Raw genomic sequence first — 230,686 nt, 5'->3', positions numbered from 1 at the left:
CAGGGCCAGGGCCGGTGTGTCCGCAGTCAGGAAGATGAAGGGCGAAATCCCCGCGACCATGAGCGCGCCGCCCAAGCCAAGCAGGATGCGCGGGTCGAACCGGTGGATCAGCCGTGGGGTCAGCATCATGCCGGCCATCATGCCCACCCCGCGCGGGATCAACAGGAAGCCGGTGTTGAGGACGGGGTAGCGCATGATCTGCTGCATCATCGGCGGCTGCAGCACGACGGAGGCGGTCATGCCGCCGGCCGCAATCAGGATCAGCGTCATGCCGATAAGAAAGTTACGGTCCCGAAACAAAGCGCCAGGCAGGAAGGGGCGTGCGCTGGTCATGCTGTTGATCAGGAAGATCCAGAAGGCGCCGACGCAGGTGAGGGCATAGGCGATGATCTCGCCGCTTTCGAACCAGTCTTCCGATTCGCCCTGGTCGAGCACGAGCTGGAGGCAGGCGATGGCGACCGCGAGGCTCAGGAAGCCGAAGATGTTGAGCTTGTGCCCGGGGATGCGTTTGCCCGCTTTCATGGTCAGCGTGATGCCGACAACCGCCAGCGTCCCCACGGGGACATTGATGAAAAAGATCCAGCGCCAGGTGGATATCTCGGTGATGTAGCCGCCCAGCGATGGGCCGAGCACGGGCCCGGCCATGATGCCGAGGCCGAAGATCGCCATTAGCCGCGCGCGTTCCGCGGGGCCGGAGGACAGCCGGTTGAGCGTGGCGATCGCGAGCGGGATCAAGGGCGCGCCGGACGCCCCCTGCAGCAGCCGCGCGGCCAGCATGGTTTCCAGCGTCATCGACAGCCCGCACATCACCGAGGAGAGGGTGAAGAGGATGATCGCCAGCGTCAGCAGTTTCTTGACGCCGAAGCGGCTGGCGGCCCAGCCCACAAGAGGGGTCAGCACCACGGCGGCCATGATATAGGTGGTCACGATCCAGGTGATCTGATCGAACGTCGCCTGCAGCGTGCCCTGCATGTGCGGCAGCGAGACATTGACGATGGTGGCGTCGATGGTGTGGAGCGAAACCGCCAGCATCAGGCAGAGGACAAGGCCGCCCCGATGGATGGCAATGTCATCCGGGGAGTCTTCGGGCGCTGGAGCCTGTTGCTGTTCGGCAGCGTCGCTCATTTGAAGTGGATCAGTTCTTCAAGGTCTTTGACCGTGCGTTTGTGGTGGGTGTCTATATCCACCTCGACGCTGAGGCCTGAGCGCAGACGGCTGACATCCTGCCCCTTGGTGAAGTGAATTTGAACCGGCACCCGCTGGGTAATCTTCACCCAGTTGCCGGTGGCGTTCTGCGCCGGCAGGACCGCGAACTCAGCCCCGGTTGCCGGGTCGATCGACGTTACGGTCGCCTTGAAGACCTGGCCGGGCAGGGCGTCGACATAGACATCGACCTTCTGGCCGACGCGGACATAGGTGAGGTCGGTTTCCTTGAGGTTGGCCTCGACGCGCAGGTCGCTGTCCACCGTCATGCCGAAGATGGGCGCGCCGACGGTGACATATTCACCGGGATGAAGGTCGATATGGGTGATGGTGCCCGCGGTCAGCGCCCGCACCTGCCGGTGTTCCAACATGACCTTGGCGGTTTCCAGTGTGGCAAGGGCTTTCAGCACCATCGGGTGGCGGTCGGCAGGCAGGTCGGGGTTGCCGTCCAGCTGGGTCAGTGCCATGTCGGCGGCTTGCTGCAGCACATCAATGTCGTGCTTGGCTTCCTCCACCAGGTGGCTGTGTTCATCCAGCGTCGATTCGGAGACATTGTGGTTTTTGACCAGCTCTTGGGCGCGGTGGAGTTCGAGCTTTTCATAGGCCAGCTTTTCCTTGGCCTTGTTCACCGCGGCCACGCTCTTGCGGTAGTTGACCTTGATGGCGGCGACAATATGGCGCGCGGTGGCAAGGCCGGCCTTGGCTTCCAGAAGCTTGGTTTTGGCTTCGGTGTCATCCAGCTGTGCGATCAGCTCCCCCGCCTTGATATGCTGGTTCCGCTTCACGAAGACGCCGACAATTTCGCCCGATGACCGGGCGGCCCCGGTCACGATGCCGGTGCGTACATAGGCATTGTCAGTGCTGACAAGACGGCCGCCATGCAGGAAGACGGTGATGACCCCAATGATGATAAGCGCCGGAACGCTGACATAAAGAAGCAGGCGTTTCATTGATCTGTCCCCGTGCGTTTGCTGCTTGCGTGGCTCAGGATACGACCGAGCAGGTTTTCGAGCGTTTGTCTTTCACCGGTGGAGAGGGGCGCGAGGAAGTCATCGGAGATGGCTTCGATCCGCGCCAATACCTTCTCGATGAAAGGTTCCGTTTTCTCTGTGACAAACAGGCGCCGCACCCTGCGGTCGGCGTCATCCGTGCGGCGTTCCAGCATGCCTTTGCCTTCAAGGGCATCGACAAGCCGACACACCGACATGGTGGCGATTTCGAGCCGCCCCGCCAGCGCCTGCTGGCTGATGCCCGGGTTTCGCCATACGGAGATGAGCACCCGGGCCTGGGACCGGGTGATGTCGACGCCGTCTTCCTGCGAAAAATTCTGCCGCACAAGGCGGACAATGTCGCTGACCTGGAAGACGAACGACCTGTGGACTTCCTGTTTCTCGTTCATGGGGTTGCTCTTACGCCCTCATAAAATGATAAGCAAGAGATATCATAAGCTAAGCTTATTAATATTTGGTTGCCGGAATGGGGTGGTGGCGATTGCCCGCCCGAGCGGAGTTGCCTATGGTGGCGGCAAGGGAGCAGGTTGCCCCCGGTGAGAAGGACGGCCCAGTGCAAGAGCAGCTTTTTGAAGACCCGGAGGAAACGGCAGATGACCGCGTCAGCGTTCTGTTGCCGCTCCCGCTTGGCGGCGCGCTTGACTACCGGGTGCCGGACCATCTTGCGGGCTTGCTTGTGCCGGGAATGCTGGTTGAGGTGCCGCTTTCAGGCCGGACGGCCACCGGTGTGGTCTGGGACGGGAAAAGCACCGGAAAACGCCTGCCCATCCAAAAGCTTAAGCCGGTAGAAGCCCTTGTCGACGCGCCGCCCTTGCGGGAGGATTTGCGCCGCTTCGTCGATTGGGTCGCGGCCTATACGCTGTCGGCACCTGGGGCGGTATTACGCATGTGTCTGGGTGGCCCCGCCTCCTTGAAGCCCGCGCCGGTCCGCCGTCATTATACACCTGCGCCCGGTGTGCCGGACGGCCTGAAGATCACCCCTGCGCGCAAGGCGGTGCTCACGCTTCTCGCGGACGGCAAACCGCGCACGGCCTCGGAGACGGCGGAGCTGGCCGGTGTCGGGGAAGCGGTGGTGCGCGGGCTTGATAAAGCCGGAGCCCTGATAGCGCTCGACATTTCAGCCGATGCGCCGTACCCCGCGCCGGACCCGACCCTCAAGGGGCCGACCCTGTCCGGTGAGCAGGCCGTGGCGGCGGATGCGATCCGAAATCAGGTGTGGGAGGGCGGGTTCGCGCCTTTCCTTCTGGACGGCATCACCGGCTCAGGCAAAACCGAAGTCTATTTCGAAGGGCTCGCGGAAGCCCTCAAGGAAAAGGATGCTCAGGTCCTGGTGCTGGTGCCGGAAATCGCGCTCACCAGCCAGTGGCTCGACCGGTTTGAGACCCGCTTCGGCGTCAAACCAATTGTGTGGCATTCGGATATCGGCCAGGCGGAGCGCAGACGCGCCTGGCGTGCGGTTGCAAGCGGGGAGGCCCGTGTGGTGGTCGGCGCGCGCTCGGCCCTGTTCCTGCCGTTCAAGCATCTGGCCTTCATTACGGTCGACGAGGAACACGACCCGTCCTTCAAGCAGGAAGAGGGGGTGATGTACCACGCCCGCGATATGGCGATCGTCCGCGCCAAGTTGGCGAATTGCCCAGTGGTGCTTGCAAGCGCGACCCCGTCCCTCGAGACGCTGGTCAATGCCGATGAAGGCCGCTACCGGCTGTTGAAGCTGCGCGAGCGCCACGGCGATGCTGTGCTGCCGGAGATGAAAGCCATCGACTTGCGCGCCGAGCCGCCCGAGCGCGGCACATGGCTGTCACCGATCCTTGTGCGGGAGATCGAGGAGACCTTGAAGGCGGGGGAGCAGGCCATGCTGTTTCTCAACCGCCGGGGTTATGCGCCGCTGACGCTGTGCCGCACCTGCGGGCACCGTATCGAATGCCCCAGCTGTTCGACCTGGCTTGTCGAACACCGCTTCCGGCGGGAGCTTCAGTGTCACCAGTGCGGCCATGTCGAACCGGTGCCGGCGGCTTGCCCCACCTGTAAGACCGAAGACAGCCTCGTCGCCTGCGGGCCGGGGGTCGAACGCTTGTTCGAGGAAGTCTCTCACCGGTTCCCGACCGCACGGCTCGGTGTGATGACCAGCGACACCATGATCCATGCGCGCGATACGGCCCATATGGTGCAGCAGATTGCTTCAGGCCATCTGGATATTGTTATCGGCACGCAGATCGTCACCAAGGGCTACCATTTCCCGAACCTGACGCTTGTCGGTGTGGTGGATGCCGACCTTGGCCTGAGGGGCGGGGACCTGCGCGCGGGTGAACGCACCTACCAGCAGATGGTGCAGGTGGCGGGCCGGGCGGGCCGGGCCGATAAGCCGGGCCGTGTGTACCTCCAGTCCTATGAACCGGAGCATCCGGTGGTGGCAGCGCTTCTGTCCGGTGACGGTGACGCCTTCATGGCGGCGGAGAAGGAAGCGCGGGCGCGCCACCATATGCCGCCGTTCGGCAGGCTGGCCGCGCTTATCCTGTCCGGTCCCGACATGGCGGCGGTGTTGGAGGTTGGCCGCAAGCTTGCGGCCGCCGCGCCCATGGCTGAAGGGGTGAATATCGTCGGCCCGGCGCCAGCCCCGCTCGCGCGTCTCCGGGGGCAGTTCCGGTTCAGGATGCTGCTGCACGCCCAGAAGGGGGTGAAGACGCAGGCGGTGATCCGTTCCTGGCTTTCAGGCGTCAAGGTTGGCTCCGGCGTCCGGATCAAGGTCGATATCGATCCCTATAGCTTCCTGTAAGGGCGACATCGGTGGATAGACTGATTCTAACAGCGTCAGGATTCGCGCCAAAGTGCGCGCTTTTGTCGCACTTTGGCATGTGAAATGGCGTAAAAGCTATGCGTGGCGGAAGCCCCCTAAAAAGCGTGATACAGCCGGGGGTGGCGGGTGCGCCTGGGGCAGGTTTCATGGGTGGAGATTTGAAGGTTGAGGGAGGACCCGATTTTCTGACGGTTTCATAGGGGGTTAGCGGACAGGCGCAAAGGCATTTCCCGTCAAGCCGTTCAGACAATCGATTGCACTGGCCTTGTGACATGAAAGACCCATAATTGTCTCGTCAGGACAAGAATCAAAAGCGCGGCATATGGCGGGTTGCATGGTGGAAATCCATATGCTAGAGGGAGCACGCATTTCGGCTGGCTCGGCCGCAGGGAGGCTTATTTTTCGCCTCGTTGAAACAAGTCAATTTTGAGCGTGGGCGGAGCTCTCCCGGGAACCCCGTCCCACAGGTGTGTCAACAGGTTCAGACCTAACCCAGGGGAACGTCTGACGTGACCTCACACAAAGTGATAGTATCAGGGATATCGGGCCGCTATGCCGTGGCGCTTTTTGACCTCGCTCTCGAGGCTAAAGCGCTTGAGGCGGTCGAATCCGATCTCGCCAAGCTGAAGGCCATGCTGGAAGAGAGTGCCGATCTTCGCACCCTCGTCAGTTCGCCGCTTTACAGCCGGAAACAACAATCCGACGCCATCACCAAGGTGGCTTCTGCGGGTGACCTTTCCGGTCTGACCAATAAATTTCTTGGTGTTCTGGCAGTAAATCGCCGTCTGGGCGCGCTGTCTGCCATCCTGGCTGACTTCGACAAACTCGCCGCTGAACATCGCGGTGAAGTAACGGCCGAAGTCATCAGCGCACGGGCACTCACCAAGAAACAGCTGGGCGACCTAGAAAAGAAATTGAAACTGGCTATTGGCCGGGATGTGGCAATCGACGCCTCCGTCGATGAAAGCTTGCTCGGTGGCCTCAAGGTAAAAGTGGGCTCCCGCATGGTGGACAGCTCCCTTAAAACCAAACTCGATAACCTCGCAATCGCCATGAAAGGGGTTCAGTAATGGATATCCGTGCGGCGGAAATTTCCAAGGTCCTTAAGGACCAGATCGCTAACTTCGGCAATGAAGCTGAAGTTTCTGAAGTAGGCACCGTTCTCTCTGTTGGTGACGGTATTGCCCGTGTTTACGGCCTCGACCAGGTGCAAGCCGGTGAGATGGTTGAATTCCCGGGTGGTGTTAAGGGCATGGCCCTGAACCTCGAGAGCGACAACGTCGGTATCGTTATTTTTGGTGACGACCGCGGTATTAAGGAAGGCGACACCGTTAAACGGACCGGCGCCATCGTGGACGTACCGGTTGGTAAAGGGCTTCTGGGTCGCGTTGTTGACGCGCTTGGTAACCCGATCGACGGCAAAGGCCCGCTTACGGATGTCAAACGGACCCGTGTTGAAGTGAAAGCTCCGGGTATTATCCCGCGGCAATCCGTGCACGAGCCGATGCAGTCGGGCCTCAAGGCTATCGACGCTCTGGTTCCGGTTGGCCGTGGCCAGCGTGAGCTGATCATCGGTGACCGTCAGACCGGTAAGACCGCTGTCGCCATCGACACCTTCATCAACCAGAAAGCTTCGAACGACGCTGCGAAAGAAGACGGCGATAAGCTGTTCTGTATCTATGTCGCCGTCGGCCAGAAGCGTTCGACCGTTGCCCAGATCGTTAAGGCTCTGGAAGAAAACGGCGCGCTGGAATATTCGATCGTGGTTGCCGCAACCGCGTCCGAGCCGGCCCCGCTTCAGTTCCTGGCGCCCTACACCGGCTGTGCGATGGGTGAATTCTTCCGCGACAACGGCATGCATGCCGTGATCGTGTATGACGATCTGTCCAAACAGGCCGTTGCTTACCGCCAGATGTCCCTGCTGCTTCGCCGTCCGCCGGGACGTGAAGCTTACCCGGGTGACGTATTCTACCTGCATAGCCGCCTTCTGGAGCGTTCGGCCAAGCTCAACGACAAGCTGGGCGCCGGTTCGCTGACCGCTCTGCCGGTTATTGAGACCCAGGCTGGTGACGTGTCGGCTTACATCCCGACCAACGTGATCTCGATCACCGACGGCCAGATCTTCCTTGAGACCGAACTCTTCTATAAGGGTGTTCGTCCGGCAATTAACGTCGGTCTGTCGGTTTCGCGTGTGGGGTCTGCCGCTCAGATCAAGGCGATGAAACAGGTTGCAGGCTCGATCAAGCTTGAGCTTGCTCAGTACCGCGAAATGGAAGCCTTCGCCCAGTTCGGTTCGGACCTCGATGCCTCGACCCAGAAGCTTCTGAACCGTGGTGCACGCCTGACCGAACTTCTGAAGCAGGGCCAGTATTCGCCGCTGCCGGTTGAAGAGCAGGTTGCCTCGATCTTTGCTGGTGTGAACGGTTACCTCGACGGTATCCCGACCACGGCCGTTACCCGTTTTGAAGAGCAGTTCCTCGCGGAAATGCGCTCCAAACACGCTGACGTGCTGGGCACCATCCGCAGTGAGCAGAAACTGAGTGACGAAACGATTGCAAAAATGAAGTCGATTCTCGACGCATTCGCCAAGTCCTTTAGCTAAGACCCGACGATTGGAGGAAGGCTGGACCCATGCCGAGCCTTAAAGACCTAAAAGTCCGGATCAGCTCCGTCAAATCGACGCAGAAGATCACCAAGGCCATGAAAATGGTCGCGGCGTCTAAACTGCGTCGGGCACAGGACGCGGCGGAAGCCGCCCGTCCCTATGCTGAGCGGATGGAAAAAGTACTCACTGGCCTTGGCCTCGCGGTCAAGGGCCAGCCGGGTGCTTCACCGCTCCTCGTCGGTACCGGCAAGGAAGATGTGGAACTGGTGATCGTCGCAACCTCGGAGCGTGGTCTCTGTGGTGGCTTCAACACCAGCATTGTCAAAGCGGCCCGCGCCCATATTGAGGGCCTGATCCGCGATGGCAAGACGGTGAAGATCCTGTGCATTGGTCGTAAAGGCCATGTGCTGATGCGCCGCCTCTATGGTGAGAAAATCGTTGGCTTCAAGGATATGTCCGCCATCAAGCGCATGGGCTTCGCAGACGCGCAGCCGATCGCGGCAGACATTCTGGCCATGTTCAAACGCGGCGAATTTGACGTAGCTACCCTGTTCTACGCCAAGTTCCAGTCGGCGCTTGTCCAGATTACCACCAAGCAACAGCTCATCCCGGCACCGATGCCGGAAGCCGCCAACGAAAACGAAAGCGGCGACGAGCTCGGTGGGGCGATTTACGATTATGAACCCGGTGAAACCGAGATCCTTGAAGATCTGCTGCCGCGTAACGTGGCTGTGCAGGTCTACCGCGGTCTTCTGGAAAATGCGGCGTCCGAGCAGGGCGCGCGTATGACCGCGATGGATAACGCAACCCGGAACGCTGGTGACATGATCGATAACCTGACAGTGACGTATAACCGCACCCGTCAGGCTGCCATCACCAAAGAGCTGATTGAAATTATTTCGGGCGCTGAAGCGCTTTAAATTATTAAGGAGTGTAGCAAATGGCTGCCACCAAGACCACAGGACGCGTGACGCAGGTAATCGGCGCCGTTGTGGACGTTCAGTTTGACGACCAACTGCCCGCTATCCTGAACGCGCTTGAAACCACCAACAACGGCCAGCGCCTCGTGCTGGAAGTTGCTCAGCACCTCGGCGAGAACACCGTTCGGACCATCGCCATGGACGCCACCGAAGGTCTCGTCCGCGGCGCGGAAGTTTCCGACACCGGTGCTCCGATCTCGGTTCCGGTCGGCCCCGAGACCCTCGGCCGTATCCTGAACGTGATCGGCGAGCCGATCGACGAACTGGGTCCGGTTGGTCACAAGCAGGTTGCCCCGATCCACGCGGAAGCCCCGTCGTTCGCTGAACAGTCGACCGAGCAGGAAGTCCTGGTTACCGGTATTAAGGTCGTTGACCTTCTGGCCCCGTACGCCAAGGGCGGTAAGATCGGCCTCTTCGGCGGTGCCGGTGTGGGCAAGACCGTTCTGATCATGGAGCTCATCAACAACATCGCAAAAGGCCACGGCGGTTACTCCGTGTTCGCTGGTGTGGGTGAGCGGACCCGTGAAGGGAACGACCTTTACCACGAGATGATGGAATCCAAGGTTATCGTGCCGGGTGGCGAATCCAAAGCAGCCCTTGTGTACGGTCAGATGAACGAGCCTCCCGGAGCCCGTGCCCGTGTTGCTCTGACCGGTCTGACCCTGGCGGAATATTTCCGTGACCAGGAAGGCCAGGACGTTCTGTTCTTCGTCGATAACATCTTCCGCTTCACGCAGGCGGGTTCGGAAGTGTCCGCACTTCTGGGCCGTATTCCGTCGGCCGTGGGTTACCAGCCGACGCTGGCCACCGACATGGGTGCGCTGCAGGAACGTATTACTTCGACCAAGAAGGGCTCGATCACCTCGGTACAGGCCGTTTACGTCCCTGCCGATGACTTGACCGACCCGGCGCCGGCAACCTCGTTTGCCCACCTTGACGCTACCACGGTTCTGAGCCGTCAGATCGCCGAGCTTGGCATCTACCCGGCCGTTGACCCGCTCGACAGTACCTCGCGTATCCTTGATCCGCGCGTTCTGGGCGAGCAGCACTACAACGTGGCCCGTCAGGTTCAGGAAGTACTGCAGAAGTACAAGTCGCTGCAGGACATCATCGCGATCCTGGGGATGGACGAGCTTTCGGAAGACGACAAACTTGTCGTGGCCCGTGCCCGTAAGATCCAGCGTTTCCTCAGCCAGCCGTTCCACGTGGCTGAAATCTTTACCGGTTTCCCGGGCAAGTTCGTCTCGCTCGAAGACACGGTTAAAGGCTTCAAGGCCATCGTTGACGGTGAATATGACCACCTTCCGGAAGCTGCCTTCTACATGGTTGGCAACATCGAGGAAGCCGTGGCCAAGGCCGAGAAACTGGCAGCTGAAGCCGCTTAAGGACTGGGGATCAGGACATCATGACCGATACGCTTCATTATGAGATCGTCTCGCCTGAGTGCCTTCTGAAGGACGCTCATGCCGCGATGATCGTGGTGCCCGGCACCGACGGTGACTTCACCGCGCTGCCGCACCATGCGCCCATGATGTCCACCATCCGTCCCGGCGTTGTTGAAATCTATGAGGCCGAAGGCGCGGAACCGACGCGGCTTTTCCTCAAGGGCGGTCTGGCCCAGATCAACCCGGCCGGCCTGACCATTCTGGCGGAAGAAACCATTGAGCTCGACAAGGTCGATACCGATGATCTCAACCAGAAAATCAGCAACACCAAGGAAGACATCGAGGACGCCAAGGACGATATCGAACGTTCTGCCCTCGAAAAGAAGCTGGCCTGGATGGTGGCCCTCTCCGAGGTGGTCCACGCCGCATAAGGCTGGATACGACAAAGATTTACAAAAGGCGGTGCCCAGGGGGGTGCCGCCTTTTCGTTTGCCTGGGCTATTGCTTCAGGTGTCCGGATAGGGCGGGTTCGGTGTGGTGCGCAGCCATTCGGTCATGCGGGGGAAGACTTCCGGCTGACCAGCATTGGCGCCATCCAGCGTCGGCATCACGGTCATGCCATACCATGCCAGAAGCGGTACGCCGGGCGTTGCCCCACCTGCGTATAGGCCGTGGAACCACTCAGATGCACCTTTGTAGCCATGATCGTGGAACAGCACCTCAAGAGGCGTGTCACTCGCAAGCGCTGCAGCGTAGGACCAGGCCTGGGCCGCGATCTCGGCGCCCATGTCCGCAGGGGCTTCGCCTGTGGCTGCTGCGCGCTCATCGGGCGATAGAACGGCCAGGTGTCCCGCTTCATGCAGCAGGTCTCCCGGGTAACTGAGGCGGTTCTCATCAACCACGAGGGCGCCGCTCTCGATCCAGATACCGGGCAGGAAGGTGTCATCAGGAAGGGTGGCGGACCTGACCTCAAGGCCGATCCCGCGCAGGAAAGCTGTAATGCGGCGGGTATGGTCGCCGCTGAAGTCGGGGGTGTTTGGGGCCTGACCCTCAGACGGCATCGGGCAGCAGCTCCCGGACGACCTGTTCATAGACCGAGCGCTTGAAAGGCACGATCTCGTCCAGAAGGTCGGCGGGGGTCGTCCATTTCCAGCGGCTGAATTCCGGGTGTTCGGTCTCGATGTCGATCACCTCATCCCCAGCCGTCAGCCGCATCAGGAACCAATATTGTGCCTGCCCGCGATAGCGTCCGCCCCATACCTTGCCCAACAGGTGCGGCGGCAGGTCATAGGGGATGGCATCCTTCGTGCGGGCAATCACATCAACGGCGTCTGCGGGTACGCCGATTTCCTCGGTTAGTTCACGCAGGGCGGCGACCTCAGGGGTTTCCCCTGCGTCGATGCCCCCTTGCGGCATCTGCCAGGCGCCGGGGGTATCGATCCGCTCCCCGGCGAATATCAGGCCGCTTGCATTGGTCAGCAAGATGCCGGCACAGGGACGGTAGGGAAGGGTGGAAGCGTCACTCATATAAACCTCGTGAGGACTGGTCCTGAGATGAAGGGGTTACTTGGGTGGTTCCTGCATCCCGGCGACCGCACTGATCGGGACAAGCTGGACACCCCGCCCGCGCAGGCCTTCGGCCCATGTCTTGATTGCCTCAAAGCTCACAGGGAACGGCCGCGCCATGCCGACGGCACTGCCGAGAGCCTGGGCCCGGTTTTCAAGCTCGGTCAGCTGCTTGGCGATCTGATCGGAGGCAAGATTGTCGTCAATCGTCCGGTTGTTGTAGGCGGTGGGAATACCGATGGCCTTGGCCATGGTTGCCGCCTGCGAGAACTGGCTCGACCGGCTGTCGACAAACATCAGGCCGCGTTCTTTCACTTGCATGAGGATTGGGCGCAGGCTGTCGGGCGCCGCGGTCAGGCGCGATCCCATATAGTTGATGATGCCGACATAGCCCGTGAGCACCCGCATGGAATCCTCAAGAAGATCGATATTGTCACGGGTCGAATTGCTGGTCAGCAGCGTGAAGGGGCCAGGGTCGTTCTGCGGGTAGTTGACCGGCTCCATCGGCACCATCAGCAGCACTTCGTGGCCGGCTTCACGGGCGCGCTCACCCCAGTTGATCAGGTCCCCGGCGTAAGGCGAAAAGGCGAGTGTGACACTAGGTGGCAGGTCGGCAATGGCCCGGCGTGTAACCTGGGAACGCTGGCCTAGTTCGCTGATGATAATGGCAACGCGCGGCAGTTTCGGGTCAATCCGCATCCCGCTGCGGTAGACATCAAACGGGCGACGGCCGTCCTTGGCAACAATTGGCAGCGGCCCCTTGTCGCTTTTCTCCAGAAGATCCTGGTCGGCAACCACGGGCATGATGTGCGGCAACTGCGCGAAAGAATGATCGGCGCTATCCGTGACCTGGCCGGGGGCGGGCATGTCGGCATCGGCAGCCGAGTGGCCTGTCTGCATTCCACCGGTCTGCGCATCCCGTGCATGGCTATCATTGGCCGTGGCAGGATGATGGGTATCGGGCTTTTTGAAATCAGCGGGGTCGTAAGCGAGTTGAATGCCCACGATGGTCCCGAAAATCAGGATGATCGTGATGGCCCACGCTGTCAGCATTGCGTTCAAGCTGGTAGGCATCGGCTGCTTTCCCCCAATCGGTTACGGCAAATAGGGCTGATATCAGCGTACTTCAGCAACCTGAGACTTAGGCAGAGATGACATGTTTTTCAACAACTTAATCGCGTGCTGAAGCTGAATGTCGACCTCAGGCCCTGCTTTTGCGCCTTTCTTGGCGTTTTCTTCGGCCTTGGCTTCCTTGACCGCAGCCTGCTCGGCCGGGGTCAGTGGGTCTTGCTCACCGGCCCGGTCGATCCGCTGCTGGTCGTTGGTGAGGTGGCCGCTCAGATTTGCTTCACGGCGTTGCGCTTCGGCCCGCGCCATCGGGGTCAGATCCTCGATATCGGGCTCGATACCCCGTTCCTGGATCGACCGGCCGGACGGCGTGAAGTAGCGCGCGGTGGTCAGGCGGATGGCACTGTCGCCCTTGCGCCCGAGGCGGATTTCGGACTGCACGGTCCCCTTGCCGAAGGTACGGTCGCCAAGGATCACAGCGCGGCGGTGGTCCTGCAAGGCACCCGCAACAATTTCAGAGGCGGAAGCCGAATAGGCGTTGGTCAGCACCACCATGGGCAGGCCGTCCAAAAGGTCACCCGGCGTGGCGTACCAGCGGTTATTGTTCTGGCGCTTGCGGCCGCGGGTGGAGACGATCTCGCCATGGTCGAGGAAGGCGTCGGAAACCCGGATGGCTTCATCCAGGAGGCCGCCGGGGTTGTTGCGCAGGTCCAGGATAACGCCGTCCAGCTTGTTTCCAAGCTTGGCTTTAAGGTCCTTGATCGCTTTTTCGACGCCTGCGCCGGTTTGCATGTTGAAGGTGGTGATGCGGATATAGCCGACGGTGCCGTCTTCAATATGGTGGCGGACGCTGTGGACCAGAATTTTCTTGCGGATGATCTTCATGTCGAACGGCTTTTTCACGCCGTCGCGCAGGATCGTGACAATGATGGGCGAGCCGATCGGGCCGCGCATCATCTTCACCGCTTCGGTGAGGGTCAGCCCCATTACCGGCTTGCCGTCGATCTGGGTGATATAGTCGCCGCCCTTGATACCGGCGAGCGCTGCGGGCGTATCGTCGATGGGGGAGACGACCTTGACGAGGCCGTTGTCCATCTGGACCTCAATCCCCAGCCCGCCATATTCGCCTTCCATCTGGACGCGGACCTGCTGATAGATATCCGGGTTCAGGTAGGTCGAATGCGGGTCAAGCGAATGCAGCATGCCCTGGATGGCGGCTTCGATAACCTTCTTGTCGTCTACGGGGTCGACATATTCAGTCCGCACGCGTTCGAAGATGCGCATCAGGAGATCGAGCTGCTCATAGAACTCGTCCTGGTTTTGCTGGGCCGTGGCCTTGCTGGCGGCGTGCACCGGCACTGCCATCATCAGGGCTGTCATGACACCCATCACCAGTTTACGCATCTGAACTACCTTTCCTGTGCGCCAGTGCATCATTGCGTGGCGGCTGCCGTCCTGCGGTTGAGCCAGGGCGCAGGGTTGATCGCGTGGCCCTTATGGCGCAGTTCCATATATAGTTCCGGGTTGTCGTCGGCCTTGTTCATGGCGCCGATAGGTTCCCCGGTCAAAACCCATTGTCCCACGACTCCGTACATTTCATCAAGCCCGGCGATCAGGCTATGGTAGCCGTTGCCGTGCGAGATAATCAACAACTTGCCGTAGCCAAGGAAAGGCCCGGCAAACACGATCTGGCCGTCATAGGGCGATACCACCTGCGCCCCTGGGCGCGCCTTGATGCGGATGCCCTTACTGATCCCCATCGCAGCGTCCTTGACGCCAAAGCCTTCCACAACCGTGCCGACCGCAGGGTAGGGCAGTGTGCCCTTGGCCTTATAGATCGGCATGGCCCCCGGTGTGACCGGGTGCGGTTGCGGCAGGGGCAGTCTAGCCGCTCTTTCCGCCCTTTCCCGCTCTTTTGCGGCCTGCCGTTCCAATTTGTCGATCAGATCCTTGAGCGACTTGGCCTGGCGGGCGAAACGGGCGATGTCCTGCTGCGCCTTGCGGGCTTCGGAGCCGGCCTTGCGGGCCTCAGCCTTCCGCGTTTCCAACAGTGAAGCAAGTTTCTGTTGATGTTGGGTTAATGACGCCAAGTTATTTTTCAGGCTTGCCTGTTCGGCCGTCAGATTCGCCTCGATCTCGGCGAGACCCGCCAGTTCCTGCTTGAGCGCAGCGGCGCGGCTGTTGATCTTGGGCACCAGCGTGCTCATCAGGGAAGCCGAACGAGCGGTTTTCAGGGCTTCCTGTGGCTGCAGGAAGGTGAAGGCCACAGGGCGCTTCGACAGGCGCTCCAGCGCGGCGAGAAGGCCGAGCAGCTCGCCCTTGTGGGCTTCAAGCTTCTCTTTCTTGGCTTTAACCGCTTTCTTGAGATCGGCGACCCGTTCTTCCAGAAGGTCCACATTGGCTTCGGCCTGCTGGATATCCGCGGCGGCTGCCACAAGGTCTTCAGACAGTTTCTGAGCGGCGGTTTTGGCAGCTTCCGCTGCCTGTTCCTGTGCCTTTTTCTCCGCCTTGCGGTCGGCGATGGCCTTTTGCACCTTCTCCAGCTTCGCTTTGGCGGTTTCAGGGCTTTCCTGCGCCTGAAGCCCGCCGCTTAGGAGCGTCGCGGCGAGAAGGGCTGTGGCCAGGGGGCGGAACATCGGCATGGCGTCCTGTCAGGCGCTGGCCCGTGCCGCTTCAGCGGTACCGACCTGCTCGGCCATACCGTCGAGCAGGCTGTGTCCTGTCATCTCCTTTGGCTGCTCGATATGCATCAGCGCCAGAAGGGTCGGGGCTACGTCGGCGAGCTTGCCGTCCTTGAGGCCGTGCCGGTCATTGACCAGCAGGGCGGGGACGTCGAAGCTGGTGTGGGCCGTGTGTGGCTGGCCGGTCTTCGGGTCCATCATCATTTCGACATTGCCGTGGTCAGCGGTGACCAGCATGGCGCCGCCCACGTCCTTGAGCGCTTCTTCCAGGCGTCCGAGGCAGGTGTCGATGGTTTCAACCGCTTTGATCGCGGCCGAGAGTACGCCGGTGTGGCCAACCATATCCGGGTTGGCATAGTTGACGACGATGGCGCCGTATTTGCCGCTTTTGATCGCTTCAACCAGCTTGTCGGTCACTTCAGGCGCCGACATTTCGGGCTGCAGGTCATAGGTGGCGACGTCCGGCGAGGGTATGAGGATACGGTCCTCGCCGTCGTAAACGGCCTCAGAGCCCCCGTTGAAGAAGAAAGTGACGTGGGCGTATTTCTCGGTCTCGGCGATCCTAAGCTGTTTGATATGGTGCTCGGCCAGCACCTCGCCGAAGCTGTGGCGGATTTCCTCAGCCGGGAACAGCACCTTGAGATGCTCATTGAGCGCGCTCGAATATTCGACCATGCCGGTTTGGGCGGCAAACTTGATCGGCGTGCCACGCTCGAAGCCATCGAAGGCGGGATCGACAAGCGCGGTCAGGATTTCGCGGGCGCGGTCGGCGCGGAAGTTGGCCATCAGGATGCCGTCGCCGTCTTTCATGCCGGCATAGTCACCGATCGTGGTGGCGGCGACGAATTCGTCATTCTCATCATTCTCGTAAGCGGTCTCGACAGCGTGGGTCATGGAAGCCGCGCGGCGGACGCCAACGGCCTTCACCATGGCGTCATATGCCTTTTTGACCCGGTCCCAGCGCTTGTCACGGTCCATGGCCCAATAGCGGCCGACAACTGTTGCAGGTGCGACAGTTTCGGCCCCTTCAAGGGCGGCTTCAAAATCCCGGATATACTGGAGCGCGGACCGCGGCGGCGTGTCACGGCCATCCAGGAATGCATGGATACGCACCGGCACCCCGGCGTCCGACAGAATATGGGCGAGCGCGGCGATATGGTCCTGGTGGCTATGCACGCCGCCGGGGGACAGAAGCCCCATCAGGTGCGCGGTACCGCCCGAAGCCTTCAGTTTCTTGATGAAGGCCTTCAGTTCGGCGTTCTTCTTCAGCGCGCCGGACTTGATGGCATCATCGATGCGCGGCAGGTCCTGCATGACCACCCGACCGCCGCCCAGGTTCATGTGACCGACTTCCGAGTTTCCCATCTGCCCTTCCGGCAGGCCGACGGCCAGGCCGCTGGTCTTGAGCCAGGCACGAGGCGCTGTTTCCCACAGGCGGCTATAGACCGGAGTATTCGCCAGCTTGATCGCGTTGTCGGTCGTGTCATCCCGATAGCCCCAGCCATCAAGAATACAGAGAACAACGGGTTTCGGCGTCGAGGTAGCGGTCGTCATGGTCGCGGGTCCTAAGGTTACTATCGTGTCGGCCAGCCCCGGGGGATAGCCTGTTCAAGGGACGTTATAGGCCTTAAGGCGCCAAGCCTCAATCCCAGTTCCATAATCCCTTATGATCAATCGCGGTGATAGGGGTGCCCGGCACTGATCGACCAGGCACGGTAAAGCTGTTCCGCCAGCATCGCCCGGACCATCATGTGCGGCCAGGTGAGCGTGCCGAAGGCCAGCTTCAGGTCCGCACGGGCGAGGATGCTGTCATCCAGGCCGTCAGCGCCACCGATGATACAGGCGAGGCTGCCGATCCCGGCGGTTTGCCAGTCATCGATTTTCTGGGCGAAAATGCGGGAGGTGAGGGCCTTGCCGTGTTCGTCAAGCACCAGGACGGCGGCCCCTGGCGGGATCGCGGCCATCAGCCTTTCGGCTTCGCGTGCCTTGCGCTCGGCCGCGTTGGCAGCCTGCTTCTTGATGTCGATTTCGGTGACGGTCGCCTTCCACGGCAGGCGCTTCAGGTAGAGGTCTAGCAGATCCTTCTCCGGCCCGCGCTGCATCCGCCCCACGGCGATGATGGAAATCTGCACAAGAACACCCTTACCGGGGCGCGCGGCCCCGCTCATTGGCACCGGTCCTAGCCGCCGGTGCCATGTCCCTTACGGTTTGTGCTTAGTTCAGCACATCCCGGTCATTGAGGTCGGTCGACCACATTTTGTCCAGGTTATAGTAGTTGCGCACTTCCGGGCGGAAGATATGCACCACTATGTCGCCGGCATCGATCAACACCCAATCCGCCTGCTCGAGCCCTTCGACCGAAAGGTCACGGTGCCCAAGGGCCTTGAGGCCACGGACGACATAATCGGCGAGCGCCGCAACCTGCCGCTGCGAACGGCCGCTTGCGATGACCAGATGGTCCGCAATGCTCGATTTGCCTGCCAGATTGATGGAAACGATGTCTTCCGCCTTGTTGTCATCAAGGGTTTTGACGATGGACTTTAAAAGATCCTCGGCCGGGACTGCCGAGACAGGATCAGTGACGCTATGCGTCTCCGATGATGCGTGCAAGTAAGGCTCCTTTCCTACGATTGCGCTGGCCAGTTCTTGCCTCTCTGGCTGCGAATCTCAGTGGCCGACGCTGTGTGACGCGGGATGGTCACAAACGCCCAGGCCGGTGTTTTGGCTTTGCTAAGTTGTTGTACGGGCACCCGAAAGCGCGAAAACTGCCGTACAAAGCCACCTGCAAACCCACTCAGAGCATACCCCGGACGGTCAAAAACCGCAATGGGAACCGCTCTCGCAATGTCCCGCCAGCAACGCCAGCGGTCGAAACTCATGAGGCTGTCGGCCCCCATGATCCAGATGAACCGGGTCTTGGGCATCAGCTTCTGAAGCTTCATGACCGTATCGGCCGTATAAAGGGTGCCGAGCCGGGGTTCGATATCGGTGATATGGATGCGCGGGTGACCCCCGACAAGGGTTTGGATGCTTTTTTTGCGCGCCTCATAGGGGGCCATGGCCTCATCGCGCTTAAGCGGGTTACCTGGGCTTATGAGAACCCACACAGCGTCGACGCCCAGCCGTTTCAAGGCTTCCTTCGCTACATGGACATGGCCTTCATGCCCCGGATTGAAGCTGCCGCCATAAAGCGCGACGGTGCAGCCGCGCCATAGCGCAGCTTCCTTCAGGAGAGTGGGGTGCAAGGCGCTGTCCATGGCGGAGGGTTACGGCCTTGTCTGGCCGCTACCGCGCACCTGATATTTGAAGCTGGTCAGCTGCTCCAGCCCGACCGGGCCTCGGGCATGAATGCGGCCGGTGGCGATGCCGATTTCCGCGCCCATGCCGAATTCACCGCCGTCGGCAAACTGGGTGGAGGCATTGTGCATCACGATGGCGCTGTCGACTTCAGTCAGGAATTTTTGCGCGGCGGCTTCGTCTTCGGTGACGATGCTTTCGGTATGGCCGGATGAATGGGCGGCGATATGCTCGATCGCGCCACCGACACCGTCCACGATCTTTACCGACAGGATGGCGTCGAGATATTCAGTATCCCAGTCTGCGGCGGTGGCGGGCTTGACGCGGGGGTCCATGGCCTGAACATCCTTGTCACCGCGGATTTCGCAGCCCTTTTCGATGAGCGCATCCAGAATGGCGGGCAGCATAGCTTCGGCCTTCCGGTCAACGAGCAGGGTTTCCGCTGAACCGCAAATGCCGGTTCTGCGCATTTTGGCATTCACGGTGATCTCAAGCGCTTGTCTAGGGTCAGCGGCCGCGTCGATATAGACATGGCAGATGCCTTCCAGGTGCGCGAACACCGGTACCCGGCTTTCCTTCTGCACCCGTTCGACCAGCGAGCGGCCACCCCGGGGCACGATAATATCGATCACACCGCTCATGGTCAGCATTTCGCCGACAGCGGCGCGGTCGCGTGTGGGCACCAGTTGAACGGCATCTTTGGGCAGCCCGGCTTTTTCAAGGCCTTCCACAAGACAGGCGTGGATGGCGTCGGAAGAATGGAAGCTTTCACTGCCGCCGCGCAGGATGACAGCATTCCCGGCCTTCAGGCACAGGGCGCCGGCGTCCGCGGTCACGTTCGGGCGGCTTTCGTAGATGACGCCAATCACGCCGAGGGGGACGCGCACACGGGCGATATGAAGCCCGTTCGGCCGGTCCCATTCGGCGATGACACCGCCGACAGGGTCTGGCAGCGCCGCGATGTCTTCGAGGCTTTTCGCGATGCTTTCGATCCGGGCGCGGTCCAGCATTAGCCGGTCAAGCATGGCGCCCGAAAGGCCTTTATCGCGGCCGAAGGCCATGTCTTTTTCGTTGGCGGCAAGGATGACATCCGTATGTGCCCGCAGGGCGCCGGCGGCATTATTGAGTGCTGCGTCCTTCGCTGCGGTTGGGGCAAGTGCCAGCCCTTTGGCTGCGGCGCGGGCGCGCGCGCCCATGTCGGCCATTAGGGAAGCGATTTGCCTCACGTCATCCATTGTTCACCCTTTCCATTTTGCGTTTAAGCAGGCCATTTTTGCTTTAAAGCAGGACCAGGTCGTCGCGGTGGACGAGCGCTGAGCGGCCAGCATAGCCCAGAATGGCTTCGGCTTCGCTCATTTTATGGCCCTGCAGCCGTTCGGTCTCATGGCTGCCATAGGAGATCAGCCCCTGACCGACCACATGGCCCTCCGCGTCGACGAAGGCGACAAGGTCACCGCGGTCGAACGCGCCGTCGGTACCGACCACGCCAGCAGGCAGCAGGCTCGCGCCGCGCTTGAGGGCCGAGACGGCGCCTTCGTCGATGCGCAGGAAGCCTTTGGGCGCCATCATGCCCCGGATCCAGCGTTTGCGCACGGTCAGCGCGTCGGTGCCCGCCTTGAATAGCGTGGCGCGCTCACCCGCGAACAGACGCTTCATCGGGTGGTTGGCGCCGCCGTTCATGATCACCATCGACGAGCCACCCGCAAGCGCGATCTTGGCCGCCATGATTTTGGTGATCATGCCGCCGGTGCCTGCGGTTGTCGCGTGGGTCGGACCGGCCATAGCCTCGATCTCCGGCGTGATGTCCTCCACGAGCGGAATAAGGTTGGCGTCTGCATTCTGGCGCGGGTCGCAGTCATAAAGGCCGTCAATGTCCGACAGCAAAATCAGCGCGTCGGCACCGGCCATCTGGGCCACGCGCGCGGCCAGACGGTCATTGTCGCCAAAGCGCAGTTCGCTTGTCGCCACCGTGTCGTTTTCATTGATGACCGGCACGATGCCGCGGTCGAGCAGGGCTTCGACCGTGTTGCGGGCGTTCAGGTAGCGCGGGCGGTCCTCAAGGTCGCTGATGGTCAGGAGAAGTTGAGCGATCACCATGTCATGGACATCGAAGAGCGACTGATACGCCTGCGCGAGCCGGATCTGACCAACTGCCGCTGCCGCCTGTGCTTCCTCAAGCCGGCTGGGGCGGTTTTCAAAACCCAGGGCGCCAAGGCCCATGGCGACAGCGCCGGAAGACACGAGTACGACCTGGGTGCCTGCCGCCATCAGGTCGGCGACATCCTCGGCCATGGCCGCGAGCCATTTTTTACGGAGCCGCCCTGTCTCCCCGTCCACCAGAAGTGCCGAGCCGATCTTGATGACAAGCCGGCGGGCGTTCTGAAGGGCCAGGAGGTCTTTGTGGGCGGACATGATTTAGCGCTCCGCCGCCCTAGCGCCCGAGGGGCGACCATTCGCCGCCAGTGGACGCGGTTTCATCTTCCTCGTCCTGGCTTTGCTTGGTTTCCTTGATGACGTCCCAAAGCGCGGAAAGAACCTCTTTCACGCCTTCGCCGGTGACACCCGAAAGCGTCATCACGGTGGTGGCGGCGACATCCTGAAGCGCCAGGCGTTTTTCTTCGAGCTCTTCCTCAGGCACGGAATCGCATTTGTTGAGGCCAATGATCGTGGGCTTTTCGGTAAGCCCGCCGCCATATTGCTCCAGCTCTTCCACGATGGTCTCGTAAGCCGCAACCACGTCTTCCTGCGTGGCATCAATAAGGTGCAGCAGCACGCCGCAGCGTTCGATATGACCCAGGAAGCGGGTACCGAGGCCAACGCCGTCAGCTGCGCCTTCGATAAGGCCGGGAATGTCTGCGAGCACGAACTCATTGTCGCCCACACCGACCACGCCCAGCTGCGGGGTGATGGTGGTGAAGGGATAGTCTGCGATCTTCGGCCGCGCGCGCGATACGGCGGCGAGGAAGGTGGACTTACCCGCGTTCGGCAGGCCAAGGAGCCCTGCGTCGGCAATCAGCTTCAGCCGGAAGACCAGGTTCATTTCCTCGCCAAGGCCGCCGGGCGTTGTCCGCCGGGGCGCCTGGTTGGTCGAGGATTTGAAGTGCGTGTTCCCAAGCCCGCCATGGCCACCCTTCGCGAGCACAACACGGTCCCCTACCTTGGCAAGGTCGGCGATCATGAATTCCTGGTCTTCATCGAAGATCTGCGTGCCTACCGGCACCTTGAGGACAAGGTCCTTGCCATTGGCGCCGGTCATGTTGCGGCCCATGCCGTGCTGCCCCTTCTGGGCTTTATAGATGCGCTTGTAGCGGTAATCGACGAGCGTGTTGAGGCCTGTGACTGCCTCGACAATCACGTCGCCGCCTTTGCCGCCGTCACCACCGTTGGGGCCGCCGAACTCGACATACTTCTCACGCCGGAAGGACACACATCCGTTCCCACCGTCGCCACTACGAATATAGATTTTTGTCTGGTCTACGAATTTCATGCGCGTCTTGTAACAGATCGCATTTGCGCGCGGAAGCCGCAGAATGCGTGATTTTCAAGGAAAATGGTCTCTTCGGGGGGCAGGTGTGGCAAGAAAGGCGCCCGCAAGTCATGCAGGCGCCTTTTTCAATGCTTTGATGTGTTCGGGGAGGTGTTCAGGTTTCAGGCGACTGCGCTGGCTGAAACAAGTGTCATATGGCTGGTTTCATCCCCTTGGGCGCGTTTGACCTCATCCAGGAAGGTGCGGACGACGCTCTGCAGTTCCTCGGTATGGTTCGCGACCGTTTCCGATGAGGCCTGAACCTGGCCTGCGGCCGCACGCGATTCCCCGGTGACATTCAGAACGGCAGACACGCGTCGTGAAACTTCCTGTGTCCCGGCATTGGCCTTCTGGGCGTTTTCGGAGATTTCACCGGTGGCGGCGCCTTGCTGTTCAACCGCGGCGGCGACCGAAGACGAGATATTGTTCATCTGGATGATGATCTCGCGGATGGTGCCGACGGCGCTTGCCGCATCGTCCGATACCGCCTGGATGGTGCGGATCTGGGCGTCGATGTCGCTTGTGGCGCGCGCGGTTTGGGTCGCCAGCTCCTTCACCTCGTGGGCGACGACGGCAAAGCCGCGCCCGGCCTCGCCCGCCCGTGCGGCCTCGATGGTGGCGTTGAGGGCCAGGAGGTTGGTCTGTTCGGCGATATCGTTGATGAGCTTCACCACCTGGCCGACCTTCTGGGAGTTTTCGGCGAGGGTCGTGACAATATCGGAGGCCTTGTCGGCTTCGTCGACCGCCCCCTGGGCGAAGTTGGCCGATTCCTGAACCTGACGGCTGATCTCACCGATGGAAGCGGACAGTTCCTCGGCGGCTGCGGCGACCGTATGGACATTGTCGTTGGTCTGTTCGGTGGCTGCGGCTGCGGCGCTGCTTTCCTCCTCGCTGCCCTCGGCCTGGTCGACCATGGACTTGGCCGTGGCGTCCATCTGATGGGCTGCGCTGGCGAGCGTGGTGAGCGCCTGGTTAACCTTATTGTCGAACGCCATGGTCAGATTTTCGATAAGCTGGGCGCGCTTTTCACGGGCACGGGCTTCGGCATCCATGCGGGCACGGTCCTGTGCTTCGCGTTCAGCTTCCTCCAGCCGGGTGGCTTCCTCACGGGCACGCTTGGCTTCCCGTTCTTCCCGGGCTTCCGCTTCCAGGCGCTGGCGTTCCATGCCGTTCTCTTTGAACGTGTTGACCGCGCGGGCCATGCGGCCGGTGGCGCTGCCATAATCGGTAAAGGGGACGGGGACGCTGAAGTCGCCTGCCGCGAGCTTTTGCATCACCTTCTCCAGCGTGCGGATCGGGTTCTCAAGGCTGCGGTAGATGAAGAAGCTCATGATGACCACAAGCACGATGCCGATGAGGGAGCCAACCAGGAACAGCCAGAACAGGGTCTTGGCATGGGCGGCTTTTTCCCGTGTCAGCGCGAGGATGGTGGCGTTGGAACGGTCCTCAACCTGTTTCATCAGCTCGATGCGCTTGGTGGCCTGGGCGAACCAGTAATCGGATTCGTAAGGGCTGTCGTATACGTCGCCCTGGTGCAGGACCACATACTGGCGCAGCTTTTTCACCATATCGACGGCTTCGCCTTTGACGGTCTTCTCATAGTCCGTCAGCATTTCGGGGCTGGCATAGGCCTTGAAATAGCCGATGTAGGTGTCCTGCTCGGCAATGAGCTGCATGAATTCGATATAAACGGGCGGAGCGAAACGTCCGGAAGCATAGGCCCCCGTGCCCGCCGTGCGTTCCTGGCCTGCGCGTTCCTTGGCTTCCAGAAGGCTCATATAAGCCATGATTTCGCGGGCGACCTGGGCATCGTCGCTCAAGCCAGCCATAGTTTTCACCACGCTGAGGAAGCCGGTGATCGTGTCCGTGTAATAGGCGGTCATGTCGGAGACGCCGATACGCATCTTGCCGGCGGTTTCGCGCATTTGGGCAAGGCCGTCCAGGCCGGCCATAGCTTTCTTGACGCGCGCGGTGAAATCCTTGCCGTAGGCGGAAAGGTCAAAAGCTTTGGTCGCGCCGGTGAAGGTTTTGATGCCTTCATCCGTGGCGGTGCGCGCTGCCAGCATTTTGGCCTTGAGGTCGTCTTCGCCGCCCGAGCCGATGAATTCGGCAGAGAGCGCACGTTCCGTTTGCAGGTCGTTGATGAGTTTGCTGACCTCGGGCGCGTAGGCAGCCAGCGTGTTGATTTTTTCAGCTTTCAGATAATCGCTCTGCGCCTGCCAGGCCATGGTGGAGGCAAGGAGCGCGGCGACGATCAGCGGGATACAGCCCAGCGTAAGAATACGGGCACCGATCCCGAAGCGGTTCAGTAGTTTTTCAATGGTGGTTGCGTTGGCGAGCATAGTGGTTTTGACCCTTAGTTAAACCCGGCTCCTAAAGGAATCGGGCAGGGCCAAACAGTCGCACGCTAATATTGCAAAAATTTAACACTAAAACAGGGCGTGAAAACAAAACTGTCATTAAGACTTAACAGGCCGTTAACTGTATTATTGAGTCTTTTATCAAGATATTGGTAGATAAAGAAAAAGACGAGCCAATGGCTCGCCTTTTCCTGAATTCGTTTTGTTGTCGGTGTGGTTGCCGACTTAGCCTTCGACGTGAACGAAGGACTTGCCGCCTTTGCCGCGGGTGAATTTCACCTGGCCTTCAACGAGCGCGAACAGGGTGTGATCCTTGCCCATGCCGACGTTGTCGCCCGGGTACCATTTGGTGCCGCGCTGACGTACGATGATGTTGCCGGCGATAACTGCTTCGCCGCCGAATTTCTTGACCCCGAGACGGCGACCTGCGGTATCGCGGCCGTTACGGGAACTACCACCAGCTTTTTTGTGAGCCATTTGGTTTCTCCTATTTCTTTAGGGCCGCTTATTCAGCCGCTGCTGTTTCGGTTTTCTTCTTCGCCGGCGCCTTTTTCTTGGCAGCTGCGGCGATGCCGGTCACACGGAGAACCGTGATTTCCTGGCGATGACCTTTTTTCCGGCGATAGTTCTGCCGGCGTTTTTTCTTGAAGATGATGATCTTCTTGTCTTTTTTCTGTTCCAGAACGGTGGCGGTAACAGAAGCACCGTCGATGAGCGGCTCGCCCACTTTCACGCCTTTTTCGTCGCCTACCATCAGAACTTCGTCGAGGGTAACGGTTGCACCGGCATCACCCGCCAGCTTCTCAACCTTGATAACGTCACCTTCGGCTACGCGGTACTGCTTACCGCCGGTCTTTACGACTGCGAACATGTCGATTCCTTTCTTTTGCACGCCGCAGCAAACCGGGTGGGGCTGATAACCCTTTGAAACTCCCACACTTTGGGCGGTTTCCGCTGACTTTTTTACGTAACGCAAAACGGCGGTAGGAAAGTGCTCCTTCCGCCAATGTGCGCGGAATATACGAATTTAGCCGCGAGAGTCAACGCTGGAATGGTGTTTTACGCCAATTCGCGTGGCCTGGCCTGGGTCAAATCGGCGTGAGGCAGGCAGGGCAGCCATGGAGCATGTCCCCCGTCTGGGGTATAGCGGACTTAACGGAGGAGAAAAAGCATGACGACAATCATCGGTCCCAAGATCATTGGCGCCGTGGTGCAGGCGGGAACCCCCCTGTATGACAAGAAGGCGACATTCGAGAAGCTGGCGGACCTGATCGCTGATGCCGCTCGCACCGGCGCGAGCCTGGTGGTGATGCCGGAGGCTTTCGTGGGCGGCTACCCGAAGGGGCTGGATTTCGGCGTGCGTCTTGGCTCCCGGTCCGACGAGGGGCGGGACGAATTCCGCCGCTATGCCGACCAGGCGATCACGGTGCCGGGGCCGGATGTGGACGCGATCAGCAAGATGGTCGCGCGTGCGAAACTCTATCTGGTCGTCGGCGTGGTTGAACGTGAGGGCGGCACGCTTTATTGCACCGCGCTTTATTTCGCGCCCGATGGCAGGCTTATAGCCAAGCATCGCAAGCTGATGCCAACCGCGCTTGAGCGGGTCGTGTGGGGGTTCGGCGACGGGTCGACCCTCGCGGCACCAAAGACGGAAATCGGTGTACTTGGCGGCGCCATCTGCTGGGAAAACTACATGCCGCAGCTCAGGCTCGCCATGTATGGCAAAGGCGTGGAATTCTACTGTGCGCCGACGGTGGATGACCGCGATGTCTGGCTGCCGACCATGCAGACCATCGCGCTTGAAGGCCGCTGTTTTGTGCTGAGCGCCTGCCAATATATGGAGCGGGGCTATGGCCCGGCGGATTATCACCCCATGCAGGGGGAGGCCGCGGATACGGTTCTGATCCGGGGTGGCAGCTGTATCGTCTCACCGCTCGGCAAGGTGCTGGCGGATCCTGTTTTCGGCTGCGAAACCATCCTGACGGCGGAACTCGACAAGGAAGATATCGTCCGCGGCAAGTATGACCTCGATGTGGTTGGTCATTATGCCCGGCCCGACATTTTCACCCTGACGGTCGATGAACGGCCGCAATCGGCGGTGATGCCGCCCGAAGTCGCCTGATACGGCCCCATAAAAAAGGGCGGCCCTGATCGGCCACCCGTTTCATACATTGGTTAAAGCTGCGTTTAGGCGCAGAGCTTTTTCTTGGCGTCGAAATATTCGTCCGCCAGGCGGTCGACGAGCCCGGCCGCGGGTAGCACGTCTGTGACCGCACCGATGCCCTGGCCGCAGCCCCAGATGTCTTTCCAGGCTTTCTTGTCCTGGTTGCCGCCCGAGCCGAAATTCATTTTCGACGGGTCGCTTTCCGGCAGGTTTTTTGGGTCGAGGCCCGCGGCTTCGATCGACGGCGCCAGATAGTTGCCGTGGATGCCGGTGAACAGGTTCGAATAGACGATATCGTCCGCATGGCCGTCGACGATGGCCTGCTTGTAGCGGGCGTCGGCGTTGGCTTCTTCGGTGGCGATGAAGGCGGAGCCGATATAGGCGAAGTCCGCGCCCATGGCCTGGGCGGCGAGCACCGAGCGGCCGTTGGCGATGGAGCCGGAGAGCGCGAGCGGGCCATCAAACCATTCGCGGATTTCCTGGATAAGCGCGAAGGGCGACAACGTGCCGGCGTGGCCGCCAGCCCCGGCTGCGACGGCGATCAGGCCGTCAGCGCCCTTTTCGATCGCTTTCTTGGCGAAACGGTTGTTGATGATGTCATGCATCACCACACCGCCGTAGCTATGCGCGGCGGCGTTCACTTCCGGCACGGCCCCCAAGGAGGTGATCATCACCGGCACCTTGTATTTCACGCACAGTTCCACATCCTGCATCAGGCGCGCGTTCGACTTGTGCACGATCTGGTTCACGGCGAACGGCGCTGCGGGCTTATCCGGGTTTTTCTGGTTATAGGCGTCCAGTTCCTCGGTGATGCGCTTGAGCCATTCCTCAAGAACCTCAATCGGGCGGGCATTCAAAGCCGGGAACGACCCGACGACCCCGGCTTTACACTGGGCGATCACCAGGTCCGGGTTCGAGATGATGAAAAGCGGCGACCCGATCACCGGGATACGCAGATGCTCAAAAACTTTCGGCAGCGCCATGAATGTTGCCTCTTCCTGCTGGATTGACCTTTTTGCCTGCCTTCCCCTCCCTTCGGGCGAAGACCAAGCCTTTCCATGCAACATAGCGTGCGAAACGCCTTCGTCCAGAAATTTGGACTGATGGGTCCAGTATCTGGCGATGCGAGGGGGTCAAGGTCTCTTTCCTGATTGCACTTCTCCCCTTATGCTACCCCTAAGCGGGGAGGAGCCAAATGCAGGAAAATGCGGTGAAAAGCAGTCTGATGGCGCGGCTAAGCGCGCGGCTGTTTGCGCCGGTGGATGGCGCTTCGCTCGCCGCCTTCCGCATCCTGTTCGGGCTTATCCTGATGGTGGAGGTCGGCCGCTATGTCGGCCATCACTGGATCGAGACCAAATATATCGAGCCGCAGTTTTTCTTCTCCTACCTCGGGTTTGGCTGGGTGAAACCCTTCGGCGCGCAGGGCATGTTCTGGGTGTTCCGGCTTCTGGGTATCTTCGCCTTCCTGATGCTGGTCGGGCTTTATTACCGGCTGGCGGCCTGGGGTGTGTTCGTCACCTTCAGCTATATCTTCCTCCTCGATAAAGCCCAGTATCTCAACCATTTCTATTTCACCATCCTGCTCGCCTTCGTGCTCGCGGTCTCACCGGCCAATCAGGTTTGGTCGCTGGACCGGCTCCTCGGCCGGGTGAAGCGCCGCGATCATATCCCGGCCTGGGCGCTTTATACCGCGCGGGCGCAGATGGAGATCATGCTCATCTGGGCGGGGCTCGTGAAGCTGAATGCCGATTGGCTGGCGGGTAAGCCGCTGGGGGACTGGCTCACGGGTGTCGCCTGGCGCTTCCCGCATGAGATTGCGGAGCTACTGAAAAGCCCGGAGATCGCCGTCACAGCCGCCTGGGGCGTGGTGGCGCTCCATCTCATCGGGGCGCCGCTCCTGCTGGTCAGGCGCACCCGGCTTTATGTGTTCGCGGTCTATGCCACCTTCCATATGCTGAACCATCTGTTCTGGCAGATCGGCATCTTTCCCTGGATGACCATCGCGGGCACGCTGCTGTTCTTCGGCGCGGACTGGCCGCGGCAGGTGGCGGCGCGGCTCAAGCTTCGGGGCTTCGGGCGCACGGGCGCGGACGTCCCCAGCTTCACCCCGAAGCGAAGGGTGACAGCCTTCGTGCTCTTCTGGGTCATCAGCCAGGCGCTGTTGCCGATCAGGCCTTACCTGTACCCGGGCAACCCGGCCTGGAACGAGCAGGGCCATCGTTTCGCGTGGCGCATGAAGCTCCGGGATAAGGAAGGCCGCATCCGGTTCACGGTGCGGGACCCGGCGACGGGTACACGCTATCCCATCACGCTCAGCGATTACCTGACCCGGCGCCAGGCCGTGACCATGAGCACGCGGCCGAGCATGATGCTGCAGTTCGCCCACTATCTGGCGCGCCGCTTCCGGGAAGATCACGGCATTCAGCACCCGCAGGTGTTCGCGGAAAGCTATGTGTCCCTGAACGGCAGGCCTTACCACCGCTATGTAGACCCGGCGCTGGACCTCGCCGCTGAGCCGCGGACGTTCCTGTCGCCGGATGAATGGATATTGCCGCTGCCTGAAGGTGCGCGCGGCGCCCCGGATGAGGGCGAGGGCGACACGCCGGACAGAAACACGGATCATGACGGAGCAGACGATGACGAAGGCTGAGGATGCTGCCCCGCTGATGCTCTATGACGGCGTCTGCAACCTGTGTAACGGCATGGTGCGCTTTATCCTGAAACGGGACCGGCGCGCGCTGTTCCGTTTCGCGTCCGTACAGTCGGACTATGCGGCGCAAGCTCTTATGCGCTTCGGCAAGGTGTGGGAGGGCGATACCTTTTATCTCATCCTGGATGGCAGGCTCTATGACCGCTCGTCCGCCGCGCTTCGTATCCTGGCGCGGCTCTCCTTTCCGTGGCCCATGATGGCGGTATTCCTGATTGTGCCGAAACCGCTGAGGGACTGGGTTTACGGCCTTGTTGCAAAGAACCGTTATCGGCTTTTCGGCCGCACGGAGACGTGCCAGATGCCGGATAAATCAGTGCGGGACAGATTTCTCGATCTTAAAGCTTGAAAGCGGCAAACTGTTGGGCTAGGTTGCGCGCCGCCGCTACCCCCTGAGGCACACAGCTAAACGGGGATCAGCCTTTCGTGCGGAGAGTTGCCGGAGCGGTCGAACGGGGCGGTCTCGAAAACCGTTGTGCGCGCAAGCGTACCGAGGGTTCGAATCCCTCACTCTCCGCCATTTCCCTTCCTATGAACTACACAGTAAGCTCGCGCGGACCGCGGGCTTGCGGTATTGGCCGTTTGCCAAGCTTCGGGGTCACGGCATTGGTGTCAGCCTGAAGGACAATATTATCCTACTATGGATTTAGACGGCACAACCTGGTGCTACCATGATATAAGGGTGGGGAAGTTCGTTCTAATATTGTGATCAGTTCGTTCTAATCTATAGATTAGACCAATATGTCGGCTAATGCCTATCATAGCTTAGGGACATATATATACAGGAACTGAGAAGATGCTCGAGACGACCCCGATTGCCAACCGGGCCCGGTCACTGGTTCGTGCCGCCCGACCTCCCCTTCTTGCCGTGCTCTTTCTTGGCGCGGCCGCCGCAACCTTCCTGGCGACAGGATCGTTCACTGCCGCCCGTGCTGATTCTGCACCTGAGGCGACGGCATGGAACCCGCCGGACATCGATAGCCTGCCGGATAATGAATGGGGCCGGACGGTGCGCTATGGCCGCGATCTGATCGAACACACCGCCAGCTTGATCGGCCCGGAAGTCAAGGACCCGTCTCACCGCTTCTCCGGCAATAACCTGAATTGCCAGAACTGCCACCTGCAGGCAGGGACCCAGAAATTCGGCAACCCCTATGTCGGTGTTTATGCTGACTTCCCCAGCTACCGGAAACGCTCCGGCAGCGTCGGCACCATGGAGGACCGGGTCCAGGGCTGCATGCAGCGCAGCATGAACGGCAAGCCGCTTCCGGCGAAAAGCCGGGAGCTGGTCTCGATCGTCTCCTATTTGAAATTCCTGTCGACCGGCCAAGCGATCGGTGCCCCCCGTGTCGGGAAGGGCTCTGGAAAGATGCCTGAGCTCACCCGCGCCGCAGACCCGGTTAAGGGCCATGAAGTATATAACAACATCTGTGCCGCCTGCCATGGTGCTGACGGTCAGGGCCAGCGGGTTGGCGAGGTCGGTGACGGCCAGGGCTATCAGTTCCCGCCGCTCTGGGGTCCGGATAGCTATAACGACGGCGCCGGTATGAACCGGTTGATCACCGCTGCGAACTTCATCCATTCGAACATGCCGTTCGGCACCACGTATGATGAGCCCGCCCTGTCGGTGGAGGATGCCTGGGACGTTGCAGCTTACATCGACTCCCAGCCGCGGCCGCACAAGGCTCATATTGAGCGCGACTTCCCGAACAGGCTGGAGAAGAAGATCGACTCTGCCTTCGGCCCCTATGCCGACCATTTTAGTGAGAAGCAGCACAAATACGGGCCGTACGCTCCTATTCGGGCGGAAATCAAGAAGCTGAAGCAACAAGCAAAGAAGTAAGGCGCACGCTGCCAATACCATTCGGAAATTGAAAAACTGCAACAGAGGGAAAAGGGAAAATGACAATGAATACTGATAGAAGGACTGCTTTGCAGACATTGGGTCTTGCACTCGCGGTGGGGGCCGCTGGTGCGTCTGGGATTGCCTCGAAAGCGGCGAAAGCCGGGGATACCCTGCCGGCTGGCGCCAAGACGCTTGCCGACTTCACAAAACGGCTCGCGGCCGCCCCCCGTCGCCGTGATTTCAAAACGGTGCCGATGATCCTCGATCATCCCGACCAGTGGGATGATGCGGCGCTCAAGGAAGTTCTGGCTTATAAGTCGGTCTCCAAACAGTGCTGGGACAACACCGACATCCACGGCTCCTGGCTCAACGTGATGCGCAACTCGCTGAACGCCCAGGTCTATTCGTTTGGCCATGCCGACTTCCTGATCGTCTCGGCAACCCACGGTTCCGCCAACTATGCGCTCTATGATCAGATGATCTGGGACAAATACAGCCTGGCGAAAATGGTCGGTGGCAAGCCCGCCAAGAACGAGCTGATCCTCGATAAGAAGGGCGCGTCGGCCAATCCTGCCGACTATCAGAACCCGGCTGGTGTCTATTCGCCGGAAAACATCTCGATCCCGGCGCTGATGCGTCGCGGTGCCGTGTTCATGTCGTGCCACAACGCGGTTTGGGAACAGGCCCGGAAGCTGCATGCGAAGGGCTTTAACCCTGACAAGCTCTCGGTTGATGAAATCGCGGCCGACCTGACCAACCACCTGATCAAGGACGTTGTTCTGATCCCGGGTGCTGTTGCGACCCTGGTCGAGCTGGAGAATGCGGGGTTCCGTTATGCTCGTTAAGCTGACACAGCGTCGCCGCTTCCGTTCGGCGATGATGATCGCGGCCCTTGGCGCCGCCGCCCTCACCGGCGGTGCTGCCTCGGCGGCCGGCACCAACCTGCCCGGTGATGAAATCTATCCGCCCTGGCAGAATGGCGCGAACAATGATGCCGTCCATCGCGGTGTTGAGTTCACCATCCCTAAAATCGACGTGCTCGCGGACTTCCATGGTGACCTGACCGATCCGAAGCTCGTGCTGTTCGTCGGCGGGAACTATTTCTTCGCCATGGCGTGGCTCGTCAAGGAGTTCGAGGTCGAGCATCCTGAGTATAAAGGCCGCATCTACTGGGAGACCATCCCGCCGGGGCTGCTTGCTGAGCAGATCCGCCAGGGTGGCAAGGTCACCAGCGGCAACATGACCTGGACGATCAAGCCGGACGTGTTCCTGGCCGGTCTTGCTGGTGTCAACCGGGTGCTCAAGGAAGGGCTCGTCGTTGCCCCTGTGGTGCCTTATGTCACCAATAACCTGACGATCATGGTGCCGAAGGGTAACCCGGGCCATATCACCAGCCTCGCCGATCTGGCGAAGCCGGAGCTGCGGATCGCCATGCCGAACCCGAAGTTCGAAGGCATCGGTCGGCAGATCCAGAAGTCGCTCAAGAAGGCCGGTGGCGAAGCGCTCAATACCGCCGTCTATGAGACCAAGGTTGCGTCTGGGGCGACGACCATGACCCATGTCCACCACCGGCAGACGCCGCTTTTCCTCCTTGAAGGGCGTGTCCAGGGCGGTGTGACGTGGCAATCGGAAGCCAAGTTCCAGGAATCGATCGGTCACCCGATCAGCCATGTCGACATTCCGGCAAAGGACAACACCACGGCCATCTACGCCGGGGCAATCGTCAAGGGTGCCGCGCACCCGGAAGCAGGCAAGGCCTGGCTCGATTTCATCCGCTCGCCCAAAGGGCTTGAGATCTTCGAGCGCTACGGCTTCAAGCCTTACAAGAAGTCCTGACAGGACTGAGCGGCCCTCCCTACGGCAGCCCGTTGCTCATGGGCCCGCCCGTAAGCCGCTCAGAATAAGACAGCTCCCAAGACATCGCGCCTTGGGAGCTGTTTTTTTAAGAAGAAAGCGCGGACCGTGGGGTCCGCGCTTTTGTTTTTAGTTCTTGGCTTTGATGAAGCCGCGGTCCTCGAGCATCGGGCCGACGTCCGGCTCTTTGCCGTAGAAGGCCTTGAACATGGTGTCATAGTCTTCGGTATGACCGCGCGACAGGATCATGTCGCGGAAGCGCTGGCCGTTCGCACGGGTCAGGCCGCCATGTTCCTTCATCCAGGCATAGGCGTCATTTTCCAGCATCTGGGTCCAGAGGTAGGCGTAATAGCCTGCCGAATAGCCGTTGGCCCAGATATGCAGGAAATAGCTGGAGCGGTAGCGCGGCGGCACGTCTTTGGTGTCGAGTCCCATAGACGCCAGCGTCTTGGCTTCGAACGTGTCTACGTCCTGCTTCGGTGCGCTTGCGGGCAGCGAATGCCAGGCGAGGTCAAGCTTCGCGGCGGCAACCAGTTCACCCAGCGCATAACCCTGGTTGAACTTGGAGGCTTTCTTGATCTTCTCAACCAGCGCGGCCGGGATTTTCTCCCCGGTTTTATAGTTGATGGCATAGTTCGCCAGCACCTTGTCATCTAGCGCCCAGTGTTCGTTGAACTGGGACGGGAATTCGACAAAGTCACGCGCCGTGTTGGTGCCCGAAAGGGTCGGGTACATCTGGTCCGCGAACAGGCCATGCAGGGCGTGGCCGAATTCATGGAACATGGTGGTCACGTCATCGAAGCTGATGAGCGCGGGCTGGCCCGCCGCAGGCTTGGTGAAGTTGGCGACGTTATAGATCACCGGCTTGGTGCCAAGAAGTTTCGACTGGCCGACAAAGTTGGACATCCAGGCGCCGCCGGATTTGTTGTCGCGCTTGTAATAGTCGAAATACATCAGGCCGAGCTTGGAGCCGTCCTTGTCGAACACTTCATAGACCATCACGTCCGGCTGGTAGACCGGGATGTCCGTGCGTTTCTTGAAAGTCAGGCCATACAGCTGGTTGGCGGCATAGAAGACACCTTTTTCCAGCACGGTGTGCAGCTCGAAATACGGTTTGATCTGGGATTCATCCAGGTCGTATTTCGCCTTGCGGATCTTCTCGGAGTAATAGTTCCAGTCATACGGCTTCATCTTGAAGTTCTTGCCGCTGGCGGTGATTTCCTTCTGGATCTCGGCGGCTTCGCGCTTCTCTGCCTTGGTGGTCGGGCCGACAAGCTTGGCGATGAAGTCTTCCGCGACCTTCGGCGTTTTCACCATCTGGTCTTCGAGCTTGTAGGCAGCCCAGTTCGGGAAGCCGAGCAGCTGTGCCTTCTGGGCGCGGATGTGGGCGATTTGCTCGATGGTGTCGCGGGTGTCGTTGGCGTCACCGAGCTCGGCGCGGCTCCAGCTCTTCTTGAACAGCGCCTCGCGGGTCTCGCGGTCGGAAAGCGATTGCAGGGCCGGCTGCTGGGTGGTGTTCTGCAAGGGCAGAATCCATTTGCCGTCCAGCCCACGCGCTTTCGCGTCGGCGGCTGCGGCAGCGATGGTGCCCTTGTCGAGACCGGCGAGCGCCTTCTCATTATCCACGACCAGCGCACCGTCTTTCGCGGCGGCGATCAGCTTCTGGCTGAAGCTGGTCTCAAGCTTGGAAAGCTTGGTGTTCATCTCGCGCAGCTTGGCTTTGTCCGACGGGGACAGAAGCGCACCGGCGCGGACGAACTGCTGGTAATAGATCTTCAGCAGCATGGCCTGCTCGGAATCGAGGCCCAGCTTGGCGCGCTCGTTATAAAGCGTCTGCACGCGCTTGAAGAGCTTGTCGTTCAGGAAGATGGCATCCTGGTGCTGCGACAGCTTCGGCGAGACAGCCGCCTGAACCTTGTCGAGCGTATCGTCGGTGTTGGCCTGCACGACGCCAAAGAAGGCTTCGGAGACCCGGTCCAGCATCCGGCCGGACTTTTCCATCGCGACGATGGTGTTGTCGAAGGTCGGCGCAGCCGGGTTGTTGGCGATTTTGTCGATCTCGGCGATATGCAGCTTCATGCCTTCGATGAAAGCGGGCTGGTAATCGCTGTCCTTGATCATGTTGAAGGGCGGTGCCTGGTACGGTAGGGTGCTTTCCTTCGCGAACGGATTGTCCGCCATTGCCTGAGTTGCCGCGTGGGCGACGCTGGCGGTTCCCATTGCACAAGTTACAAATGCAACAGTTCCGAGCCACTTGATGCGCCTCATTCTATTCTCCCCATATTATTGGTGTTGTGTAACCGATCGTGCCCGGGGGGCTGCTTTTGGGATGCAGGGCGGGCAGATGGTAGTGCGCGGCAGCACGCTACCACCCGGTTGGCGCAGTCTTCAAGGACAAATCGGTGAACCGTTCGTCGCAGAAAAGCGGCCCGGGAGGATGGTTTAAACTTTAGTGTGGGGCGTTGGTGCGAGGGCCATTCCGCTTTGCGAAAAGGAGAGGCAACCTTATACTGCAGACGCGGTTTTCAGTGGGGTTCTGAGAGTTGTTCTGGCAAGCAGAAGGAAAAACACATGAAGATGACCCCGTTACTGTCAGGTTGCATCCTCTGGCTGGGGCTGATGCCAGCCGCCTCAGCGGCGCCGTCCGATGAAACGGTGGCGCAGGACAGGGCACGGGCACTGGATGCCATCCAGGTTTTTCAGAAATCGCTCAAGTCAGAACTGATGAAGGCGATGGCGAAAGGTGGGCCTGCGGCTGCGGTAACCGTCTGCAATGAAAAGGCGCCGGGGATTGCGGAGGCATTAGCCCATGAGAAGGGGCTCCGGATCGGGCGGACCAGCCTGAAGCTCAGGAACCCCAACAATGCGCCCGACATGTGGGAAAAATCCGTCCTTGAGGATTTTGAGCACAAGCGGGCGAACGGCGACCCTATCGCGATGCTTGAGGCTGCGCTTGTGAAGGGACAGACCTATCGCTTCATGAAGGCGATCCCCACGCAGGGGCTGTGTACGGTCTGCCACGGCGCGGCCGTGAACCCCAAGCTCTATAAAACCATCAAGGCGCTCTATCCTGAGGACAAAGCGGTCGGCTTCAGGGCGGGCGACATTCGCGGCGCCTTCACCGTTACGATTCCGCTTGAAGAAAAGCCAGCTCAGGACTGACGCAGGCCGCTCAGGCTTCAGCGCGGCGTCCTATTTTTGATTTATATGGCGGCGTGCAGGGAAGCGGGGTTCTGGCAAGCCCCGAACGCCAACGTCATAGACAAAGACGCTGCCAGCCAGCGGTTCGCCTTTAAGTACATCATCCGAAAGCCCCTGTTTTGCGGAGGTCACGAACAGGAGGTTCAGGCCGGGCCCTCCTAACGTCGTACAGCTTGGCTGGCTGACGGGGAGGGTGATCATGCGGTCCAGGCTACCGTCAGGCAGGTAACGCCGCACGGTGTGGGATGCCCAGGTCGCACTCCAAAGCCCGCCTTCAGCGTCCATGCAGGCGCCGTCCGGGTAGGCGTCCCCTGTCAGGGACGCGAAGACACGCCGGTTGCTTGTCGTGCCTGAAGCGACATCATAGTCGTAGGCGTAAATCTTCTGCCGGGGGCTGTCGGCGAAATACAGGGTGGCGCCGTCCGGGCTCCAGCTCAGGCCGTTGGAGATGACAACGCCGTCTTCGACCTTGTCGGTGGTGCCGTCGGCCGAAAGCCGGTACAGCGCCCCCTTGAGGCCCTGGCCCGCGGTTTCGACCATGGTGCCGGACCAGAAGCGGCCCTGCGGGTCGACCCGGCCGTCATTGAAGCGCACACCGGGGGTGTGTTCTGCGGGCCGGCCAAACCACAGGACCTCGCCACTTTCGGGCCAGTAGAGCGCGAAGCCGGTCTCAAACGCCGTCACAAGGCAGCCGGGCACATCCGTGAGTCCGAAGGAACCAACCCGCTCCGGCGTGTCAAAGGTCCGGATGCCCTGGCTTTCCCAGTCCATGCGGTAGAGCTTCTTCTCTTCGATATCGGTCCACCACAGGGCGCCGGTCCCGTCGTCCCAGGTGATGCCTTCACCGAGCCTATTGTCGGCTTTGATGATCGAAATCGGCTCCATGCGTCCCCTCCTTACCACCAGGTAGCATATAGCGCCATGAGGATGACTGTCACGGCGAGCGCGCATAGATTAAAGCCGCGCGTGGAAAAGTCGATATCCGAGACGCGGGGCGTATCTATTGCTGTTGTTGCCGGACGAAAATGGCTGCGAGCCCGGCGGCAAAAAAGAAATGAAGCCCCGCTGGCAGCTTTGCCCATCAAAGGCAGCCGGCGGGGCTTTCATCTTCCCGGGAGGGAATGGCGGGATTAGTCAGTCGCCCTCAGGGCTTCACGGACGATATCGACAATCTGGTCGATATGGCCTTCGTTCATGGTCAGGATCGGCGCGATCGCCAGCGTGTCGCCGTTGTTGCGGATCACCGCGCCCATGTCATAGGCCTTCTGGACCACGGCGGCCGCGCGCGCGCCGGGCACGCCGTCCTTGGTGGTGACCGTGAGGCCACAGGCGAGGCCGAGGTTGCGGATGTCCGTCACATGCGGTTCGCCCTTCAGGCTGTGGACCGCGTCCTCGAAGTAAGGCGCGAGCGCCGCCACGTGGGCATAGACGCCTTCGTCCTTGATGATCTGCTGCGTGGCGAGGCCCGCGGCGACCGCCAGCGGGTGCGCGCTGTAGGTATAGCCGTGGAAGAATTCCACGCCCGCCTTCGTGCCTTCGATGAAGGTGTCGTAGATCTTTTTCTGTGCGATCACGGCGCCCATCGGTACGGCGGCGTTGTTGATCGCCTTCGCGGTGGTGATGATATCGGGCTCGATGCCGAAATAGGTGGCCGCGTTCGGGGCCCCCAGGCGGCCGAAGCCGGTGATAACCTCATCGAAGATCATCAGGATGCCGTGTTTGGCGGTGACTTCACGCACCATCTCCACATAGCCCTTCGGCGGGATGAACGCACCGGCCGAGCCCGCGAACGGTTCGATGATGACCGCCGCGATGGTGGAGGCGTCATGCAGCGCGATGATGCCTTCCAGTTCCTTGCGGTAGCGTTCCACATCCATGTCGGTCAGGCCACGGCTGTAGGCGTGGGTTTCCGGGTCATAGGGCAGGGACATATGGTCCACGCCCGGCAGCAGGCTGCCGAAGAATTTGCGGTTGTTGACCATGCCGCCCACCGAGATGCCGCCGAAGCCGACGCCGTGATAGCCCTGCACCCGGCCGATCAGGCGCGTGCGGGTGCCTTCGCCGCGGACGCGGTGGTAAGCGATCGCCATCTTGAGCGCGGTATCGACCGATTCCGAGCCCGAGTTGGTGAAGAAGACATGATTAAGCTCACCCGGGAACTGGTCGGCGACCACATTGGCCAGCTCGAACGACTTCGGGTGGCCGAAGTTGAAGGACGGCGCGTAATCGAGTGTCGCGGCCTGCATCTGGATCGCTTCCACGATCTTCGGGTGGCTGTGGCCCAGGTTCGAACACCAGAGGCCGGAGAAGCCGTCCAACACGGCGCGGCCGTCGGTGGTGTAGAAATGGTAGCCTTCAGCGCGCTCGAACAGGCGCGGGGCCTGTTTGAATGCCCGGTTGGGCGTGAAAGGCATCCAGAAGGCTGCCAGGTCGTCGTTGCGTTTGTTCGTTTCCGACATTGAACACCTCAAGTGCGTCGTTAATAGGTTGGCTTCATGCTTAAATCGCCTTCCATTGGGCGATCAAGGCGTTTTATCGCATGGCTTTTCGCGTTGAAAAATGGCGGAATGCCACATAGATTGTTTAAAATATTAAACGGAAAGAACAGGTGCCCCATGGAAGACCTCGGAGAACGGTTGCGACTCACCCGTGAGAAGTTCGGCATTTCGCAGCGCGAGCTTGCTCGCAAGGTCGGGGTTTCGAACGGCACCATCTCGCAGATCGAGGGCGGGCACAGCGACCCGTCCTTTTCGCTCACGCTCAAAATCCTCGAAGGCCTCGGCGTCACCGTGACCGAGTTTTTCGAGGAGCGGGAGAACCGCACCCAGAAGGTCTTCTACCGCGCCGAGGACTTCGTCAATGTTGGCACCGGCAAGATCGAATATATGCAGCTGGGCGCCAGCACCAACGGCCGCCAGCTTCAGTTCCTCAGGGAGATTTACCCCGCGGGTGCCACGACCGGGCCGAAGGCGCTGGTCCATGAAGGCGAGGAAGCCGGGATCGTCCTCCGTGGGCGGCTGGAGGTACAGGTCGGCGATCAGATCCGCACGCTCGGCCCCGGCGAAGCCTATCACTTCCCCAGCACGACCCCGCACCGGTTCAAGAACCCGGGACCGGAGGAATGTGAGCTGGTCACCGCCTGCACGCCGCCTTTCTGACGGTGTGGCTGCAACTGTCTCCTGAAATGCTGGCACCAGAGTGCACGAGCGCGCTTTTGAGCCGCCGCCCGAGCGCTCTTTCTCGCATTGCGGATATCGATTGACCGTTTCTCAACTTGAGATTAGCGTTTTTCCATCTCAAAGGGGGAGAACTACAACAATGACAAAACTGGCAAAACTGCATCTGCGGTTGGGTGGCATCTATGCCCTGTTTGGTATGGCGCTCGGGATCCACATGGCGGCAAAGGCGGACTATACGCTGGCGCCTGTCCACGCTCACGTGAACCTTCTCGGCTGGGTATCGGTGATGATTTACGGCCTGGTTTATACGGTCTTCAAGGACCGGCCGGTGACCATGCTGATGAAGCTGCACGCGGTCCTGGCGCATGTCGGGCTCTGGATCATCACGGTGGGGCTTTTCATCTTCCTGCAGGGCAGTGGTAGCGACGTACCCGCCATTATCGGCTCGCTTCTGACCATCCTGTCGATGGCGGTGTTTGTGGTGATCCTGTTCGGGCTCACTGCTGAGCCGAAAGAGGCCTGATACCTATCAGGAAATAACAGTCGGCGCGTCCCGTCCGGTGCGCGCCGATATCTCCGCAACCTCATCGGCGATGGTGATGATGGTGGCAAGCGCGTCTTGCGTATCCATGCCCATATCGCCGCCTTTGGGCTCATAGCGTTCCAGATAGACCCGGAGCGTGGCGCCCACGGTGCCGGTGCCCGAAAGCCGGATCACGAAGCGCGAGCCGCTTTCAAACGCCACCCGCAGGCCCTGCCCAGTGCTGACCGACCCGTCAACCGGGTCGGTATAAGCAAAGTCATCGGCGCTGGCGACTGTTTCGCCATGGAAGGTTTGACCCACGAGCGAGGACAGCTTGCCCCTCAGGGCGTCCATCAACGCGTTCGCAGGGGCCACCTCCAGCGCTTCATAGTCATGACGGGAATAATAGTTGCGGCCATATGTGTGCCAGTGCTCGGCCATGATTTCGGGGATGGATTGCTTGCGTTCGGCGATGATGTTGAGCCACAGGAGCACCGCCCACAGCCCGTCCTTCTCGCGCACGTGGTTTGAGCCCGTGCCCGCGCTTTCCTCGCCGCAGAGGGTCGCCATATCCGCGTCGAGGAGGTTGCCGAAAAACTTCCAGCCGGTCGGGGTCTCGAACGAGGGGATGCCGAGCGCTTCCGCGACCCGGTCGGCGGCGCGGCTGGTTGGCATCGACCGGGCAATGCCTTTGAGGCCATCCTTATAGCCGGGGGCCAGATGGGCGTTGGCGGCGAGTGCTGCCAAGCTGTCTGACGGCGCGACATAAAGCCCGCGCCCGAGGATGATGTTGCGGTCGCCGTCGCCGTCCGAGGCTGCGCCCATGTCCGGGGCATCTTCGCCATACATCAGGTCGAACAGGGCCTTGGCGTGCACCGGGTTCGGGTCCGGGTGGTGGCCGCCGAAATCCTCCAGCGGGTCGCCGTTGACCACCGTGCCGGGTGCGGCACCCAGCGCGCCTTCAAGGATCGCCTTGGCATAAGGCCCGGTGGCCGCGCTCATGGCGTCGAAGCGGAGCGTGAATCCGGACTGGAACAGCGCCCGGATTTTGCCAAAGTCGAACAGGCTTTCCATCAGCACCTGATAGTCGGCAACCGGGTCGATGATATCGACCGACATGTCGCCCACCATCTGGCCGCCCAACCTATCAAGGTCAATGTCCGGCCAGTCCAGGATGCTGTAGTCGCTGATTTTTTTGCTTTCTTCGAAAATGGCGCTGGTGATGCGTTCGGGCGCCGGGCCGCCGTTTCCGATATTATATTTGATGCCGAAATCCTCGTCCGGCCCTGCCGGGTTATGGCTCGCCGAAAGGATAATCCCGCCCGAGGTTTCATATTTACGGATCACCGCCGACGCCGCAGGGGTGGACAGAAGCCCGTTCCGGCCGACAAGCACGCGGCTGACGCCATTCGCGGCCGCCATCTTGAGGATGGTCTGGACCGCTTGCGGGTTATAGAAACGGCCGTCGCCGCCCAGCACCAGCGTCTTGCCGTGGCCGCCGCCGATGGCCGTGAAGATCGACTGAACAAAATTCTCCAGATAATGCTGGCCCTGGAACACCTTCACCTTCTTCCTGAGGCCCGAGGTGCCGGGCTTCTGGTCGGTGAATGGGGTGGTCTTGACCGTTTGAACACTCATTATCTGTCTCCGTTCGGGCGCCTCAGCGGGGCGGGCGTTCCCTGTTTATGGCATCGATAAGCGGGGTGCGAGCAGAGCCCGCAAAAATATCGTCGACTGTAACCGGCAGCTTGCGCCGCCAGTTCGGCTGTTCGTCCGTGGTGCCGGGCACGTTGGGCTGGCCCACGAGGTCCAGAATGTCCTCCAACTGCACCGCGACAAGGCGGGAGGCCGTGCGCGCGAGGAAGGCATGGAGCGCGGTCGCGAGCGGCTCGCTCATCTCCTCCGGCGAATGATCCGGATTGAGCCCATCCGGCAGCAGGCCTTCGTCCTTCAGGAGCATGAGCAGATCATGCCGGTCGCGCGCGCGGGCGGCTTTGTCATGGGCCAGCTTTTCGGGGTCGGCACCGATCCCCAGCGCTTCCCGCCATTTGAAATCCTCACCCTGCCAGAAGCCGCGCACGGTTGGCAGGTCATGGTTGGTGAGCGACGCCAGTGACGCCGCGTCATACTCCTGCGCGCGTTTGAGCGGCCCATCCTGACGGCGTTCGAAAAAGGCGATGCGGCAGCCCATCAGGCCGCTTGCCTTAAGGGTATCGCGGAAGCCTTCAGGCACGGTGCCGAGGTCTTCGCCGATCACCAGCGCGCCGGTCCGGTGCGATTCCAGCGCGATCACGCCGAGAAGGTCGTCTTTCGGGAAGCGGACATAGCCGCCGGGGATACCCGCCGCTGCGGGGCACAGGAAGCTCCGGTTGATGCCGAGGATATGGTCGACCCGCACCATGCCGCCCACACTCATCGACGCCCGCAGCATTTCGGCGAACGGCGCGTAGGCGGTCCGCTTGAGCGCATCCGGGTTGAAGGGTGCGAGGTTCCAGTTCTGGCCGTCCGGGTTGGCGGTGTCCCCAGGCGCACCAAGGCCGACACCGCGGATCACCGCATCCGGCTCGGCCCAGGTTTCGCTACCGCCGGGCACTGTCCCGACCGCGAGGTCGAGATAGAGCCCGATCGCCATGCCCGCGGCTTTCGCCCGGGCCTGTGCCGCGGCCAGTTGTTCGGCCGCCAGCCACTGGAGGTAGAGGTAAAAATCAATGCGAGCCTTATCCTTCTTGGCGAAGGCGGCGACCGCTTCGGAGGTGCAGTCCTGATAGTCCGCGGGCCACGCCTGCCAGTCGTGGGTGGCGGCCGCATCCTTGGCGCCGAAATGTTCGGCTAAAGCTTCATAGAGCGCATGGCGGTATAGCGCCGTGCCGCCCGCTTTCACGAAGGCGCTGAAAGCGGCTTTCCGGCCCTTGCTCGCCGGGAACAGGCTGAAGGCTTTCTCGAACGCTTCGCGCTTGAGGGTGAGGGCGGCGGCATAGTCGACGAACTCGGCGTCACGGGCCCCCCGCAGGCGGTCGTCCTGTCCCATCGCCGCAAGAAAGGCTTGGCCTTCGGCGCTGTCTGTCAGCTCGGGGATCATGTCCGGGGCGATATGCAGCACGTTCAGGAACTTGCGGCTTGAGGGCGAATAGGGGCTGTAGAGCGCGGCGGTGGACGGGAACAGCGCATGGACTGGGTTGAGGCCGATGAAGGCCGCGCCCTGTGCTGCCGCCTGTTCGGCCAGCACGGCAAGGTCGGCAAAGTCGCCCACGCCCCAGTTGCGGTTTGAGGTCAGGCCATACAGCGGCGCGGTGATGCCCCAATGCCGGGTGTCGGCGTCCAGCGCGCACCGGGGCGCGATGATGAGCGCGGCGCTATGGTCGCCCAGCGTCAGTCGGTGATAGCCGGGCGTGTCGGGCAGGTCGAGCCTCAGCGTGCCGCCTTCGACCGTGCCATGGCCTTCGGCCTTGCTGCCGCCTTCCAGCGTGATCGTCCAGTGAACATCGGTGCCATCCTGCAGTTTGACCGGCAGGCTTTTCTCGCCCGCGCGGGCGACCAGCGTGGCGGGCAGGGGCGCGTGGGCGGCGGCTTCGCGGGCATCGAGGTGGGCCTGAAGCGCGGCCTCATCCGTGACAGGCACGCCGAGGGCGGCCAACAGCGCCTGCCTGCTGGCGTGGCTCATGCTGTGATACTGGCCTTCGAAGCTGAAATAGCCGGGTTCGATGCCGTAGAGGCTCGCAAGCTTCATGAGCAGTTCCTGCTGCTCGACCGAGCCGCCATCCTCGTAAGTGCAGGTGAAGATGCCGACGCTTTGCGCGGCGACCTTGTGGGCAGCGCCTGCCGCGATGGGCGCGCCGACGGTGAAGTCCGCGGTGGCGGTGTCGAGGCATTGCCGCCAGGCCTCCGCGGCGGGCAGGTCGGGCAGGGTGAAGCTTACGGCTTTCTTGCCCGCGTTGAAGACGATCAGTAGGGTCTCGTCGCGTTCCGGCGTGCCGTTCTGGGTGCGGTAGTCGCCTGCCTGACCGCAGAGCAGGAGGCCGATGACATGATTGTCCGGGTCCTGCCAGGCGTGGCCTGCCATCGCGCGGCCGTCCGGCCCGACCCAGGAGACATCCTGCACGCCAAGGCTGGAAACCTCGGCGCCGTGCAGGAATTTGGGGCGGCTGAGCACCGGGTGCGCTTTCCGGAAGGCGATCAGCGCGCGGGTGAAAGCGGTCAGGTCTTCATCTGCAGCTGCCCAATCAAGCCAGGTGATGTCATTGTCCTGACAGTAGGCGTTGTTGTTGCCCTGCTGGCTGTGGCCGATCTCATCCCCCGCCAGCAGCATCGGCGTGCCCTGACTGACCATGAGCGTGGCGAGGAGGGCCCGTTTCCGAAGACCGCGCGCCGCCACTATGTTGGCGTCGTCCGTCGGTCCTTCGTGGCCGAGGTTGGCGCTATAATTCTCGCTGTGGCCGTCGCGGTTCTGCTCGCCGTTGGCGTCATTATGCTTGTGGGCGTAGGCGACTGTGTCCTCAAGCGTGAAGCCGTCATGGCTGGTGATGAAATTGACCGAGCTGGAGGCCGCACGTCCGCCATGGTCGAACAGGTCGGCGGAACCCATCAGGCGCGCGCCGAGGTCCGGCAACTGGTGCTGGTCGCCGCGCCAGAAACGGCGGACGGTATCGCGGTAGCGGTCATTCCATTCGCCGAAGCGCGGCGGGAACTGGCCGAGGCGGTAACCGCCGGGGCCTATGTCCCACGGTTCGGCGATCAGCTTCACCCCCATGAGCACCGGGTCCTGCTGGATCGCGGCGAGGAAACCCGCGTGGGGTTCATAGTCATCCGGATTGCGGGCGAGCGTGGTGGCGAGGTCGAAACGGAAGCCGTCCACGCCCATGACCGTAACCCAGTAGCGCAGGCTGTCCATCACCAGGGCGAGGACGCGCGGGTGCGCAAGGTTCAGGCTGTTGCCGCAGCCGGTTTCGTTCTTGTAGAAGCGGGCGTCATCCTGCAGCCGGTAATAGCTCATGTTATCGATGCCGCGGAAGCTGAGCGTCGGCCCCAGCTCCCAGCTTTCGGCGGTGTGGTTATAGACCACGTCGAGGATCACCTCGAGCCCGGCCTTATGGTAGGCGGAGACCATGTCCCGGAAGCTGAGCGCGGCCTCCCCGCCCATCAGCCGGGCGTCGGGCACGAAGAAACCGATGGTGTTATAGCCCCAATAGTTCGTGAGCCCCATCTCGGTCAGCCGGGGTTCCGGGAAGGCCTGCATCACCGGCAACAGCTCAATGCTGGTGGCGCCAAGCTTGGTGAGATGGTCGAGCATTTTGGGCGCCGCGAGCCCCGCGACTGTGCCGCGCAGCTTCTTGGGCACACCGTCATGACGCATGGTCAGACCACGCACATGGGCTTCATAGAGGATGGTGTCCTGCGCGCGGATATGCGGGGCAGGCGCGCCGCCATAGGGCGCGTCCGGGTCGGTGACCACGCATTTGGGCATGAAGGGCGCGCTGTCACGGCCATCGAAGCTGAGGTCGGCGCGGGCGTCCGCGCGGTCATAGCCGAACAGGGCGTCATTGAAGACGAAATCGCCATGAAGCGCGCGGGCGTAGGGGTCCAGCAGCAGTTTATGGGCGTTGAAGCGGTGGCCTTCGGTGGGGGCGTAGGGGCCGTGGACCCGGTAGCCATAAAGCTGACCTGCCTTAAGCCCCGGTACGAAGCCGTGCCATAGGCCGCCCGTCTGGTCCGGGAGCGGCAGGCGCTGAAGTTCCGTCTTGCCGTCGGGGCTGAACAGGCACAACTCGACCTTGTCGGCATGGGCAGAAAACAGCCGGAAATGGGTGCCCTCTGCCTCCGTGTGAGCGCCGGGCGCGCCGTCGGTGCCGGGCAGGATGTTGAAGCTGTCCGCCACGCCGCCGTCCCCCGTCAGTCCGCAGCCATCAGGCCGTGATAGAGCTGCATATAATGCCCGGCGGGGGCAGTCCAACTGACATCCTGTTTCATCGCCGCGCGCTGCACACGGGCGAAGGCGGGGGCGTCTTCGTAAATCTCGAATGCGCGCTCAAGCGCGAAGCTGAAGGCCTCCGCGCTAACCGGTGCGAACTGGATACCGGTGGCGACGCCTGCATCCAGCGCCGCTTCGTTGGCGTCGATAATGGTGTCGGCTAGCCCGCCGACGCGGGCGACGATGGGCACGGTGCCGTAGCGCAGGCCGCACAGCTGGGTCAGCCCACACGGTTCGAACCGCGACGGCACTAGGATGAAATCGGCCCCGGCCTGCAGGCTGTGGGCGAGGGGTTCGTCGTAACCGATGAAGGTGGCGACCCGACCGGGATGGTCCTTCGCGGCCATCTCGAAGCCATGCTCGAAGGCTTCATCGCCGGAGCCGAGAACGGCCAGTTGCCCGCCCTGGCGCACGATATCCGGGATCAGGCTCAGGATCAGGTCGATGCCCTTTTGCGTGGTCAGCCGGCTGACGACACAGAAAAGCGGGGCGTCGGCTTTCACCTCCAGCCCGAGTCGCGCTTGAAGCGCCGCCTTGCACTTGGCCTTGCCCTTCACCGAGCGCACGGAATAGGGCGCGGGAATGTCAGAGTCGCTTTCCGGGTTCCAGACCGTGTCATCGATGCCGTTGACGATGCCCGAAACCACATCCGAGCGGCGCCGGAGGAGGCCGTGCAGGCCCATGCCCTGCGCTTCGGTCTGAATTTCGCGGGCGTAGGTTGGGCTCACGGTGGTGACCCGGTCGCTATAGACCACACCAGCCTTGAGGAAGTTGATCTGCCCCCAATATTCCAACCCTTCCTGTTGGAACATTGCCTGCGGCAGGCCGAGCTTTGCCAGCCGATCCGCCGGGAACAGGCCCTGGAAGGCCAGGTTATGGATGGTGAAGACAAGCCGCGGTCGCGGGCCGCCCACTGCGGCGAGATAGGCCGCGACAAGGCCCGCCTGCCAGTCATGCGCATGGACGATATCCGGGTGCCAGCCCAGCAGGTTGCCCCGCGCGATTTCCGAGCCCACAAAGGCGAGCGCGGCGAAGCGGATGTCATTGTCCGTGCGTTCCTTCGCGCCGTCCATATAAGGATTGCCGCTGATGTTATAGAGATGTGGGGCATCCAGCACGATGACATCGAGCCCGGTTGCCGCCTTGCCGCGGAAAATCTGGGCCGGGCCGCCGAACAGGTCCGGGATGACCGCCGCGACCACAGGCTTCTTGAGCCCTTTCATCACCGCCGGGAACCCAGGCAGGAGGACACGGGCGTTGACACCAGCCTTCATAAGCGCGAGCGGCAGTGCGCCGATCACGTCCGCGAGCCCGCCGGTCTTGATGAGCGGGTAACATTCGGAGGCGACGAACAGCAGGCTGAGCTGTTCCGATGCGTCAGCCATCAGGCACCCTCCGTCAGCTTGTCGATCATCGGTTGGGTGATCAGGCACACGCCGCGCTCGGTGCGGCGGAAGCGGCGGGCATCCTCCTCCGGGTCCTCTCCGACCACAAGGCCGGCCGGGATGCTGACCCCGCGGTCGATCACCACGTCCTTCAGCCGCGCGCCACGCCCAATGTTGACATAGGGCAGGATCACGGCGTTGCGCATGGAACTGTAGGAGTGGGAATGCACGCCGGTGAACAGGAGCGAGCGTTCGATGCGCGAGCCCGACACGATACAGCCGCCGGAGACAAGCGAGTTGATGCCGGTGCCACGCCGGCCTTCCACGTCATGCACGAACTTGGCGGGCGCGGTGATCTCGGCATAGGTCCAGAGCGGCCATTCATTGTCATAAAGGTTGAGGGCCGGTTCGATCGAGGTGAGGTCGAGGTTGGCTTCCCAATAGGCGTCCACCGTGCCGACATCGCGCCAGTAGGCTTCCTTGCCCGCGATCGAGCGGATGCAGGATTTGGTGTAGCGGTGCGCGACCGCCTTACCGTTTTTCACCATGTGCGGGATGATATTGTGGCCGAAGTCGCGCTTCGAATTCGGGTCGGCGGCGTCGCGCTTCAACTGGTCGATCAGCACCTCGGTGTTGAAGACATAGATGCCCATGGAGGCCAGGCATACATTGGGCTTGCCGGGGATGGTCGGCGGGTTGGCCGGTTTTTCCAGAAAGTCGGTGATGACGTCCTTCTCATCCACATGCATGACGCCGAAGCCGGTGGCTTCTTCCTTTGAGACCTCAAGGCAGCCGATGGTGACGTCCGCGCCGGAGTTGACGTGCTCCTCCAGCATCATTTCATAGTCCATCTTGTAGATATGGTCGCCCGCGAGGATGACCATATATTTGGGCGCATAGGCCTCGATGATGTCGATATTCTGGTAAACCGCGTCCGCCGTGCCTTCATACCACTGGGTTTCCGAAACCCTTTGGGAGGCGGGCAGAATGTCGAAGCTTTCGTTCCGTTCGGCGCGGAAGAAGTTCCAGCCGCGCTGCAGGTGGCGGATCAGGCTGTGGGCCTTATATTGGGTCGCGACCCCGATGCGGCGGATACCGGAATTGACGGCGTTCGACAGCGCGAAATCGATGATCCGGCTCTTGCCGCCGAAATAGACCGCCGGCTTGGCGCGGCGGTCGGTCAGTTCCATAAGGCGGCTGCCACGCCCCCCTGCAAGCACATATGCCATGGTGTGTCGGGCAAGCGGCTGAGAACTGTATCGAGGCACGTGAGGGCTCCCCTATTTCTGGGTGTGATACGCGTTGCAATAATGTTTCACAACGGTGATAAATTGAATAACAAATGATAAGGATAATTGGGTTAGTTGCAATCGATTGTTATCCGTTACTATACCCTGTGATTCGGTTTATAGCGCGCCAAGGCTGATTTTATATGACAACTTTACCGATTGAAACAGGACAAAAGGAACGCCGTCGCCCGCCTTCCCTCGGCGACATGATTGTCCGGCACCTCGTCTATTCCGTTGGCAAGGACCAGGCCCATGCGGTGACGCGGGACTGGTGCGTTGCTTTGTCGCTGGCCATCCGCGACCGCATGGTCGACGGCTGGATGACAACGACCCGGCGGATTTATAAAAGCGGCCAGAAACGGGTTTATTACCTGTCGATGGAATTCATGATCGGGCGTCTCCTCGAAGACGCGCTCAGCAACATGGAACTCACGGAAGAAGCCCGCGCTTTCTTCGACGAACGTGGGCTCGATCTTGGTGAGGTGCTGACGTCGGAACCCGATCCGGCGCTAGGCAACGGTGGCCTTGGGCGTCTTGCCGCCTGTTTCATGGATTCGATGGCGACCGTGGGGGTGGCGGGCATCGGCTACGGCATCCGCTACGAACATGGCATCTTCCGCCAAAGTTTCCAGGATGGCTGGCAACTGGAGGAGCCGGAAGACTGGCTCGTCGGCGGCAACGCCTGGGAGTTCGAGCGCACCGAAGTGGTCCACCCGGTCAATTTCGGCGGCTATGTCTCCTCGGACGCGAACGGCAAACCGGTCTGGAACCCGAGCGAGCGGATCATGGCGGCGGCCTTCGATACGCCGATCGCCGGTTGGAAGGGCCAGCATGTGAACACACTGCGCCTATGGTCAGCGCGGCCTGCGGAGGTATTGAACCTCAGCCAGTTCAACCAGGGGGACTTTGTCGCCGCCGCGCGCCAGCAGATTGTCGCGGAATCGATCACCAAGGTGCTGTATCCGGGTGACCATACGCCGGAAGGCCGGGAGCTCCGCCTGAAGCAGGAGGTTTTCTTCACCTCGGCGTCTTTGCAGGACATCGTCCACCGCTTCCTGCTCAACCACGAAAATCTGGAAAAGCTGGGCGACCATGTGGCGATCCAGCTCAATGACACCCACCCGGCGATTGCAGTGCCGGAACTGGTGCGGCTTCTGGAAGATGTTCACGGCATGGACTTCCGCAAGGCTTTCGATGTCGCCCGTGCCTGTCTCCATTACACCAACCATACGCTGCTGCCGGAAGCGCTGGAACGCTGGCCGCTTGAACTGTTCGAGCGCTGCCTGCCCCGGCATATGCAGATTATCCGGGCGATTGATGATATCGCCACCGCCGAAGTGCTCGCGGCGGGCAAGGGCATTGACCCGAACGTTGTCCGTGCGATCGACCCGCACTATGGTGGGTTCGTGCGCATGGGCAACCTGGCCTTCATCGGTTCGTCCCACGTGAATGGCGTGTCGGCGCTTCATACCGAGTTGATGAAAAAGACCGTGTTCAAGGACCTGCACACGGTTTACCCGGACCGCATCCTCAACCAGACCAACGGCATCACACCCAGGCGCTGGCTTCTCGAATGTAACCCCCGGCTTTCAGGCCTGATCACCGAAACCATCGGCGATGGTTGGGTCGCGGACCTCGAACAGTTGAAGGCGCTGGAGCCTTATGCCGAGGATGCCGCCTTCCGGGAACGGTTCCGGCGCGTCAAGGCCGACAACAAGGAGCGGCTGTCGGTCTATGTTCAGGAACAGCTCGGCGTGAAGTTGGACCCGACCGCGCTTTTCGATATCCAGATCAAGCGTATCCATGAATATAAGCGCCAGCTTCTCAATATCCTTGAGACCATGGCGCTCTATAATGCGATGAAAGCCAACCCGAACGGCGAATGGCAGCCGCGTGTGAAGATATTCGCGGGTAAAGCCGCGCCCAGCTATACGCTTGCCAAGCTGATCATCAAGCTCATCAATGATGTGGCGGACAAGATCAATAACGACAGCGCGCTCGGCGACATGCTCAAGGTCGTGTTCCTGCCCAACTATAATGTGTCCTCAGCCGAGATCATCATCCCGGCGGCGGACCTTTCCGAGCAGATTTCCACGGCCGGGTTCGAGGCTTCGGGCACCGGCAACATGAAGTTTGCACTCAACGGCGCGCTCACCATCGGCACGCTTGATGGCGCCAACGTTGAAATTCTCGAGCATGTCGGTGAGGATAATATCTATATCTTCGGCATGGAGGCGGAAGAAGTGGCGCAGCTTCAGTCCGGCGGCTACCAGCCCTGGGTGCGCGTCGGTGAAACCCCGCGCCTGCAGGATGTGGTGACGCAAATCTCCTCCGGTTTCTTCTCTCATGGGGATACCGAGCGCTTCGCAGGCATTGTCGATAATGTCCTTGCGCATGACTATTTCCTGGTGGCCCCGGATTTCGACAGCTACTGGAGCACCCAGCGCTGGATCGACAAGGATTTCCGGGACCAGAATGTCTGGCAGCGGAAGGCCGTTCTCAACACCGCCAACATGGGCTGGTTCTCTGCCGACCGGACGATCCGCGGCTATGCCAAGGATATCTGGAACGCGCTGCCATAATATTCGGGCCGCAAGATTTTGAGGTAAGACCATATGACCGAAACTCAACTGGCGGCATGGGAGATTGATGCCCTCGCCGCGGGTCGCCATCCGGACCCCTTCTCCCGCCTAGGGCGGCACGCAGAGGGCAAAACGACGGTCATTCGCGCCGTGGTGCCGGGGGCGGACAGCGTCAAGGTCTTTACCCGCACGGGCACAAGCCCGCTTGCCACGCTCACACGGGTCAAGGGCGCGCTATTCGAAGGTACGCTGGCGGCGGGCAAAGCCAAAACCGGCTACAGGCTTCAGGCTGAACATGGCGGCCAAGCTTGGGACTTTATCGACGCCTACAGTTTCGGCCCCGTTTTGGGGGAGATTGACCTTTATCTCATCGGCGAAGGTACGCACGAAAAGGCCTATCAGTGCCTGGGCGCACACATTATGACCCACGAAGGCGTGGACGGTGTGCATTTTGCCGTCTGGGCGCCGAACGCCAGCCAGGTGGCGCTGGTGGGGGATTTCAACCACTGGAACAGCATCCATCATCCCATGCGCAACCGCGGGGACAGTGGCATCTGGGAGCTGTTCGTGCCGGGGATCGGCGACGGGACCCATTATAAATACTGCATCTACGGCAAGGAAGGGCACCAACTGCCCCTGAAGGCCGACCCCTTCGCCTTCGGCACCGAATATCGCCCCAACACCGCCTCGGTCGTGCGGGACCTCACAAGCTACGGCTGGTCCGATGCTGGTTGGATGGAAAGTCGGGGCGAACGCCAGCACCGGGCCGCGCCGATTTCCATCTATGAAGTCCATGCGGGCTCCTGGCGGCGGAAGGACGGCAACGGCTTCCTCGGCTATCGGGATCTGGCGGCGGAGCTTATCCCCTACGTCAAGGAAATGGGCTTCACCCATATCGAGCTGATGCCGATCTCGGAGCATCCGTTTGATGGCTCCTGGGGCTATCAGCCGATCGGGCTTTATTCGCCGACGCGCCGGTTCGGGACGCCATCGGACTTCAAGGCTTTCGTCGATGCCTGCCACGAGGCGGACATCGGCGTGCTGCTCGATTGGGTGCCTGGTCACTTCCCGGCCGATGAACACGGCCTCGCGCATTTTGATGGCACGCACCTCTTTGACCATGCCGACCCCAAGAAGGGTTATCACCCGGATTGGAATACACTCATCTTCAACTATGGCCGCCGAGAGGTGGTCAATTACCTGATCAGCAACGCCCGCTTCTGGCTGGAGGAATATCATCTGGACGGCCTGCGCGTCGATGCGGTCGCCTCCATGCTTTACCTGGACTATAGCCGTGAGGATGGTGAGTGGATCGCGAACCAGTATGGCGGCAACCAGAACCTGGAAGCCATCGACTTCCTCAAACGCATGAATGAGCGTGTGTACGCGAGCCAGGACGGCATCATGACCGTGGCCGAAGAATCGACCGCCTGGCCCGGTGTTTCGGCGCCGACGGATGCGGGCGGGCTCGGCTTCGGCTACAAATGGAACATGGGCTGGATGCATGACACGCTCGATTATATGAGCCGCGAAAGCGTCTACCGCCGCCACCATCATCACCAGATGACCTTCGGGATCGATTACGCCTTCAGCGAAAATTATGTGCTGCCGCTCAGCCACGACGAAGTGGTGCACGGCAAGGGCTCGCTGCTCGCGCGGATGCCGGGGGACCGCTGGCAGAAGTTCGCGAACCTGCGCGCCTATTTCGCCTTCATGTGGGCGCACCCGGGCAAGAAGCTTCTGTTCATGGGCGGCGAATTCGCGCAGGAACAGGAATGGAACGCCGAGCATAGCCTCGATTGGCACCTGCTCGATTATGCCGAGCACCGGAATATCCAGGCGCTGATCAAAGACCTCAATCATCTCTACCGTGACACCCCGGCGCTCTATCTGAGGGACTGCGAACGCGCGGGTTTTGAATGGGTGGACGGCGCTACCGCCGGTGAAAATATCCTGGTGTTCCTGCGCCGCGGCGGGGATTACAGGCCCTGTTTAGTGGTTTGTAATTTTTCACCCATGGTTCGCCACAATTACCGGGTAGGGGTACCCTATGGCGGCCGCTGGGCCGAGGTCCTGAATACGGATTCGCACTATTACGGCGGGTCCGGGGTTGGCAACGGTGGCGGGGTGATGGCGGAAGCCAAGCCCTGGCATATCAAGCCTTATTCGGTCTCGATCACCGTGCCGCCCTTATCGACCACAGTGTTCCGGTACGAGCGCGACTAACGTCTGTTTCGCCCCTGTAACGCTTCTCCGGTGACAAAGGTGTGCCGGATAGGTAATGCTGTGGCATCGGCAACGGATAGGGTGTCTGAGGTGTTGCAACTGCAACAGATACGGGTTCTGGCCATGCTGGCGGGTTTGTGGGCGGTATTTGCCGTCCCTGCGGCCCCCGCATACGCGGCCAATGCGGCCACGATGGACGGTCCGCGCTACCGTCTCCAGTTCACCCTGACGCTGCTCAGCGACGAAAACACCCTCGGCGCGCTTCTGCGGTCATCCTCCCGGCTTTATGAAAAGCGCGACGACCCGGTGGTGTCCCTCTCCCGGCTCGACAGCCGCATCAGCGCGGACCTAGACAGTTTCGACCGGGTGCTGCGCTCGGAAGGCTATTATGCTGCCGCGCTCGACAGCCGTCTCGCCCGTGAGGAGGGCCGGATCGAGGTGGAAATTGTCGTCCATCCGGGGCCGCGCTATCACATCAAATCGGTAACAGCGTCCATCGATGAAGGCGGTGGGCCCGACCTCGATCCCGCGCTCAAGCTCGCGCTCAAGGTAGGGGCTCCGGCGCGCGCCGAGGATATCGTCGGCGCCGAACAGGGGCTTGTCACCTATCTCACCAACAAGGGCTATCCGTTTGCGGATGCGGGTGACCGCAAGGTGATCGTGGACCATAGCGACCAGAGCGTGAGCGTCAGCTATCACCTGCACGCGGGGCCGAAGGCCATCTTCGGGGCGGTCCGCTACAAGGGGCTTGAGAAAACCAAGGCCGGGTATCTGGATGAATTCGTCCCCTGGAAGACGGGCACGCTATATAGCCAGTTGGATACGGATGAATTCCGGAAAAGGATGGCGTCCTCCGGCCTGTTCCGGATGGTGATCGTCGCCCCCGATGCGACCGAGGCACAGGTGACAAAGGCCAGTGAGAAAACCGGGGAGAAGGCCGGAGACAAAGACAGCGAAAAGGCTGGGGAGAAAGCCCCCGTGCCGGTACCCCTTCTGGTGCAGCTGAGTGAAGCGCCGCGCCGGGCGGTGGAGATCGGCGCCGGCTATTCGACCGGCGAAGGCTTCGAGGCCGAGGCAAGCTGGCGCACCCGCAACCTGTGGGGGGCGGGCGAAAGCCTGCGCCTGGGCGCTGCCTTCGGTGAAGCCGAACAGGCAATCAAGGTCAACTTCCGCAAGCCGCACTTCCGCCGGTTTGACCAGACGCTGACAGCCTACAGCCGGGTCGGCCGCGAAAACACGCCAGCTTATGTCTCACACCTGGCAGAAGCGGGCGGCAGCATCGAACGCAAGCTTACCCCGCACCTGACCGCCGCGGTGGGCACCGGGGTCAAATGGACCCGGGTGTTCGAGACGGACAAAAGCGCAGCCTTCCTGCTTCTGCAGGCGCCGCTCGGCCTGACGTGGGACACGACGCGAGACCTGCTGGACCCCAAATTCGGCGTGCGGGCGAACCTCCGTCTCAAACCAAGCTATTCGATGGTTGATGAGCGTTTTGGCTTCCTCAATGCCGAGCTGAATGCCTCCGGTTATTATTCCTTCATGAAGGATGACCGGCTGACGCTGGCGCTCAGGGGCCGGGTCGGCAGCATTTGGGGGGCCTCGCTTTACCGCTTGCCGGTCAGCGAACGCTTCTTCGCGGGCGGCGGTGGTTCGGTCCGTGGCTATAGCTATCAGGCGCTGGGGGAGATCAACCCCGACGGCACGCCCGTGGGTGGCCTGTCGGTTGCGGAGATTTCCTTCGAGACACGGCTTAAGGTCAGCGACACCATCGGCATCGTGCCCTTTATCGACGGCGGCAACGTCTATCAGAAGCGGCTGGCGACGCTGTCTGGCTTCCGCTGGGGCGCGGGTGTTGGCGTGCGCTACTATACCTCGGTGGCTCCGGTCCGGCTTGATGTCGCCATGCCGCTCAACCGACGGGACGGTGACCCGAAATTCGCGATCTACATCAGCCTGGGGCAGAGTTTCTGATCATGACAGACGCCAAGCATACCCCCGGGCCCAAGAAGTCCCCCAAGCCCCCGAAGCCACCGCGTCCCGCGTGGCGGCGCTGGCTTTTGCGTGGGCTTTATGTGCCGGTGGCGGGTGTGCTGTCGGTAGGCGGCTTCGCCCTGTGGGTCGACAGCACACCCGGGCATCTGTGGCTGGCTCACACGTTGTCCCACGCGTTTGATGCGCAGGGCATGGATCTGGATGTCAAAAAGGTCAAAGGCCATGCCTTCGGCACACTTCATCTTGAGGGGGTCACCATCCGGGATGCTGGCGGTGTCTGGTTCCGCGCGACTGAGCTGACGCTCGACTGGCGGCCACTGGCGCTCATCCGCGATACGCTGGCGATCAATAAGGTGGCGGGCAAGGGCCTCAGGCTTGATCACCTGCCGCCCATGCCCTCGACAGCTGCTGCGGCCAAGAAAGATGACGCCAAAGACCAAAGCGACAGCGGTCTCTGGACCCTGCCGGTTGCGGTTGAGCTGGACAAGATTTCCCTCCCGTTCACCTATGGCGACACGGCGGATGCCTATCATCTGAACGGCCGTGGCCTTGCGCTCAATGGCCGCCACCTCACGGGCCAGGTCGGCCTGGAAAGCGCCAGCGGCAACGACAAGCTTCAGGCGCAGCTGGACTGGCAGGCCGACGCCCGCACGCTGGGGGTGGACCTGAAGCTGGATGCTGCGGAAGACGGGTTGCTCGGCAGCCTGTTGGGGCTTGAGGACTTGGGGGCTTTGAAGGCCGACCTGTCGGGCGCGGGCGCATTGACCGCCTGGAAAGGCAGTTTCCATATCAAGGCCGGGGCCGCGTTCGCGGGTGACGGCAGGGTGGAAGGCACGGAAACCGAGGCCGGTGCTGGCCGCCTTGTCCTTAGGGCAAACCTCATTCACGCGCTGGCACTGCCGTCCGAGCTTGGCGGCCTCGTCGGCCCGCACCTGACGCTGAAGACGGTGCTCAATTTTGGCGGCGGCAGCCCTGCCTCTGTCACGCTCGATGCGAACAGCGGCAACACACAAGTCCATCTTTCCGGCCCGATGTCGGCGGATGGCCGAATTGAAGGCGGCTTGGTGACTGTCAGTGCGCCGCGTTACAAGGCCGGGGCCAGCCTCGGTGGCTTGCGGGCGGACGATGCCAAGCTTGAAGGCAGCTTTAACCTGCGCTGGCCCGCTTTCAAGCTGACCTACACCGTGACGGCGGACCAAGTGGCCGGGTGGGGCGCCACCGGCGAAGGCTTCAGCCTAAAGGGCGGGGTGGAGCTGGATCAATATCATCTCGGGGGCGATTTTGACGACCTCAGCCTCGCGTCGGTGCAGTACGGCCCGAAAGCCCGGGCGGGGGCGCTTGAAACAGCGGTCACGGCGGGTAGCGGTACATGGGATGTGCGCCGCACCGATGGCGCCTGGCGGGTCGACAATGTCATGCTGACCTCCGGTTTCGGTACGCTCAGCAAGCTCAAGGCAGCCGGGACACCAGCGGGCGGCATCGGGGACCTGTCGCTTGATGCCAATCTGTCGCCTGCGCTGATCAGCCGGTTTGCGCCCGCGGTTGTCACCGGCGGGGATACGGATGTGCGGCTGACGGCGGCGACCCAGGCTGACGGCAAGGGTCTCAGCATCGACTATGCCGCCGAGGGCCATAATATCGACTGGGCGAACGATACGCTGACAGGCCTTGTGGGGCAGACGCCCCGCCTGCTCGGGCATTTCAACCTTAGCCCCGATGGCGCGCTTTCGGGCGGGACGCTCAGGTTCGCCGGTCAATATCTGTCCGGGGCAGGGGGCAATATCGGCCTCAAGAACGGTGCCCTGAAGGCGAATTTCAATATCGACATGGAAGGCGATGCGCCGCTTTTCACCGAAGGGGCGATGGCGCTCCCCACCGGCATTCAGCTTGCCGGTCGCATTGCCGGGCCGCTTGCGCACCCGGCGCTGACGCTTCAGACCGACCTGACCTCGGCCACCGGATACGGCCTTGCTTTGGGGGACGTGAAAGCGGTCCTGACCCTCAAACCCGACCAGACGGCGAAAAGCGGCTGGAACGGTGACCTGGCGATGACGGCGACGACAGCATCGGGCCCTGTCGGCCTGGGGGCTGATGTCAGCCTGACGGGGGATGCCGTGCATCTTGGCAAAATCGCCTTCACAAGCCCGGCGGTGAAAGCGTCCGGCCAAGCCGCATGGTCCGGCGCGGATGGGCTGGATGCGATGATGAGTGCGACGATGATACCGGTGACCGCGCCGTCCTTCAGCCTCAAGGGTACGGCCAGCGCCATGCTGGCCCTCAGCGGCAAGCCGGACGCGCTCAAGGGCCAGCTGGACCTGATGGCATCGGATGCGTCGCTCGCCGTCACCGGCCGCTTCCCTGTCCTGATCAAGGCCCTGAAAGGACGGATCGGATTTGGCGCTGAGGCGGGGCAGGAAGGCTATCAGGTCGACCTGAAGCTCGCCCATCTCCATTATGGCGCACAGCAGGTTGAAAGCCTGTCGCTTGAAGGCGATACCGGCACGGATGCTGGGCTGAAGCTGCAGACTGACGGATTTTTCGCCAATGCCTTCAAGGTGGATGCCACCTTCAAGCCAACTGAAGGCGGTGTGACGCTTGGGTTCGTTGCCGATTATGGCGGCATTAAAACCGAAAGCACTGTGCCTGTCGTCTTGGGCTGGAACAAGGGGCTGACGCTCAAGGCGCCAGCGCTTGCGGTCGGGGACGGCACCGCCATGCTCGATGCCGCCTATGACGCTGGCGGCCTCGATGTCGCGGCCAAGCTCAGCCATATTCCGCTGACCGCCGTCAACACCGTGCGGGCCGGGGTTTTCAAGGCCGGAGCCGTGGACGCTGACGTCAAAATCCACCGCGCCCGCAAGGCCGGGAAAGGCGCGGATGAAGCCCATGTGAATGCCAGCCTGTCGGGGGTCCGTTTCTTCACCGATACGCTGACAAGCAGCGACGAAACCTACAGCCTGAATGCCAGCGCCGATATGAAAGATGGCGTGGTGACACTGGACGCGAGCGCGGCGGCGGGTAGTAAGCCCGTGGGCACGGTTACAGGTTCGGTCCCGGTCGAACGCGCAAGCCCCGGCTTTTATGCCATCCGCGCCGGGACGCCGATTAATATGGCGGTCAACTGGCATGGCGATGTCGCGCCCCTATGGCTGCTGGCCCGGCGGCCGGACCACCTGCTCGAAGGCACGCTCAACGGCAAGCTGACGCTGACGGGGGACCTGGAGAACCCGGTGTTTGCGGGCAGCCTGGCGCTTGAGGACGGCCGCTATGAATATGAAACGCTGGGCCTTGTGGCTGAAAACCTGAAGCTGGACCTGGCGGGGGATAACCGTGCCGTGGTGTTGAAGGCGCTGAGCGCGACCGACGGCAACGGCGGGATGCTCACCGGTCATGGCTCGTTCGAGCTGTCGCCCAAACTGTCCTTCCCGGGCACGCTGTCGGTCAGCCTGAAGGATTATCATATGGCCCGGCTCGACAGCCTGGACGGCACGGCGTCGGCCAACCTCAGCTACAAGCGCGGCGGGACAAGCGGCAAACTGAGCGGCACGGTCACGACCGGCACCATCAACTTCCTGTTGCCCAAGGAACTGCCGACCTCGGTGGTCGATATGGACGTGACTGAAGTTGGCAGCCCGGAGGAGAGCGAGGAAGAGACCGCCTTCCAGCGCGCCAAGCGCAAGCCGACGGACCTGGACGTGCAGGTTTCCCTGCCCGGCCATCTGTTCGTGCGCGGCCGTGGGCTCGATAGCGAATGGCACGGCGACCTTCATGTCGGCGGCACCACCGCCGTGCCGCGCCTGACCGGCGCCATGACGCTGACGAGCGGGACCTTCATGCTGGGCGGCCGGGAATTCACCATCAATAGCGGCAGCCTGACCTTTAGGGGCGGGCGCCGGGTCGACCCGGAAATCGCGGTGACCGCCACGTATCAGACCACGGGGCTTGAGGCTGTTCTCAAGATCGAAGGCCCGGTCTCCGCGCCCAAGTTCAGCCTGACCTCGACGCCGATACTGGCTGAGGATGAAATCCTGTCCCGCGTGCTGTTCGGCCGCTCAGTGGCGGACCTCACCCCCTTGCAGATCGCCGAGGTGGCGGTGGCGCTCAACGGTCTCAGGGGCTCGAACGCGTTTGACCTGATCGGCCAACTCCGGCGCCAGCTCGGGCTCGACAAGCTCAGCATCACGTCCGGTGAGGACGGTGAAGGCGATGGGGCCTTGCTGACCGGCGGCAAATATCTGCGCGACAATGTCTATCTGGAGGTGGAAACCTCAACCGCAACCGCCCAGGCTGTCGCGCGGCTCAAGGTCAATATCACCCGGCGGTTCCTGGCGGAATCCGAGATGGGGCCGAAGCGCGGCAGCAGCCTGAAGATCAAGTGGTTCTGGGAATATTGACGGGCCTGTCCACGGCTGACGGGGCGTTATTATTTCTCGTTCAATTCCCGCCGGGCGGTGGCCAGCAGAGGGATATAGTTGGCCTGATATTCACGCGCGATGCCCTGGCAATAGGCCAGCGGCGTCTTGCCTGAGGCGGTCTTGCGGGCTTCGAAGGCAGCCAAGCTCAGGCCATATTCGAACGCCAGCACGTCATTGGCGAAGTCGGTCAGGATGGCGGCCTTCTCCTTGGGCGTCATGGCATGGATGGCGGCCCACTCATTTTCCTCATAATGCGCGGTGACGATGGTCTCCAGATACTTCACCGCGAGGCGGTTGACTGTGTTCATGTGCGGGGTCAGGTCGTTCCGCGTGCAGCTGTGAAAATAGGCGCGCATGTCGGCGGCGGCGCGGACATAAGTGTAATATTGCTGGCTGGTGTCGCGGAAGCGCGGCCACAGCGAGAGGGTGGAAGCGCGCAACTGCTCGAGCGAGTCTGGTTTGACCGGCTCTTCCTTGACGGGCTCAGTGCCGTAGGTGGCAGAGAATTTTCCACTCGGGGCAGGGGCGGCTGCCAGTGGAGTTGCCAGGGGGGCGGAAAGAAGCGGAAGAAGGATGAGGGCAAATGCCTTGAGGGTAAAGCGCGCGGTCATGAAGGTGCCTGTGTTCCTGAGCCTGAAGTAAGGGGGCGTCATAAAATTTATGCGTCATTCTGGCCCTTGTCCTGCCGGGCCTGTTTCCCTAGTGTTGGGGCGAATTCGCGGGGCTTTCAACCGCTTTTATGGGTGTATGGCAATCTTTGGTTCTTTCTATGCTTCTTGAGACTCTCTTCTTCGCCGCCCTTGTAAGCGCTGACACGCCGCCCGTGTCACGGACGGAAGGTTGCGCCGAGGTCGACAAGCATGTGCTCGGCTCCTCGCTCATGGGCCTTATCAAGCCGGGGCAGGAGATCAAGGTCTATTCGCCCGCTTGCGTGAAGGTTGGCCGCTACGACTATATCGTCTTCCAGACCAAGGAGAGCGACAACCTGGTGATCAAGCAGGTGTGGGGGATGCCGGGGGACAGGCTCGCGGTCGGCGATGACGGCAGCCTGACAGTCAATGGCGTCAAGGTGCTGACGCCCTATGACAGGCCCTATATCCTGATGGGATATTTCCGTAAGCAGATGAAAAAATACACCGGCGTGCTCAAGGGCTATCTGGCGATGGGGCACCCCGGATCGGTAGATTCCGGGCGCTTGGGGCCGATCCCGCCCGCGGATGTCGTCGGCGTTGTAACGCGCGACGAGGGCCGGATGCGCCACCTTGGCGGGCATAAACCATAGCCTATAGGCGTGGGTAAACTGTGCCGTGCTGTGGTTTTTACTGGCAATTTCATGTGGCTCAGCTATTTTTCGCCACAATCAAAGGATAACGACGATCTCGCCGTATCACACTCACTCATGAGTCCGACAGGAGTTTGGGAATGCCCTTCATATCGCGTCCGCGCGCGCTGTCTTATTTCGGTTTTGCGACAATCTTTGCCATCGGTTTCGGTCCTGCCTACGCAGATGACGTAACCATCAGTACCGCCCAGACATCGGCGACCGACACCACCACGCTTCTGGGCTCCGGCGCCGGAACGCTGACGGTGAGCGCCGACGGGTCGATCAAGGTATCGAATGGCACGGCGCTGACCATCAACGGCGATCATTCGCTGACCATGCAGGGGACGCTCCAGTCCGACGATACGACAAACGCCGTCGCGCTCGCGGTCGACACCAGCGACCTGACGCTGCATTCCAATATCGACGTCGAAGGCACCATGACCATCGACGGCCCGACGGACAGTGACAGCGCCACCAGCAATATCGGCTTCAACCTGTTTGGCGCCAACAGCCTGGTGGGGGATATCACCTTCACCAAGGACGCTTCCATGACCGTCAAGGGCGGCGGCTCCAAAGGCATGTATTTCGGCTCGGCCTTCGTCGGTAACCTGGACTTCCAGGGCGGCATCACCATGACCGGCCAGGGCAGCATCGGCATCGATGTCGCTGCACCCGTGACCGGTAACCTGACCATCGGCGGCGGCGTCAACGCCCGCAACGCCGACAGTATCGCCGTCAATATCTCGGCCCCGGTCGACGGTACCTACCTTCAGGAAGGCACCGCCACCGTTGGCGTTTCGCAAACCACGGACAGTAGCGGCAATGTCGTTGACGCCAAGCCCGGCATCGCGGTGATCCATATCACCAATGACATCACCGGCGGCATGATGGTCGGCGGCGAAGGCAAGGATTATGTCGCCTCCGACAGCAGCACCGCACCGTCCAAGGGGTCGGTCACGTCCTACGGCGGTGCGCCGTCGATCCTGATCGAAAACACCAAGGGGGACGGTACTGACCTGACCCTCGGCGCGGCGGACAATTACGGCTACGGTCTCGTGGTGCGCGGGAACGTTTCCTCCTACGGCCAAACGGTCGGCTTTACCGCCAACGCCATCACCCTTGAGGGCGGAGCGAACGGGGAGCTGACCAAGCTCACGAGCGGCCTGCATGTGGACGCCGGCACCGTTTATGCCGATGCGCAGGACGGCAACGCGACCGCCGTCATCATCGGTGACGGTGTTGTGGTGCCGGAAATTTACGACCGCGGCACCATCCAGGCGCTGACGAAAGTGACCGCGACGACTGCCTCGGACGGCACCGTAACCTACGGCACCGGTGGCCAGGCTGTCGCTGTTCTGGTCAATCAAGGCGGCACGCTGAACCGCTTCGTCAACGAAGGCAAGGTCTACAGTGGCTCGGCCGGCGCGGGGATAGACACCTACGGCGTCCGGGATCTTTCCGGCACGCTGACCTATGTCAAGAACACCGGCACCTGGTATGTGGCGCCCAGCACCAACAACGACGGCCAGACCATCGCGCTCGACGTTCGCGCCAACACGACCGGCGTGACCGTGATCAACTCGGGCACCTGGAAGGGCGACATGCTGCTGGGCTCGGGCAACGATAGCGTCTCGCTCACCGGCGGTGACATGACAGGCGATATCCACTTCGGGGAAGGCGCCGACCAGTTCACCATCAGCGGCGATGCCACGTTCGCTGGGGCGATCAGCCACGCGGGCACGCTCGACCTCACGCTCGCGGGTAATGCCGCCTACACCATCGGTTCGACCGATACGCTGTCGGTTACCAACGCCAACATCACCGGCGGCAGCACGCTGAAGGTCTCGGTCGACACCATCAACCAGACTGCCGGCCTTCTGGATGTCAGCGGCACCATGACCATCGATCAGACGGCCGTGGTATCCCCGGTCTTCTCGACCATCGTGGCCGATACCCAGTCTTACGAGATCGTCCATGCCGGGAACCTTGTCGTTGGCGGCACGTCGGGTGAAACCACGCTCGCCAACCGCTCCTACCTGATGCATGTGACACTCGACACCAACCTCACGACCGATACGGTCTCGCTGACCGTGCGGCCGAAGACTGTGGCGGAGCTGGGGCTCACCGGCAACCGGGCGGTGATCTACAAGAATCTGTTCACTTCGCTCGACCCCGCGGACACCATCGGCGGCGCGCTGACCACCGTTTCCAGCCAGCGTGAAGCGCTCGATGCCATGGACGCCCTGTTGCCGGACGTCAGCAACTCGGGCTTCCAGCTTGCCTACACCGGCGTGCACCAGCTGTCCGCCTCGATCCAGGACCGGGTGACCGACATCACCGGCCGTGGCCATGCCGACAGCGGCTTCTGGGCACGCGAAATGGTGGGCTTCGGCAAGCTTGACGCCAATGCGACCTATAACCGGATGAAATATCAGGGCGCTGGTGTGCTGATCGGCTATGACAAGCCGGTTGCCGACGGGCTCCTGTGGGGCATCAGCTCCGGCTTCATGCTGCAAGGGGCTGAGCGCCGCGGCGACCTGGGGGATGACCTGTCGGTCTTCTCGCCCTTCCTCTCCACCTATGCCGTGCTTGCCAAGGGCGGCTTCTATCTGAACGGCACCTTGAGCGGCTGGTACAATAACGCTGACCGCTCGCGTACGCTGGCCATCGGCGCGCTCAGCAAGGCGGTTAAAAGCAGCGCACACGGCTGGACCTTCAGCGCCGAAGCCAACATGGGCTATGACCTGAAGGCCGGCAAGCTGCACTTCCGGCCGCAGGTTGGTGTGCTCTATATGCGCGCCCATGACGGCGCCTACACCGAAACCGGGGGTGACGCCGCCAGCCTGGACGTTCAAAGCCGCACCTACAGCCGCGCCGACGGTCAGGCCCGTGCCAGCCTCGGTTATGACATGACCTGGGAAAAGGGCCGCCGCGGTGAGCCGGACATGATCGTCCGCCCGGAAATCTATATCGCCTACCGGTACAAGCTTTCGGGGTCTGACGGTCCGTCCGTGAACGCCCGCTTCACCGGTACCGACAACTGGTTCAAACTGACCGGCAACCCGATCGCCCAGAAGGGCTATGAAGGCGGGATGTCCCTCAACATCTTCCACGCCTTCGGCACCGCCAGCCTGCGCTATACCTACGAAAAGCAGGGCAACTGGGTGAACCATTACGGCGGCTTCAACTTCCAGCTCCAGTTCTGATAAGGGTCTGACAAAGCTTAAAAGCACAAACGCCGGGGCTTCGAAAGAGGCTCCGGCGTTTTGCTTTCGAGACCATATACATAGTAATCATGCGCCGACATGAGACGCATAAAGTCTTCGCTGTCTAAAAATCCTTGCCATCTTCCCTCTATATCCGTCACATTGTAGTCTCTACTACTTATAGTAAGCATTAATCAGCTCATTATGGAGGGGGACTATGAGTGAACAAGATGCCGTTTCGGCAGATGCCAAGGCTATGATGCAGTTTCAAGCGAGAAGAAAGTCTGTAGGGATCGCCTATTTATTGTGGTTCTTTTTGGGCAGCCTTGGAATTCATCGGTTTTACGCGGGTCAGACGGGGACGGGTGTTGCCATGCTCGTGCTGTTTGTGCTTTCGACAATCTTGCTGGTTGTTGGGGTGGGTTTGGTCGGCCTGTTTGTGCTCGGCATATGGCTGTTTGTGGATATTTTTCTCATTCCGGGGATGGTTGAACGCTACAACGGTGATCTGTTGAGCAGCGTAAGCTAAGGCTGCTGCCTGAGCGTAGGTCCTATATACATTCACATTCATAGCCAAAGATGAACAAGCCATATTCGCCGCGTCAGCAACGTGAAGTCGACTATCACCGTGCGTATGCCCAAAAGCATCAGAAGCGTGTGGAAACAGATATCGACCTGGATGTCGTCCTGGATACGCGGCGGCGTTGGTGGAACGCCTACTGGTCAACCTATGATATTTTGCACAAGCGGGTGAAGCCGGGGCAAAGAGTGCTCGTGGTTGGCTGCGGGTTCGGCGAGGATGCCTGCCGGCTTTCCAAAATGGGGGCTGAGGTTCATGCCTTCGATATCTCGCCCGAGATTATCGCGGTCGCAACGGCGCGGGCCGCGAATTTCGGCTACGCGTCGGTTCGCTTTTCGGTGATGGCGTCTGAAAAGCTTGAGTATCCGGACGATTATTTCGACATGATCTTCTGCCTCGATATCCTGCATCATGTGGATATCCCGGCCACGCTTCAGGAATTCAAGCGCGTCATCAAGGACGGCGGCAGGGTGATCGGTGATGAGCTTTATACCCACAGCTGCCTACAGAAGGTGCGGGAAAGCCGCTTCATCGAAAAGGTCCTGTATCCCAGGATGCGCCGCTACATCTATCAGGACAGCAAGCCCTATATCACCGAGGATGAGCACAAGATAGACGAAGACGAATTCCGTCTTCTGCAGGCAACCATGACGTCTCCGGACGTGCAATATTTCAATATCTTCATCGGCCGTCTGCTGCCTGACCGCTATGCCTTCGCCGCCAAGGTTGATCGCTTTCTCATGAAATGCCTCGGGGGCTTTGGCCGCTATGTCGCCGGTCGTGTCCTCTTCGACGGCGTCTTGGCGAAGTGATAACCCTCCACCGTTTTCTCACCGCGCTTCCCGGCCCAACTTTTCCATCTTCTTAAGCCATGTCGCCCGCTTTTCGGCGCTGGCGGCTTCCACCATGCCGAACAGGGTGGAGCGGATCGGGCCGAAGCCGACGAAGCCCAATATGTTGCGTTCCAGGTTCTTGAGGCCGTGAGCACGGAAGAACAGCCGGTAGATGAAGCCCGGCATCCCCATGGTGATAACGATGCGCGCGCTGGTGCCCTTCATCAGGCGGCGCCAGGCCATCAGGTTATCGGGTTCCTCCATCAGGCTCGGCCGGAACACCTGCTCGAAAAAGCCCTTGAGGAGCGCGGGCATGGTGCCGAGCCATAGGGGATAGAGGATCACCACATGGTCAGCGGCCAGTACGGCCTTCTGCGCCGGGATAAGCGCCTCGGGCGTCGGATCATCCTTGTATGAACGCTGGGAGCGCAGGAGCGGGAACTCAAGCGCGCCGACGGCAACAGACGTCACCTCATGCCCGGCGGCTTCCGCGCCCTTCTTGTAGGCGCCCGCCAGCGCGCCGATCAGGTGCGGTTCGGCCCGATCCGGGTGGCCGTCGAGGATCACGATTTTCTTGCCCATGGCTGATGCTCCCGCCGTGTCATTGATGGCAGGACCATAGCACCCGGACGGGCTGAAGCGCCTTGACGGCGGTCAATGGGGCATCTGATGGGCGGGATAACGAAATGGGCGGCGCTGGCCCTCGGGCATGAGAGGCGCGCCGCCCGGTCGATAAGCTATCGGGTCTGAGCTCTAAGGGATCAGGCCGCTAGCTTGTCGAGCTTTAGAACCAGCGTCTCAATTCGCGCTGTTTTCACCGTGACGATCCCACGAATTTTGCTGAGCAGCACGGTCGCCGCATGATCGTCAAGGTCAGAACAGTCGAGCTCAATCCAGTGCATGCCGTCCTGGGTGCGGCGGGCGGACAGGGTATCGGCAAGGACGCCGCGGACAGCGAACATATCCAGCATCCGGGCCAGGGTGCCATTGTCATGCTCGGCCAAAACCGAGAATCGGGTTCGTGTATTGCCTCGTAAAACCATCGTCTGGGTCTCCTTTTGTGACGACATTTCCATTGGAACCAGAAAAATACCCCCATGCACGCGGAAAAGGCTTCCTAAGATCGCGGTTTTGTGCAAATTTACGGGAAAATTTCTCACTTAAATATGTGAATATGAGACAATGTCCTCAGATATTGATGAACTCGATGCTAAAATCCTGAATCTGATGCAGGCGGACGCCAGTTTGCCCCTCAACGAGCTGGCGGAGAAGGTTGCCTCCAGCCGGTCGGCGGTGTGGCGCAGGGTGCAGAAGCTCACCGAAGCCGGGGTCATCAAGAAGCACACCATCCTACTGGATGCGCCCAAGGCCGGGCTTGGCGTGCTGGTGTTCGCGCAGGTGAAGATGCACGCCCACAGCCGCGACAGCCTGCCGAACTTCATCGAAAAAGTGAGAAACTTTCCCGAAGTGATCGAATGCCACACGCTGATGGGCAACATCGATTTCATCGTCAAAATCCGCGTGCGCGACGTGCAGGCCTATGAGGAATTCTTCTGGAACCGCCTGTCGCAGATCGAAGGCGTGCGGGAGATCAGTAGCTCCATCGCGCTCACCGCGGTGAAGGACACCACCGAGCTTCAGGTCATGCCGACAGGATAGGAGAATAGAGTGACTTCTGAATATTATGGCATGTCAGTGAATGAGCGTTTGTTTGCCGCGGACTTGATGGACAGTTTTGCGGAAGCATGTGCTGCATCGAATGTTGCCGCGCTTCGGCATTTACTCCGGTCTGTTGAAATGCCCGAGGCCGACATCGAAGCCTTCATTGCTGGCTTTCCGCAGACGGATGGAAACTCAGAATAGGCTTGGCTTCTTATCGTTTCTCCCCCGCGCGCTCTTGCCGCTTCGGCTTCAATACAGTATAGCCAATGATCTTGATGGTTCTTCCGGGTCAGCCCGGAAGCGAAGAGGGAACACGGTGCGGCCCATAGGGGCTTAATCCGTGGCTGTGCCCGCAACTGTAAGTGGGGAGCGGCCGTCCATTTGGTCCACTGGTTTGCATAACCGGGAAGGCAGGGCGGCGGCGACGATCCATGAGCCAGGAGACCTGCCATCGCGTCGCCCCTTCCGCCGGCCGGGTCAGCCAGGTGGAGCGGACAAACCGTGCAGGCGACAGCTAGGTCGCTGTGCATGGAGTTTGTCCCGGGTTCCCTGAGATATCTCCAGAGCAGCTTTTATAACCAGGCAGGCAAAGACCTGTCTTAGGCTCATGGAGTAATCAATGTCCCCACGTTTCACCCTTGCCCTTCTGGGCGCCACGGCCTTGTTGCCGGCCTCAACCGCATTTGCGGACGATACGGCCGCCAGCCTCGACGCGCCTGATGAGATCGTCGTCACCGCTTCCCGCCGCGCGGAGAAGAAGGACGATGTCGGCGCCAGTATTTCCGTCGTCACCAAGGAAGAGCTTCAGCGCAGCCAGGCCGCGTTTGTGCTCGATGCCGTCCGCAGCCTGCCGGGTGTTGAGATCAGCCCCAACGGCGCGTTCGGCGGCCAGGCCACGGTGCGCATCCGCGGGGCGAGCGCGGACCAGAGCGTGGTGCTGATCGACGGCATCCAGGTGAATGACACGTCCTCGCCCGGTGGCAGCTTCAATTTCGGCACGCTCGACACCAACGGCCTCCAGCGCATCGAGGTGCTTAAGGGGCCGCAGGCGGTGCTCTATGGCTCGGACGCCATCGGCGGCGTCATCAACATGATCTCGGAAACCGGCGGCGGTGCGCTTTCGGGCTCCGTGTTCGGCGAATATGGTGCGTTCGACACCTTCCGGGGCGGCGCGACGGTGAAAGGCGGCGGTGACCGCTTCGGCTTCAACCTGTCGGTCGGCGGGATGCAGACCGTCGGTATCTCGGCGGCGGATGCCGCGAACGGCAACACGGAGCGTGACGGCTATGACGCCTACGGCTTCCATGGCCGCGTGACCGGCAAGATTTCCGATGCCGTCAGTGCCGAAGTGATCGCCTACTATAACCACAGCTACACGGAGACGGACAGCTGGGGCCCGGTCGACGGGCCGGATAATGCGCGCTCGAAGGACTATGCGCTCGCGGGCCGCCTGCATGTGGACCTGATGGACGGCAAGCTTGAAAACACGCTGTCGGTCGAACGTTCGGGCATCAACCGGGTCAGCGATTCCGGCGGCTGGATCAGCGAAGGCCACGGCAGGCGCACCGATATCAATTATCTCGGTGTCTATCAGCTCACCGACACGCTGCACCTGACCGCAGGCGCGGAGCGGGAAGTGGTCGCGGCAAGGTCTGTCACCACGGGCAGTGTCGGCATCAACAGCCTGTTCGGCGTGCTCGCTTATCAGCAGAAGGACGGCCTGTCGCTGTCCGCGGGCGTACGTTATGACGACCATGAAACCTTCGGCGGCACCACCAACGGCCAGTTCCGTGCGTCCTACCGCTTCGCAGGCACCGGTACGCGCGTCTTCGCCAACTGGGGGCAGGGTTTCAAGGCACCGACACTGTTCCAGCTGACCTACATCTGTACCTTCTGCGGGCTTTCGGCACCGTCGAGCGGCCTCAATCCCGAACGCTCCAAGGCGTGGGAAGCTGGGCTCGAGCAGACGCTGCTGGATGAGCGAGTGACGTTAAGCGCCACCTATTTCCACCAGAATGTCACCGACATGATCGATTTCAGCTACAGCGCGGGCTATGTGAATATCGCCTCGGCACGGCTGAGAGGCGTGGAGCTGGGGCTAGCGGCTGCCTTGACCGACAGTCTGCATCTGGACGCCAACTATACCTTCACCTCGGCGAAGGATGGTGTGACCGGCGTGCAGCTTATCCGCCAGCCGCGTCACCGTGTGTTTGCGGCGGTCAACTGGGACGTCACCAAGCGGTTCAGCACCCGTCTGTCGGTGACCCACACCAGCAGCATCGTGGATTCGAACACGCTGACCGTGGATGCCTGGACTCGTGCCGACCTGCGCGCCGCCTACAAGCTCAATGACCATTTCGAGCTTTACGGTCGTATCGATAACCTGTTCGATGCCCAGTATGAGGAGCTGTGGGGCTACGGCACGCCGGGCCGCTCCGGCTATATCGGGATCAGGAGCAAATTCTGATGGCTGAACGGTTTTCATACCGTTTCCTGAAAAACGCGCTGGCGGCCTTGGCCGTCAGCATCCCCCTTACCGCTGCCGCGCAGGCTGTGCCGGAGCGTGTCGTGTCGCTCGACTTCTGCGCCGACCAATATGTGCTGGCCTTCGCCGACCGGGCGCAGATCGCCGCCGTGTCATCCGACGCGCTCACGCCGGACAGCTTTTTCCGCGCCCGCGCCCTCGGCCTGCCGGAAATCCACGGCACGCCCGAGGAGGTGCTCGCGCGCCATGCAGGCCTCGTGGTCCGCACCTGGCGCGGCTCCCTGGCGACGGATGCGCTTGTCCGCCGTTTGGGCACCAGGACGTTCCAGCCGGGCTATGCCATGACGCTCGCAGACAATTTCACCCTGTTCGAAAAAGCCGCGGCCGCGCTCGGCCATCCGGCACGGGGGCGTGCGATGGCCGCAGATTACCGCACCCGGCTGGCGGCCCTCAAGGCCAAGCCGAAAAGCAGGTTAAAGGCGGTTTACATGACGCCGAGCGGCTTCACCGCGGGCACCGGCACCTATGTGGATAAGGTGATCCATCTGGCCGGATTCGACACGGTTGCCCGCGAGGCTGACCTCAAAGGCTGGGGGCCGCTGCCTTTGGAGAAAATGATCATCAGCCCGCCGGACCTGATCATCGGCAGCTTCTTTGACCGGCCGGACGTGCATATCTCCGCCTGGTCGGGCGGTCGCCACAGTGTCTACAAGCGCCTGCTCGCCAGCCTGCCGGTCATCATGGTGCCAAGTCGTGAGCTTTCCTGCGGCGGTGCCTTCTTCGTCGACGCGGCTGAGACCATCCGCAGGAAGGGTGAAACACTCGGGCTGTTCAGCAAGGCGGAGGCGACGCCATGATCCGCTATTTGCAGAAAAGGCCATGGTCCCTGAATGCCGCGCTGGTGCTGGTCATCCTTCTGATGGTTATTGCGGCCAGCATGGTCGGTGAAGTCTCACTGGCGCCGGGCCGCGTGGTCCGGGCGTTCTTCGGTGGGGCCGATGACGCCGCCAATATCATCGTGCGGGAGCTTCGCCTGCCGCGCATCCTGATCGGGCTTCTGGCAGGCGCGGCGCTCGGCTATTCCGGCGCGGCCTTGCAGGGGCTTCTCCGTAACCCGCTGGCTGACCCCGGTGTGATCGGTGTGTCGGCGACCGCGAGCCTCGGGGCCGTGATCGCCATCTATCTGGGTCTTGCAGCCCTCACGCCGCTTGCCGTGCCCCTCAGTGCCATGTCAGGCGCGCTTGCCGCCACGCTCATCCTGATGATGCTGGCGGCCAGGGACGCCAGCGTGCTGTCGCTCATCCTCGCGGGGATCGGGATTTCCAGCCTCGCCACCGCAGGCATCGCGCTTGTCATGAATTTCGCGCCGACGCCGATGACCTTGCAGGACATGATCCTGTGGATGCTCGGCAGCCTGGAAAACCGCACGGTCACCGACCTGATGCTGGCGGGGCCTTTCATCCTGCTCGGCTGGGCGGTGATGGTGGGTGTCGGGCAGGGGCTCAATGCCCTCAGCCTCGGCGAAGATGCCGCCCGCTCGCTCGGCGTTGATATCGGCCGCCTGCGCCTGCGCATTGTGCTCGGCACCGCCCTGTCGGTCGGGGCGACGGTTTCCGTTTGTGGGGCGGTTGGTTTCGTCGGCCTGGTGGTGCCGCATTTCGTGCGCGCGCTCATCGGTTATGAACCGCGCAAGCTGATGCTGCCGAGCGCCTTGATGGGCGCAATCCTGATGACGCTGGCGGATATGCTGACGCGCCCGCCCATCGGCCATGGCCAGCTTCGGCTCGGGGTGGTGATGGCCATCATCGGCGCGCCGGTGTTCCTCTATATCATCTATAAAACGCGGGAGAGCATGCGATGAACGCGGGTCTCCATGTAAAAAATCTCTCCGTCACCCTGGGGGGGAACAGTATCCTTCGGAACGTGTCGTTCGACGTGAAGCCGGGTGAAGTGGTCGGCCTTATCGGCGCCAACGGCGCGGGCAAAAGCACGGCGCTTCGGGCCGTGCTCGGCCTCGCGGAGCCTGATTTTGCCGAGATTGCGGTAAATGGCACCCCTGTTGCGGGGATGAGCCCGCGTGTGCGCGCGAAAACGCTATCCTACGTGCCGCAGGGTGCGCCGGTGCATTGGCCGCTCACAGTCGAGCGGTTGGTCGGTCTCGGCCGTATCCCGCACCTGTTGCCGTGGCAGGACATGCGCGCGCAAGACAGCGCCGCGATCGAGCACGCCATGCGCGCGACCGATTGCTGGCGGCTGAGGGACAGGCTGGCGACCACGCTTTCGGGCGGCGAACGCGCCTTGGTATTGCTTGCCCGCACCATGGCGGTCGGCGCGCCCTATATGCTGGCGGATGAACCGACGGCGTCCCTCGATCCCTATCATCAGCTTCAGGTGATGGACATCATGCGGGCCGAGGCCGCGCGCGGGATCGGTGTCCTGCTGGTCATCCATGACCTCAGCCACGCGCTCCGCTACTGCGACCGGCTGGTGCTGATCCATGACGGCAAGGTGCTGGCGTCCGGCGCGCCAGATGACGTGCTGACCGATGAAAACCTGGAAACCGCCTTCCATGTAGCGGTCAGCCGCTGGCAGGATGGTACGGGGCAGTTCCTCGCCCCACACCGCACCGGGGGCCGATAAATCCGGCTTGCTTTTCCTGGCCCTTATCGGGCAATCAGGAAAGGGCTGGTTTCATCTTGGGGGCGCGCATGGACGCACTTCTTACGCTGTTCGATTATGTCGGGGTTTTCGTTTTCGCGATCTCGGGCGCTTTGGCGGCCGTCCGCAAGGGCATGGACCTGTTCGGCATCGTCGTGCTCGCGCTGATGCCAGCGGTCGGCGGTGGCACGCTCCGTGATCTTGTGCTCGGCCAGCCTGTCTTCTGGATCGAAGGCACGCGGTATATCTATATCGCGCTTCTGGGGGCGGGGGTGACCTTCCTGTTCGCACATTATATCGAGGGCGGGCAGGGCAAGCGCCTCAAGTGGCTGACCTGGGCCGATGCTGTCGGCCTTGCGCTCTTTTGCGTCGTGGGTGCGGAAAAAGCGCTCGATGTCACTGGCAGCTCATTGGTCGCGACCATGATGGGTGTGGTCACCGGTGTGGCGGGCGGGATGCTCCGCGATGTGCTGTGCGTCGAAATCCCGCTGGTGATGAAAAAGGGCGAGGTATACGCGACCGCGGCCTTTATCGGCGCGGGAACCTTTTGCCTGATGCGTTATGTGGGCGCGCCCGGCGTTGTGACGGTTTGGACCGCCATGGCCGGGGCTTTCATCGCGCGCGCGGGCGGTATCCTGTGGAACTGGACGCTGCCCAAGGCGCTGCACTGATCCTTATCAGAAACTCAGGATGTGCCCGATGCTGGGCTTGACCTTGCCGTCAAGCGTGGCGCGGTACACCGCTTCCATCTCATTCCGGCCGGTATGATGCTCCACCGTGATCCAGTCCTTGGCCTGGCTGATGAAAGCGGCCCAGGCTGCGGCTGATTTGGCCTGCAGCTTGTCGTTGCCCCATTCCTTGGCGCGCTTCTGGCCTTGGGCGGGGGCGAAGAACAGCGTTGGGCGTGGGCCCTTGAGGTCCTTGTTCGATCCCATATCGTCCCAATGCGACGCCCCGACTGATGAGCTGAACTTGAGGTTGTCGGCGAAATGGCTATGGACCGCGCGCCGGACAGGGCCGCTTCCGGCCATGTCCACATACACCGTGGGCGTGCCAGCATCCAGGCTCTGGATTTTGTCATAGGCCACGATTTCGTCATAGCAGCCGAGTTTCTCGCAGAAGCCGACATTGCCGGGGGAGGTGAGGCCGATCACCTTCACGCCCTCGCGCTTGGCGGCGAGGAAGGCGACGCCGAAGGCGGTCTTGCTGGAGGCGCTCGACAGCACCAGTTGGGCCGCGCCGAAATAGTCATTGTCGTCCAGGAAATCGTCAATCAGGAAGCTGGTCATGAAAAGCGGGCGGAAGATCATCTGCAGGTCTTCGCCGTCTGCGCTGTAGCCCGGGTCGGTGGTGGTGCGGACATAGGTGTTGTAGATCGGGCTCAGCTCCCGCCGGTGGGCGGCGCCGTCCATGAAGCCCGCGGGCGAACATTTGACCGGGCTTACCGTCAGGTGGCTCGACATCGGGTAATAGCCGTAGAAGCGTTCGCCCACTTTCACGCCCGCGCATTTGGAGGCGACCACATCACCGAAGCCCCAGACGGGCACGCGGCCCCAGCCGTCATGCGCCGGGAAGAAATCCCAATAATGCATGGCCTCCCCGAATGCGGCGTAGGTGACATTGTTGGCGGTGAAGGCGACGCTGTCCACCTTCAGGATCACCTCCCCGTCCTTGAGGGCAGCGGGCTCGACCGGCACTTCCCAGAAGGATGTTTCATGCAGGGCGTCACGGCGGACAAGAAAGTCGGTGCGGGTGATTGTGGACGACATTTTGGTTTCCCCTCATGGAGCTGTGTTCGGTTGCGAAGATAGGCCGAGAACACAATAAATCAAACCGGTGGTGGATTTGACGGCTGGGCGAATAGCATCAATTTTGCTACTGTAGCGGCAGTTTATTTTTAGGTGCTCCCAAGGTTGGAGCCCGGTGGCGTTAATGGATTTTCAGGGGAACGACGCGATGGACTTTTTACAGAAAAACACGCCCACCATGGATGAGATCATCCATTATGTGACCGAATTCGGCGTCACCATACTCAGCGCCGTTGTGGTGCTGATTGTCGGCCTGTGGTTCGCGGGGGTGGTCGAACGCAGGCTCAAGGCGCTGTTCGCGAAATCCGACAAGCTGGATGACACCGTCGGCCAGTTCCTCGCCAGCCTGTCCAAATATACCGTGATAACCTTCACCGGCATCGCGCTTCTCGACCAGTTCGGCGTGCAGACGACCAGCCTCGTCGCCATGCTCGGTGCTGCTGGCCTTGCCATCGGTCTCGCACTGCAGGGTACGCTCTCCAACCTGGCGGCGGGCGTTATGCTGCTGGTGTTCCGTCCGTTCAAGGTCGGCCAGTTCGTTGAGGTTGCGGGCCATGCCGGGGTGGTCAAAAGCATTTCGCTTTTCATGACCAAGATGGACACGGGGGACAATGTCCGTATCTCCATCCCGAACAGCTCGGTGTGGGGCGGGTCGATCAAGAACTTCAACCATCATGACACGCGCCGCCTGCAGATCGTCTACGGCATCGGCTATGGCGACAATATCGACAAGGCGATGGACGTGATCAAAGATATCCTGGCGAAAGATGCGCGCTGCATGACCGACCCGGCACCCGTTGTGGCGGTAACCGAACTGGGCGACAGCTCGGTCAATATCATGGTGCGGGTCTGGTGCGCCTCGGGTGACTTTTGGCAGCTCAACTGGGACCTCTTGAAGGGGGTGAAGGAAGCCTTCGACGCCAATGGAATCAGCATTCCGTTCCCGTGCCGCACGGTCTATAGCGTGGCCGATTAACCCTTCACATGGGGCTATGGCGTCCCCGCCAGCGGGTGGGGCGCCCTTAATGGAGACAAAAGAAACGAATTTTGCCGCAAGGAGCGCACTTTCGGTCTCATTTTAGACTTTCGTTTATTGACGGCAGGCCTGCCCTGCTGCTTATCTTTGCGCTTCGCAGTCGGGGGAACGGGCACGGGTTGGGCTGGGCCATCACTTTCCGGCGACGCAAACAACAATAAGACAAACAAACCGACCCTGGAGGGGGAAACATGATCAAGAACTGGTTGAAGCTGTCGGTGGCGACATCGGCAATTTTCCTGGCAGCCGCGTGCGGCCAGAAACAGGAAAAGGCGCAGGAACACAAAGGCCAGGCCGCTCAAGAGCAGCCGGCAAAAATGGCGGAAGCCAAAAAGCCGGAACTGGGCACCTGGGGCGTCGACCTCACGTCGCGTGACCAGGCCGTGAAGCCGGGCGATGACTTCTTCAAATACACCAGCGGCAAATGGTACGACAGCTACACCATTCCGGCTGACCGCACGAGCTACGGCGCCTTCCAGGCGCTGCGTGACCGCTCGGAAGAGCGTGTGAAGACCATCATCGAGGAAGTCTCGGCCAAACATGCCGCCGAAGGCACGCCCGAACAGAAGGTCGGCGACTATTACGCCAGCTGGATGGATACGGACGCCGTCAACAAGCTGGGCATCAGCCCGCTGCAGGGTGACCTCGACCATATCGCCGCCATCAAGGACAAGGCTGACCTGATCCAGGAATTCGGCAACTCGGAATATGACAATAGCGCGAGCCCGATCCGCGCCGGTTGGGATTTCAACCGCAAGAACCCGGACCTCTATGAGCTCGACATCGTCACCGGTGGCCTCGGCCTCCCGGACAAGGTTTATTATCTCGACAAGACCGAGCGTTTCCAGAAGATCCGCGAAGCCTATGTCGCCAACATCGCCAAGATGCTGAACTTCGCCTATAAGGACGAAGCCCGCGCCAAGGCCGATGCTGACAAGATCCTCGCGCTTGAAACCAAGCTGGCCGAGCCGCAGTGGGCGCGCGCGGAAAAACGCGACGCCGACAAGACCTACAACCCGATGACGCTGGATGAGCTGAAGGCCAAATACCCGGGCTTCGACTGGGATGCCTTCCTGAAGGCACACGGCTACAAGCAGGACATCAAGGACCTGAACCTCAGCTACCCGTCGGCGACCGGTCCGGTGATCGATGTTATCAATGCGACCGACCTGGATACCTGGAAGGCCTATCTCACCTACCACCTGATCTCCTCGAACGCCTACCTGCTGTCGGACGAGATCGACAACGCCAACTTCGATTTCTACGGCAAGGTCCTGAATGGCCAGCAAGAGCAGCGTCCGCGCTGGAAACGCGGCGTCAGCATCGTCGGCGCGCAGAACGGTCTCGGCGAAGCCCTCGGCCAGCTCTATGTCCAGCGCTACTTCCCGCCGGAAGCCAAGGCCAAGATGGTTGAGCTGGTGGAGAACCTGCGCAAGGCGTATGGCCAGCGTATCGACGCGCTCGACTGGATGAGCCCGGAAACCAAGAAGGCCGCGCATGAGAAACTGGCGACCTTCCGTCCGAAGATCGGCTATCCGGACAAGTGGCTCGACCTTTCGGGCATCAAGATCGTCCGCGGTGACCTGTTCGGCAACGCCCGCCGCGTGCGTAAATTCTTCGAGGACCGGGACAACGCCCGTATCGGTCAGAAGACCGACCGCGACGAATGGTTCATGACCCCGCAAACGGTCAACGCCTACTATAACCCGCCGTTCAACGAGATCGTGTTCCCGGCCGCTATCCTGCAGCCGCCGTTCTTCGATCCGAACGCCGACATGGCTGTCAACTATGGTGCCATCGGCGCCGTGATCGGCCACGAAATGGGCCACGGCTTCGATGACCAGGGCGCCAAGTTCGACGCCAAGGGCGTTCAGCGTGACTGGTGGACCCCGGCTGACTTCAAGGCCTTCCATGAGCGTACCGAAGCGCTGGCTGGCCAGTATGACAAGTATGAAGCCATCCCGGGTGCTTTCGTGAACGGTAAGCTGACGCTGGGCGAAAACATCGGCGACCTTGGCGGTGTTTCCGCGGCGCTGACGGCTTACAAACTGTCGCTCCACGGCAAGGATGCGCCGGTGATCGACGGCTTTACTGGCCTGCAGCGCTTCTTCCTCGGCTACGGCCAGGTGTGGAAGAGCAAGATGCGGGATCAACTGACGCTGCGTCTGGTTAAGACCAACCCGCACTCACCGGCCATGTTCCGGGTGAACGGTGTCGTCCGCAACGTACCGCAGTGGTACGAAGCCTTCGACGTCAAGCCGGGTGACAAGCTCTACCTGCCGCCTGAAAAGCGCGTGAAAATCTGGTAAACCGGACTAACGGTTATCCCACGAAGGGGCTGGCATCCGCCGGCCCCTTTTATTTTTGGGCGGGAGGTCAGTGGAGAAGAGCTATCAAACTCATTGTCGTACCGGGACTTGATCCCGGTACCCATACGGTGCACCTGGCGCGTGCGCCCGTGTCAGTCATGGACCCCGGGATCAAGTCCCGGGGTGACACCGGAGAGACGGTAGAGATCACAGCAGGGCCTGCAGGTAGCGCAGCAGAGGCTCGACCGAAAAACCGCCGATAATCAGAATGGCTATGATCCTGGCAATGACGACATAGCCGGGGCCTTCGAAGGTAATTTTGACGGGGTCTTTCATTTTTCTCTCCGAGGCGTAGACGCAAAAATCGCTCGGAGAGAACGGTATCAATAGGAATGCCTTTTAGGGGGGGATGTCAAAGGTAGAATGCTTAGTATAACAAGAATTATCGCTACCTCTATGTGGTGATGCTTTGCCTGTTACTATATGTGGTGTTGATATGGGCGTTGCGAATTCATTGGTTCTTACTCCTGCCAGGAGTAAGTGGTGTTCTTCCTCCCAGTGTGATTTCGGAATTTCATTTCTCCGACGAGGAGTCGCGAACGGGTGAGTGTCGACCATTTAGGCGTTGGCTGTGCCCAGAATCCAATCCCGGAACAGGGCGATCTTGCGGCTGGCGGCTTGCGTATCCGGGTAGACGAGATAGTAGGCTTGTTCGCTGATGGCGGGCGCGCCGAAGGGGGCGATCAGGCGGCCTGTCTTCAGGTCATCAGCGATATAGAGAAGCGGCAGCACCGCGACCCCGAGGCCTGAGCGCACGGCCTCAATCATCATGTTAAAATTCTCGAACTTGGGGCCGCCCACTGGCACGGCACCCTCCAGTCCGTTGGCGTCCGCCCAGGTGGCCCAGGCGGTCGGGCGCGTGGTCATATGCAGGCGGTCGTAGGACGATAGCGGCGTGCCGTCCGCATAGAGATCGGGTGCGATGACAGCGACGACTTCCTCGCCCATGATACGGTGCGCGGTCACGCCCGGCCATGTGCCGCTGCCATACTGGACTGCGACATCGGTGCCGTCGGCGGTGAAATTGAAGGGTCCGAGCCCGGTGACGATATTGAGCTGGATGTCAGGGTTGCCTTGCGTGAAGCCGCCAAGCCGCGGGATCAGCCAGCGGGAGCCGAAGGTGGGTAGAAGGCCGAGCGTCAGCACCTTATCGTCGGTGCCACCCGCCATCAGGCGCAGGGTTTCCGCTTCCATTTGGCTGAGGAGCAGGGTGAGCGCGGCGGCATATTGCACGGCCGCTTCGGTGGCGATCAGCCGCTTGCGTTCGCGCCGGAACAGCGCCGTGCCGACATAAGCCTCAAGGTTGCCGATCTGGCGGCTGACCGCGCTTTGCGTGAGGTTCAGCTCATCCGCGGCGCGCGTCACCTGGCCGTGGCGCATGACGGCGTCGAAACATTCCAGGGCGGTCAAAGGCGGGATACGGCGTTTCATATTGGAAGTTCATAACTTTTTGTAATGATAACAGTCTGAAATGTTACTTTATGTGCGCCCGGAATGCACTATACATTCATGAAAATCATTATTGGCCGCTTTATGGGAAGGAGCCCCGCCATGAGCAAGAAAGCCCAATTCAACTGGGAAGACCCGCTGTTTATTGATGACCAGCTCACCGAAGAAGAGCGCCTGATCCGCGATAGCGCGCGTGACTATTGTCAGGCGAAGCTGATGACCCGTGTCCTCGAAGCCAACCGGCATGAGCGTTTCGACCGTGAGATCATGAACGAGCTTGGCGAAATGGGCCTTCTGGGCGCGACCCTGCCGGAAGAGTTCGGCGGTGCTGAAGCAAGCCATGTCGCCTACGGCCTGATCGCGCGGGAAGTTGAGCGCGTGGACAGCGGTTACCGCTCGGCCATGTCGGTCCAGTCCTCGCTGGTGATGCACCCGATCTATGCTTATGGCAGTGACGAACAGCGCAAAAAATATCTGCCCAAGCTTGCTTCGGGCGAATATGTCGGCTGCTTCGGCCTCACCGAGCCGGACCATGGTTCCGACCCTGGCTCCATGCGCACCCGCGCCGAGAAGGTTGACGGCGGCTACAAGCTGACCGGCAACAAGATGTGGATCACCAACAGCCCGATCGCCGACCTCGCGGTTGTGTGGGCGAAGCTGGATGATGTCATCCGCGGCTTCATCGTTGAGCGCGGCATGGAAGGTTTCTCCACGCCGAAGATTGAAGGCAAGATGAGCCTGCGTGCCTCCATCACCGGTGAGATCGTGCTCGATAACGTCTTCGTCCCGGAAGAAAACCTGCTGCCGAATGCCAAGGGCCTCGGTGGTCCGTTCGGCTGCCTCAACAAGGCACGTTTCGGCATTGCCTGGGGCGCGCTTGGTGCCGCCGAATTCTGCTGGCACGCCGCGCGCCAATATACGCTCGACCGCAAGCAGTTCGGCCGCCCGCTCGCCCAGAACCAACTGGTGCAGAAGAAGCTGGCTGATATGCTGACCGAAATCACCCTCGGTCTGCAGGGCTGCCTGCGCGTTGGCCGCTTGCTCGATGAAGGCAAGGCAGCACCCGAGTGCATTTCCATCATCAAGCGCAACAGCTGCGGCAAGGCGCTGGACGTCGCCCGCATGGCGCGTGACATGCACGGCGGCAACGGCATCTCCGATGAATTCCACGTGATCCGCCACATGGTGAACCTGGAAACCGTCAATACCTACGAGGGCACCTATGACATCCATACCCTGATCCTCGGCCGCGCGCAGACCGGGCTTCAGGCCTTCTTTTAAGCGAGGGGGTTTTTATGGCCGGTCCGCTTTCCGGAATCCGGGTTCTCGACCTCAGCCGCATCCTTGCGGGGCCGTGGGCAACCCAGTGCCTTGCTGACCTGGGTGCCGACGTCATCAAGATCGAGCGCCCGGGCGCAGGCGACGATACCCGCACCTGGGGCCCGCCCTTCTTTGAGGAGGGTGAGACCCGGCTGTCGGCCTATTATATGTGCGCGAACCGGGGTAAGCGCTCGGTTACGGTGGATATGACCAAGCCGGAAGGCCAGGCGCTTATCCGCCGCCTTGTCGAGCAGTCGGACATTCTGGTTGAGAATTTCAAGGTCGGTGGCCTGAAGAAATACGGCCTGGATTATGATAGCCTCAAGGCGGTGAACCCCGGCCTCATATACTGTTCGATCACCGGCTTCGGCCAGACCGGGCCTTACAAGGACCGTCCGGGCTATGACGCGCTCATCCAGGCGCTTGGTGGGCTGATGAGCATCACGGGGGAGCCGGATGGCGTGCCCGGCGGTGGGCCGATGAAGGTAGGCGTGGCGGTGACCGATCTGTTCACCGGGCTCTATAGCACCATCGGCATCCTCGGTGCGCTCCATCACCGGGAGAAGACCGGTGTAGGCCAGCATATCGACATGGCGCTGATGGATACGCAGATCGCCGTGCTTGCGAACCAGAGCATGAATTATCTGGTTTCCGGCAAGGAACCCAAACGCTTGGGTACCGCACACCCGAGCATCGTGCCCTATCAGGCGTTCAGGACGTCAGACGGCCATATGGTGCTGGCGGTCGGTAACGACGGTCAGTTCGCGCGCTTCTGCAAGGCCGCTGGCATGCCCGCGCTTGCAGAAGACCCGCGTTTCGCCACCAACCCGGCACGTGTTGCCAACCGGGAGGAACTGATCCCCATCGTCGCCGGCATGATCGCCGGGCGCACGACCGATGAGTGGACCACGCTGCTTGAGGAAGCGAATGTGCCGGGTGGACCGATCAACACCATGGGCCGTGTGTTCGACGATGCGCAGGTTCAGGCGCGGGGTACCGTGCTGACGCTTGAGGCCGAAGACGGTACGCCGATGCCGTCTGTCGCCAACCCGATCCGTTTTTCGGAAACGCCAGTGGTTTATGACAAGGCCCCGCCCGCGCTGGGGGCGGACACTGACACCGTGCTAACGGACGTGCTCGGACTCAGCGCCGAGGAACAGGCGATCATTCGGGCAAGCAAGGTTCTGGGCTAGAAGCGGCGGCTCAGGCCCAGCATCATCAGCGTATCCTGCAGCCCGGCGATATGCCCGGCGTCAAAGCGGTGGCCGAGGTTAGCTTCCATCAGCCAGCCGTCCAGTGTCAGGCTATAGGCAGCTTCGACCGCCAGTTCGCGGCCTGACGGCGCGAGCGAGACACGGCGGCTTCTGAACAGCACATCGCCCGTGTCGGGGTTAAGCCCGGTACCGGTGACATAATGACTGACGGCGCGTTCGACCCTCAGCGGCTGATAGAGGCTAAGGCTCAGGCTGTCATTATGGGCCAGCGCGCCTTCCTTTGCAGCGATCAGCGAAAAGCTGGTGCCATAGATGGTGCCGGTGCCCGCGAACAGACTGCTTGCCGCGCTGGCAGCACGCGTGGCGGTGCCGGTCAGTCGGGCGCTGAGGCTGAACCCATCCCCGAGCCAGGCGTTGCCGTCCACGGTCAGCCAGGCGGTATCAGCGCCACCTGACAGCGCGAACCCGCCCGCCGAGCGGCTGCCGAGCACGCTGTCGCTTTCGCGGGTCAGGCCCAATTCGGTGCCAAATTGGCCGATGCCTAGGTAATGGACCAGGCGTGCCGCGACCGACAGCGTGCGGCTGTCCCCTTGAAGAGCCCGGACAGGGTGGTTCTTCTCCCCCGAAACCGATGCGATGGCGGCACCGACCCAGAGGTCTGTGTCCTCCCCAAGCCGCTTCCCGGTCAACAGGTAAGCGCCTTGGCCTGTGGGCAGAACGGGGTCAGACGCGCCGGTAAGCGAGAAACGCCCTGCGACCGGGTCATCCACCGGGGTGCGGGCGAGGGCGTCAGTGAGGCTCCGCCCCGTGCCGATCGCCCATTTTGACCCGGCGTAAGACCCGGTGAATTCGAAACTGGCGCTGACCTTGGGGCCGAGGTTTTCGCCCGCCTCGCCCATCAGGGCGCGCTCTGGGGTCAGCCGTTTGTCCAGGTTCACCACATAGCTCATGGTGCCGGGGCCGAGGGTGAGGGCCGACGCGCGCCAGTCCGCCCGCGCATCCATCCGGGCGAGGATATTCATCGCCGGATCGCTGGTTGAGACCATGCCGGAGGTGTCGATCTGGAAATCGCGGTGGTAGCTATCCAGGATCATGGTGTGCTTGAGGCTGGCCTTCAGCCCCGGAACATCACCAAAGGCCGCGCCGAACCGGAGGCCTGTCTGGGTCACCGGCACCTGGGGTTTCTGGCCGCTTCTGACCGCGATCGCGCTTGCGCCCACGGGCTTGAGTGCCGCGGCCACATTCAGAAGGCCATGGCCATAGACATTGTCCACCCCCGCCACGCCCAGATCGGTCGCGGTATCGAGGAGGATATTGGCCACTTGGCGTGCTGTCAGGGTCGGCCAGCGTTCGAACAGGAGGGCGGCGGCGCCTGAGACATGCGGCGCTGAGAAGCTGGTGCCGTTCAGGTAATACAGCCCAGCGCCGTCCGTGTCCGTGACCCACGGGGCAACCACGCGTACGCCGGGGGCGACCAGATAATAATTCTTGGCAATACCGTCGCCCGCCTTGTCGGAAAAATCGGCGATCTGGTTGTTCTGGTCGACCGCGCCGACAATCAGCATGGCACCGTTGCCGCTCGAGAGAAGGCCATTTGCCTGCAACTGGTCGAGCGCATCGAGGTTAGAGAGTGACGGTTCGCTGCCGCTGTTGTTCCCGGCGGAAGCGACAAGGAGCGCGCCTGCCGCGACCGCGTTGGTGGAATCGTCGAGCACATAGCGCTGGCTGACCTGCGGCGGGTTGGCGATCACGTCGCCTTCGTCATAGCCGAAGGATTTGTTGATCACCCGCGCGCCGTGCTGGACCGCATAGGTCCAGGGGTCGGAAACGGTGTAGAGGACGCCGTTCTGGCTGGTCTGGTAGGCATTGACGCCTGAGAAAAAGTCGATCCCGAGCACGGTGGCGCCAAAGGCCACGCCGTGGGTATCGACATCGTTTTTGACACCGGCGGCGATCACGGCGACGGCCTGGCCGTGGGGCGTGCTGGTCGCACCCTGGCCGATCTGGGCTTCGTAGATGGCGCGGTAGGCGGGGTTTTCGCCTGCGCTCGCCGCTGAGAAATTCACCTCGGGGGATGAGAAGTCGAAATTATAGTCGACGATGCCGATGGTCACACCCTTGCCGCTGTAGCCCTGGGCGTAAGCGTCGGCGGCGCCGATGGCTTCCAGCCCCCAGTTGGCCTGATATTCCTTGGTGCGGAAATCATCGGCTGTTCCGGTGACGGAGGGGGGCGCGGATACGGGGCCCGAGGAGCCGCCGCTTGGGGTTTGTGGGGTAGGCTGGCTGGTGGCGCCGCCGCCCGAACAGGCGCTCAGGCAAAGCGTTGCCGCTGCAACAAAACAGATGGTCGTAAGCTTCAGCCGGTGGGCCATGGGCTCCTTCCCCAAAAGGATGCGTCGGATTTCTCAGCCTATCCTTTTTAAAGGCATAAACAAGGGGGCATAAACCATTGTTGAGGCGACCGTGATCGCCCCCTTCTACACGGGGAAGTCAACAAGGCTTGATGCCGTATCTAAGCTTTATGGGTGTATGAAGGGACAGGAACGATCCTTGGGGGAGGTGTAAGATGAAACGGTTATCCACCACATTTATCCTGTTGATGATGGCTGTGGCCGCTGTGGCTGTCGCGCCAACCTCTGCCGCGGTCGCGGGGGAAGCCCCTGTGTACACGGGGGTCTTCAGCGACCTGGCGGTCAGCGGTTATGACCCTGTGTCCTATTTCACCGACGGCAAGCCGGTGAAGGGCTCAAAGAAATTTACCATACGTTACCATGGCGCATTGTGGCGTTTTGCCAGCCAGGCCCACCTGGATGCTTTCCTCGCGGACCCTGAGAAATACGCCCCGCAGTATGGCGGTTATTGCGCCTGGGCGGTTGCGCAAGGCTATACCGCGAGCGGCGACCCCAAGGAATGGCGCATCATCGGTGGCAAGCTCTACCTGAATTATAGCGCCAAGATCAAAGCCCGCTGGGAGAAGGATATCCCCGGTTTTATTAGGAGCGCGGACGCCAATTTCCCCGGGCTTGTGGACAAGCCCAAGGAATAATCGGTCAGCCCCAGTCACCTTCTGTCGGGATATTCAAAACCACACCGCAGTGTTTGCAGTGGACGGCATCAGGGTCATGTCGGCTGAGGCCGCAGCTCGGGCACTTATATTCCACCTTGATCGGCCGGAAGATGGTCTGCACCAGGCGCAAGAACAGGCCGACCCCGAATACCATGATGACGATGGTGACCATACGGCCAAGGGAATCCGACATGGTGATGTCGCCGTAGCCGGTGGTCGTGAGAGTGGCGACCGTGAAATAGAGCGCATCGAAGTAATTGTTGATCGCCGGGTTTTGCCGCGCCTCCAGCACATAGACAACGGCGGTGATCACGAAGATGAAAATCACCAGGTTGATGCTGGACTGGATGATCTGTTCATTGCGTTTGAACCAGGGCACCTCGCCCCTCAGCGTCTTGAGCATATGGTAGGAGCGCATGAGGCGGAGCATGCGCACCACGCGCAGGAACGCCAGGTTTTCCACCAATAGCGGAGACAGGAGCGACAGGATCACGATGAGGTCGGTCAGCGACGAGAAACGGAAGGCATAGCGCAGACGCTTCTTCTCCAGCACCATGCGGGCGCCATAGTCGGCTGCCAGCACCAGCGCGATCAGATAATCGAGTATCCGGCCGGTTTGCCCCTCATGGAGCAGCGAGGAGATAATGAAATAGGAGATGGTGACGAGGTCGAAAATCAGCAGGAAATAGCGGAACCAGCGTCCGCTTTTATCATCGCCGTAATAAAGCCTTTGCAGGCGTTCACGCATCTGCTGCCTCCCCGTCAGGTTATGTCACAGCGTGCCAAATTGGGGGCAGGGGCGCAAGCAGCCGATGACCCCTGCAATGCTTTGCGCTGGACGAAGGCCTTTCTGTGCCTATGATGGCTCCCTGGGAATGTATGTAAATAAAGGGAGTTTCGCATGCGTTTGATGCGTTTGTTCGCTGTGGCCTTGGCTGCATCCTGGTGCTTTATGGCGCCAGTGGTGGCCAAAGACGGCAGCCCCATCTACACCTATGAAACCCAGTTTCACCCTAAACTTGCCAAGAACGGCATGGTTGTCAGCCGGGATAAATATGCGTCCGAGGCTGGGCTGGAGATTCTGAAAGAAGGCGGGAACGCGGTGGACGCCGCGGTTGCGACGCTGTTTTCGCTGGCCGTGACCCTGCCGCAGGCCGGGAACATCGGCGGCGGTGGCTTCATGATGATCTATCTGAAGGACCAGGATAAGACCATCGCGCTCGATTACCGCGAAATCGCGCCGAAGGCGGCCTTCCGCGACATGTACCTCAATAAGGATGGCAGCGTGGACAACAACCGCGTCCGTTTCACCCTGAAGGGCTCGGGCGTGCCGGGCACGGTTATGGGCCTTACGGAAGCGCTGTCCAAATACGGCACCCTGCCGCTGAAGCAGGTCATGGCCCCGGCGATCCGTCTGGCGGAGCAAGGCTTCCCGATGACCTGGAGCCTCAATGAGACGCTGAAGGAATATAAGGACCGCCTGCAGGCGGACCCGGCCGCGAAGAAATATTTCTACAAGGCCGATGGGTCGGTTTATGCGCCGGGTGAGATTTTCCGCCAGCCTGTCCTTGCCAAGACCCTGAAGACCATCGCCGAGAAGGGTGCTGACGGTTTCTATAAGGGCTGGGTGGCAGACGCGCTTGTCAAGACCATGGAAGAAGGTGGCGGCCTCATCACCCATGAGGACCTGAACACCTACAAGACCTTCACGCGCAAGCCGATCATCGGCACCTACCGTGGCTACAAGATCGCGACCATGCCGCCGCCGTCCTCCGGCGGGGTGAACCTGATCGAGATGCTTAACGTGCTCGAAAACTGGCCGATGAAGTCCTACGGCCTGAATAGCGCGGCCTATATCCACCGTCTGGTCGAGACGATGAAATATGCCTATGCTGACCGCTCCAAATTCCTCGGCGACCCGGCTTTCTATGACGTGCCGGTGAAGGAACTCACCAGCAAGAAATACGCGAAGAGCATCTATAATCTGATCGACCCCAACAAGGCGACGCCGTCGTCGAAAATCGGTCCGGCGAAGAAGCTGCCGTATGAAAGCCATGAAACCACCCAGACGTCGGTCATGGACAAGTATGGCAACATGGTTTCGAACACCTATACGCTCAACTACAGCTACGGCAACGGCCATGCTGTGATGGGTGCGGGCTTCCTCCTGAATAACGAGATGGACGACTTCTCGGCCAAGCCGGGCGTGCCGAACGGCTTCGGTCTTCTGGGCGGTCAGGCCAACTCGGTCGAAGCTGGCAAGCGCCCGCTGAGCTCGATGACGCCGACCTTCATCTTCAAGCCGAATGGCGAGCCCTATATCGCCACCGGCAGCCCGGGCGGGTCGACCATCATCACGACGGTGCTGCAGGTCGTCCTCAACACCATCGACTTTGGCTATAACCCTGCTGCCGCCGTTTCCGTGCCGCGGGTTCACCATCAGTGGTACCCGGACCGGATTTACATGGAGCCGGGCCTGAGCGTGGATACCCGCCGTATCCTGGTTGGGATGGGCCACCATGTGAAGATCAACTCGGAAGATAGCTGGGATCAGGTGCTGGGTGAGGCGCAGACGCTGATGCGTGGGCCGAACCATATCATCATGGGTGCGGCTGACCCGCGCCGTCCGGGGGCTTACGCCGCAGGCTTCTAAGCCGGGCGCGCCATTCCAGAAAAGAAAAGGGCCGGAGGAAATTCCTCCGGCCCTTATTTTTGTGCCGTGTGTCAGGCTGGTTGGCTTATTCGGCCTGTGCCGGATGCTGGGCAGCCGCGGCCGGTTTACCGAACCCGAACACCGATTTTATTCCAGCCCAGAAGTGGCTGAATATACGGGTCAGGTCCTCGCCGATCGAATAAAGCGCCGGCACCAGGAATAGCGTGACGAAGAAGGCGATGAACACGCCCGATGTCAGCGATACCACGATCGGCTTCAGGAAGGCTGCCTGGATAGACCGGTCAGCAAGCATCGGGACAAGGCCGATGATTGTGGTGACCGAGGTCAGCATGATCGGGCGGAAGCGGGACACGCCAGCTTCGACGATAGCCTCAAGCGGTTTGTAGCCGCGTTCCTTCAGCTTGTTACAGGCATCCACCAGCACGAGGTTGTCGTTCACCACAACGCCCGCGGCGGCGGCGATCCCGAAGTAACTGAAGATCGCCATGGTGAGGTCGAGCGCAAAATGACCAAAGACCGCACCGACAAAGGCGAACGGTATCGCGATCATAATCGCGATCGGCTGCCAGTAGCTGCGGAACGCAATCGCCAGCATCATATACATGGCGAAGAACGCACCGAGATACAGCTTCATTACCTGGCTGACAAACTTGGCTTCCCCTTCAGCCTGGCCGATGGAGCCACGGATGATACCCGGATATTTCTTCTCCCACTGGGGGAAGAAATTCTTGTTCAGGTCCTTCATGATATCGTCGCGGACGTTTTCCTTCATGTCGGCACTGACACGGGCAGCCCTGTTGCCGTTCCAACGCTGGATGCGCTTGATACCAGGCGCAAACTTGAGGTTGGCAATCGACATCAGCGGGACCTCACGGCCATCAGCGGTACGGACGCGGAAGTCCTTCAGGCTTTCGATCGACCGGCGCGACGACTTGGGATAGCGCACCATGACCTTGACGTCCTGGCCTTCGCGCGGAATACGCTGGACCTCTTCGCCATAATAGGCCTGACGAACCTGGGTCATGACGTCGGACAGTGTCAGCCCAAGCTTTTCGGTCCCGGGCTTGAGCGTGATGCGGATTTCGTCCGACGCCCCTTCAAGGTTGTTGCGGATGTCATAAAGCGCGTCATAGGTGCGAAGCTTTTTCTCCAGATCAGCCACTGCAGCCCTCAGCGTAGTGAGGTCATGGTGACGGATCGAAAGCTCGAAGCCCGGATCCTTGTCGCCTTCGGTATAGCGTACAGACACTTCCTTGGCGTCAGGGATATCCCCCATCAGTTCGCGCAGCCGGATGGATGCTTCCTTGGCCGACAGGTCGCGAACTTCCGGCGGGGCAAGCTTGACAATGGCGATCACGCTGTCCCGGCGGGAGCGCGTGTACCAGTTCTCAATGAGCTTGCCCTTGCCTTTGGTCCGTTTATCGACTTCGGCGACCAGCTTCTTCTCGGCCCCCTGGAGCTGGCCCAGGATTTCGAGCGCACGGCTATAGGGTGTGCCTTCCGGCAGCGTCACGTTAACGATGATCTGGTCGGACTCGATCTCCGGCATGAAGGATTTCTTCACATAGTTATTGCCGAAGAGGCCAATGATGCTGATGGCAAAAATCCCGGCAAAGATGGTGAAGACCAGATACCGGTTACGGACAGCCCAGTTACCCATCTTGCGGTACTTGTGTTCGGCAAAATAGGTGATGCTGTCGGCAATCTTTTTCTGGAAGCGGCCGAAGGCGCCGAGCTTTTTGCGCGGCTTCAGGTGCGAGAGATGCGACGGCAGAATAAGGAGAGCTTCCAGGAGCGAGAAGCTGAGCGAGCACACAACCACCCACGTAATCTGGCGGGTGAATTCAGACGTCGATCCATCGAGGAACAGCCAGGGCAGGAAGGCAATAACCGTGGTCAGGACGGCGAAGATCACCGGCTTGGCCACAAGCTGTGTGCCGAAGACCGCAGCTGTGATGCCACCGCCTGTGCGCTGGCTTTCGGTATGGATGCTTTCCCCCACCACGATGGCGTCATCGACCACGATCCCGAGAACGAGCAGGAAGGCGAAGGTCGACAGCATGTTGATGGAGATATCCAGGGCCGGCAGCAGGATGAAGGCACCGGCATAGGCCGTGGCGATCCCGCCCGCGACCCAGAAGGCCACCTTCGGCCGAAGCGTCAGCAAGAGCACCAGCAGCACCAGCACCAGGCCTTGGATGGCCGAACTGCCGATGGTGTTGAGGCGGCTTTCGAACGCTTCGTTATTGTCGGTCCACAGCGTCAGCTTGGCGCCTTCAGGCAGGGTTGCCTGCCGTTCCTTGATCCATTTCTTGACCGAGCGGGACGCCTTGACGATGTCCATGCTGTCGGTGGTCATGATCTGAAGAAGGATGGCCGGTTCGCCGTTCAGGGTGGCAAGGATGTTATTGTCCTCGAAGCCGTCGATCACATGCGCGACGTCACCGACACGCAGGGTGCCGCCATCGGCGGTCTGGCGGACGATGATCTTTTCGAAGTCTTCCTTGCTGTTGGCCAGGCTGCGGGTCGTCAGCATATTTTCGCCAGCCTCGGTGCGGACGGAGCCGCCAGAGAGGTTGATCGAGTTTTTGCGGATCGCGGTTGCGATGTCATTGAAGCTGAGGTTATAGCGGCGCAGCGCTTCCTCGCTCACTTCGATCGAGACTTCTTCCCGGCGCGTGCCGAACAGCTGGACGATGGAAACATGGTCAAGCTGGGCGGCTTCCCGGCGCAGCTTTTCAGCCAGCCGTTTGAGTTCCTTCTCGCTCAGGTTCCCATGGACGGCGACCCGGATGAATTCGTTCCGGTTCACCCACTGGGAAATGCGTGGTGGTTCAATGTCCCTGGGGAGCGCGGTGATTGAATCGACCCGGCTTTTGACGTCATTCAGGAATTTGGTGAAGTTCTGGTTCGTACGCGCCAGGATATAGACAACACCGTAACCTTCCGATGAGGTCGAGCGGACCCAGTCGATATTGTCGAGATCGCTGACCGATTCCTCGATCCGGGCGACAACCTGTTGTTCCACTTCCTCAGGGCTGGCACCGGGCCAGGTAACCTCAATCTGCAGGCCGGGGAAGTGAACCTGCGGTTCCATTTCCCGGTCCATTGAAGTGAAGCCCAGGATGCCGGCGAGAAAGATACCGACCATCAGGAGGTTGGCCGCAACGCGGTTGCGTGCCCACCATTCAATAAGCTTATTCATCTTCGGCCCCCTTTAGCGCGACGGACTGTCGTCGGTGCGGGCGGCCGCCGCCTGAACACCATCGTCGGTGGTGGTGTCCTTCTTGGCGGTGCGCATGATCGGCAGCGCGGGCATCCCATCGTAAACGGCCTGAACTGGGGCTGTCACGACCTTGTCGCCGTCCTTCACCCCATCGCGGACATACAGAAGCTTGTCGCTGGTGGACAGGATGTCGACGGTGTGGATTTGCAGCTTGCCGTCGCGGATCAGGTAAACCTGGTCCTGTTTCCTCAGCGCGTCCCGCGGCATGACATAGGCATGTTGCGGGATAACGCCTTCGATCTCGGCATTGACATAAAGGCCGACGGCGAGCGGCATACCCTGGTGGGCACCGGCGCCATATGGGTCGGACACTTCGGCGACCGCATAGATCAGGCGGGTCTGCTTGTCGATCGCGGCATGGGTGCGCACGATACGGCCGGTCCATTCATGGGGCAGGCCGCCGACGGTAGATTTCAGTTTCACCACCGGGGCATCGCCCGCCTTGGCGACGAAGCCGATCGGCAGGGCCAGTTCCCGGAGCTGCTCATCTGTGAGCGGCAGGCGAACTTCCACTTTGTCAGTGGCGAACACGCGGCCGAGCTTGGTGCCGACCGAGACATACTGGCCAACGCTGACGTCGCGTTCCAGTACACGGCCCGAGTAGGGCACCTTGATCGCGGTCCGCGAAAGGTTGAGCTTGGCGTTCGAAAGGTCGGCCTGGGCTGCACGCAGCTTGGCCTGGGCTTCTGCGACCTGCGGCTGGTTCAAGGCCAGCGGGGTCGGCTCGCCGTCCTTGACCCAATCTTTCCACTGTTTGCGTTTGATACGGGCGTCGGCCAGCTGTTTCGCCAGGTTTACCTGGGCTTCGGCCACGCGGGCCTCGGCGCTGGCGACGGCCAGCTTATAATCGGCGTCTTCGATCTGGATCAGGGTTTCTCCGGGCTTGAACCCGGCCCCTGCCGCGAACGAATCGCTCATGGAAACGATACGGCCGGAAACCTGCGGTACCAGGTCGATCTCGGTCTTGGGCCGGACCTCACCCTGGGTGCGAATGGTCAAACGCACATTCTCCGCGCGGACAGGGTCGACATAAAGCGACACCGCACGGGGCTTTTCATCATTCTTTGCAGGAGCTTCTTTGGCTGCCCCGAGCATCTTAACAATGCCAACTGCAGCCACCAGCACCACGATTGGTGCGGCGATCTTGATTATATTCCTCACTGTCATCCTCGCATTTTAATGTGGCTTAAGCCACTTTTTGCTTATGCTTCTCTATATATATCACCGCTATATAGATGTCACTGTTTATTTGGGGAATTGCCGGGCATTGTCAATGGCCTAAATGGCGGCATTTGGCGGCCCCCAGCTGGTGAGGCGGGCTGGCAGAAGCCGCTATACTACTGTAGCATGGGTGCTTGATGAACCCACCCGCCGTTTGCTGATTGCAATTTTCTTCATTATTTCTATGATTTTGGACCAAATTTGAGGGCAGGAACGGGCTGGTGAACGAAAGCTTGGCATTGAACAAGAAAACAAAGTCTTCCGTGGGGGAAAGTGGGCATGCCGAGTGGTCTGTACTTCTTGACGCGCTGACGGAAGGCGTGATGGTTCGCCATGAGGATTCGATCCTTTACAGCAATGATACGCTCCGTTCCCTGCTGGCTTTCGACGGCACCCAGGAAGAGCTGAACACTGAGCCGATCGAGCGTTGGGTCCATGAGGCCGACAGGCCGCTTGTCGAGCGTCATTACCGCAAGCGTCTGGCGGGCGGCGGGCCGGACAATTATGAATTCCGCATGGTCCGCGCCGACGGTGAAGTCCGCTGGGTCGACTGCCGTGCCAGCCTGATCGAGTGGGACGGCACAACTGCTGTCGTCGGCTGCATCTATGATATTACCGACCGTAAACTGGCGGCCCAGGCGCGCAAGAAATCGGAACATCTGTTTCACAATGTCTTCCGTCTGACGCCGGAGGTGATGATCCTGTCCAGCCTGAGGGACGGCCATGTGCTGGATGTTAATCCGGCGTTCCTCAATGTGTTCGGCCGCCGGCGGGACGATGTTATCGGCAAGCCGATGGAGACGCTCGGCATTTGGGCGGATTCCACCTTCCACAACCGGTTCGTCGAAGAACTCAAGATGACCGCTTCGATGACCGATGTCCCGGCGACGGTGCGGACACGGGGCAAGCTCATCCGGCACTTCCGCCTGTTCGCCCAGAAGATCGAGCATGAAAACGAGCCCATGCTCCTGCTGATCGGCAGGGATGTGACAGATGATCTTTTGCAGGCGCAGGAGCTGCAGCGCAGCCGCGACACGGCCGAGCTCGCCAACCGCGCCAAGTCAGAATTCCTCGCCAACATGAGCCATGAGCTCAGGACGCCGCTCAATGCCATCCTCGGCTTCGCTGAAATCCTGCGGGATGAGATGGTCGGCCCGATCGGCAACCCGCGCTACAGCGAATATGCCCGCGATATCCACGAAAGCGGCACGCACCTTCTGTCCATCATCAATGATATTCTCGACCTTTCGAAGGTGGAGGCCGGGCGGCTGGAAGCTTATCTGACCTGGATCGACCCGCTTGAGGCGCTGGAGATGTGCGTGACCCTCGTACAGCAGCGCGCCTTCGAAGCAGGCCTGAGGCTTGAGCATCAGTTCGATGAAAGCGTCCTTCTGGAAGCGGACGAACGGCTCATCAAGCAGATCACGCTCAACCTGCTGTCGAACGCGGTCAAATTCACCGAACCGGGTGGCAATGTGACCGTGGCGCTTGAGAAAACCGGTACCGGCGGTGTGTGCCTCAGCGTTACCGATACCGGTATCGGCATGACGGCGGAAGAGATTAAAATCGCCAAACGCCCGTTCGGCCAGGTGGATAGCAGCCTGAGCCGCCGGCACGAAGGCTCGGGCCTCGGGCTGCCGCTGATCTCCGCCTTCGCGGAGAAACTCAACGCGACCATGACCATCGACAGCCAGCCTGGCGTCGGGACCCGTGTCAGCGTCGTCTTCCCGCCCTTCAAGGTGAAGGCCAAGGAAGAAGACTAACCCCCTATCCAGCCCCTGCGATCTATGGTGGAATAGGGCCTCTTTTCAGGGAGGTGCCATCATGACCCGCGAGCAGATCGAAACCCGTGAAGACAGGGACAGCCTTGGCGCCGTCCGCGTGCCGGTGGACCGTTACTGGGGCGCGCAGACAGAACGTGCCCGCCGCAATTTCCCACCGGGGACCGAGCTGATGCCCACGGTCTTTATCCGCGCGCTGGGGATGCAGAAACAGGCGGCTGCGCGGGCCAATGCAGCCTCAGGCGCCCTAGACGCCAAGCGCGCCAAAGCGATCGAGCTGGCGGCATCGGATGTGGTGGCCGGTAAGCTGGATGACCATTTCCCATTGCCGGTGTGGCAAAGCGGGTCAGGCACGCAATATAACATGAATGCCAATGAGGTGATCGCGAACCGGGCCGGGGAAAGCCTTGGCGCGGCGCTTGGGTCCTACGCGGCGGTGCACCCGAACGACCATGTCAATATGGCGCAATCCTCCAACGACACGATCCCGACGGTGATGAACCTGGCTGCCCTGATGGCATGGCGGGACGCGGGGGCCTTGGCGCTCGATGATCTGATCCATGAGGTGGAGGGCTGCGCCAGCCGGTTCGCCGGGCTGGTCAAAGTTGGCCGCACCCATTTGCAGGATGCAGTCCCGATGACGCTTGGCCAGGAATTTTCTGCTTTCTCCGCCCAGTTGGGGGCGGCGAGAGAGACGCTTTCCGGGGCCTTGAACAGCCTGTTGGCGGTTCCGCAGGGCGGCACGGCGGTCGGGACCGGGCTCAATGCGCCCGCGGACTTCGGTCCCGCTTTCGCGCGTGAACTGTCCGCCCTCAGCGGCTTCAATTTCACCAGCGCTGATAATAAGTTCGCCAAGATCGCCGGGCACCAGGACCTGTTCAGCGTCTCCGCCGCTCTGTCGGGGCTCGCGACCGTGCTTTATAAGCTTGCGAACGATGTCCGGCTTCTGGGCTCTGGCCCGCGCGCGGGGCTTGGGGAGCTGATCCTGCCGAAGAATGAGCCGGGCTCATCGATCATGGCGGGCAAGGTGAACCCCAGCCAGGCTGAGGCGATGACCATGGTGTGTGTCCGCGTCTTCGGCAACCATGACACGGTCACCCACGCGGCGGCGGGCGGACAGTTCCAGCTCAATGCCTATAAGCCGGTAATCATCTATGCCGTGTTGCAATCGGTGATCCTGTTGGGGCAGGCGATGGCAAGCTTCACGGCACGCTGCCTCAAGGGGTTGAAGGCCGATGAGGCACGCCTCAGCGCCAATGTCGCCCACAGCCTGATGGTGGCGACAGCCCTCGTGCCGCATATCGGCTATGACAAAACTGCTGAAATCGTCCTCAAGGCTGACCATGAAGGAACCGGCCTCAGGGAGGCTGCGCTCGCCCTACAGGCGCTCAGCGCAGCCGATTATGACAAGTGGGTCGACCCGCTTGCCATGACCAAAGGGGGGTAGCGGGCGTCAGGCCTTTTCGCGTTCGACCGCGCGCCAGCCGATGTCCGAGCGGCAGAAACCTTCGGGCCAATCAACCAGCTTGATCGTCTCATAGGCTTTTTCCTGGGCTTCGGTCACGGTCTTTCCGCGCGCGGTGACATTCAGGACCCGGCCGCCGGTTGCCAGCAGGTGGCCATCTTCCCGCTTGGTGCCTGCGTGGAAGATATAGGCGCCGGTGGTATCGGTCGCGCGCTCCAGGCCCTTGATCTCGGTGCCTTTTTTGTAGGAGCCGGGGTAGCCTGCCGCCGCCATAACGACGGTGAGCGCGGCGTCATCGGACCATTCGGCCATCTTGCCTTTGAGGTTGCCCTCAGCGGCCGCGATCAAGAGCGGCACGAGGTCGCTGGTCATGCGGGTCATCAGCACCTGGCACTCCGGGTCGCCGAAGCGGCAGTTATATTCGATGAGCTTGGGGCCGTCCTTGGTGATCATGAGGCCGGCGAAGAACACGCCCTTATAGGGGTGGCCCATATCGGCCATGGCGCGCACGGTGGGCTCGATGATCTCAGCCATCACCCGGGCATTCATTTCATCGGTCATCACGGGCGCGGGGGAATAGGCGCCCATGCCGCCGGTGTTGGGGCCGGTGTCGCCGTCGCCCACGGCTTTGTGGTCCTGGGCGGTGGCAAGCGCCAGCGTGTGGGTGCCGTCCGCCAGCGCGAAGAAGCTGGCTTCCTCGCCTTCCATGAATTCCTCAATCACCACTTCAGCCCCGGCCGAGCCGAAGGCACCGCCGAAGATGGTGTCGATCGCTTCAAGCGCTTCGTCCAGCGTCTGGGCGATGATCACGCCCTTGCCGGCAGCCAGGCCGTCGGCTTTCACGACGATGGGCGCGCCTTGCTCGCGGGTGTAGGCCTTGGCGCTCTCGGCGTCCGAAAAACGGCCGTAAGCGGCGGTCGGGATACCATACTTAGCGCACATATCCTTGGTGAAGCCTTTGGAGCCTTCAAGCTGGGCGGCGCCCTTAGTGGGGCCGAACGCCAGGATGTTCGCGGCGGTCAGGTCATCGACAAGGCCTGCGACCAGCGGCGCTTCGGGGCCTACGACCACAAGGCCGATATCGTGGTTCTGGCAGAACTCGATCACCGCGCCATGGTCGGCGGCGTCAAGGTCGAGGCAGGTGGCAACGTCAGCGATCCCGCCGTTACCCGGCGCGCAGTAAAGGCTGCCGATCATGGGACTCCGGGCAATTTTCCAACAAAGGGCATGTTCGCGGCCACCGGAGCCAATGACGAGAATATTCATATTTTTCACCTGGGTTGCTCAGGGTTGCTTGAAGGCTGCCCCCTTGTATCATAGGTTCCAGATCACTCAAGCCCGAATGGGCGGGAAAGAAAGGCATGAAGGAGATCAGGCCAGCATGACCGACAAGGACACCGGTGGCGAGCTCGGCACCAACATCCATGAATATACCGTCTCGGAACTCTCGGGCGCCTTAAAGCGCACGGTTGAGGACCAGTTCGGCTATGTGCGGGTGCGGGCTGAGCTTTCCGGCGTGAAGCGGGTTTCTTCCGGCCATGTCTATTTTGGCCTCAAGGACGAAAGCGCGGTGATGGACGGCGTGTGCTGGCGCGGTGTCGCCGCGCGCCTCGGTTTCGTGCCGGAAGACGGGCTGGAGGTTATCGCCACTGGCAAGCTGACCACATACCCCGCGCGCTCCAAATACCAGATGGTGGTCGACCATATGGAACCGGCGGGCGCAGGCGCCCTGATGGCGCTTCTGGAAGAACGCAAGAAGAAGCTCGCCGCCGAGGGCCTGTTTGCGCCGGAGCGCAAGAAGCGCATCCCGTTCCTGCCGAGGGTGATCGGTGTTGTGACCTCACCCACCGGGGCGGTGATCCGCGATATTCTCCACCGGTTGAATGATCGTTTCCCGCGTCATGTCATCGTCTGGCCGGTGCTGGTGCAGGGGCAGGGCGCGGCCGAGCAGATCGCAGCGGCGATCCGAGGCTTCAACGCCATCGACGGCTCAGGGAATGTGCCGCGGCCCGATGTGCTGATCGTCGCGCGCGGTGGCGGTTCGATCGAGGACCTGTGGTGCTTCAACGAAGAAGTGGTGGTGCGCGCCGCCGCGGACAGCACCATCCCGCTCATTTCCGCCGTCGGCCACGAAACCGATACCACACTGATCGATTATGTTTCCGACCTGCGGGCGCCGACGCCGACGGGCGCGGCCGAGAAGGCCGTACCGGTTCGGGAAGAGCTTCTCTATAGCGTGACCGATTTTGGCCGCAGGCTCGCCACTCAGCGCGGGCTCATGGTGCGCGACAGGGCCGAGCGCCTGCGCGGGCTTGTGCGCGGTTTGCCGACCCCGCGGGATATCCTCGGCCTTGCCGAGCAGCGGTTTGATGAACTGTCCGAGCGTCTGCCGCGCGGCCTGATGGCGGTGGCGCAAATCAAGGCCGCGAAGCTCAACCGGCTGGTGGGCGGCCTCAGCGTCGGGCGCCTGCGCCAGGCGGCGAGTTTCGGCGCCGACCGGCTGAAATCGCTCGATCGCCGGGTCACGCCCGCTTACAGCCGCCGCCTTGCCGACCTCAGCTCGCGGCTCGAAGCCTCGGGCCGGATGCTGGAAAGCCTTTCCTACACCCGCGTGCTGGATCGGGGCTATGCGCTGGTGACGGACGCGGGCGGCACGCCGGTTTCCCGTGCGGGCGCGCTCAGCACGGGGGATCAGGTGAATGTTCGTTTCGCTGACGGAACGACTGCCATGGAAGTGCTGGAAGGGCAGGCCGATCCGGCCCGCGCGCCCAAGGCGGTAGAGCCCGCGCCTAAGCCGAAACCCGCCGCCAAGCCCAAGAAGAAAGACAAGCCGGACGATGGCCGGCAGGGGACCTTGTTATGATAAGCCGTTCACGCTTCGCCGCAATTTTGCCAGCTTCTGTTGCTCCCCTAAGGGCTATGAAGAAGCATATTTTTATCGGCCTCAGTCTCGCTGTTATGGCTGCGCTGCCCGCGTGGGCGGTGACGCTCCATGGTACGCTCGCGCAAGGCGGCATGGCCTGGGGGCAGGTCACACCCGGGAGCAAGGTCGTGCTGGACGGCAATCCGGTGATGGTCGGCCCCAAGGGCAATTTCGTCATCGGCTTCGGCCGGGATGCGGCCCACGTCAGCCATCTGGTGGTCATGGGGCCCGACGGCAAGAAACAGACGAAGACACTGAAGATCAGGAAGCGTAAGTTTTCGGTCGAACGTGTGAACGGCCTGCCGCCCAAAACCGTGACCATGCCGCCTGAATGGCTTGCCCGCCGCAAGGTGGAAACCGGGCGGGTGGTCAAGGCGCGCATGGTGTTCACCGATGCGCTTGATTGGCTGCATGGCTTCACGATCCCCGCGCATGGGCGCTTCTCCGGCTTCTATGGCAGCCAGCGCATTCTGAACGGCAAACCGCGCAGCCCGCACTATGGCCTCGATATCGCCGCGCCTGTCGGGACACCGATTGTGGCGCCGGAATCCGGTGTGGTAAGGCTTGCTGACCCTGCTTTCCTGCTCGAAGGCGGGATCGTCATCATCGATCACGGCTTCGGCGTCAGCTCGACCATGTTCCATATGAACACGGTGGAGGTGAAGGAAGGCCAGCATGTGAAGCGGGGCGAACGCATCGGCACCATCGGCATGACCGGCCGCGCCACCGGCCCGCATGTGGACTGGCGCATCAATATCGGGGCGCTCAGGCTAGATCCTGAACTGCTCCTTAAAGACAAAAACGGGAAGGTAACGACGCGATGAAGACATTACTGCTTGCCACTACGGCCCTGGCCGCCCTGTCATTTCCAGCGATGGCCGATGACGGCGGCTTCAGCATCGACGGCTATGTCGGTGGCGTAAGCGACTATCGGGACCGCGGCATCGCGCTCTCCGAAAAGGACCCGGCGGTGGTCGCCTCCATCGGCGCCTACCATGAGAATGGCCTCTATTTCGGCGTCACCGGCGCCAGTATCAATGACCAGGTCGGTGGCGATGTGCGCGCCAAATTCTTCGGCGGCTACCGTATCGACAAGGGCGACTATGTCTATGACCTGTCGGTGGAGCTGGATAGCTTCCACGGGGGTGGCGACCGCTACTATCCGGACATCCGCGCCACGGTTTCGCGCGATTTCGGCATCGCCTTCATCCGGGGTGGGCTGAATTATGCGCCGGACGGCCGCTGGTCGCTGCCGGACAACAACAGCCTTTATGCCTTCACCAACCTGGAAGTGCCGATCCCGAACGTGCCGGAGCTGACGTTTGTCAGCCGGGCCGGTTACGATATGCGGGGTGGCGGGCGCTCCAACCTGTGGGACTGGGGCGTCGGGCTTTCGGCCTTCATCAGCGACCTGGAGCTCAGCGTCATGTATGAGGATTCAAGCCTGGACGGCCGCCTCGGCAAGGGTGCTGTCACCTTCGGGGCCAAATATTATTTCTGACCGCGCAGGCGGCAGGCATTCAAAACGGGCTGGCGATCGCTGGCCCGTTTTCTTTTGGGGCTTAGGCGGCCTTATAGCCGACGGTGCGGTCTGCCGGGAAAACGGCTGTCACCGTGGTGCCCTGGCCTTTGACCGACTGGATGATCAGCTGGCCGCCATGAAGCTCGACCAGGCTTTTCACCAGTGGCAGGCCGAGGCCCGTGCCCTCGTGGCTGCGGGTGGTGGTGGTACCCGCCTGCCCAAAGGGCGTGAGCGCGATTTCCAGCTCTTTCTTGGTCATGCCAAGGCCGGTGTCGTTGATCATCAGGCGGATCCCGCCTTTTTCATCGAGCCGCGCGCGCATCAGCACGGTGCCGCCAGCATCGGTGAACTTGACCGAGTTGGTAAGAAGGTTGATCAGGATCTGCTTGATCAGCCGCCTGTCGGCCTTAAGGAGCGGCAGGTCCCGCCCGATCTCGGTCTCCAGGTTGACGCCGCGTTCACTCGCGCGCTGGGCCAGCAAGGTTTTCACATCGTCAAAGACCGGCGCGATATCGATCTCTTCTTCCCTCAGCGTCAGCCGCCCGGATTCGACCTTGGACAGGTCCAGAATGTCATTGATGATATCAAGAAGGTGGCGGCCGCTGTCGTGGATATGGCCGATATATTCGTCATACTGCCGCGCCCCCAGCTTGCCGAACACATGCTGCGCCATCATTTCCGAAAAGCCGAGAATGGCGTTGAGCGGCGTCCTGAGCTCGTGGCTCATGTTCGCCAGGAACTCGGACTTGGACTGGTTGGCGATTTCGGCTTCCTGCATACTGCGGCGGAGCGCCCGGGTATGCCGCCTTTGCATGACAAGCAGCATCAGCGCGCCAAGGGCGGTGAGCACCGAGAAGATGACGATCAGCCGGTCATAATCGGCCCGGGCTTTCTTCAGTTCCTGTTCGGCGCGCTGTTTCGCCAGCATGGTTTCAAGGCTGGAACGCAGGTCTGTCACGCTGTTCTTGAAACGCTCATACTGGGATTTGTTCTGCGCGCGTCTTGCGGCATCCAGTGTCTTGAAAGCGTCTTCGGTTTTGCCCTCGGCGCGCTGGATATAGGCGCGGGTCAATAGGCCCTCGGCGTCCGGCCTTTTGGCGCGCACGTCCTGGTGGCTTTCATAATAGGCCTGGCTTTTTTCGAAATAGCGGCGCGCGTTCGCGACATCACCTAGGCGGGCGTAGCTCATGGCTGTCAGGTCGAACAGCGAGGTATCGAACGCCGGGTCGCTGGCGAAATGGTCAAGCGCATCGGTCGAAAGCCGGATGGCCTCCTTATAGTCGCCCTGGTCATAGGCGATCCAGGCAAGGCCATAGAGCACATAGTAGCGTCCCTGCACCCTCTGTGTCTGGTCGATGACCTTCTGCAGCGCCAGATAGCATTTCTTGGCAAGCTCGGTTTCCTCAAGGTCGTTGAGGACGGAGGCAAGGTTGAACAGTGCGGATTCCCGGTCGAAGGCGATATGGTCCTTCTCCGCGAGCGCCAGCGCCTTCGAGTAATAGTCGACGATCGGGTCGATCTCATCAACGCTGGTGTAGGTATAGGCGAGGGTGAGGTAAGCCAGCATCCGCATCCGATTGCCGCGCGGCGTGTCCGGCAGCGTCAGCGCGCCCTGCGCCATGGTGCTGAGGCCTTCGAGGAAATTGCCGAGGTCCGGCCCGATGATCGCCATCACGGCATCGGCGAAAAAGACCCCGGTCGTGTCGCCCTGCTTCTGTGCAGTCTCCCGCGTTTTCAGGATCAGCGTCTTGGCATCGATCGGCTGGCCCTCAAGCGACAGCCAGGTCGCCTGGCCGAGGTCGGCATAGAGCAGCAGTTCCTTGTCCCGGATTTTCGGGGCCAGCGTGCGTGCCTCGGCAGTGTATTTGGCAAGCGGCGCGGCCTCGGCGATATCGATGGCGTGGAAAATCAGTTCCTTGAGAAGCTCGGCCCGTCCCTTGGGAGCCGCGGTCTGTGCGAGCTTGGCTTCAAGCTCGGTCATGCGCAGGTGGGCATCGGCGGGGACTGCCGCAACCAGTTCGGGCAAAAGCGCAAGCGCCTTCTGGCGGCCTTCGGCGCTGAGCCTGATATCGGCATGGGCGCCGCTGCCTGCCAGCAGCGTCATCAGGCCGAAAAGGCCAATCCCGATATACCTCCACCACCCTGACATTATGCGGTTATTCCTCCTACGAGGCTGGGTTAACCCTATTGAGACACAAAAAAGGAAAACGAAAGTTAACGCGGGACTTAGCAGAATTTTTTTGCCTGAAACAGGGCAAAAAAGAAAAGGAAGTTCTCAGGCCGCCCGGTGCCGCCACTGAGCGAGCGCGGGGTCGACCCGTTCATGGATCGCCTTGAGGAGCGCGGGCGTGCAGCCGAGGATATGGTCATGCAGCGGTTTTTGGCGGTTATAGACCAGCTCGCGGCCCTCGGCGGTGCTGAGATGGCCGCCCGCTTCATTGAGGATGAGGTGCGCGGCCGCCACGTCCCAGTCATTCTTGGGGCGGAGCGTCACGCAGCAGTCAAACTGCCCATCGGCGATTTGGCACAGCCGGAGCGCGATCGAGTTGGCCTGTTCGGTGTGCATGCTATCCGGCCAGGGGGTCGGCCAGATTTTCTTGGACTTGAAGGCTGAGGGGTCGCCCATCATGCGGGCGGCGGTCAGGTCGGTCTCGCCCGACACCTGAATGGGGTTGCCGTTCTTGGTGGCCCCGTGCCCGGCTTCGGCGAAATAGAAAGCGTCTTTGACCGGCGCATAAAAGGCGGCCACCACCGGCTTCTGGTCCTGCACCAGGGCGACCGAAACACCCCAGTCATCCCCGCCGCGCAGGAAGGCGCGGGTGCCGTCGATCGGGTCGACGATCCAAAGCCTGCCACAGCGCAGGCGCTCGGAAGCGTCTTCGGTTTCCTCGCTCAGCCAGCCGTAGCCGGTGCGGTTCTGGGTCAGCGTCGTGCGCAGAAATTCGTCGACGGCGAGGTCGGCTTCCGAAACCGGGTTGTTGGGGGATTTGTCCCAGGCCTTCACCTCGCGCGCGAAGTAGGAAAGCGCAATACGCCCGGCTTCCTCGGTCACCTGGCGGACGAGTTTGACATCATCCTCAAGGCTCCAGGGGCAGCTTTCCTCGTCAAACGGTTCGGCCTCAGTCATCTCGCTCACATCCGGTCCGGCTTGGGGCACCATTCGGCTTTTAAGCCTCAGGCGCCTGCGACCATCATACCATCAATCCGCACGGTTGGCGCGTTCGAGCCATAGCGGAACTCAAGGTCCGATGCTGGCACAAGATGTTTGAACATAGTCTTAAGATTGCCCGCGATGGTGATCTCGCTCACCGGCGTGGTCAGCACCCCGTTTTCGATACGGAAGCCCGCCGCGCCCCGGCTATAGTCGCCGGTGACCGGGTTCACGCCCATGCCGATCAGCTCGGTCACGTAAATGCCGTCCTTGATGTCGGCCATCAGTTCGGCGGGGCTCATCTCGCCCGGCGCCATATAGAAGTTGCTGGTGGAAATGCCGGGCGCGGAGGACGTGCCCCGGCTCGCGTGGCCGGTAACCTCAAGCCCAAGCTGGCGCGCGGACGCGCTGTTTTGCAGCCATGAGGTCAGCCGCCCGTCCTCGACGATGTTCATTTTCTTCACGGCCACGCCTTCGCCGTCAAACAGGCGGGAGGACAGGCCGCGCTTGATGAACGGGTCGTCGACGATCTGCACACCGGGGGCGAACACCTCGGTGTCCATCGCATCTTTCAGGAAGCTGGTGCCGCGCGCGATACTGGTACCGGTGATGGCGCCGGAGAAATGCCCGATCATCGTGCGGGAAACCCGCGGGTCGAACACGATCGGCAGGCTGCCGCTTTTCATCTGCTTGGCGCCCAGGCGCTTGACCGCGCGTTCCCCGGCGGAGCGGCCGACTTCCGATGCCTTTTCAAGGTCTGCGAAAAAGCGCTTGTTGGACATGTCATAGTCCCGCTCCATCGCCGTACCTTCGCCCGCGACGGCGGCAATGGAAACCGAAAAGCTGCTGCCCCGGTAGCTTCCTGCGAAGCCGTGGCTGGTGACCAGCGCGATCGCCCAGCTGGAGGCACTGGCGCCCGCGCCCGGCGTGGTGGTTACGCCCTGAACGGCCAGCGCCGCGTCCTCGGCCTCGGCGGCCAGCTCGGCCAGCCTGTCGGCGGAAACATCCGTGTCGTCATAAAGGTCCAGCTCGGCCATCGGGCCTTTGTGCAGCGCTTCTTCGGGGGCGAGGCCGCAATATTCATCTTCCGGCACCGCGCGCGCCATATCGAGCGTGCGCTCAACCAGCGCCTTCAAGGCCTGGGGCCGCCTGTCGGAGGTGGAAACCATCGCCTGCTTCTTGCCGAAGAAGACACGGAGGCCGATATCCTCGCCTTCCGACCCCTCAACATCCTCCAGCTTGCCTTCGCGCCAGCTGACGCCGCGGCTGGTGGCTTCCACCGTGACGGCGTCGGCGGCATCGGCGCCGCCCTTTATCGCGGCGGCCACAAGGTCATTAAGAAGGTTGAGGGTCTTGTCGTCGGACATAAAACTTCCTGAAAAGGCTGTGGAACTGTTGCTCCGCACTTAGCCACAGATGGCCCATGAGAGCAAGAGCGCGGCAAGGGGCTGCCCGCATAGGCCGCCGCCGTGGTTCGTGCTATGCTGGCACAAGGCATCCTTGAAGGCAGGTGAGGTATTTATGAAGATGAGCAAGGTCAAATATTCGCTGGCATCGGTGGCAGGCGGACTGCTGGTGCTGTTCGCGGCCCAGAATATGGCGACCATCGAGGTGAATTTCCTCTTCTGGTCCTTCTACACCCGCCGCTTCGCCGTCATCATCTTCGCCGTCCTCGTCGGCCTCATCATCGGCTGGGCGCTGAGTGGGCGGAAGAAGGGGAAGGATAAGGAAGAGCCTAAATCGTGAAGCTGATGTTCAATTGTAAGTGGTTTAATTAACCTTGAAATAGCTGGTTTGATGCGCCACCTCTATAGAAGGAGGCGCTTATGACCTTTTGGCTTTTGCTGGTAGCAGGCGTGTTATGGGGGATACTCGTTTTCTTGGTTGCCCGGTTCGTGGCGCATACACGTCTTTCAAGAATTGTCCCATTCATTGTGCCAATCGTGGCCCTTATAGGGGCTTATCCCCTTGTCAGTGAATATTGGGCTTATGCGTCTTTTCAGGATTGGTGCAGTACCCATGCAGGTTGGTCCCGTTTCAAGCCTGTGACGGCGGATACGATTCTTCTGGAAGCGCGGGGGATTGATATCAAAAACGCCTTGTTGGCACAGACGGTAAGGAACGTGTTGTTCCGTAACTTTCCTGCGGCTGAGAATGGAGAGAACTCTCTTTTAGGGATAGAGAAGCCTAAAAACCAACTGCCGGAGCAGGGCGAGGTTTGCCAGCCTAAAATAGTGCGGTCTGAGGGGAAGGTTCTTGACGCCTATGGCCCGTATAGCCGTTATGGCCTTACTGCCTACGGTCTGGCTCTTCAGTTAAGAAAACGTCATATCTGCCTGTCCTTCGAAGGGGATTTCGACGAACCGCAGTTTCGTGTCCATTTGTGGCGTAGCCCTGGAGCCTGGTACAAAAAGACAGATCAACCTCCCAGCGTGGATCGTGTATTCCAGCTATTCGATGCGCAGAGCGGTGAGCTTCTTTCGGAATACAAGTTCGCGACCGGGCCGCATGGATGGCTGATAAAATCGATATGGCCGAATTCCTGGCCCCGTTACAATTGTGGGGCGCAGGCTTTTCACTCAGGCCCGTTTGAGGGTCGGTGGAATGGCAGTTTAACTTGGTTCCTTGAGAAGGCTCTGTTGCCGAAGCAAAGCTAGCTCAGCATCACTTCCAAATCTTCTTGCCCTCACCGGGGATGCCGAGGCTGTCCCAGATGGCGTCCACCTTCTCGATGACGGCGTTGTCCATGCGGATTTCCGTGCCCCATTCGCGGTGGGTTTCGTTGCCGACCTTGTTGGTGGCATCCAGCCCCAGCTTGCCGCCGAGGCCGCTTTCCGGGCTCGCGAAATCAAGATAGTCGATCGGGGTGTTTTCCACCGTCACGATGTCGCGCACCGGGTCCATGCGGGTTGAAATCGCCCACATCACGTCCTTCCAGTCGCGCGCGTTGATGTCGTCATCCACCACGATCACGAATTTGGTATAGACGAACTGGCGGAGGAACGACCACACGCCCTGCATGATGCGCTTGGCGTGGCCCGCGTAGGCCTTTTTCATGCTGACGACGGCGATCCGGTAGCTGCAGCCTTCGGGCGGCAGCCAGAAGTCGGTGATTTCCGGGAACTGCTGCTGCAGGAGCGGGATGAACACCTCATTGAGCGCTTCGCCGAGGATGGCGGGCTCATCCGGCGGGCGGCCGGTGTAGGTGGAAAGGTAAATCGGCTTCTCGCGCATGGTGATGGCCGACACGGTAAAGACCGGGAATTTCTCCACCGAGTTATAATAACCGGTGTGGTCGCCGTACGGGCCTTCGTCGCGGTAGTCGGTCAGGCTCACGTGGCCTTCGATGACGATCTCGGCGGTCGCGGGCACTTCCAAAGGCACGGTCTTGCACTTCACGAGCGGCACCTTCTTGCCGCGCAGGAGACCGGCGAATTGATATTCGCTCAGCGTATCCGGCACGGGGGTCACGGCGGCCAGAATGGTGCCGGGGTCCGCGCCGATCACCACGGCGGCGGGCACGGGCTCGGGGCTCACCTTTTTCCAGCGCTCATACTGCTGGGCACCGCCCCGGTGCTTCAGCCAGCGCATCAGCGTCTGGTTTTTGCCCAGGCGCTGCATCCGGTAGATGCCGAGGTTATAGTTATCCTCCGCCTTATCGGACGGGCCTTTGGTGACGACAAGCGGCCAGGTGATCAGCGGCGCGGGTTCGCCCGGCCAGCAGGTCTGCACCGGCAGCTTGAAAAGGTCGATGTCATCGCCCGTCAGCACCACTTCCTGCACCGGCGCTTTCTTCACCTTCTTCGGCTTCATCGACAGCACTTGCTTGGCGAGCGGCAGCAGCTCCAGCGCGTCCTTGATGCCGCGTGGCGGTTCGGGCTGCCTGAGGAACGCCAGCGTTTCGCCGACTTCGCGCAGCTCATGCGGCTCCCGGTTCATGCCCCAGGCGACGCGCTCGACCGTGCCGAACAGGTTGACGAGCACCGGCATGTCGGATTTCTCGCCGCGTTCGTTCACCACATTTTCGAACAAGATGGCGGGCCCGCCAGCGTGCAGCACGCGGGTCTGGATTTCGGTCATCTCCAGCTCGGTGGAGACCGGTTCGGTTACGCGCACAAGGCGGCCTTCAGCCTCCAGGCGGTCGATGAAATCTCTGAGTGAATCGTAAGTCATGGATGACCTTATAGGCGCTCATGTGCGCGCCGCCAAGATGGGAAGTGCGGATGGGGCGTCAGTCCGCCCGCACCACGCGTGTGGGCTTCACGCCGCCGAGCCAGTAGGCCAGCTCCGCCGGTTCGTCGATATCGAAGAAGACCATGTCGGCGCGTTTGCCGGTCTCGAGCGTGCCGCGGTCATGGGCAAGGCCGAGTGCTGAGGCCGCGTGGGCCGTGACGCCGCGCACGGCTTCCTCCGGCGTCATGCCGAACAGCGTGCAGCCCATATGCAGCATCAGCTGGATCGAAAGCGCGGGCGAGGTGCCGGGGTTGAGGTCGGTCGCCAGCGCCATGGCCACGCCTTCCTTCCTGAGCATCTCCACCGGCGGGCGCCTGTGCTCCTTCAGCACATAAAAGGCGCCGGGCAGTAGCACGGCGACGGTGCCCGCCTGCTTCATCGCGCGGATGCTTTCGGCACTCGCATATTCCAGATGGTCAGCCGACAGCGCGCCGTGCTTGGCGGCGAGCGCGCCGCCCGACAGATCACTCAGCTGGTCGGCGTGCAGCTTGACCTTCAGGTCATGCTTGGCTGCGGCTTCGAACACACGCTCAACCTGCTCGGGGCTGAAGGCGATGCCCTCACAGAAGGCATCGACCGCGTCGGCGAGGCCCGCTTCGGCTATCGCCGGGATCATCTCATCCGCCACATGGGCGATATAGCCGTCCTTGTCGCCCATATATTCGGGCGGCAGCGCATGGGCGCCGAGGAAGGTGGTGGTGACATCCACGCCCGCCTCCCGGCCCGCGATGCGCGCGGCTTCCAGCATTTTGGTCTCGTCCTGCAGCGTCAGGCCGTAGCCGGACTTGATCTCCACCGTCGTCACACCGTCTTCCGCCAGCCGCTTGAGCCGTGCTGTCGCCTGCTTCACCAGCGTGGCGACGCTGGCTTCGCGGGTTGCATTCACGGTGGAGAGGATGCCGCCGCCCCGGCGCGCGATCTCCTCATAAGAGACACCATTCAGCCGTTCCTCAAACTCGCGCGCGCGGTTGCCGCCGAACACCGCATGGGTATGGCAGTCGATAAAACCGGGGAAAACCCACTCACCGCCACAGTCCAGTATCCTGTCCGCCGCCACGTCCTCGGGCAGGCCGTCTTGCGGGCCCACGAAGGCGAGTCGGCCATCCAGAACGCCGATGGCACCGTCTTTCACCGCGCCGTAAGGCAGGCCGGTGGCACTCATGGTGGCGATGTTGATGTTGCGGTAAAGCGTGTCGAACATTGGTGTTTGTCCCCCTGTCTTCAGTCCCATTCCCGTCCACCAGCATACTGCCCGCTTGACAGAATATGCAAGCTTGTATGAACCTGTATATACAAGTTGAAGGAAACCCCATGCAGACGCATTATTTCACCGAAGGGCTGATCGGCCGGGACTGGGCGCATGACATCCGTGTCACGGTGGCGCCCGACGGCATGATCACCGAGATGGAAACCGGCGTGCAGGCGCCCGAGGGTCATCATGCGCGCGGGCCGGTCCTCCCGGCGATGGCGAACCTGCACAGCCATGCTTTCCAGCGCGGGTTCGCGGGGCTTGCCGAGGTGAAGGCCGTGGGGGCGTCCGATTTCTGGAGCTGGCGGCGGGCGATGTATCATTTCGCTGCGGCGATGACGCCGGAGGCGGCAGAAGCCATCGCCGCCCAGCTCTATCTGGAAATGCTCAAGGCCGGCTACACGGCGGTGGGCGAGTTCCATTATCTCCATAACAGCCACCGTGATCAGGCACTGGATATGTCCGGCGCGATCATGAAGGCGGCGGACGGTGTCGGCATCGCGCTCACCCACCTGCCGGTGCTGTATCAGGCATCGGATTTTGGCGGCAAGGCCCCGGAAGACGCCCAGCAGCCGTTCCTGCATGACACGGAAGATTTTATCCGGCTCCTCAAGGTTCTGGCCGCGCGGCTTGATGGCGGCAATCACCGGCTCGGCATGGCGTTCCATTCCTTGCGGGCTGTGCCGGAGGGCAGCTTTGCCCCAGCGATTGAAGCCCTGGAGGATATTTCGCTCAAGGCCCCGATCCATATCCATGTCGCTGAGCAGACGCGGGAGGTTGAGGCGTGTGAGGCCTTCTCAGGCAAACGCCCGGTTGAATGGCTGTTGGACACGCAAAACCTCGATGAGCGCTGGTGCCTTATCCATGCGACCCATGTTGTGGAAGCCGAATGGCGCGGCATGGCCGAACGCGGCGTGGTCGCCGGGCTGTGCCCGACAACCGAGGCCAACCTGGGCGACGGCCTGTTCCCGGCGGCGGAATATGCTGCGCACGGCGGCCGTTTCGGCATCGGCTCCGACAGCCATGTCAGCATCGATGCGCGGGAGGAGCTTCGGCTTTTGGAATATGGCCAGCGGCTGGCGCGGCAGGCACGCACGGTGCTCACCCCCGCCGATGGTGGTCACACAGGCCTCAATCTCTGGTGCGCGGCTGCTGAAGGCGGTGCGCAGGCGCTCGCCCAGCCGATCGGCGAGATCGCGGTTGGTAAGCGCGCGGACCTGATCGTGCTGGATGACACCTCGGCCACTTTCGCCGCCACCCACGGCGCGCACACGGTCGATGCTTTTGTCTTCGCCGGTCAGCCAAGCCCGGTCCGGGATGTGATGGTCGCTGGGAACTGGGTGATCGAAGACGGTGCCCACAAGAACGAGGCCGAAATCACCGGCCGTTACCGCGATACGGTTGCGCGCATCGCCGCCGATCTGGAGGTGCTGTCATGACCCTGCCGCTGCCCCGCTACGAACAGGTCAAACGCCATATCCTCGAGCGTATCGAACGCGGCGATTACACGGCGGGCGACAAGCTGCCGAGCGAGAATGAACTCGTCCGCGCGCTTGGTGTCTCGCGGATGACCGTCAACCGCGCGCTCCGGGAACTCACCGAGGAAGGCCATATCCTCCGCCGTGCCGGGATGGGCAGCTTTGTCGCGAGCCGAAGGATGCGCGGTCATGCCGCCGACATTGTCAGCATCTCCGCCGAACTGGCGGAGCGCGGTGAAGACTGGTCCGCTGAAGTGCTGGTCCTTGAGGAGGTGCAGGCGGCCAAAGACGTGGCTGAGCAGTTCGCGCTCTTCCCCGGTGCCCGGCTTTTCCATCTGATCGTCGTCCATAAGGGTGACGGCGTGCCGGTGGAGCTGGAGGAACGCTGGGTCAACCCGGACATCGCACCCGACATGCTCATGCAGGATTTCACCAAGGCGACACCGACCGACTATCTGCTTGCCGTCGCGCCCTTGTTGCGTGCCGAACATGTGGTGCGGGCGGTGGGCGCGAGCAAGGCCGAGGCCGCGCGCCTGGACGCCGTGCCCGGCACACCCTGCCTTGAAATCGGCCGCCGCACCTGGACCGGCGAGCGCGTGGCAAGCTACGCCCGCCTCCTGTACCCCGGCGACCGCTATGAACTCACCGCGCGCTTCTCGAACGTCGGCGCCGGCAATACGAATTGAACGAAAAGAGGGACCCCTAAAAATGAAAAACCGCCCTGACATCCATGCGCCCCACGGCACCGAACTCAGCTGCAAAAGCTGGGCGACAGAAGCGCCGATGCGCATGTTGATGAACAACCTCGATCCCGGTGTCGCTGAAAACCCGGAGGAGCTGGTGGTCTATGGCGGCATCGGCCGCGCCGCCCGCAACTGGGAATGCTATGACCGCATCGTCTCCACGCTGCAGGGCATGGAAGAGGATGAAACGCTGCTGGTGCAATCCGGCAAGCCGGTGGGTGTGTTCAAGACCCATACGGACGCCCCGCGCGTGCTGATCGCCAACTCCAACCTCGTGCCGCACTGGGCGACGTGGGAGCATTTTAACGAGCTCGATCGCAAGGGCCTGATGATGTACGGCCAGATGACCGCAGGCAGCTGGATCTATATCGGCAGCCAGGGCATCGTGCAGGGCACCTATGAAACGTTTGTGGAAATGGGCCGACAGCATTTTGGTGGCAGCCTTGCAGGCAAATGGATTCTGACCGCAGGCCTCGGCGGTATGGGCGGCGCCCAGCCGTTGGCCGCGACCATGGCGGGCGCGTCCTGCATGGCGATCGAATGCCAGGAAAGCCGCATCGATTTCCGGCTGAAGACCGGCTATCTGGATGCTCGTGCCGACACGGTTGAGGAAGCGCTGGAGATGATCGAGCGCGCGCATAAAGAAGGCAAGCCGCTCTCCGTCGGTGTGCTCGGTAACGCCGCTGAAATCCTGCCCCAGATGGTCGAGAAGGGCATCCGCCCGGATGCGGTGACCGACCAGACCTCGGCCCACGACCCCATCAACGGTTACCTGCCGATCGGCTGGACCGTGGCGGAGTGGATGAGCAAGAGGGAGACCGACCCCGAGGCGGTGGCCGCGGCCTCCAAGCCCTCGATGGCGAAGCATGTGCAGGCGATGCTGGCGTTCCACGAAATGGGCATCCCCACCTTCGATTATGGCAACAATATCCGCCAGGTCGCGTTCGATGAGGGCGTGAAGAACGCCTTCGATTTCCCGGGCTTTGTGCCCGCCTATATCCGGCCGCTGTTCTGCCGCGGTGTCGGCCCGTTCCGCTGGGCCGCGCTCAGTGGTGACCCGGAGGATATCTACAAGACCGACCAGAAGGTGAAGGAACTGCTGCCGGACGACAAGCACCTGCACAACTGGCTGGATATGGCGCGCGAGCGCATCCAGTTCCAGGGGCTGCCCGCACGCATCTGCTGGGTTGGCCTCGGGGACCGTCACCGTCTCGGCCTCGCCTTCAATGAGATGGTCAAGAATGGGGAGTTGAAGGCGCCGGTCGTCATTGGCCGTGACCATCTGGATAGTGGCTCGGTCGCGAGCCCGAACCGTGAGACCGAGAGTATGAAGGATGGCTCCGATGCCGTGTCCGACTGGCCGCTCCTGAACGCGCTTCTCAACACGGCTTCGGGGGCGACCTGGGTCAGCCTTCACCATGGTGGGGGCGTCGGCATGGGCTTCAGCCAACATTCGGGTGTTGTCATCCTGTGTGACGGCTCGGACGCGGCGGCCACGCGCCTCGGCCGTGTGCTGTGGAACGACCCGGCGACCGGCGTCATGCGCCACGCCGATGCGGGCTATGACATCGCCATAGACTGCGCCCGCGAAAAGGGCCTCAACCTGCCGATGCTGGCAAAGTGAAGAGTATCAAGCCATGACAACAGACCATAAAATGGTACGCCGGGCAGGGCATTTCAGCCTTCAGGACCTCCGGCATATTTACGAGCATCCGACCGTGCTGGAGCTCGATCAAGCCGACGCGGCCCGTATCGAGACCGCCCGCCGGACGGTGACAGATCTTATCGCCCGCGGCGACACGGCGTATGGCATCAACACCGGCTTCGGCCTGATGGCGAATACGCGCATCAAGGCCGCGGACGTCGAAAAGCTGCAAGAAAACCTGGTGCTGAGCCATGCGACCGGCACGGGCGAGCCCCTCAAAGACGGTGTCGTCCGCCTCGTGCTCGCGCTCAAGTCCACGTCGCTGGCGCAGGGCCATTCGGGCGTGCGGCCGGAGGTGATCGGTGCGCTCCTGAAGCTACTGGAACACGGGGTGTACCCGGTCATTCCGGCCAAGGGCTCGGTTGGCGCATCGGGGGATCTTGCGCCGCTCGCGCATATGTCCGCCGTGCTTCTCGGTGTGGGCGAGGTTCGTCATCGGGGTGAAACGCTCTCCGCCAAAGAGGGCCTCAAGGTTGCTGGGCTCACGCCGCTCACGCTGCAGGCCAAGGAAGGGCTGGCGCTCCTCAATGGCACGCAGGTCTCGACCGCGCTCACGCTTTCCGGCCTGTTCGAGATCGAGAATGTCTTCGCCGCCGCCATGGTTGCGGGCGCACTGTCGGTTGATGCCATGAAGGGCTCGGACGTGCCGTTCGACCCGCGCATCCATGCCGTCCGCCGCCAGGCCGGGCAGATCGATACCGCCGCCATGTACCGCACGCTGCTGGCGGGCAGTGAAATCCGCCACAGCCACGACACTTGTGAAAAAGTGCAGGACCCTTATAGCCTTAGGTGTCAGCCGCAGGTGATGGGCGCGGCGCTCACGGTCATGCGGCAGGCGGCGGAAACGCTGCTTACGGAAGCGAACGCCGTCACCGACAACCCGCTCATCTTCCCGGATGAGGGCGATATCCTTTCGGGCGGCAACTTCCACGCCGAGCCAGTGGCGATGGCCGCTGACATGCTGGCGATTGCCGCGTCCGAAATCGCATCGATTTCCGAGCGCCGGACCGCGCTGCTTGTCGACCCGAAAATGTCCGGCCTGCCGGCGTTCCTGGTCGAGGATGGCGGCCTCAACTCAGGCTTCATGATCGCGCAGGTGACGACCGCGGCTTTGGTCAGCGAAAACAAGACGCTCGCGCACCCCGCCAGTGTGGATTCGATCCCGACCTCGGCGGGGCAGGAGGACCATGTTTCCATGGCCACTTTCGCCGGGCGCAGGCTGCATGATATTGCTTTCAATTCGGGTGCGGTGATTGCGATCGAACTGCTCGCCGCAGTGCAAGGCGTTGATTTCCATAGGCCTCTTCGGTCCAGCGAGACCTTGGAGAAGGTCTATGCCGCAGTCCGGGAGAAGGTGGATTTTTACGCGGCGGACCGCTATTTTGCACCGGACATCGAGGCCGTTCGCACGCTTGTCACGAAAGGCACCTTCAATGCCTTCGTGGATGAGTTGTTGCCGTCGGCAAGCCTTGGGAGCCAGGCACTTTGAGTGACGAGATTTACAATCTGAGACGGGGCCACGGCCCCCTCATTGTTTCCATGCCGCATAGTGGTGAGGAACTGGGTCCGTTCGCGCCAAGGATGACCGAGGCGGCGAGGCAGATCGCCGATACCGACTGGCATATGCCCGCGCTCTATGACTTCCTTTCGGACATGGACGTGACCGTGCTTTCCGCGCGCTATTCCCGCTATGTCATTGATCTCAATAGAGACCCCAGTGGCAAAAGCCTGTACCCGGGCCAGAGCGTGACCGAGCTGTGCCCGACCAGCACGTTCGATAACGAACCGCTCTATGCACCGGGCGAAACCCCGGACGACGCCGAGATTTCCGCGCGTACGGCAACCTATTGGCAGCCGTATCATGACGCACTTCAGGCGGAAATCGCGCGGGTGAAGGCCGCACATGGCTATGCGCTTTTGTGGGATGCGCATTCGATCCGCTCGGTCGTGCCGCGCTTTTTTGAGGGCCGGTTGCCGGATTTTAACCTCGGCACCAATGAGGGCCTGACCTGTTGTCCCACTGTTGCAGGCCGCGTTTTTGCTGTTGCAGATGCAACAGATGCCTACACGGCAGTGGCGAACGGTCGCTTTAAAGGCGGGTACATCACCCGCACTTACGGAAAACCGGCAGAAGACGTCCACGCGATCCAGCTCGAACTCACGCAGGCGACCTATATGGACGAGGACCATCCGTTCGCCTTCCGGCCCGACCGTGCGGGCGAAGTGGCGAAGCCGATCAGGTTGATGATTGAGGCGATGCTCGCGGCAAAACCCGGCGCTTAATGCCGCGCCCAAATTGGCGGCCTTGAAAATGCCGTCCTCACCCCCCAGAATGGCTTGACCTTTTGGGGGTGAGATGGGAACCCGTCCTATGACATCCAGTCGCGTTCGCCGGATTTTGGCCATCGCAATCACCGCTGTGCTGGGCTTCAGTCCGGCCAGCCATGCGGCGTGTTCGCATACGCTGACCATCGCGCATTTCGATTGGCCGGGGCCCTCAAGCGACCCGGACCTCAGGAAAGGTTTCGGGCTCGACCGCGAGCTTCTCGAAAGCGTGCTCAAGATCGCGGGCTGCAAGATCAAATGGAAAGCCGTGCCGGTCAAACAGTCACTTGCCGATATCGAGCACGGCGTGGTCGACGGCACGGTCGGCGCCTCCTACACGCCCGCGCGGGCGCGCTATGCCGCTTTCACCAAGCCCTACCGCAGCGAAAAGGTGGTGATGTTTATGCGCAAATCCGACGCCCAGGCCTTCCACCCCAAGGCGCTCAGTGACCTTGTGGGCGCAGGCTACCGCATCGGGGTGACAGACGGTGCCTGGTACGGCTCGGATTTCGCGCACCTGAAGGCCGACAACCCGGATTTCGCGGGAGCGCTGATGCTGAGCCACGACCCACGCATCCGCTTCCAGTGGCTGGCGGACGGCAAGGTCGATATCGCCTTCGCGGACCTTTATTACGGCTATCATTATCTTCTGGTGCACGGCCTCGCGGACCGCATCGTCGCGCATCCTTTCGTCATCAACGAAGACCCGGTGCATTTCATGTTCAGCCGCCGCACGGTGACGGAGGCGGATATCCGCACCATCAACGCGGCGATTGGGACCCTGAAGGCCAAGCCCGAATATACCGAAATCCTCGCCCGCTATTCCCCGCCGGCCCTCGCGCCGTGAGGGTGGGGGCGTAATACCTAATTGTTGTGCGCAGCCCCAAATCTGGGGGTACGACGAATCCGGATGGCATAATTTGACCCTATGACGAAGGGTGAGGCCCTTTTGTAAGTAGCTGTGTTTTCCCTTGGAAAACGGCCTATACCGCAAACGATCCCGTGAACTATACGGACCCGATGGGTGAAGGCAAGGTCAAGTACTTTATACGCGCCTATAAATGGGGTCGCTCCATATGGAAGGAAGTCTCAAAAAGCCGAGCATTAAGGGCTCGGTTAAAGCAAGGTGATGTGAAGATTACGGGGCGGGGCGCTCGTACAGAAGCGAAGCGAATGGATCGTGCGCTTAATGGCGACAGGACGGTGCGCCACGAAGGTCATGAGCTTCCCAACGGGGAAAAGGGAATGAACCATTTTCAGCACAGAAACGGTGGTACAGGCCATACATTCTATCAGGTAATAGCGGGATTGACGGCAGCCCACTATTTGGGGGACGATTCCAATGTTGCTGCAGTAGTAGATTTCTTTAACCCGGTCTCAGATGTGAAGGAAGTCATTGACGTTATTGATGAAGAAACCTCTCCGTCTTCAGATGGAGAGGTTTCTCAGCAGACTGATAACCCTCCGGCTACTGACGCGGTGAGCACCACGAATAGCTCCACAGGCGCAGATCAGGGCAAGAAAAAAGGCGCTGGTGGTTCGGTGCAAATAGACGCGGGCTTTTGCACGGGGACACGTGTTGGCAACACAGAGACTGGATCTGTTTGTTAGCCTTGTTATAAGGAGTTGGAAGTGAATTTTGAGCCGTTTCAATCGTCCGTTCGCTCAGAGTACCAACCTTTTCTTGAAAGGGTGTTGGCTGAGATGCCAATGTCTCGGCCTACTCTTAAGACGAAAATTTTGGAGCGGTTCACCGATCAATTTGAGCGACTGAGCCGGCCAGTTCTTTTAGAAAAACTCTGTAATTATTTGGAAGTAGAGCTTGAGGACGTGAACGCAGATCCGACACTATCGGATGGTGATGTACTCGTGCAGATGATAGGGCAAGACATTGTGGGTGTGGATGTGCGACTGAAGCGGCCGCAAGATATGGGTGGAATACTTTATGGTCATACGATCAAGCGCATAGGGGAAAACTTGTACTTAATTAATAATGAAGGTGATCCGTATTTTTAACCATTGAATTTTGGCGAACATAATATCTAATCCTTGGTGACCACAGACTTCTGGCGGGCATTGTCAGAGGAAAGTGATGAGGCGCAAAATGCGTTGAAATTCCGGGGACACAATACTTAATTACAGCCGTCGGCATGGGAGTACGACGAAACTTTATGGGACAATTCGAGGCTATGACGAGGGTCTCAGCTCTTCACGCCATGTCGCGTCGTCAATCGCCACCCTGCCTATACCAACAATGATCCCGTCAATAACACCGATCCGACAGGGAAGTGCCTGGGTAGCGGTAGTAGGATTGGTGCGGCGGAAGGGTCTGTTTGTGGAGGATCCGCTCCAAGATCGATGTCTACGATTGTCTCGGTGACCGATGCCAATGGTGGATCTACTACGTACAGAGTTAATGTAACTGCACAAAGCAGCACAAGCGTGGAGCAGACCCACGAGAGCATTGCCGCTCATGCCGAGGCAGCTTCTGAAAACCACGCTCCTTATGCGTTTAAGGATCGCGTCGGTAATTTCCCGCCAAACTCTTACAAATGTAACAAGTTTGTATGTGATACAGCGAATGCTGCCGGTGCGACAGTGCCGCAGAATAGAGACCCGCATGGTAACTATTGGCCCCCTACGGCGGGTACATGGGGGAACCCTCATGCTAAGATTCCTGGTTGGCGGGTTGTCACAGATCCAAGGGCAGGGGATATTGTTGCCCAATGGAGAGGATACAGCGACGCTAGCGGGCACGTTGGCATCATTGTTGATAACAAGTTAAACGTGATCTCAGCTAGAGATGGCGGATTAAGTAAAGACCCATTGAATGTGCTATTTCCGTCCAACTATAGAAACGGAGCGGTGAAAACGGGTCCCTTGGTATTCTGGCGCTATTTCGGGGTGGAACAATGAGACTTCTTGCAAAAATGTCCCTTGTCACAATCCTTCTGATGTGGATGGGGGATACAGCTGTAGCAGACGTCCCAGAAAAGTTTCTGGGAAAGTGGACTGTATATGTGACCACCCAAGATGGTTTTCCTTGGTGGGAAGAGGTCAAATATCCAAAGGAGATATATATAAGTAATAATGGAGGTTATTTTATAGATCAGATGGGAAATCGTTGTGATGTTGCCGATTATTATTACGATGTAGATATAGATTCTATTGTTTTAAAGAATTGTGGCCAGACAAAATCAAGTAAGGCACTGCCCCCATTTCACCTGATATCTGAAAAAGGCGGTTTCTTGGTAGGCAGGGTACAGACCTACAAGTTACTATTCGAGTGGAGGGGCAAAAGGGATGCAAGTGGGGGAGAAAAAGAACAACATTGGTGAATTCTGAGGAATAATACTTAGTTTGCCTCGATAGAAAGGCCCCCGGCATTGACCGGGAATTCCGGGGACATAGTACCTAACTCACCCAAACCGCAGGCTCCCGGCATTGACCGGGAGCTTAGTTTTTGACACCACCTATGCCTACGACCCCAAAGGGCGGCGGGGAATTCCGGGGACACAATACCTGATTCCCCCTGATCGCAGGCTCCCGGCATTGTCCGGGAGCTTAGTTTTTGACGGCCCCGTTGGTGTTTTGCCCGGCCTTTGAGGTGTCGCTGTCAGCGAATCTTCTTGACTTATTTGTCATACACACCTGAACGCAGGTACCTGCACTGGGGTTTTGTCCAGTATAATCAATGGGTTATGACGGTAGTGCTGTCAGTGCTACATAGTGCCGGCAGTAGTACCGCTTTGTAATCATTGAGGAAATTTGCCTCACCTCTTTTTTAGAGCCGCCATAGGCTTCGCCCTCGCAGGAGGCTTTTGCCCCTGCGGTGAAGGTAGGATTTAACCGCCGATAGGTTTGTCGTAGTGCGCAGATTGAAGGGCCATTTCTATTTCGCGAATAGTTGGCCGATGTCTTTGAAGGCTTTGAATTCGAGCGCGTTGCCGGCGGGGTCGAGGAAGAACATGGTCGCCTGTTCGCCCACTTCGCCTTCGAAGCGGATATAGGGCGCGATGACGAACTCCATGCCCGCGGCCTTGAGCTTGTCGGCGAGCGCGTGCCAGTCATCCCACGCGAGTACCACACCATAATGGAAACTGGGTACACTATGGCCGTCGACATCGTTGCGGTCGGCCTGCCCCACTGGCGTGCCGAGGTGGACGACAAACTGGTGGCCGAAAAAGTCGAAGTCGATCCAACGCTCGCTCGACCGGCCTTCGGGGCAGCCCATCAATCCGCCATAGAAATCCCGCGCGGCCTGGAGGTCGTCAACGGGAACGGCAAGATGGAAGGGCTGCACCATTTTCTGGGTCTCCGTATGAGAGATTAATGCTTCGGCATCAGGTTCATGGCGGCGATCGTCATGGATTCGACACCCATCTTGATCGAGCCTTCAGGCGCGATCTTGAAGAGCGGCGAATGGTGCGCGGGCACAGCCGGGCCACCGTTTTTCTCAGCGTCGAACGCAGCCTGCGGGGTACCGCCGACCTGATAGTAGAAGCCCGGTACATGCTCAGGCGTCTGCACGAAGTAGGAGAAATCCTCCGCACCCATGTTGCGCTGGACGTAGGGGATAACCTTGTCGGCGCCCAGTTTGGCCTTGAACACCTTGTCGAGCTTGGCGGTCAGTGCCGGGTCATTGATGGTGGTCGGCGCGGATTCGATCGACAGTTCCACCGTCGGCAGCAGGTTCTCCGGCAGGCCCGCCATGCGGCCGGCGTTTTCGGCGATACGCTTGATGCCCTGAAGCAGCTTGTGGCGCACGTCTTCGCTGTTGGAGCGCACGGTCAGCGTCATCACGGCCTTGTCCGAGATGATGTTGTTCTTGGTGCCGCCATTGAAGGTGCCGACGGTGACAACACCGGGGTCAAGCGGCGAAATCTCCCGCGAGACCAGGGTCTGCAGCGCATTGATGATCTCAGCCCCCAGCACGATCGGGTCCTTGCCCTTGTCAGGGGCCGCCCCGTGCGTGCCGATGCCGTGGATGGTGATGCGCACGCTGTCGGACGAGCTGTACATGATGCCCGACTTATAGGAGATATGGCCGGTCGCCATCTGGCTGTTCACATGGAAGGCCAGCGCGTAGGTCGGCACCGGGAAGCGCTTGTAAAGACCGTCCTTCAGCATGGCCTTGGCGCCGCCGATGCGTTCCTCAGCCGGCTGGCCGATCAGCATCAGGGTACCCTGCCATTTGTCCTTCATCGCGGCCATGCGGCGCGCGGTCCCGATGAGCGACGTGATGTGAACGTCATGCCCGCAGGCGTGCATCACCGGGAAGTCCTTGCCGTCGGCATCGACCTCATGGACGTGCGAGGCGTAGGAGAGGCCGGATTTTTCCTTGAGCGGCAGGCCGTCCATGTCAGCGCGGACCATCACGGTCGGGCCGTCGCCGTTCTTGAGGATGGCGACAACGCCAGTGCCGCCGACGCCGGTGGTGACATCATAGCCGATGGACTTGAGCTCCTCGGCGAGCTTGGCCGAGGTCTTGCGTTCCTCGAACGAGAGTTCGGGGTTTTCATGGAAATGGACGAACAGCTTCTGGAGATAGCCGTAATCGTTATCGATGGCCTTCTCGAGCGGCGTTTCCGCCGCCATGGCGGGCAGGCCGACAAGCATTTGGGCCGCAATGATCGTGCGGATGGCTGTTTTGAGCATGGTTTGCCCCCTCTCAATTGACTAATCACAATATGGAACCGGATGGGCCGGTTTTGTTGGCACTCTATTCCTGCATAAGATAGGGCACTCACGCAAGGGGACCATGGGTCGCACACGGGGAATTTACCTTTCGCTCCAAAGTGGTGAAAACCGCCTGTTTCTGCGCGTTCCCAAGCCCTGTTACAATTTTTTTTAAGTCGGCGTTGACTCGGGGGGCGGCTGCGGCTATTCACGGCGGCGGAGAGGTGGCTGAGTGGTCGAAAGCGCTCCCCTGCTAAGGGAGTATACTGGCAACGGTATCGAGGGTTCGAATCCCTTCCTCTCCGCCACTTACCCCGATGATCAAAAGAAGCAGCCCGAGCGGCTGCTTTTTTGTTTTCCGGGGGGCGGCCTAAACGGAAGGCCAGCTAGCCTCGTTGCCGCTCACTATGCCAAATTCCGGGCGGGCTTGCCGTTACGGCATCCTTGGGGGGATCGAGCAGGCATTTAGCCGGGCTTGAGGGGAATAGGGCAGCACCGACGCATGATGACCATTTTCAGCGCCGCGAAGAGTTTCGATCATGACTGGATTGGCCATGAGGGCCTTAACCAATGGGGGCTGCATGCCCAGCGCATGCTTTGGGCCGCGCGCTGCACGGCGCTACGCCGCCGCCTGAGCGGGCGGGAAGGCGCCGGAATGCAAAAGGCGGTCAACGCCCTGAAGGCTGATGGCTTTGTCGCGGTCGAGGATTTCCTGCCGTCTATGGCCCACGCCGCGATCCTCCGTGAGATTGAAGCCGCCACCGAGCATGTCGGCAGCCGCGTCCCCATACAGTTGGGCGATCAGCCGGGCTATGGCAGTAAGCAGCCGTTCGAGGGCGGGTTCGACCGCTATGATGGTGGCACACTGAACCGCTTCATCACCATCGACGCGGCGCGGATGCCCTATATTGCCAGCTTCGCGTGCCACGCGGGCCTCTCGACGCTTACGCGGGCGATTGTCGGGCGCGGGCATCGGCCCCATAAAACCAACATCTACCTGATGGTGCATGGCGCCGAAGACCGGGTGCCCGACCTGCAGAAGGACTTCCACCGGGATACCTTCTTCCCGGCGATGAAATTCTGGTATTTCCCGAAGGCGGTGGGGCCTGAGGATGGGCCCTTCACCTATGTGCCAGGGAGCCACCGGCTGACCCAAGCACGCTTGAAGTGGGAGCATGACATGGCGATGGAGGCGATCGAGACCCGCGCTTTCGCCAACGTTGGCGGCTCGTTCCGCATTGCCGAGAAGGATTTGCCAAGCCTTGGCTTGCCCGCACCGGTGGCGGTCACATGCCCGGCCAACACGCTGGTGATGGCCAATGTCCTCGGCTTCCACCGGCGTGGCGATGCCGCAGAAGGGCGGGAGCGCCTGTCGCTCTATGGCTGGCACCGCCCCGCGCCGTTCCTGCCGCTTTAGCGGCTTGTCCTGACCTGCCAGAAATCGGCCGCGCCGGGAGGCAGGGAGGTAAGAAGACGGTCGAACGCTTGTTCATCCACATGACGGCGGAGCGCGGTGGCGACATCATGGATGCAGCTTTTGGGCGCGAAATTATGGTCCTTGCGCAGGCTTTGAGCCTCACGGGTCATCTGGTCTCTGTCCTCGAACGGACGCTGGGGTTCGTCGGTGTCCCAATCGGCAACAAAGATCGCCCGTACGATCGGCGGCAGTATGCCTGCGAAGCGGATGGCATCAGGTACGCTCAGGCGGCGGCGAAAGGCCTGCAATACGCCTTGGGCCATTGTATAGGTCTGGTTGCGGGTGGTCAGGCCGGACACGTCACAGGCATCTTTCAGGAAATGTTCGAAATCATCCGACGCGTGCTGGTATTCCATCGGGATGGGCATCTGCGGCTACTCCTTTCCTGCTTCAACTGAACGGCAGCGCCATCATAGCAGGCGGCAAGCGCATCATCTATGTGTCGCAAGACCCCGCTTGAAATTCCGGCAAATCAGTCCAGCTTGTTTGCTGGGGCAAAATCGCGTGCCCCGCGACACATTTGGGCCATTGATCTGGATGAAGAGGACAGAGAGCATGAAGACCTATTCCACGCTTAAGTGCGACCTTGAGGACCGTATCCTGACCGTACGTCTTCATCGTCCGGAGCAGCTCAATGCCTTCACCGGCGAAATGGCAGACGAACTCGTCAACCTGTTCACCGAGGTGAATGAGAATGACGATGTCGGCGCCTTGATCGTCACCGGCGAGGGCAGGGCCTTCTGTGCCGGGATGGACCTGAGTGTGGAGGGCAACGTCTTCGACCTCGATGAAAGCAAGACCCCGGATATGGACTATATGCGCGAAGGGCTGGGGCCGATCACCGGGAATGACGGCGTCCGCGATTCCGGCGGCCGGGTGACGCTGTCGATTTACAATTGCCGCAAACCGGTGATTGCCGCGATCAATGGCCCCGCGGTGGGCATCGGCGCGACCATGACGCTGGCCATGGATATCCGCCTGGCGTCCGAGAAGGCCCGGGTGGGCTTCGTGTTCGGCAAGCTCGGCATCGTGCCGGAAGCCTGCTCCAGCTGGTTCCTGCCGCGTCTTGTCGGGGTGCAGCAGGCGCTTGAGTGGGTCTTGTCGGCTGACATCTTCGATGCGGCTGAGGGCTTGCGCGGCGGGCTGTTCCGCTCGGTTCACGCGCCGGAAGACCTGCTGAATGAAGCAAGGGCTCTTGCCAGGAAATTCATTGAAAACCGGTCCCCGGTCGCGGTTGCGCTCGCGCGCCAGATGCTGTGGCGCAATGCGGCGCAGGATCACCCGATCGAGGCGCACCGGGTGGATTCGCTCGCCATGTTCTATACCAGCATCGGCGACGGCAAGGAGGGCGTGGCGGCTTTCCTGGAAAAACGCGCGCCGGACTTTGCGGGGAAGGCATCGCACATGCCTGACTTCTTCCCCTGGTCATCCAAATAGACGCAGGTGCGTGTCCCTGGGCTTAGAGGCCCAGCAGCTTGACCGCGTTGTCCTTCATGATGGCCTGCAGCACATGGTCCTTGAAGCCGATCTTCTTGGCGGCTTCAATCCAGGCGTCGGGACGGATGAGCGGGAAGTCTGACCCGAACAGCATCTTGTGGCTCAACTGGCTATTGGCGTAGCGGACGATCTGTTCCGGGAAATATTTGGGCGACCAGCCGCTGAGGTCGATATAGACGTTGGCCTTGTGCAGTGCCATTGAGAGGCTTTCATCGGTCCAGGGCCAGCTCGGGTGCGCGAGGATGAAATTCATCTCCGGGAAATCGGCGGCCACTTCGTCCACCAGCATCGGCTGGCCATACTTCAGTTTGACGCCGCCACCGCCCTTGAGCCCGGTTCCCATACCGGAATGACCAGTGTGGAAGATGGCCGGTAAGCCGTACTCGGCGATCACTTCATAGATCGGGTAGGCCATCCGGTCGGCGGGGTCACAGTCCTGCATCGGCGGGTGGAACTTGAAGCCTTTCACACCGTAATTTTCGATCAGGTCCCGTGCTTCGCGCGCGCCCATCTTGCTCTTGTGCGGGTCGATGGATGCGAAGGGGATGACCACATCGGCGTTGGCGTTCGCGAGCTCGGCGATTTCCTCGTTGCGGATACGCTTGGCGCCAAGCCCGGCTTCACAGTCAACCGTAAACAGGCAGAAAGCCATGTTCTGCTTGCGGTAATAGTCGATGGTTTCCTGCATGGTCGGGCGCTGGCGCGGCGCCTTGAAATAGCTGCTCGCCGCGTCGAAGAATTTCCCCATGACCGGGTCTTCCGGGTCCGTGCAGGACACTTCCGCATGAACATGAACGTCGATGGCGACCACTTTGTCCGGATCGATCATGGCTCTGTTTCCTTTTCGCCTGTCAGCCGCCAAACATCTTGCGCAGCTCGTGTTTCAGCACTTTGCCGACGCCGTTGCGGGGAAGGGCATCAATGGCGACGACCTTCTTGGGGACTTTGTATTTCGCCAGTTTGTCGGCCAGATAGGCTTCAATCTCGGCCAGGCTGATCTCGTCCCCGTTCGGCACATAGAACAGGCAGCCGACTTCACCCCATTTTTCATCCGGTACGCCGACGACCGCAAACTCCCGCATGCCGGCAAATTTGATCAGCTGGCATTCCACTTCACCGGGATAGACATTCTCACCGCCGGAGATGAACATGTCCTTCTTCCGGTCAGTGACCCGGAAAAAGCCGTCCGCATCCTTGGTCAGAACGTCACCCGTGCGGAACCAGCCATCGTCCGTCAGCGTAGCATGAAAATCGGCTTCGCGCCGCCAATAGCCGCAGGCGATATTGTCGCCCTTGAGCTGGAGCTCGCCCGGTTCGTCGTCGGGGACGGGCTTGCCGTCCTCATCCACGATGCGCGCCAGCACCCGTGGGGTCGGGATGCCGACACAGCCGGCCTTGGCGTCGATCATCGTGCGGTCGAGCGGCATGCCGAAAACGGTGCCGGCCTCGCTCATCCCATAGCCGTCGACGATGGACAGGCCGTCCGCCAGCCAGTCCCGTATCTGGGCTTCGGGGTGGGGGGCGCCGCCGGTGAAAATGGCCTTGAGGCCCCTGAGCCTGTCAGGGTCGAAAGCGCTGGAGGCGCGCAGGGCGACGGCCATTTGCGGCACACAGAAATAATGGCTGATCCCGATCTCCGGGTCAGCAAGCCGTGCGAAGGTGCGGTCCGGGTCGAAGCGGTCCGAGACGATCACGCTACCCCCGTTCAGAAAGGCTGGCCGGATGGAGGTCACCATGCCGATGATATGGAACATGGGGGATTCGCACAGGAACCGGCTGTCCCGGTCGACTTCGCCAAGCAGGGTGAAATTGATCGCCGTTTCGCTCAGGTTGCGCTCCGACAGCAGCACGCCCTTGGGCCTGCCGGTCGTCCCGGAAGTATAGAGCATCAGGGAGGGCAGGGCATCGTTTAGGTGCCCGTCCGGCATTGGTGCCGCATCATGGCTCAGCCCCTCAAGGGCATGAATGTCTTCTGCCGGGATCGCCAGTTCAGTGGCCATGTCATCGCCAAAAGTGACGGTGGGCTCACAGTCCTCGATCAATTGATGGAGCTCAGCCGTGGACAGCCGCCAATTGAGCGGCACAAAAATCGCCCCGAGCCGGGCGCAAGCATGATGCAGCGCGATGATCTCGGCACAGTTCTTGGCGAGGCACGCAACACGCGCGCCTTCCCGCACGCCGCGCTCGTTCAGCAGGGTGCTCACACGGGCGACGAAACCGTCAAATTGCGCATAGGTCCAGTCCCGGTCTGAGGCCAGGTCAGTGACTGCCAGCCTCAGAGGATGCAACTGGGCATGAAACCGCACATAGTCCATACGGGGTGCCTATTCCGCCTGTCTCGACTTGTCGTACGCTCCCAGGCCGGGTTTGTAGGTCTTCTCGTCGATGAACTGCTTGATGCCTTCTTTCCGCCCGGAATTGTCAAAGAAGTTCGCCGCTTCCTGCGCGCGGATCAGGTAATCCTCGGCATTGTCATAGGTCATTTCCATGACCCGGCGGATGGCGTCTTTGGTGGCCTTGAGCGCAATCGGGTTTTTCTGAAGCAGCGTTGAGGCGACTTCCTGAACCCGGTCCTTGAGGGACGCCAGCGGCACGGCTTCGTTGACCAGGCCCCATTCAGCGGCCGTCTTGCCGTCGATGTTTTCACCCATCATGGCGTGATACATGGCGTTGCGCATATTCAGGAGGTTGGTGGCCACCTTGGTGGCACCGCCACCCGGCAGGATGCCCCAGTTGATCTCGCTGAGGCCGAACTGCGCCTCTTCCGCGGCGAAGGCCAGGTCACAGGCATGCAGCGGGCCGTAGCCGCCGCCGAAACACCAGCCATTGACCATGGCGATGGTCGGCTTCTGGTACCAGCGCAGGCGGCGCCACCAGCCGTAAGCCTCGCTTTGCGATTCCCGGATGGCACCAAGACCTTTGGCTTCGGTCTCGCGGAAATATTCCTTGAGGTCCATACCCGCGGACCAGGACGTGCCTTCGCCGGTCAGGACAAGCACGCCGACGCTGTCATCATATTCCAGCTTGTGCAGCACCCGCATCATCTGGCGATTGAGCTTGGGGTTCATACAGTTGCGCTTCTCCGGGCGGTTAAATTTCACCCAGGCGACCCCACCTTCAATGGTGTAGGCGACGGTCTCTTCTTCTGTGCGATCTGTCTTGGTCATATGACTTACTTTCTACTGTCTGAACCTGATTAGATTGGGTAATGGCCGGGTTCGGAGGAAATCGTGATCCAGCGCAATTCCGTAAAGCTGTCGATGCCGGCTTTGCCGCCGAAACGGCCGTAGCCCGAAGCGCCAACGCCACCGAAAGGCATTTGTGCCTCATCCTGCACCGTCGGGCTGTTGACATGGCAGATGCCGGATTTGATCTGACGTGCCACCTTCAGGCCGCGCGCGCCATCACCCGTGAAGACCGCGGCACTGAGGCCATACTCGCTATCGTTGGCGATGCGGATGGCATCGGCCTCATCCTTGGCGCGGATCATAGCGACCACGGGGCCGAAGCTTTCATCCCGGTAGAGGTTCATCTCCGGCGTGACGCCATCGATGAGCGTTGCCGGCATCAGGACCGAGTTGGAGGGGCCACCGGTGCGCACCGCCGCGCCTTTGCTCACCGCATCTTCGATGAGGGCATTCACCTTGGTCACGGTTTTCATATCGACCACGGCGCCCAGGGGCGTGTTGCCTTCGCGCGGGTCACCCGTCGCCATGGATTTAACTTTTTCCGTCAGCTTGGCGGCAAAGGCGTCCGCTACGGCGTCGACCACCACCAGGCGTTCGGTCGACATGCAAATCTGGCCCTGGTTCATATAGGCGCCGAAGGCGGCGGCCTTCACGGCCTCATCCAGGTCGGCGTCTTCGAGCACAATGAGCGGGGCTTTGCCGCCCAGCTCCAGAAGACAGGGCTTCAGGTGCTCGGCCGCCCGTTTCGCGATAATGCGCCCGACAGCGGTCGAGCCGGTGAAATTGATGCGCTTCACCGCCGGGTGATCAATAAGCGCGCCGACGATCTCGCCCGCGTCTTCGGGGGCATTGGTGACGATATTGACCGTGCCTTCCGGGAAGCCTGCAATGGCCAGCGCCTCAATAATCAGCGAATGGGTGCGCGGGCAGCTTTCCGATGCCTTGAGGATGACGGAGTTGCCGCATGCCAGCGCGGTCGCAACAGCGCGGACACCCAGGATAATGGGCGCGTTCCACGGGGCAATGCCAAGGATGACGCCAACCGGTTCCCGGATCGCCATGGCCAAGGTGCCGGGCTTATCCGACGGGATGACTTCGCCGCTGATCTGGGTCGTGATGGAGGCAGCCTCACGCAACATGGATGTTGCCAGCATCAGGTTGAACATGGCCCAGCCTGCGGTGGCGCCAATCTCATTCATCATGGCCTCAACAAAGGCATCCTTTTTGCTGCTGAGGGCTTCTGCAGCGGCCAGGAGGACCGTGCGCCGGGCATTCGGGCCCTGGGAAGACCATTCTTTAAAGCCGGTTTCCGCAGCGGCGACAATCTCAGGCAAATCGGCGACCTGCATAGCCTTGGCACTGCTCGCGACCTCTCCGGTCAAAGGGTTCATACGGTCAAAGTTCATATCTGCCTCACATCTATTCTGTCTGGTCAAACCCGTGTTTCTCGAAACACAGTGTCATTCCAGGATACCCACGAATTAGGATGTCCGGGAAGCTGGTTGTCCAGCTTCCCGGATTGTTTTTAGAAAGTATAGCCGACGGTTACGCCGAAGGTCCTGGGTGCTGCCAGGAAGCCGGCGTTGGTCCGGGAGCTGTTGAGGATGAACGTCCCGACATAGATGGTCTCGTCTGTGAGGTTCTTGCCCCAGATGTTGACCGACCAGCGCTCACCCGGAGGCGTGAGCAGGATGTTCGCGTTCAAGGTCGTGACCCCCTTCTGGCTCAGAGCGTCATGATTGAACTGGGAGAAATACACCCGGCCCTTATAGGACATGGACAAGCTCGCCGAGGCGTTCCATTCAGTCCCCGGCAACTGACCATCCAGGGTCGCACCGAGATTGGCGGCCCATTCCGGCGACTGAACCATGCGGTTACCGGCCAACTGCTGGGAAAGGTCGACACCGGCGGGGATCAGGCCCAATTGCTGATACACGGTGTCGAACGGATCGGTGGTGACATAGTCCTTGAACGTAGCGTCAAGATAGGTGGCCGATCCGTCAAAGCGCAGATGATCGGTGGCAAGCCACTTGAGCTCCATTTCCGCGCCCTTGATCCTGGCCGACGCCGCATTCTCATAAACCAGCGTGAAGCCGCTGGTCCCGGCCGGAACGCTGCGTCCCTGCTGCAGGTTGGTGAAATCATAATAGAAGGCCGCGGCATTGAACTGGACCTTGCGGTCGTTGAACATGCTCTTGAAGCCGACTTCATAGGCGTCGACGATTTCAGGGTCCAGAACCGGAGACCGTTGACCGGTCAGGAAGATCCCGCTTTTGAAGCCTTTGGAGTAGCTTGCGTACATAAGAATGTCGTTGGCGGGTTTCCACTCCAGCCGGATGCTGGGCGTGAATTTGTCGAAGCTTTTCGCGTCCGAGAAGGTCAGGACCGGGGCGCCAGGGGCTGTCCAGCGGTCGGTGTCACCCTCTTTCTTCTCGTAGCTGTAGCGTGCCCCAAGGTTCAGGCTGACAGTCTCCGAGAGGTCATAGGAGGCGTTGGCGAAGAAGGCATAGGCGTGGGTCTTGCTGGTGCCGCGGAAGTTGAAGCAGAGGTCCGCGGGGTCCGCGCCGAGAATTTGGTTTCCGACATTGTCGTCGAAACCACAGCCGGCCAGGGTCGGGACTGCGTTCGCAACCGCCTGCGGAACAAGCGGGATGTCCAGCCGGTTATCGGAGGCGATCTTCTCGGTATAGTAATAGGCACCGACAAGGCCGTGCAGTTTCTCCGTATCGAAGTTGAGGCGCAGCTCTTCGCTGAACTGCTTGGTATTGAAGGCTTCCGACCAGATGTAGAAGTCCTTGGCCGTCATGTCGAAGTCGGCCTGCGGGGTCTTCTTGAACGTCTGGTAGTTGGTCAGCGATACCAGCGAGAATGTATCGTCGATATGCCAGTTGAATTCCCCGCTATAGGAATTCTGGTGCCGCTTGTTCTGCAGGTTGACGTTGGAATTGATGTCACGGGGGTTGGTTGCCCGGACGCCGTCTGTCGGCTGCGGTTCAAGCGCGGGGATCGGGGCAGGGTCATACGATGGCCCCCGGAATTTCGGGATATAGTTCTTGTCGTCCTCTTCGTGGTGTTCCGCGGCAAGGCGCAGCGACACATCGTCGGACGGCTTCCAAAGAAGCTGGCCGCGGACCGAAAACTGGTTGGCGTCGTCAATGTCACTGCCGTCGGCGATGTTTTTGCCGTAGCCACCGCGGTTGACGTAGCGAACGGCAATGCGGCCCATCAGGGTTTTAGACAGTGATCCGCCCACAGCGCCTTCAAATTTGACGAGGCTATAGTTCCCGCCAGTCAGCCGGGCATAGCCAGTGGTTTCCTCGGTTGGCTTGTTGGTGATGACGTTGATGGAACCACCTGTGGCGTTCCGGCCATAAAGCGTGCCCTGCGGGCCGCGCAGAACTTCGATCCGCTCGACATCAAACAGGGAGCCGAATTGTGCGGAAGACTGGCCGACAACGACACCGTCGATGTGCATCGCGACGGATGGGTCACCGCCTGCGAACGGGTTGTCCGTGCCGACACCCCGGATCATGACCTGGGCAAAGCCGAAGCTTTCGCCGATTTGCAGGTTGGGGACCATGACCTGAAGGTCTTCAATATTGTTGAAGTTGGTCCGTTCGATGGCATTGCTGTTTACGGCTGTGATGGCAGCGCCGACAGACTGGCTGGTCTGGACACGCTTTTGGGCCGTGACGGTAATTTCCTCAAGCTCGACACCTTCGGCAAAAGCCGGGGCAGTGAAGGCCACACAAGTCGTGGCTAATAGTGAGGCTTTCATGGCAGTGCGCAGGTTTTTGTGCGCTTGACCTTTATAGTTCGGTTGCATACTTGCTTCCCTCCTCAGCCTCAAGGCACATGCCCCAGGCTACATATGTTCCCAGTAGAATCGATGCGCCCTCCCTAAGCGCAGCCCTTAAAAATAAAGGTTCCTGGGGGCTGGAGGAATGGCGCTTAGTGCCAAAAAACCATGCAAAAAAAACGTACCGGATATTTCTGCAAACAAGCATCAGCGGCGCATTTCTGTAATGCGCTCGGGTAGGGACGGGGACTGTAAGCGTTTAAGGCGACCGGGTCAGCCCGCGGCGATAGTCGCTTGGGGCGACGCCTGTCCAGCCTTTAAAGGCCCGGGCGAAAACGGCCGGGTCGGAAAACCCCACGGATTCCGCGATTGAGGTTAGGGTCAGCCCCCGGCTGCCCAGGAGCCTGATCGCCCGGTCCCTGCGGACAAGGTCCTTGAGCTGCTGATAGGACGTTCCCTCATCCTGAAGCTTCCGGATCAGGGTCCGTTTTGTCATGTTCAGGGAGCAGGCCGCTTCCTCGATGACCGGCATGCGGTCGGACAGCGTCTTTTTCAAAAGCTTCTTCAGTTCGGAGGACACGCTGAAGTCGGTTCGGGGCTGCTTGAACAGATCCTCCGGGCAGCGCTGGATGAAGCGCTTCAAGGCACCCGGCGTTTGGGATATTTCCCGGTCCAGGAAATTGCGGTGGAAGGAAAAACCCTGGAAATCGGCGCCAAAACGGTGTTGCCCCGGGAACAGATAGGCATATTCGCTGGTATGCCCGGGGGACGCATAGTCAAAATAGATTCCATGGAGCAACAGGTTTTCCGAAATCAGCCATGAAGCAAACCGGTGCCATGCCATGAGGTTGACTTCGGCAAAAAGGTGCCGGTCGTCTATCTCGGGGGACAGCATATGGAAGACAAGCCGGGCATAATTGCCTTCTTCCTTCAGTTCCATCCGGAAGGCCTTCGTCACCATGGAATAAAAGCGTATCCCGGTCAGAAGCGCCTTGCGCAGGGTGGGCTCGGCGATGGCCGCTTTGCCCATCATGAAGAACGCCCCCCGCGGGATCTGGCTTTCGGAGAGCCCCATGGCTTCATCCTGAAGCCCATCCCAGATACTTCGGACCACAAGCGCCAGTTTTCCGGTTTCGACCCGGGCGCTCGGCGCATCCACAACATCCTTCTCGACCCCGGCAAGGGCCAAGATGCCATCGGCATCCAGGCCTTTTTCCCTTGCCAGGTAATAAAGATCGGTCAGGAAGTTGTTGGAGGCCGTCATGGCTTTACTTTCCCGTCGCTTCCAGGGGGCTTGCTACCGTCTTGTCGGAAGACGGCAACAGGAACACGACACCTGCGGCGACAATGGCGCCGACAGCCATCACGATCGATACGCTTTGCAGCCCAAAGCCGCCATTGAACAGGAAACCGGCCACGACAGGCCCTAGGGCTGCACCACCCCGGCCGATCCCGATGACCACCCCTGTGCCGCTGGCGCGGATGTCAGACGGGAAACTGCTGGCCATCATGGCATAGAAGCCGACCACGCCTGCGTTGGTGAAGAAGCCGGTCAGGGCGGCAATGGTCGACAAGCCTGTGAGCGTCTCCTGGCCCCGGCCGAAGAGCCCGACCATGACGAAGGACATGACCAGGACGCCGATCAACATGGGCCGGAGCTTGCTTCCGCTACCGGTAAGCCCCAGGAACAAGGCGCCAGTGGCCCCCCCAACGTTGGCCCAGACAAGCACCTCGCCCGCAAGTGAGGGCTGATAGCCCATGTCCACAACAATTTTGGGTATCCATTTGATGATGTAATAGAATGTCATGATGTGGGCGAAATAGCCAAGGATCAGCAACAGGGTCAGTGCTTTATATTTGTCAGAAAACAGGACCTTGTGGCTGGCGGTTTTGACAGCCTCAATCGGGTCCGGCAGGCGCTCGATAGCTTCATGGCCCATTTTCTTCAGCGTCTGATTGATGCGCGCCAGGGCGTCCGCCGGCCGCTTGTTGGCCAGATATTCAATGGATTCCGGCAGCAGGAACCAGACCAGCACCAGGCAGGCAGCGGTGCAGATGGCGCCGAACTCGAAGATGGCGCGCCAGTCGAAGTGCTGCAGCAAGACGGTCGACACCGAACCGCCCGCGATAGCGCCGAGCGGATAGCCTGTCGCCATCATGATGACGGCGAGGTTCCGGTATTTGGCGTTGGCGAACTCGGCGACCATGGCATTGGTGGACGCCAGCATGCCGCCGATGCCCAGGCCCGTGAGAAGCCTGACGATGATCATTTCAGTGACCGTATGGACATGAGATGCGCCATACATGCCTGCGGACATCAGAACCAGGCACCATAGGATCGTAGGGCGCCGCCCAATCTTGTCGGCAATATTGCCAAGCAGGACGGAGCCGATGGCCATGCCGGCCAGTTCCATCGCCAGAACAATCCCCAGTTCGGCCCGGTTGATTGCCCATTCATTTGCAATGCCGGGCGAGGCGAAACTGATGGCGAGAACATCGAAGCCGTCGAGCGCATTCAGCAGAATGCACAGCACGACAGCCATAATCTGGAATCCATTCATTCCAGACTCATCAAGAATTGCTTTTGGGTCCATGACCTTGGACATTGGCTTCCCTTCCCTCTTCCCGTCGGGCTCTAACGAAAAATGCACTCTCCCAAATGCATTCCCCGGAATTCTTTTACGCTGGCAGGTCCTCGTCACTCCCGTATGCATGCTACCATAGGGAGACAAAAAACGCAGGCCTTACCTCGCATCACGCACAGAATACCTTGTTGTCAGGCAAAGAAACTGTGCAGTATGATAAATGCTATGCTACATAGCTATTCGATCACTATATATTATAGCAGTTTGACGTCCAATGGTTTCTGATCCCTTAAAAATATATCCAGGCTATGCATTAAAACGTGCTTCCAGTGCCGCGATGGCCGAGTTGACGCCGCGTTTCATGGAGATGGATCTTAGGGCGAGCGAAGCGACGGTTCTGCTGGCAATCAAATATAACCCCGGTATTACCCCGAGCGATATTTCCCGCATGCTCGATATGGCGACGGCGAATACAACGCCCCTCATTCGCCGCCTCGACAAACGGGGACTTGTTGAGCGTACTCCGGTGAATGGCAGGTCCCACAGCCTGAGCCTGACCCGGGATGGCGGAGACTTGGCCGAAAAAGTCTTAGGGGTTGTCGAGGATCATGAGCGTCGGCTGATGGACAAGATTCCCGAGGAGCTACAGAAGCCCTTCATGGAAGCGATTGCGTATCTTTGGAAAGCCGAAGAACAGCTGCCCTAGGAAAATTGAGCAAAGTCAAATCTTCGGCTCAGTAATTTTGTTATAAGACATCACAAAATTACTGAGGGAGACTATCCATGACCGTTCAAGAAGCCCCGCATATATGGGGTACGACTATCTTCGGCCCCGAAGAAGCCATGAAGGGCTATGCCCTTAACAAGATGTGCTACTCGTTCAACGATGCCGACAACCGCGCTGCCTTCGTTAAGGATGAAAGCGCTTATTGTGCCAAATACCACCTGACCCCCGAACAGCTGGATGCCGTCAAGCGGCGCGACGTGCTGGGCATGATCGATGCCGGCGGCAATGTCTATTATCTCGCCAAGCTGGCGGGCATTCTCGGGTTGGATGTTCAGGACCTTGGGGCTTTGCAGACAGGCATGACCAAGGAGGAATTCAAACGCAAGCTTGTGGAACAGGGAGAATAACCATGGCGAATATTGTTGGCAGTATCACAACCTCCCACATCCCTGCGATTGGCGGTGCTATCGCCAAAGGGCTGCAGGATGACCCTTACTGGGAACCCTTCTTCTCGGCTTTTCCGCCGGTGCATGACTGGCTCGCCGACCAGCAGCCGGACATGGTTGTTGTCTTCTACAACGACCACGGCCTGAACTTCTTCCTCGACAAGATGCCGACGTTCGCGATCGGCTGCGCGAATGCCTATAATAATGCCGATGAGGGCTGGGGCCTGCCGGTGACGGCTTCCTATCCCGGTGATGCGGCTTTTTCCTGGCATATCGCCAAGCACCTGATCGAGCATGAGTTCGATATGGTTACCTGCCAGGAAATGCTGGTCGATCACGCGCTCACGGTGCCCTATAGCCTCACCTGGCCCGGCAAGGACAATCGCCCGGTCAAGGTTGTCCCGATCAATATCAACACGGTGCAGCATCCGCTGCCGTCGGCCGCCCGCTGTTACAAGCTTGGCAAGGCTGTCGGTGACGCGATCAGAAGCTATGGCGGAGACGAGAAAGTGGTCATCCTCGGCACGGGCGGATTGTCGCACCAGCTTGATGGCCAGCGCGCCGGCTTCATCAACAAAAAGTTCGACCTGATGTGCCTCGATACCATCATCGGCGACCCGGAGACCCTGACGCGCTACAGCAATGAGGAAATTGTCGAGCTCGCCGGCACCCAAGGCGTTGAATTCCTGATGTGGATTGCCGCACGTGGCGCCCTGGGCGATACGGTGTCGGAAAAACACCGGACCTACCATATCCCGATCTCCAATACGGCGGCTGCGGTGCAGCTTCTGGAAACACCATCCGCCGTCGCGGCTTAACGCCCAACTCATACCCCGCCCCGGCCACGCAGGATTTCCTGTCGTGGCCGGGGTTGTCTGTAACGGGCATCATTGCGCATTTGTTCACGTTTTTCTGTACGTCCGGGCAAGTTGCGCGCGGCGCTCCATGAAAAGCTTTCTCCGAGATTATGATAGGAGAGGGAGGTCCCCATGGCTTTGGCCTTTGAGGTTGCCATCAACCGGTTCGGTATGCGTCTTCATAGCTTTCTGGTATGGCGCGGGCGCAAGACACCGCTCAAGACCATCCGAAACCTCAAGGTGCCGGGCGCGGCCGGGTCTTTGCCTGCGCGGCTCTATACCCCTGAGGGGGAAGGGCCGTTTCCGCTCGCGGTCTTCTTTCACGGTGGCGGCTTCTGTCTTGGCAGTCTTGAAACCCACGATGCGCTCTGCCGGGACCTTTGTGTGGCAGCAGGCGCTGCGGTGCTGTCGGTCGCTTACCGGCTGGCGCCCGCGCATCCCTATCCTGCCGCTCCGGATGATGCCTATGCCGCGACATGCTGGGCCGCCGGGGCCGCTGAGGTGTTGGGCGTAAGGCCGGGACCTTTCTTTGTCGCGGGCGATAGTGCGGGCGGCTGCCTGGCAACGGTGGTGGCGCGCCGGGCGCGGGATGAGGCCGGGCCGAAGCTTGCGGGGCAAATCCTGATTTTCCCCAAGGTCGATATGGTCGGTCCGGTGACGGAATCGTACCGTCAGAATATCGGGACATCGATCATTTCGGAAAAATTCGTCACCATGTTCGAAGGGGCGTATGTGCCGGATCGGCGCCGCGCGGGTGAGCCCGATGCGTCGCCTATGCAGGCAGGGACCCTGAAGGGGCTTCCGCCTGCGCTCGTGCAAACCGCTGAACTGGACCCGTTACGGGATGAAGGCGAAGCCTATGCACGCCGCCTTGAGGCCGAGGGTGTCGAGACCACGCTTACGCGCTATGACGGGGTGGACCATGCTTTCGTTGGTTTCACCGGGCCCTCAAAGCCCCATAAACAAGCTGTCGCGGAAATCGCCGCCTGGGTCAGGCAGCATCTGGCCTAGCTAGGGCCTCATATCCTTGGGGCAGGGCGGGTGCCTAGGGTTTTTCGACCAGCTTATATAACAGGCTGGTCAGCTGTTGTTGTTCCGCTGGGGTCAGCCTCGACATAAGAACTTTCTCGCGCTGGCGAAGAATCTCTTTGCTGCGGACAAGCAGGTCTTCCCCCTGCGGGGTGAGATAAATGGCGAACGCGCGCCCATCCGTCGGATGACGCTGGCGTTCCAAGTGGCCAGCCTTTTCCAGTTCATTGACCAGGGGCGCGATGTTTTCGCGTGCGATATTCAGCGCTTCGCCGATCTTGCCCTGCCGGATGCCGGGGTTTTCATCAACAATGGCGAGGATGGACAGTTGCACCGGCCGGAGCCCGACGACTGCCATTTCCGCCTGAAAGTCCGACGCAAAAATATTGTAGGTTTGCCGCAGCCGGAAGCCCATGAGGCTTTCGAGCCAGTCCTTCGTGATGGCATCATTGTCGGCTAAGGGTTTTATTGCGAGGTTTCCTCGGGCTGCGCTACTCATTGATCTTCCATGTTGTTTAGAGGCGTCACCTATGCCGCCTCTTCCCTGTTTGCATGGCCGTCATGCACGTGCGCATTTCTGTACTCACGCGGGCTCATACCAAACCGTTCCCGAAACACCCTGGCGAAATGGGTGGTGTTATTGAAACCCCACTCGAAGGCCAGTTGGGTGATCGTCCGGTTCTTCCAGTTTGGATTGCCCAAGCGTTTCTTGATTTCTTCCAAGCGGCGCCGCCGGATCAGTTCCGAGACAGTTTCTGTATCTTCGGAAAACAGCATATGCAAGTAGCGCGGCGAAATTTGGAAGGATTTTGCAATTGAAGAAACGGACAGGTCCGGCTCCTGGAGGTTAGCCTCAATATGGCAGCGGATATGGCTCCGCCGGGCGGAGCCGGTTGCCGATGCGAGGATTTCCTCACCGAACAGGCTCATGCAGGTAATGACACACAGATCGCAAAGATTCTCGCCGATGCGGCCGGTGATGTCTTCCGCCAGGTTGTCTTTAGGCAGTTCCCAGATGTTCTGGAGGGACCGGGACAGGACCGTGGCCATGGCTGAGTTCCCGTCGATCCGCCGGCCCAGAATGAATTCGGGGGCCGGGATCCGGCGCTTCAACTGGTTGTGGTCGATAATCAGGATGATAGCGCTGGCCTGCTCCTTATACTCCAGGCTATAGGCCATGCCGCTGTCATAGAGGGTCAGGTCACCTGCGCGGATGACCGATTCGCGGCCGTCCTGGGTGATGGTCATTTCGCCCTGGGTCTGGAGATGCAGAAAGTAGCGCCGTTCCCGGCTCCAGCTCGCCTGCTCCGATGAGCGGACAATCTGCGACGCCTCGGTGACGATCTGCGCCAGGTTGACGGTTCCAAGGGGAACCTGGTCGATACGGCCCTGAAAAGCCTGCAGGTCACGGGGTTTCACGTTTACCGTGGCAAAAACCTCCCGGATGACTGAATTCCAATGCTCGGACTTCCGAGCGCCCACAAATTCTTCTGTCGAATAGTGTTTCATGCCTTCCCGCCTCCTTGATCCCGGCGTAACCACCCTTCCCATTTGGTCGAAAGCGCCAGTTAGTGATGTTGTATCACTAATATAGTGATAAGGTATCACAAAAATATCTTGAATCAATATTTTTGAATCTCGGGGGTTCAGCAGGTAGGAAAAAGGGGCCGCTTCGGCTGGCAAAACCGCCGCCCGCAAGGCTTAGGCGGCTTTGCCAGTCTCGGGCGTAGCGCGGTACAAGACCGCCAGGGGCTGAGGGTCAGCTATCTGATCCCCCGGATTGGCGCCACAAGTGCTGAAGTTCATGCTTCTTCACTTTGCCCGAGCCAGTGCGCGGAAGCGCCGTGACCGCCCGGTAATGTTTCGGCACCTTGTATTTCGCCAGCTTCTGGCCGCAGGTGTCCTTGATACTCTCCGCCGTCAGCTCTTTGCCGTCGACCCAGACATAGAAGGCACAGCCGACCTCGCCCCATTTTTCATCCGGGACACCGATGACGGCGACTTCGGCAATCTCGGGCATGGCCAAAATGGCGGCTTCAACTTCCGCCGGATAAACATTCTCACCGCCTGAGATGAACATGTCCTTCTTGCGGTCGACCAGATAGAAGAAGCCGTCAGCATCGCGCTTGACCATGTCGCCGGTCTTGAACCAGCCGTCGTGGAAGGCGCCTGCGGTGGCTTCCGGGTTTTCCCAATAGCCGTCCGTGACACTCGGCCCTTTGATCCAAAGCTCACCGGCCTCACCGGTCGGGACTTCGTTGCCGTCAGGGTCGACGATTTTGGGCTCAATGCTCATAAGCGGCACGCCGCAGGACCCGGCTTTGCCCAGAATGACCTCCCGGCTGTAGGTCGGCATGCCGAACGCCGACCCCACTTCCGTCATGCCGAAGCCGTCCGACATCATGATGCCTGCGCCTACGAAGCGCTCGATCATAACCTTGGGGTTGGGGGCGCCACCGGTCGTGTAGGTCTTGAGCGATGACAGCATGCTCAGCTCGAAGCCAGGCTGGTTCCACATCATCTGCGCCATCTGCGGCACCGAGAAATAATTGGTAATGCCGAGGGCAGGGTCGGCGATGCGGGCCAGGGTCCGCTTTGGGTCGAACCCGTCCGAGATCAGGACGCGTCCGCCCGCCAGAAGCGGTGACCGGACCGCGGCGATCAGGCCCGCGGTGTGGAACATGGGCAGGTCGCACAGAAAGACATTGTCGGTGCTGACTTCGTTCCCGTGAATATAGTTGGTGCCGCTCCAGAAGATATTTTTCTGGCTGAGACGGACACCTTTCGGGTGGCCGCTGGTGCCGGAGGTATAAAGGAGCGTTGACGGTGCATCCCACGCGGCGCGCCAGGCAGGGTCACTGGGCTGATGATCTTCAGCTATAGCCGCGTCGACAGCCGCGGAAAGGGACAGCATTTCACCGTGGTGACCTTCAAGGGCTGTCTCGATGCCCTTGCCCTTCAGAACAAGGGCTGGGTCTGCGTTCGCAAGAATGCCGGCGAGCTCAGCCGCGGACAGGCGCCAGTTCAGCGGCACGAAGATCGCGCCCGCCCGCTCGCATGCAAGCTGCAAGAACAGGATTTCGACGCAGTTTTTCGCGACAATGGCAACCCGCTTGCCGCTTTTTGCCCCCAGCTTGTCCACCAGCCAGTGGGCGCACTGGTCAACGACACGGTCGAGCGCGCGGTAGGAGAAGGACCTGTCCGTCTCCAGGTCGACGACTGCGACGTGTGTGGGTCTGAACAGGGCGTGAAATGAAATGGCGTCAATCATTTAACATTGCTCTCGGAACATGCCTGCCAAGGGGGAGGGTGCCATGGCATCCTCCCCGATTGCAGCTTATCATCCTTCGGTACCAGCCTGTTAGAGCTGGATGATTACCGACTTGAGTTCGGTGTAGGCCTTGACACCATAATTGCCCTGTTCGCGGCCGATGCCCGATTCCTTGTAGCCGCCAAACGGCATGGTCGGGTCGATCACGGAATGGCAGTTGCCCCAGACGGTCCCGGCTTTGATGCGGGCGCTGACATGGTGCATGGTCGACAGGTCCTTGGTCCAGACGCTGGCGCCTAGGCCGAACGGTGTGTCGTTGGCGGCGGCGATCGCCTCTTCCGTATTTTCGAAGCGCTGTGCCACCAGGACGGGGCCGAAGATTTCTTCCCGCACCACTTTCATGTCGGCACTGACGTCCGCAAACACGGTCGGGTTGATGAAATAGCCGTTGCCACAGGCGCTGGGCGTGTCGCCGCCGGTTACCACGGATGCGCCAGCCTTTTTCCCGGCGTCGATATAGCCGAGCACGCGTTCATACTGCTCGTTCGACACCACCGGACCGATGGCGCTTTCAGGCATCAGCGACGGACCCGGACGCCAATTCTGGGCTTGCTCGGCCAGGGCGTCCATCAGATCGTCGAAGATGGTCTTGTGGGCATAAAGGCGGGAGCCTGCGATACAGGTTTGCCCGGCATTATAGAAAATCGACCCGGCGATCCCGGCGGCGACGGCCTTGACGTCCGCGTCCGGGAAGACGACGACCGGGGATTTGCCACCCAGCTCCAGCGTGACGTTCTTCATCGTGTCGGTCGCGGCCTTGTTGATGATCTTGCCAACTTCGGTCGAGCCGGTGAAGGCGATCTTGTCCACACCCGGGTGGGTGGTCAGCTGTGCGCCGGAATGATGGCCGTAGCCGGTGATGATATTGAGGACCCCCGGCGGGAACCCGGCCTCATTGACCAGGTCAGCCAGGCGGAGTGCGGTCAGCGGCGTCTGCTCGGCGGGCTTCAGCACCACGGTGCAGCCTGCGGCCAGCGCCGGTGCGATCTTGAGCGTCGCCATGATCAGCGGATAGTTCCAGGGGATGATCTGCGCCGCGACGCCGACAGGCTCACGCCGGGTGTAGGCATGGAAGGAGCCGGACGGCACCACCATGGGGTCGATGGTTTCGCCGCCGATCTTGGTGGCCCAGCCGGCATAGTAATGCAGCTGGCCGATCGAGGCCGGGATATCCAGTTCCATCGCTTTGGCTTTCGGCTTGCCGTTGTCGATGGCCTCAAGTTCGGCGAACTCTTCCATATGCTGTTCAAGGAGGGCACCAAGCTTGTGGATCATTACCTCACGCGCGATTGGCGGCAGGCCGGTCCAGCGGCCGTCGTCGAAGGCGCGGCGGGCGGCGGTAACGGCGCGGTCGACGTCATCGCTGGTGGCGTCGGCGATCTGGCAGATCACCTTGCCGGTGGAGGGGTCGTAAACATCGATGAGCTGGTCACCCGTGCTGGCAACCCATTCACCGTCGATGAAAAGCGCAGGCTTACGCGAAAGCGCCTTCTGGGCCGCGGGGGAATAACCCGGCTGGCTCGGGAAACTCAGGTCGTTCATGGAGAATCCTTTCCTCACAAAATTTCAGCATGACTGTAAGGAGAGCCACCCGCGCAAGCTCCTTAATGTGGGTACTAAAAATCGACCAAAAACGAAGCTTTGGTCCGGGCGCTTGTTTGACACGCATCTGCCATACCGTACATATGCGGGCGACTGCCGGACGGCCTGAACCAGCGAAACGGCGGTTATTGTGGCCGGAACCGGACAGAAGTGAACTGAAAAAGAAGACAGACTTTTTTGAGGACGCACATTGGCGACTGAAGTCTGGCAAACCTTTTTCCGGTATGCCACGCTGCCTTCAGATTCAGTTCAAGCAACGTGTTAATAGTATCAAATCAAGTGGAACACTGCCCATGTTAGTTGAAAAGACAGCCGTCTCCTACAAAATCGAAAACCGTATTGCGTGGCTGTATTTCGATCGCCCGGAAAAGCGGAACTGCATGAATCCCACTTTGAACCGGGAAATGATGGAAGCCCTCGATGAGCTTGAGTATTCCGAGGATGTCGGGGTTGTCATCCTGACCGGCAAGGGGACGGCCTGGTCCGCGGGCATGGACCTCAAGGAATATTTCCGCGAAACCGAAGCCCAGGGCCTGAAAGGCGTGCGCAAGTCGCAGCGTGAAAGCTATGGCTGGTTCCGGCGCCTGCGCTGGTTCAACAAGCCGACCATCGCCATGGTGAACGGTTGGTGCTTCGGCGGCGGTTTCGGCCCGCTGTTCGCCTGTGACCTCGCCATTTCGGCCGATGAGGCCCAATATGGTCTCAGTGAAATCAACTGGGGTATCTTGCCGGGTGGCGGCGTGACCAAAGTGGTCGCCGACCTCCTGTCCATGCGGGACGCCATGTGGCTGACCCTGACCGGTGAGCTGATCGACGGCAAGCAGGCCTCCGCCATGCGGCTCGTCAATGAAAGTGTGCCGGCGGATCAACTTGAAGCGCGCACCCGCGAGGTGGCTGAGCTGCTTCTCAAGAAGAACCCGGTCGCGCTCAAGTTCGCGAAAGATGCTGTCCGCCGTGTCGGCCTCATGCAGTATGATGAGGCGGAGGACTATCTCGTGCGGATGCAGGAAGCCGCGAACTTCCATGATAAGACCGAAGGCCGCAAAGAAGGTATTCGTCAGTTCATCGACGAGAAAAGCTACAAGCCTGGCCTTGGGGCCTATGACCTGCAGAAAGCCGCCAAGAAGGGCTAGTCTTCAGACATCTTCAAGCCGTGTCTACGGCACGACGTCGGGCCGGGTCTTTATCCGGCCCGTCTTGATTTCAGGATAACCGATATGCGGGGCCTGCCCCGCTGCAAGGGGGAAAGCCAATGGTTGCCACGCTGATTGACGGCAAAGCCTACGCCGAGACGCTGAGGGCGCAGATTGGAGAGACTGTCGCGTCGCTGCCGGGTCAGCCGACGCTCGCAGTCGTGCTGGTGGGCGAGGACCCGGCCAGCCAGGTCTATGTCGCCAACAAGGTCAGGTTCACGGAGGAATGCGGCATGCGCTCGGTTGAGCACAAGTTGCCCGCCGATACCCGCGAGGATGACCTGCTCGCCCTTGTCCGCAGCCTGAATGACGACCCGGAGGTCGACGGCATCCTGGTCCAGCTTCCGCTGCCGAAAGGCCTGGACAGTGACCGCGTGATCGCGGCCATCGACCCGGACAAGGATGTGGACGGCCTGACCGAAGCCTCCGCCGGACGCCTGGCGCTCGGCCGCCCCGGTCTCCGCCCTTGTACCCCGACCGGTTGCGTGATGCTGGCGGAAGATACGCTCGGCGACCTGAGCGGCAAGTCGTGCGTGATTGTTGGCCGGTCGATCCTGGTCGGCAAACCCGCGGCCCAGCTTTTTCTTGAGAAAAACTGCACGGTGACCATCGCGCATTCCCGCACGCGCGACCTTGAGGCCGTCTGCCGGGGCGCGGACATTCTCGTCGCCGCGGTCGGGCGCCCGCTTATGATAGGGGCCGATTGGATCAAGCCCGGCGCCTGTGTCATCGATGTCGGCATCAACCGTGTGCCGAACCCGGAAAAGCCGGGCAAGACCCGTCTGGTCGGCGATGTTGACTTTGAGGGGGCGAAAGCGGTCGCCGGGTCGATCACGCCGGTGCCGGGGGGTGTTGGCCCCATGACCATCGCCTGCCTGTTGCGCAACACGGTTATCGCCGCCTGCAGGCGACGAGGCTGGGACCTGCCTGAAGGCTACAGCCTCTAAAACGTCCCTAACAAAAATGGCCCGGAAATCTCCGGGCCATTTGCTTTTGGGGGGGCGTGGTGCGCGGATCAGCGCTTGCTGCGCCAGCCGCCCACGTCGCCTGCATACTGTTTGCGGGCCACTTCCACATAAGGCACAGGGCTTACGGTCGCGCGGATTTCCATCTGGACATGCTTTTCAACCGTCAGCTTGCCGGAGCCGCCGTTTTCCTCGCCCCAGACCAGCACAACCTCGTCACCCATATTGGCATGCTCGGCGTCCATCATGGCCAGCGTCATCATGGTGCGCTCGTTCGAGCTGTAGCCGATCCAGGTGGAAAGACCGGCGGTCTTGCCGCCCACGGTCACACGGTCATAGGGGTGCATGGCATAAACGGCGGACGGGAACTCGATGAACTTGCCGCGTTGGTCGCCCTTCTGGAACTGCGAATAGATGACTTCCATCACATCGTTGGTGTTGAGGGCCAGCGTGACCTTCTGGCGGTGGGGCTGGTTTGCGATCTTCTCCAGCGCGTCACGGCCGATGAAGTCATGGTCGAACTTCACGAAGTTGCCATAGCCCAGGTCCCACGGCGTCAGGTAATAGTCCTCGATATTGTCGGAATAGAAGCTGCCGCCAATGGTCGAGTTGCCCTCATAGCCGTCCGCCGGGAGCCACTCGCGGTAGGCCTTGAGGTCGTCACCGGTATAGATGCCCGGCAGCGGCGAGGGGATCCAGCCCGATTCCAGCGTGTTGGAGGAATAAGTGCGGCCACCGCACGGCAGCATGCCGAATTCCCGCCCGCCTTCGAGGAGGGCGTCACGGATGCGCTGATAATCTTCCCACGGGCCGAACAGCTCGAAGCCCGGCTGGCCGGCCATGCCGTGGCGCAGCGCTTTGACCTGGCGGCCGGCGATGGTGAAGTCGGTCATGGTGAAGAATTTGAGGTCCGGCGGGGTGTGGCCGAGGATTTTCTCCATCGCGGCCATGGCGTTCGGGCCCTGAACCTGGAAGCGGTAGGACTTGCGGGTGCCCTTGTCGGTGCGGACTGCGGTACGTTCGTCACGCTCGCACTGGACATTATAGCCGCCGGTGGCCGCATGATATTCGACCCAGTTGATCGACGGCGCGCGGCCCACCAGGTTGAACTTGTTTTCTGCCAGATAAAACAGGATCACATCGCCGATGATGTGGCCCGAGGGCGTACAGGGTGCGAACTGCTTGGCTTTGCCCGGCACGAAATTCTTGAAGGTATTGAAGGCGAGGTCGTTCAGCAGTTTGAAGGCGTCCGGGCCTTCGACCGCAAGGTCAACCATGTGGTAGGACTGATCGAAAAGAATACAGGCATTATACCAGGAAGCCTGTTCATCGCGCCAGTTGCTGTATTCCGCGGGCACCCCCGGGTAGGCGTTCGGCCCTGCGGGGATATTGCGCAGCAAATCGGGGATATTTCCCGCCGCCTGCAGCTTTTCCTCAAGATTTTTGTACATGCTATATCCTTTTCTTCACCGGTAACGGGGTCGCAGAAAGCCACCATGGCGCGCCCTCATGGAAGGCTGTCGGCCATCGTGGCGGAGTTTTCCTGTCGTCTTGAATACAGGGCGTGCTGGCACGCGGCGCGCGCGTTCGTGCAAAACTGTTCGTCAAATAGTGAAGAAAGGCAGTGGGGAAGGGGTAAGCCGGAGCGTGTGAACTTCGCGATTTCGCGCTAATTTTGTCGCTTTTGAAAAGCTAATTACCGTCCCCGGCTGTAGCTTATAGAACGACCGAATTTCAAAGGAGGATGGAATGAGCGTGGCGGCGAAAGCAGCGGTACTGCGTCAGCATCAGGGGGCCATGAAAATTGAGCCGGTTGAGATTTCAAGCCCGGGGCCCGGCGAAGTCCTCGTGAAAATCAAGGCCTGCGGTATTTGCCATACCGATATGGTGATGCGGGACGGCTTGTTGCCTGTGCCCACACCGGTTGTCCTCGGTCATGAAGGCGCTGGTGAGGTTGTCGAGGTCGGCGACGGGGTTACCCACGTATGCCCTGGCGACCATGTGGTCATGAGCTTCGCCAGTTGCGGCGGCTGCCCTTCCTGCGTGGAGCATGACCCTGCCTATTGTCACCAGTTTTTCCCGCTCAATTTCTTCGCCGTGCGCCCGGATGGCACCACAGCCATCACCGCGGGTGGTGAACCCGTGCATTCGCACGTCTTCGGGCAGTCGTCCTTCGCCACCTATGCCGTCGCCAGCGGGACCAATGTGGTCAAGGTGCCGGCTGATCTGCCGCTTGAAGTGCTTGCCCCGCTTGGCTGCGGTATCCAGACAGGGGTCGGGGCTGTCCTCAATTCCCTTGATGTCCGGGCCGGGTCTTCCGTTCTGGTCATGGGCACGGGTGCCGTTGGCATGTCCGCGATCATGGCGGCGCGTATCGCTGGTGCTGCGCGTATTCTGGCGATGGACCTGTCGGCGGACCGTCTGGCGCTCGCGTCCGAATTGGGCGCGACCGATATCCTGCACCCGGACGGTAAGAAAGCTGTGCTGGAGCTGGTCCAGGGCGCGGGTCTTGAGGGTGTGGATTATATCGTCGATACGACGGGCGTACCGCCTCTTTTGGCGCAGGCGGTGCCCGCGCTCAATATCCGCGGCGTTCTCGGCCTTGTGGCCGCCTATCCGCCCGGCGAGAAACTGGATGTCGAGATGGCGTTCATGATGAGCGGCGGCCGCCGTATTCAAGGCGTTGTGGAAGGCAGTTCCGACCCACAGGACTTCATCCCCAAGCTGATCGCCTGGTACAGGAGCGGCCTGCTGCCGATCGACCGGATGATGAAATTCTATGATTTCGCGGACATTTCCACCGCCATCGAAGACGGCGAAAGCGGCAAGGTCATCAAGCCGGTTCTTGTCATGAGCTGAGGGGGGTTAGCCTGCGAGCCAGGCGTCCAGCGCTTTGGCGACCTGGTCCGGCGCTTCCGCCGGGGCAAAGTGGCCTGCGCCTTCGAACAGGGCAAGGGTCGAGCCCTTTATCTTTGCCGCGATCTCTTCATGCTGGGCGGGTGGGCTCCACTGGTCTTCGGTGCCGGTTGCCACCAGAGTGGGCACGCGGATGGCCGCCAGCACATCCTCAACCTCCGGCCGCGTCAGAAGCGCCTCGATCTGGGCTTCGAACGTGGCGAGGCCAGCCTCACAGCACATTTGATGGAGCGATGTCATCAGAGGCCTGTTGGATCTGTTGGCTTCCGCGACCATGGGCGGCAACCACACGTCGACCAGTGCCGCCATGCCTTTGGTTCGCCCTATATCCCTGAGCGCATAGCGTTTTTCCCGCTCGCCCGGTTTCTGCGGATGAATGCCGGTGTCGAGAAGCGCGAGCTTCTTTACGCGCCCGGGCGCCATCCGCACGATCTCAAGCGCGACCCGGCCGCCCATGGAATGGCCGGCCAGGTTGAACACTTCCGGTGCGTCCTTCAGGACCCGGCGGGCCATTTCCTCAATCGTGTCGGCAAGGCCATAGCCACCCACGGCGCGTACGTCCGGGGATGACATGGACTTGATAACCCCAGCCCAAACGCGCGCGTCGCAGATCAGGCCGGGGAGGAGCAGGGTCGGGGTCATGAGGGACGTCTCTCTTTAAGATATCAGGACCAGATGGTTCTAGGCTCAGGCACCATTCTCAAGGACAATATGACCGAGGGCCGTATTGGACGCCGGAACATGATAGTGCCGGTGCAGTTCCTTGACCTGGCCTTTGAGCGCGCCGCGCATCACCAGCCACATGACCATCTCGATCCCTTCCGATCCGGTTTCCCTGAGATATTCGATATGCGGGATCAGGGGCAGGTGTTCGGGGTTGGCGGTCATGTCATCCAGGAATTTCTGGTCCCACTCGGCGTTGATGAGACCGGCGCGCGGTCCCTGCAACTGGTGGCTCATGCCGCCTGTGCCCCAAACCTGGACCTTAAGGTCTTCAGGGAAGCTTTCGACCGCGCGAGCAATGGCTTCACCCAGTTTCCAGCAGCGCTCCCCCGAGGGGATGGGATAGGTCACCACATTGACCGCGAGCGGGATGACCTTCACCGGCCATTCCTCCGGTTGCCCGAATACGGCGGACAGCGGTACCGTCAGGCCATGGTCGACATCCATCTTGTTGATGATGGTCATGTCGAAGTCATCCAGGATCAGGTTCTCGGCGATATGCCAGGCGAAATCCGCATGGTTTTTGACCACAGGAACGGGCCTTGGCCCCCAACCTTCATCGGCCGGCTGGAATTCATCCGCGCAGCCGATGGCAAACGTCGGGATAAGGTTCTGGTCGAAGGCCGAGGCGTGGTCATTAAAGACCATGATCACCACATCCGGCTTGTTCTCCGGCTTCATGATCCATTCTTTCGTCCAGTCGTACCCTGCGAAAATCGGCTTGAAATAGGGGTCGTCCTGTTTGCCCTGGTCAACACCCACACCAATGAGGGGAATATGGCTTGTCGCAACACCCGCAGTAATTTTGGCCATCTTAATTGCCCTCCTTGATTGAGCGGACCCCTTTGGGGGAGCGTCCGCCCGCCATCATCATCTTCTTATAATCATCCACGCTCATGCCGGTCATGGTGGAGACGGCATCCACGAACGAAAGGCCGTCGGTCGAGAAAACCTTGGCGAGATAATAGACATTGCCCCCCAGGTCGAGGAGCCGGTTATAGTCGCGTGCGAGCAAGGCTTCTTTTTGCTCGTCGGTCATCGGCCAGTCTTCAAGATAAGCCCGTTCATCTGCGCGCCACCGTTCGCGATTCTCATGCTTCATCAGGCTCATGCAGAACTGGTTAAGCCAGTATCCCTTGCGTGCACGTTTGGCGGTGAAGACTCTGGTGCCGGGAATATCCTCTAGCTCCTCAAAATATTCTGCGACTTTTTGTGGCATTTTCTAAAACCTTTCAACGGCTTAACGTGATGTGAGCAGCCAGAATACGCGCGGCCACATCCGAAATTTCAGGCGGCAGTGTGCCGTGGTCGTTGCAGCGCAACATCACCGTCAGTGAAGCAACATGCCATCTCTTGTGTAGGAAGGCGTGATGCCAAGGTGAAGGATACGCCTGCAGGTTGCTCAAATTACAGAAATTATTGGAGGAATCGGGGAAAAGGTTTCGAATGTTATTCTTCGCATATGGCAAATCATTGCACCTATAGAAAATTGTTTTCCCTCAATTGGTCTACTCTCAAGCCGTTATTGACTGGGAAGTCATATAGGGAGGGAACCTGTGAAACCCACACTCAAGTATTTGAGCGCATGCTCAGCTATCGCGCTTATTGCGCCGCTGGCATCTGCCCAGGATACCAGTGCCAATTCAACGACATCTTCACTTGAAGAGATTGTTGTTACGGCACAGTTCAAGAAACAAAACCTGCAGGACACGCCGGTTGCTATTACGGCGATGTCGGCGGCAACGCTGGAAGCCCGCGGCCAGGTCAGCATTGAAGGGATCGAGGCGCAAGCCCCGAACGTTTCGCTGACAACCGGGGGGTCCTTCGGCGGCAACGCGCTGATCGCCACCATTCGTGGTATCGGTCAGACCGACTTCAACCCAGCGGTCGAGCCGGGTGTCGGCGTCTATGTCGATGATGTTTATTACGGCACGCTGACCGGGTCGGTCCTGGATCTCCTGGATCTGGACCGGGTTGAAATCCTGCGTGGTCCGCAGGGCACGCTGTCGGGTAAAAACTCGATCGGCGGGTCGATCAAGCTGTTCACCCAGAAGCCAAACGACGAAGCCAATGGCTATGTCGAGGTCTCTGCCGGGTCCTTCAAGGGGCTCAGCATCCGGGCGGCCAGCAATTTCACCCTGCAGAAGGATAAATTGTACGCACGCGTTTCCGGTGTTTCCAAAACCCGCGACGGCTATGTGAAGAACCTCGACTGGGCCTGTGCGCATCCGAACCGCACGCTGGGCTTCGGCACCCAGTTCCGGGGTGACAACTGCGTCGTCGGCACGGAAGGCGGTATCAAATATACCGCAGGCCGCCTGGCCCTGCGCTGGCTGCCGACGGATAGCCTTGAGGTCAATTTCTCGATCGACAAGATCAAGGAAGATTCCGACCCGCCTGCGAACGTCATCCGCGCACCTTTCTATTCCGCCACCAACCGGCGGGCTGGTATTGTGCCGGACGGCAGTGAATATCCGACCCTGTTCGCGCTCGCTGGCCAATCGGCACCGGGCTCAGGCCCTGGGTCGTTCCTGGGTCAGACCAGCTTCACGACGCCGTGGGGGCAGGTTATCCAGTTTGGCCGGGTCCTGGATCCGAGCATGTTTGTTCCGAGGAACAACCGCTATGCCAACTTTGCGTCCTACTGCAATTACCAGACAGGGAATTGCGCGGCGCACCGCATGACCAATGACGCCACCGAAGGTGCCCTGCATATCGACTGGACGCTCAACAACAATATGACGCTGAAGTCGATCACGTCCTATCGTGAATACACCAGCGATTGGGGCAATGACTCCGACGGTACGCCACTGTCGCTGACCAACCTGTATCAGCGCTTGGATCACCATGCCTGGACCGAAGAAGTCCGTTTGAGCGGCAATGTGGGCGAGAAGTTCGATTATACCGTTGGCGGCTTCTATTATGATGCGACCACGACCATGTATGGCCGTATCGACCTCGGCTATGTGAACTTCGACTTCGTGCACGGCCCGGACCCGGTCGACATCACCACCAAGGCGGTGTTCGCGAACGGTACCTACCGCTTCACCGACCAGCTGGAACTGGTGGCTGGCCTGCGCTACAGCGACGACAAAAAGACCTACACCTTCAAGCGTCGTGAACCGGATGGTTCGGCGATCATGCCGTGCGGACCGGGTGCGTCTTCCAACTGCCTGATCGCGGGCGTCAATGGTGTGGTCAGTTCGTTCTCTGGCAGCCGTGTCGACTATCGTGCCGCGCTCAATTACAAGGTCACCGATAATGCCATGGTCTATGCCCAGGTAGCGTCGGGCTTCAAGGGCGGTGGTGTGAACCCGCGGCCGTTCTTCGACGACCAGGCGCAGGAAGTGAAGCCGGAAACGCTGACGACGTATGAAATCGGCTTCAAGTCCGAGCTTCTCGACCGCAGCCTGCGTTTCAACGTGGCGGCCTTCTACAACGACTATAAGAGCCTGCAGTTCGTCCTCAGCAACTGTACGGGCGTTCCGGGCGTGATCAACGGCATTCCTTGCCTGATGACCACAAACGCCGGTAACGCGGAATCCAAAGGTGTGGAAGTCGAGTTCGACTATGCGCCGACGGATGCTCTGAAGATCGATGGCTCGCTCAGCTATATCGACTTCAAGATGAAGTCGCTGTTCTACGATATCGATGGCATCTCGCTCGCGTCCCAGGCGCCTTTCTCGCCCAAGTGGACCTACAGCCTCGGCGCCCAGTACAAGATATCGACGAACGCCGGTGCCTTCATTCCGCGCCTCGACCTGACCTATCAGAGCGAGACCTACGCCGAGTGGATCAACGCGCCAGGCAACCTGCTTGAGGCCAGGACGCTGCTCAATGGCCGGATTACCTGGGAAGCGAACGAAGATTGGAGTGCTGCGCTCGAGGTGAAGAACATCACGGACAAATTCTATTACAACCAGTCCGTTGATGGTGACGGCAGTGGCCCGTCCTTCGCGACGCCGGGTCTGCCGCGGACCTTCACCTTCATGATCAAACGCAAGTTCTAACTACAGGTCTTTCGCAAGAGACGTTCAAGGGGGCTTCGGCCCCCTTTTTCTTTGCGTACTGCGCGTCGAAGGCGGATGCCGGATAGGCTGTTCGGGGGTGGAGACGTGACGGAGGAAGTGTCGTTCAGGAGGAGGACGGCCGCACAGGATAGTCAACGGTAAAAGGCGCCGGGGAATCCGCTCCCTGGCGCCTTGCCTATCTTCCTGTGCCTTAGGTTGCTTAGTTGGGCTTCCAGGCGGAGGCTGCCCGGAAAAAGGCCTTGGCTTCCGCGTCGGCATGCTCCCACCCCTGGTTGGGGAAATAGCTGAGCTTCACGACAACGGTTTTGGTGTCGGGGTCGACATAGACATACTGTCCGGCCAGCCCCTCGGCGAGGTAGGCGTCCGAGTTGCCCATCGTCCACCACTGGTAGCTATAGCCACCATGCTCGGGGTCTTCCTTGCCGACCGGGGTGGTGGTCATGGAAACCCAGTCAGCTGAGACGATGCGTTTGCCATTGGCCACACCCTTGTTGAGCATCATCAGGCCCAGCCGCGCCCAGTCCCTGAGCGTGGCGTTGAAGCCCGCACCGCTGAATTCACGCCCGACGCCCGGCTGGCCATCCATGATGTAAAAGCCGTCCCGTTCGGTGCCCAGGGGTTCCCAGATCTTCTGGGCGGTATAGGCGGCGACGGTGGTGCCTGAGACACGCTCGATCAGCCAGCCCAGGACCGCGGTGTCGATTGTTTTATACTGCCACACGGTACCCGGTTTATGCGCCCGCTTGATGGTGCGGGCCGGGTCGGCAAAGCGCGCGACATTCTTGACCAAGGCATTGATGTGGTTTGTAGCCGCCGCCCCCGGGTGCGCGAAGTCATAGCGTTCCTCATAGTCGACGCCAGAGCGCATCTCCATGATCTGGCGGATCGTTACGCCATTGTAGGCGCCGTCCTTGAGTTCGGGCAGGTACGCCGTGATGGGGTCATCGAGCGACTTGATCCGCCCTTCGGCGAGCGCGCAGCCGACAAGCAGCGAGGTCAGCGACTTGGTCATGGAAAAGCCGATGAAACGCGTGCTTGCGTTCGTGTTGTTGCGGTAGATTTCTTTGACGATCTTGCCGTCCTTCATGACGAGAAGCGCGTTGGTATAAGTGTCCTCAAGCACATCGAGCGCCGGATGAACCTTGCCATCGAATGTATAGCTGAAGGTCAGGTTGTGATCCTCGCGCGGCAACTGCCATACGGCGCCCGAACGCGGCACGCTCCGTGTGGTGAACAGGGTGTCCATGCTGCGGAACATGAGCGAATTCACGTCGCCATCCAACATATGCCAGCGTAGCAGCTGAACCGCCACCGGTACGTCGGACTTGGCGCCCGCGGTGAGGACCGGCGGCAGAACCTGTTGCGCATTCGCGGGCGCGCTGGCCGGTACGGAGCTTAAGGCGAGCAGTATCGCGGCATAGCTGGTTTGCCGAACTGATTTGAACATGGTTCCCCCCTGGATTGGTTCGTGTGGTTAAAGATACTCGTTCACAAAATCGATGGTGTTCTTGAAGGCGGCGAAGGTGAAGAAATGCACGCCCCAGATATTCAGGGCCGGGTCGCTCAGGTTCGCTTCGGCGAGCGCCTTCACAAGCGCATCCGGGCGTTCGCCCGAGAGCAGGTTTTTCGTCATTTCCTGCCGTTCCTTGAGCGCGCGCAGGGAAGGCCCTACGCCGCAGATCATGGCATATTTGATCAGGGTCGTGCGTTTCGCCGGGCCTGAAAGACCCACGCGGATACGGTTGGTGATGCCGCGCGCGCGCAAGGTCCGGATAAACTTGAGGATCGCGTCCGCATCAAAACAGAGCTGGCTGATCAGGACGGTTTCCAGATCATGCGCTTTCGCAGCCGCAAGTTTTTCGTCGAGCGCTTTGTCGAGCACGTCGGTTGCGATGCGCGGATGGCCTTCAGGGTAAATCCCCAGGCCGATCTTGTCGATGCCGTGGCGGTTCAGGATGCCGCTTTCGATCAGCTCTAGGGCGCAGGTGTAAGGGCCTGCACTATCGTCGCGGTCACCGCCCAGGATCAGCGCGCGGTCCACGCCAGCTTCGCCCGCCAGGCGCGCCAGCAGGCTGTCAAAATGGTCTTCGCTCTTGAGGTTACGGGCGACGACATGAGGCACGGGCACAAGGTCCGCCTTCATCAGGTGAACGGCGGCCTCGACCACCTTCTGCGGGTCATCGTTGGGTAGCGACGCGATATAGACGCGTGAGCCCTTCGGCATCAGGTCCGCCGCGGCATCGAGCGACTTGCGGTCGGGCGATGTTACCTCAGCCGAATAGCCGTCCAGAAGCATGGCTTCGGGCGATTGGGGGGTTGCATGGGCGGAACTGAACATGGCCGGTGTCCTTTTAGGTTAGGGGGTGGCCCGCAACTAAGGGGAAGTTGCGTTGCGGGCCGTTCTTCTCGGGGGGAGAAGTGTCTTTAGGCGGGCTTTTGCGTACGCCAGCCTTCAGCGTAGGCTTCCCGCGCGTCCTTGGAATAGGGCGTGGGGCTGACGGTTGCCCGGATTTCGATCTGCTTGTGCGCTTCCACCGTGGTTTTGCGGGTGCCGCCATCCGGCTCACCCCACAGTACGGTGACTTCCTGACCCATCTCGACATCGGGGTCGACGGTCGCAAGCGACAGCGCGGTGCGGTCGTTGGCGGTGTAGCCGGTGAACATGGACACGCCGACTGTCTTGCCGCCCAGCTTGACGGCGTCATAGCTGGAAGACGCATAGTTGGCGAGCGGCAGGTCGAAGAATTTGTAGTTTTCCTCGCCGACAAAATAGCTGGCGAACAACTTGGCCATGTCCTCGCCGTTCCAGGCCAGGGTCACCTTGCGGCGCTGGGTCGCGGGGTCCATTTTCTCAAGCGCGTCACGACCGATGAAGTCATGGTCGAACTTGACGAACGGGCCATAGCCCAGCTCGAACGGCGTCAGGTAATAGTCCTCGATATTGTCGGAGACGAAGCTGCCGCCGATGGAGCCCATGGCTTCATAGCAGTTCGCCGGCAGCCACTCACGGTAGGCCTTCATTTCCTCACCGGTATAGACGGCGGGCAGCGGCGACGGAATCCAGCCGGACTCCAGCGTGTTGGTGGCGTAGGTGCGCGATCCAACAAGCGTCAGCCCGAATTCTTCGCCAGCCTTGAGGATGTCATCGCGGACCGCGAGATAGTCTTCGTACGGGCCCCAGATTTCCAGGCCCGGTTCCCCGGCCATGCCATGGCGCAGGGCGCTGACCGTGCGGCCGCCGATATTGATGGTGCCCATATGGAAGAATTTGATCTCCGGCATCGGGCCGCCGTTCAGCTTTTCAATGACCTTCTGGGCGTTAGGGCCCTGAATCTGGAAGCGATAATTTTTCCGGCTGACCGGGCGGCCCATCGGCATGGACGGCGAGCGGTCGTCATAAATGATCTCGACATTATAGCCGCCGGTTTCCGCGTGGAACTGGATCCAGTTGGCGGACGGTGCGCGGCCGACGAACACAAGGTGGTTTTCTTCCAGGTGGAACAGGATGCCGTCACCGATCACGTGGCCGCTGTAGCTGCAGGGCACGAACTGCTTGGCCCGGCCGACCGGGAAATTCTTGAAGGTGTTGATCGCAAGGTCGGATACCAGCTTCACCGCGTCCGGGCCCTTGATGAAAAGGTCAACCATATGGTGGGACTGATCGAAAAGAACCGCCTTGTCCCGCCAGGCCCGCTGTTCGTCCCGCCAGTTCGAGAATTCGGTCGGCACCACCGGATAGACATAGGCGCCGATCTGAGAGTTCCTCAGGCGGTCTACAACATTGCCGCCACCTTGCAGGATGGCTTCGAGATTTTTTGCAGTCATTTTTAGGTCTCCGTTACATCAGGTCAGCCAGATCGGCAATTGCATGCAGTATGTGGAATGTTTTCGCGGTTAGTCCAGAAAAAATTCGCTATTTTGCATGCAATATAAGAAGATTGTGCATTAAATGAGGGAAATATCGTAATCCGCAATAAAAATTGCATGCATTTTCGGATGAGGAGCTGTGAATGAAGACCTACACGCTAGCGCTTTCCTGTGTGGACAAGCCCGGCATCGTCGCCGCCGTGTCGAAGCATCTGTATGACCATGGGGCCAATGTGACCGAGTCCCAGCAATTTGAGGACAGCGAGACCGGCAATTTCTTCATGCGGGTTGTCTTCAGGCTTGGGGACGCGGACGGCGCGGGCCTGAGGGCCGGGTTCCAGCCGGTCGCCGACAAGTTCGGCATGTCATGGAGGCTGATTGACCAGGCGCAGCCCAAGAATGTGCTGATTATGGTGTCCAAGTTCGACCATTGCCTTGGGGACCTGCTCTACCGCATGCGAATCGGTGAGTTGGACATGAATGTGGTCGCCATTGTCTCCAACCATCCGAAAGAGGCCCTGAATATCAGCCTCATTGGCGATATCCCCTACCATTACCTGCCGGTGACCAAGGATACCAAGGCGGAGCAGGAAGCGGCGGTGAAGAAGCTGATCACCGACTATGACGTCGATCTGGTTCTGCTCGCGCGTTACATGCAAATTCTGTCGGATGATTTCTCGGCGTTCCTGTCCGGGCGCTGCATTAACATCCACCATAGTTTCCTGCCGGGCTTCAAAGGCGCGAAGCCCTATCACCAGGCCTATGAGCGTGGGGTCAAGATGATCGGGGCGACTGCGCATTTCGTCACTGCCGACCTGGATGAAGGGCCGATCATCGCCCAGGATGTGGAGCCGATCAGCCATGCGGACAAGCCGGATGATCTGGTGCGCAAAGGCCGGGATATCGAGCGGCGGGTTTTCGCCCGCGCCGTGCGCTGGTATCTGGAAGACAGAATCCTCGTCAACAACCACAAGACGGTTGTCTTCTCCTGACGGGAAAGGCCGGTCCGCCCGTTACGGCGTGCGGACGAGGGTCGAGCCCGGAATTTGCTGGAAAACGTCTTCCTGCTGCATGGCTTCCCGGAGGTTGGCGGCAGCCAGCATCGCGTGTTCAAGCGTGACGGAATAGGCGCGGCCGCTGTCGCCTCGCCTGATCGCTTCCACGATCATGCGGTGCTGGTGCTGGGCATGGAACAGTATGTCATATTTCTTGTCGATATCGTCATGAACCCTGACGAAGGCATTGGGCGACGCGAACGGCAGCGCGGCGACATGGTCGAGCGTGCGCTCAAGCAGCGGGCAATCGGCCATGCGCAGCATCTCGTCATGGAACTGGCGGTTGAGGTCGGTGTATTTTTCGAACAGGTCCGGTTCGTTGGTGCGGTTGCCGATCAGCGTATCAAGGTCACGGCAGATGCGCTCCAGCTCTTTCGTGCTGTCTTCATCCGTCACCTTCTGGGCAGCCATTTTGGCGGCTGTTCCCTCAAGCGTTCCCCTGAGTTCGATGGCGTCGAAGATGTCCTTCACCGAAAAGTCCTGGACGACGAAGCCGCCGCGCGGCAGTGGCTTGAGGATGCCCTCGTAGGCCAGTTGCCCGAGCGCCAGCCGTGCAGGCGTGCGGGAAATTCCCGTCAGCTCCGCCACTGAAAGCTCAGAAATCCGTTGTCCGGGCTTATATTTCCCCTGGATCACCAGGTCCCGGATGATCTCGGTCGCCTTCTGTTTCTGGCGTGAACGGGGCTTGTGTTTTGCTGAGGGGGTCGGGTCGGTCATGGGATTTTGCATGCAATACTCATAATTTCTGAACCTGGCTAAGCGGCGCCACTGAAAACAATGGTGCCGCGGAGCCTATCTATAAGCATATGGCAAAAAAGAACAAAAACACCACTAATTTTGAAGGAAAGGCTGTGGTCTTGGGTAGCCTTTGGTCAGGCTATGTCTGAAAAAGCATGCAGTTTAGTGAAAGACTGCCTTGGGAAGGCCTCTGATGGCTTAAGCCGGCCTGAGACTGTCGGTCCCGGTTTCTTGTGGATATTGATGTCGAACAGACGGGCTGTGCAAGTTATAATTTTTTGCTAATAAAGGGTATGAAATTATGGATGCCCAATATACGCCACCTGCGCGCCTTTGTTGCCATTGCCCGGCATGAAAGTGTCAGCCGGGCCGCGCAGGCCGTCAATCTGACCCAGCCGGCTGTCACCCAGGGCATTGCCAAGCTGGAGCGTCAGTTGGACACGGCGCTGTTCTCGCGGCGTGCGGACGGGATGGACACCACCGAAGCCGCCCGGGTGATTCTGCCGCGTGTTGAGACAGTGCTGGAACTTATCGGGTCCTCCCGGGTGACATCGGCGCAGATGCGGGCACTGGTCGTGCTGGCCCGGACCGGCGGCTATGCGGCGGCAAGCCAACGCTCGGGGCTGGCGGAAGCCTCTCTTCACCGCGCCATAGCAGACCTTTCACTGGCGCTCAGTGAGAAGCTGGTTGAACGGCGCGGGCGCGGCATCATGCTGACTGACCGTGGCCTGGCCAAAGCGCGCGCCTACCGTCTTGCTTATGCCGAAATGGCATCGGCCCTGTCGGAGCTTGATGCCCTCAAGGGGCGTGAAACCGGCCGCATTGCTATTGGTGCGATGCCGCTCTGCCGCGCGCGCTTGCTGCCGACGGCGCTTGCCGCCTTTCATGCCCAATATCCGAATGTCGATATTGTCATCGCCGAAGGGTCTTACAGTGAGCTGATTGGCCCGCTTAGGGATGGTGAGTTGGACCTGACCATTGGTGCCCTGCGCGACCCGGCAACCCTCCGGGACCTGAAACAGGAATCCCTGTTCATCGACCGGCCGGTTATCTTTGGCAGGGCCAATCATCCGCTACTTGACGGAAACCCGACCATTTCGGAGCTGAAGAATTTTCCCTGGATCGTGCCGGCCCCCGGGGTTCCCTTGCGTATGCACTGGGAAGAGATGTTCGCGCAAGCAGGGCTGACGCCGCCCCATGTCCCGATTGAATGCGGGTCGGTCATCACCATACGCCAGCTTCTGCTGACGGGGGATTTCCTGACGATTCTTTCGCCTGACCAAGTGGCGGTGGAGCTGGAAGCCGGCTTGCTGGCAAAGGTGTGTGATCCTCCTGAGCCGATCAGCCGGACCATCGGGGTGGTAACCCGGGCCGCTTGGACGCCGACGCCAAGCCAGCATGCCTTTCTTGATATTTTGCATCAGTCCGCTGATAAGAATTCGTAATATCTTATAAGAAGTCCGGCATTCCGATTGGCCTAGCTGCCTCCTGCGTGGCTATGATCCGGGCATGGCGACATGTCGCACCGGTCGGGAAGGGACGGCAGGCGCCGCCAGATTCAAGGTTCGCGTGCCAGTCATCTACAGGAAGTGAATATCTGTTTCTCGGCTAGCGGACCACGGACTCGATGCACCGCTTATTATGCGCAGTGCCCCAGGAAGGGCGCGCGTGAGCGGCATCGGTATTACCATGTTCCGGCCAGCAACACCGCTGTTGGCCATATCGTTCTAGAGCCTGAGACAGGAGACAGAAATCATGAGAATTGCACTCGCGGGCGCTGGCGCCTTTGGTGAAAAGCACCTGAATGGTCTGCAGAATATCGACGGCGTAACGGTTACTTCGCTGGTGGGGCGGACCCTTGAGCCAACCAAGGCAGTGGCTGAAAAATACGGTATCGGCCATGTCACCACGGACCTGGATGAAACGCTGGCGCGGGACGACGTAGACGCTGTAATCCTGTGTACGCCGACCCAGATGCATGCTGCACAAGCTATCGCCTGCATGGATGCTGGTAAGCATGTGGAAGTTGAAATCCCGCTGGCTGACAATCTCGCCGATGCCGAAGCGGTCCTTGCGAAATCGGTTGAGACCGGCAAGGTCTGTATGGTCGGTCATACACGCCGCTTCAACCCGAGCCACCAGTATGTTCACAATAAGATTGTGGGCGGTGATCTGAATATCCAGCAGATGGATGTGCAGACCTATTTCTTCCGGCGCAAGAATATCAATGCCAAGGGCGAGCCGCGCAGCTGGACCGACCATCTTCTGTGGCACCATGCTGCCCACACGGTTGACCTGTTCGCTTATCAGGCCGGTGAGATCGTGCAGGCGCAGGCCATCCAGGGGCCGATCCACCCGGAACTGGGCATCGCCATGGACATGTCCATCCAGCTCAAGAGCGTTTCGGGCGCTATCTGCACCTTGTCGCTCAGCTTCAATAATGACGGCCCGCTTGGCACCTTCTTCCGCTACATCTGCGACAATGGCACCTATATCGCCCGCTATGACGACCTGGTGGACGGCTATGAGAAGCCGATCGATGTCACGAAGGTCGATGTTTCCATGAACGGGATCGAGCTGCAGGACCGGGAATTTATCGCCGCCATCCAGGAAGGCCGGCAGCCGAATTCCTCCGTTGAAAGCGTCATGCCCTGCTACCGGGTTCTCGACAAGCTTGAGAAGGATTTACAGTCATGAAAACCGACGTCGCGATCATCGGGGCCGGGCCGTCTGGCCTGTTCCTGGCCAACTTGCTGCACGCCGAAGGCATCGGCGTAACGGTTATCGAGCGGCAATCGAAAGAACATGTGCTGTCCCGTATTCGGGCCGGGGTGTTGGAGGTTATCACAACCGACCTGCTCGACCGGCTTGGCCTTAGTGAGCGCAAGGACCAGGAAGGCCTGGAACACGGCGGTTTCTACCTGGCGCGGGATGAGCACCTGATCCATATCGACCTTAAGCGGCTGACCGGCAAGTGCGTCACGGTTTACGGCCAGACGGAAGTCGAGCGCGACCTGATTGACCTGGCCGAGAAGGAAGGCGTCAATATTGTCTGGAGCGCATCGGACGTCGCCTTGCATGATGTGGATGGGGCCGCGCCTTCGGTTAGCTTCACTTCTGACGGCACGGAACAGACCCTTACGGCTAAGTTTATCGCTGGTTGCGATGGCTACCACGGCCCCAGCCGTCAGGCGATCCCCGCCGCGTGCGGGGCTGGCTTTGAGCGGGTCTATCCCTTCGGGTGGCTGGGCATCCTCGCCGATGTTGCCCCGTGTAACGATGAACTGATTTACGCCAGCCACACCAATGGCTTTGCGCTTGCCTCCATGCGCTCTCCATCCCGGTCACGATACTATCTCCAGGTGCCGCTTGATGAGGATATCAATGCCTGGTCCGATGACCGCATCTGGGATGAGCTGGCTGTCAGGCTGGGGGCGGAGGTCGCGGCCAACATGGAGTGTGGCCCTTCGATCGAGAAGTCAATCGCGCCGCTCAGGTCCTTCGTGTTTGAGCCCATGCGCTACGGCAACCTATTCCTGGCCGGGGATGCGGCGCACATCGTGCCGCCCACCGGCGCGAAGGGGCTGAACCTGGCCGCGTCCGACGTGACCTATCTCTCCGATGCCCTGATCGGCTATTTCCGGAACGGCAATGAAGCCGGTCTCAAGGCCTATTCGGAGAAGGCGCTCGCCCGCGTGTGGAAATCCGAACGCTTCAGCTGGTACCTGACCAACCTGATGCACCGGTTCCCGGACAGTGGGGCTTTTGAAAAGCGCATGCAGGATGCTGAGCTGGACTATATCGCTTCGTCCGAGGCAGCCCAGAAGGTTATTGCCGAAAACTATATAGGGCTGCCGTTATGAAACCGGGCTACCGCGCCATCGGCGCCCATAAACTGAACCCTATTGGCCTTGGGGCCATGAACCTTAGCCATGCTTACGGCGTGCCGCCGGAGGAGGGGGAGGCCATCCGGCTTCTCAATGAGGCGTTGGACCAAGGTTACACCCATCTGGATACGGCCCAGCTTTATGGGGCCGGGGCAAACGAAGCCCTGGTTGGGAAGGCTGTCTCGCACCGCCGGGATGAGTTTTTCCTGGCCTCGAAAGTCGGCATCATCATCGAGGACGGTAAGCGCCGGATCGACGGCAGGCCGGAAACGGTGAAAAAGGCGGTCGATGTCAGCCTGCAGCGCCTGAAGACCGACCATATCAATCTCTATTATCTGCACCGGCGGGATTTCACCGTGCCGATTGAGGAGACCGTCGGGGCTTTCAAGGACGCCATAGACGCCGGCAAGATCGGCGGGTACGGCCTTAGCGAAGTCTCCGTCGATACGCTGACGCGGGCCTGGAATGAACACCCGATGCTGGCCTTGCAGAATGAATATTCGCCCTGGACCCGCAATGTGGAGCTGGGCGTTCTGGCGGCCTGTGAAAAACTGGGGGTCGCGCTTGTGTCCTATTCGCCACTCGCCCGTGGGGTTCTGGCGAACGGGGTGGATGACCCCAAAGGTTTTGCCCCGAAAGATATCCGGACGAACATGCCGCGCTTCAACGCGGAAAACTGGCCGGTGAACCACAAGCTGGCGCTGGCCTTCAACCAGATCGCGGCCGAGCATGATGTGACCCCGGCCCAGCTGTGTCTTGCCTGGCTGCTGTCGCGCAGTCCTGTCGTTCATGCCATCCCCGGCACGTCGAACCGGGACCATATGAAGGAAAATATCGCACGGTGGGATTGGACGATCCCGGCGGAAGCCGCGAGCCGGATTGATGCTTTGATCAATCATGACACGGTTGCGGGCCACCGCTATCCGGAGCCGGTCCGCCCGACCATCGATACCGAAGATTTTGATTAGAAAGCTTTTGACTAGACTGGGCACGTGGGCCCGGCCCAAGGCAATTGGGAGATGACAATGAATGTAGTGGTGACAAACATCAAACGGACGGACCAGGCGCTCATCCAGCAGTATCTGGATAATGATCTCGGCGTGGCGACTGTTCATGAGGCCCAGGGCCGCAAAGGCCTGCTGGCCAGCCATATGCGCCCTATCTATTCGGGTGGTTTTATCGCCGGGAATGCGGTGACCATCAGCGCCGCCCCGTGCGATAACTGGATGATCCATGTGGCGGTGGAGCAGTGCCAGCCGGGTGATATTCTCGTGCTTGCGCCGACTTCGCCCTCCAATGCCGGTTATTTCGGGGACCTGCTCGCCACCTCGCTGATGGCGCGCGGCGTGCGCGGGCTGGTGATTGACGCTGGTGTCCGGGACACCCGCGATCTGAAGCAAATGGGTTTTCCTGTCTGGTCCGCCGCCGTGTTCTCACAAGGAACGGTCAAGGAAACCCTGGGCAGCGTGAATGTGCCCGTGGTCTGCGCCGGGCAACTGGTTAACCCAGGGGACCTGGTGATCGCGGATGACGACGGTGTCGTTGTCGTCGCCCGGGAAGAGGCTGAGGCCGTTCTCGAAAAAGGAAAAGCCCGCATCGCCAATGAGGAGAGCAAACGCAAACGGCTCGCCGCCGGGGAGCTGGGGCTCGATATCTACAATATGCGGGAACGTCTGGCTGAAAAGGGGCTGACCTATATCGATCAGGCCGACTGGAAGGGCTAAGCCGATGCTGCGGTCTTTTAAAGCCACCTTGATGCGCGGGGGCACGTCTAAGGGTCTCTTTATCCACCGGGATGAACTTCCGGCTGATGCGGACCGGCGCAACCAGGTGCTGCTGGCCGCCATGGGCTCGCCCGACAAGCGCCAGATCAACGGTGTGGGCGGCGCTCATCCGCTGACCAGCAAGGTTGCTGTTGTCTCCGCCTCGGAAGAAGACGGGATCGATGTTGAGTATCTGTTCCTGCAGGTGGTGGTGGATAAGCCCGAGGTATCGGATGGCCAGAACTGCGGCAACATGTTGGCCGGTGTCGGCCCGTGGGCCATTGAAAACGGTTTGGTGACGGCGGTTGAGGGCACCACGCCCGTGACCATCAAAATGGTCAATACCGGGTCGGTGGCCACGGCCCATGTGCCGGTCAAGGACGGGCAGGTCGTCTATGAGGGCGACTGCTTCATCTCCGGCGTGCCGACGCCCGCCGCCCCGATCCCGATCGATTTTGCCGATGTCGCGGGGGCGTCCTGCGGCGCGCTGTTGCCGACAGGGAATGTCATCGACACCTTCGAAGGTGTCGAGGTGACCTGCATCGACAACGGCATGCCTGTGGTTGTTTTGCGCGCGGAGGACTTCGGCCTTGAGGGCACGGAAAGCCCGGCTGAGCTGGAAGCCAATGATGCGCTTCGGCAAAAGGTTGAGGCCATCCGCCTGAAGGCGGGCGTGGCGATGAACCTGGGGGATGTGACCCACGCTACCGTGCCGAAAATGTCCCTGGTTTCCCGTCCGCAACAGGGTGGCTTCCTCAACAGCCGCACGTTCATCCCGCACCGGGTTCATGATGCCATCGGCGTTCTGGGGGCGGTGAGTGTTGCGTCGGCTGCCGTCATCGAAGGGTCTGTCGCATGGCCGCTCGCGGACCAGAGCAAGGTCGGCGCTGGCGGGCTGGATATCGAACACCCCACCGGCTTTTTCTCGGTCGATGTCGATATAAGGCGGACGGACACGGGCTATGAGGCCCGCAAGTCAGCCCTGATACGGACGGCGATGAAGCTTATGCAGGGTGAGGTTTTCGTGCCCGCCCACCTGTTCGGAGACACAGTATGACCGCGGTTGCGCTTATCGGCTTCGGTGAGGTTGGCCAAACCCTGGCGGAAGATTTTCTGGCCTCAGGGTCCGTCAGCGTTGCGGCCTGGGATATAAAATTCCCTGACGCGGACAGCATTCCGTCCAGGGCCCTCAAGCGGCTGAGCGGCGTGAAAGGCTGCGGGTCCGCGTCCGACGCCGTGAAGGATGCCGATATCGTCATCAGCGCCGTAACCGCGGCTGAAACCGGCACGGCGGCGAAAAGTGCGGTGGGCCATATGCTGGAAGGTGTATGGTTCGCCGATCTCAACAGTGCCTCGCCCGAAACCAAGCGGCAGGCTGCGGTGGCCGTGAACGGGAGCGGCGCCCGCTATGTCGAGACCTCCGTCATGTCGCCCATCGGCCCGAAACGTCTGCAGTCTCCCATGCTGGTGAGCGGGGACTATGCCAAAGCCTTTGTGGATGTTGCCCACGGGGTCGGCATGACAGGCGTTTCCTTCTTCGCGGATACATACGGCCGGGCATCTGCCGCCAAAATGTGCCGCAGCGTCATGGTGAAAGGGGTTGAGGCCTTGATTACCGAATCGCTGACGGCGGCCCATCATTACGGCGTGGAAGATACGGTCGTCAAATCGCTGAGCGACCTGTTCCCCGGCCTCGATTGGCAGGAGCTGTCCACCTACATGATGTCGCGGGCGCTGATCCACGGCAAACGCCGCGCCGAAGAAATGCGGGAGGTGGCAAAAACGGTCGCGGATGCCGGTCTTGAGCCGCTTCTGAGCGCCGCCACCGCCGAACGGCAGGACTGGTCGGCATCGCTCCATATCGATCCGGCAGGCATGGACCTGTCAGCCCTCCTTGAAACTATTTCCACCAAAAACGCTGCCCATAAAGCGACCAAGAAAGAAGGTGCCTCATGATTATCGATTGTCACGGCCATCAGACCATCGTCCCACAACCGCATCTGGACTATCGTGAAGCGCAGAAGGCCCGGCTGAAGGACCCGAGCCTGCCCGTGCCGCCGCGCCCGGACATGAGCGACGATGAAATCCGCGAAGGCATTGAGGCCAACCAGCTGAAGCTCCTGAAGGAGCGCGGCCACGATATGACCATCTTCTCGCCGCGGGCCTCACGCATGGAACCTCATGTCGGCGATGCCCAGACCTCGCTTGACTGGTCGGTCGCCTGCAATGACCTGATCCGCCGCGTGATGGACCTTTACCCGGATACCTTCATCGGGGTTTGCCAGTTGCCGCAAACGCCGGGCGGAACCATGGAGAATTCGGTCCAGGAGCTGGAGCGCTGCGTGACAGAGCTTGGCTTCGTCGGCTGTAACCTGAACCCGGATCCCTCAGGCGGGCACTGGAACAGCCCGCCTCTTACGGACCGTTACTGGTATCCCTTCTATGAGAAGATGGTGGAGCTGCAGGTGCCGGCCATGATCCATGTGTCCGGGTCGTGCAACCCCGCCTTCCATGCGACGGGGTCCTATTATATCGCGGCGGATACCAACGCCTTCATGCAGTTCCTGCAGGGCGACCTGTTCAAGGATTTCCCCGACCTCAAGTTCATCATTCCCCACGGTGGCGGCGCTGTGCCTTACCACTGGGGGCGTTACCGGGGGCTCGCCGACATGCTGAAAAAGCCGGACCTGGCTGAGCATGTGATGAAGAACATCTATTTCGATACCTGCGTCTATCATCAGCCCGGTATCGACCTTTTGTTCGATGTGATCGACATCAAAAATATTCTGTTCGGGTCAGAGATGGTTGGCGCTGTGCGGGGCATTGACCCGCAAACCGGGCATTATTTTGATGATACCCGCCGGTATGTGGATGCGCTCAACCTGTCGGACGAGGACAAGTATAATATCTATGAAGGCAACGCCCGCCGTGTCTATCCGCGGCTGGATGCCTATCTCAAATCGGTCGGTAAATAAGGCAGGCGGAATCTGACATGGCTAAATTCGAGAAAACCGAAGGCTGGCTGGATTGGTGCCCCAACCCGACCAAGCCGTCCTACCGTCCGTCTGAAGGCGCGGTTGATGCCCACTGCCACGTGTTCGGCCCCGGCGACCAGTTCCCGTTCGCGCCGGAACGGAAATACACGCCCTGTGACGCGTCGAAAGACCAGTTATGGCATCTGCGTGATTTTCTGGGTTTTTCCCGCAATGTGATCGTGCAGGCCACCTGCCATGGGGCTGATAACAGCGCCCTCGTTGATGCGCTTCAGCATTCAAACGGTCGCGCCCGCGGCGTGGCCACCGTGCGGCCGGATGTGACGGACGCGGAGCTCGATGCACTAAATAGCGCCGGCGTCCGGGGTGTGCGCTTCAATTTCGTCAAGCGGCTGGTCGATACGCCGCCGATCGGGCCACTGATGGAAATCGCGCACCGTATCAAGCGTCTTGGCTGGCACATCGTGATCTATTTCGAAGCGGCGGACTTGACGGAATATTATGATTTCTTCGCCTCCCTGCCCACGGATGTGGTGGTCGACCATATGGGCCGCCCGGATGTGAGCAAGCCGGTGGACGGGCCGGATTTCGCCCTGTTCCTCAAGCTGATGCGCGAGAATGAGAATTTCTGGTGCAAGGTCACCTGCCCGGAACGGCTGACCGTAACCGGCCACCCGCCGCTTTATGAGGACGTGATTCCGTTCGCTAAAAAGGTTGTGGACCTGTTCCCGGACCGTGTCTTGTGGGGGACCGACTGGCCGCACCCGAACCTGAAATCCCATATGGTGGATGACGGCCATCTCGTCGATATCATTCCCCATATCGCGGATACCGAGGAAAAGCGCAGCAAGCTGCTGGTCGATAACCCCATGCGGCTCTATTGGGGCTAGGGCAATGCTCTGGTTCGCATGAGGCCATGAAGGAACGTGTGGGGCGGTTAACGAAATTTTGAAGCGGCGACGGAAGCTAGCCTTCCAAGCGCTATGCCATGGCTTTGAGCCGTTCGGCCTCATGGGTCAGCCGTGAGGGCCATGGTGTAGCGCTCGCGCCTGCATTGTATCCGGCGTGTGATTGTGTATTCTACCGCCCATCCGCGGCCGGCCATTCTCGGTGCGGCGCGACATGCAGGAGTATCTTCCATGAAAACCAAATATCTTGCCGCCAGTTCGCGCATCGCGGTGGCAGCCATCATCGGCCTCACGCTGACCGGTTCAGCCGCGTTCGCCGGAACGCAAACCAAGCCGGTCGCCGTGACTCCGATGACCCCCGATGAAGTGGCTTCCTATAATGAGGTGCTGCCGTCGGCTGACTATACCAAGCGCGTGGTGATGATCCCGATGCGCGACGGGGTGAAGCTTTATACCGTCATCGTTGAGAAGAAGGGCGTGAAGAACGCGCCGATCCTTCTCAGCCGCACGCCATATGACGCCAAGTCCTCGGCCCAGCGCACGCACAGCCAGTCGGTCACCGAAATCATGCCGGTGATGGACAAGGAATTCATGGAAGACGGCTATATCCGCGTCTATCAGGACATCCGCGGCATGCATAATTCCGAGGGCGAGTTCGTCATGACCCGCCCGATTATCGGTCACTTCAACAACACCAAGGTCGACGAATCGACCGATGCCTACGACACCATCGACTGGCTGGTGAAGCACCTGAAGGAAAGCAACGGCAAGGTCGGTATCGTTGGGTCGAGCTACCTCGGTTTCACCACGCTGATGGCGGAAATCAATCCGCACCCGGCTTTGAAGGCTGCTGTACCCCAAAGCCCGATGGTCGATACCTGGATCGGCGACGACACCTTCCATAACGGCGCTTTCCGCCAGTCCATGTTCGATTATTCGCTGGAGCAGGGCTACAAGAACGGCGATGCCATCTCAGGCCCTGCTTATGGCGGCGGCGACCAGTATGACATGTATCTGAAAGACGGCTCGGCAGGGGACCATGCCCGCAAGTGGGGGATGGACAAGGCGCCCTTCAACCAGCTTGTGATTGAGAACCCGGCCTATACCAAGGTCTGGTCCGACGTGGCGGTCGACAAATGGTTGGCCGCGCGTCCGCTCACGGTGCCGACCATGTTGGTCGTCGGCCAGTGGGACCAGGAGGACAGCTACGGCGCTCCTGCGGTCTATAAAGCGCTGGAGCCGAAGGACAAGAACAACGACATGGTCAGCCTGGTCATTGGTCCGTGGCGCCATTCGGGCGTGAACCACTATGGTTTCTCACTCGGTGACATGAGCTTCACGGGTGATACCGCGCGCGAATTCCGCGTCAAATATATGAAGCCCTTCTTCGACCATTATCTCAAAGGCGCGCCGGACCCGCACACGCCGCCGGTCTTGACCTATGCCACCGGCGTCAACCATTGGGACGTGTCGCCCAAATGGCCGATGGGCACCATGAAGCCGGTTTATCTTGGCGATAATTTCACTGCGGGCTTCACCGCACCGAAGAAATCAGCCCATGACGATTACGTCTCCGACCCCGCGAAGCCGGTGCCGTTTGTGCCCAGGCCTGTGCATCTGGACGACCGGGAGCAATGGACGACATGGCTTGTGCATGACCAGCGCTTCGTCGATGGCCGGCAGGACGTGCTGACATACGAGACCAAGGTGCTGGATAAGTCGGTCCACATCATGGGTGCGCCGCTCGTCAAGCTGTTCGCGGCGACCTCGGGCACGGACAGTGACTGGGTGGTCAAGCTGATCGACGTCTACCCGGACCAGACCCATGAGAAGCAGCCAGGCGAACGGCCGAAGATGAAGCCGGGTGAGGAAATCCCGATCGGCATCGAAATTTTCCGCGGGCGTTATGTCCATGGCTTCGCGACCCCGGGGCCGCTCAAGCCGGGTAAGGTGACGGAATTCAAATGGAGCCTGCCGAACGTGGACCACGTGTTCCAGCCGGGCCACAAGATCATGATCCAGGTTCAGTCCTCGCTGTTTCCGCTTTATGACCGCAACCCGCAGACCTATGTGAAGAACATCTTCAACGCCAAGGCGGGTGACTATAAGAAGGCTACGGAGAGCATCTATCATGGCGGCAAGCACGCCAGCGCCGTCTACCTGCCGGTGGTGGACAGCAAATAATCAAAGCGCGGCTTTGTATCCTTGGGGGCGTCTGTCCCCAAGGAAACTGTTGCCTCTGCCGCCCAAGCGGCTAAAAGAAGGGCAGGTGCCGGCAGCCCCGGCAGAACACAAGAATAAGGGAGGGCCATATGGCCAGCGGACTCCAGCCGATCAATACGGCTGAGCATAAAGACGTCAAGGTCAACACCGAGGCCGGGTTCGACCATATCGCGGCAACGCACCTGACGCCGGTCACGATTCATGAATTCGCCGATGTGGCTGCGAATTTCCCCATCGTCTTCCTCAGGGACGGCACCACCGGCAAGATGCGCGCTGTCGCACTGTTCGGCCTGGCGCCGGGTGAAAACCTGTTCGTGCGCGACGGCAAGTGGCTCGCGACCTATATCCCCAACCATATCGGTTGCCTGCCGTTCATTCCAGCCGGGATCGACAGGCCGGGTGAATATGCCATCTGTCTCGATGCCGACAGCCCGCTCGTGGGTGAGGTCGGCCAGCCGCTTTACAATGAAGACGGCAGCGAGAGCGAGTTTCTGGGCCATGTCCGCAAGATGCTTGAGCAGCTTGTCGAGCAGGACAGCATTACCCAGGCTTTCTGTGACACGCTTGACTCGATGGATCTCCTGAAGGAAATCGCCATCCAAATGGCGGATGACAAGAACCAGATGCGGGAACTGAACGGCATCTTTACCCTCAACAGCCAGCGCCTGCATGGGCTGGACGATGAGAAGATGGCCGACCTGCACAAAAAAGGCTTCCTGGGCGGTGCCTATGCCATCAACCATTCCTTTGCCCAGATCAAGCGCCTCTTGCAGATGCGCAACGAAGTGGGGGAAAACCCGATCACCCGCGTGAATGTGCGTGACCTGGATGAAGAAATCGCCGCCAACGCCAAATAGGCTTCAGGCCTGCCTGCGGTGTGCGGGTGCCGAATATAATCACGCAAAAAGGGCTGCCGATATCCGGCGGCCCTTTTTCTATGTGGTTATGAAATTGATCACAAAATAAGCAATGATTAAAAAATAGACGGTAAATCGATTGCATACAGAATGTCATCGAAAGGCATTCTGACCGCTTCTCCTTGAAAAATAATGGAAAAATATGTGAGGTCCGACTGGCACGCCGCTTGCTGGTGAAAGGGCTGAATAGCCATTGTATGGAGGCGGCTCATGAGCGACTGGCGTGTAGTCTACAAACTGCAAGACATCCCTGTGGATGGGTCGCGGCGGGTTGCCACCCCGATGGGCGACATCGCCGTCTGCCGGACGGCCGACGACCGTATCATCGCGGTTGGCGGCGCCGCTGAAGAAGGGCAGCCGTGTGCCCTGGCAGGGGACGGTGGGGCAGACGCCGTGCGTCAGTTCGATGTCCATGTCTCCGATGGCGTAATTTTGCTGAATATGGCCGGTATGGGCCTGACAAGACTGGCGACCTGAAGCTGGTCTGATCGCTTGCCGTTCCTGCTGAGGCTGGGGCGGTCGCTTGTTATTTTGTTGCCGGTGCGGGCGCGAAGATGCAGCCCGCGGGAGTCGGGGGACTCCAAAACCGGCAGGCGGGGACGCTGGCGTTTAGGGAGCAGCGTCCCCCGCGTAACCTTGGGTCTGGAGGGGCGTCTCCAGCACCCGGAGGTGGCGGGCAACCGGGCCGGATGGGGGCATGCACTCGGCCTGGTTGCCCGTATTGTCGCGGGGTTCGACAGACCTGATGAAAAGGGCCTGCCGTCGCGGCACAGAAAGATTTGAAAGATTAGCCGGATAACCCCCAGAAGCCCGGCCCGGCACCATGGATGTTGTAGCCACATCCATGGTGCCGGGCAGCCGTCGGCTTCCAGGGACGACGAGACGCCGGCAACAGGCCATTATCCAGCCCCCACTTAGAGTGTAGAAAAGGCACATCACCGGATGTGTTGTTACGGACCTTTCCTGGCTGCCTCCCTGGTGGCCGGTGAGGGTAGATGCGCTGGTGCCCCTGGCCCTGAAAGAAGCGGGTTTCGCCGCTGTGGGGTGTCCCCGTTTCGGTCATGGGCATCAGTGCGTCTTTCCGTCGCAGGCGAATGGTGAACCGGAGAAAAGGGCGGGGTTCCGGGGCTTTTGGTAAAGCCATTGTCCCGAAGGGGATATCTGTAGTACAATCAAGCAGATAGATATCAAACCTTCCAGTAGTTCCGCGTAGTTTTTTACCGCCGTTCGCTTCGTCAGGGGCGTGCCGGCGTGTCGCTTTGTCCTGAGGTGCGTGGCCCTTCGGCCACAGGTGAGGCATGCTGACGCAAGGGGGCCGCGTTGTTTGACAAATGTCAAAGCGGCAAATACCCGGGTCACTATGTTGAGCTGATAGTTGACCTTTTTGAAAAGACAAGCTTGTGGATTTCTTTGTTCAGCAATGTCAGGCGGCGATAGACGGCAGTGGCAGCATTGTCGTGGCGCTGTTTTTGGCGGGCTTGGTTGCCGGTTTCACGCACTGCGCGGGCATGTGCGGGCCGTTTGTCGTGGCGCAGGTCGCGGCGAAGGGGCCTGCGTGCAGCGGTGAGGGCGGGATGCTGACCCGGCTCAAAGGCGTGGCGCTGCTGCCCTATCATTTTGGCCGCATGACCACCTATGTCGCCATGGGGGCGTTTGCGGGCGCCTTTTCGCAGCTTGTTTACAGTACGCCGTTTGCGCGCGCTGGCGCGGTCACTTTCCTGATGACCGCAGGAATTCTTTTCTTCGTCAATGCCTTGCCGGAATGGAAGCCGAGCTTCCTGCCGGAGACGGGCATTGCCCGCCGCGCAGGCGGCGCTATTGGCCGCTTTGCCCGGCCATTTTTCAAGGAGACCGGGCCGGGGCACCGTTATGTGCTCGGCCTGCTTCTCGGGTTTCTGCCATGTGGGATGCTGTTTGCAGCTCTTATGGCAGTGGCTGCTACGGGGACGCCGACGACAGCGGCGCTCGCCATGGCAGCCTATGCGCTTGGCACCATGCCGGCGCTTTTTCTGGTGGCGGGGGGAAGCCGGTTGGCACTCGCCCGCTATCCTGAAAAGGTTCGCGCCGTCAGTCGGGGGCTTCTGGCCTTCAATGGTGTCGTTTTGTTCGTAATTGCTGGGGGTATGATCTTGTGAGGACTGGGCCAATGGACAAGCCTGAATACAATGACGAGATCGTGAAGAAATTTACGATCGCGACCATATTCTGGGGCATCGCCGGATTTACAGCGGGTGTTTTCATCGCGCTGCAAATGGCGTTTCCCCAACTGAATATCGGCGAATATCTCACCTTCGGGCGGCTGCGGCCGCTGCACACGTCGGCGGTGATTTTCGCTTTTGGCGGGAACGCTTTGTTCGCCACCAGCTATTTCATCGTGCAGCGCACCTGCCGCACGCGGCTGTGGGGTGACGGGTTCGCCAACTTCACCTTCTGGGGCTATCAGGCCTTCATCGTCATGGCGGCGAGCGGATACCTGATGGGGATTACCCAGGCCAAGGAATATGCCGAACCGGAATGGTATGCCGATATCTGGCTGACCATCGTCTGGGTCTGCTATCTCCTGGTGTTCATGATGACGCTGAAGAAGCGCCGGGAGCCGCATATCTATGTGGCCAACTGGTTCTATCTCGCCTTCATCGTGACCGTGGCTGTTCTGCACCTCGGCAACAATATCTCGATCCCGGTCTCGCTGACCTCGACCAAGAGCTATTCGCTGTTCGCGGGGGTTCAGTCGGCGCTGATCCAGTGGTGGTACGGCCACAACGCCGTGGGCTTCTTCCTGACCGCAGGCTTCCTGGGCATGATGTATTATTTCGTGCCGAAACGGGCTGAGCGTCCGGTCTACAGCTACCGCCTGTCGATCCTGCACTTCTGGTCGCTGATCTTCATCTATATCTGGGCCGGTCCGCACCACCTGCACTATACCGCGCTGCCGGACTGGGCGCAGACACTGGGCATGACCTTCTCGATCATGCTGTGGATGCCGTCCTGGGGTGGCATGATCAACGGTATGATGACGCTGTCGGGTGCCTGGCATAAGCTTCGGCAGGACCCGGTTCTCCGCTTCATGATCATTTCGCTGGCTTTCTACGGCATGAGCACGTTTGAAGGTCCGCTGATGTCGATCAAGACGGTGAACGCGCTGAGCCACTATACCGATTGGACCATCGGCCACGTTCACTCCGGTGCGCTTGGTTGGGTTGCCTTCATCAGCTTCGGTGCGCTCTATCACCTCGTGCCGGTTCTGTGGCGGAAGCAGGGCCTGTATTCGATGAGGCTGGTCAACACCCACCTGTGGATCGCGACCATCGGTATCGTGCTTTACATCACCGCGATGTGGGTATCCGGTATCATGCAGGGCCTGATGTGGCGGTCTTACGACAGCATGGGCTTCCTGCAGTACAGCTTCGTCGAAACCGTTATGGCGATGCATCCCTTCTATCTGATCCGGGCACTTGGGGGCATTCTGTTCCTCTCCGGTGCGCTGATCATGGTCTACAACCTCTACAAAACCATCAAGGGCGACAGCGTGCCTGCGCTCGCAGCCGACGTGAAGGAGGCCGCACATGCTTAACAAACATGATGTGATCGAGAAAAACTCGTTCCTGATGCTGATCCTGATCGTTGTCGTTATCTCGATCGGGGGCATTGTCGAGGTTCTGCCTCTCTTCCGTATCGAGACCACGATCGAGCCGATCAAGGGCATTCGTCCCTACACACCGCTCGAACTGGAGGGCAAGAACATCTATATCCGCGAAGGCTGCTATAACTGCCACAGCCAGCAGATCCGTCCGCTTCGGGACGAGGTCGAACGCTATGGCCATTATTCGCTGGCTGCGGAAAGCATGTACGACCACCCGTTCCAGTGGGGCTCCAAACGGACGGGGCCGGACCTCGCCCGCGTCGGCGGAAAATATTCCGACGCATGGCATGTCCAGCACATGATGAACCCGCGCTCTGTTGTGCCGGAATCCATCATGCCGTCCTATGCCCACCTGGCCCATGAAGGCGCTCACCTTGATGAGATTGCCGCCGATATGCGCGCGCTCCGTAAAACCGGCGTGCCCTATACCGACGACATGATCAAGAACGCCTACAAGGATGCGCTGGCCCAGGCCCGTAACGAAAGTGACGACTTCGATGGCCTTCAGGCACGCTATGGCACGCCTTTCGGCCACACGGTGAATGCCCGTAACTTCGACGGTCAGGAAACCACAACGGAACTGGATGCGCTTATCGCTTATCTCCAGGTTCTCGGCACCATGGCGGACTTCAAGGATTATGAGCCCGCCTCTGATGTAGGAGACAAGGAATGATGGACTGGCTGACAAGTCATGAGACAGCAGGCACCATTGGCCTTCTGTTCTTCTTCATAGTCTTTGCTGGTATCGCCATCTGGGCTTACCGCCCCGGCGTCAAGCAAGAGATGGAATCCCATAAATACATTCCTCTTAAAGGGGATGAAGTATGAGCGAACATAACGTTGAAAAAGATGACATCAGCGGTGTTGAGACCACAGGTCATGACTGGGATGGCATCAAGGAACTGAACAACCCGGCCCCGCGCTGGTGGCTTATGGTCTTCTATGTCTGTATCGCCTTCGCGATCGGCTACTGGGTGATCTATCCGGCCTGGCCGACCTTCTCTGGCGACAATGAGAGGGGCGGCACCAAGGGCACCATGGGTTGGACCGAATATAAGCAGCTGAAGGACAGCCAGGCGGAAATTCTCGCCCGCCGGGCCCAGTATCTTGGCCGCTTCGAGAAGGCCAGCTTTTCTCAGATCGAGAATGACGAAGGCCTGCGGGACTTCGCCGTTGCCGGTGGTAAGGCTGCCTTCAAGGACAACTGTGCCACCTGTCATGGGACCGGTGGTGCCGGCGGCAATGGCTATCCGAACCTGAACGATGACGATTGGCTGTGGGGCGGTAAGATCGAAGACATCTACCAAACCATCCGCTTCGGTATCCGCTCGGGCGACGATGAGGCCCGCTTGTCGGAAATGCCGACCTTCGGTGGCATGTTGACGCCGAAGCAAATCTCGGACGTTGCCGACTTTGTTCTCAGCAAAGACAACCCCACCACGCCGACGGCTATTGAGGGTAAGCAGGTGTTTGCGGACAACTGCGCATCCTGCCACGGCGAAAAGGCAACTGGTGGCCGTGAAGTCGGTGCGCCGGACCTTGTTGATGCCATCTGGCTTTATGGCGGCACCAAAGCCGACATCATGGCCCAGGTGACCAAACCGCGTCATGGTGTCATGCCCGCATGGGAACACCGGCTTGACCGGAACACGATCCGCGAGCTTGCCGTTTACGTGCATTCGCTCGGCGGTGGTGAAGAGTAAGGAGTAAGAAAGTATGAGCGACGGTGCGGCTCCGATCCAATTCTTCGAAAAGAAGGAGCGTGTGTATCCCAAACGTGTTTGGGGTACATACCGCAAGCTGAAATGGGTGGCCATGATAACCCTTCTGGGTATCTATTATCTGGCTCCCTTCATCCGGTGGGACCGGGGACCGCACGCGCCGGATCAGGCTATCCTGATCGACATGCCGGCACGTCGCGCATACTTCTTCTTCATCGAGATCTGGCCGCAGGAGGTGTATTACCTCACCGGCATATTGATCCTTGCGGCGGTGGGGCTGTTCTTCGTGACCAGCCTCGCCGGTCGCGTCTGGTGCGGCTATGCCTGCCCGCAGACGGTCTGGACCGACCTGTTCGTCTGGGTCGAGCGGATCGTGCAGGGCGACCGCGCCAAGCGTCTGCGCCTCGCCAAGGGGCCCTGGACCTTTGAAAAACTCTGGAAGATGGCGGCAACACACGCCATCTGGATCGTGATCGGTCTTCTGACCGGCGGTGCCTGGGTCTTCTATTTCAATGATGCCCCGACGCTGCTTGACCAGATCGTGCACCTGGATGTGCCCATGTCTGTGCTCGGCTGGATCATTGCGCTCACGGGGTCGACCTACCTGATGGCCGGGTTCGCGCGTGAGCAGGTGTGCATGTATATGTGCCCCTATTCGCGCTTCCAGTCGGCGATGTTCGACAAGGACACGCTGATCATCGGCTATGACGATGTCCGCGGTGAACCGCGCGGCAAGCACAAGAAGGGCGAGACGTGGGAAGGCCGCGGCGACTGTGTCGACTGTACCGCGTGCGTTCAGGTTTGCCCGACCGGCATCGACATCCGGAACGGTTTGCAGATGGAATGTATCGCCTGCGGTCTGTGCGTTGATGCCTGTAACGAGATTATGGACAAAGTTGGTCGGCCTCGTGGCTTGATCCGCTATGACACCACCCACAATATCGAACAGCGGGCCAAAGGCCTGCCGCCCAAGCCGCATATCCTGCGGCCGCGGACCTTCTGGTACACCGCGATTATCTCGGTCGTCGGCTTGGCCATGCTGTATGGTCTGACCCACCGGGCGGATTTCGAGCTGCATGTCCTGCATGACCGCAACCCGCTTTATGTGACGCTGTCGGACGGCCATATCCGGAACGGCTATGACATCAAGATCCTGAACAAGACCCATTCTGACCAGCATTACGCCTTGTCGGTTGAGGGCCTGGAAGGTGCCAAAATCCGTATCGAAGCGGCGGGTGAGCCGAAGGCGGACAACCTGCCGGTGTTCGCGGACAGTGTCGGCCATTACCGCCTGTTCCTGACGGCGGAAAAACCGGGTGAAGGGCGCGTGAAAGTAATTTTCCGCCTCGTCGAGAAAAAAACCGGTAAGGTGGATGAATATTCCGGCCTATTCATGAGTGGCAACCAATGATTACCAGCGTTCAAGACGATACGGACATTCGCAAAAGCGACAAGCTCATCCCGTGGTATTTTGTCGCTTTCTTCCTGAGCTTCATTGTGGTCGACAGCATCTTTGCTTATGTTGCTGTCCATACCCATACCGGGGTCATCACGACCCACGCCTATCAGGAAGGCATTCACTATAACGCTGAGATCGCGGAGGCGGATGCCGAAGCGGCTCTTCATTGGCGCAGCAAAATGTCCTACGGCAAGGACGACATGCTGCACTTCTCCCTGAGGGACAAGGCCGGGAGCCCGATCGTCGGTGCCACGGTTTTGGCCTCCTTCATGCGGCCAACGACGGCCGGGCATGACTTTTCCCTCACCCTGAAGGATATGGGGCATGGGGAATATGAAGCACCGGTCAACTTCCCGCTCGCCGGTCTTTGGGACGCAAGGCTTTTTGTAACATGGCAGCAACACAAGTATCAGCATCACGAACGCATGGTTGTGAAACGGCACTAACCGAGGCCGGGACCTGCATCCAGTGTGGTGAGCCGACCCTCGACGGGGGTGACTTTTGCTGCGGCGGGTGTGAAGCAGCCTACAGTGCGCTCCACGAAGGGCGGAAAGATGCCGAGACCACAGGCGATGCCGCGTCAGGCATCGCCACGCTCGCAACCGTTCAGGAAGATGGCAGCTACCGGCTCGAAGTCGGGGTTGAAGGCATCCACTGCGCCTCCTGTATCCGCTTGATCGAAAATGCCCTCGCGGGCGAGGACGGCGTGACCGCCGCCCGCGTCAACATGACGACCGAGCGTCTTTCGCTCAGCTGGCAGGGGGACCGCGGCCGCGGCAATGCCTTGGCCGCCATCGTCACCAAGCTTGGCTATAAACTCCACCCGCTTGCCACCAGCGTCGACGCGGGCGAGAAAAATGAGCGTGAGCTTCTGAAGTCGATCGCCATCGCAGGCTTTGCCGCCGGTAACATCATGCTGCTTTCGGTCGGGGTCTGGACCTCGACCGCCCAGACGATGGGGGTCGCCACGCGGGACCTTCTGCATTGGGTGTCGGCGCTGATTGCGCTGCCGTCGATCGTCTATGCCGGTCGGCCTTTCTTCCGGTCGGCCTTCAGTGTCCTCAAGGAAGGCCACACCAATATGGATGTGCCGATCTCGCTAGCGATCCTTCTCGCGGCGGCGATGAGTCTCAGTGAAACCATGCGCCACGGTCAGCATGTCTATTTCGATAGTGCGACCATGCTTATGTTCTTCCTGCTGATCGGTCGCTACCTGGACGCGCGGGCCAAGGGCAAGGCGCGGGCGTCTGCCGCCAAGCTGCTGTCCCGCCTGGCCGGGTTTGCCACCGTGCGCGCGGGCGGCACTGTCCGCGAGGTGCCGGTCAAGGACCTGTCGGAAGGCATGGAAGTCATCGTCGGCATGGGCGAAAATATCCCGGCGGACGGCAGGGTCATCAAGGGCCAGTCGGCGGCAGATATGTCGCTGATCTCCGGCGAAACCCTGCCGGAGCCGATCATGCCGGGCGCCAACGTTTTCGCCGGTACGCTCAACCTGTCGGCGCCGATCGAGCTTGTCGTCACTAAGGCGAGCGAGAAAAGCCTGCTCAGTGAAATCGTCCGTCTGCTGGAAACCGCCGAACAGGCCGGGGCGAAATATGTCCGCCTCGCCGACCGGGCGGCCCGGCTTTATACGCCGGTCGTCCATGCCATGGGCGCGCTCACCTTCCTCGGCTGGTGGCTGGCCATGCAGGCGCCGTGGCAGATGTCGCTGATGCATGCGGTGACAGTGCTGATCATCACTTGCCCCTGTGCGCTCGGCCTTGCGGTTCCTGTTGTGCAGGTGCTGGCAAGCGGCCGCCTGATGAAGGGCGGGGTGCTGATCAAATCCGGCGACGCGCTTGAGCGGCTGGCCGAAATCGACACGGTCGTGTTCGACAAGACCGGCACGCTGACTGTTGGCAAGCCCGCGCTTGTCGCCGGTGATTATGATGACGACAGTTTCGCGCTGGCCGCTGCGCTGGCCGCGCACAGCAAACACCCGCTGTCTAAAGCCCTGACCGCAGCGTTTGAAGGTGCCTTCCAGCCGCTTGATGTGACCGAACATCCGGGCCGTGGGCTTGAAGCCACTTTGGACGGCGTGTCCGTTCAGCTTGGCAGCCGTGCCTGGTGCGGCCCGTCGGATGCGCCGGAAAATGGCGCCGATACGCACCTGGAACTGTGGCTCGCCAAGGATGGTGTGCCCGCCGCGCGGTTCGCTTTCGCCGATGCGCTCCGGGACGATGCCGCCACTATAGTGGCGCGCTTGCAAAAACGCGGGCTTGAGGTCCGGCTTTTGTCCGGCGACCGGGCCGACGTGGTGAAGGAAACTGCGAAATTGGCGGGGATCACTGCCTATGAGGCCGGGGTCACGCCAGTCGAAAAATGCGCCTACCTTGAAAAACTGGCAGGGGACGGTGCGAAAATTCTGATGGTGGGCGACGGCCTTAACGATGCGCCGGCCTTGGCGGCCGCGCATGTTTCCATGTCGCCATCGAGCGCCATCGATATCACCCAGAATACGGCGGATATCGTTTTCCAGGGGGACCATCTGCAGCCGGTTCTGGAAACATTGATCGTTTCCCGCATCTCCGGGCGGCTGGTAAAACAGAATTTCGCGCTCGCGATCCTCTATAATGTCTGCGCGATCCCGATGGCGGTACTGGGCTATGTCACGCCGATGATTGCGGCGGCAGCCATGTCCGGCTCGTCGCTTGTTGTAATTTTGAATGCGTTCCGGCTTACCCTGACGCGGAAAGGCAAAGCCTGATGGGAATCCTAGTTTACCTTATTCCAATTGCCCTTAGCCTGGGTCTGTTGGGTCTGATCGGCTTTTTGTGGACCATGCGCAACAACCAATATGAGGATTTGGACGGCGCGGCATGGCGCATTTTGTTCGATGATGACGAGGGCGATTTGCCGCAGCAATATGGCCCAAAAAATGCATCCGAAAAAGCATCAGAAACTACCCTGGAAAAAGACCCTAAAAAATAACGCATCTTTTTGAAAACATTTGAAGAATTGATTTTCATCAAGGCCTGATCCTCTCCGATTTGTTACCTCTCTCTCAGACGTAACTTAAGAGGATAAAAAAGATGCGCTCCCTATCGATTTTGAAGGTAATGACCTGCACGGCTGCCCTTCTGACCGCGAGTGGTGTTGCTCATGCGGAGGATAAAAGCCCCTGGATGGTTCGCGTACGCGCCATCGACGTAGTTCCCCATGAATCCAGTACGGTTTCGATCGGTGGTCAGGCCCTTGTGGGTGACTCCATTGTTCCGGAACTGGACATCAGTTATTTCTGGACCGAAAACATCGCGACCGAGCTGATCCTGGCGACCACCAAACACAATGTGTTTGCGACCAACACCGCCCTTGGTGATCTCGGCCTCGGCCACGTTTGGCTGCTGCCGCCGACCCTGACGATGCAGTATCATTTTGCGCCAGACGCTTCCTTCCGTCCCTATATCGGTGCAGGGATCAACTATACGATCTTCTACAGCGAAACCCCGGGCGATGTGAACTCGATCTCCTACAAGAACAAGTTCGGCTGGGCCCTTCAGGCCGGTGTTGATATTCCGGTCAATGATGACTGGTCCTTCAACATTGACGCCAAGAAACTGTTCCTGAGCACGGATGTCAGCATCAATAGCGGTGCGGTTACCGCCAATGTCGACATTAACCCTTGGATCCTGGGCGTGGGCTTCGGCTACCGCTTCTAAGGGTCTGTTTTAAGGGGGAAATCCCGCTCCGGCGACAAGTCGGGGCGGGGTTTTTTCTTTGTCTGCGGTGGATGGAAAAAAGAAAATGCCGGGCAAAGTGCCCGGCATTTGTTTTGGAGGATGAGAGGCTCGGTCAGGCGACCTGCGCGTGACGGCCTTCGGTCGGGTTCAGATATTTATCGAACGCGGCGGCAACCAGGCGGACAGCCTGGCGGGCCTCATGGTCGACCATGATGCGGCCGTCATCGGACACAGTGACCAGGCCGTCGGTCACCAGCGGCTTGAGCCGGTTCAGCGCATGGGAGAAATACTCAGACGACAGCGCATGTTTCTCGATGAAATCGAGCAGGTTGATTTCGAAATAGCACATTAGCTCTTCGATGATCGCGCGGCGGAGTTTGTCGTCCTCGGTGAGCGCCTTGCCCTTGCAGGTGGCGGCATGCCCGGCTTCAACCGCCGCCATATAGGCGCGCTGGTCAGGGGTGTTTTGGGCATAGCCTTGGGGCAGGGCACTGATGGCCGAAGCCCCGAACCCGATCAGGGCATCGGCCGGGTCGACCGTATAACCCTGGAAATTGCGGTGCAGCTTGTGGTCACGGTAGGCTTCCGCCATGCTGTCGCGCGGGCTGACGAAATGGTCGAGCCCCACGGCCACATACCCGCGGCGTTTCAGCTGTTCGCTGGCGGCCTCAAACTGCTTGAGCCGGGCGGCCCCGTCCGGCAGGGCGTCTTCGTCGATCAGCCGCATATGCTTCTTCATCCAGGGCACATGGGCATAGCCGAACAGCGCGATGCGGTCCGGTGCCAGCGCCGTGGCGAAATCGACATTCTCCCGCATCATGGCCTCTGTCTGGTGCGGCAGGCCATACAGCAAATCCATGCTGATCGCTTTGATGCCATAGTCGCGTAAGAGGCGGACGGTGTCGTATATCACGTGGAAGGGCTGGCGGCGGTTGACGGCTTCCTGCACTTCTTCATGAAAGTCCTGGACCCCCAGGCTCGCGCGGTTGACTCCGGCGAGGGCAAAGGCAGCCACCTTGGGCTCGCTGACCTCGCGCGGGTCCAGTTCAACGGCAATCTCGGCACCCTCGCGGACATCGAACTTGTCGCGCAGGGTTGCCATCAGGCGGCTGAAATCTTCGGGCTTCAGATAGCTCGGCGACCCACCGCCAAAATGAATGTGGCTGACAGGCTGTTTGCGCCCGGTCCAACCGGCTGTCTGCTCAATTTCTGCAATCAGCGTTTCAAGATATTTGCCGACCGGCTCATAGCGCCGTGTCGCGCGGGTGTTGCAGCCGCAATACCAGCACATCTGACGGCAGAAGGGGATATGAATATAAAGGGAGACAGACGTGTCGGCTTCAAGCGCCCGCACCCACCCTTCAAAGGTCTCAGCCTCCACATCGGCCGTGAAATGCGGCGCTGTCGGATAGCTGGTGTAGCGAGGAACTTGCTGGTTATGCCTCAGCAGGATGTCTGCCTTATTTTCGGTCACGGCGGTACTCTCCGGGTCTAACTGTTCAACGTATTCTGAATACTGGAAGGAAGGCGAGGGGGATTTGACGGAAGTCAACAACCTTGACTACCAAGTATGAAATAGTGTTTGAAAGTTCAGCTTTCCCGTTCAGGAGTGACCATGTCAGAGCTTGCAAAAGAAGAGTCTTACGATGAGCTGATGCGTCAGTATCTGGAGCTCTGCAATAAGGCGCTGGAGGCCAATAAAGACCGTTTCCCTTATGGCCCTATCTGGAAGGCCGCAGAAGAAGCCATGGCCGGGAATGAAGTTGAGTTCGCCCTCGTCGACGATGCACCGAAAGCGCGGATGGCAGTTTCGATGAAGGACACAAAGATCAACTTCCATGAATGCAATTGCGATTGCCATGGTGAGGTGCCGATCCGCCGGATCAGCGCCGACTATATCCGTAAGATGCTGGAAGACCCTGAAAAGGTGATTGAGGACCCGTCGCTGTTGGACTGGGACTGGCTCAAGACATCCGTGCCGAGCGCCTGAAGCAGACGGCGGGTAATAAAAAGCTCCTCATAAAGAGGAGCTCTCAAGAAGATGAGAAAGCCCTTAGTGGCTGTGGTGCGTATCCTCGCACGGGAATTCGTTCGAGCAGGCGCTGCAGGCGAATCTGGACATGGTGTCCAGGTTCGGGATGATGACGTTCGATCCCTCGACCTTGATGTTGGTTTCGTCCCGGAGCTTGTTGAGCGCACGCGAGAAGGTTTCGGACTTCATGCCGAGCCGGGCGGCGATCAGCGATTTGTCATACGGCAGCTTGAGTTCGATCGGCTGCGGCATGTCGATGTGACATAGGCGGAGAAGGAAACACCCGATCCGCTGCGATGCGTTCTGGAGCGTCAGGCTCTCGATCTCACGAGTCTGGCGACGCCGGTGATCGGAAAGCGTATGCAGCATGGCCAGTGCCATCCGGTTGTTTTCAGTCACCGAACGTTTGAGCATGGCAGCCGGCAAGCGGAGCAGGGTGGATTTTTCCACCACCATGGCCCCGAACGAATGTTGGCCATTCTCCAGAATGGCGGTTTCGCCGAACGATTGGCCGTAGGTGAGGATGTCGATCACAGCCTCATGGCCGTCCATGGTTTCGCGGAAGAGTTTAACCCAGCCGGAAACAACGACATAGAACCACTCAGCCTCATCATCCTGTAAGAACAGAATGTTGCCTTTGGTGTGCTCCTGCAATTGGCCGGCCTGAGCAAACATCTCGACCGTCTGATCATCGATTCCCGCAAAAAGTGCATGGCGTGCCAACAGGGAATAAGCTGTCTGCCGTTCTTGCGGCTTGGCCACTGTCTGCATCTTTCTCACATCCCTTGCTCGTTTTACGGGATCGCCAGTATAGCGATCTTTGAAAATATACGCCACAGTAAAGCGACTGATTATCTCCATGATAATGTGACACTTTGGCGCGGAAGCAACACAATTAATTGCTGAGACATCAAAGTCGCGTAGGATTCTGGCAATATCATTCGTAACAATAGATACAACAGCAGATGGCGGGTTAAGCATGAAACAAAGGCGTATGGGCCGCGTGGCCATTATATTGGGTGTTCTGGCCGTTGGTGCCGCAGTCTGGTGGTATGGGTCCGGCACGGGGGATACCACCCGCAAAGCGGACGGCGCCTATGTTACGAAAGCGGTGGATAGAGGCTCGATCCGGCGGATGGTGTCGGCAAGCGGGTCGGTGCGTCCGCTGGTGACCGTGGAGATCGGTTCCCAGCTTTCCGGGCAGATTGCCGAACTCAAGGCCGACTATAACGACGAGGTCAAGAAGGGCCAGCTTTTGGCGCGAATCGACCCGCAAACCTTCCAGACCAAGGTCACCCAGGCGAAAGCCGAACTGTCGGTCGCCAAAGCCGGGGTCGATATCCAGAAAGCCGCCATTGCCCGCACGAAAGCCAATCTCAAGGAAGCGGAGCGCACATACCGGCGCCAGAAGGATTTGAGGACGCAGGGGAACGTATCCGAAAGTGCACTCGACTCTGCCGAAACCACGGTGGAAACCGCGAAGGCCGATGTCATGTCTGCCGAAGCGCAGCTGAGGAATGCCCAGGCGACAGTTACCCAGCGCCAGGCGGCGCTTGCCCAGGCTGAAATCGACCTTGAGCGCACGGAAATCCGCTCGTCGATCAATGGCACGGTGATCGCGCGTCAGGTTGACCTCGGCCAGACCGTGGCAGCCAGCCTGCAGGCGCCGACCCTGTTTGAAATCGCGCAGGACCTGTCCGAAATTCAGGTGGAAGCCGACGTGGATGAGGCCGATATCGGGTCCGTCAAACCCGGAGATCGGGTCGAATTCACCGTCGATGCCTACGATGGCCGGACCTTCCGGGGAACGGTGGAGCAGGTGCGCCTGGCGCCCACCGAACAGTCGAACGTTGTCACCTATACCGTGGTGATCTCGGCCAAGAACCCAGGGCGAATTCTACTTCCCGGCATGACGGCCAATGTCGATATTGTCACGGGCGAAAAAAGTGACGTGCTGCGCGTGCCGAATGATGCGTTCCGGTTCCGTCCGAAAGACGCCGTGTCTACGCTTACAAACAACAATAGTGCTGTTGCGGGTCGCTTGCATCTGTTGGCCACCACCTTGAAGATGAGCAGGGATCAGCAGGCGGCGCTTGAAGCCAAGCTCAAGGCGCTTCGGTCGTCCCAGCCCTCCATGAGCGCAGATATGGACACGCGGGACCGGGTTGTCATGCGTGAAAAACTCAAGGCCGGGTTCGAAAAGGCGCTGAAGGATATACTGACCGCGGGTCAATGGGCGCAGTATGAAGCGCAGACGGCGGAGCATGCCAATATCCGTCATGCTGCTGTCTGGACCCTGACGGCCGATGGCAAACTCCAGCAGGTCGCCGTCGGGCTTGGCCTGTCGGATGAGGACCATACAGAGCTGGTGTACGGTCTCAAGGCGGGTGACAAAGTCGTCATTCGTGAAGAAAGAGCTGGCAAATGACCGAGCGTCCCCAAGGGCGGTCCCCGGTCATCGAGGCCAAGGGCCTCTGCCGCCACTACCAGCAAGGCAGTGAGCTGATCCGCGCGCTTGACGGTGTCGATGTCACCATCTGTGAAGGCGAATTCGTCGCGGTGATGGGGGCGTCGGGCTCCGGCAAGTCCACCTTCATGAATATGTGTGGCGCGCTCGACCATCCGACCGCGGGCAACATCAAGGTGGCGGGGCAGGAATTGGCGGAGATGGACAATGACGCGCTGGCGGACTTGCGCAACCGCTATGTCGGCTTCGTCTTTCAGCAGTTCAACCTTTTGCCGCGCACCAGCGCGCTCAACAATGTCATGTTGCCGCTTCGCTACCGGCGCGGGCTCCCGGCGGATGCTGAGGCGCGCTGTATGCATGCGCTCGAACAGGTGGACCTTGCCGACCGCGCCAGCCACCACCCCAACGAGCTTTCCGGCGGGCAGCAGCAGCGTGTCGCCATCGCGCGTGCACTGGTGAATGATCCGAAGCTCATTCTGGCGGATGAGCCCACAGGCGCGCTCGACAGCCGCACGACGGTCGATGTGATGAAGCTATTTCAGCGGCTCAACGAAGGCGGCATGACCATTGTGGTCGTCACCCATGAAAACGAGGTGGCGGGCTATGCGCACCGCAACCTGTTTTTCCGCGATGGCAAGATTGTGGAGGATACGGGCGACCGTGCGGGGAGGGCTGCATCATGACTGTCCTTGAGACTATGAAGATCGCACTTGAGGCCCTGAAGCTCAATGCCCTCAGGACTGCGCTGGCCATGCTCGGCATCGTCATCGGCGTCGCGTCGGTGATCGCGATGGCGTCGATCTCCGCTGGTGCCTCGAAACAGATTGAGGACCATATCACCAACCTGGGCAGCAACCTTCTGTTCGCGCGCCCAGGCTCCACCATGATCGGCGGGCGCCAGGGCGGTTCGGGCTCTAGCCTGCCGTTTAGGGAAAGCGACGTGGCGGCGATCCGGCAGTCGATCCCCGAGGTGGCGGCCATCACCGGCAACAACCGCACCGGGGCCGCTGTCATCTATGGCAACAAGAACTGGCAGACCAGCATCCAGGGCGTCGACGCCGCCTTCCATGAGGTGCGCAACTGGCATGTGAGCGAGGGACGCGGCCTGGCGGATGAAGACGTTCGGCGGAAGGCCAAGGTCGCCGTGATCGGCCAGACCGTGGCGCGCGAGCTGTTCGGCGAAACCCCGCCCATCGGCCAGCGCATCCGCATCAAGGCCGTGCCCTTCACCGTGATCGGCATCCTCGAGAAAAAGGGCCAGTCCGGCATGGGCAACGACCAGGATGACACCATCCTCGTGCCCATTTCCACCGCACGCGCCCGGCTCGCCCGCGGCAGCAGCCCGGTGCCGGACCCGGTCGACTTCATGATGATCTCGGTCGCCGACGGTGCTGACATGGGCGCCGTGCAGTCGGAAATCGAGGATCTCCTGATGAAGCGGCGCCACATCCGGCCCGGCGAACAGGCGGACTTTGACGTGCGCAACATGGCGGAATTCATCGCGACCCGTACGGCGACGCAGGCGACGCTTGGCTTGCTTCTGGCTGCCGCGGCGGCGATCTCCCTCATCGTCGGCGGCATCGGCATCATGAATATCATGCTCGTTTCGGTAACGGAACGAACAAGGGAAATTGGTCTCCGGATGGCCGTCGGCGCGCGCGAACGAGACATTCTGATCCAGTTCCTGGTGGAAGCGATGACGCTGTGCCTGATCGGCGGCATCATCGGGCTGACTATCGGTGGTATCGGCGCCGCAATGTTCGCCCGCCTCGGCCACTGGCCGGTGCTTCTGGACCCGGTGTTCGTGGCCGTCGGCCTTGTGGGCTCGGGCGCGGTTGGCCTGTTCTTCGGCTATTACCCCGCGCGCCGGGCGTCACGCCTCAACCCGATCGAAGCGCTCCGCTACGAATAGGCCTTCAAAGCCCCGTGTGTCTGAAATGAAGGTCGTGGCCGCTGCCGATATAGCTGGCCGCGTCCTCTATCTCCGCCCCGAAGCGGTCCAGGATGCGGTCGCGGCGGATTTTCATCGTGTGGGTCAGCACGCCATTCTCAATGGTCCAGGGCTCGGCGGCCAGGATCACCGCGCCGATCTGGGCATGGTGCTCCTGTTCGGCGTTGATGTCGGCAATCAGCTGCCGCATGTCGGCTTCGAAGGCTTTGGGGGGCAGGGCCTGCCCATGCGGGCTCGCGACGATCAGCAGCACCGGCTGTGGGAGGCCATGGCCGACGATCACTGCCTGTTCGATCAGGTCCGATTGCAGGAACTGGGTTTCGATCGGTCCCGGCGCGACATATTTGCCCTTGGCGGTCTTGAAGGTTTCCTTCACCCGGCCTTTGAGGGTGACATAGCCGTCCTCGTCAATCTCCGCCCGGTCGCCGGTATAGACCCAGCCGTCCCGAAAGGTTTCCGCCGTCTTGTCCGGCGCCTTATAGTAGCCGAGGCTGCAGCCGGGCCCACGGGCGATCAGTTCGCCCTCATCGGTGATCCGCACCTCAATCCCGGCAGACGGCCTGCCGACCGAGCCGCGTTTCTCGCAGCCCTTGGGTGTGGTGGTGATGGGCAAAATCTCGGTCTGGCCGTAGCCGTCGAGGAATTCGAGGCCGAACAGGTTGAACCATTCCTTGATGACCGGCGGGGTCGGCGCGCTGGTGGAAACCAGTTGCCGCACGCTGCCGAAGCCGAGCTTTTCGCGGATACCAGCGGCCACCAGCTCGGCATTCTCGCCGGTCAGCATGGCCTTGAGCGCGGCGGCATCGCCCCCGACACCCGCGAGCACGCCTTGCACCAGCTTCTCCCATATCCGGGGCACGCCGAAAAAATAGTCGGATTTTGCGGCGCGCAGGTCGTCTGTGAAGCTCTCCAGCCCTTCATTGAAGGTGATGACCCCGCCTGAGGCCAGGCAGTGCAGCTCGATGATCAGCCGTTCGGCCAGGTGCGCAAGCGGCAGGTAGGAGAAGAAGCGCCAGCCTTCTTCCGTATCGGAATTCACGGTCAGGCCATAGGTGGCTTCGGCCAGCGTCTGCAGCGAATGCATCACACCCTTGGGCTTGCCGGTGGTGCCGGAGGTGAAGATCACGGTGGCGGGTTCATTCCGGTCCGGCATGTTTGGTATCGGCAGGCCTTTGCCTTCCTGAACCAGCGCATCCCACGTCACATTGCCTTCGCTTTCCGGCACGCCGGGCAGGGTGACGATGGTGACATGGTCGGGCACCATCGGTTTCACGAGTTCCCAGTTGGTGGCCTCGCCGAGGAACAAAAGTTCGGTGTCGGAGAAATCCAGCACATAGCGGAAGGTATCCGGCCGCATGGTGGTGAAGACCGGCACGGTCATGTGGCCTGACCGCAAGATGGCGAGGTCCGCGAGGATCCAGTGTGCCCGGTTGCGGCTCAGGAGCGCGGCCTTGCGGCCTGTGCCGGGCAGGCGGTGGGCGAGGGCGGCGGCGACCGCCTCGATCTCGGCCTTGGCTTCGGCCCAGGTGATCGGCTGTTCTTCGCCGCCCTTCAGGTCAACCAGCCAGGGCTCATCGGGTTTCACCGTGGCCCAGTGGTTCAGATTATCCAGTGCCGTCTTCAGCTCCATCCCGTCGTCTCCCCGTGCCATGGCGTCCCTTCCCCGTCAGCCCTTCAGTAATTCAGCCTTTTAAAAGCTCTTGGGCAATGATGCCCTGCCGCACCTGGTTGGTGCCAGCGCCGATCTCCAAAATCTTGCCGCTGCGGTAGAGCCGGTTGACCTCGGTCTCGCGCATGAAGCCCATGCCGCCGTGGATCTGCACCGCATTATCCAGCACCCGCATGATCGCCCGTCCGGCATAGAGCGCGTTCATCGCCGTGCGCAGGTGCACCGGGCCACGGCCGCCGCCGCCGCGCTCAAGCTCATTGAGTTCCTTCAGCATCTGATAACTGGTGGCGCGCAGGGTTTCGATGTCGGTATACATGTCGGCGATCATGCCCTGCACCAGCTGGAACTGGCCGATGGATTTGCCGAACTGCTTGCGGTCCCGCGCATAGTCGAGCGACAGGTCTAGGGCCCGCTGCGCCATGCCGATCGAGGACGAGCACAGAAGCGTGCGTTCGATATTGAGGCCGCTCATCACCACGGCGACCCCGGCGTTTTCGCCGCCCACGAGGTTTTCTGCGGGTACCCGGCAGTCCTCGAACACCAGTTCGCCCGTCGGGCTGCCGCGCCAGCCCATTTTGTCCAGCTTCTGCGCGACCGAGAAACCTTCAAATTCCTTCTCGACGATGAAGGCGGAGATGCCGTGGGCGCCCGCTTCCGGGTTGGTCTTGGCGTAGATCAAGAGGATGTCCGCCACCGGGCCGTTGGTGATGAACATCTTACGGCCGTTCAGAATATATTCATCGCCCACGCGCTTGGCCGTCGTCGCCATGGAGCCGAGCGCGTCCGAGCCCGCGCCGGGTTCGGTGAGGCCGAGCGCGCCGATGGCTCCCTCGACGAAGCGGGGAAGGTACTTGGCCTTCTGCGCCTCATTGGCGTTGCGGACGATATTGTTGATGCACAGGTTCTCGCTCGCGCCCCAGCTCGCCGAAAAGGCATGGTTCCAATAGGTCAGCGCTTCGGCGATCAAGGCCTGCGAGATGAAATCAAGCCCCGCGCCACCATACTGTTCCGGGATGGTGACACCCAGAAGCCCAACTTCGCGCATCGCCTGATAGGCGTCCGCCGGGAACCAGTCGTCATCGTCCATTTTGGGCACAAGCGGGTAAAGCTTGTCTTCGGCGTAGCGGAACGCCATGTCGAACAGGCTCTGGTGCTCGTCCGAGAAGCCGAAATTCTTGAGGATGGGCTGCATGGTCCGTCTCCCTTCAGCTCCAGGCCATCTTGGCGATCATGGTGCGGGTTTCCTCGGGGCTCGTGACCTCCCGCCCGGCATTGCGCGCGCAGCGGGCAAGCGCCGCGATCATCGGTCCGTTGGACGTCGCCTTGTCGCCGCTTGGCAGGTAGAAACAGTCCTCCAGCCCCGTGCGCAGGTTGCCGCCCAGCTCGGCGACGCGCTGGTGCACGGGCCATACATTCTGGCGGCCGATCAGCGTGGCCTGCCACGGGCTGTCCGGGTGTTTGTACTTGATCAGAAGCGGCAACAGGTCGGCGTCACACGGCATGCCGGAGGCGACGCCCATAACGAAATTATAGTCGGCGTGGCCGACCATGCCGTTTTCGAGATACAGCCCGACCGAACGCACGATGCCGACATCGAAACATTCGAATTCGGGGATGATGTCATTCGCTTTCATGACCGCCAGCATTTCTGCGACCTTCTCGACCGGATTGTCGAACACCATCGGCGGCCAGGCCCAGCTGCCATCCTTGCGGGTCTTGAGGTAATTGAGGCTGCCCGCGTTCATCGCCGCCATCTCCGGCTTGTTGAAGGCGAGATACTTCAGCACTTCCGTTTGGTCACGCCCCACAACGCCGGTGGTCATGTTGATCACCACACCGGGGCAGGCCGCGCGGATGGCATCGTTGATCTCGTGGGCGAGCGCACCGTCCCAGCTCGGCAGGTGGCCTTTGCCGGGTGTCTGCTGCCGGTAGTGGCAGTGCATGATGGTGGCACCCTCGTCGTAGGCCGCCTTGGCTTCTGCCGCCATCTGTTCGGGGGTCACGGGCACATGGTGCTGTGTCGGGTCCGTCAGCACGCCGGTCAGCGCGCAGGTGAGGATGGCTTTATCGCTCATTGGGGGGCTCCGTTGGTTGGGGTGATGGTGGCAAGCGGTTGGCGGCCCTTGACCTGCTGGCCGACCGCGACGGTCAGGCCGTCAAGCGTGCCGTCGATGTCCGCGCGCACCTGATGTTCCATTTTCATGGCTTCGATGACGACGATCAGGTCACCGGCCTTGACTGCGCTTCCAGCCTCAGCGGCGACAGCGACCACCTGGCCGTCCATCGGTGCGGTCAGGTGGCCAGTGCCGACCTTCGACTGTTTTTCCGGGGCTGCCAGCGTGACATCGCGGGCGGTGACGTGGCCGTTGGGCGTGTCCAGATAGACCGTGTCGCCCTTGATGGCGGTGTGCTTGAAGTCTCGCGGGCCGAAGCTGAAATGCCAATCGCCTGCCGCCACGTCGATGGTCCAGTCCCCGCAGTCGCGGGTGTGGGTGAGGGTCAGCGCATGACGGTCCTCGCCGATCTCCATCGTGCGCCGCTCCGGCACATGGTGGACCGTGCGCCAGCCTGCGAGGCTCTGGTGCCTGAAAGTGCTGAGTGCCCTATGAAGCAGGGCGGCGGCCGCAAGGGTGGCCTCGGCGGCGCCCGGCGCAGGAGGCGTATACTCATCGCTGTCCAGCGTATTGGTACGGTGCGTAGCGCCTGCGAAGGCTTCCCCCGCCAGAATATGGTTCAGGTAAGCCTTGTTGGTGGTAACCCCCGCGACCGTGCTGGCCGACAGCATGGCGCTGAGCTTCTGCAAGGCTTCGTCCCGGGTCCCGCCATGGGCGACCAGCTTCGCCAGCATCGGGTCATAGAAGGGGCTGACGACATCACCCGTGACCACACCGCTGTCCACACGTCCGACCTCGGTGAAGCTGAGCCGGGCCAGCGTGCCTGTCTGCGGCATGAAAGCGTTCGCCGGGTCTTCGGCATAAAGCCGCGCCTCGATGGCGTGGCCGGTGAAGGTGACGTCGGCCTGCCCGAACGCCAGCTTCTCACCCGCCGCGATGCGCAGCTGTTCGGCGACGAGGTCGAGGCCGGTGATGGCCTCGGTGACCGGGTGCTCCACCTGCAGCCGGGTGTTCATTTCGAGGAAATAGAAACCGCCGTCTTCATCGACGAGGAATTCGACCGTGCCCGCGCCTTCGTATCCGACGGCTTTTGCGAGCGATACGGCTGCCTGATGCAGGCCGTCACGCGTGGCCTGGCTGATGGTGGCGCACGGCGCTTCTTCCAGCACCTTCTGGTGCCGCCTTTGGGCCGAGCAGTCGCGTTCCCCCAAATGCAGCACAGTGCCGTGCCGGTCGGCGAGGATTTGCACCTCCACATGGCGCGCGGGCGCGATCACACGTTCGAGCATGATGTCGGTATTGCCGAAAGCCGAGCCTGCCTCACGTCGGGCTGCGGCGAGGGCAGTGTCAAAGTCCGCAAGCGCATTCACACGCCTGAGCCCCCGGCCGCCGCCCCCCGCAGTCGCCTTGATCATCAGCGGGAAGCCGAGCTTTCCGGCCTCTGCCTTCAGGTTTTCATCGCTCCGGTCCGCGCCGTCATAGCCGGGCACGCAGGGCACTTTGGCGTCCTTGGCGATCAGCCGCGCCTCGCGCTTGTCGCCCATCTTGGCGATAACGTCGGCCGAGGGCCCGACGAAGGTGAGGCCAGCGTCCGCGACGGCCTCCGCGAAGGCAGCGTTTTCGGACAGGAAGCCGTAGCCGGGGTGAATGGCGTCAGCGCCGCTCGCACGCGCGGCTTCGATGACCTTTTCGATATTGAGGTAGGACTGTGCCGCCGGGGCCGGGCCGATGGGGACGGCTTTGTCCGCCAGTGTCACATGCTGGGCGTGCCGGTCTGCGTCCGAATAGACGGCGACGGTCTCAACGCCCATCGCGCGCGCGGTGCGGATGATGCGGCAGGCGATCTCACCGCGGTTGGCGATCAGGAGGCGCTGGATCATGGCGTGTCCTCCCTCGCCCACGCGGGCGGGCGCTTCTCGCGGAAAGCTGTGGTGCCCTCATAGCCTTCAGGCCCGGTGAGTGCTTCGGTGAAGAGCTCTGCAGCATGGTCGAGCGCCCGTGCGGTTACGCCGGGGCTCAGCTCCATCAGCAGCTGCTTGGTCACACGGTTCGCGCCGGGCGCGGCTTTCTTCAGTTGCTGGAGCGTGGCGGCAAGCCGGGCTTCCACCGCTTCCGTGTCAGCCTCGACATGGTGAACGAGACCGAGCGTGTGGGCGTCGCGCCCGTCGATCATCGCCCCGGTGAGCGCCAGCCTGCGCGTAGCGGTGAGGCCTATGCGTGCGAGCACGAAGGGCGCGATCTGCGCCGGGATCAGGCCGACCGTTACCTCGGGCATGCCGAAGCGGCAGGTCTCGGATGCAATCGCGACATCGGCGACACAGGCGAGGCCGAAGCCACCCCCGAGCGCCGCCCCTTCCAGAACCGCGATCAGCACTTTCGGAAAGGCCTGTGCCACCTCCAGCATTTCGCCGAAGCGGCGGTTGCCCTTGGTGATGGCGGCCTTGCTGTCCGTGCCCATGCCCTTGAGGTCACCGCCTGCGGAGAAAGTACCGCCCGCGCCCCGAAGGACGAGCGCGCGGATGCCGTCATCCGCCGCCGCACTTTCAAACGCCGCAATCAGGCCGTCGACCATGGCCGCGTTCATGGCGTTTTTGACCTGGGGGCGGTTGAGCGTCACATGCAGGACGCTGCCTTGCTGTTCGGTCAGGACAGGATTTTCGGTGCTTTCGCTCACGCCCGGCTCCTTACTTTTTATCCAGGCCCATCAGGCGGGTGAGGATACGGAGCATGGTCTCATCCGAGCCGCCGCCGATGCTGGCGAGGCGGCTGTCGCGGTAGGAGCGCGCAACCGGGCTGTCCCACATGAAGCCCATGCCGCCCCAATATTGCAGGCAGGAGTCCGAAACCTCGCGCGACAGGCGTCCGGCCTTCAGCTTGGCCATGGAGGCGAGCCTGAGGACATCGATGCCGTTGATATATTGCTCGGTCGCCTGCCAGATGAGCGCGCGCAGGGCCTCAACCTCGGTCGCCAGCTCGGCCAGCCTATATTGCACCACCTGGTTATCGAGCACACTGCCGCCGAAAATCTGGCGCTCGCGGGTATAGTCGATGGTTGCCTGGATCGTGCTTTCCATGCCCTTGGGGCCGAGCATGGCGGCGCACAGGCGTTCCTCCTGGAACTGCATCATCTGCATCCGGAAGCCGTCGCCCTCGCGGCCGATCAGGTAGCGCTGCGGCACGCGGACATTGTCGAAGAAAATCTGCGCAGTGTCGGAGGACCGCATCCCAAGCTTGTTGAGCCGCTCGGAGAAACTGATGCCCTTGGTTTTGGTCGGCACCACGATCAGCGACTTGTTCTTATGCGAGGGCGCGTCCCCGGTATTGGCAAGGAGGCACAGGAAATCGGCCTGGGTGGAGTTGGTGATCCACATCTTGGTGCCGTTGATGACATAGTCGTCACCGTCCCTGACCGCGTTGGTCTTGATCGCCGCCACGTCCGAGCCTGCATGGGGTTCGGAAACCGCGATCGAACAGACCATGTCACCCGCGATGGCCGGGGTGAGGAATTCCTCGCGCAGCTCATCCGAGCCGAAGCGCGCGAGCGCGGGCGTCGCCATGTTGGTCTGCACGCTGATGCCCATGGGCACGCCGCCGCAGTTGATGCCGCCCAGTTCTTCGGCCAGCACCATCTCGTAGCTATAATCGAGCCCCAGCCCGCCATAGGCTTCCGGTTTGGAAATACCGAGAAGGCCGAGGTTGCCCATCTTCTTGAAAAGCTCATGCGCCGGGAAAATGCCCGCCTTCTCCCACTCATCCACATACGGGTTGACCTCTTCCTCGACGAAGCGGGCGACGGTGCGGCGGAGTTCATTATGCTGGTCGGTAAAAATCATGGGGCTGTCCTTTGTCAGAAGCGGGCGACGCCGAAAGTGTTGGGGCGGGTTTCGCGGCTGTCCGCGTCCCGGCAGATGTCTAGTAGATAAGCAAGCACGCGGCGGGTGTCGCGCGGGTCGATGATGCCGTCATCCCACAGCCGCGCGGTGCCATAGAGGGCGGTGGAGCAGGCGTCCATCTGGTGCGCGGTGGCGGCTTCCATTTTCTCAAGCGCGGCCATGTCGGGCTCCAGCCCCTGGCGCTTGGCTTTTTCCATGCCGACGATTTTGAGCACCATCCCGGCCTGCGCGCCGCCCATGACGGCGGTTTTCACGTTGGGCCAGGAGAAGACGAAGCGCGGGTCGACGCCCCTACCGCACATGGCATAGTTGCCCGCGCCGTAGCTGCCGCCGATATGGATGGAAATCCTGGGCACGCGGGCGTTGGTGACGGCCTGGATCAGCTTGGAGCCGTGCTTGACCACCCCGTCCGCTTCCGACTGCTTGCCGACCATGAAGCCGGTGGTGTTGTGGAGGAACAGGAGCGGAATGCCCGCCTGGTCACACAGCTGTACGAACTGCGCGGCTTTGGTCGCGCCCTTGGGCGTGATCGGGCCATTGTTGCCGATGATGCCGATGGTGTGGCCCTCGATGGAAGCGTGGCCGCAGACCGTCTGGTTATCGTAATCATTCTTGAAGTCGAGAAAGTCGGAGCCGTCACACACGCGAGCGATCACTTCGCGCACGTCATAGGGCGTTTTGGCTTCCGCGGGTACGATACCGATCAGCTCATCAGGGCTGTAAAGCGGCAATTCGAACGATCGTTCGGGAATGGCCTGTCCCGGCCAGGGCAGGCGCGCCATGATCTCACGCGCGTAGCGGATACCGTCGGCGTCATCTTCGGCCAGATACTCCGCCGTGCCGGTGACTTCGGCGTGCAGTTCGGCGCCGCCGAGTTCCTCATCGTTGGCGATTTCCCCGGTCGCGGCCTTTAGAAGCGGCGGCCCGGCGAGGAAGACCTTGGAGCGCCCGCGCACCATGATGACATAGTCACTGAGTCCCGGCTGGTAGGCGCCGCCTGCGGTGGAACTGCCGTGGACCACGGTGATCTGTGGGATACCAGCGGCTGAAAGCCGTGCTTGGTTCGCGAACCCGCGCGCGCCTTCGACGAACATGTCGGAGACATGGTTGAGGTTGGCGCCGCCGCCTTCCATCAGCCCGACCACCGGCAGCTTGTTTTCAAGCGCGATATTCTGGAGCCGGAGCGATTTCCAAAGCCCGGACGGTGCGACCGTGCCGCCCTTCACCGCGCTGTTCGAAACGATGACCAGGCAGCGCTTGCCGCCGACATAGCCGATCCCGGCGATGGAACCACCGGCGCCGGAGCCGTCCTTGTCGTCATACATTTTATAGCCCGCGAGCGAAGCAAGCTCGAGGAAGGGCGTGCCAGGGTCGAGGACCAGCGCGAGCCGTTCCTTGGGAAGCAACTTGCCGCGCTTCTCGAAAAGCGGCCGGGCTTTCTCCTGCGCGGCTGCCTTCAGGGCCTCGATGCCCGCAATCTCATCCAGCTCCGCCTGCATGGCGGCGGCGTTCGCCTGGAACGCGTCGCTTGCGGTATCAATCAGGCTTTCAAGCGCAGGCATGGTCAGTCCTTCTCCCCGAGCGTTCTGAGCGCGCGCGGCGGCACATAGCGGTGGAAGCCCTGATAGCTTTCGCTGTTCTTCGCGCCCTGCGGCGGGAAGAAGGGGCTGAACAGGCTGCCGCCACCATCCACGCGCAGGCTGGCGCCCGAGATGAAGCTGGCGCCCTCGCTCATCAGGAAGACGATGGCGCTGGATATTTCCGCCTCGGTGGCGATGCGGCCAAGGGGGACGAAATTCTTGAGCTGCGGCAGGATCGCCTGCACGCCCGGATCGGTGTAGGTATCGAAGCCGGAGGACGCGACCCAACCGGGCGCGATGCTGTTCACGCGCACGCCGAAGCGGCCCCATTCGACCGCCGCGGTCTTGGTGAAATTGTCACAGGCCGCGCGCGCGGCACCCGAATGGCCCATGGTTGGCATCCCGCGCCAGAAGTCGGCAGTGATGTTGACGATGGCGCCGCCGGTGTCCTTCATCGATTGGTTCACAAGCTCGCGGCTCATGTTGAAAGCGCCGACGACGTTGGATTTGAGCACCGTCTCAAAGCCGTTGGTGGAGATTTTCTCGAGAGGGGAAGGGAACTGGCCACCCGCGTTATTGACGAGCCCGCGAACCGGGCCGTCCTTCAGCATGTCACTGATCGCCGTCCTGACCGCCTCTTCCTCCCGGATGTCGAAGGCATGGAAGCTGACGCTGCCGCCGTCCTCGGCGATCTCCGCCGCTGTGGCTTCCAGCTTCTCCACCTTGCGGCCGGTGATGATGACATGCGCGCCAAGGCTGGCGAGCTCATGCGCGGTGCAGCGCCCGATGCCGCTGCCGCCGCCTGTCACGATAATACGCTCACCCGCGAACAGGTCGTCGCGGAAGACGGATCGGTATCCGCCTTTTGCTTCTGTCGGCATGACGTGCCTTCCCTTAATCATTCCCATTAACATTAAAAACAAGCAAGCGCTTGGTTGTCAACCGGGAAGGGATGGGATAGGGTCACACCATGAGCAAGCCGCAGAAAAAGACCGATGCCATCCCCGCGCCCATAGGGGCGATAAGCCCTGCAAAGGCACGGATTCTCACGGCTGCCATCGATCTTTTTTACGAAAAAGGCTATGAGCGCACGACCGTGCGTGACATCGCGGACAAGGCCGGAATCCTGTCCGGCAGCCTGTTCCACCACTTCAAATCGAAGCAGGATATCCTCTATACCGCCATGGCGATGACGACTCAGGCTATGGGCGAGGGCGCCTTGAAGGCGGTGGAGGGTATCACGGACCCGGTCGCGCAGCTGAAGGCGCTGGTGCTGGTGGAGCTCGCCTCCATCCACCGGAAGGATGGCCACGCGGCCTATGTGCTGGTGGATGAATGGCGCAGCCTCGACCCCGAACATCGGGAAGCCGTGCTCGCGCTCCGGGACAACAGCTATGAACGCTGCTGGACCGAGGCGCTGGAGGGCTGCGCCAAGAAAGGGCTTCTCAAGAACACGCCCAGCCTCGCACGCCAGCTTATCCGCGGGAGCCTCGCCTGGACGCGCAACTGGTACCGTAAGGGTGGCCCGCTGACGCTCGAAGCCCTCGCCGACGAAGTGGTCGGCACTTTCCTCACACTTTAAAGAAGCGCACTTGCGCTGACGCTCAGGCCAACCGCGAATAGCGCGGTGATGGCGATCTTGCGGTAGCTGTCGCCGCCATAGCGCGCGAACAGGACCGCGCCCGCTTTATCCCCCATCAGCATCATCGGCAGGGCGAGGCCAAACAGGCTGAGCACATGCAGGTCGATCACCCCGTGGGCGGCATAGCCGAGGGTGGCGAAGCTGGAGGAAAACAGGAAGAAGCCCATCAGGAAAGCGCGGCTGACGGCCGGTTTGTGGAACGCGGCCATGGCATAAACGATGACCGGGGGGCCCGGGATCGCCAGCGCACCGTTGAGGAGGCCGGAGCTGAGCCCGGCGCCCCAGGCGGTCGGCCCGCCCGGTTTGCGGTCCTTGGGGTGGAAGCGGCTGAGCACCACGCAGGCCGCCATTACCGAAAGGCCGATCGCCAGCTTGAAGGTGGCGGGGTCGATGCTGACCAGCACATAGATGCCGATGAGGGTGCCGACGGCGGACAACGCGATCATGCTGCCCATGGTGCGCCACGGTATCTCCCGCGCGTAGGAGCGCAGGGTCAGGAGCGAAACGCTGAGGAGCAAGAGGGTCGCGATCGGGACCGTTGTGGTCGGCAGCAGGAACTGGCTGAGAACCGGCACGGCGGCCAGCGAAAAGCCGAAGCCCGTGAAGGAGCGGAGGGCGGCCGCCCCGAAAATGGTCACGGCCATGCCAATTATGGCCCAGATATTCAGGTCACCGAAAATGTCAGCCATGGATGTTCCCTGCTGCTTGTCTGTTACTCGAAACTATGCGTTACCGCGCTGGCGGCAGCCTATCAGGCTGCCTGACCAAGCCGGACCAGACGGCCCGGGCGTTCCCCCGTGAGCGCGTCATTGATCACGACCGGCACACCGCCCACGATGGTGGCGAGATAGCCTTTCGCCGCTTGCAGCAGGCGCTGGCCGCCCGCGGGAAGGTCCTTGACCATATGCGGGGCAAACAGGCGCAGGTTCTTATGGTCGATCACATTGATGTTGGCCTTTTGGCCGACGGCAATGCGGCCGCGGTCATGGAAGCCGACGTAATCGGCGATGTCAGCCGACAGCATCTGCACCGCGCGGGCGAGCGGGATCTGGTCGCCCTGACGGTCCCGGGCCCAATGGGCCAGCAGGTAGGTCGGGAAGCTGGCATCACATACGGTGCCGACGTGCGCGCCACCGTCCGACAGGCCCATGATCGCCTGCGGGTGGTTCATCATGGTGTAGACGGCGTTGAAGTTGAGGTCGGTATAGTTATAGATCGGGAAATAGATGAATTCCTGACCGTCCTTCTCCAAGAGAATGTCGTAGATTTTCTCCAAGGGCTTCACGCCCTCGGCTTCCGCCATCTTGTAGATCGACTGGCCGACCGGCTGTTCATAGTCCGGGTTTTCACCGAGCTTGAACATCTTGCAGCTGATGAAGTCGATCTGGGCGAGGAGAATATCGGCCAGCGGCGGGATCGCGGTGCCGTCGCCCGCTACTTTGCCCGACTTTTCGCTGAGAATCTGCTTCTTGAATTCAGGGTCCTTCATGATCTTCACGCGCTCATCCAGCGGCAGATGGCTGATCTTCTGATAGCTCGGGAAGCCGATGAAGGGGTGGAAGGTGCACTGAAGCCCGTTGATGACGCCGATACCGCGCGGGGCGACCTGCATCCGCATGTTGATGCCTTTTTCCTTGGCGCCTTCAGCACGGGCGATGATGTCTTTCCACTGTTTGGGCGCGAAATCCCGCTGCATCAGCGACAGGGAGAAGGGGTGCCCGCCGGAGGCGCTGGCAAAATCTTCAAGCAGGTCGAATTCGCGGTCGAATGCCGTGGGGTCGCCGCGCTCAAGGTCAAAATCGTTGACCACCTGCAGCACGCCGTGATCGAGGCCTTTGAAGGCTTCGGCGATGCCCATCAGTTCGTCACGGCCCGCTTCCGAGGCCGGGGTCCATTCGCCGTCCGCGCTCCGGTGCACGTCCGAGCGGCCGGTCGAGAAGCCAACGGCGCCTGCTTCCAGGGCTTCGCGGGTCAGGTCACGCATTTTGGCGATGTCTTCGGCCGTGGCCGGTTCGCCGGAGACGGCGCGGTCACCCATCACATAAACCCGGATCGGATCATGCACCACTTGGGCGGCGAAATCGATCGTGTGCGGGAAGTCGATGGCGTTCAGATAGTCAGGGAAGCTTTCCCAGTTCCACTTCAGCCCTTCAGCGAGTGCTGCGCCGGGGATGTCCTCAACGCCTTCCATCAGGCGGACGAGCTTGGTGTGGTCTGTGGGCTTAGCGGGGGCGAAGCCGACGCCGCAGCTGCCCATCACCGCGGTGGTGACACCGTGGTTGACGCTCGGCTGCAGGTCCGGGTCCCAGGAAACCTGGCCGTCATAGTGGGTGTGGAGGTCAAGGAAACCGGGGGTGACGATGGCGCCATCAGCGTCAATCACACGGTCGGCGCTTTCGGTGATGGTGCCGATTTCGGCGATCACGCCGTCCTTAACCGCGACATCGGCGATATAGCCTTCGCCGCCGTTGCCGTCATAAACCATGCCGCCTTTGATGATCAGATCATAAGCCATTTTGTTCCTCCCGCGGGATAAGGATAGGGGTTGGTTGCATCCGGTCTTTCGCCCGAAAGACCGTCATCAGGGTGAAGCCGCCAAGCAAGTGCCACACACTCCATGTGGCGAGAATGAGGGCGGCGCTGCCCAGGCCTTTGAACTGGCTAAGCACGATCAAAAGGCCGAGGCCGGAATTCTGTATGCCGACTTCGAAGGTCAGCGCCCGGGCCTTCGCCCGGTTCTTGATGAGGAAGGCGCCTGTGAGCCAGCCGGTCAGGAAAGCGCTGGCGTTATGGAGCGCCACGATCGGCAGGATGGTGGTGCCGAAATCGACCAGCAGGCTGGTGTTGGTGCCGACGCCGACCGCGACAAGCGTGATGAGAAGCGCCACGGCTAGCGGCATGAAGACCTTGAGGAGCTTCTGGGCCAGCCTCGGCTTCAGGTGTGCGAGCGCGAACCCGGACAGGAGCGGCAGGAGGAGCGTGATGCTCGTCTGCATGATGAAGGACCCCCGGTCGATATCGATGGTTTTCACCAGCTCCCGCGTCGGCTCATAAAGCCCGGTCCAGAACAGGATCGCGAACGGCAGCACGGCGGCGGAAAACAGGCTCGAGCACGTCGTCAGCGCCACCGAAAAGGCCGTGTGGCCACGGCTGAGGCGCGTGTAGAGGTTCGAGACATTGCCGCCGGGGCAGCAGGCCACGATCATCATGCCGAGCGCAATGCCGGGTTCGGGGTTGATCAGATGGATAAGCAGAAGCGTCACCGCGGGCAGGGCGATGATCTGGGCGAAAAGCCCGATGACCATGCTGCGCGGATGCGTCTTCAAAAAGGCAAAATCCTCGGCCTTCAGGCCAAGCGCTACTGAAAACATCATGATGGCGAGCCCGATGCCGAGCGCGACTTGCGTGCCGGCGTTCAGGGTCACCACGGCGTCGTTGATGCCGATGGGTGTTGCCACGGTTTCTTCCTTCCCACTGTCATCACAAAATACTTGACCTTTCCGGTCTTGGAAATGACAGTCAGCGCCCTAAATTGATATTTCACGCCAAAATTATGCCGGAACGATCCGATGTCCGACCACGTGCTTGCCCGCTATCTTACCGCCCTCGTCGATACGCTCGCCGAGGACTATGGCCTTGATCGCGCTGCAGTTTACGAGGCGGCGGGGGTTGAGCCGCTGAGCGCTGGGGGCGGGCAGGACAGGGTGCCGGGCAGCGTGGCGGATGCCTTGTGGCGCGCGGCGGAAAGCCTGACGGGGGACGAGGCGCTCGGCCTCAAGGTCGGGACGCGTGTGCGCTACAGCTCCTACGCCACGCTCGGTCATCTGCTCACCACCTGTGACACGGTGGGTGAGTCGCTCAAGATGGCGTGCGGTTACGCCACCTATGTCGGCACCGGTGGTCTGTTCGACATGAAGGATGAGGGCGGGGACATGGTCCTCACCTACCGCCCGGTGCGACCCGAGTGGCCCGCAGGGCAGATCCGCTCGGAAGCGGTTCTGTTGCCGTTCGTCCGCTTCGCCAACTGGGCGGCGGAGGGCGTGCGCCCGGCGGAGATTTACCTGTGCCGCGAGCGTGCGGACAATCCGCAAGTGTTCGAGGAAGCCTTCCTCGCGCCGGTGCGGTTCGGCGCCGGGCATAACAGCATCCGCTGGCAGCCTGAGGCACTGGCACACCCGATGGCGGACGCCAACCGCGCGCTCAAGGACGTGCTGCGCGCCCATGTGCTCGCGGACTTGCCGACAGACACCGACACGGTCGCGCGGGTCAGCGGCTATCTCAGCACCCGGCTCAGCGAACCCTTGGGTCTCGGCGGCAGTGACGCCCTGCTGAAGGCCTGCGCGGGGGAGCTGGGGCTCTCCGTTCGGTCGCTCCAGCGGGAACTGGCGGGGTCAGGGCAGAGCTTCCGGTCGCTCTTGGCCGATGCGCGCAAGCTGAGCGCGCAGAAGCTTCTGAGGGAATCGGACGCAAGCGTTGCCGATATCGCCGAGCATCTGGGATACTCGGAGCCCGCCGCCTTCGTGCGCGCCTTCGGCCGCTGGTGCGGCACCTCGCCCGCGCGCTACCGCCGGGGGTAGGCCGCGTCTTGGCAGGCTGGGCTGGATCGATTATCAAACGGATGAAGCTCTTAAAGGTGGGGGACCGGAAATGGGTGCGGGACTGAAAAAGATAACAATGGCCGTAGCGGCGTTTCTGGCGCTCGTAGCCGCAGAAGGACAGCAGGATATGAGTGTTGCAGGCGACAGGCAGCCGGTGGATATGATCGTGGGTGGCCGTTATGTGGTCACCATGGATGCAGACAAGCATGTGATCGAGCATGGCGCCGTGGCGGTGAAGGACGGCGTGATCGTCGCCGTCGGGCCGGAAGCGGAGATCGACGCCGCCTATGACGCGCCCGAGCGGATTTCCGACGAGAACCGCATCCTGATGCCGGGGCTGATCAACGGCCACACCCATTCGGCGATGGTGCTGTTCCGCGGCATGGCGGACGACCTGCCGCTGATGACCTGGCTGCAGAAATATATCTTCCCGATGGAAGGCCGCTATGTCGACCCGGAGTTCATCCGCATCGGCTCCACGCTCGCCTGCTGGGAGATGATCCAGGGCGGCACCACCAGCTTCGTCGATATGTATTTCTACCCCGGCGTTATTGCCAAGGTGGTGGAGAAATGCGGCCTGCGCGCCGTCATCACCGCGCCGATGATCGATTACCCGAGCCCCGGCTTCAAAGGCTGGGATGACAGCTTCAAGGCCGGTGTCGCCTTCGTCAAGGAATGGCAGGGCAAGGATAGCCGCATCACCCCGGGCCTCGCGCCACACGCGCCCTATACGGTGTCGAAAGAGCATCTGGCCGAGGTCGCCAAGGTCGCGCACGAACTTCATGCCCCGGTCTCCATCCATATCGCTGAGGACAAGGCCGAGCTTGAGACGGTGGGCGACAAATATCATGAAACCTCGATCGAGGAGCTCGCCGATGTCGGCCTCCTGAACGAACAGGTCATCGCCGCCCATGTGGTGTGGCCGTCCGACAGCGACATGAAAAAGGTTGCGGGTACCCGCTTTGCCGCGATCCATAACCCGACCTCGAACATGAAGACCGGTGCCGGTTTCTCGCCCGTGCCCAAGCTTCTGAAAGCCGGGGTGACGGTAGGGCTGGCGACCGACGGCGCGGCGTCGAATAACGACCTCAACATGTGGGATGAAATCCACCTCGCGGCGCTTATCCATAAAGGTGTAGCGGAGGACCCGACCGTGATGCCTGCGGCCACTGCGCTCAACCTCGCCACCCGCATGGGCGCGAAGGCGGCGGGGCTTGAGGGTGTGACCGGCGCGCTGCAGGTTGGCCTGCGCGCTGACATGATCCAGGTCTCCACCGAAAGCCTGAGGATGCAGCCGCTTTATGACGTCATTTCCCAGCTTGTCTATGTGGCGAACCAGCAGGATGTGGTCACCACCATTGTGGACGGCAAAGTCCTGATGAAGGACCGCAAGGTGCTGACCATCGATGAGGCCAAGCTCCGTGCCGACGTCGCGGCAATTTCGGCGAAGATTAAGGCGGACCTCAAGAAAACCCGTACAGAATAAGCGCAGAGAAGGTTCTCGTTTAGTGGGAAATTCGCCATTGATTTGACGCCTGTCAAAGCGCAAGTTGGGCCCCTGAGCCATAAGGGAGAAAGACGAGGGGACCATGGCGGACGATGTAGCCCATACCATACCAGCACTCGACGCGATCATCGCGCCGTATGTGGATAAAACTGGCGGTTTGATGTGCGCCCTGAATGCGCTGCAGGCCGAGCTGGGCTATATTGATGCGGCCGCGACGGCCCGCCTTGCTGACGCTTTCAACCTCACAAAGGCTGAGGTGAAGGGCGTCATCAGCTTCTATGAAGATTTCACCACCCGCCCGCGCGGTAAGCACGTGATCCGCATCTGTCAGGCGGAGGCCTGCCAGTCGGTCGGGGCGCGCACGCTCACCCAACATGCCACCGAAAAGCTCGGTATCGGGCTGGGTGAGACCACGAAGGACGGCCGGGTCACGCTGGAGCCGGTCTATTGCCTCGGCCTGTGCGCCAACGGCCCGGCGGTGATGGCGGACGGCAAGGTGAAGGCGCAGGTCACCGAAGCTGCGTTCGACAAGCTCGCGGGTGTGGAAGGGGACGGTGCATGAGCAGGATTTACATTCCCCATGATACGGTCGCGGTGGCGCTGGGCGCTGACGATGTCGCCGATGCGGTCAGCCAGCTCTGCCCGGATGCTGAAGTCGTCCGCACCGGCAGCCGGGGCCTTTTCTGGCTTGAGCCCATGATTGAAGTCGACACGGCGGATGGCCGTAAGGCGTATGGGCCGGTCACGGTCGATGATGTCGCCTCGCTCGTCTCTGCGGGCTTCGCGGATGGCGGTGATCACCCGTTTGGCCTTGGCCCCACCGAAGACATCCCATTCCTGAAAAATCAGGAGCGGCTGACCTTCGCGCGCTGCGGTGTCGCCGACCCGCTGTCGCTTGCCGATTATGAAGCCCATGGCGGCCTGAAGGGCCTGCATAAAGCGCTTGAAATGACCGCCAAGGATATCAGCGAACAGGTGATGGCCTCGGGCCTCAGGGGCCGTGGTGGCGCCGCTTTCCCGGCGGGCATCAAATGGCGCACGGTCTTGGGTGCGGTCGCGGACCAGAAATATATCGTCTGCAACGCCGATGAGGGCGACAGCGGCACCTTCGCCGACCGGATGATCATGGAAGGCGACCCGTTCGCGCTCATCGAAGGCATGATCATCGCCGGGCTCGGCACGGGGGCGGCCAAAGGCTTCGTCTATCTGCGCTCCGAATATCCGGTCGCGAAGCGCGTGTTCGCTGAAGCGCTCGCACATGCTTATGATGCCGGGCTTCTGGGCGATAACGTCCTCAAATCCGGCAAGCCATTTGACCTTGAGCTGTTCATGGGCGCGGGCGCTTATATCTGCGGCGAGGAAACCTCACTGCTGGAAAGCCTCGAGGGCAAGCGTGGTGAAGTGCGTGCCAAGCCGCCGCTCCCGGCGCTTGAGGGCCTGAACGGCAAGCCGACGCTGGTCCATAACGTCATCAGCCTGTGCGCGGTGCCAACCATCCTCGCTGAAGGCGCGGACTATTATAAGGACTTCGGCATGGGCCGCTCGACCGGGACGATGCCGTTCCAGCTTGCGGGCAATGTCCTGCGCGGCGGATTGGTGGAAAAAGCCTTCGGCGTCACGCTCCGTGAACTGGTGAATGAATTTGGTGGCGGCACGCGCTCCGGCCTGCCGGTCAAGGCCGCGCAAGTGGGTGGGCCGTTGGGCGCCTATCTGCCGCCGGACCTGTTCGACACGCCGATGGACTATGAAAGCTTCGCGGAAATTGGCGCAGGTGTGGGTCATGGTGGTATAGTGGTATTTGACGAAACCGCGGACATGGCGGCCCAGGCCAAATATGCCTTCGACTTCTGCGCGGCGGAAAGCTGCGGCAAATGCACCCCGTGCCGGATCGGCGCGGTGCGGGGCTCGGAAGTTATGGCGAAGGTCATGAAGGGTGAGGACAGGGAGACGAATATCGACCTGATCACCGACCTTCTGGAAGTGATGGAAGATGGTTCGCTGTGCGCAATGGGCGGCATGACGCCGGTGCCCGTGAAAAGCGTGCTCCGCCATTTCGCTGATGAGGTGATGACGCCGCAAGCGGTGTCGTCAGGAAAGGGAGCGGCATCATGACGTTGCTCAAGGAAAAAGATTTCGGGACCCCCAAGGTCAAGTCGGACGAGAGTGTCACGCTTGAGGTGGACGGCCAGACCATCAGCGTGCCCAAGGGCACCAGCGTGATGCGTGCGGCCGAAGAAGCCGGGATATCCATCCCCAAACTGTGCGCGACCGACATGATCAAGGCCTACGGCTCCTGCCGTCTGTGCCTTGTCGAGGTCGAAGGCCGCAAGGGCACGCCGTCCAGCTGCACGCTGCCCGCGGAAGAGGGCATGGTGGTCAAAACCCAGACCGAGCGGCTCGCGCGGCTGAGGCGCGGGGTGATGGAGCTTTATATCTCCGACCACCCGCTTGATTGCCTCACTTGCCCCGCGAACGGCGATTGTGAATTGCAGGATATGGCCGGCGCCGTCGGCCTCCGCGATGTTCGTTACGGCTATACCGGTGAAAACCACACCGATGAGGCCAGCGATGAAAGCAACCCATACTTTACCTATGATCCCAGTAAATGCATCGTCTGCTCCCGCTGCGTGCGCGCGTGCGACGAAGTGCAGGGCACGCTGGCGCTGACTATCGAGGGCCGGGGCTTCGAAAGCCGGGTCGCCACCGGCACGGAAGATTTTTTCACCAGCGAATGCGTCTCCTGTGGCGCCTGCGTGCAGGCCTGCCCGACCTCGACCCTGATGGAAAACAGCGTCATCGACCACGGCGTGCCGGACCGCACGGTGCTGACCACCTGCGCCTATTGCGGTGTCGGCTGCGGCTTCAAGGCGGAACTGAAGGGCGACCAAGTCATCCGCATGGTGCCGGAGAAGGCAGGCAAGGCCAACCACGGCCATAGCTGCGTCAAAGGCCGTTTCGCCTGGGGGTACGCCACCCACAAGGACCGCATCACCAAACCGATGATCCGCGAAAATATCACCGACCCATGGCGCGAAGTCAGCTGGGATGAGGCGATCGGTTTTGCGGCGGAGCGCCTGCGGCTTGTCCGCGCGAAATACGGCCGCACATCCATCGGCGGCATCACCTCTTCACGCTGTACCAACGAGGAAGTCTGGCTGGTGCAGAAACTGGTCCGCGCCGCGTTCGGCAACAATAATGTTGATACCTGCGCGCGCGTCTGCCATTCGCCGACCGGCTACGGCCTCAACCAGACCTTCGGCACGTCGGCTGGCACGCAGGATTTCGATTCCGTCGAAGCCGCGGATGTCATCATGGTTATCGGCTCCAACCCGACCGATGCCCACCCGGTGTTCGCGAGCCAGATGAAACGCCGCCTGCGCGCGGGCGCCAAGCTCATCGTGGTTGACCCGCGGGAGATCGGCCTGGTCAAAAGCCCGCACATCAAGGCTGAGCATCATCTGCAGCTTACGCCTGGCACCAACGTGGCGGTCGTCAACGCGCTTGCCCATGTGGTGCTCACTGAAGGCCTCGCGGACGAGGAATTTGTGCGCACGCGCTGTGAAACGGATTCCTATGAGGACTGGAAAGCCGCGATCCTCGACCCGGTCAACAGCCCGGAAGAGGTGGCGAAAATCTCCGGCGTACCGGCCGAGGAAATCCGCGCGGCCGCCCGGCTTTATGCCAAGGCGGGCAATGGCGCCATCTATTACGGGCTTGGGGTTACCGAACACAGCCAGGGCTCGACCATGGTGATGGGCATGGCTAACCTTGCGATGGCGACCGGCAACATCGGCCGCGAAGGCGTGGGCGTGAACCCGATGCGCGGCCAGAACAACGTGCAGGGCTCGTGCGATATGGGCTCCTTCCCGCATGAATTTGCGGGCTACCGGCCGGTGAGCGACGACACGGTGCGCGCGAGCTTTGAAAGCAAGTGGGGCGTGTCCCTTGATGCCGTGCCCGGCTACCGCATCCCCAAGATGTTCGATGAAGCCGTCGCGGGCACCTACAAGGGCATCTATGTCCAGGGCGAGGATGTCGCCCAGTCGGACCCGAACACGGCGCACGTGGAAGCGGCGCTCCGGAACATGGAATGCGTGATCGTGCAGGACCTGTTCCTCAATGAGACCGCGCGCTTTGCCCATGTCTTCCTGCCCGGCACCAGCTTCCTTGAGAAAGACGGCACCTTCATCAATGCCGAGCGCCGCATCGGCCGGGTCCGTCCGGTGATGAAACCGCTCACCGGGATGGAGGAATGGCAGGTGACGGCAGCGCTCGCCACCGAGCTCGATTACCCGATGGAATACGGCAGTGCCGCCGAGATCATGGATGAAATTGCGGAGTTGACCCCCACCTTCGCCGGCGTCAGCTTTGAGAAGCTCGACCGTGAAGGCAGCATGCAGTGGCCGGTGAATGATAAATCGCCCACGGGCACGCCGGTCATGCATGTCGGCGAATTCGTGCGGGGCCGTGGGCACTTCGTCGTTACCGAATATGTGCCGACCGAAGAGAAAACCAACCGCAAGTTCCCGCTGATCCTGACCACCGGCCGTATCCTCAGCCAGTATAATGTCGGCGCGCAAACCAGGCGGACCGAGAATAACCGCTGGATGGAGGAAGACCTGCTGGAAATCCACGCCTCCGACGCCGACATGCGCGGCATCCATGACGGCGACTGGGTTTCGGTGCGCTCGCGCAAGGGGGAAACCACGCTGCGGGCCAAAATCTCGGCGCGGATGGCGCCCGGCGTCGTCTATACCACCTTCCACCATCCGGAAAGCGGCACCAACGTCATCACCACCGAGCTGTCGGATTGGGCGACGAGCTGCCCGGAATATAAGGTGACAGCGGTTGAAGTCGCGCCCGCGAACCACCGCTCGGCCTGGCAGCGCCAGTATGCGGAGGACAGCCCGAACCTCAGGCGCATGGAAAAGCCGCGGAGCAGTGCCGCTGAATGAAAAAGCATTGGCAAGCCGATGTGGTGATGGAAGGCGCTGAGGACGGTGAGCCGGTCAGCTGGCATCTGCCGGAGGAAGCGCCGGTCGCGCTCATCTATAACGGCGTCACCTATGCGGTGATGCTGGCAAGCCCCGCGGACCTTACGGATTTCGCGGTCGGCTTTTCCCTCAGTGAGCGCGTGGTGGATGCGGTGGCGGATATCGCCGCGATCGATATCCGCGAACGCGAACAGGGCATCGATATCCACATGACCATCAGCGCGCGGGCCGCCGAGCGGCTCAGCGTGCGCGAACACCGCAACATCACCGGGCGCACCGGCTGTGGCCTGTGCGGGATCGACAGCGCCGAGCGCTTGTTCCAACCGCTGCCGAAAGTCTCCGAAACGCCGATGAGGATCGAGCGAAGCGTGGTCGCGGTGGCGGCGGGGGCCTTGGAGGCCAAACAGCCGATGCGGGAGCTCAACCGTTCGGTCCACGGCGCCGCCTGGGCCGGGATGGACGGCGCGATCCACCTGGTGCGCGAGGATGTCGGCCGCCATAACGCCATCGACAAGCTTTTGGGCGCCCGGGCACGGGCCGGGGAAACGGGCGAAGGCTTCGTGCTGATGACCAGCCGGGCCTCCTACGAGATCGTCGAGAAAGCGGTGTTCCGCGGCGTGAAAGCGCTGGTGACCCTGTCGGCACCGACCGCTTTCGCCGTGCGCCGCGCGCGCGAGGCCGGGCTCATGCTCGCCAACTATAACGGCGGTCACCTGACCATTTTCTAAAGAAAAAGGCGGGTCAGCCTCAGCTGCCCGCCTTCTCCAATTTTTATGATTTTACTTTTATTTCAGAAGGTTGCGGACCTCGTCATGCATGGTGGTCGCGACCGATGTCAGCCTGTCGGACGAAATTTGGACCGCCCGTGCGCTTTCCGCCGCCCGTTCGGAGGCCTTGCGCATTTCCTCCATGCTGGCGGAAACGTCACGGGTGCGCTGCGCCGCCTGATCGACGCTGCGGGAGATCTCCTGCGTGGCCTCACCCTGCTGGGAGGTTGAGCCGTCAATCTCCGTGGCGATGGTGTTGACCTCGTTGATGATGCTGCCGATTTCGCTAAGCGAGGTGACCATCCGCTCCGTACGGTCCTGGATTGACGCCACCTGCCGGGCGATATCGTCTGTCGCCTTGGCGGTCTGGTTTGCGAGACTTTTGACCTCGCTTGCGACCACCGCGAAGCCCTTGCCGGCTTCGCCCGCGCGCGCCGCCTCAATGGTGGCGTTGAGCGCGAGAAGGTTTGTCTGATCGGCGATATCGTTGATCAGCTGCACGACCTGCGAAATCTGGTTCGAGGCCTCGGTCAGTTCCACGCCGACCTTGTTGGCGAGTTCCGTGCGTTCAGTGGCCTTGGCGGAAATCGCACTTGCGTGGGCTACCTGCTGGGCGATCTGGACGATCGAGCTTGAGAGCTCCTCGGTCGCCGACGCCACAGCCTGCACATGGTCGGTGGCGGTGGTGGAATCCTCGGCGACCTTGGCGGCGATGCCGATATTCTGTTCGGCTACGGTTGCCATCATTGTGGCCTGCTCGGCGAGCGAGCGGGTCTCCCCGGTTACCTCCATGGCGGACTGGGAGACCATATTTTCCACATGGACCTGGTTGGTGACGACATCCCAGGTGGCAAGCGCACCGAGATAGCTGCCGTCATCCGCCATGATCGCGGTAATATCCAGCCGCAGCGATTCCGGGCCAAGCTTGATTTTGGCCTGATAGGGCAGGTTGGCCGGGTCCCTGAGGATGCGGCGCTGGTGCTCGGGGTGCTTGTGGAACACATCGATGCACTGGCCCATGATATTGTCGACATCGACCGGCAGGTATTGCTGAAGGCGTTTGAGCGTCGCGCGGCTGGCGTCGTTCATATAGGTGATTTCAAGCGTTTCCGGGTCGCACATCATGGCGTTGATTGACATTTTGTCGACCATTTGCTTGAGGCTGGCGCTTTGGTTGCGGAATTTTTCACGTTCGGTGACGCGGGTCCAGCACAGGAGCGCCCTGCGGTAGGCGCCATGCTCATCCACAACCGCATTGACATTCAGTTCCAGAAATTCCGGGCCGAGCTGGATAACGGCGGTATGCGGCAGGTTGGTTGGGTCCGCAATCATGCGGCGCTGATGCGTGGGCTTTTTGTGGAAGATGTCGATGGTCTGGCCGACGATCTCATCTGCCTTGATCGGCAGATATTGTTCAAGGTCACGTAGTGTCCGCTTACTGGCGGCGTTTGCGTAGGAGATGATGCCGGTGATCGGCTCACACAGGATGATATTGACCGGCATCGTTTCAAGAAGGAGTTTCTCAAGATTATGCTGGTCGGTGGTCTCTCGGTCTTGTTTGGATATGGCAGCCTGAACGGCCCCATCGGCGCCGTTGCCACGGAAAAATTTTAGCATGGGATATTCCCCTCAATTTTCTACCGACCCCCCGTCGGAAACTTCGTCGGGTGCGTGCAATATTAAACTTAAACGCACATCCAGAAGTTAAGTTACTACTATAGTGCGTACTATTTAAAAATACGTTAGCGATTTCCTGTCAGATCACTCATGACGTGCAAAAAATTTCGAATAGGATTCCCAAATCGGTTAAGATCGTCGTCTTAATTCATAAGGGAGACTGGGATGACCGCTGACAAGCAGCGCGAAAAGGGAAGGGTAGAGACCGATGTCGCAGATGCGGCAGCGGCAAAACCCCTCACGCGCGCCGACGTCCGCGATCTGTTCCAGAGCCATAATGACGAACTGGTCCGGTATCTGACCAGCCGTCTGAACTCCCGGGAAGAGGCGGTCGAGGTCGCCCAGGAAGCCTATGTGCGCCTGCTCAGGCTGGATGACACAAGCACCATCGGGTTCCTGCGTGCCTTTCTCTTCAAGACGGCCACCAATATTGCCATCGACCGTGTGCGCCAACGCACCCGGGCGCAGGCATGGCTGGATGAAGAAGCCCCGTCCCAAGTCGACGACGTTTTCGGTTTCACGCCGGAACGTGAGGTCGCAGGTCGCCAGGTTATTGCCCAGGTGGTCAAGTGTCTCGAGGCGCTGCCGGAGAAATGCCGCTACGCCTTTGTCGAATATAAATTTAAAAACCGCGCCTATGAGGATATCGCCGCCGACATGGGTTTGACCTCAAGCATGGTGCGGAAATATGTCCTGAAAGCCCTTGTCCACTGCGCCGACGTGCTGGGGGATGAGCTGGATGTTTGGGGCGCATAAGAGAAAGACGATGGCCGAGACGGATAACAACAAGATAGACCCGGGCGTGCTCAATCAGGCGGCAGATTATTATCTGAGCCTGGAGGATGGCAGCATGACGGCGGCTGAGCTCAAGGCTTGGCAGACCTGGCTTCAGGGCTCGGACAATCACCGCCGCGCTTTCCGCCGTATGGAAACCCTGTGGGGCGTGCTGGCCGCTGTTCCGGCGAAGGCGCTCGATACGGCTGCTCCCGCCCCCGAAGCTGCCGCTCCCGTGGCTGAAAAGTCTTCAGGGGGGTCCGTTCTCAGCCTTATTGCGCCCAAGGGCAAGCGCGCGCAAGCTGAGGAACGTGAGCGCCGCACCGTAGGGTGGATGATGGGTATGGCGGCGTCTGTCGCGGCCGTCTTCCTCGCGGGCTATCTGTTCCTGGCCTCGACCAATCACACCACAGATCCGGCCCCCGTCAGCTACGCGACCGTGGGCCAGGAACAGCGGGTGGTTAAACTGGCGGACGGCTCGATCGTCGAATTGGGTCCCAGAAGCAGCGTTTCCGTTTTCTATACCGCCGCCGAACGTCACCTGACGCTTCAGAAAGGGCAGGCTGTCTTCACCGTCGCCAAGAACCCGCGCCGGCCGTTTGTCGTGCAGGCGGGGGGCGGCAGCGTCACCGCCATCGGGACGGTTTTCAATGTCCGCAAGCTCAGCAAGGATGTTGAGGTCCGGGTACTTGAAGGCACGGTGGCGATCCGTCCGGTCGACACCCCGGACGAGAAACATGATTTCCCGGCTCAGGCATCGTCCAAGGTGGCACTGGTGACCGCAGGCAATGTTACCGGCTATACGCCCGAAGGCACCATGCGCCCGGTCGTGAAGGCTGATGTCCACAGGGATCTGGCCTGGCGTGTCGGTGTGTTGACCATGGTGGACTGGCGCCTCGGCGACGTGATCCATGAGCTGAACCGCTACCTTGAACACGAAATCACCATCGGTGACCAGAAGGTCAAGGATTTCCGTTTCACCGGCACCGTGTATCCGGATCAGGTTCAGGCCTGGCTTGACGGTTTGCAAGAAGGCTATCCGATAAAGGTTGTGCATTTGGGCACAAGCCGGATATTAATGATGGCTGACAAGAAAGCCGGAAAAACTGGTGCGCGGCAGGGGGACGCCCGCACCGGGACTGAAAAAAAATAACATCCGGCTATTGATGAACGGATGAACCTCGGGGGGACGGCCGCAAAGGCCGGACTGGAGGTGGGAGGAAACGGATGGTGCTGTGGGCATCCGCTGGTAAGTGGCGGAGGGCGGTCCCCTTGTGGGCTGCCCTGTCTGTGCTTGGGCCGGTTTTGCTTCCCACCGTGCCCGCCTTCGCCGCTGAAAGCCGTCTCATTCATTTCCATATTCGCCCGCAGCCCCTTAGGGACGCGCTGCTGGCCTTTTCCGAACAGGCTGGCGTGCAGTTGATCGTGGCGCCGGGGACCCCCAAGCTGCGGGTGCGGCGTGGTGTGCGGGGTGATATGGACGCCCATGAAGCGCTGGCGACCCTGATTGAAGGCACCGGGCTGGAGTTCCGTTTCACCGGCCCGATTACCGTTGTCGTCCGTTCCGCGGCACTTGCCGAAGATGCAGGAGGCAAAGAAGCCCAGCAAACAGCCAGCGCCGAAACCGCAGCCAGGAAAGAGAAGTCCGAGCCCTCATCCCACGTCATTTGGCGGGACCCGACCCTGATCGAAGAGGTCGTCACCGTCGGCACCCGGACGCAGGGACGGACGCCGGTCGATACCGCCGTGCCTGTCGATGTGTTCGGCGCCGAAGCGCTGCACCAGAACGGCTATGTGGAAACCGGGCGGCTTCTCGAAGCCTTGGCCCCCAGCTTCAACTTCACCGAAACCACCATTTCGGACGGCACCGATATTGTCCGCCCGGCAACGCTCCGCGGCCTTGGGCCGGATCAGGTGCTGATTCTGGTCAACGGCAAGCGCCGCCACAGCCAGGCGTGGGTCAATGTCCAGAACACGGTGGGCAAGGGCTCGGTCGGGACCGACCTGGGCACCATTCCGGTCTCGGCGATCAAGCGCGTGGAAATCCTGCGGGACGGTGCCGCCGCGCAATATGGCTCGGACGCGATCGCCGGGGTCGTCAACCTGATCCTGAATGACAGTGCCGACGGCATGACTGCCACGGCAAGCTGGGGCCAGACCTACAAAGGCGACGGAGACAGCCGGTACCTGTCGGCCAACGTCGGCCTGCCGCTTGGCAAGGATGTCGGCTATCTGAACCTGACGACCGAATATCGGGCGCAGGGTGCTACCAACCGGGCCGGCCCCAGTTCGCTGACCGGCGATGTCATCATGAAGATCGGCGATACCGATATCGATGCCTTCTCCATGGTCTGGAACGGCGGGATTCACGCAGGCGGCAGTGGCGAGCTATATTTCTTCGGCAGCTACGCGGACCGCAAGGGCCTGTCAGGTGGCTTTTTCCGTCATCCTTTCCAGGCGACCCGCTCGGTCCCACAACTGTATCCGGATGGTTTCCTGCCGCTTCAAACCACCAATGTGCGGGATTTCTCCCAGGCGGTGGGCTTCAAGCTCAACACGGACAGCGGCTGGGATTATGATCTCAGCGCCAATTTCGGCAGCTCAAGCTTTGCGTTCGGGGCCCGGAACACCGTCAACGTCTCGCTGGCGTCGGCGGCTTATTATACCGGCGGTGATCCGACGACGGCGAGCCCGACCGAAGGCTATTCCGGCACCTTGCGGTTTGAACAGTTCACGGCCAACTTTGACGCGGGCGGGGATATCAACCTGGGCGCCTGGCCGGGCCATTTTGCCTACGGCCTGGAACTGAGGGATGAAACCTACCGGATTCAAGCCGGTGACACGGCGTCCTACGCCTGCGGCTATGTCAACGGCCAGCTTGCACCGACCATCCTGGACCCGGCCCAAACGGCGATCTGCGGCTTCCAGGGCTTCCCGGGCTATAGCCCCGAGGTGGCCGGCGACAAGAGCCGGACGAGCTATGCCGCTTATGCCGACATGGAACTGGAACCTTCCGAAGGTACGCTGCTGGGTTTCGCCAGCCGGTTTGAAAATTACCCGGGGACGGGCTCAAAGCTGACCGGCAAGCTGTCCCTGAGGTTGCCGATTACCGGGCGGTTGGCGTTCCGGGCGGCGGCGTCCACCGGGTTCCGGGCGCCTGCGCTGGCGCAGCGGGCTTTCAGTTCGGTCATCACCAACACTGGCCCTTCCGGGCTTACGCAGACGCTGATCGCGCCTGAAGGCCATGCCTTTGCGCGTGCCTACGGGGTCAACAGCCTGCGCCATGAAACCAGCCGCAACCTGTCGCTCGGCTTCGTCTGGAGCGTGGGCGACAATTTCACCGCCACGCTCGATGCCTACCGCATTCTGATCCATGACCGGATCGTGCTTGGCCCCACCTTGCCGGTGCCGGGTGGGATTTCCCTCGGCGGGATCGAGGCCGGGTCTTTCTTCTCGAACGCGGTGGACACGCGCACGACCGGTGCCGATTTCGTCGCCAATTACCGCACGCTGGCGCTGGCCGGCGCCCTGTCGCTCAATGCCTCCTTCAGCTGGAACAAGACGGAAATTACCGGCATCAACGCGCCGCGCGGGGTGACGGCGGATGTCTTTTTCCCGACGGCGGAGCGCGTGAATGTGGAACATGGCCAGCCGCGCTTCCGCGCCACGCTGAGCGCCGACTATAGCAAGGGCCGCTGGGGCAGCGTGGTGCGGCTGAATTTCTATGGCGATAGTGAATCGGCCTTCTATACCGCTTACGGCAATAACATTCCGGCCGACTATGCCTACAGCACGCTGGGGCTTGACCGGAACAAGACCATCCATTCCGGCACAGCGCTTATCGCCGACGCCGAAATCTCCTATGCCGTTTCCGACAGGGTTTCCTTTGCGGTTGGCGCCAACAATCTGTTCAATACCTACCCGCGCAAGCTGCCGGACCATGCGCTCGCCCGCTGGATTTCGGAAGGCCGCAAGCCCGGTGCTTTCGGCAATTTCATCTATCCGTGGGTGTCCATGCCCTGGGGGATCGACGGCGGCTATTATTATGCCCGCATGACCGTCAGCTTCTGACCCTTCTGGCTCTAGAACCTATAGCTGAGCCCCAACCCGGCCTTAAGGTCGAGGCGGTGGACAATGCCTGGGTTGTCCATGACGGAATGGTCCAGATAGCGGGCTTTGAAAAGACCGGTCAGGCTCCAGCGCTTGTCGAACTGGTATATGCTCAGCAAAGATGCGCCGTAATTCAGGACTGAGGTATCCAGCTTATAAACGGGCAAAGCCCCGCCGTAGCCGTCCTCTAGGGCGCTTTGATGCTGGCTGGCGGTCGTCCCCCACAAATGGTTGGCAAGTGCGCGGCTTTGCCACTCGGCTTCCAGCGCCGGGATAAAGGTAAAGTCTCCGGTCCGGAATCGTTTGCTGAGCTTGACGCCGACTTCCTCGCCGCCATGAACCCCGCTGACATCCTGCCGGAACGTCACGCTCAGGCTTGCCGGTTTCAGGCGGTAGCTGAGCCTGAGACCGGCATCGAGCGAGGCTTTCTTCCTTTCGGCGCCGGGTTGCAGACGAAGGGCAGCGATAAGATCGAGCGTAAGGCGCGGCCTTGTTGACGCATCTTCCCATGGGAACAGCCGGTATCCGGCCTGCAGGCCCTCCAGGAACACGTGTTTGCTGCGATAGCTGAGGGCGGGCAGGACGCGCATGTAAGTGCCGTCCCCGGCAAAGGGGGATCGGCTTGCCAGGGTCATCACGCCTAACCGCCAGCCGCTATCCTGCCCTGCGCCGGGCGGTGGCCCGCCTATACCGTCCAACTGATTGCTTGCGGCGGCAGGGGACAGGGGGCACCCGAAGGCAATCAGGCCTAAAATCAGCTTTTTATGGACCACGCCGCCATCTCCTCATCTTGGGCTTATGTCTGATACGCGCCGAGGAAGCAGGTGGATCACCCTTCCGGGGCGGAAGGGGCATGAAAAAGGGGGCCGAAGCCCCCGCTTTCACCCGCTATGCTGACGAGGTCAGTCCTTGTCGTCATCCTTGCCAGTGTCTTCGGGGTCCGCCCACTGCTGGCGCAGCATCATCTGTTCCATCATCTGCTGTTGCAGGCCCATCATGCGGCCCATCATGAACTGATGCTGTTCGCGCTGTTCCGGCGTCATATTCTGCCAGTCCTGCCACATCATGCCCCGGCCCATGCCCATTCCTTGGCCGTTACCGGGGCCCATGCCTTGGCCTTTACCCGGTCCCATGCCCTGCTGACCGTAAGGACAGTTCTGCCCCATCATGCCGGGGCCCATGGCTTTACCTTGACCCATGCCCTGGCCGCCCATGCCTTTGCCCATGCCTTGGCCATTCATCATGCCGCCTTTGCCTTGGCCCATGCCTTTGCCGCCACCGGGGCCCATCCCCATGCCGGACCCGCCGGCCATGCGGCAGCCCATCATGCTGTTGCCCATCATGCCGCGCATGGCGCCCATGCCTTTTTGCATCGCCTGCCAGTGGTCGCGCATGATCTGGTGGCGTTCGGCACGGCTCTTGGCGCCCTGCATTTTCGCCATCAGGGCCTGCATGGCCTGCATTTCCTGTTCGGCGGTGCCCATGTCGCGGTCGAAGGCCTGCATATTGCTTTCGGCTTGGGCTTCCTGTGCGGCCGGGGCCTTTTCGTCCTGGGCCAGCGCTGCGGGGGATAAGGGCAGGGCGCTCAACAGCACCGCCGCCATAAGGGGTGACAATTTCATCATGGCTCTTCCTCCTGATATCTTCGAGATTGCCAGCAACATAGGCCTTGCCGCTCCCCGGTTCATTGACACCGGTCAAAGGAGAGGATTCCCAAACCGGGCTGCCCGGTCGTCTTAGATATGAAAGGGGTTGATGCCGGCATCCCTGCTGGCGGTCTCATCAGTGACCCTCGTATGCCGCGCTGGAATCCTTCGGGGATTTCCGTCTAGGGCACTACCGGTGGCTGGCCGGTGGGGATGGCAGACGGGGGCTGGTTCGAAAGACCAGCACTTACACGTTTCCCAAACGACTGGACCGGCCGGTTTCGGCTGGTCATTTTTTTCTCGGGGTCGCGAAAGGCGATTTTATGACCAATATGGATGTCATAAAAATTTCTTGAAACTTAATCTTGACCAAAGGGTCAAAAATGATAGGTTTCACTCTGATCCAAGGGTCTGATCCGTGTGAAAACTCCGGACCCCGGGTCGCCGATGCATGGATATTACCGCTTGCGTATCTCTGGGTGATGGGCGCCTCCTGCGGGAGTGGTAATTGTTGCGGCGGCAACAGCTATACGGCCCTTAGGGGCCAAACTGTTGTTCGTGCAACACCGGTCTTTTGGCGAGGACCGGCAAGCGACATGCAGACGGCGGGTGCGCGGCAGGACGTGTGGTTGCGAACCTCCTGCCCGCCCTCTCTCTTCCAGGGCCGACCCCGATGGGGTCGGCCCTTCTTTTATGGAAAATCAGGGCTTGATATGCGCCAGGACGAAACGCCCGGCCTCGGTCAGGAACTGGGTCCTCAGCGGGGCCTGAAGCAGGAAGTGTGAGCCGCCTTCCAGCCATAACATCTTGAAATTCTTATGATATTTATGGAGGCGTTCTTCCATGTAGAGGCTGTGTTCCGGCGCGACCCGGATGTCACGCGTGCCGTGGGCGAGCAAGAGAGGCATCCCGACATCCCGCGCGAGCCGGGCCGGAGATGCCTTTTTCAAGAGGCTGTTCTTGTCCCGCCCGACGGTGCGGAACATCAGGCCCTTGCGGTCCGCCTTGGAGGAGGAAACCGTGTCCACCCATTCCCGGAGGTCGGTGACGGGGGCGAGGGCGACGGCACACTGGAAACTATCCTTGTTCTTGATCGTCGCCATCAGGGCGGCATAACCGCCGTAGGATGCGCCGACGATGCACAAATGTCCTTTCATCGCAATGCCTTGGTCGACAAGCCAGGCGGCGCCGTCGGCCACGTCATTCTGCATGGCGTTGCCCCATTCGCCGTAGCCGCTGGCTTCGAAATTCGTGCCGTACCCGGTCGAGCCGCGGAAGTTGGGCTGCAAAACCCCGATGCCCAGGCTGGCAAAATATTGCGCCCAGTCATCATGCCGGACCATGTCCCGCACCCACGGGCCGCCGTGCGGCATCACCACCATCGGGGTCGGCGTGCCCTTTTTGTAGCCGTTCGGCAGCGTGAGATAGGCGGGGATTTCAATGCCGTCGCGGCTGAAATAATGCACCTCTTTCATCGGCACGAACGGTACCGGCGGCGTGCCTTTCTTCTCCTTCAAAAGCGGGGTGAGGCTGTCATCCTTGGCGCGGTAGAAATAAAGCTCGGGCTCCACCGTCGGCGCGCTGGCATAAACCAGCCAGACACCGGCATCCTTGCTGGCACCGCCGACGTAGAAATTCCGTCCCGGCAGTTTTTTCTTCAGCCCGTCATAGAACTTCTGGAATTTCGGATCGAAAATTTTCAGCTCCGGCCGGTCGTCGATATAGGTGGCCGCGAGGATTTTTTCACCGTCCGGGCTGGTGATCAGCCCGCCCGCATCATAGCGCGGGTGTTCGAAAACCTTCTCGCGGATCGCCTTGCTCTTGAGGTCGAAGCGGTAGATCACACTGCGGCCCTTGCCGAGCGACGAGCGCAGATAAAGGTTCAGGCCATCGTCCGAGAAACCGGCGATCTGGAACCGGCCGTCCTTGAACAGCGGGTTGTCGCTGAGGCTTTCCCACGGGCCGTCGGCGGTCGGCCTGATCTTGACCTCCATATGGTCGTCGCCCCAGCCGCTGGCGAGCCGGATATGGCCCCCAAGATCGGCGGTCCAGGTCTGATACGGCTTCTCGCCCTTCTCCAATTGCTCGGTCTTGCCGGTGAGATAGTTGAGCTTGTAGACGCCCGGATATTCGCCACCGTCCGGCGCGTAGGCCAGGATCACATTCTCCTTGTCCTTCGGCAGCCTGCTCAGGAGGTCGTCCGAGCCGTTGGCGCTCAGATCATTGAGCGGATACTGAAGGATTTCCCGCAAGGTGCCGCCCTTGGCATCGAAGGTATAAACATGGCGCGTGAGCCCGGCCTCCGGCCCCGATGCCCGGTGGATGTGTTCCGGAAACTTCAGGGCGGGGGAGCTGTCGTCGATCACCGTGATGCTGACAAGCACATGGCTTTCATCCACCCAGTTAAGCCAGTCAAACTGGGCGGGCGGCAGGTCGGCCTTGTGCAAAAGCGCGGCGCCTTTTTCGCTGACCGAATAAAGCTGCAGCTGGGGATGGTTGCCGACCATGCTCCAGGCGATGAACTGGCACCCGCACGGGGCCAGGTGGGAACTCATGAAGGTATCGGCCTGGCCATAGTAGGCGACGGAAGCCGCGACCGGGTCGGCTTTCTCGGCCCCATAGGCTGCTGGCCCGAAAGCCGCGAGCGTGAAACTAGCCGGGGCAGCCAGAAGCACCGCCCCCAAAAGGGCGGTGGCAAGGCGGGCAGGGAAGCGGCTCATCATTTACCGCTCTCCGCCTTGGCGGCTTTGTCAGCCGTTGCGGCGTCTGCCGTCGTCTTGTCTTTGGGGGCGGTGGGCTTGACCACGCCGTCCCCCAGGTTGGCTTGCAGGAATTTTTCAAGCGCCCGGTAGAATTTTGTCCGGGCCTTGGGCAGATGAAGGCCGTGGCCCTCATCCTTACTGCGGATGGTGGTAACCTTCTTGCCGTATTTCTGGAGGGCCTTTTCGAATTTGTCGAAGCGCTTGAGCGGGATGACACGGTCCTTGTCGCCATGGAACAGCAGGACGGGCCGGGTCAGATCCTCCGTCAGCTTGATCGGCGACAGGCTCTTGAGAATATGGCTGCTGCGGTCCCCGGTGATGCGTTCTGCCGCGGCCTTGCCGTCGTCATTTTTGACATCCTTGGCATAGGCTTTAAGGTCGGTGACCGGCGAAACTGCCACCGCGCAGGCGAACCTGTCCGGCGATTTCATAACCCCCAGAAGCGCGGCATAGCTGCTGTAGGCGGAACGCCCCATGATGCAGACGCGCCCCTTGGCGGCGATGCCTTCGCGGACCAGATAATCGGCGGCATCCTCCAGGTCATTCTGCATGGTGCCCCCCCACTGGCCATCCCCCAGGGACTGGTATTCGTAGCTATAGCCGGTGGAGCCGCGATAGTTCGGCTGCAAAACCAGATAGCCCCGGCTCGCGATAAATTGCACCACCTCTTCATACTCGATGTCGGTGCGTTCATGCGGGCCGCCGTGGGGCAGGATGACCACCGGCAGGTTCTTGGGCTCAACACCGAGAGGCGCGGTCATATAGGCCGGGATCTCCAGGCCATCGCGGGAGAAATAATTGACCCGGACGGTCGGGGCCAATTGCGCCGGGTTGAGGGCGTTGTTCATTTCACCAAGCACGGTCATATGGCCGTTGGTGGTGTCGAGGATATAAAGCGCCCCCGGGTACCGGTCGCTGACCGAATAGATGAGGAACATATGGTCATCCGGTGTGCGCGACAGGACATAATTGCTGCGCCCCGGCAAGGCCTTGTCGATCATGTCGTAAAGATGCTTATAGACCGGATCGAAGAATTTCCGCTGCAGCTTGTCGCGGATATAGGTCACGGCCTGCAGCCGTTTCCGGGATGGCGACAGCTCGATCCCGAGGGCATCGACATCGGAATCCTCGAAAATCTTGTTGCTCAGTTTGCCGGTCGACAGGTCGAAGCGGTAGATGGCGAAACGGCCGTTGGCGACAGCCGAGCGCACGAACATGTGCGTGCCGTCGAAATCGAAATCGAGCGGAAAGAAGCGCCCGCTTTTGAACAGGTCGTTGTCATGAAGTTCCTGCCAGGTGTCCGACCCGGCCTTGCGTGCCACCATGTTGATATGGTCGTCGCTATAGCCGAGGCCCAGGCGGACATTGCCGTCATGGTCTGTCAGCCAGCGGCTGATATGTCTCCGGCCTTCCATGACCAGGGTTGTCTCCCCGGTGTAAATATCCAGTTTGAAAACCGAGGGGGCGTGTTTGCCGTCCTTGCTGGCCTCAATCAGCACATAATTGGGCTCTTTGGGCAGAAGGTCGACGACCAGGCTGTCGACATAGGCTTCGTCTTTGCGGATATCGACATTGAACAGCCGTTGCAGGTTGGCGCCGGTTTTGTCGACGGACACAAGGCTGACATTGCGGTGCCACCGCCAATTGCGGTCAAGCTGCCAGGAGGCCAACTGGATAAGCAGGCGGTCCTTGCTGGCCCAATAGACCGAATCGTAATATTTGGTGGGGACAACACCGAGATAGTGCTTCTCCATGTCGCCCGGTTCGGTCTGCTCGACATGGATTTTCACATTGCCCATTTCGTAGGAAACGGTCAGGAAGTGTTTGCCATCCGGCGCCAGGGACGCGGCGTTGATGCTGCCGCTGGATACAAATGCGTGTGGTGGAATATCCTTGGGCGAATCAAAGCTTGGATAGCTGAGATCGGGTGCCCCGCCGATCTTGCCGGCATTCTGTGCCATCGCAGAAGGTGAAAGAGTAAAGAATAACAAACCGGTAGCCGCGGTAACGCATACCGCCGCGCGCTTAAATAACTTCATGAGGTCCCCCTAGAAAACTCCTCTAAAGTTGTATCTTTTATAAGGGAAGGGGAGAGGATCAAGGAAAAAGTGGTATTCCTCAGGCAGGGTGGCTCAAAAGCGCGAAGGTGCCGCTATAGTCCACGGCCAGCGCATCCTGGTCCAGGATCGTGACGCCGATGGTGACGCGGGCCTTGCCATGGCGTTTGAAGGCCTTGTGGAAGCGTTGCCACTGGGCAAGGTCAGGCAGGATCGCCCGGGCTTCGAAATCACCGGTCACGGGCCTCAGGTAATCGATATCGCTGTGGGTGATCACCACTTCCGTGCGCGGTGCCCAGGCGCGGGCGTGGATATGGACGAGGCTCCAGGCCGCCAGGGTCGCTACCGCCTGCAGGCTGCCGCCGAAAACCGTGCTTTTATGGTTGATGTTGGGCGCGAAGGGCGCGGCTAGCACCACCTCCGTATCCGCCTGTTTGACCGTCACGCCGAAGGCTTTGCTGATCGGGATATGATCATAGAGATAGGCTTCGATCTCGGCGGGGGTGGCGGTCATGACGGCGCTTTCTCCTGTCAGGGGTAGGAAGGGCCGCCGGGGCAGCCCTTCCGTCATTCAGTTTAGGACGCATTCCGGAAAGCGACAACCACCGGCAACCGTGCGGCGCGCCAGGCCGGGAAGAAGCCGCCGATCACGCCGATCAGCAGCGCGAGGATGATGCCTTTCTCGAACAATGCGGGTGATAGCTCGAAGGTGAAAATCACCTGCGTGAAGCTGGCCCCCAGGGTCGAGGTGGTCATGCCGTCCATGAACAGGTAGGACATGAGCGCGCCGACAAGGCCGCCAAGCACCGACAGCACGACCGATTCCGCGAGCGTGCCGAAGAAGGCGGACACGTTCGAGAAACCGATGGCCCGCAAGGTCGCGATCTCCTTCGAGCGCGATGCCACGGAGGTGAACATGGTATTGAGGGCGCCGGCGAGCGCACCGAGCGACATCACGATACTGATGGCCCAGCCTACCCGAACGATATTCTTGAGCGCCTGACCTTGCTCAGCGAAATACTGAGCCTCGGTTTTGACGTCCAAGTTGAGCGTCGGGTCGGCCTTGATCGCTTTCTCGATGCCCGAAAGATCCCCCGGCGTGGTCAGCTTGATGCGCATGGTCTGGTAGCTGTCACCCCGGCGGAACTGAGATTGCACAGTGCGTGCATCCGCCCACAGCTCGCTTTCGAAGGCCGTGCCGCCGGTCGAGAAGATGCCGACCACGGTCCAGCGTGACTTGCCGAACTTGACCTCTTTGCCCAGTTCGAAACCGCTAAACTGGCCCAGAACTTTCTGGCCGACGATGATCTCATTCTTGCCGGGCTGGAACATGCGGCCAGCGGTGATCTTCACATGGTCGCGCAGGGTGAAGCCGATAGGGTCAATGCCCCTAAGCGGTATATTCACCTTGGTCCCGGAGGACTTTTTAATGGCGTTCACGACCACATAAAGCTCAGCCGAATAGTAAGGCTGCCCATCCGCCGTTTTGGCCACACCCGGCGCGACCGAGACGGCGTTGACTGCATGGCGCGACAGCACGCTGTTCAGCTCGGACTGCGACCCGCCACGGGTGACGATGGCGATATCGTTGCTGCCCGTGCCTTCAAGGGTTTTGGCGAAACCATTGGCCATGGACAGGAACGAGAGAAGCACCGCCACGACGACGGTAACCGCGAGAATGGCGGCGAGGGACATCCACAGACGCTGAGGCAGGCTGCGGATGTTCATGACGATCACCACCCAGATTTGCGATAGAAGTTTCATAGCTATGTCCTCCTACTGCCGGCTGAAGGCGGTAATGATGTTGAGCCTGAGGGCATTCACGGCCGGGATGATTCCGGTCAGAAGCCCCATCGCCAGCATGAACCCAAGCGATTGCAGGACAATGCTGTGGGTCATCAAAAGCGGCGGCATCTGCGGCATCTTGCTGGTGATCAGCCATGTGAGTCCCGTGGCGGCCGACAGGCCAAGCCCGCCCCCCAGAAGCGCCAGCATCATCGATTCACTCAGGATCATGCGGAAGAGGCGCCCGGACTGGAAGCCCAGCGTCTTCATCACCGCGATCTCACCCGTGCGTTCCCGGATCGCCAGCACCATGGAGTTGCCGACGATCACCAGGATGATGAAGAAGGCAGCGCCCACCACCGAGGTCAGGATCAACCGGATATTGCCGATCTGCTCGATGAAGCCCTTGTTGAAGACCTTTTCCGGCACCGTCTGGGTTTCAAACGGCGTGTTGGCGAACATGTCATCGACGGTCTTGATCACCTGCTCGTTCAGCTTCGGGTCCGTGGTGCGGATGCCGAGGAAGCCGATATAGTCCTTCCCGAACGATTTGGTCTCATTGAAATATTTATAGTGGAAATAGACGCTGTTGGTGTCGGTCTGCGGGGTCTTGCCCTTGAAGATGCCATCGATGGTGAAGTCCCACGCCGTCCGGCCATCCTTCTGCGAAAAGATGTTGGAGTTGACCGGAATATGGTCGCCCACTTTCCAGCCATAAGTGCGGGCCACCGCTTCGCCGGCGATAAGGCCCTGGCGGTCTTGGATCCAGGCTTCCTGTTCCTTCGGCGTTAGCACGACCTGGTCATAGACTTCCAGGAAGCTTGGGGCATCCACGGCCATCATGACCAACTGTTTGCGCGGGTCCTGAAAATAGCCGCCGAACCAGTTCATCTGGGTTACGGCTGCGACGCCTTTGACCGCGCGCACCTTGTTGACGTAGGAGACCGGCAAAGGCTGGGTGAAGTTGATCTTGTTCACCGTGACGAGCCGGTCGTCAGCCGCGAGGTTCACACCGCTGTCCCAGGCCACCTGAAACGCCGTGATCGTACCGTAGATCGTGAAGGCGATGAAGGTGGCGAACAGCGTGAGGAAGAGCCTGAGCGGTTTCCGCGTCAGGTTCTTCCAGACAATGTAGAAGTCTGTCATGCCACCAGATCCTTCTCAACGAACTGGCCCTTGTCGAGATGCAGGGTGTGGGTGGCATATTTGGCGGCCGAGGGGTCGTGCGTGACCATCACGATGGTCTTGCCGAATTCCTTGTTGAGAAGCTGAAGCATCTCCAGGATTTCGTCCGCCGTGTTGCGGTCCAGGTCCCCGGTCGGTTCGTCACAGAGAAGAAGTTTCGGGTCCGAAACGATTGCACGGGCAATTGCCACACGCTGCATCTGGCCGCCTGACATTTCCTTCGGCAGGTGGCTCGCACGGTCGGCAAGGCCGACAAGCTCCAGGGCGGCCGTCACGCTTTTCTTGCGCTGGGCGGCCGAGAGGTTGGTCAGCAAAAGCGGCAGTTCCACGTTCCGGGCCGCATTCAGCATCGGCATCAGGTTATAGAACTGGAAGATGAAGCCGATGTTGCCCGCGCGCCAGTTGGCCATCTGGCCTTCGCTCAATTTGTCGATGCGCTTGCCGTCGAACCAGACCTCGCCGCCCGTCGGCTGGTCGACACCGCCGAGCATGTTGAGAAGCGTAGTCTTGCCGGAGCCCGAAGGCCCCATGATCGCGAGAAAGTCTCCCTTCTTGATGGTCATGTCGAGGCCGTCGAAAATGCTGATGGCCTCCTTGCCCTTTATGAAACGCTTGGAAACGCCTTTAAGGTCAAAAAGATGATCGTCTGTCATGACTATAGTCCCCTATATTTGGGTTTCAGCTTTTGAGGAACGCGACTTTCACCCCCATGTCGGGCAGGATGCGCGGGTCCTTGTCATCGATCCGGATACGAACCCGGACGGTTGCCTTGGCGCGGTCAGCGGTCGGGATGATCGCAATGACCGTGGCTGGAATGGTCCAGTCCGGGTAGGCGTCCAGGTTGGCGTCCACTTTTTGGCCGGCTTTTACTTTGTGGATGTAGGCTTCGTTGACATCCACCTCGATCTCCAGGCTGTCCATATCCACAATGGTGCAGATACCGGTCCGCGTGAAACCGCCGCCTGCCGAACTGGGGGAGACGATCTCACCCGGCTGGGCCGCTTTCACGGTTACGATGCCGTCGAACGGGGCGCGGATGGTATGTTCGTCCAACACCTCTTTCTGGCGCTCGGCCTGGAATTCCGCGACCTGGATATCAGCCGCCGCGCTTTTCAGTTCGGCCTTCAGGCTTTCAACGTCGGCGCTTGCGCGGGTGACGCTGGCTTCGGTCGAGAAGTCATTGGTCTTCAGCTCGGTCGCGCGCTTTAGCACGCGTTCGGCTTCCTGAAGTTTGGCTTCGGCGCTGGTCTTGCGGGCCTTGGCGGCAACGACTTGTGCTTCGGCGAGCTTATAGTCCGCCGATGCGATGGAATCGTCGAGCCGGGCGAGGACTTGCCCGGTCTTGACCGCCATGCCTTCTTCGACATTCACGTCGGTCAGAAGGCCCAGCACTTTGGCTGACACGGTGGCGATGCGCCGTGCCGTGATATAGCCGGACGCATTCAGGATGCGGTTGTCGGCCACAGCAGGCGTCGTGGGCGGCGTTGGTGTATCGGCCATTGCGGCCGAGGATGCGGTATCCGCTTTTTGTGGTTCGGTCGTGGCTGGCGTTTGCTTGGCGCTGGCCGTACTGTCCCCCGCGGATTCGAAGCCGATATAGGCTCCGCCACCGCCGGCGACGAGGGCAACCGCAACAAGCCATACCGGAGAAAGTCCTTTTTTCTCCGGTTCCGGCTCACGATCGATTTTCAATTGGTTCAGAAGGTGACTCTTGTCTCCCATCGCTGTCTCTCCGCGACTATTCTATTGGTTTTGGTTAAACGCCGCACGCTGTCAGATATGCGTATTCCGAAACCAATTACAACCATACTTACGTTATATCACGGGGAGCCGATCGAAAAAAATGTCAGGCCTCTCCCACGCTGAGCGTCTGGCTGCCCGCGTCGGTCACACCGATGGGGCCTTCAATCACTTTATAGTCCTTGCTGAGAACCGTATCGACATAGAGATAGCGGCACTTCATGCGTGTTGGCGTGATATCCAGCTCCAGCCAACCGCGGTGCGTGGTGTCTACATACTTCATCTCGGGGCTTGCCTTCAGGAAGGAGTCTGCTGTCAGCTTGGCATCAGCGCGCAGATAATCTTCCAGGCCGGGTGAGCTGACGGCGGAGGTCGCGAACTCGACCGCTGCCGGTTTGCCGTGCCGGTCGGCGAGGTTGAAAGCCCAGGCATTGTGGCTGTCGCCCGACAGGAAGACCGTGCTCTTGCTATATTTCTGGACGCTGTCCAACACCCGGTTCCGGCAGGCGGGGTAACCGTCCCAGGAGTCCAGGTTGAACGGCAGGCCAAGCGCTGCGAGCATTTGATAGGCCCGGTATTTTTCCCGCGTCAGATAGTGGGCCTCTGAGAAGTCGATCTTGTCCTCGGGGATCGATGGGATGCCGATCTTGCCGATAATGACCTGCTGGCCGATCACCTGCCAGGGCGTGCCCGCTTGGGTGGAGCGCTTAAGCTCATCCGCGAACCAGGCTTCCTGCGCCTCGCCCATCATGGTGCGCTTGGGGTCCCCCAGCAGCTTGGTTTTGAAGGTTTCAGCATCCGGCAGGTAGCTATAGCCCTTCGGCAGTTTTTTGGGGTCGAGCGATTTGATGGTGTTCCAGTCGGTCATCGGCTCAGGCTTTTTGCCGTCGAGGTTGAAGGGAACGGCGACATGCTTGACCTTATCGGCGGGCAGGGCCTTCACCGCTGCTTCATCGAGCACCGCCTTGGGCGCATCCGGATCGGTCATGTCGAAGGCGATGGTCTGCATCGGCAGGTCGTGGGCATAATTCAGCTGCTTGTCCCGAGCGATCAAGCGTGTATCGAGCATGATCAGCGACGCCAGCCCGCCATAATCGAAGGTACGGTAGATTTTCTCAGGCTCGGCCGGGACGTTGTCGCGGACCGGAATCCACTCGCGGTAGGCCTTGATGGCCGCGGCCTTGCGGACGGCAAAATCGCCTTCGCCCGGGTTATGGTTCTGGGCGCCATTCTTCCAGGTGTCGTTGGCGACCTCATGGTCATCCCACACGCAGATGAAGGGGTGGGCGGCATGGGCGGCCTGCAGGTCCGGGTCGGTGCGGTAAAGACCGTAGCGCATCCGGTAGTCTTCAAGTTTCAGAAGCTCGGTCTTCGGCTGGATGTGACGGCCCATCTCGACCGCTTCCTTATTGTCATAGTATCCGACCGGATATTCGTAAATATAGTCGCCAAGGTGCAGGATGGCCTCGACATCGCGGCCCGCCAGTTCCCTGTAGACGTTGAAATAACCCTGCGGATAGTTGGAGCAGGAGATAACGGCCAGCTTCAGCCGTTCTATCCCGTCCTTCGGCAGGGTGCGTGTGCGACCCACGGGGCTTGTCACCCCTCCGGCGCTAAAGCGGTAATAGTAGGTATGGCCGGGCTTCAGGCCGCCTGCATCCACTTTGACGGTATAATCCCGTCCCGGCCCCGTGTCGGTCATGCCGGAGGAGATGATCTTGTTGAAATCGGTGTCATGGGCCACCTGCCAGCGGACGCTGATGGCTTCCTGTTTGCCGCTGCCGGGCAGAACGCGGGTCCAGAGGATAACGCGGTCGGCGAGAGGATCGCCGCTTGCAATGCCATGGGTAAAGTGCGCAGGCGCATCCGCCAGAACTTTATGGCCACGCAGCGCCAGCAGGCCAAGCGTGGCCCCCATCCCGCTGACAACCGCACGGCGGCTCGGGCCCATCGACATTACAGATTTCATTGGTTAGCTCCCCGGAAAATGAAACAATCGGGGTCCACTAAACCCCGATACGGTTACCGCACCGTGACAAAGTTTGAATGTTGAGTAAATAGTCAATAATGCTTTGGTCGGTCCGGGATGACACAATCGGTCACACGACGCGGGCGACACAAAAAAAGAAGACAAGAAGTAACGCTTCGGCGCTAACCATTTGACACGGAACAAGGTATCGGTCTGAAATGAGCCTATGTTCTTGGCTTGTCCAAGGGGTGGGGATCGATAGCATCAGATTTGAAAGCGGATGGGCAAAAGGCCAGGCCTTGCGGCCATGGATTTCTTTTCAGGGTGCTTATTGTTTACTGTTTCCTAACTGGCTCCGTGCCAGAAACTAATGGGGGTTAGGCGCCAACTGGTCATTGTGCATTTTACCGGTGTTGATATCGGGAAAATAAGCTGCCGGTCATGGCGACTGAAGGATTGTGATGACGAAGGTTCCAGATAGGTTTTTGGGCTACGCCTTTTGCGTAGGGGATTTGTTGCTTGAACTGGATACGGATTTTTTCATTCAAAACGCCGATGGCGCCGTCAAAAACACCCTGGGTATCGACACCTCGGGGGCCGAGCCGATCAATTTTCTAGACCTTCTGACCGACCGCGGCCGCAGCTTGATCGAAAGCGCCGCCAAAACCCTGACCGGGGCCAATCGTCTTGGCCCGTTTACGGTGTCGATTGGGCGCCAGGGCGGAACGAAGGAACAATTCGCCATTTTCATGGCCAAACTGCCGACCGCGACCGACAGGATATATGTCGTCCTCTCCCGGCCGTACCGCCTGGGTGTGTCCGGCAAGTCCGAGACGAGCCAGAAGAAGACGGACGAGAAGAAACAGGAATTCTATGAGCGCCTGGAGGCCTTGTTCGAAGGCAACCCGGAGGCGCAGGACCAGATGCTGGTCACCGTGCTGGAAGCGGGTGCCGGGCAGGCGCTCAGCGGCGAACAACGGCAGGAAATTGAAAAATACCTCCGGACCTATTCCGTTGGCGGCAACCATGCGGCGCAGCTTGCGGACGATAAGTTTGCTTTTGTGCACGAAAAGCCGGGCCCCGAGGGCGCGGTGGCCGATTTCGCGGGCGAGCTTGAGAAGGTCACGGGCCTGTCTGTCCAGGCGGCAACCATTGATGCTGCCGAAGCTACGCTCAGCCAGAAGGACAGCCTGCGGGCACTTGTGTTCAGCCTGCAGAATTTCGCACGGGAGAATGAAGGCTTTGGGGTCGGTGAAATTGCCACCAATTGCCGGACGATGATCGGGGAGACAACCGAGCGGGTCAAAGCTTTCCGTCAGGTACTGGAAGACGGCGCCTTTTCGCTTGTGTTCCAGCCGATCGTGCACCTGAAGCGTGGCACCGTACATCATTTCGAAGCGCTGACCCGGTTCGAGCTGCCGCCGATGATCAAGACCCAGTGGGAGATGATCCGCTTTGCCGAGGATGTCGGGCTCATTGACGATTTCGATTATGCCGTTGTCGGCAGGGCGATCAGCAAGATCCGCGAACTGCTCAGGAAGGGCGGCGCGCCGGGTATCGCGGTCAACCTGTCCGGCCGCTCCCTGTCGAACCCCGAGTTCCTGTTGGAGTTGATGAGCGTCTTGCGCGGCAACGAGGATTTGAAGCGCTATCTGTCGCTTGAAATCACGGAATCGGCGAAAATTCATGACCTCGATGCGCTAGGGCATGTGCTGGAAGATATCCGGGAAATTGGCTTCAAGGTCTATCTGGATGACTTCGGCGCTGGCGCCGCGGGCTTCCAGTATCTCAAGAAGCTGAAGGTCGATGCCCTCAAGATCGACGGCGCCTATATCCGCAACGCGCTTGAAGACCGGGAGGACCGCGCCTTCCTGCGCTCCATGGTGACGCTGTGCAAGGACCTTGGGATCGTCACGGTCGGGGAATGGGTGGAAACCCGCGCCCATGCCGAGCTGTTGACCGGCATGGGGGTTGATTACGGTCAGGGCTATTTCTTCGGTAAGCCCAGCGCGAATTTCCTGGTCAAGAAATCTGACGAGGGTTGAGCTAGGCCGGAAGGTCTTCGAGCGTGCAGCCCTTGATATCCTTAATCAGCTCTGCCCCAAACGCCGTGGACGGCGTGTGATAGCCCCTGAGCGTATCCCCAGCCAGCAGCTTCTCGACACAGGTGACGGCGCTATCGGCCGTCAGGCTATAGCCGTTCGGGGTCGTAAGTCGGGAGCGCACTGTCTGGCCATCAGCCCCGTCCACTTCGGCCAT

The 230,686-nt window shown here is 60.7% G+C and carries 189 protein-coding genes, 2 tRNA genes and 1 riboswitch (2 of these 192 running past the window's edge); of the genes, 102 read left to right on the top strand and 89 right to left on the bottom strand.

Annotated features, from left to right (window positions below):
• The 3 genes in view from K6118_RS02290 to K6118_RS02280 are tightly spaced (each overlapping or abutting the next) and all read right to left on the bottom strand, a layout consistent with a single transcriptional unit that may run on beyond the window.
• Positions 1–1,125, bottom strand: the 5' portion of a protein-coding gene (locus tag K6118_RS02290) for a DHA2 family efflux MFS transporter permease subunit (RefSeq protein ID WP_247118593.1). It extends 450 nt beyond the left edge of the window; 1,125 of the gene's 1,575 nt are visible here — the first part of the coding sequence; its start codon is at positions 1,123–1,125; its stop codon lies off the left edge, out of view.
• The gene (locus K6118_RS02285) at positions 1,122–2,153 is read right to left on the bottom strand and encodes an HlyD family secretion protein (protein WP_247118592.1); all 1,032 of its coding nucleotides are present in this window, start codon (positions 2,151–2,153) and stop codon (positions 1,122–1,124) included. The genes K6118_RS02290 and K6118_RS02285 overlap by 4 nt, the downstream gene beginning before the upstream one ends.
• A complete protein-coding gene (locus K6118_RS02280) occupies positions 2,150–2,602 on the bottom strand; it encodes a MarR family winged helix-turn-helix transcriptional regulator (RefSeq protein ID WP_247118591.1) in 453 nt (150 codons plus the stop codon). Before K6118_RS02280 ends, K6118_RS02285 begins: the two co-directional genes overlap by 4 nt.
• 116 nt (positions 2,603–2,718) lie before the next feature.
• On the opposite strand from K6118_RS02280, the gene K6118_RS02275 reads away from it, so the two are divergent.
• The 6 genes from K6118_RS02275 (at position 2,719) to K6118_RS02250 (ending at position 10,408) form a co-directional block, all read left to right on the top strand.
• Positions 2,719–4,986 (top strand): primosomal protein N', encoded by a 2,268-nt coding sequence (locus K6118_RS02275; protein ID WP_247118590.1) that lies wholly within the window; start codon positions 2,719–2,721, stop codon positions 4,984–4,986.
• 530 nt (positions 4,987–5,516) lie between these two features.
• Positions 5,517–6,077 carry a F0F1 ATP synthase subunit delta gene (locus K6118_RS02270; RefSeq protein WP_247118589.1) on the top strand — a complete coding sequence of 187 codons (561 nt, stop codon included), beginning with the start codon at positions 5,517–5,519 and terminating at the stop codon, positions 6,075–6,077.
• Positions 6,077–7,609 (top strand): F0F1 ATP synthase subunit alpha, encoded by a 1,533-nt coding sequence (gene atpA, locus K6118_RS02265; RefSeq protein ID WP_247118588.1) that lies wholly within the window; start codon positions 6,077–6,079, stop codon positions 7,607–7,609. The genes K6118_RS02270 and atpA overlap by 1 nt, the downstream gene beginning before the upstream one ends.
• 29 nt (positions 7,610–7,638) lie before the next feature.
• The gene (locus tag K6118_RS02260; protein ID WP_247118587.1) at positions 7,639–8,532 is read left to right on the top strand and encodes a F0F1 ATP synthase subunit gamma; all 894 of its coding nucleotides are present in this window, start codon (positions 7,639–7,641) and stop codon (positions 8,530–8,532) included.
• Positions 8,533–8,552: 20 nt separating this feature from the next.
• Complete coding sequence (gene atpD, locus K6118_RS02255; protein WP_247118586.1) at positions 8,553–9,977, top strand: F0F1 ATP synthase subunit beta; 1,425 nt, start codon at positions 8,553–8,555, stop codon at positions 9,975–9,977.
• 20 nt (positions 9,978–9,997) lie between these two features.
• The gene (locus K6118_RS02250) at positions 9,998–10,408 is read left to right on the top strand and encodes a F0F1 ATP synthase subunit epsilon (RefSeq protein WP_247118585.1); all 411 of its coding nucleotides are present in this window, start codon (positions 9,998–10,000) and stop codon (positions 10,406–10,408) included.
• Between the two features lie 75 nt (positions 10,409–10,483).
• Here K6118_RS02250 and K6118_RS02245 read toward each other — a convergent pair whose 3' ends face one another.
• The 15 genes from K6118_RS02245 to rplU all read right to left on the bottom strand — a co-directional run bounded on the left by K6118_RS02245 (position 10,484) and on the right by rplU (position 25,346).
• Positions 10,484–11,038 (bottom strand): hypothetical protein, encoded by a 555-nt coding sequence (locus tag K6118_RS02245; protein ID WP_247118584.1) that lies wholly within the window; start codon positions 11,036–11,038, stop codon positions 10,484–10,486.
• On the bottom strand, positions 11,028–11,504 hold the full coding sequence (locus K6118_RS02240; protein ID WP_247118583.1) for an RNA pyrophosphohydrolase: 477 nt from the start codon (positions 11,502–11,504) through the stop codon (positions 11,028–11,030). The genes K6118_RS02245 and K6118_RS02240 overlap by 11 nt, the downstream gene beginning before the upstream one ends.
• A gap of 36 nt (positions 11,505–11,540) precedes the next feature.
• A complete protein-coding gene (locus K6118_RS02235; RefSeq protein WP_247118582.1) occupies positions 11,541–12,617 on the bottom strand; it encodes a divergent polysaccharide deacetylase family protein in 1,077 nt (358 codons plus the stop codon).
• A 42-nt stretch (positions 12,618–12,659) separates the two neighbouring features.
• The gene (locus tag K6118_RS02230) at positions 12,660–14,015 is read right to left on the bottom strand and encodes a S41 family peptidase (protein WP_247118581.1); all 1,356 of its coding nucleotides are present in this window, start codon (positions 14,013–14,015) and stop codon (positions 12,660–12,662) included.
• A 29-nt stretch (positions 14,016–14,044) separates the two neighbouring features.
• The gene (locus K6118_RS02225; RefSeq protein ID WP_247118580.1) at positions 14,045–15,247 is read right to left on the bottom strand and encodes a murein hydrolase activator EnvC family protein; all 1,203 of its coding nucleotides are present in this window, start codon (positions 15,245–15,247) and stop codon (positions 14,045–14,047) included.
• Between the two features lie 15 nt (positions 15,248–15,262).
• Positions 15,263–16,846: a 2,3-bisphosphoglycerate-independent phosphoglycerate mutase gene (gene gpmI, locus K6118_RS02220; protein ID WP_247118579.1), complete on the bottom strand. Its 1,584-nt coding sequence runs from the start codon at positions 16,844–16,846 to the stop codon at positions 15,263–15,265.
• A 116-nt stretch (positions 16,847–16,962) separates the two neighbouring features.
• A complete protein-coding gene (rlmH, locus tag K6118_RS02215; RefSeq protein WP_247118578.1) occupies positions 16,963–17,460 on the bottom strand; it encodes a 23S rRNA (pseudouridine(1915)-N(3))-methyltransferase RlmH in 498 nt (165 codons plus the stop codon).
• A 46-nt stretch (positions 17,461–17,506) separates the two neighbouring features.
• The gene (rsfS, locus tag K6118_RS02210) at positions 17,507–17,902 is read right to left on the bottom strand and encodes a ribosome silencing factor (RefSeq protein ID WP_247118577.1); all 396 of its coding nucleotides are present in this window, start codon (positions 17,900–17,902) and stop codon (positions 17,507–17,509) included.
• Between the two features lie 14 nt (positions 17,903–17,916).
• Entirely contained in the window at positions 17,917–18,537 is a 621-nt protein-coding gene (gene nadD, locus K6118_RS02205; protein WP_247118576.1) for a nicotinate (nicotinamide) nucleotide adenylyltransferase, read from the bottom strand.
• Positions 18,538–18,558: 21 nt separating this feature from the next.
• Positions 18,559–19,824, bottom strand: coding sequence for a glutamate-5-semialdehyde dehydrogenase (locus K6118_RS02200; RefSeq protein ID WP_247118575.1), 1,266 nt, complete (start codon positions 19,822–19,824; stop codon positions 18,559–18,561).
• Between the two features lie 43 nt (positions 19,825–19,867).
• Positions 19,868–21,001 carry a glutamate 5-kinase gene (proB, locus tag K6118_RS02195; RefSeq protein WP_247118574.1) on the bottom strand — a complete coding sequence of 378 codons (1,134 nt, stop codon included), beginning with the start codon at positions 20,999–21,001 and terminating at the stop codon, positions 19,868–19,870.
• Between the two features lie 19 nt (positions 21,002–21,020).
• On the bottom strand, positions 21,021–22,076 hold the full coding sequence (obgE, locus tag K6118_RS02190; protein ID WP_281500527.1) for a GTPase ObgE: 1,056 nt from the start codon (positions 22,074–22,076) through the stop codon (positions 21,021–21,023).
• A 161-nt stretch (positions 22,077–22,237) separates the two neighbouring features.
• Positions 22,238–24,457, bottom strand: coding sequence for a methyl-accepting chemotaxis protein (locus K6118_RS02185; RefSeq protein ID WP_247118572.1), 2,220 nt, complete (start codon positions 24,455–24,457; stop codon positions 22,238–22,240).
• A gap of 243 nt (positions 24,458–24,700) precedes the next feature.
• A complete protein-coding gene (rpmA, locus tag K6118_RS02180; RefSeq protein WP_247118571.1) occupies positions 24,701–24,952 on the bottom strand; it encodes a 50S ribosomal protein L27 in 252 nt (83 codons plus the stop codon).
• Positions 24,953–24,980: 28 nt separating this feature from the next.
• The gene (rplU, locus tag K6118_RS02175; protein ID WP_247118570.1) at positions 24,981–25,346 is read right to left on the bottom strand and encodes a 50S ribosomal protein L21; all 366 of its coding nucleotides are present in this window, start codon (positions 25,344–25,346) and stop codon (positions 24,981–24,983) included.
• Between the two features lie 300 nt (positions 25,347–25,646).
• Here rplU and K6118_RS02170 point away from each other — a divergent pair, with 300 nt between their 5' ends.
• A complete protein-coding gene (locus K6118_RS02170) occupies positions 25,647–26,597 on the top strand; it encodes a carbon-nitrogen hydrolase family protein (RefSeq protein WP_247118569.1) in 951 nt (316 codons plus the stop codon).
• 65 nt (positions 26,598–26,662) lie between these two features.
• Here K6118_RS02170 and K6118_RS02165 read toward each other — a convergent pair whose 3' ends face one another.
• Positions 26,663–27,622 carry an NAD(P)H-dependent flavin oxidoreductase gene (locus K6118_RS02165; RefSeq protein ID WP_247118568.1) on the bottom strand — a complete coding sequence of 320 codons (960 nt, stop codon included), beginning with the start codon at positions 27,620–27,622 and terminating at the stop codon, positions 26,663–26,665.
• Between the two features lie 212 nt (positions 27,623–27,834).
• Here K6118_RS02165 and K6118_RS02160 point away from each other — a divergent pair, with 212 nt between their 5' ends.
• From K6118_RS02160 to K6118_RS02135, 6 genes are all read left to right on the top strand, one after another.
• Positions 27,835–29,289 carry an HTTM domain-containing protein gene (locus K6118_RS02160; RefSeq protein WP_247118567.1) on the top strand — a complete coding sequence of 485 codons (1,455 nt, stop codon included), beginning with the start codon at positions 27,835–27,837 and terminating at the stop codon, positions 29,287–29,289.
• Positions 29,261–29,695, top strand: coding sequence for a thiol-disulfide oxidoreductase DCC family protein (locus K6118_RS02155; protein ID WP_247118566.1), 435 nt, complete (start codon positions 29,261–29,263; stop codon positions 29,693–29,695). Before K6118_RS02160 ends, K6118_RS02155 begins: the two co-directional genes overlap by 29 nt.
• An 81-nt stretch (positions 29,696–29,776) precedes the next feature.
• A tRNA-Ser gene (locus K6118_RS02150) sits at positions 29,777–29,866 on the top strand.
• Positions 29,867–30,142: 276 nt separating this feature from the next.
• Entirely contained in the window at positions 30,143–31,189 is a 1,047-nt protein-coding gene (locus K6118_RS02145) for a c-type cytochrome (RefSeq protein ID WP_247118565.1), read from the top strand.
• A gap of 59 nt (positions 31,190–31,248) precedes the next feature.
• On the top strand, positions 31,249–32,037 hold the full coding sequence (tetH, locus tag K6118_RS02140) for a thiosulfate dehydrogenase (RefSeq protein ID WP_343269872.1): 789 nt from the start codon (positions 31,249–31,251) through the stop codon (positions 32,035–32,037).
• Complete coding sequence (locus K6118_RS02135) at positions 32,027–33,028, top strand: molybdate ABC transporter substrate-binding protein (protein ID WP_247118563.1); 1,002 nt, start codon at positions 32,027–32,029, stop codon at positions 33,026–33,028. The genes tetH and K6118_RS02135 overlap by 11 nt, the downstream gene beginning before the upstream one ends.
• A 147-nt stretch (positions 33,029–33,175) precedes the next feature.
• On the opposite strand, the gene K6118_RS02130 is transcribed toward K6118_RS02135, so the two are convergent.
• The gene (locus K6118_RS02130; RefSeq protein ID WP_343269898.1) at positions 33,176–35,266 is read right to left on the bottom strand and encodes a M3 family metallopeptidase; all 2,091 of its coding nucleotides are present in this window, start codon (positions 35,264–35,266) and stop codon (positions 33,176–33,178) included.
• A 351-nt stretch (positions 35,267–35,617) separates the two neighbouring features.
• Here K6118_RS02130 and K6118_RS02125 point away from each other — a divergent pair, with 351 nt between their 5' ends.
• Positions 35,618–36,208 carry a Tll0287-like domain-containing protein gene (locus K6118_RS02125; RefSeq protein ID WP_247118561.1) on the top strand — a complete coding sequence of 197 codons (591 nt, stop codon included), beginning with the start codon at positions 35,618–35,620 and terminating at the stop codon, positions 36,206–36,208.
• A gap of 30 nt (positions 36,209–36,238) precedes the next feature.
• Here the strand turns inward: K6118_RS02125 and K6118_RS02120 are convergent, their stop codons facing one another.
• On the bottom strand, positions 36,239–37,132 hold the full coding sequence (locus tag K6118_RS02120; protein ID WP_247118560.1) for an SMP-30/gluconolactonase/LRE family protein: 894 nt from the start codon (positions 37,130–37,132) through the stop codon (positions 36,239–36,241).
• A gap of 245 nt (positions 37,133–37,377) precedes the next feature.
• Positions 37,378–38,706, bottom strand: a complete 1,329-nt coding sequence (gene aptA, locus K6118_RS02115; RefSeq protein ID WP_247118559.1) for an omega-aminotransferase AptA — start codon at positions 38,704–38,706, stop codon at positions 37,378–37,380.
• A 156-nt stretch (positions 38,707–38,862) separates the two neighbouring features.
• On the opposite strand from aptA, the gene K6118_RS02110 reads away from it, so the two are divergent.
• Both K6118_RS02110 and K6118_RS02105 read left to right on the top strand, forming a co-directional pair.
• The gene (locus K6118_RS02110; RefSeq protein WP_247118558.1) at positions 38,863–39,405 is read left to right on the top strand and encodes a cupin domain-containing protein; all 543 of its coding nucleotides are present in this window, start codon (positions 38,863–38,865) and stop codon (positions 39,403–39,405) included.
• 160 nt (positions 39,406–39,565) lie between these two features.
• A complete protein-coding gene (locus K6118_RS02105) occupies positions 39,566–39,949 on the top strand; it encodes a hypothetical protein (RefSeq protein WP_247118557.1) in 384 nt (127 codons plus the stop codon).
• A gap of 6 nt (positions 39,950–39,955) precedes the next feature.
• On the opposite strand, the gene K6118_RS02100 is transcribed toward K6118_RS02105, so the two are convergent.
• The 4 genes from K6118_RS02100 to glgC are packed head-to-tail and all read right to left on the bottom strand — an operon-like array spanning position 39,956 to position 48,528.
• Positions 39,956–41,587 (bottom strand): alpha-D-glucose phosphate-specific phosphoglucomutase, encoded by a 1,632-nt coding sequence (locus K6118_RS02100; protein WP_247118556.1) that lies wholly within the window; start codon positions 41,585–41,587, stop codon positions 39,956–39,958.
• Between the two features lie 22 nt (positions 41,588–41,609).
• On the bottom strand, positions 41,610–45,821 hold the full coding sequence (gene glgX / locus K6118_RS02095) for a glycogen debranching protein GlgX (RefSeq protein WP_247118555.1): 4,212 nt from the start codon (positions 45,819–45,821) through the stop codon (positions 41,610–41,612).
• Positions 45,822–45,835: 14 nt separating this feature from the next.
• Entirely contained in the window at positions 45,836–47,299 is a 1,464-nt protein-coding gene (gene glgA / locus K6118_RS02090) for a glycogen synthase GlgA (protein WP_247118554.1), read from the bottom strand.
• Positions 47,299–48,528 carry a glucose-1-phosphate adenylyltransferase gene (gene glgC, locus K6118_RS02085; protein WP_247118751.1) on the bottom strand — a complete coding sequence of 410 codons (1,230 nt, stop codon included), beginning with the start codon at positions 48,526–48,528 and terminating at the stop codon, positions 47,299–47,301. Before glgC ends, glgA begins: the two co-directional genes overlap by 1 nt.
• A gap of 203 nt (positions 48,529–48,731) precedes the next feature.
• On the opposite strand from glgC, the gene K6118_RS02080 reads away from it, so the two are divergent.
• The 4 genes from K6118_RS02080 (at position 48,732) to K6118_RS02065 (ending at position 59,782) form a co-directional block, all read left to right on the top strand.
• Positions 48,732–51,170, top strand: coding sequence for a glycogen/starch/alpha-glucan phosphorylase (locus K6118_RS02080; RefSeq protein WP_247118553.1), 2,439 nt, complete (start codon positions 48,732–48,734; stop codon positions 51,168–51,170).
• A 33-nt stretch (positions 51,171–51,203) separates the two neighbouring features.
• A complete protein-coding gene (gene glgB / locus K6118_RS02075; protein WP_247118552.1) occupies positions 51,204–53,396 on the top strand; it encodes a 1,4-alpha-glucan branching protein GlgB in 2,193 nt (730 codons plus the stop codon).
• Positions 53,397–53,486: 90 nt separating this feature from the next.
• A complete protein-coding gene (locus K6118_RS02070; protein ID WP_247118551.1) occupies positions 53,487–55,367 on the top strand; it encodes an autotransporter assembly complex protein TamA in 1,881 nt (626 codons plus the stop codon).
• 2 nt (positions 55,368–55,369) lie between these two features.
• Positions 55,370–59,782, top strand: a complete 4,413-nt coding sequence (locus K6118_RS02065) for a translocation/assembly module TamB domain-containing protein (RefSeq protein ID WP_247118550.1) — start codon at positions 55,370–55,372, stop codon at positions 59,780–59,782.
• A 29-nt stretch (positions 59,783–59,811) separates the two neighbouring features.
• Here K6118_RS02065 and K6118_RS02060 read toward each other — a convergent pair whose 3' ends face one another.
• A complete protein-coding gene (locus tag K6118_RS02060; protein WP_247118549.1) occupies positions 59,812–60,456 on the bottom strand; it encodes a hypothetical protein in 645 nt (214 codons plus the stop codon).
• A gap of 116 nt (positions 60,457–60,572) precedes the next feature.
• Here K6118_RS02060 and K6118_RS02055 point away from each other — a divergent pair, with 116 nt between their 5' ends.
• From K6118_RS02055 to K6118_RS02040, 4 genes are all read left to right on the top strand, one after another.
• Complete coding sequence (locus K6118_RS02055) at positions 60,573–61,085, top strand: S26 family signal peptidase (protein ID WP_247118548.1); 513 nt, start codon at positions 60,573–60,575, stop codon at positions 61,083–61,085.
• 140 nt (positions 61,086–61,225) lie between these two features.
• Entirely contained in the window at positions 61,226–64,333 is a 3,108-nt protein-coding gene (locus K6118_RS02050) for an autotransporter outer membrane beta-barrel domain-containing protein (protein ID WP_247118547.1), read from the top strand.
• A 217-nt stretch (positions 64,334–64,550) separates the two neighbouring features.
• Positions 64,551–64,862 carry a TM2 domain-containing protein gene (locus K6118_RS02045; protein WP_247118546.1) on the top strand — a complete coding sequence of 104 codons (312 nt, stop codon included), beginning with the start codon at positions 64,551–64,553 and terminating at the stop codon, positions 64,860–64,862.
• A gap of 50 nt (positions 64,863–64,912) precedes the next feature.
• Positions 64,913–65,725: a class I SAM-dependent methyltransferase gene (locus K6118_RS02040; RefSeq protein WP_247118545.1), complete on the top strand. Its 813-nt coding sequence runs from the start codon at positions 64,913–64,915 to the stop codon at positions 65,723–65,725.
• 18 nt (positions 65,726–65,743) lie between these two features.
• On the opposite strand, the gene K6118_RS02035 is transcribed toward K6118_RS02040, so the two are convergent.
• Both K6118_RS02035 and K6118_RS02030 read right to left on the bottom strand, forming a co-directional pair.
• Positions 65,744–66,328 carry an NAD(P)H-dependent oxidoreductase gene (locus tag K6118_RS02035; RefSeq protein ID WP_247118544.1) on the bottom strand — a complete coding sequence of 195 codons (585 nt, stop codon included), beginning with the start codon at positions 66,326–66,328 and terminating at the stop codon, positions 65,744–65,746.
• A gap of 179 nt (positions 66,329–66,507) precedes the next feature.
• Entirely contained in the window at positions 66,508–66,789 is a 282-nt protein-coding gene (locus K6118_RS02030) for a hypothetical protein (protein WP_247118543.1), read from the bottom strand.
• A 139-nt stretch (positions 66,790–66,928) separates the two neighbouring features.
• Between K6118_RS02030 and K6118_RS02025 the strand changes: the two genes are divergently transcribed.
• The 7 genes from K6118_RS02025 to K6118_RS01995 all read left to right on the top strand — a co-directional run bounded on the left by K6118_RS02025 (position 66,929) and on the right by K6118_RS01995 (position 73,222).
• A complete protein-coding gene (locus tag K6118_RS02025; RefSeq protein WP_247118542.1) occupies positions 66,929–67,405 on the top strand; it encodes an Lrp/AsnC family transcriptional regulator in 477 nt (158 codons plus the stop codon).
• Between the two features lie 9 nt (positions 67,406–67,414).
• Entirely contained in the window at positions 67,415–67,609 is a 195-nt protein-coding gene (locus tag K6118_RS02020) for a hypothetical protein (protein ID WP_247118541.1), read from the top strand.
• Positions 67,610–67,667: 58 nt separating this feature from the next.
• Positions 67,668–67,874: riboswitch (cobalamin riboswitch) on the top strand.
• 153 nt (positions 67,875–68,027) lie between these two features.
• Entirely contained in the window at positions 68,028–69,875 is a 1,848-nt protein-coding gene (locus K6118_RS02015) for a TonB-dependent receptor plug domain-containing protein (protein WP_247118540.1), read from the top strand.
• A complete protein-coding gene (locus tag K6118_RS02010) occupies positions 69,875–70,750 on the top strand; it encodes an ABC transporter substrate-binding protein (protein ID WP_247118539.1) in 876 nt (291 codons plus the stop codon). Before K6118_RS02015 ends, K6118_RS02010 begins: the two co-directional genes overlap by 1 nt.
• Positions 70,747–71,754, top strand: a complete 1,008-nt coding sequence (locus tag K6118_RS02005; RefSeq protein WP_247118538.1) for a FecCD family ABC transporter permease — start codon at positions 70,747–70,749, stop codon at positions 71,752–71,754. The genes K6118_RS02010 and K6118_RS02005 overlap by 4 nt, the downstream gene beginning before the upstream one ends.
• The gene (locus tag K6118_RS02000; protein ID WP_247118537.1) at positions 71,751–72,533 is read left to right on the top strand and encodes an ABC transporter ATP-binding protein; all 783 of its coding nucleotides are present in this window, start codon (positions 71,751–71,753) and stop codon (positions 72,531–72,533) included. The genes K6118_RS02005 and K6118_RS02000 overlap by 4 nt, the downstream gene beginning before the upstream one ends.
• A 68-nt stretch (positions 72,534–72,601) precedes the next feature.
• Complete coding sequence (locus K6118_RS01995; protein WP_247118536.1) at positions 72,602–73,222, top strand: trimeric intracellular cation channel family protein; 621 nt, start codon at positions 72,602–72,604, stop codon at positions 73,220–73,222.
• 6 nt (positions 73,223–73,228) lie between these two features.
• Here the strand turns inward: K6118_RS01995 and K6118_RS01990 are convergent, their stop codons facing one another.
• Positions 73,229–74,320, bottom strand: a complete 1,092-nt coding sequence (locus K6118_RS01990) for a DUF2855 family protein (protein WP_247118535.1) — start codon at positions 74,318–74,320, stop codon at positions 73,229–73,231.
• 187 nt (positions 74,321–74,507) lie between these two features.
• Between K6118_RS01990 and K6118_RS01985 the strand changes: the two genes are divergently transcribed.
• Together K6118_RS01985 and K6118_RS01980 are read left to right on the top strand one after the other, a co-directional pair.
• On the top strand, positions 74,508–75,335 hold the full coding sequence (locus K6118_RS01985; RefSeq protein ID WP_247118534.1) for a mechanosensitive ion channel family protein: 828 nt from the start codon (positions 74,508–74,510) through the stop codon (positions 75,333–75,335).
• A 251-nt stretch (positions 75,336–75,586) separates the two neighbouring features.
• Positions 75,587–77,704, top strand: coding sequence for a M13 family metallopeptidase (locus K6118_RS01980; RefSeq protein ID WP_247118533.1), 2,118 nt, complete (start codon positions 75,587–75,589; stop codon positions 77,702–77,704).
• Between the two features lie 207 nt (positions 77,705–77,911).
• Here the strand turns inward: K6118_RS01980 and K6118_RS17270 are convergent, their stop codons facing one another.
• The gene (locus K6118_RS17270) at positions 77,912–78,040 is read right to left on the bottom strand and encodes a hypothetical protein (RefSeq protein WP_281500525.1); all 129 of its coding nucleotides are present in this window, start codon (positions 78,038–78,040) and stop codon (positions 77,912–77,914) included.
• 282 nt (positions 78,041–78,322) lie between these two features.
• Entirely contained in the window at positions 78,323–79,195 is an 873-nt protein-coding gene (locus K6118_RS01975) for a LysR substrate-binding domain-containing protein (protein WP_247118532.1), read from the bottom strand.
• A gap of 120 nt (positions 79,196–79,315) precedes the next feature.
• Here K6118_RS01975 and K6118_RS01970 point away from each other — a divergent pair, with 120 nt between their 5' ends.
• Positions 79,316–80,494 carry an acyl-CoA dehydrogenase gene (locus K6118_RS01970; protein ID WP_247118529.1) on the top strand — a complete coding sequence of 393 codons (1,179 nt, stop codon included), beginning with the start codon at positions 79,316–79,318 and terminating at the stop codon, positions 80,492–80,494.
• 14 nt (positions 80,495–80,508) lie between these two features.
• Entirely contained in the window at positions 80,509–81,726 is a 1,218-nt protein-coding gene (locus tag K6118_RS01965) for a CaiB/BaiF CoA transferase family protein (RefSeq protein ID WP_247118527.1), read from the top strand.
• Here the strand turns inward: K6118_RS01965 and K6118_RS01960 are convergent.
• A complete protein-coding gene (locus K6118_RS01960; RefSeq protein ID WP_247118526.1) occupies positions 81,723–84,119 on the bottom strand; it encodes a S8 family peptidase in 2,397 nt (798 codons plus the stop codon). The two genes, K6118_RS01965 and K6118_RS01960, sit on opposite strands and share 4 nt — an antisense overlap.
• 194 nt (positions 84,120–84,313) lie before the next feature.
• Here K6118_RS01960 and K6118_RS01955 point away from each other — a divergent pair, with 194 nt between their 5' ends.
• Positions 84,314–84,793 (top strand): YHS domain-containing (seleno)protein, encoded by a 480-nt coding sequence (locus K6118_RS01955; RefSeq protein ID WP_247118524.1) that lies wholly within the window; start codon positions 84,314–84,316, stop codon positions 84,791–84,793.
• Positions 84,794–84,797: 4 nt separating this feature from the next.
• Here the strand turns inward: K6118_RS01955 and K6118_RS01950 are convergent, their stop codons facing one another.
• Positions 84,798–85,562 (bottom strand): ion channel, encoded by a 765-nt coding sequence (locus K6118_RS01950; RefSeq protein WP_247118521.1) that lies wholly within the window; start codon positions 85,560–85,562, stop codon positions 84,798–84,800.
• A gap of 153 nt (positions 85,563–85,715) precedes the next feature.
• On the opposite strand from K6118_RS01950, the gene ggt reads away from it, so the two are divergent.
• Complete coding sequence (gene ggt / locus K6118_RS01945; protein WP_247118520.1) at positions 85,716–87,467, top strand: gamma-glutamyltransferase; 1,752 nt, start codon at positions 85,716–85,718, stop codon at positions 87,465–87,467.
• An 85-nt stretch (positions 87,468–87,552) separates the two neighbouring features.
• On the opposite strand, the gene K6118_RS01940 is transcribed toward ggt, so the two are convergent.
• Complete coding sequence (locus K6118_RS01940; RefSeq protein WP_247118519.1) at positions 87,553–90,693, bottom strand: efflux RND transporter permease subunit; 3,141 nt, start codon at positions 90,691–90,693, stop codon at positions 87,553–87,555.
• A gap of 12 nt (positions 90,694–90,705) precedes the next feature.
• Entirely contained in the window at positions 90,706–91,935 is a 1,230-nt protein-coding gene (locus K6118_RS01935) for an efflux RND transporter periplasmic adaptor subunit (RefSeq protein WP_247118517.1), read from the bottom strand.
• A 281-nt stretch (positions 91,936–92,216) separates the two neighbouring features.
• Between K6118_RS01935 and K6118_RS01930 the strand changes: the two genes are divergently transcribed.
• Both K6118_RS01930 and K6118_RS01925 read left to right on the top strand, forming a co-directional pair.
• Complete coding sequence (locus K6118_RS01930) at positions 92,217–93,758, top strand: PAS domain-containing sensor histidine kinase (RefSeq protein WP_247118515.1); 1,542 nt, start codon at positions 92,217–92,219, stop codon at positions 93,756–93,758.
• A gap of 61 nt (positions 93,759–93,819) precedes the next feature.
• A complete protein-coding gene (locus K6118_RS01925) occupies positions 93,820–95,223 on the top strand; it encodes a class II fumarate hydratase (protein ID WP_247118513.1) in 1,404 nt (467 codons plus the stop codon).
• 6 nt (positions 95,224–95,229) lie between these two features.
• Here the strand turns inward: K6118_RS01925 and purD are convergent, their stop codons facing one another.
• The gene (purD, locus tag K6118_RS01920; protein ID WP_247118511.1) at positions 95,230–96,507 is read right to left on the bottom strand and encodes a phosphoribosylamine--glycine ligase; all 1,278 of its coding nucleotides are present in this window, start codon (positions 96,505–96,507) and stop codon (positions 95,230–95,232) included.
• 115 nt (positions 96,508–96,622) lie between these two features.
• Here purD and xseA point away from each other — a divergent pair, with 115 nt between their 5' ends.
• Genes xseA through K6118_RS01905 form a run of 3 tightly spaced genes read left to right on the top strand, consistent with a single transcriptional unit; the run spans position 96,623 to position 99,665 of the window.
• Positions 96,623–98,104 carry an exodeoxyribonuclease VII large subunit gene (gene xseA / locus K6118_RS01915; RefSeq protein ID WP_247118509.1) on the top strand — a complete coding sequence of 494 codons (1,482 nt, stop codon included), beginning with the start codon at positions 96,623–96,625 and terminating at the stop codon, positions 98,102–98,104.
• Positions 98,105–98,160: 56 nt separating this feature from the next.
• Complete coding sequence (locus K6118_RS01910; protein ID WP_247118507.1) at positions 98,161–98,988, top strand: M23 family metallopeptidase; 828 nt, start codon at positions 98,161–98,163, stop codon at positions 98,986–98,988.
• Positions 98,985–99,665 (top strand): TorF family putative porin, encoded by a 681-nt coding sequence (locus tag K6118_RS01905; protein WP_247118505.1) that lies wholly within the window; start codon positions 98,985–98,987, stop codon positions 99,663–99,665. The genes K6118_RS01910 and K6118_RS01905 overlap by 4 nt, the downstream gene beginning before the upstream one ends.
• A 61-nt stretch (positions 99,666–99,726) precedes the next feature.
• Here K6118_RS01905 and K6118_RS01900 read toward each other — a convergent pair whose 3' ends face one another.
• The 3 genes from K6118_RS01900 to K6118_RS01890 form a co-directional block, all read right to left on the bottom strand.
• On the bottom strand, positions 99,727–101,835 hold the full coding sequence (locus K6118_RS01900) for an ATP-binding protein (protein ID WP_247118503.1): 2,109 nt from the start codon (positions 101,833–101,835) through the stop codon (positions 99,727–99,729).
• A 126-nt stretch (positions 101,836–101,961) separates the two neighbouring features.
• Entirely contained in the window at positions 101,962–102,813 is an 852-nt protein-coding gene (locus K6118_RS01895) for a 3'(2'),5'-bisphosphate nucleotidase CysQ (RefSeq protein ID WP_247118750.1), read from the bottom strand.
• A gap of 47 nt (positions 102,814–102,860) precedes the next feature.
• Complete coding sequence (locus K6118_RS01890) at positions 102,861–104,204, bottom strand: TldD/PmbA family protein (protein ID WP_247118500.1); 1,344 nt, start codon at positions 104,202–104,204, stop codon at positions 102,861–102,863.
• Between the two features lie 154 nt (positions 104,205–104,358).
• Between K6118_RS01890 and K6118_RS01885 the strand changes: the two genes are divergently transcribed.
• Together K6118_RS01885 and K6118_RS01880 are read left to right on the top strand one after the other, a co-directional pair.
• Entirely contained in the window at positions 104,359–104,583 is a 225-nt protein-coding gene (locus K6118_RS01885) for a lipopolysaccharide assembly protein LapA domain-containing protein (protein ID WP_247118499.1), read from the top strand.
• A gap of 80 nt (positions 104,584–104,663) precedes the next feature.
• Complete coding sequence (locus K6118_RS01880; protein ID WP_247118498.1) at positions 104,664–105,494, top strand: hypothetical protein; 831 nt, start codon at positions 104,664–104,666, stop codon at positions 105,492–105,494.
• A gap of 7 nt (positions 105,495–105,501) precedes the next feature.
• On the opposite strand, the gene K6118_RS01875 is transcribed toward K6118_RS01880, so the two are convergent.
• A complete protein-coding gene (locus K6118_RS01875; RefSeq protein WP_247118497.1) occupies positions 105,502–107,010 on the bottom strand; it encodes a UbiD family decarboxylase in 1,509 nt (502 codons plus the stop codon).
• 58 nt (positions 107,011–107,068) lie between these two features.
• Positions 107,069–108,271: an imidazolonepropionase gene (gene hutI / locus K6118_RS01870; protein ID WP_247118496.1), complete on the bottom strand. Its 1,203-nt coding sequence runs from the start codon at positions 108,269–108,271 to the stop codon at positions 107,069–107,071.
• Positions 108,272–108,381: 110 nt separating this feature from the next.
• On the opposite strand from hutI, the gene K6118_RS01865 reads away from it, so the two are divergent.
• From K6118_RS01865 to K6118_RS01825, 9 genes are all read left to right on the top strand, one after another.
• Complete coding sequence (locus tag K6118_RS01865) at positions 108,382–109,758, top strand: formimidoylglutamate deiminase (protein ID WP_247118495.1); 1,377 nt, start codon at positions 108,382–108,384, stop codon at positions 109,756–109,758.
• Positions 109,755–110,483 carry a histidine utilization transcriptional repressor HutC gene (gene hutC / locus K6118_RS01860; protein ID WP_247118476.1) on the top strand — a complete coding sequence of 243 codons (729 nt, stop codon included), beginning with the start codon at positions 109,755–109,757 and terminating at the stop codon, positions 110,481–110,483. Before K6118_RS01865 ends, hutC begins: the two co-directional genes overlap by 4 nt.
• Before the next feature lie 22 nt (positions 110,484–110,505).
• Positions 110,506–112,164, top strand: coding sequence for a urocanate hydratase (hutU, locus tag K6118_RS01855; protein WP_247118474.1), 1,659 nt, complete (start codon positions 110,506–110,508; stop codon positions 112,162–112,164).
• A gap of 13 nt (positions 112,165–112,177) precedes the next feature.
• On the top strand, positions 112,178–113,734 hold the full coding sequence (gene hutH, locus K6118_RS01850) for a histidine ammonia-lyase (RefSeq protein ID WP_247118467.1): 1,557 nt from the start codon (positions 112,178–112,180) through the stop codon (positions 113,732–113,734).
• Positions 113,731–114,528, top strand: coding sequence for an N-formylglutamate deformylase (gene hutG / locus K6118_RS01845; protein ID WP_247118465.1), 798 nt, complete (start codon positions 113,731–113,733; stop codon positions 114,526–114,528). The genes hutH and hutG overlap by 4 nt, the downstream gene beginning before the upstream one ends.
• Before the next feature lie 88 nt (positions 114,529–114,616).
• Positions 114,617–115,417 carry a substrate-binding periplasmic protein gene (locus K6118_RS01840; protein WP_247118463.1) on the top strand — a complete coding sequence of 267 codons (801 nt, stop codon included), beginning with the start codon at positions 114,617–114,619 and terminating at the stop codon, positions 115,415–115,417.
• Positions 115,418–115,572: 155 nt separating this feature from the next.
• Entirely contained in the window at positions 115,573–116,181 is a 609-nt protein-coding gene (locus K6118_RS01835; RefSeq protein WP_247118462.1) for a hypothetical protein, read from the top strand.
• A gap of 21 nt (positions 116,182–116,202) precedes the next feature.
• Positions 116,203–116,586 (top strand): hypothetical protein, encoded by a 384-nt coding sequence (locus K6118_RS01830; RefSeq protein WP_247118460.1) that lies wholly within the window; start codon positions 116,203–116,205, stop codon positions 116,584–116,586.
• 896 nt (positions 116,587–117,482) lie between these two features.
• Entirely contained in the window at positions 117,483–117,908 is a 426-nt protein-coding gene (locus K6118_RS01825) for a hypothetical protein (RefSeq protein WP_247118459.1), read from the top strand.
• Positions 117,909–118,462: 554 nt separating this feature from the next.
• Here the strand turns inward: K6118_RS01825 and K6118_RS01820 are convergent.
• Positions 118,463–118,876: a VOC family protein gene (locus K6118_RS01820; protein WP_247118457.1), complete on the bottom strand. Its 414-nt coding sequence runs from the start codon at positions 118,874–118,876 to the stop codon at positions 118,463–118,465.
• Between the two features lie 23 nt (positions 118,877–118,899).
• Positions 118,900–120,228, bottom strand: coding sequence for an amidohydrolase (locus K6118_RS01815; protein ID WP_247118455.1), 1,329 nt, complete (start codon positions 120,226–120,228; stop codon positions 118,900–118,902).
• Positions 120,229–120,467: 239 nt separating this feature from the next.
• Between K6118_RS01815 and K6118_RS01810 the strand changes: the two genes are divergently transcribed.
• Positions 120,468–120,557 (top strand) — tRNA-Ser (locus tag K6118_RS01810).
• Positions 120,558–120,751: 194 nt separating this feature from the next.
• A complete protein-coding gene (locus K6118_RS01805) occupies positions 120,752–121,666 on the top strand; it encodes a phytanoyl-CoA dioxygenase family protein (protein WP_247118453.1) in 915 nt (304 codons plus the stop codon).
• On the opposite strand, the gene K6118_RS01800 is transcribed toward K6118_RS01805, so the two are convergent.
• On the bottom strand, positions 121,663–122,094 hold the full coding sequence (locus K6118_RS01800; protein ID WP_247118451.1) for a DUF2267 domain-containing protein: 432 nt from the start codon (positions 122,092–122,094) through the stop codon (positions 121,663–121,665). The genes K6118_RS01805 and K6118_RS01800 overlap by 4 nt on opposite strands.
• Before the next feature lie 187 nt (positions 122,095–122,281).
• On the opposite strand from K6118_RS01800, the gene K6118_RS01795 reads away from it, so the two are divergent.
• A complete protein-coding gene (locus tag K6118_RS01795) occupies positions 122,282–123,163 on the top strand; it encodes a crotonase/enoyl-CoA hydratase family protein (RefSeq protein WP_247118449.1) in 882 nt (293 codons plus the stop codon).
• 22 nt (positions 123,164–123,185) lie between these two features.
• On the opposite strand, the gene K6118_RS01790 is transcribed toward K6118_RS01795, so the two are convergent.
• The 7 genes from K6118_RS01790 to K6118_RS01760 all read right to left on the bottom strand — a co-directional run bounded on the left by K6118_RS01790 (position 123,186) and on the right by K6118_RS01760 (position 132,771).
• Positions 123,186–124,052, bottom strand: coding sequence for an amidohydrolase family protein (locus K6118_RS01790; protein WP_247118447.1), 867 nt, complete (start codon positions 124,050–124,052; stop codon positions 123,186–123,188).
• Between the two features lie 22 nt (positions 124,053–124,074).
• Positions 124,075–125,538, bottom strand: a complete 1,464-nt coding sequence (locus K6118_RS01785; protein WP_247118445.1) for an AMP-binding protein — start codon at positions 125,536–125,538, stop codon at positions 124,075–124,077.
• A 9-nt stretch (positions 125,539–125,547) separates the two neighbouring features.
• A complete protein-coding gene (locus K6118_RS01780) occupies positions 125,548–126,390 on the bottom strand; it encodes a p-hydroxycinnamoyl CoA hydratase/lyase (RefSeq protein ID WP_247118444.1) in 843 nt (280 codons plus the stop codon).
• A 29-nt stretch (positions 126,391–126,419) separates the two neighbouring features.
• Positions 126,420–127,817 carry an aldehyde dehydrogenase gene (locus tag K6118_RS01775; RefSeq protein ID WP_247118442.1) on the bottom strand — a complete coding sequence of 466 codons (1,398 nt, stop codon included), beginning with the start codon at positions 127,815–127,817 and terminating at the stop codon, positions 126,420–126,422.
• Between the two features lie 119 nt (positions 127,818–127,936).
• On the bottom strand, positions 127,937–130,237 hold the full coding sequence (locus tag K6118_RS01770; protein ID WP_247118440.1) for a TonB-dependent receptor: 2,301 nt from the start codon (positions 130,235–130,237) through the stop codon (positions 127,937–127,939).
• Positions 130,238–130,469: 232 nt separating this feature from the next.
• Positions 130,470–131,474: an AraC family transcriptional regulator gene (locus K6118_RS01765; protein WP_247118438.1), complete on the bottom strand. Its 1,005-nt coding sequence runs from the start codon at positions 131,472–131,474 to the stop codon at positions 130,470–130,472.
• 4 nt (positions 131,475–131,478) lie between these two features.
• Positions 131,479–132,771, bottom strand: coding sequence for an MFS transporter (locus tag K6118_RS01760; RefSeq protein WP_247118436.1), 1,293 nt, complete (start codon positions 132,769–132,771; stop codon positions 131,479–131,481).
• A gap of 298 nt (positions 132,772–133,069) precedes the next feature.
• Between K6118_RS01760 and K6118_RS01755 the strand changes: the two genes are divergently transcribed.
• From K6118_RS01755 to K6118_RS01740, 4 genes are all read left to right on the top strand, one after another.
• Positions 133,070–133,501 (top strand): MarR family winged helix-turn-helix transcriptional regulator, encoded by a 432-nt coding sequence (locus tag K6118_RS01755; protein WP_247118434.1) that lies wholly within the window; start codon positions 133,070–133,072, stop codon positions 133,499–133,501.
• A 77-nt stretch (positions 133,502–133,578) separates the two neighbouring features.
• On the top strand, positions 133,579–133,929 hold the full coding sequence (locus tag K6118_RS01750; protein ID WP_247118432.1) for a protocatechuate 4,5-dioxygenase subunit alpha: 351 nt from the start codon (positions 133,579–133,581) through the stop codon (positions 133,927–133,929).
• Between the two features lie 2 nt (positions 133,930–133,931).
• Positions 133,932–134,786: a class III extradiol dioxygenase family protein gene (locus K6118_RS01745; protein ID WP_247118430.1), complete on the top strand. Its 855-nt coding sequence runs from the start codon at positions 133,932–133,934 to the stop codon at positions 134,784–134,786.
• Between the two features lie 171 nt (positions 134,787–134,957).
• The gene (locus K6118_RS01740; protein ID WP_247118428.1) at positions 134,958–135,836 is read left to right on the top strand and encodes an alpha/beta hydrolase; all 879 of its coding nucleotides are present in this window, start codon (positions 134,958–134,960) and stop codon (positions 135,834–135,836) included.
• Positions 135,837–135,870: 34 nt separating this feature from the next.
• On the opposite strand, the gene K6118_RS01735 is transcribed toward K6118_RS01740, so the two are convergent.
• The 4 genes from K6118_RS01735 to K6118_RS01720 form a co-directional block, all read right to left on the bottom strand.
• Complete coding sequence (locus K6118_RS01735) at positions 135,871–136,269, bottom strand: MarR family winged helix-turn-helix transcriptional regulator (RefSeq protein ID WP_247118426.1); 399 nt, start codon at positions 136,267–136,269, stop codon at positions 135,871–135,873.
• A 113-nt stretch (positions 136,270–136,382) separates the two neighbouring features.
• Entirely contained in the window at positions 136,383–137,537 is a 1,155-nt protein-coding gene (locus tag K6118_RS01730; RefSeq protein ID WP_247118424.1) for an AraC-like ligand-binding domain-containing protein, read from the bottom strand.
• A 76-nt stretch (positions 137,538–137,613) separates the two neighbouring features.
• Positions 137,614–139,125, bottom strand: a complete 1,512-nt coding sequence (locus K6118_RS01725) for an AMP-binding protein (RefSeq protein WP_247118422.1) — start codon at positions 139,123–139,125, stop codon at positions 137,614–137,616.
• Positions 139,126–139,215: 90 nt separating this feature from the next.
• Positions 139,216–140,727, bottom strand: a complete 1,512-nt coding sequence (locus K6118_RS01720) for an aldehyde dehydrogenase family protein (RefSeq protein ID WP_247118421.1) — start codon at positions 140,725–140,727, stop codon at positions 139,216–139,218.
• A gap of 353 nt (positions 140,728–141,080) precedes the next feature.
• Here K6118_RS01720 and K6118_RS01715 point away from each other — a divergent pair, with 353 nt between their 5' ends.
• Together K6118_RS01715 and folD are read left to right on the top strand one after the other, a co-directional pair.
• Complete coding sequence (locus K6118_RS01715) at positions 141,081–141,920, top strand: p-hydroxycinnamoyl CoA hydratase/lyase (RefSeq protein WP_247118419.1); 840 nt, start codon at positions 141,081–141,083, stop codon at positions 141,918–141,920.
• Positions 141,921–142,039: 119 nt separating this feature from the next.
• On the top strand, positions 142,040–142,927 hold the full coding sequence (gene folD, locus K6118_RS01710; RefSeq protein WP_247118417.1) for a bifunctional methylenetetrahydrofolate dehydrogenase/methenyltetrahydrofolate cyclohydrolase FolD: 888 nt from the start codon (positions 142,040–142,042) through the stop codon (positions 142,925–142,927).
• A 68-nt stretch (positions 142,928–142,995) separates the two neighbouring features.
• Here the strand turns inward: folD and desA are convergent, their stop codons facing one another.
• Complete coding sequence (gene desA, locus K6118_RS01705) at positions 142,996–144,396, bottom strand: syringate O-demethylase (RefSeq protein ID WP_247118416.1); 1,401 nt, start codon at positions 144,394–144,396, stop codon at positions 142,996–142,998.
• Between the two features lie 304 nt (positions 144,397–144,700).
• On the opposite strand from desA, the gene K6118_RS01700 reads away from it, so the two are divergent.
• On the top strand, positions 144,701–145,804 hold the full coding sequence (locus tag K6118_RS01700) for an NAD(P)-dependent alcohol dehydrogenase (RefSeq protein WP_425531532.1): 1,104 nt from the start codon (positions 144,701–144,703) through the stop codon (positions 145,802–145,804).
• Positions 145,805–145,810: 6 nt separating this feature from the next.
• On the opposite strand, the gene K6118_RS01695 is transcribed toward K6118_RS01700, so the two are convergent.
• From K6118_RS01695 to ligA, 3 genes are read right to left on the bottom strand one after another with little or no spacing between them, the layout of a single operon-like run.
• Positions 145,811–146,503 (bottom strand): alpha/beta fold hydrolase, encoded by a 693-nt coding sequence (locus tag K6118_RS01695; protein ID WP_247118412.1) that lies wholly within the window; start codon positions 146,501–146,503, stop codon positions 145,811–145,813.
• Between the two features lie 45 nt (positions 146,504–146,548).
• Complete coding sequence (locus K6118_RS01690) at positions 146,549–147,397, bottom strand: class III extradiol dioxygenase subunit beta (protein ID WP_247118409.1); 849 nt, start codon at positions 147,395–147,397, stop codon at positions 146,549–146,551.
• Between the two features lies 1 nt (position 147,398).
• Complete coding sequence (ligA, locus tag K6118_RS01685; RefSeq protein WP_247118408.1) at positions 147,399–147,803, bottom strand: protocatechuate 4,5-dioxygenase subunit alpha; 405 nt, start codon at positions 147,801–147,803, stop codon at positions 147,399–147,401.
• Between the two features lie 337 nt (positions 147,804–148,140).
• On the opposite strand from ligA, the gene K6118_RS01680 reads away from it, so the two are divergent.
• Complete coding sequence (locus K6118_RS01680; RefSeq protein WP_247118407.1) at positions 148,141–150,594, top strand: TonB-dependent receptor; 2,454 nt, start codon at positions 148,141–148,143, stop codon at positions 150,592–150,594.
• Between the two features lie 220 nt (positions 150,595–150,814).
• Here K6118_RS01680 and K6118_RS01675 read toward each other — a convergent pair whose 3' ends face one another.
• The 3 genes from K6118_RS01675 to ligM all read right to left on the bottom strand — a co-directional run bounded on the left by K6118_RS01675 (position 150,815) and on the right by ligM (position 154,440).
• The gene (locus K6118_RS01675) at positions 150,815–152,062 is read right to left on the bottom strand and encodes a serine hydrolase domain-containing protein (protein ID WP_247118406.1); all 1,248 of its coding nucleotides are present in this window, start codon (positions 152,060–152,062) and stop codon (positions 150,815–150,817) included.
• A 27-nt stretch (positions 152,063–152,089) separates the two neighbouring features.
• The gene (locus K6118_RS01670) at positions 152,090–152,953 is read right to left on the bottom strand and encodes a methylenetetrahydrofolate reductase (protein ID WP_247118405.1); all 864 of its coding nucleotides are present in this window, start codon (positions 152,951–152,953) and stop codon (positions 152,090–152,092) included.
• An 86-nt stretch (positions 152,954–153,039) separates the two neighbouring features.
• Positions 153,040–154,440 carry a vanillate/3-O-methylgallate O-demethylase gene (gene ligM / locus K6118_RS01665; protein WP_247118404.1) on the bottom strand — a complete coding sequence of 467 codons (1,401 nt, stop codon included), beginning with the start codon at positions 154,438–154,440 and terminating at the stop codon, positions 153,040–153,042.
• 185 nt (positions 154,441–154,625) lie between these two features.
• Between ligM and purU the strand changes: the two genes are divergently transcribed.
• The gene (purU, locus tag K6118_RS01660; protein WP_247118403.1) at positions 154,626–155,474 is read left to right on the top strand and encodes a formyltetrahydrofolate deformylase; all 849 of its coding nucleotides are present in this window, start codon (positions 154,626–154,628) and stop codon (positions 155,472–155,474) included.
• Positions 155,475–155,495: 21 nt separating this feature from the next.
• Here the strand turns inward: purU and K6118_RS01655 are convergent, their stop codons facing one another.
• Complete coding sequence (locus tag K6118_RS01655; protein ID WP_247118402.1) at positions 155,496–156,254, bottom strand: GntR family transcriptional regulator; 759 nt, start codon at positions 156,252–156,254, stop codon at positions 155,496–155,498.
• Between the two features lie 326 nt (positions 156,255–156,580).
• Between K6118_RS01655 and K6118_RS01650 the strand changes: the two genes are divergently transcribed.
• The 22 genes from K6118_RS01650 (at position 156,581) to K6118_RS01545 (ending at position 179,487) form a co-directional block, all read left to right on the top strand.
• A complete protein-coding gene (locus K6118_RS01650) occupies positions 156,581–157,720 on the top strand; it encodes a LysR family transcriptional regulator (RefSeq protein WP_247118401.1) in 1,140 nt (379 codons plus the stop codon).
• 310 nt (positions 157,721–158,030) lie between these two features.
• The gene (locus K6118_RS01645) at positions 158,031–158,972 is read left to right on the top strand and encodes a Gfo/Idh/MocA family oxidoreductase (protein ID WP_247118400.1); all 942 of its coding nucleotides are present in this window, start codon (positions 158,031–158,033) and stop codon (positions 158,970–158,972) included.
• Positions 158,969–160,138, top strand: a complete 1,170-nt coding sequence (pobA, locus tag K6118_RS01640) for a 4-hydroxybenzoate 3-monooxygenase (RefSeq protein ID WP_247118398.1) — start codon at positions 158,969–158,971, stop codon at positions 160,136–160,138. Before K6118_RS01645 ends, pobA begins: the two co-directional genes overlap by 4 nt.
• Positions 160,135–161,130 carry an aldo/keto reductase gene (locus tag K6118_RS01635; protein ID WP_247118395.1) on the top strand — a complete coding sequence of 332 codons (996 nt, stop codon included), beginning with the start codon at positions 160,135–160,137 and terminating at the stop codon, positions 161,128–161,130. The genes pobA and K6118_RS01635 overlap by 4 nt, the downstream gene beginning before the upstream one ends.
• Before the next feature lie 57 nt (positions 161,131–161,187).
• Entirely contained in the window at positions 161,188–161,886 is a 699-nt protein-coding gene (locus K6118_RS01630) for a 4-carboxy-4-hydroxy-2-oxoadipate aldolase/oxaloacetate decarboxylase (RefSeq protein ID WP_247118394.1), read from the top strand.
• 4 nt (positions 161,887–161,890) lie between these two features.
• Positions 161,891–162,982, top strand: a complete 1,092-nt coding sequence (locus tag K6118_RS01625) for a 4-oxalomesaconate tautomerase (RefSeq protein ID WP_247118393.1) — start codon at positions 161,891–161,893, stop codon at positions 162,980–162,982.
• On the top strand, positions 162,979–163,881 hold the full coding sequence (locus tag K6118_RS01620; protein ID WP_247118392.1) for an NAD(P)-dependent oxidoreductase: 903 nt from the start codon (positions 162,979–162,981) through the stop codon (positions 163,879–163,881). The genes K6118_RS01625 and K6118_RS01620 overlap by 4 nt, the downstream gene beginning before the upstream one ends.
• A complete protein-coding gene (locus tag K6118_RS01615; protein WP_247118390.1) occupies positions 163,878–164,900 on the top strand; it encodes an amidohydrolase family protein in 1,023 nt (340 codons plus the stop codon). Before K6118_RS01620 ends, K6118_RS01615 begins: the two co-directional genes overlap by 4 nt.
• 17 nt (positions 164,901–164,917) lie before the next feature.
• On the top strand, positions 164,918–165,808 hold the full coding sequence (locus K6118_RS01610; protein ID WP_247118388.1) for an amidohydrolase family protein: 891 nt from the start codon (positions 164,918–164,920) through the stop codon (positions 165,806–165,808).
• A 249-nt stretch (positions 165,809–166,057) separates the two neighbouring features.
• Complete coding sequence (locus K6118_RS01605; RefSeq protein ID WP_247118387.1) at positions 166,058–168,010, top strand: CocE/NonD family hydrolase; 1,953 nt, start codon at positions 166,058–166,060, stop codon at positions 168,008–168,010.
• 128 nt (positions 168,011–168,138) lie between these two features.
• On the top strand, positions 168,139–168,906 hold the full coding sequence (locus K6118_RS01600) for a SapC family protein (protein WP_247118386.1): 768 nt from the start codon (positions 168,139–168,141) through the stop codon (positions 168,904–168,906).
• A gap of 270 nt (positions 168,907–169,176) precedes the next feature.
• Positions 169,177–169,443 carry a Rieske (2Fe-2S) protein gene (locus K6118_RS01595; RefSeq protein ID WP_247118385.1) on the top strand — a complete coding sequence of 89 codons (267 nt, stop codon included), beginning with the start codon at positions 169,177–169,179 and terminating at the stop codon, positions 169,441–169,443.
• Between the two features lie 923 nt (positions 169,444–170,366).
• Positions 170,367–171,101 (top strand): sulfite exporter TauE/SafE family protein, encoded by a 735-nt coding sequence (locus K6118_RS01590; protein WP_247118384.1) that lies wholly within the window; start codon positions 170,367–170,369, stop codon positions 171,099–171,101.
• Positions 171,102–171,112: 11 nt separating this feature from the next.
• Positions 171,113–172,540, top strand: coding sequence for a cytochrome-c oxidase, cbb3-type subunit I (gene ccoN, locus K6118_RS01585; protein WP_247118382.1), 1,428 nt, complete (start codon positions 171,113–171,115; stop codon positions 172,538–172,540).
• Positions 172,533–173,282, top strand: a complete 750-nt coding sequence (ccoO, locus tag K6118_RS01580; RefSeq protein WP_247118381.1) for a cytochrome-c oxidase, cbb3-type subunit II — start codon at positions 172,533–172,535, stop codon at positions 173,280–173,282. The genes ccoN and ccoO overlap by 8 nt, the downstream gene beginning before the upstream one ends.
• Complete coding sequence (locus K6118_RS01575) at positions 173,279–173,437, top strand: cbb3-type cytochrome oxidase subunit 3 (RefSeq protein ID WP_247118380.1); 159 nt, start codon at positions 173,279–173,281, stop codon at positions 173,435–173,437. The genes ccoO and K6118_RS01575 overlap by 4 nt, the downstream gene beginning before the upstream one ends.
• Positions 173,434–174,312, top strand: a complete 879-nt coding sequence (ccoP, locus tag K6118_RS01570) for a cytochrome-c oxidase, cbb3-type subunit III (RefSeq protein WP_247118379.1) — start codon at positions 173,434–173,436, stop codon at positions 174,310–174,312. The genes K6118_RS01575 and ccoP overlap by 4 nt, the downstream gene beginning before the upstream one ends.
• Positions 174,313–174,325: 13 nt before the next feature.
• On the top strand, positions 174,326–175,741 hold the full coding sequence (ccoG, locus tag K6118_RS01565; protein ID WP_247118378.1) for a cytochrome c oxidase accessory protein CcoG: 1,416 nt from the start codon (positions 174,326–174,328) through the stop codon (positions 175,739–175,741).
• Positions 175,738–176,235 (top strand): FixH family protein, encoded by a 498-nt coding sequence (locus tag K6118_RS01560; protein ID WP_247118377.1) that lies wholly within the window; start codon positions 175,738–175,740, stop codon positions 176,233–176,235. Before ccoG ends, K6118_RS01560 begins: the two co-directional genes overlap by 4 nt.
• On the top strand, positions 176,181–178,535 hold the full coding sequence (locus tag K6118_RS01555) for a heavy metal translocating P-type ATPase (RefSeq protein WP_247118376.1): 2,355 nt from the start codon (positions 176,181–176,183) through the stop codon (positions 178,533–178,535). The genes K6118_RS01560 and K6118_RS01555 overlap by 55 nt, the downstream gene beginning before the upstream one ends.
• On the top strand, positions 178,535–178,759 hold the full coding sequence (gene ccoS / locus K6118_RS01550) for a cbb3-type cytochrome oxidase assembly protein CcoS (RefSeq protein WP_247118375.1): 225 nt from the start codon (positions 178,535–178,537) through the stop codon (positions 178,757–178,759). The genes K6118_RS01555 and ccoS overlap by 1 nt, the downstream gene beginning before the upstream one ends.
• Before the next feature lie 101 nt (positions 178,760–178,860).
• Positions 178,861–179,487 carry an OmpW/AlkL family protein gene (locus K6118_RS01545; protein ID WP_247118374.1) on the top strand — a complete coding sequence of 209 codons (627 nt, stop codon included), beginning with the start codon at positions 178,861–178,863 and terminating at the stop codon, positions 179,485–179,487.
• Positions 179,488–179,620: 133 nt separating this feature from the next.
• On the opposite strand, the gene hemN is transcribed toward K6118_RS01545, so the two are convergent.
• Complete coding sequence (hemN, locus tag K6118_RS01540) at positions 179,621–180,982, bottom strand: oxygen-independent coproporphyrinogen III oxidase (protein WP_247118371.1); 1,362 nt, start codon at positions 180,980–180,982, stop codon at positions 179,621–179,623.
• Positions 180,983–181,123: 141 nt separating this feature from the next.
• On the opposite strand from hemN, the gene K6118_RS01535 reads away from it, so the two are divergent.
• On the top strand, positions 181,124–181,498 hold the full coding sequence (locus K6118_RS01535) for a hypothetical protein (RefSeq protein WP_247118370.1): 375 nt from the start codon (positions 181,124–181,126) through the stop codon (positions 181,496–181,498).
• Positions 181,499–181,561: 63 nt separating this feature from the next.
• On the opposite strand, the gene K6118_RS01530 is transcribed toward K6118_RS01535, so the two are convergent.
• A complete protein-coding gene (locus tag K6118_RS01530) occupies positions 181,562–182,311 on the bottom strand; it encodes a Crp/Fnr family transcriptional regulator (RefSeq protein WP_247118369.1) in 750 nt (249 codons plus the stop codon).
• 208 nt (positions 182,312–182,519) lie between these two features.
• On the opposite strand from K6118_RS01530, the gene K6118_RS01525 reads away from it, so the two are divergent.
• Genes K6118_RS01525 through K6118_RS01515 form a run of 3 tightly spaced genes read left to right on the top strand, consistent with a single transcriptional unit; the run spans position 182,520 to position 185,919 of the window.
• On the top strand, positions 182,520–183,968 hold the full coding sequence (locus tag K6118_RS01525; RefSeq protein WP_247118368.1) for an efflux RND transporter periplasmic adaptor subunit: 1,449 nt from the start codon (positions 182,520–182,522) through the stop codon (positions 183,966–183,968).
• Positions 183,965–184,690, top strand: a complete 726-nt coding sequence (locus tag K6118_RS01520; RefSeq protein WP_247118367.1) for an ABC transporter ATP-binding protein — start codon at positions 183,965–183,967, stop codon at positions 184,688–184,690. Before K6118_RS01525 ends, K6118_RS01520 begins: the two co-directional genes overlap by 4 nt.
• A complete protein-coding gene (locus tag K6118_RS01515) occupies positions 184,687–185,919 on the top strand; it encodes an ABC transporter permease (protein ID WP_247118365.1) in 1,233 nt (410 codons plus the stop codon). Before K6118_RS01520 ends, K6118_RS01515 begins: the two co-directional genes overlap by 4 nt.
• 4 nt (positions 185,920–185,923) lie before the next feature.
• Here the strand turns inward: K6118_RS01515 and K6118_RS01510 are convergent, their stop codons facing one another.
• From K6118_RS01510 to K6118_RS01475, 8 genes are read right to left on the bottom strand one after another with little or no spacing between them, the layout of a single operon-like run.
• Complete coding sequence (locus K6118_RS01510; RefSeq protein ID WP_247118364.1) at positions 185,924–187,609, bottom strand: AMP-dependent synthetase/ligase; 1,686 nt, start codon at positions 187,607–187,609, stop codon at positions 185,924–185,926.
• Between the two features lie 31 nt (positions 187,610–187,640).
• The gene (locus K6118_RS01505) at positions 187,641–188,819 is read right to left on the bottom strand and encodes an acyl-CoA dehydrogenase family protein (RefSeq protein ID WP_247118363.1); all 1,179 of its coding nucleotides are present in this window, start codon (positions 188,817–188,819) and stop codon (positions 187,641–187,643) included.
• 13 nt (positions 188,820–188,832) lie between these two features.
• Positions 188,833–189,702, bottom strand: coding sequence for a beta-keto acid cleavage family enzyme (locus tag K6118_RS01500; RefSeq protein WP_247118362.1), 870 nt, complete (start codon positions 189,700–189,702; stop codon positions 188,833–188,835).
• A complete protein-coding gene (locus tag K6118_RS01495) occupies positions 189,699–191,621 on the bottom strand; it encodes an acetyl/propionyl/methylcrotonyl-CoA carboxylase subunit alpha (protein WP_247118361.1) in 1,923 nt (640 codons plus the stop codon). Before K6118_RS01495 ends, K6118_RS01500 begins: the two co-directional genes overlap by 4 nt.
• A complete protein-coding gene (locus K6118_RS01490; protein ID WP_247118360.1) occupies positions 191,618–192,415 on the bottom strand; it encodes an enoyl-CoA hydratase/isomerase family protein in 798 nt (265 codons plus the stop codon). The genes K6118_RS01495 and K6118_RS01490 overlap by 4 nt, the downstream gene beginning before the upstream one ends.
• A gap of 10 nt (positions 192,416–192,425) precedes the next feature.
• Positions 192,426–193,574: an acyl-CoA dehydrogenase family protein gene (locus K6118_RS01485; protein ID WP_247118358.1), complete on the bottom strand. Its 1,149-nt coding sequence runs from the start codon at positions 193,572–193,574 to the stop codon at positions 192,426–192,428.
• Between the two features lie 14 nt (positions 193,575–193,588).
• Positions 193,589–195,196, bottom strand: a complete 1,608-nt coding sequence (locus K6118_RS01480) for an acyl-CoA carboxylase subunit beta (protein ID WP_247118357.1) — start codon at positions 195,194–195,196, stop codon at positions 193,589–193,591.
• Between the two features lie 2 nt (positions 195,197–195,198).
• Positions 195,199–196,095 carry an SDR family oxidoreductase gene (locus K6118_RS01475; RefSeq protein WP_247118356.1) on the bottom strand — a complete coding sequence of 299 codons (897 nt, stop codon included), beginning with the start codon at positions 196,093–196,095 and terminating at the stop codon, positions 195,199–195,201.
• Between the two features lie 89 nt (positions 196,096–196,184).
• Here K6118_RS01475 and K6118_RS01470 point away from each other — a divergent pair, with 89 nt between their 5' ends.
• A complete protein-coding gene (locus tag K6118_RS01470) occupies positions 196,185–196,796 on the top strand; it encodes a TetR/AcrR family transcriptional regulator (RefSeq protein WP_247118355.1) in 612 nt (203 codons plus the stop codon).
• On the opposite strand, the gene K6118_RS01465 is transcribed toward K6118_RS01470, so the two are convergent.
• The 3 genes from K6118_RS01465 to K6118_RS01455 form a co-directional block, all read right to left on the bottom strand.
• The gene (locus K6118_RS01465; protein ID WP_247118353.1) at positions 196,793–197,545 is read right to left on the bottom strand and encodes a sulfite exporter TauE/SafE family protein; all 753 of its coding nucleotides are present in this window, start codon (positions 197,543–197,545) and stop codon (positions 196,793–196,795) included. The genes K6118_RS01470 and K6118_RS01465 overlap by 4 nt on opposite strands.
• A 62-nt stretch (positions 197,546–197,607) precedes the next feature.
• On the bottom strand, positions 197,608–199,371 hold the full coding sequence (locus K6118_RS01460; protein WP_247118352.1) for an N-acyl-D-amino-acid deacylase family protein: 1,764 nt from the start codon (positions 199,369–199,371) through the stop codon (positions 197,608–197,610).
• Positions 199,361–200,314 (bottom strand): bile acid:sodium symporter family protein, encoded by a 954-nt coding sequence (locus K6118_RS01455; RefSeq protein ID WP_247118351.1) that lies wholly within the window; start codon positions 200,312–200,314, stop codon positions 199,361–199,363. Before K6118_RS01455 ends, K6118_RS01460 begins: the two co-directional genes overlap by 11 nt.
• Before the next feature lie 111 nt (positions 200,315–200,425).
• Here K6118_RS01455 and K6118_RS01450 point away from each other — a divergent pair, with 111 nt between their 5' ends.
• The 6 genes from K6118_RS01450 to fdhD all read left to right on the top strand — a co-directional run bounded on the left by K6118_RS01450 (position 200,426) and on the right by fdhD (position 208,683).
• Positions 200,426–201,433, top strand: a complete 1,008-nt coding sequence (locus tag K6118_RS01450) for an AraC family transcriptional regulator (protein ID WP_247118350.1) — start codon at positions 200,426–200,428, stop codon at positions 201,431–201,433.
• 148 nt (positions 201,434–201,581) lie between these two features.
• Entirely contained in the window at positions 201,582–202,940 is a 1,359-nt protein-coding gene (locus tag K6118_RS01445) for an amidohydrolase family protein (RefSeq protein WP_247118349.1), read from the top strand.
• 103 nt (positions 202,941–203,043) lie between these two features.
• Positions 203,044–203,523, top strand: coding sequence for an NAD(P)H-dependent oxidoreductase subunit E (locus tag K6118_RS01440; protein WP_247118347.1), 480 nt, complete (start codon positions 203,044–203,046; stop codon positions 203,521–203,523).
• Positions 203,520–205,073: a formate dehydrogenase beta subunit gene (locus K6118_RS01435; protein ID WP_247118346.1), complete on the top strand. Its 1,554-nt coding sequence runs from the start codon at positions 203,520–203,522 to the stop codon at positions 205,071–205,073. Before K6118_RS01440 ends, K6118_RS01435 begins: the two co-directional genes overlap by 4 nt.
• The gene (gene fdhF / locus K6118_RS01430; RefSeq protein ID WP_247118345.1) at positions 205,070–207,916 is read left to right on the top strand and encodes a formate dehydrogenase subunit alpha; all 2,847 of its coding nucleotides are present in this window, start codon (positions 205,070–205,072) and stop codon (positions 207,914–207,916) included. Before K6118_RS01435 ends, fdhF begins: the two co-directional genes overlap by 4 nt.
• The gene (gene fdhD / locus K6118_RS01425) at positions 207,913–208,683 is read left to right on the top strand and encodes a formate dehydrogenase accessory sulfurtransferase FdhD (RefSeq protein WP_247118344.1); all 771 of its coding nucleotides are present in this window, start codon (positions 207,913–207,915) and stop codon (positions 208,681–208,683) included. Before fdhF ends, fdhD begins: the two co-directional genes overlap by 4 nt.
• 57 nt (positions 208,684–208,740) lie before the next feature.
• Here the strand turns inward: fdhD and K6118_RS01420 are convergent, their stop codons facing one another.
• A complete protein-coding gene (locus K6118_RS01420; RefSeq protein ID WP_247118343.1) occupies positions 208,741–210,339 on the bottom strand; it encodes a methyl-accepting chemotaxis protein in 1,599 nt (532 codons plus the stop codon).
• 225 nt (positions 210,340–210,564) lie between these two features.
• Between K6118_RS01420 and K6118_RS01415 the strand changes: the two genes are divergently transcribed.
• The 3 genes from K6118_RS01415 to K6118_RS01405 all read left to right on the top strand — a co-directional run bounded on the left by K6118_RS01415 (position 210,565) and on the right by K6118_RS01405 (position 215,244).
• Entirely contained in the window at positions 210,565–211,155 is a 591-nt protein-coding gene (locus K6118_RS01415) for an RNA polymerase sigma factor (RefSeq protein ID WP_247118342.1), read from the top strand.
• Positions 211,156–211,165: 10 nt separating this feature from the next.
• The gene (locus tag K6118_RS01410) at positions 211,166–212,326 is read left to right on the top strand and encodes a FecR family protein (protein ID WP_247118341.1); all 1,161 of its coding nucleotides are present in this window, start codon (positions 211,166–211,168) and stop codon (positions 212,324–212,326) included.
• A gap of 74 nt (positions 212,327–212,400) precedes the next feature.
• A complete protein-coding gene (locus K6118_RS01405) occupies positions 212,401–215,244 on the top strand; it encodes a TonB-dependent receptor (RefSeq protein WP_247118340.1) in 2,844 nt (947 codons plus the stop codon).
• A gap of 11 nt (positions 215,245–215,255) precedes the next feature.
• Here the strand turns inward: K6118_RS01405 and K6118_RS01400 are convergent, their stop codons facing one another.
• The 10 genes from K6118_RS01400 to K6118_RS01355 form a co-directional block, all read right to left on the bottom strand.
• Positions 215,256–215,918, bottom strand: coding sequence for a MipA/OmpV family protein (locus K6118_RS01400; RefSeq protein WP_281500549.1), 663 nt, complete (start codon positions 215,916–215,918; stop codon positions 215,256–215,258).
• 267 nt (positions 215,919–216,185) lie between these two features.
• Entirely contained in the window at positions 216,186–216,908 is a 723-nt protein-coding gene (locus K6118_RS01395; protein ID WP_247118338.1) for a hypothetical protein, read from the bottom strand.
• 722 nt (positions 216,909–217,630) lie between these two features.
• Positions 217,631–219,652: a S9 family peptidase gene (locus K6118_RS01390; RefSeq protein ID WP_247118337.1), complete on the bottom strand. Its 2,022-nt coding sequence runs from the start codon at positions 219,650–219,652 to the stop codon at positions 217,631–217,633.
• Entirely contained in the window at positions 219,649–221,730 is a 2,082-nt protein-coding gene (locus tag K6118_RS01385; protein WP_247118336.1) for an alpha/beta hydrolase family protein, read from the bottom strand. Before K6118_RS01385 ends, K6118_RS01390 begins: the two co-directional genes overlap by 4 nt.
• Before the next feature lie 79 nt (positions 221,731–221,809).
• Positions 221,810–222,262: a YiiD C-terminal domain-containing protein gene (locus tag K6118_RS01380; RefSeq protein WP_247118335.1), complete on the bottom strand. Its 453-nt coding sequence runs from the start codon at positions 222,260–222,262 to the stop codon at positions 221,810–221,812.
• Positions 222,263–222,324: 62 nt separating this feature from the next.
• Complete coding sequence (locus tag K6118_RS01375; RefSeq protein ID WP_247118334.1) at positions 222,325–223,512, bottom strand: ABC transporter permease; 1,188 nt, start codon at positions 223,510–223,512, stop codon at positions 222,325–222,327.
• A gap of 12 nt (positions 223,513–223,524) precedes the next feature.
• Positions 223,525–224,679: an ABC transporter permease gene (locus K6118_RS01370; RefSeq protein ID WP_247118333.1), complete on the bottom strand. Its 1,155-nt coding sequence runs from the start codon at positions 224,677–224,679 to the stop codon at positions 223,525–223,527.
• Positions 224,676–225,371, bottom strand: coding sequence for an ABC transporter ATP-binding protein (locus K6118_RS01365; RefSeq protein ID WP_247118332.1), 696 nt, complete (start codon positions 225,369–225,371; stop codon positions 224,676–224,678). Before K6118_RS01365 ends, K6118_RS01370 begins: the two co-directional genes overlap by 4 nt.
• 25 nt (positions 225,372–225,396) lie before the next feature.
• On the bottom strand, positions 225,397–226,440 hold the full coding sequence (locus K6118_RS01360; protein ID WP_247118331.1) for an efflux RND transporter periplasmic adaptor subunit: 1,044 nt from the start codon (positions 226,438–226,440) through the stop codon (positions 225,397–225,399).
• Positions 226,441–226,564: 124 nt separating this feature from the next.
• Positions 226,565–228,427 carry an alkaline phosphatase D family protein gene (locus K6118_RS01355; protein WP_247118330.1) on the bottom strand — a complete coding sequence of 621 codons (1,863 nt, stop codon included), beginning with the start codon at positions 228,425–228,427 and terminating at the stop codon, positions 226,565–226,567.
• Positions 228,428–228,942: 515 nt separating this feature from the next.
• Here K6118_RS01355 and K6118_RS01350 point away from each other — a divergent pair.
• Positions 228,943–230,472, top strand: a complete 1,530-nt coding sequence (locus tag K6118_RS01350; protein ID WP_247118329.1) for an EAL domain-containing protein — start codon at positions 228,943–228,945, stop codon at positions 230,470–230,472.
• A 1-nt stretch (position 230,473) separates the two neighbouring features.
• On the opposite strand, the gene K6118_RS01345 is transcribed toward K6118_RS01350, so the two are convergent.
• Positions 230,474–230,686, bottom strand: partial view of a saccharopine dehydrogenase family protein gene (locus K6118_RS01345; protein ID WP_247118328.1) — the 3' end only. 846 nt of this gene lie beyond the right edge of the window; 213 of the gene's 1,059 nt are visible here — the last part of the coding sequence; its start codon lies off the right edge, out of view; it ends in the stop codon at positions 230,474–230,476.

The sequence above is a fragment of the Kordiimonas marina genome (genome assembly GCF_023006325.1).
Taxonomy (GTDB): domain Bacteria; phylum Pseudomonadota; class Alphaproteobacteria; order Sphingomonadales; family Kordiimonadaceae; genus Kordiimonas; species Kordiimonas marina.
The sequence above is the reverse complement of the archived record's forward strand: the minus strand, read 5'-3'. Positions and strand labels throughout refer to the sequence as shown.

Bases quoted from the DNA above. Each gene is read 5' to 3' on its own strand.
- K6118_RS01950 (WP_247118521.1), bottom strand. From the start codon at position 85,562: ATGCGTGAACGCCTGCAAAGGCTTTATTACGGCGATGATAAAAGCGGA.
- K6118_RS01805 (WP_247118453.1), top strand. From the start codon at position 120,752: ATGATGACCATTTTCAGCGCCGCGAAGAGTTTCGATCATGACTGGATT.
- K6118_RS02170 (WP_247118569.1), top strand. From the start codon at position 25,647: ATGACGACAATCATCGGTCCCAAGATCATTGGCGCCGTGGTGCAGGCG.
- K6118_RS01740 (WP_247118428.1), top strand. From the start codon at position 134,958: ATGGCTTTGGCCTTTGAGGTTGCCATCAACCGGTTCGGTATGCGTCTT.
- glgC (WP_247118751.1), bottom strand. From the start codon at position 48,528: ATGGCATATGTGCTTGCAGGGGGGCGTGGCAGCCGCCTTATGGAACTG.
- K6118_RS01475 (WP_247118356.1), bottom strand. From the start codon at position 196,095: ATGCCGACAGAAGCAAAAGGCGGATACCGATCCGTCTTCCGCGACGAC.
- ccoP (WP_247118379.1), top strand. From the start codon at position 173,434: ATGAGCGAACATAACGTTGAAAAAGATGACATCAGCGGTGTTGAGACC.
- K6118_RS01635 (WP_247118395.1), top strand. From the start codon at position 160,135: ATGAAACCGGGCTACCGCGCCATCGGCGCCCATAAACTGAACCCTATT.
- K6118_RS02130 (WP_343269898.1), bottom strand. From the start codon at position 35,266: ATGGGAACCGCCAGCGTCGCCCACGCGGCAACTCAGGCAATGGCGGAC.
- K6118_RS01785 (WP_247118445.1), bottom strand. From the start codon at position 125,538: ATGGACTATGTGCGGTTTCATGCCCAGTTGCATCCTCTGAGGCTGGCA.
- glgB (WP_247118552.1), top strand. From the start codon at position 51,204: ATGACCGAAACTCAACTGGCGGCATGGGAGATTGATGCCCTCGCCGCG.
- K6118_RS01875 (WP_247118497.1), bottom strand. From the start codon at position 107,010: ATGACTTACGATTCACTCAGAGATTTCATCGACCGCCTGGAGGCTGAA.
- aptA (WP_247118559.1), bottom strand. From the start codon at position 38,706: ATGTCGGAAACGAACAAACGCAACGACGACCTGGCAGCCTTCTGGATG.
- K6118_RS01715 (WP_247118419.1), top strand. From the start codon at position 141,081: ATGTTAGTTGAAAAGACAGCCGTCTCCTACAAAATCGAAAACCGTATT.
- K6118_RS02225 (WP_247118580.1), bottom strand. From the start codon at position 15,247: ATGTTCCGCCCCCTGGCCACAGCCCTTCTCGCCGCGACGCTCCTAAGC.
- K6118_RS01440 (WP_247118347.1), top strand. From the start codon at position 203,044: ATGGCGGACGATGTAGCCCATACCATACCAGCACTCGACGCGATCATC.
- rpmA (WP_247118571.1), bottom strand. From the start codon at position 24,952: ATGGCTCACAAAAAAGCTGGTGGTAGTTCCCGTAACGGCCGCGATACC.
- K6118_RS02010 (WP_247118539.1), top strand. From the start codon at position 69,875: ATGGCTGAACGGTTTTCATACCGTTTCCTGAAAAACGCGCTGGCGGCC.
- K6118_RS01610 (WP_247118388.1), top strand. From the start codon at position 164,918: ATGGCTAAATTCGAGAAAACCGAAGGCTGGCTGGATTGGTGCCCCAAC.
- K6118_RS02200 (WP_247118575.1), bottom strand. From the start codon at position 19,824: ATGGATGACGTGAGGCAAATCGCTTCCCTAATGGCCGACATGGGCGCG.
- K6118_RS01770 (WP_247118440.1), bottom strand. From the start codon at position 130,237: ATGCAACCGAACTATAAAGGTCAAGCGCACAAAAACCTGCGCACTGCC.
- K6118_RS01470 (WP_247118355.1), top strand. From the start codon at position 196,185: ATGAGCAAGCCGCAGAAAAAGACCGATGCCATCCCCGCGCCCATAGGG.
- K6118_RS02050 (WP_247118547.1), top strand. From the start codon at position 61,226: ATGCCCTTCATATCGCGTCCGCGCGCGCTGTCTTATTTCGGTTTTGCG.
- K6118_RS01605 (WP_247118387.1), top strand. From the start codon at position 166,058: ATGAAAACCAAATATCTTGCCGCCAGTTCGCGCATCGCGGTGGCAGCC.
- K6118_RS01675 (WP_247118406.1), bottom strand. From the start codon at position 152,062: ATGTTCAAATCAGTTCGGCAAACCAGCTATGCCGCGATACTGCTCGCC.
- K6118_RS01650 (WP_247118401.1), top strand. From the start codon at position 156,581: ATGCCCAATATACGCCACCTGCGCGCCTTTGTTGCCATTGCCCGGCAT.
- K6118_RS01560 (WP_247118377.1), top strand. From the start codon at position 175,738: ATGATTACCAGCGTTCAAGACGATACGGACATTCGCAAAAGCGACAAG.
- K6118_RS01745 (WP_247118430.1), top strand. From the start codon at position 133,932: ATGGCGAATATTGTTGGCAGTATCACAACCTCCCACATCCCTGCGATT.
- purD (WP_247118511.1), bottom strand. From the start codon at position 96,507: ATGAATATTCTCGTCATTGGCTCCGGTGGCCGCGAACATGCCCTTTGT.
- K6118_RS01820 (WP_247118457.1), bottom strand. From the start codon at position 118,876: ATGGTGCAGCCCTTCCATCTTGCCGTTCCCGTTGACGACCTCCAGGCC.
- K6118_RS01690 (WP_247118409.1), bottom strand. From the start codon at position 147,397: ATGGCCAAAATTACTGCGGGTGTTGCGACAAGCCATATTCCCCTCATT.
- K6118_RS02135 (WP_247118563.1), top strand. From the start codon at position 32,027: ATGCTCGTTAAGCTGACACAGCGTCGCCGCTTCCGTTCGGCGATGATG.
- K6118_RS01370 (WP_247118333.1), bottom strand. From the start codon at position 224,679: ATGACAGACTTCTACATTGTCTGGAAGAACCTGACGCGGAAACCGCTC.
- K6118_RS01975 (WP_247118532.1), bottom strand. From the start codon at position 79,195: ATGAAACGCCGTATCCCGCCTTTGACCGCCCTGGAATGTTTCGACGCC.
- K6118_RS01780 (WP_247118444.1), bottom strand. From the start codon at position 126,390: ATGACCAAGACAGATCGCACAGAAGAAGAGACCGTCGCCTACACCATT.
- K6118_RS01420 (WP_247118343.1), bottom strand. From the start codon at position 210,339: ATGCTAAAATTTTTCCGTGGCAACGGCGCCGATGGGGCCGTTCAGGCT.
- K6118_RS01775 (WP_247118442.1), bottom strand. From the start codon at position 127,817: ATGAACTTTGACCGTATGAACCCTTTGACCGGAGAGGTCGCGAGCAGT.
- K6118_RS01555 (WP_247118376.1), top strand. From the start codon at position 176,181: ATGGCAGCAACACAAGTATCAGCATCACGAACGCATGGTTGTGAAACG.
- K6118_RS01615 (WP_247118390.1), top strand. From the start codon at position 163,878: ATGATTATCGATTGTCACGGCCATCAGACCATCGTCCCACAACCGCAT.
- K6118_RS02030 (WP_247118543.1), bottom strand. From the start codon at position 66,789: ATGGTTTTACGAGGCAATACACGAACCCGATTCTCGGTTTTGGCCGAG.
- K6118_RS01515 (WP_247118365.1), top strand. From the start codon at position 184,687: ATGACTGTCCTTGAGACTATGAAGATCGCACTTGAGGCCCTGAAGCTC.
- K6118_RS02120 (WP_247118560.1), bottom strand. From the start codon at position 37,132: ATGGAGCCGATTTCGATCATCAAAGCCGACAATAGGCTCGGTGAAGGC.
- K6118_RS02040 (WP_247118545.1), top strand. From the start codon at position 64,913: ATGAACAAGCCATATTCGCCGCGTCAGCAACGTGAAGTCGACTATCAC.
- K6118_RS01625 (WP_247118393.1), top strand. From the start codon at position 161,891: ATGCTGCGGTCTTTTAAAGCCACCTTGATGCGCGGGGGCACGTCTAAG.
- xseA (WP_247118509.1), top strand. From the start codon at position 96,623: ATGACCGACAAGGACACCGGTGGCGAGCTCGGCACCAACATCCATGAA.
- K6118_RS02125 (WP_247118561.1), top strand. From the start codon at position 35,618: ATGAAGATGACCCCGTTACTGTCAGGTTGCATCCTCTGGCTGGGGCTG.
- K6118_RS01760 (WP_247118436.1), bottom strand. From the start codon at position 132,771: ATGAATGGATTCCAGATTATGGCTGTCGTGCTGTGCATTCTGCTGAAT.
- K6118_RS02145 (WP_247118565.1), top strand. From the start codon at position 30,143: ATGCTCGAGACGACCCCGATTGCCAACCGGGCCCGGTCACTGGTTCGT.
- hutC (WP_247118476.1), top strand. From the start codon at position 109,755: ATGACCCTGCCGCTGCCCCGCTACGAACAGGTCAAACGCCATATCCTC.
- K6118_RS01960 (WP_247118526.1), bottom strand. From the start codon at position 84,119: ATGGCCCACCGGCTGAAGCTTACGACCATCTGTTTTGTTGCAGCGGCA.
- K6118_RS01435 (WP_247118346.1), top strand. From the start codon at position 203,520: ATGAGCAGGATTTACATTCCCCATGATACGGTCGCGGTGGCGCTGGGC.
- K6118_RS01990 (WP_247118535.1), bottom strand. From the start codon at position 74,320: ATGTCGTCCACAATCACCCGCACCGACTTTCTTGTCCGCCGTGACGCC.
- K6118_RS01985 (WP_247118534.1), top strand. From the start codon at position 74,508: ATGGACTTTTTACAGAAAAACACGCCCACCATGGATGAGATCATCCAT.
- K6118_RS01795 (WP_247118449.1), top strand. From the start codon at position 122,282: ATGAAGACCTATTCCACGCTTAAGTGCGACCTTGAGGACCGTATCCTG.
- ccoG (WP_247118378.1), top strand. From the start codon at position 174,326: ATGAGCGACGGTGCGGCTCCGATCCAATTCTTCGAAAAGAAGGAGCGT.
- atpA (WP_247118588.1), top strand. From the start codon at position 6,077: ATGGATATCCGTGCGGCGGAAATTTCCAAGGTCCTTAAGGACCAGATC.
- K6118_RS02155 (WP_247118566.1), top strand. From the start codon at position 29,261: ATGACGGAGCAGACGATGACGAAGGCTGAGGATGCTGCCCCGCTGATG.
- K6118_RS01885 (WP_247118499.1), top strand. From the start codon at position 104,359: ATGAAGATGAGCAAGGTCAAATATTCGCTGGCATCGGTGGCAGGCGGA.
- K6118_RS01750 (WP_247118432.1), top strand. From the start codon at position 133,579: ATGACCGTTCAAGAAGCCCCGCATATATGGGGTACGACTATCTTCGGC.
- K6118_RS01415 (WP_247118342.1), top strand. From the start codon at position 210,565: ATGACCGCTGACAAGCAGCGCGAAAAGGGAAGGGTAGAGACCGATGTC.
- pobA (WP_247118398.1), top strand. From the start codon at position 158,969: ATGAAAACCGACGTCGCGATCATCGGGGCCGGGCCGTCTGGCCTGTTC.
- K6118_RS01355 (WP_247118330.1), bottom strand. From the start codon at position 228,427: ATGAAATCTGTAATGTCGATGGGCCCGAGCCGCCGTGCGGTTGTCAGC.
- K6118_RS01530 (WP_247118369.1), bottom strand. From the start codon at position 182,311: ATGCAGACAGTGGCCAAGCCGCAAGAACGGCAGACAGCTTATTCCCTG.
- K6118_RS02275 (WP_247118590.1), top strand. From the start codon at position 2,719: ATGGTGGCGGCAAGGGAGCAGGTTGCCCCCGGTGAGAAGGACGGCCCA.
- tetH (WP_343269872.1), top strand. From the start codon at position 31,249: ATGACAATGAATACTGATAGAAGGACTGCTTTGCAGACATTGGGTCTT.
- K6118_RS01970 (WP_247118529.1), top strand. From the start codon at position 79,316: ATGAGCAAGAAAGCCCAATTCAACTGGGAAGACCCGCTGTTTATTGAT.
- K6118_RS01390 (WP_247118337.1), bottom strand. From the start codon at position 219,652: ATGATGAGCCGCTTCCCTGCCCGCCTTGCCACCGCCCTTTTGGGGGCG.
- K6118_RS02065 (WP_247118550.1), top strand. From the start codon at position 55,370: ATGACAGACGCCAAGCATACCCCCGGGCCCAAGAAGTCCCCCAAGCCC.
- K6118_RS02025 (WP_247118542.1), top strand. From the start codon at position 66,929: ATGTCCTCAGATATTGATGAACTCGATGCTAAAATCCTGAATCTGATG.
- K6118_RS01755 (WP_247118434.1), top strand. From the start codon at position 133,070: ATGGTTTCTGATCCCTTAAAAATATATCCAGGCTATGCATTAAAACGT.
- K6118_RS01385 (WP_247118336.1), bottom strand. From the start codon at position 221,730: ATGAAGTTATTTAAGCGCGCGGCGGTATGCGTTACCGCGGCTACCGGT.
- K6118_RS01880 (WP_247118498.1), top strand. From the start codon at position 104,664: ATGACCTTTTGGCTTTTGCTGGTAGCAGGCGTGTTATGGGGGATACTC.
- K6118_RS01500 (WP_247118362.1), bottom strand. From the start codon at position 189,702: ATGAGCGATAAAGCCATCCTCACCTGCGCGCTGACCGGCGTGCTGACG.
- K6118_RS01980 (WP_247118533.1), top strand. From the start codon at position 75,587: ATGATCAAGAACTGGTTGAAGCTGTCGGTGGCGACATCGGCAATTTTC.
- K6118_RS01910 (WP_247118507.1), top strand. From the start codon at position 98,161: ATGAAGAAGCATATTTTTATCGGCCTCAGTCTCGCTGTTATGGCTGCG.
- K6118_RS01360 (WP_247118331.1), bottom strand. From the start codon at position 226,440: ATGGGAGACAAGAGTCACCTTCTGAACCAATTGAAAATCGATCGTGAG.
- K6118_RS01925 (WP_247118513.1), top strand. From the start codon at position 93,820: ATGACCCGCGAGCAGATCGAAACCCGTGAAGACAGGGACAGCCTTGGC.
- K6118_RS01865 (WP_247118495.1), top strand. From the start codon at position 108,382: ATGCAGACGCATTATTTCACCGAAGGGCTGATCGGCCGGGACTGGGCG.
- fdhF (WP_247118345.1), top strand. From the start codon at position 205,070: ATGACGTTGCTCAAGGAAAAAGATTTCGGGACCCCCAAGGTCAAGTCG.
- gpmI (WP_247118579.1), bottom strand. From the start codon at position 16,846: ATGACGACCGCTACCTCGACGCCGAAACCCGTTGTTCTCTGTATTCTT.
- K6118_RS01465 (WP_247118353.1), bottom strand. From the start codon at position 197,545: ATGGCTGACATTTTCGGTGACCTGAATATCTGGGCCATAATTGGCATG.
- K6118_RS01725 (WP_247118422.1), bottom strand. From the start codon at position 139,125: ATGATTGACGCCATTTCATTTCACGCCCTGTTCAGACCCACACACGTC.
- K6118_RS01695 (WP_247118412.1), bottom strand. From the start codon at position 146,503: ATGACCCCGACCCTGCTCCTCCCCGGCCTGATCTGCGACGCGCGCGTT.
- K6118_RS01380 (WP_247118335.1), bottom strand. From the start codon at position 222,262: ATGACCGCCACCCCCGCCGAGATCGAAGCCTATCTCTATGATCATATC.
- K6118_RS01905 (WP_247118505.1), top strand. From the start codon at position 98,985: ATGAAGACATTACTGCTTGCCACTACGGCCCTGGCCGCCCTGTCATTT.
- ggt (WP_247118520.1), top strand. From the start codon at position 85,716: ATGCGTTTGATGCGTTTGTTCGCTGTGGCCTTGGCTGCATCCTGGTGC.
- K6118_RS02230 (WP_247118581.1), bottom strand. From the start codon at position 14,015: ATGCGTAAACTGGTGATGGGTGTCATGACAGCCCTGATGATGGCAGTG.
- K6118_RS01450 (WP_247118350.1), top strand. From the start codon at position 200,426: ATGTCCGACCACGTGCTTGCCCGCTATCTTACCGCCCTCGTCGATACG.
- K6118_RS01670 (WP_247118405.1), bottom strand. From the start codon at position 152,953: ATGTTCAGTTCCGCCCATGCAACCCCCCAATCGCCCGAAGCCATGCTT.
- K6118_RS01510 (WP_247118364.1), bottom strand. From the start codon at position 187,609: ATGGCACGGGGAGACGACGGGATGGAGCTGAAGACGGCACTGGATAAT.
- K6118_RS01630 (WP_247118394.1), top strand. From the start codon at position 161,188: ATGAATGTAGTGGTGACAAACATCAAACGGACGGACCAGGCGCTCATC.
- K6118_RS01940 (WP_247118519.1), bottom strand. From the start codon at position 90,693: ATGAATAAGCTTATTGAATGGTGGGCACGCAACCGCGTTGCGGCCAAC.
- K6118_RS01655 (WP_247118402.1), bottom strand. From the start codon at position 156,254: ATGACCGACCCGACCCCCTCAGCAAAACACAAGCCCCGTTCACGCCAG.
- K6118_RS01485 (WP_247118358.1), bottom strand. From the start codon at position 193,574: ATGATTTTTACCGACCAGCATAATGAACTCCGCCGCACCGTCGCCCGC.
- K6118_RS02280 (WP_247118591.1), bottom strand. From the start codon at position 2,602: ATGAACGAGAAACAGGAAGTCCACAGGTCGTTCGTCTTCCAGGTCAGC.
- atpD (WP_247118586.1), top strand. From the start codon at position 8,553: ATGGCTGCCACCAAGACCACAGGACGCGTGACGCAGGTAATCGGCGCC.
- K6118_RS01445 (WP_247118349.1), top strand. From the start codon at position 201,582: ATGAGTGTTGCAGGCGACAGGCAGCCGGTGGATATGATCGTGGGTGGC.
- K6118_RS02110 (WP_247118558.1), top strand. From the start codon at position 38,863: ATGGAAGACCTCGGAGAACGGTTGCGACTCACCCGTGAGAAGTTCGGC.
- ccoS (WP_247118375.1), top strand. From the start codon at position 178,535: ATGGGAATCCTAGTTTACCTTATTCCAATTGCCCTTAGCCTGGGTCTG.
- desA (WP_247118416.1), bottom strand. From the start codon at position 144,396: ATGTACAAAAATCTTGAGGAAAAGCTGCAGGCGGCGGGAAATATCCCC.
- K6118_RS01495 (WP_247118361.1), bottom strand. From the start codon at position 191,621: ATGATCCAGCGCCTCCTGATCGCCAACCGCGGTGAGATCGCCTGCCGC.
- K6118_RS02235 (WP_247118582.1), bottom strand. From the start codon at position 12,617: ATGCCTACCAGCTTGAACGCAATGCTGACAGCGTGGGCCATCACGATC.
- hutH (WP_247118467.1), top strand. From the start codon at position 112,178: ATGACAACAGACCATAAAATGGTACGCCGGGCAGGGCATTTCAGCCTT.
- ligA (WP_247118408.1), bottom strand. From the start codon at position 147,803: ATGCCACAAAAAGTCGCAGAATATTTTGAGGAGCTAGAGGATATTCCC.
- hutU (WP_247118474.1), top strand. From the start codon at position 110,506: ATGAAAAACCGCCCTGACATCCATGCGCCCCACGGCACCGAACTCAGC.
- K6118_RS01620 (WP_247118392.1), top strand. From the start codon at position 162,979: ATGACCGCGGTTGCGCTTATCGGCTTCGGTGAGGTTGGCCAAACCCTG.
- K6118_RS01410 (WP_247118341.1), top strand. From the start codon at position 211,166: ATGGCCGAGACGGATAACAACAAGATAGACCCGGGCGTGCTCAATCAG.
- proB (WP_247118574.1), bottom strand. From the start codon at position 21,001: ATGTCCGCCCACAAAGACCTCCTGGCCCTTCAGAACGCCCGCCGGCTT.
- K6118_RS01525 (WP_247118368.1), top strand. From the start codon at position 182,520: ATGAAACAAAGGCGTATGGGCCGCGTGGCCATTATATTGGGTGTTCTG.
- K6118_RS01545 (WP_247118374.1), top strand. From the start codon at position 178,861: ATGCGCTCCCTATCGATTTTGAAGGTAATGACCTGCACGGCTGCCCTT.
- K6118_RS01735 (WP_247118426.1), bottom strand. From the start codon at position 136,269: ATGGGCTTCCGGCTGCGGCAAACCTACAATATTTTTGCGTCGGACTTT.
- purU (WP_247118403.1), top strand. From the start codon at position 154,626: ATGAAGACCTACACGCTAGCGCTTTCCTGTGTGGACAAGCCCGGCATC.
- K6118_RS01535 (WP_247118370.1), top strand. From the start codon at position 181,124: ATGTCAGAGCTTGCAAAAGAAGAGTCTTACGATGAGCTGATGCGTCAG.
- folD (WP_247118417.1), top strand. From the start codon at position 142,040: ATGGTTGCCACGCTGATTGACGGCAAAGCCTACGCCGAGACGCTGAGG.
- K6118_RS01405 (WP_247118340.1), top strand. From the start codon at position 212,401: ATGGTGCTGTGGGCATCCGCTGGTAAGTGGCGGAGGGCGGTCCCCTTG.
- K6118_RS01400 (WP_281500549.1), bottom strand. From the start codon at position 215,918: ATGACCCTGGCAAGCCGATCCCCCTTTGCCGGGGACGGCACTTACATG.
- K6118_RS02160 (WP_247118567.1), top strand. From the start codon at position 27,835: ATGCAGGAAAATGCGGTGAAAAGCAGTCTGATGGCGCGGCTAAGCGCG.
- K6118_RS01790 (WP_247118447.1), bottom strand. From the start codon at position 124,052: ATGATCGATCCGGACAAAGTGGTCGCCATCGACGTTCATGTTCATGCG.
- K6118_RS02100 (WP_247118556.1), bottom strand. From the start codon at position 41,587: ATGAGTGTTCAAACGGTCAAGACCACCCCATTCACCGACCAGAAGCCC.
- K6118_RS01575 (WP_247118380.1), top strand. From the start codon at position 173,279: ATGATGGACTGGCTGACAAGTCATGAGACAGCAGGCACCATTGGCCTT.
- K6118_RS02060 (WP_247118549.1), bottom strand. From the start codon at position 60,456: ATGACGCCCCCTTACTTCAGGCTCAGGAACACAGGCACCTTCATGACC.
- K6118_RS02240 (WP_247118583.1), bottom strand. From the start codon at position 11,504: ATGAGTGACGCTTCCACCCTTCCCTACCGTCCCTGTGCCGGCATCTTG.
- rlmH (WP_247118578.1), bottom strand. From the start codon at position 17,460: ATGAGCGGGGCCGCGCGCCCCGGTAAGGGTGTTCTTGTGCAGATTTCC.
- K6118_RS02285 (WP_247118592.1), bottom strand. From the start codon at position 2,153: ATGAAACGCCTGCTTCTTTATGTCAGCGTTCCGGCGCTTATCATCATT.
- K6118_RS01825 (WP_247118459.1), top strand. From the start codon at position 117,483: ATGAGACTTCTTGCAAAAATGTCCCTTGTCACAATCCTTCTGATGTGG.
- K6118_RS02245 (WP_247118584.1), bottom strand. From the start codon at position 11,038: ATGCCGTCTGAGGGTCAGGCCCCAAACACCCCCGACTTCAGCGGCGAC.
- K6118_RS01800 (WP_247118451.1), bottom strand. From the start codon at position 122,094: ATGCCCATCCCGATGGAATACCAGCACGCGTCGGATGATTTCGAACAT.
- K6118_RS01895 (WP_247118750.1), bottom strand. From the start codon at position 102,813: ATGACTGAGGCCGAACCGTTTGACGAGGAAAGCTGCCCCTGGAGCCTT.
- K6118_RS02185 (WP_247118572.1), bottom strand. From the start codon at position 24,457: ATGCTCGCCAACGCAACCACCATTGAAAAACTACTGAACCGCTTCGGG.
- ccoN (WP_247118382.1), top strand. From the start codon at position 171,113: ATGGACAAGCCTGAATACAATGACGAGATCGTGAAGAAATTTACGATC.
- K6118_RS02005 (WP_247118538.1), top strand. From the start codon at position 70,747: ATGATCCGCTATTTGCAGAAAAGGCCATGGTCCCTGAATGCCGCGCTG.
- K6118_RS02035 (WP_247118544.1), bottom strand. From the start codon at position 66,328: ATGGGCAAGAAAATCGTGATCCTCGACGGCCACCCGGATCGGGCCGAA.
- K6118_RS01480 (WP_247118357.1), bottom strand. From the start codon at position 195,196: ATGCCTGCGCTTGAAAGCCTGATTGATACCGCAAGCGACGCGTTCCAG.
- ligM (WP_247118404.1), bottom strand. From the start codon at position 154,440: ATGACTGCAAAAAATCTCGAAGCCATCCTGCAAGGTGGCGGCAATGTT.
- K6118_RS17270 (WP_281500525.1), bottom strand. From the start codon at position 78,040: ATGAAAGACCCCGTCAAAATTACCTTCGAAGGCCCCGGCTATGTCGTC.
- K6118_RS01460 (WP_247118352.1), bottom strand. From the start codon at position 199,371: ATGGCTTATGATCTGATCATCAAAGGCGGCATGGTTTATGACGGCAAC.
- rplU (WP_247118570.1), bottom strand. From the start codon at position 25,346: ATGTTCGCAGTCGTAAAGACCGGCGGTAAGCAGTACCGCGTAGCCGAA.
- K6118_RS01840 (WP_247118463.1), top strand. From the start codon at position 114,617: ATGACATCCAGTCGCGTTCGCCGGATTTTGGCCATCGCAATCACCGCT.
- K6118_RS01955 (WP_247118524.1), top strand. From the start codon at position 84,314: ATGAAACGGTTATCCACCACATTTATCCTGTTGATGATGGCTGTGGCC.
- K6118_RS02080 (WP_247118553.1), top strand. From the start codon at position 48,732: ATGACAACTTTACCGATTGAAACAGGACAAAAGGAACGCCGTCGCCCG.
- K6118_RS01765 (WP_247118438.1), bottom strand. From the start codon at position 131,474: ATGACGGCCTCCAACAACTTCCTGACCGATCTTTATTACCTGGCAAGG.
- K6118_RS01900 (WP_247118503.1), bottom strand. From the start codon at position 101,835: ATGTCAGGGTGGTGGAGGTATATCGGGATTGGCCTTTTCGGCCTGATG.
- ccoO (WP_247118381.1), top strand. From the start codon at position 172,533: ATGCTTAACAAACATGATGTGATCGAGAAAAACTCGTTCCTGATGCTG.
- K6118_RS02000 (WP_247118537.1), top strand. From the start codon at position 71,751: ATGAACGCGGGTCTCCATGTAAAAAATCTCTCCGTCACCCTGGGGGGG.
- K6118_RS02105 (WP_247118557.1), top strand. From the start codon at position 39,566: ATGACAAAACTGGCAAAACTGCATCTGCGGTTGGGTGGCATCTATGCC.
- K6118_RS01645 (WP_247118400.1), top strand. From the start codon at position 158,031: ATGAGAATTGCACTCGCGGGCGCTGGCGCCTTTGGTGAAAAGCACCTG.
- K6118_RS01890 (WP_247118500.1), bottom strand. From the start codon at position 104,204: ATGTCCGACGACAAGACCCTCAACCTTCTTAATGACCTTGTGGCCGCC.
- K6118_RS01505 (WP_247118363.1), bottom strand. From the start codon at position 188,819: ATGCAGCCCATCCTCAAGAATTTCGGCTTCTCGGACGAGCACCAGAGC.
- K6118_RS01815 (WP_247118455.1), bottom strand. From the start codon at position 120,228: ATGCTCAAAACAGCCATCCGCACGATCATTGCGGCCCAAATGCTTGTC.
- K6118_RS02045 (WP_247118546.1), top strand. From the start codon at position 64,551: ATGAGTGAACAAGATGCCGTTTCGGCAGATGCCAAGGCTATGATGCAG.
- K6118_RS01600 (WP_247118386.1), top strand. From the start codon at position 168,139: ATGGCCAGCGGACTCCAGCCGATCAATACGGCTGAGCATAAAGACGTC.
- K6118_RS01595 (WP_247118385.1), top strand. From the start codon at position 169,177: ATGAGCGACTGGCGTGTAGTCTACAAACTGCAAGACATCCCTGTGGAT.
- K6118_RS01720 (WP_247118421.1), bottom strand. From the start codon at position 140,727: ATGAACGACCTGAGTTTCCCGAGCCAGCCGGGTTATTCCCCCGCGGCC.
- obgE (WP_281500527.1), bottom strand. From the start codon at position 22,076: ATGAAATTCGTAGACCAGACAAAAATCTATATTCGTAGTGGCGACGGT.
- K6118_RS02055 (WP_247118548.1), top strand. From the start codon at position 60,573: ATGCTTCTTGAGACTCTCTTCTTCGCCGCCCTTGTAAGCGCTGACACG.
- K6118_RS01520 (WP_247118367.1), top strand. From the start codon at position 183,965: ATGACCGAGCGTCCCCAAGGGCGGTCCCCGGTCATCGAGGCCAAGGGC.
- K6118_RS01365 (WP_247118332.1), bottom strand. From the start codon at position 225,371: ATGACAGACGATCATCTTTTTGACCTTAAAGGCGTTTCCAAGCGTTTC.
- K6118_RS02165 (WP_247118568.1), bottom strand. From the start codon at position 27,622: ATGGCGCTGCCGAAAGTTTTTGAGCATCTGCGTATCCCGGTGATCGGG.
- K6118_RS01395 (WP_247118338.1), bottom strand. From the start codon at position 216,908: ATGATGAAATTGTCACCCCTTATGGCGGCGGTGCTGTTGAGCGCCCTG.
- K6118_RS01965 (WP_247118527.1), top strand. From the start codon at position 80,509: ATGGCCGGTCCGCTTTCCGGAATCCGGGTTCTCGACCTCAGCCGCATC.
- K6118_RS02015 (WP_247118540.1), top strand. From the start codon at position 68,028: ATGTCCCCACGTTTCACCCTTGCCCTTCTGGGCGCCACGGCCTTGTTG.
- hutI (WP_247118496.1), bottom strand. From the start codon at position 108,271: ATGTTCGACACGCTTTACCGCAACATCAACATCGCCACCATGAGTGCC.
- K6118_RS02250 (WP_247118585.1), top strand. From the start codon at position 9,998: ATGACCGATACGCTTCATTATGAGATCGTCTCGCCTGAGTGCCTTCTG.
- fdhD (WP_247118344.1), top strand. From the start codon at position 207,913: ATGAAAAAGCATTGGCAAGCCGATGTGGTGATGGAAGGCGCTGAGGAC.
- K6118_RS01375 (WP_247118334.1), bottom strand. From the start codon at position 223,512: ATGAAACTTCTATCGCAAATCTGGGTGGTGATCGTCATGAACATCCGC.
- glgA (WP_247118554.1), bottom strand. From the start codon at position 47,299: ATGGCTGACGCATCGGAACAGCTCAGCCTGCTGTTCGTCGCCTCCGAA.
- K6118_RS01995 (WP_247118536.1), top strand. From the start codon at position 72,602: ATGGACGCACTTCTTACGCTGTTCGATTATGTCGGGGTTTTCGTTTTC.
- K6118_RS02260 (WP_247118587.1), top strand. From the start codon at position 7,639: ATGCCGAGCCTTAAAGACCTAAAAGTCCGGATCAGCTCCGTCAAATCG.